At 60.9% G+C, this 230,686-nt stretch carries 186 protein-coding genes (2 of these 186 only partly in view); 90 read left to right on the top strand and 96 right to left on the bottom strand.

Annotated elements, in window-relative coordinates:
• Together purL and HS122_10185 are read right to left on the bottom strand one after the other, a co-directional pair.
• A protein-coding gene (purL, locus tag HS122_10190; GenBank protein ID MBE7538770.1) for a phosphoribosylformylglycinamidine synthase crosses the window boundary here: on the bottom strand, positions 1-1,385 show its 5' end (the start). Its footprint begins 2,569 nt before the window's first position; 1,385 of the gene's 3,954 nt are visible here — the first part of the coding sequence; the start codon lies at positions 1,383-1,385; its stop codon lies beyond the left edge, outside the window.
• A gap of 147 nt (positions 1,386-1,532) precedes the next feature.
• Complete coding sequence (locus HS122_10185; GenBank protein ID MBE7538769.1) at positions 1,533-1,979, bottom strand: DUF5069 domain-containing protein; 447 nt, start codon at positions 1,977-1,979, stop codon at positions 1,533-1,535.
• Between the two features lie 139 nt (positions 1,980-2,118).
• Between HS122_10185 and tsaA the strand changes: the two genes are divergently transcribed.
• On the top strand, positions 2,119-2,934 hold the full coding sequence (gene tsaA / locus HS122_10180) for a tRNA (N6-threonylcarbamoyladenosine(37)-N6)-methyltransferase TrmO (GenBank protein MBE7538768.1): 816 nt from the start codon (positions 2,119-2,121) through the stop codon (positions 2,932-2,934).
• Between the two features lie 48 nt (positions 2,935-2,982).
• Here the strand turns inward: tsaA and HS122_10175 are convergent, their stop codons facing one another.
• A complete protein-coding gene (locus HS122_10175; protein MBE7538767.1) occupies positions 2,983-4,299 on the bottom strand; it encodes a DUF3300 domain-containing protein in 1,317 nt (438 codons plus the stop codon).
• A gap of 157 nt (positions 4,300-4,456) precedes the next feature.
• On the opposite strand from HS122_10175, the gene HS122_10170 reads away from it, so the two are divergent.
• From HS122_10170 to ilvB, 4 genes are all read left to right on the top strand, one after another.
• Positions 4,457-4,729, top strand: coding sequence for a DUF2132 domain-containing protein (locus HS122_10170; protein ID MBE7538766.1), 273 nt, complete (start codon positions 4,457-4,459; stop codon positions 4,727-4,729).
• 153 nt (positions 4,730-4,882) lie between these two features.
• Positions 4,883-5,434, top strand: a complete 552-nt coding sequence (locus tag HS122_10165; protein MBE7538765.1) for a nucleoside deaminase — start codon at positions 4,883-4,885, stop codon at positions 5,432-5,434.
• A 95-nt stretch (positions 5,435-5,529) separates the two neighbouring features.
• Positions 5,530-6,159, top strand: a complete 630-nt coding sequence (locus HS122_10160; protein ID MBE7538764.1) for a superoxide dismutase [Mn] — start codon at positions 5,530-5,532, stop codon at positions 6,157-6,159.
• 213 nt (positions 6,160-6,372) lie between these two features.
• Positions 6,373-8,160, top strand: coding sequence for a biosynthetic-type acetolactate synthase large subunit (ilvB, locus tag HS122_10155; GenBank protein ID MBE7538763.1), 1,788 nt, complete (start codon positions 6,373-6,375; stop codon positions 8,158-8,160).
• Positions 8,161-8,176: 16 nt separating this feature from the next.
• On the opposite strand, the gene recR is transcribed toward ilvB, so the two are convergent.
• The 4 genes from recR to HS122_10135 all read right to left on the bottom strand — a co-directional run bounded on the left by recR (position 8,177) and on the right by HS122_10135 (position 10,845).
• Complete coding sequence (recR, locus tag HS122_10150; protein MBE7538762.1) at positions 8,177-8,773, bottom strand: recombination protein RecR; 597 nt, start codon at positions 8,771-8,773, stop codon at positions 8,177-8,179.
• 85 nt (positions 8,774-8,858) lie between these two features.
• Positions 8,859-9,167 (bottom strand): YbaB/EbfC family nucleoid-associated protein, encoded by a 309-nt coding sequence (locus HS122_10145; protein ID MBE7538761.1) that lies wholly within the window; start codon positions 9,165-9,167, stop codon positions 8,859-8,861.
• Between the two features lie 60 nt (positions 9,168-9,227).
• Positions 9,228-10,145, bottom strand: coding sequence for an NAD-dependent epimerase/dehydratase family protein (locus HS122_10140; protein MBE7538760.1), 918 nt, complete (start codon positions 10,143-10,145; stop codon positions 9,228-9,230).
• 10 nt (positions 10,146-10,155) lie between these two features.
• Positions 10,156-10,845: a lysophospholipid acyltransferase family protein gene (locus HS122_10135; protein MBE7538759.1), complete on the bottom strand. Its 690-nt coding sequence runs from the start codon at positions 10,843-10,845 to the stop codon at positions 10,156-10,158.
• Between the two features lie 359 nt (positions 10,846-11,204).
• On the opposite strand from HS122_10135, the gene HS122_10130 reads away from it, so the two are divergent.
• A complete protein-coding gene (locus HS122_10130; protein MBE7538758.1) occupies positions 11,205-12,467 on the top strand; it encodes a hypothetical protein in 1,263 nt (420 codons plus the stop codon).
• Positions 12,468-12,572: 105 nt separating this feature from the next.
• A complete protein-coding gene (locus HS122_10125; GenBank protein ID MBE7538757.1) occupies positions 12,573-12,779 on the top strand; it encodes a hypothetical protein in 207 nt (68 codons plus the stop codon).
• Positions 12,780-13,433: 654 nt separating this feature from the next.
• Here the strand turns inward: HS122_10125 and HS122_10120 are convergent.
• Complete coding sequence (locus HS122_10120) at positions 13,434-14,255, bottom strand: sugar phosphate isomerase/epimerase (protein MBE7538756.1); 822 nt, start codon at positions 14,253-14,255, stop codon at positions 13,434-13,436.
• A gap of 128 nt (positions 14,256-14,383) precedes the next feature.
• The gene (locus tag HS122_10115) at positions 14,384-15,739 is read right to left on the bottom strand and encodes a DUF1080 domain-containing protein (GenBank protein MBE7538755.1); all 1,356 of its coding nucleotides are present in this window, start codon (positions 15,737-15,739) and stop codon (positions 14,384-14,386) included.
• A gap of 289 nt (positions 15,740-16,028) precedes the next feature.
• Between HS122_10115 and HS122_10110 the strand changes: the two genes are divergently transcribed.
• The 4 genes from HS122_10110 to HS122_10095 are packed head-to-tail and all read left to right on the top strand — an operon-like array spanning position 16,029 to position 19,397.
• On the top strand, positions 16,029-17,057 hold the full coding sequence (locus HS122_10110) for an alcohol dehydrogenase catalytic domain-containing protein (GenBank protein ID MBE7538754.1): 1,029 nt from the start codon (positions 16,029-16,031) through the stop codon (positions 17,055-17,057).
• Entirely contained in the window at positions 17,054-18,025 is a 972-nt protein-coding gene (locus tag HS122_10105) for a C-terminal binding protein (GenBank protein ID MBE7538753.1), read from the top strand. Before HS122_10110 ends, HS122_10105 begins: the two co-directional genes overlap by 4 nt.
• Positions 18,022-18,654: a cyclase family protein gene (locus tag HS122_10100; protein MBE7538752.1), complete on the top strand. Its 633-nt coding sequence runs from the start codon at positions 18,022-18,024 to the stop codon at positions 18,652-18,654. The genes HS122_10105 and HS122_10100 overlap by 4 nt, the downstream gene beginning before the upstream one ends.
• A complete protein-coding gene (locus HS122_10095; GenBank protein MBE7538751.1) occupies positions 18,651-19,397 on the top strand; it encodes an SDR family oxidoreductase in 747 nt (248 codons plus the stop codon). The genes HS122_10100 and HS122_10095 overlap by 4 nt, the downstream gene beginning before the upstream one ends.
• A gap of 56 nt (positions 19,398-19,453) precedes the next feature.
• Here HS122_10095 and HS122_10090 read toward each other — a convergent pair whose 3' ends face one another.
• Positions 19,454-20,905 carry a PQQ-dependent sugar dehydrogenase gene (locus HS122_10090; protein MBE7538750.1) on the bottom strand — a complete coding sequence of 484 codons (1,452 nt, stop codon included), beginning with the start codon at positions 20,903-20,905 and terminating at the stop codon, positions 19,454-19,456.
• Positions 20,906-21,097: 192 nt separating this feature from the next.
• Here HS122_10090 and HS122_10085 point away from each other — a divergent pair, with 192 nt between their 5' ends.
• Complete coding sequence (locus HS122_10085; protein MBE7538749.1) at positions 21,098-23,653, top strand: c-type cytochrome; 2,556 nt, start codon at positions 21,098-21,100, stop codon at positions 23,651-23,653.
• 65 nt (positions 23,654-23,718) lie between these two features.
• Here the strand turns inward: HS122_10085 and HS122_10080 are convergent, their stop codons facing one another.
• The 6 genes from HS122_10080 to HS122_10055 form a co-directional block, all read right to left on the bottom strand.
• Positions 23,719-24,759 carry a PmoA family protein gene (locus HS122_10080; GenBank protein ID MBE7538748.1) on the bottom strand — a complete coding sequence of 347 codons (1,041 nt, stop codon included), beginning with the start codon at positions 24,757-24,759 and terminating at the stop codon, positions 23,719-23,721.
• A 110-nt stretch (positions 24,760-24,869) separates the two neighbouring features.
• A complete protein-coding gene (locus HS122_10075) occupies positions 24,870-25,094 on the bottom strand; it encodes a hypothetical protein (GenBank protein MBE7538747.1) in 225 nt (74 codons plus the stop codon).
• Positions 25,095-25,202: 108 nt separating this feature from the next.
• Positions 25,203-25,565: a hypothetical protein gene (locus HS122_10070; GenBank protein MBE7538746.1), complete on the bottom strand. Its 363-nt coding sequence runs from the start codon at positions 25,563-25,565 to the stop codon at positions 25,203-25,205.
• Between the two features lie 162 nt (positions 25,566-25,727).
• Positions 25,728-26,399, bottom strand: coding sequence for a hypothetical protein (locus HS122_10065; protein MBE7538745.1), 672 nt, complete (start codon positions 26,397-26,399; stop codon positions 25,728-25,730).
• 1,547 nt (positions 26,400-27,946) lie between these two features.
• Entirely contained in the window at positions 27,947-28,210 is a 264-nt protein-coding gene (locus HS122_10060) for a hypothetical protein (GenBank protein MBE7538744.1), read from the bottom strand.
• A 327-nt stretch (positions 28,211-28,537) separates the two neighbouring features.
• Positions 28,538-28,987, bottom strand: a complete 450-nt coding sequence (locus tag HS122_10055) for a GatB/YqeY domain-containing protein (GenBank protein MBE7538743.1) — start codon at positions 28,985-28,987, stop codon at positions 28,538-28,540.
• A 103-nt stretch (positions 28,988-29,090) separates the two neighbouring features.
• Here HS122_10055 and HS122_10050 point away from each other — a divergent pair, with 103 nt between their 5' ends.
• Together HS122_10050 and HS122_10045 are read left to right on the top strand one after the other, a co-directional pair.
• Positions 29,091-30,152: a Gfo/Idh/MocA family oxidoreductase gene (locus tag HS122_10050; GenBank protein ID MBE7538742.1), complete on the top strand. Its 1,062-nt coding sequence runs from the start codon at positions 29,091-29,093 to the stop codon at positions 30,150-30,152.
• Between the two features lie 30 nt (positions 30,153-30,182).
• Positions 30,183-31,526, top strand: a complete 1,344-nt coding sequence (locus tag HS122_10045; protein MBE7538741.1) for an MFS transporter — start codon at positions 30,183-30,185, stop codon at positions 31,524-31,526.
• 42 nt (positions 31,527-31,568) lie between these two features.
• On the opposite strand, the gene HS122_10040 is transcribed toward HS122_10045, so the two are convergent.
• Positions 31,569-32,360: a ThuA domain-containing protein gene (locus tag HS122_10040; GenBank protein ID MBE7538740.1), complete on the bottom strand. Its 792-nt coding sequence runs from the start codon at positions 32,358-32,360 to the stop codon at positions 31,569-31,571.
• 53 nt (positions 32,361-32,413) lie between these two features.
• Between HS122_10040 and radC the strand changes: the two genes are divergently transcribed.
• Together radC and HS122_10030 are read left to right on the top strand one after the other, a co-directional pair.
• A complete protein-coding gene (gene radC, locus HS122_10035) occupies positions 32,414-33,130 on the top strand; it encodes a DNA repair protein RadC (protein MBE7538739.1) in 717 nt (238 codons plus the stop codon).
• A gap of 152 nt (positions 33,131-33,282) precedes the next feature.
• Complete coding sequence (locus tag HS122_10030) at positions 33,283-34,158, top strand: tetratricopeptide repeat protein (protein ID MBE7538738.1); 876 nt, start codon at positions 33,283-33,285, stop codon at positions 34,156-34,158.
• A gap of 13 nt (positions 34,159-34,171) precedes the next feature.
• Here the strand turns inward: HS122_10030 and HS122_10025 are convergent, their stop codons facing one another.
• From HS122_10025 to gspG (HS122_09980), 10 genes are all read right to left on the bottom strand, one after another.
• The gene (locus HS122_10025; GenBank protein MBE7538737.1) at positions 34,172-35,995 is read right to left on the bottom strand and encodes an immunoglobulin domain-containing protein; all 1,824 of its coding nucleotides are present in this window, start codon (positions 35,993-35,995) and stop codon (positions 34,172-34,174) included.
• A gap of 75 nt (positions 35,996-36,070) precedes the next feature.
• Entirely contained in the window at positions 36,071-37,054 is a 984-nt protein-coding gene (locus tag HS122_10020; GenBank protein MBE7538736.1) for an FAD:protein FMN transferase, read from the bottom strand.
• Between the two features lie 47 nt (positions 37,055-37,101).
• Complete coding sequence (locus HS122_10015) at positions 37,102-38,268, bottom strand: DUF3570 domain-containing protein (GenBank protein MBE7538735.1); 1,167 nt, start codon at positions 38,266-38,268, stop codon at positions 37,102-37,104.
• Positions 38,269-38,396: 128 nt separating this feature from the next.
• On the bottom strand, positions 38,397-38,936 hold the full coding sequence (locus tag HS122_10010) for a hypothetical protein (protein MBE7538734.1): 540 nt from the start codon (positions 38,934-38,936) through the stop codon (positions 38,397-38,399).
• Positions 38,933-40,099: a hypothetical protein gene (locus tag HS122_10005; GenBank protein MBE7538733.1), complete on the bottom strand. Its 1,167-nt coding sequence runs from the start codon at positions 40,097-40,099 to the stop codon at positions 38,933-38,935. The genes HS122_10010 and HS122_10005 overlap by 4 nt, the downstream gene beginning before the upstream one ends.
• Positions 40,089-41,303: a general secretion pathway protein GspK gene (locus tag HS122_10000; GenBank protein ID MBE7538732.1), complete on the bottom strand. Its 1,215-nt coding sequence runs from the start codon at positions 41,301-41,303 to the stop codon at positions 40,089-40,091. The genes HS122_10005 and HS122_10000 overlap by 11 nt, the downstream gene beginning before the upstream one ends.
• Positions 41,304-41,308: 5 nt before the next feature.
• The gene (locus HS122_09995; protein ID MBE7538731.1) at positions 41,309-42,004 is read right to left on the bottom strand and encodes a prepilin-type N-terminal cleavage/methylation domain-containing protein; all 696 of its coding nucleotides are present in this window, start codon (positions 42,002-42,004) and stop codon (positions 41,309-41,311) included.
• The gene (locus HS122_09990) at positions 42,001-42,456 is read right to left on the bottom strand and encodes a prepilin-type N-terminal cleavage/methylation domain-containing protein (protein MBE7538730.1); all 456 of its coding nucleotides are present in this window, start codon (positions 42,454-42,456) and stop codon (positions 42,001-42,003) included. Before HS122_09990 ends, HS122_09995 begins: the two co-directional genes overlap by 4 nt.
• 5 nt (positions 42,457-42,461) lie before the next feature.
• On the bottom strand, positions 42,462-42,935 hold the full coding sequence (locus HS122_09985) for a hypothetical protein (protein MBE7538729.1): 474 nt from the start codon (positions 42,933-42,935) through the stop codon (positions 42,462-42,464).
• Positions 42,936-43,006: 71 nt separating this feature from the next.
• The gene (gene gspG, locus HS122_09980) at positions 43,007-43,489 is read right to left on the bottom strand and encodes a type II secretion system major pseudopilin GspG (protein MBE7538728.1); all 483 of its coding nucleotides are present in this window, start codon (positions 43,487-43,489) and stop codon (positions 43,007-43,009) included.
• A gap of 172 nt (positions 43,490-43,661) precedes the next feature.
• Between gspG (HS122_09980) and HS122_09975 the strand changes: the two genes are divergently transcribed.
• Positions 43,662-44,861, top strand: coding sequence for an AI-2E family transporter (locus tag HS122_09975; GenBank protein ID MBE7538727.1), 1,200 nt, complete (start codon positions 43,662-43,664; stop codon positions 44,859-44,861).
• Between the two features lie 20 nt (positions 44,862-44,881).
• Here the strand turns inward: HS122_09975 and HS122_09970 are convergent, their stop codons facing one another.
• Positions 44,882-45,571, bottom strand: coding sequence for a mechanosensitive ion channel family protein (locus HS122_09970; GenBank protein MBE7538726.1), 690 nt, complete (start codon positions 45,569-45,571; stop codon positions 44,882-44,884).
• Positions 45,572-45,713: 142 nt separating this feature from the next.
• Entirely contained in the window at positions 45,714-46,019 is a 306-nt protein-coding gene (locus HS122_09965) for an EF-hand domain-containing protein (protein ID MBE7538725.1), read from the bottom strand.
• Between the two features lie 198 nt (positions 46,020-46,217).
• Between HS122_09965 and HS122_09960 the strand changes: the two genes are divergently transcribed.
• Positions 46,218-47,819 (top strand): sulfatase, encoded by a 1,602-nt coding sequence (locus HS122_09960; GenBank protein MBE7538724.1) that lies wholly within the window; start codon positions 46,218-46,220, stop codon positions 47,817-47,819.
• Between the two features lie 84 nt (positions 47,820-47,903).
• Here the strand turns inward: HS122_09960 and HS122_09955 are convergent, their stop codons facing one another.
• The 7 genes from HS122_09955 to HS122_09925 form a co-directional block, all read right to left on the bottom strand.
• Positions 47,904-49,520: a sulfatase gene (locus HS122_09955; GenBank protein ID MBE7538723.1), complete on the bottom strand. Its 1,617-nt coding sequence runs from the start codon at positions 49,518-49,520 to the stop codon at positions 47,904-47,906.
• Between the two features lie 4 nt (positions 49,521-49,524).
• Entirely contained in the window at positions 49,525-51,162 is a 1,638-nt protein-coding gene (locus tag HS122_09950; GenBank protein ID MBE7538722.1) for a beta-galactosidase, read from the bottom strand.
• On the bottom strand, positions 51,149-52,672 hold the full coding sequence (locus tag HS122_09945) for a sulfatase-like hydrolase/transferase (GenBank protein ID MBE7538721.1): 1,524 nt from the start codon (positions 52,670-52,672) through the stop codon (positions 51,149-51,151). Before HS122_09945 ends, HS122_09950 begins: the two co-directional genes overlap by 14 nt.
• Before the next feature lie 8 nt (positions 52,673-52,680).
• Positions 52,681-54,333 (bottom strand): sulfatase, encoded by a 1,653-nt coding sequence (locus tag HS122_09940; GenBank protein ID MBE7538720.1) that lies wholly within the window; start codon positions 54,331-54,333, stop codon positions 52,681-52,683.
• Entirely contained in the window at positions 54,323-55,351 is a 1,029-nt protein-coding gene (locus tag HS122_09935; GenBank protein ID MBE7538719.1) for an AraC family transcriptional regulator, read from the bottom strand. Before HS122_09935 ends, HS122_09940 begins: the two co-directional genes overlap by 11 nt.
• A 70-nt stretch (positions 55,352-55,421) precedes the next feature.
• Positions 55,422-57,071, bottom strand: a complete 1,650-nt coding sequence (locus tag HS122_09930; GenBank protein MBE7538718.1) for a solute:sodium symporter family transporter — start codon at positions 57,069-57,071, stop codon at positions 55,422-55,424.
• Between the two features lie 64 nt (positions 57,072-57,135).
• Complete coding sequence (locus HS122_09925; protein ID MBE7538717.1) at positions 57,136-60,063, bottom strand: TonB-dependent receptor; 2,928 nt, start codon at positions 60,061-60,063, stop codon at positions 57,136-57,138.
• 473 nt (positions 60,064-60,536) lie between these two features.
• Here HS122_09925 and HS122_09920 point away from each other — a divergent pair, with 473 nt between their 5' ends.
• From HS122_09920 to HS122_09895, 6 genes are all read left to right on the top strand, one after another.
• The gene (locus tag HS122_09920; protein ID MBE7538716.1) at positions 60,537-62,054 is read left to right on the top strand and encodes a sulfatase; all 1,518 of its coding nucleotides are present in this window, start codon (positions 60,537-60,539) and stop codon (positions 62,052-62,054) included.
• Between the two features lie 4 nt (positions 62,055-62,058).
• On the top strand, positions 62,059-63,612 hold the full coding sequence (locus tag HS122_09915; protein ID MBE7538715.1) for a sulfatase: 1,554 nt from the start codon (positions 62,059-62,061) through the stop codon (positions 63,610-63,612).
• Positions 63,613-63,675: 63 nt separating this feature from the next.
• Positions 63,676-65,541 carry an alpha/beta hydrolase gene (locus HS122_09910; GenBank protein MBE7538714.1) on the top strand — a complete coding sequence of 622 codons (1,866 nt, stop codon included), beginning with the start codon at positions 63,676-63,678 and terminating at the stop codon, positions 65,539-65,541.
• Positions 65,542-65,593: 52 nt separating this feature from the next.
• Positions 65,594-67,210 (top strand): hypothetical protein, encoded by a 1,617-nt coding sequence (locus HS122_09905; protein ID MBE7538713.1) that lies wholly within the window; start codon positions 65,594-65,596, stop codon positions 67,208-67,210.
• Positions 67,211-67,265: 55 nt separating this feature from the next.
• A complete protein-coding gene (locus HS122_09900; GenBank protein MBE7538712.1) occupies positions 67,266-69,365 on the top strand; it encodes a sulfatase-like hydrolase/transferase in 2,100 nt (699 codons plus the stop codon).
• Between the two features lie 81 nt (positions 69,366-69,446).
• Positions 69,447-70,946: a sulfatase gene (locus HS122_09895; protein ID MBE7538711.1), complete on the top strand. Its 1,500-nt coding sequence runs from the start codon at positions 69,447-69,449 to the stop codon at positions 70,944-70,946.
• Positions 70,947-70,952: 6 nt separating this feature from the next.
• Here HS122_09895 and HS122_09890 read toward each other — a convergent pair whose 3' ends face one another.
• Genes HS122_09890 through HS122_09875 form a run of 4 tightly spaced genes read right to left on the bottom strand, consistent with a single transcriptional unit; the run spans position 70,953 to position 76,216 of the window.
• Entirely contained in the window at positions 70,953-72,608 is a 1,656-nt protein-coding gene (locus HS122_09890) for a penicillin acylase family protein (protein MBE7538710.1), read from the bottom strand.
• Entirely contained in the window at positions 72,536-73,081 is a 546-nt protein-coding gene (locus HS122_09885; GenBank protein ID MBE7538709.1) for a penicillin acylase family protein, read from the bottom strand. The genes HS122_09890 and HS122_09885 overlap by 73 nt, the downstream gene beginning before the upstream one ends.
• Positions 73,082-73,094: 13 nt before the next feature.
• A complete protein-coding gene (locus HS122_09880) occupies positions 73,095-74,300 on the bottom strand; it encodes a DUF5009 domain-containing protein (GenBank protein ID MBE7538708.1) in 1,206 nt (401 codons plus the stop codon).
• Between the two features lie 14 nt (positions 74,301-74,314).
• Complete coding sequence (locus tag HS122_09875) at positions 74,315-76,216, bottom strand: heparinase II/III family protein (GenBank protein MBE7538707.1); 1,902 nt, start codon at positions 76,214-76,216, stop codon at positions 74,315-74,317.
• 115 nt (positions 76,217-76,331) lie between these two features.
• Here HS122_09875 and HS122_09870 point away from each other — a divergent pair, with 115 nt between their 5' ends.
• On the top strand, positions 76,332-77,069 hold the full coding sequence (locus tag HS122_09870; GenBank protein MBE7538706.1) for a GntR family transcriptional regulator: 738 nt from the start codon (positions 76,332-76,334) through the stop codon (positions 77,067-77,069).
• A 186-nt stretch (positions 77,070-77,255) separates the two neighbouring features.
• On the opposite strand, the gene HS122_09865 is transcribed toward HS122_09870, so the two are convergent.
• Positions 77,256-78,290 (bottom strand): glutamine synthetase beta-grasp domain-containing protein, encoded by a 1,035-nt coding sequence (locus HS122_09865; protein ID MBE7538705.1) that lies wholly within the window; start codon positions 78,288-78,290, stop codon positions 77,256-77,258.
• A gap of 218 nt (positions 78,291-78,508) precedes the next feature.
• Between HS122_09865 and HS122_09860 the strand changes: the two genes are divergently transcribed.
• Genes HS122_09860 through HS122_09850 form a run of 3 tightly spaced genes read left to right on the top strand, consistent with a single transcriptional unit; the run spans position 78,509 to position 80,171 of the window.
• Positions 78,509-78,958 carry a serine/threonine protein phosphatase gene (locus tag HS122_09860; GenBank protein MBE7538704.1) on the top strand — a complete coding sequence of 150 codons (450 nt, stop codon included), beginning with the start codon at positions 78,509-78,511 and terminating at the stop codon, positions 78,956-78,958.
• Positions 78,955-79,821, top strand: a complete 867-nt coding sequence (locus tag HS122_09855; GenBank protein ID MBE7538703.1) for a serine/threonine-protein phosphatase — start codon at positions 78,955-78,957, stop codon at positions 79,819-79,821. The genes HS122_09860 and HS122_09855 overlap by 4 nt, the downstream gene beginning before the upstream one ends.
• Positions 79,818-80,171 (top strand): gamma-glutamylcyclotransferase, encoded by a 354-nt coding sequence (locus HS122_09850; protein ID MBE7538702.1) that lies wholly within the window; start codon positions 79,818-79,820, stop codon positions 80,169-80,171. Before HS122_09855 ends, HS122_09850 begins: the two co-directional genes overlap by 4 nt.
• Before the next feature lie 46 nt (positions 80,172-80,217).
• On the opposite strand, the gene HS122_09845 is transcribed toward HS122_09850, so the two are convergent.
• The 5 genes from HS122_09845 to argH form a co-directional block, all read right to left on the bottom strand.
• The gene (locus tag HS122_09845; protein ID MBE7538701.1) at positions 80,218-80,646 is read right to left on the bottom strand and encodes a hypothetical protein; all 429 of its coding nucleotides are present in this window, start codon (positions 80,644-80,646) and stop codon (positions 80,218-80,220) included.
• Between the two features lie 62 nt (positions 80,647-80,708).
• On the bottom strand, positions 80,709-82,001 hold the full coding sequence (dnaX, locus tag HS122_09840; protein ID MBE7538700.1) for a DNA polymerase III subunit gamma/tau: 1,293 nt from the start codon (positions 81,999-82,001) through the stop codon (positions 80,709-80,711).
• Positions 81,958-84,477, bottom strand: coding sequence for a glycogen/starch/alpha-glucan phosphorylase (locus tag HS122_09835; protein ID MBE7538699.1), 2,520 nt, complete (start codon positions 84,475-84,477; stop codon positions 81,958-81,960). Before HS122_09835 ends, dnaX begins: the two co-directional genes overlap by 44 nt.
• Before the next feature lie 103 nt (positions 84,478-84,580).
• Positions 84,581-86,425, bottom strand: a complete 1,845-nt coding sequence (gene mutL, locus HS122_09830) for a DNA mismatch repair endonuclease MutL (protein ID MBE7538698.1) — start codon at positions 86,423-86,425, stop codon at positions 84,581-84,583.
• Positions 86,426-86,448: 23 nt separating this feature from the next.
• Positions 86,449-87,852: an argininosuccinate lyase gene (gene argH / locus HS122_09825; GenBank protein MBE7538697.1), complete on the bottom strand. Its 1,404-nt coding sequence runs from the start codon at positions 87,850-87,852 to the stop codon at positions 86,449-86,451.
• Positions 87,853-87,963: 111 nt separating this feature from the next.
• Between argH and HS122_09820 the strand changes: the two genes are divergently transcribed.
• Complete coding sequence (locus tag HS122_09820; protein MBE7538696.1) at positions 87,964-88,452, top strand: hypothetical protein; 489 nt, start codon at positions 87,964-87,966, stop codon at positions 88,450-88,452.
• A 547-nt stretch (positions 88,453-88,999) separates the two neighbouring features.
• Here the strand turns inward: HS122_09820 and HS122_09815 are convergent.
• Positions 89,000-89,167, bottom strand: coding sequence for a hypothetical protein (locus HS122_09815; GenBank protein ID MBE7538695.1), 168 nt, complete (start codon positions 89,165-89,167; stop codon positions 89,000-89,002).
• Positions 89,164-89,379, bottom strand: a complete 216-nt coding sequence (locus HS122_09810) for a DUF433 domain-containing protein (GenBank protein MBE7538694.1) — start codon at positions 89,377-89,379, stop codon at positions 89,164-89,166. Before HS122_09810 ends, HS122_09815 begins: the two co-directional genes overlap by 4 nt.
• Before the next feature lie 196 nt (positions 89,380-89,575).
• Between HS122_09810 and HS122_09805 the strand changes: the two genes are divergently transcribed.
• The 4 genes from HS122_09805 (at position 89,576) to HS122_09790 (ending at position 91,438) form a co-directional block, all read left to right on the top strand.
• Positions 89,576-89,719, top strand: coding sequence for a hypothetical protein (locus tag HS122_09805; GenBank protein ID MBE7538693.1), 144 nt, complete (start codon positions 89,576-89,578; stop codon positions 89,717-89,719).
• Between the two features lie 340 nt (positions 89,720-90,059).
• Complete coding sequence (locus tag HS122_09800) at positions 90,060-90,314, top strand: hypothetical protein (protein ID MBE7538692.1); 255 nt, start codon at positions 90,060-90,062, stop codon at positions 90,312-90,314.
• Positions 90,298-91,080 carry a type III pantothenate kinase gene (locus tag HS122_09795; GenBank protein MBE7538691.1) on the top strand — a complete coding sequence of 261 codons (783 nt, stop codon included), beginning with the start codon at positions 90,298-90,300 and terminating at the stop codon, positions 91,078-91,080. The genes HS122_09800 and HS122_09795 overlap by 17 nt, the downstream gene beginning before the upstream one ends.
• Before the next feature lie 7 nt (positions 91,081-91,087).
• Positions 91,088-91,438 carry an aspartate 1-decarboxylase gene (locus HS122_09790; GenBank protein ID MBE7538690.1) on the top strand — a complete coding sequence of 117 codons (351 nt, stop codon included), beginning with the start codon at positions 91,088-91,090 and terminating at the stop codon, positions 91,436-91,438.
• 34 nt (positions 91,439-91,472) lie between these two features.
• Here HS122_09790 and HS122_09785 read toward each other — a convergent pair whose 3' ends face one another.
• Positions 91,473-92,789 (bottom strand): glutamate--tRNA ligase, encoded by a 1,317-nt coding sequence (locus tag HS122_09785; GenBank protein ID MBE7538689.1) that lies wholly within the window; start codon positions 92,787-92,789, stop codon positions 91,473-91,475.
• Between the two features lie 51 nt (positions 92,790-92,840).
• On the opposite strand from HS122_09785, the gene HS122_09780 reads away from it, so the two are divergent.
• Positions 92,841-93,596 (top strand): M14 family metallocarboxypeptidase, encoded by a 756-nt coding sequence (locus HS122_09780; protein MBE7538688.1) that lies wholly within the window; start codon positions 92,841-92,843, stop codon positions 93,594-93,596.
• A 33-nt stretch (positions 93,597-93,629) separates the two neighbouring features.
• Here HS122_09780 and HS122_09775 read toward each other — a convergent pair whose 3' ends face one another.
• Positions 93,630-95,084, bottom strand: coding sequence for a sulfatase (locus HS122_09775; GenBank protein MBE7538687.1), 1,455 nt, complete (start codon positions 95,082-95,084; stop codon positions 93,630-93,632).
• Positions 95,085-95,145: 61 nt separating this feature from the next.
• The gene (gene fabF, locus HS122_09770; GenBank protein MBE7538686.1) at positions 95,146-96,486 is read right to left on the bottom strand and encodes a beta-ketoacyl-ACP synthase II; all 1,341 of its coding nucleotides are present in this window, start codon (positions 96,484-96,486) and stop codon (positions 95,146-95,148) included.
• 213 nt (positions 96,487-96,699) lie between these two features.
• On the opposite strand from fabF, the gene HS122_09765 reads away from it, so the two are divergent.
• The 4 genes from HS122_09765 to ybeY all read left to right on the top strand — a co-directional run bounded on the left by HS122_09765 (position 96,700) and on the right by ybeY (position 101,270).
• Positions 96,700-97,170 (top strand): HIT domain-containing protein, encoded by a 471-nt coding sequence (locus tag HS122_09765; GenBank protein MBE7538685.1) that lies wholly within the window; start codon positions 96,700-96,702, stop codon positions 97,168-97,170.
• 9 nt (positions 97,171-97,179) lie between these two features.
• Complete coding sequence (locus tag HS122_09760) at positions 97,180-98,163, top strand: PhoH family protein (protein MBE7538684.1); 984 nt, start codon at positions 97,180-97,182, stop codon at positions 98,161-98,163.
• Between the two features lie 90 nt (positions 98,164-98,253).
• Complete coding sequence (locus HS122_09755) at positions 98,254-100,665, top strand: HDIG domain-containing protein (GenBank protein ID MBE7538683.1); 2,412 nt, start codon at positions 98,254-98,256, stop codon at positions 100,663-100,665.
• Between the two features lie 128 nt (positions 100,666-100,793).
• Entirely contained in the window at positions 100,794-101,270 is a 477-nt protein-coding gene (ybeY, locus tag HS122_09750) for an rRNA maturation RNase YbeY (GenBank protein ID MBE7538682.1), read from the top strand.
• Between the two features lie 84 nt (positions 101,271-101,354).
• Here ybeY and HS122_09745 read toward each other — a convergent pair whose 3' ends face one another.
• The gene (locus HS122_09745; protein ID MBE7538681.1) at positions 101,355-102,230 is read right to left on the bottom strand and encodes a helix-turn-helix domain-containing protein; all 876 of its coding nucleotides are present in this window, start codon (positions 102,228-102,230) and stop codon (positions 101,355-101,357) included.
• 231 nt (positions 102,231-102,461) lie between these two features.
• Here HS122_09745 and HS122_09740 point away from each other — a divergent pair, with 231 nt between their 5' ends.
• From HS122_09740 to HS122_09720, 5 genes are all read left to right on the top strand, one after another.
• Positions 102,462-105,218 carry a family 78 glycoside hydrolase catalytic domain gene (locus HS122_09740; protein ID MBE7538680.1) on the top strand — a complete coding sequence of 919 codons (2,757 nt, stop codon included), beginning with the start codon at positions 102,462-102,464 and terminating at the stop codon, positions 105,216-105,218.
• A gap of 395 nt (positions 105,219-105,613) precedes the next feature.
• On the top strand, positions 105,614-109,051 hold the full coding sequence (locus HS122_09735) for a TonB-dependent receptor plug domain-containing protein (GenBank protein ID MBE7538679.1): 3,438 nt from the start codon (positions 105,614-105,616) through the stop codon (positions 109,049-109,051).
• 12 nt (positions 109,052-109,063) lie between these two features.
• Complete coding sequence (locus tag HS122_09730; protein ID MBE7538678.1) at positions 109,064-109,729, top strand: DUF3826 domain-containing protein; 666 nt, start codon at positions 109,064-109,066, stop codon at positions 109,727-109,729.
• Positions 109,730-109,834: 105 nt separating this feature from the next.
• Complete coding sequence (locus HS122_09725; GenBank protein MBE7538677.1) at positions 109,835-111,463, top strand: polysaccharide lyase; 1,629 nt, start codon at positions 109,835-109,837, stop codon at positions 111,461-111,463.
• 400 nt (positions 111,464-111,863) lie between these two features.
• On the top strand, positions 111,864-113,390 hold the full coding sequence (locus HS122_09720) for a response regulator (protein MBE7538676.1): 1,527 nt from the start codon (positions 111,864-111,866) through the stop codon (positions 113,388-113,390).
• 23 nt (positions 113,391-113,413) lie between these two features.
• On the opposite strand, the gene HS122_09715 is transcribed toward HS122_09720, so the two are convergent.
• The 3 genes from HS122_09715 to HS122_09705 all read right to left on the bottom strand — a co-directional run bounded on the left by HS122_09715 (position 113,414) and on the right by HS122_09705 (position 119,197).
• A complete protein-coding gene (locus tag HS122_09715; protein ID MBE7538675.1) occupies positions 113,414-114,478 on the bottom strand; it encodes an exo-alpha-sialidase in 1,065 nt (354 codons plus the stop codon).
• Between the two features lie 109 nt (positions 114,479-114,587).
• A complete protein-coding gene (locus tag HS122_09710; protein MBE7538674.1) occupies positions 114,588-117,626 on the bottom strand; it encodes a pectate lyase in 3,039 nt (1,012 codons plus the stop codon).
• Positions 117,623-119,197, bottom strand: coding sequence for a glycoside hydrolase (locus HS122_09705; protein MBE7538673.1), 1,575 nt, complete (start codon positions 119,195-119,197; stop codon positions 117,623-117,625). Before HS122_09705 ends, HS122_09710 begins: the two co-directional genes overlap by 4 nt.
• 357 nt (positions 119,198-119,554) lie before the next feature.
• Between HS122_09705 and HS122_09700 the strand changes: the two genes are divergently transcribed.
• The gene (locus HS122_09700) at positions 119,555-121,381 is read left to right on the top strand and encodes a hypothetical protein (GenBank protein MBE7538672.1); all 1,827 of its coding nucleotides are present in this window, start codon (positions 119,555-119,557) and stop codon (positions 121,379-121,381) included.
• A gap of 99 nt (positions 121,382-121,480) precedes the next feature.
• Here the strand turns inward: HS122_09700 and HS122_09695 are convergent, their stop codons facing one another.
• Positions 121,481-121,996 (bottom strand): SEC-C domain-containing protein, encoded by a 516-nt coding sequence (locus HS122_09695; protein ID MBE7538671.1) that lies wholly within the window; start codon positions 121,994-121,996, stop codon positions 121,481-121,483.
• 57 nt (positions 121,997-122,053) lie between these two features.
• Complete coding sequence (locus tag HS122_09690; GenBank protein ID MBE7538670.1) at positions 122,054-123,295, bottom strand: MFS transporter; 1,242 nt, start codon at positions 123,293-123,295, stop codon at positions 122,054-122,056.
• Between the two features lie 549 nt (positions 123,296-123,844).
• Here HS122_09690 and HS122_09685 point away from each other — a divergent pair.
• A complete protein-coding gene (locus HS122_09685; protein ID MBE7538669.1) occupies positions 123,845-124,690 on the top strand; it encodes a ThuA domain-containing protein in 846 nt (281 codons plus the stop codon).
• A gap of 111 nt (positions 124,691-124,801) precedes the next feature.
• Here the strand turns inward: HS122_09685 and HS122_09680 are convergent, their stop codons facing one another.
• Positions 124,802-125,560 (bottom strand): hypothetical protein, encoded by a 759-nt coding sequence (locus HS122_09680; GenBank protein ID MBE7538668.1) that lies wholly within the window; start codon positions 125,558-125,560, stop codon positions 124,802-124,804.
• 415 nt (positions 125,561-125,975) lie between these two features.
• Here HS122_09680 and HS122_09675 point away from each other — a divergent pair, with 415 nt between their 5' ends.
• Complete coding sequence (locus HS122_09675) at positions 125,976-126,515, top strand: hypothetical protein (protein ID MBE7538667.1); 540 nt, start codon at positions 125,976-125,978, stop codon at positions 126,513-126,515.
• Positions 126,505-130,284 carry an immunoglobulin domain-containing protein gene (locus tag HS122_09670; GenBank protein MBE7538666.1) on the top strand — a complete coding sequence of 1,260 codons (3,780 nt, stop codon included), beginning with the start codon at positions 126,505-126,507 and terminating at the stop codon, positions 130,282-130,284. The genes HS122_09675 and HS122_09670 overlap by 11 nt, the downstream gene beginning before the upstream one ends.
• A gap of 20 nt (positions 130,285-130,304) precedes the next feature.
• On the opposite strand, the gene asnB is transcribed toward HS122_09670, so the two are convergent.
• The 4 genes from asnB to HS122_09650 all read right to left on the bottom strand — a co-directional run bounded on the left by asnB (position 130,305) and on the right by HS122_09650 (position 136,026).
• Positions 130,305-132,221, bottom strand: coding sequence for an asparagine synthase (glutamine-hydrolyzing) (asnB, locus tag HS122_09665; GenBank protein ID MBE7538665.1), 1,917 nt, complete (start codon positions 132,219-132,221; stop codon positions 130,305-130,307).
• 6 nt (positions 132,222-132,227) lie between these two features.
• Positions 132,228-133,469 (bottom strand): glycosyltransferase family 4 protein, encoded by a 1,242-nt coding sequence (locus HS122_09660; GenBank protein ID MBE7538664.1) that lies wholly within the window; start codon positions 133,467-133,469, stop codon positions 132,228-132,230.
• A complete protein-coding gene (locus HS122_09655; protein MBE7538663.1) occupies positions 133,466-134,650 on the bottom strand; it encodes a glycosyltransferase in 1,185 nt (394 codons plus the stop codon). The genes HS122_09660 and HS122_09655 overlap by 4 nt, the downstream gene beginning before the upstream one ends.
• Positions 134,651-134,862: 212 nt before the next feature.
• Complete coding sequence (locus HS122_09650; GenBank protein MBE7538662.1) at positions 134,863-136,026, bottom strand: Gfo/Idh/MocA family oxidoreductase; 1,164 nt, start codon at positions 136,024-136,026, stop codon at positions 134,863-134,865.
• Between the two features lie 231 nt (positions 136,027-136,257).
• Between HS122_09650 and HS122_09645 the strand changes: the two genes are divergently transcribed.
• Both HS122_09645 and HS122_09640 read left to right on the top strand, forming a co-directional pair.
• The gene (locus HS122_09645) at positions 136,258-137,496 is read left to right on the top strand and encodes an MFS transporter (protein ID MBE7538661.1); all 1,239 of its coding nucleotides are present in this window, start codon (positions 136,258-136,260) and stop codon (positions 137,494-137,496) included.
• A 37-nt stretch (positions 137,497-137,533) separates the two neighbouring features.
• Entirely contained in the window at positions 137,534-138,613 is a 1,080-nt protein-coding gene (locus HS122_09640; protein MBE7538660.1) for a Gfo/Idh/MocA family oxidoreductase, read from the top strand.
• A 154-nt stretch (positions 138,614-138,767) separates the two neighbouring features.
• On the opposite strand, the gene nagB is transcribed toward HS122_09640, so the two are convergent.
• Together nagB and HS122_09630 are read right to left on the bottom strand one after the other, a co-directional pair.
• Positions 138,768-140,678: a glucosamine-6-phosphate deaminase gene (gene nagB / locus HS122_09635; GenBank protein ID MBE7538659.1), complete on the bottom strand. Its 1,911-nt coding sequence runs from the start codon at positions 140,676-140,678 to the stop codon at positions 138,768-138,770.
• A gap of 64 nt (positions 140,679-140,742) precedes the next feature.
• A complete protein-coding gene (locus HS122_09630) occupies positions 140,743-141,591 on the bottom strand; it encodes a sugar phosphate isomerase/epimerase (GenBank protein MBE7538658.1) in 849 nt (282 codons plus the stop codon).
• Between the two features lie 130 nt (positions 141,592-141,721).
• Between HS122_09630 and HS122_09625 the strand changes: the two genes are divergently transcribed.
• The 4 genes from HS122_09625 (at position 141,722) to HS122_09610 (ending at position 145,414) form a co-directional block, all read left to right on the top strand.
• Positions 141,722-142,783, top strand: coding sequence for an NAD-dependent epimerase/dehydratase family protein (locus HS122_09625; GenBank protein MBE7538657.1), 1,062 nt, complete (start codon positions 141,722-141,724; stop codon positions 142,781-142,783).
• Between the two features lie 28 nt (positions 142,784-142,811).
• Positions 142,812-143,567: a glycosyltransferase family 2 protein gene (locus HS122_09620; protein MBE7538656.1), complete on the top strand. Its 756-nt coding sequence runs from the start codon at positions 142,812-142,814 to the stop codon at positions 143,565-143,567.
• Positions 143,568-143,862: 295 nt separating this feature from the next.
• Positions 143,863-144,330, top strand: coding sequence for a polysaccharide biosynthesis/export family protein (locus HS122_09615; GenBank protein MBE7538655.1), 468 nt, complete (start codon positions 143,863-143,865; stop codon positions 144,328-144,330).
• Between the two features lie 367 nt (positions 144,331-144,697).
• On the top strand, positions 144,698-145,414 hold the full coding sequence (locus HS122_09610) for a hypothetical protein (GenBank protein MBE7538654.1): 717 nt from the start codon (positions 144,698-144,700) through the stop codon (positions 145,412-145,414).
• 366 nt (positions 145,415-145,780) lie between these two features.
• On the opposite strand, the gene prsR is transcribed toward HS122_09610, so the two are convergent.
• The 4 genes from prsR to HS122_09590 form a co-directional block, all read right to left on the bottom strand.
• Entirely contained in the window at positions 145,781-147,148 is a 1,368-nt protein-coding gene (gene prsR / locus HS122_09605) for a PEP-CTERM-box response regulator transcription factor (protein ID MBE7538653.1), read from the bottom strand.
• 155 nt (positions 147,149-147,303) lie between these two features.
• Positions 147,304-149,499: a PEP-CTERM system histidine kinase PrsK gene (gene prsK, locus HS122_09600; protein ID MBE7538652.1), complete on the bottom strand. Its 2,196-nt coding sequence runs from the start codon at positions 149,497-149,499 to the stop codon at positions 147,304-147,306.
• Positions 149,500-149,996: 497 nt separating this feature from the next.
• Positions 149,997-150,632, bottom strand: a complete 636-nt coding sequence (locus tag HS122_09595; protein MBE7538651.1) for a hypothetical protein — start codon at positions 150,630-150,632, stop codon at positions 149,997-149,999.
• Positions 150,633-151,146: 514 nt separating this feature from the next.
• Positions 151,147-154,311, bottom strand: a complete 3,165-nt coding sequence (locus HS122_09590; protein MBE7538650.1) for a tetratricopeptide repeat protein — start codon at positions 154,309-154,311, stop codon at positions 151,147-151,149.
• A gap of 353 nt (positions 154,312-154,664) precedes the next feature.
• Here HS122_09590 and HS122_09585 point away from each other — a divergent pair, with 353 nt between their 5' ends.
• The 4 genes from HS122_09585 to HS122_09570 all read left to right on the top strand — a co-directional run bounded on the left by HS122_09585 (position 154,665) and on the right by HS122_09570 (position 158,864).
• Positions 154,665-155,699 (top strand): alcohol dehydrogenase catalytic domain-containing protein, encoded by a 1,035-nt coding sequence (locus HS122_09585; GenBank protein ID MBE7538649.1) that lies wholly within the window; start codon positions 154,665-154,667, stop codon positions 155,697-155,699.
• Entirely contained in the window at positions 155,700-156,497 is a 798-nt protein-coding gene (locus HS122_09580; GenBank protein MBE7538648.1) for a 3-oxoacyl-ACP reductase FabG, read from the top strand.
• 86 nt (positions 156,498-156,583) lie between these two features.
• Positions 156,584-157,642 (top strand): sugar phosphate isomerase/epimerase, encoded by a 1,059-nt coding sequence (locus tag HS122_09575; protein ID MBE7538647.1) that lies wholly within the window; start codon positions 156,584-156,586, stop codon positions 157,640-157,642.
• Positions 157,643-157,715: 73 nt separating this feature from the next.
• Positions 157,716-158,864, top strand: coding sequence for a Gfo/Idh/MocA family oxidoreductase (locus tag HS122_09570; protein ID MBE7538646.1), 1,149 nt, complete (start codon positions 157,716-157,718; stop codon positions 158,862-158,864).
• Between the two features lie 55 nt (positions 158,865-158,919).
• On the opposite strand, the gene HS122_09565 is transcribed toward HS122_09570, so the two are convergent.
• On the bottom strand, positions 158,920-160,317 hold the full coding sequence (locus HS122_09565) for a sulfatase-like hydrolase/transferase (GenBank protein MBE7538645.1): 1,398 nt from the start codon (positions 160,315-160,317) through the stop codon (positions 158,920-158,922).
• Between the two features lie 231 nt (positions 160,318-160,548).
• Here HS122_09565 and HS122_09560 point away from each other — a divergent pair, with 231 nt between their 5' ends.
• From HS122_09560 to HS122_09530, 7 genes are all read left to right on the top strand, one after another.
• Positions 160,549-161,370 (top strand): helix-turn-helix transcriptional regulator, encoded by an 822-nt coding sequence (locus HS122_09560; protein ID MBE7538644.1) that lies wholly within the window; start codon positions 160,549-160,551, stop codon positions 161,368-161,370.
• Between the two features lie 170 nt (positions 161,371-161,540).
• Positions 161,541-162,380, top strand: coding sequence for a transketolase (locus HS122_09555; GenBank protein ID MBE7538643.1), 840 nt, complete (start codon positions 161,541-161,543; stop codon positions 162,378-162,380).
• A gap of 21 nt (positions 162,381-162,401) precedes the next feature.
• A complete protein-coding gene (locus HS122_09550) occupies positions 162,402-163,349 on the top strand; it encodes a transketolase family protein (GenBank protein MBE7538642.1) in 948 nt (315 codons plus the stop codon).
• Positions 163,346-164,452: a hypothetical protein gene (locus tag HS122_09545; protein MBE7538641.1), complete on the top strand. Its 1,107-nt coding sequence runs from the start codon at positions 163,346-163,348 to the stop codon at positions 164,450-164,452. The genes HS122_09550 and HS122_09545 overlap by 4 nt, the downstream gene beginning before the upstream one ends.
• A gap of 31 nt (positions 164,453-164,483) precedes the next feature.
• Positions 164,484-166,802 carry a VCBS repeat-containing protein gene (locus HS122_09540; GenBank protein ID MBE7538640.1) on the top strand — a complete coding sequence of 773 codons (2,319 nt, stop codon included), beginning with the start codon at positions 164,484-164,486 and terminating at the stop codon, positions 166,800-166,802.
• A 26-nt stretch (positions 166,803-166,828) separates the two neighbouring features.
• Positions 166,829-168,112, top strand: a complete 1,284-nt coding sequence (locus tag HS122_09535) for a hypothetical protein (GenBank protein MBE7538639.1) — start codon at positions 166,829-166,831, stop codon at positions 168,110-168,112.
• 141 nt (positions 168,113-168,253) lie between these two features.
• Positions 168,254-171,031 (top strand): hypothetical protein, encoded by a 2,778-nt coding sequence (locus HS122_09530; protein ID MBE7538638.1) that lies wholly within the window; start codon positions 168,254-168,256, stop codon positions 171,029-171,031.
• 24 nt (positions 171,032-171,055) lie between these two features.
• On the opposite strand, the gene HS122_09525 is transcribed toward HS122_09530, so the two are convergent.
• On the bottom strand, positions 171,056-172,459 hold the full coding sequence (locus HS122_09525) for a Gfo/Idh/MocA family oxidoreductase (protein ID MBE7538637.1): 1,404 nt from the start codon (positions 172,457-172,459) through the stop codon (positions 171,056-171,058).
• A gap of 2 nt (positions 172,460-172,461) precedes the next feature.
• Complete coding sequence (locus HS122_09520) at positions 172,462-173,427, bottom strand: hypothetical protein (GenBank protein MBE7538636.1); 966 nt, start codon at positions 173,425-173,427, stop codon at positions 172,462-172,464.
• A gap of 266 nt (positions 173,428-173,693) precedes the next feature.
• On the opposite strand from HS122_09520, the gene HS122_09515 reads away from it, so the two are divergent.
• The 3 genes from HS122_09515 (at position 173,694) to HS122_09505 (ending at position 179,451) form a co-directional block, all read left to right on the top strand.
• Complete coding sequence (locus HS122_09515; GenBank protein ID MBE7538635.1) at positions 173,694-176,951, top strand: DNRLRE domain-containing protein; 3,258 nt, start codon at positions 173,694-173,696, stop codon at positions 176,949-176,951.
• Positions 176,952-177,063: 112 nt separating this feature from the next.
• On the top strand, positions 177,064-177,948 hold the full coding sequence (locus HS122_09510; protein MBE7538634.1) for a hypothetical protein: 885 nt from the start codon (positions 177,064-177,066) through the stop codon (positions 177,946-177,948).
• A 30-nt stretch (positions 177,949-177,978) separates the two neighbouring features.
• On the top strand, positions 177,979-179,451 hold the full coding sequence (locus HS122_09505; protein MBE7538633.1) for a sulfatase: 1,473 nt from the start codon (positions 177,979-177,981) through the stop codon (positions 179,449-179,451).
• Positions 179,452-179,493: 42 nt separating this feature from the next.
• Here the strand turns inward: HS122_09505 and HS122_09500 are convergent, their stop codons facing one another.
• The 5 genes from HS122_09500 to HS122_09480 form a co-directional block, all read right to left on the bottom strand.
• Positions 179,494-180,891: an arylsulfatase gene (locus HS122_09500; GenBank protein MBE7538632.1), complete on the bottom strand. Its 1,398-nt coding sequence runs from the start codon at positions 180,889-180,891 to the stop codon at positions 179,494-179,496.
• A 64-nt stretch (positions 180,892-180,955) separates the two neighbouring features.
• Entirely contained in the window at positions 180,956-182,653 is a 1,698-nt protein-coding gene (locus HS122_09495) for an arylsulfatase (protein ID MBE7538631.1), read from the bottom strand.
• 1 nt (position 182,654) lies between these two features.
• A complete protein-coding gene (gene glpQ / locus HS122_09490; protein ID MBE7538630.1) occupies positions 182,655-183,698 on the bottom strand; it encodes a glycerophosphodiester phosphodiesterase in 1,044 nt (347 codons plus the stop codon).
• Between the two features lie 5 nt (positions 183,699-183,703).
• Positions 183,704-185,053, bottom strand: coding sequence for an MFS transporter (locus HS122_09485; GenBank protein MBE7538629.1), 1,350 nt, complete (start codon positions 185,051-185,053; stop codon positions 183,704-183,706).
• Positions 185,054-185,121: 68 nt separating this feature from the next.
• Positions 185,122-188,379, bottom strand: a complete 3,258-nt coding sequence (locus HS122_09480; protein ID MBE7538628.1) for a TonB-dependent receptor — start codon at positions 188,377-188,379, stop codon at positions 185,122-185,124.
• A 140-nt stretch (positions 188,380-188,519) separates the two neighbouring features.
• On the opposite strand from HS122_09480, the gene HS122_09475 reads away from it, so the two are divergent.
• Complete coding sequence (locus HS122_09475) at positions 188,520-189,473, top strand: transcriptional regulator (protein MBE7538627.1); 954 nt, start codon at positions 188,520-188,522, stop codon at positions 189,471-189,473.
• A 37-nt stretch (positions 189,474-189,510) separates the two neighbouring features.
• Here HS122_09475 and HS122_09470 read toward each other — a convergent pair whose 3' ends face one another.
• The 4 genes from HS122_09470 to HS122_09455 all read right to left on the bottom strand — a co-directional run bounded on the left by HS122_09470 (position 189,511) and on the right by HS122_09455 (position 197,821).
• Positions 189,511-191,202, bottom strand: a complete 1,692-nt coding sequence (locus HS122_09470) for an arylsulfatase (protein MBE7538626.1) — start codon at positions 191,200-191,202, stop codon at positions 189,511-189,513.
• 186 nt (positions 191,203-191,388) lie between these two features.
• Positions 191,389-192,972 (bottom strand): FAD-dependent oxidoreductase, encoded by a 1,584-nt coding sequence (locus tag HS122_09465; protein ID MBE7538625.1) that lies wholly within the window; start codon positions 192,970-192,972, stop codon positions 191,389-191,391.
• Between the two features lie 97 nt (positions 192,973-193,069).
• The gene (locus HS122_09460) at positions 193,070-196,324 is read right to left on the bottom strand and encodes a TonB-dependent receptor (protein ID MBE7538624.1); all 3,255 of its coding nucleotides are present in this window, start codon (positions 196,322-196,324) and stop codon (positions 193,070-193,072) included.
• 234 nt (positions 196,325-196,558) lie between these two features.
• The gene (locus HS122_09455) at positions 196,559-197,821 is read right to left on the bottom strand and encodes a diaminopimelate decarboxylase (protein ID MBE7538623.1); all 1,263 of its coding nucleotides are present in this window, start codon (positions 197,819-197,821) and stop codon (positions 196,559-196,561) included.
• Positions 197,822-198,007: 186 nt separating this feature from the next.
• On the opposite strand from HS122_09455, the gene HS122_09450 reads away from it, so the two are divergent.
• On the top strand, positions 198,008-198,796 hold the full coding sequence (locus HS122_09450; GenBank protein MBE7538622.1) for a DUF3108 domain-containing protein: 789 nt from the start codon (positions 198,008-198,010) through the stop codon (positions 198,794-198,796).
• Positions 198,793-199,695, top strand: a complete 903-nt coding sequence (locus HS122_09445; GenBank protein MBE7538621.1) for a glycosyltransferase family 9 protein — start codon at positions 198,793-198,795, stop codon at positions 199,693-199,695. Before HS122_09450 ends, HS122_09445 begins: the two co-directional genes overlap by 4 nt.
• Here HS122_09445 and HS122_09440 read toward each other — a convergent pair.
• The gene (locus HS122_09440; GenBank protein ID MBE7538620.1) at positions 199,619-200,236 is read right to left on the bottom strand and encodes a DNA-3-methyladenine glycosylase; all 618 of its coding nucleotides are present in this window, start codon (positions 200,234-200,236) and stop codon (positions 199,619-199,621) included. The two genes, HS122_09445 and HS122_09440, sit on opposite strands and share 77 nt — an antisense overlap.
• 116 nt (positions 200,237-200,352) lie before the next feature.
• On the opposite strand from HS122_09440, the gene HS122_09435 reads away from it, so the two are divergent.
• The 6 genes from HS122_09435 to HS122_09410 all read left to right on the top strand — a co-directional run bounded on the left by HS122_09435 (position 200,353) and on the right by HS122_09410 (position 205,160).
• Positions 200,353-201,669 (top strand): MFS transporter, encoded by a 1,317-nt coding sequence (locus tag HS122_09435; protein MBE7538619.1) that lies wholly within the window; start codon positions 200,353-200,355, stop codon positions 201,667-201,669.
• Positions 201,670-201,820: 151 nt separating this feature from the next.
• Positions 201,821-202,525 carry a chromosome partitioning protein ParA gene (locus tag HS122_09430; protein ID MBE7538618.1) on the top strand — a complete coding sequence of 235 codons (705 nt, stop codon included), beginning with the start codon at positions 201,821-201,823 and terminating at the stop codon, positions 202,523-202,525.
• Positions 202,526-202,646: 121 nt separating this feature from the next.
• Positions 202,647-202,961, top strand: a complete 315-nt coding sequence (gene rplU / locus HS122_09425; protein MBE7538617.1) for a 50S ribosomal protein L21 — start codon at positions 202,647-202,649, stop codon at positions 202,959-202,961.
• Positions 202,962-202,980: 19 nt separating this feature from the next.
• On the top strand, positions 202,981-203,220 hold the full coding sequence (rpmA, locus tag HS122_09420; protein ID MBE7538616.1) for a 50S ribosomal protein L27: 240 nt from the start codon (positions 202,981-202,983) through the stop codon (positions 203,218-203,220).
• Between the two features lie 232 nt (positions 203,221-203,452).
• Positions 203,453-203,950: a hypothetical protein gene (locus HS122_09415; GenBank protein MBE7538615.1), complete on the top strand. Its 498-nt coding sequence runs from the start codon at positions 203,453-203,455 to the stop codon at positions 203,948-203,950.
• Between the two features lie 46 nt (positions 203,951-203,996).
• The gene (locus HS122_09410; GenBank protein ID MBE7538614.1) at positions 203,997-205,160 is read left to right on the top strand and encodes a rod shape-determining protein; all 1,164 of its coding nucleotides are present in this window, start codon (positions 203,997-203,999) and stop codon (positions 205,158-205,160) included.
• A gap of 76 nt (positions 205,161-205,236) precedes the next feature.
• On the opposite strand, the gene thrB is transcribed toward HS122_09410, so the two are convergent.
• From thrB to HS122_09390, 4 genes are all read right to left on the bottom strand, one after another.
• The gene (gene thrB, locus HS122_09405; GenBank protein ID MBE7538613.1) at positions 205,237-206,139 is read right to left on the bottom strand and encodes a homoserine kinase; all 903 of its coding nucleotides are present in this window, start codon (positions 206,137-206,139) and stop codon (positions 205,237-205,239) included.
• Positions 206,139-206,621, bottom strand: a complete 483-nt coding sequence (smpB, locus tag HS122_09400; protein MBE7538612.1) for an SsrA-binding protein SmpB — start codon at positions 206,619-206,621, stop codon at positions 206,139-206,141. The genes thrB and smpB overlap by 1 nt, the downstream gene beginning before the upstream one ends.
• A 93-nt stretch (positions 206,622-206,714) precedes the next feature.
• Positions 206,715-206,924 carry a DNA-directed RNA polymerase subunit omega gene (locus tag HS122_09395; protein MBE7538611.1) on the bottom strand — a complete coding sequence of 70 codons (210 nt, stop codon included), beginning with the start codon at positions 206,922-206,924 and terminating at the stop codon, positions 206,715-206,717.
• A 73-nt stretch (positions 206,925-206,997) separates the two neighbouring features.
• Positions 206,998-208,179: a Gfo/Idh/MocA family oxidoreductase gene (locus HS122_09390; protein ID MBE7538610.1), complete on the bottom strand. Its 1,182-nt coding sequence runs from the start codon at positions 208,177-208,179 to the stop codon at positions 206,998-207,000.
• Between the two features lie 190 nt (positions 208,180-208,369).
• Between HS122_09390 and cls the strand changes: the two genes are divergently transcribed.
• A complete protein-coding gene (gene cls / locus HS122_09385; protein ID MBE7538609.1) occupies positions 208,370-209,815 on the top strand; it encodes a cardiolipin synthase in 1,446 nt (481 codons plus the stop codon).
• A 112-nt stretch (positions 209,816-209,927) separates the two neighbouring features.
• Here cls and HS122_09380 read toward each other — a convergent pair whose 3' ends face one another.
• The 7 genes from HS122_09380 to HS122_09350 form a co-directional block, all read right to left on the bottom strand.
• Positions 209,928-211,250 (bottom strand): 50S ribosome-binding GTPase, encoded by a 1,323-nt coding sequence (locus HS122_09380; GenBank protein MBE7538608.1) that lies wholly within the window; start codon positions 211,248-211,250, stop codon positions 209,928-209,930.
• An 8-nt stretch (positions 211,251-211,258) separates the two neighbouring features.
• Positions 211,259-212,164: a sulfate adenylyltransferase subunit CysD gene (gene cysD, locus HS122_09375; GenBank protein ID MBE7538607.1), complete on the bottom strand. Its 906-nt coding sequence runs from the start codon at positions 212,162-212,164 to the stop codon at positions 211,259-211,261.
• Positions 212,165-212,202: 38 nt separating this feature from the next.
• Entirely contained in the window at positions 212,203-212,814 is a 612-nt protein-coding gene (gene cysC, locus HS122_09370) for an adenylyl-sulfate kinase (protein ID MBE7538606.1), read from the bottom strand.
• Positions 212,815-212,988: 174 nt separating this feature from the next.
• Positions 212,989-213,666, bottom strand: coding sequence for a hypothetical protein (locus HS122_09365; GenBank protein ID MBE7538605.1), 678 nt, complete (start codon positions 213,664-213,666; stop codon positions 212,989-212,991).
• Positions 213,667-213,697: 31 nt separating this feature from the next.
• The gene (locus HS122_09360; protein ID MBE7538604.1) at positions 213,698-214,534 is read right to left on the bottom strand and encodes an ABC transporter permease; all 837 of its coding nucleotides are present in this window, start codon (positions 214,532-214,534) and stop codon (positions 213,698-213,700) included.
• The gene (locus HS122_09355) at positions 214,531-215,337 is read right to left on the bottom strand and encodes an ABC transporter ATP-binding protein (protein ID MBE7538603.1); all 807 of its coding nucleotides are present in this window, start codon (positions 215,335-215,337) and stop codon (positions 214,531-214,533) included. Before HS122_09355 ends, HS122_09360 begins: the two co-directional genes overlap by 4 nt.
• 5 nt (positions 215,338-215,342) lie before the next feature.
• A complete protein-coding gene (locus HS122_09350) occupies positions 215,343-215,618 on the bottom strand; it encodes an acylphosphatase (protein ID MBE7538602.1) in 276 nt (91 codons plus the stop codon).
• Positions 215,619-215,951: 333 nt separating this feature from the next.
• Between HS122_09350 and HS122_09345 the strand changes: the two genes are divergently transcribed.
• Complete coding sequence (locus HS122_09345) at positions 215,952-216,644, top strand: hypothetical protein (protein ID MBE7538601.1); 693 nt, start codon at positions 215,952-215,954, stop codon at positions 216,642-216,644.
• Between the two features lie 51 nt (positions 216,645-216,695).
• On the opposite strand, the gene mgrA is transcribed toward HS122_09345, so the two are convergent.
• The 4 genes from mgrA to HS122_09325 form a co-directional block, all read right to left on the bottom strand.
• Positions 216,696-217,703 (bottom strand): L-glyceraldehyde 3-phosphate reductase, encoded by a 1,008-nt coding sequence (gene mgrA / locus HS122_09340; protein ID MBE7538600.1) that lies wholly within the window; start codon positions 217,701-217,703, stop codon positions 216,696-216,698.
• 206 nt (positions 217,704-217,909) lie between these two features.
• Positions 217,910-218,215, bottom strand: a complete 306-nt coding sequence (locus tag HS122_09335; protein ID MBE7538599.1) for a DUF433 domain-containing protein — start codon at positions 218,213-218,215, stop codon at positions 217,910-217,912.
• A gap of 132 nt (positions 218,216-218,347) precedes the next feature.
• Positions 218,348-219,268 (bottom strand): sugar phosphate isomerase/epimerase, encoded by a 921-nt coding sequence (locus tag HS122_09330; GenBank protein ID MBE7538598.1) that lies wholly within the window; start codon positions 219,266-219,268, stop codon positions 218,348-218,350.
• A gap of 178 nt (positions 219,269-219,446) precedes the next feature.
• Positions 219,447-220,697, bottom strand: coding sequence for an acetylxylan esterase (locus tag HS122_09325; protein MBE7538597.1), 1,251 nt, complete (start codon positions 220,695-220,697; stop codon positions 219,447-219,449).
• A 179-nt stretch (positions 220,698-220,876) separates the two neighbouring features.
• On the opposite strand from HS122_09325, the gene HS122_09320 reads away from it, so the two are divergent.
• The 12 genes from HS122_09320 to HS122_09265 form a co-directional block, all read left to right on the top strand.
• Positions 220,877-221,440 (top strand): hypothetical protein, encoded by a 564-nt coding sequence (locus HS122_09320; protein ID MBE7538596.1) that lies wholly within the window; start codon positions 220,877-220,879, stop codon positions 221,438-221,440.
• Positions 221,441-221,458: 18 nt separating this feature from the next.
• A complete protein-coding gene (tadA, locus tag HS122_09315; GenBank protein ID MBE7538595.1) occupies positions 221,459-223,162 on the top strand; it encodes a Flp pilus assembly complex ATPase component TadA in 1,704 nt (567 codons plus the stop codon).
• Positions 223,162-224,481, top strand: a complete 1,320-nt coding sequence (locus HS122_09310; GenBank protein ID MBE7538594.1) for a type II secretion system F family protein — start codon at positions 223,162-223,164, stop codon at positions 224,479-224,481. The genes tadA and HS122_09310 overlap by 1 nt, the downstream gene beginning before the upstream one ends.
• A gap of 11 nt (positions 224,482-224,492) precedes the next feature.
• Positions 224,493-224,936 carry a type II secretion system major pseudopilin GspG gene (gene gspG, locus HS122_09305; protein ID MBE7538593.1) on the top strand — a complete coding sequence of 148 codons (444 nt, stop codon included), beginning with the start codon at positions 224,493-224,495 and terminating at the stop codon, positions 224,934-224,936.
• Positions 224,902-225,471 carry a prepilin-type N-terminal cleavage/methylation domain-containing protein gene (locus HS122_09300; GenBank protein MBE7538592.1) on the top strand — a complete coding sequence of 190 codons (570 nt, stop codon included), beginning with the start codon at positions 224,902-224,904 and terminating at the stop codon, positions 225,469-225,471. The genes gspG (HS122_09305) and HS122_09300 overlap by 35 nt, the downstream gene beginning before the upstream one ends.
• Positions 225,472-225,552: 81 nt before the next feature.
• Entirely contained in the window at positions 225,553-225,978 is a 426-nt protein-coding gene (locus HS122_09295) for a prepilin-type N-terminal cleavage/methylation domain-containing protein (protein ID MBE7538591.1), read from the top strand.
• A complete protein-coding gene (locus HS122_09290) occupies positions 225,975-226,682 on the top strand; it encodes a prepilin-type N-terminal cleavage/methylation domain-containing protein (protein ID MBE7538590.1) in 708 nt (235 codons plus the stop codon). Before HS122_09295 ends, HS122_09290 begins: the two co-directional genes overlap by 4 nt.
• The gene (locus tag HS122_09285; GenBank protein MBE7538589.1) at positions 226,679-228,028 is read left to right on the top strand and encodes a general secretion pathway protein GspK; all 1,350 of its coding nucleotides are present in this window, start codon (positions 226,679-226,681) and stop codon (positions 228,026-228,028) included. The genes HS122_09290 and HS122_09285 overlap by 4 nt, the downstream gene beginning before the upstream one ends.
• 29 nt (positions 228,029-228,057) lie before the next feature.
• Positions 228,058-229,386, top strand: coding sequence for a hypothetical protein (locus tag HS122_09280; GenBank protein MBE7538588.1), 1,329 nt, complete (start codon positions 228,058-228,060; stop codon positions 229,384-229,386).
• Complete coding sequence (locus HS122_09275) at positions 229,383-229,925, top strand: hypothetical protein (protein MBE7538587.1); 543 nt, start codon at positions 229,383-229,385, stop codon at positions 229,923-229,925. Before HS122_09280 ends, HS122_09275 begins: the two co-directional genes overlap by 4 nt.
• Entirely contained in the window at positions 229,922-230,581 is a 660-nt protein-coding gene (locus HS122_09270; protein MBE7538586.1) for a hypothetical protein, read from the top strand. Before HS122_09275 ends, HS122_09270 begins: the two co-directional genes overlap by 4 nt.
• Positions 230,578-230,686: the beginning of a hypothetical protein gene (locus HS122_09265; GenBank protein MBE7538585.1), read on the top strand. The gene runs 1,097 nt beyond the window's last position; 109 of the gene's 1,206 nt are visible here — the first part of the coding sequence; its start codon is at positions 230,578-230,580; the stop codon falls past the right edge of the window. Before HS122_09270 ends, HS122_09265 begins: the two co-directional genes overlap by 4 nt.

The following is a 230,686-nucleotide window of genomic DNA, read 5'->3' as shown; positions in this document are numbered from 1 at the left end:
GAGCTCGCCGCCCCCCCGCCCAGCCCGATGAGCATCGCCGGACCGCCAAGAATGATCAATGCGTCTCCCGGCACGATTTCGCCCTTCTGAACATGACTGCGCCGGATGTTGCCGAGACCACCCGCCAGCATGATCGGCTTGTGGTAGCCGCGAAGCTGCAGCCCGGCGGGGCCGCCGACCTCCATCTCAAAGGTGCGAAAATACCCGCAGATCGCGGGTCTTCCAAATTCATTGTTGAACGCCGCGCCGCCCAGCGGCCCGTCGATCATGATTTCGAGCGCCGACGCGATCCTTCCAGGCCTGCCATTGTCCTTCTCCCAAGGCTGCCTGGCACCGGGTAGTTGAAGATTGGATACCGTGAAGCCGGTGAGGCCCGCCTTGGGCTTCGATCCGCGGCCCGTGGCGCCCTCGTCTCGGATTTCTCCGCCGGACCCCGTCGCCGCTCCGGGAAACGGCGATATCGCCGTCGGATGATTGTGGGTTTCCACCTTGCACAGCAGGTCGATTTCCTCGCGCACCGCACGGTACAGCCCCGTCGCGGGATCCACAAAAAAACGCCCGCCGATGCTGCCCTTCATCACCGCCGCATTGTCCCGATAGGCGGAAAGAATTCCTTCGGAATGCAGCTGATGGGTGTTCTTGATCATCTGGAAGAGCGACCTGTCGCGCTGCGATCCGTCGATTTCCCAGGTGGCGTTGAAGATCTTGTGGCGGCAGTGCTCCGAATTCGCCTGCGCAAACATCATAAGCTCGACATCGTAGGGATCCCTCCCCAGACCTTGAAACGCCTTCGCGAGATATTCGATCTCGTCGCCTGCAAGAGCGAGGCCAAGCGTCCGGTTCGCATCCTCCAGCGCGGCACGGCCGTTGCGAAGCACGGAAATCCGCGTCGACGGCCTTGGTGTCTCCCGCCTGAAAAGAATGGAGCAATTGTCGATCGAAGGAAAGACCGCCTGCGTCATGCGGTCGTGTATGCGCGCCGCTATTTCACGATCGAATTTCTCCCTGCCGGCATCCGTTTCGATGGCTTCATGGGCAAACGAATAAACAGTCACCCGCTCAATTCGCCTGATGCCTGCAAGGCCGCAGATGTGCGCGATGTCGGTCGCCTTCGAGGACCAGGGGGACAGCGTGCCGGGTCGCGGCGCCACAACGCGTGTCACTCCACCGACAGCGCTTCGCTTGTCGCGCGGACCGTACGTGAGCAGTTGCTCGAGAATGGCATGCTCCCGCGCCGTGAGTGGCGCTTTCGGATCAACCAGCGAGATCAGGTGCACAAATTCCGCGTTCAAGTCCGTGACCGGGATCCCTGCCGAGGCAAGATCCTCAAGCAGCTTTTGCCGGCGAAAGGTTGAGAGGGAGGATGACCCGCGGAGAGTGAGCATGGATGAAGAGCGATGTTCTGCATCGCCTCCGGGCGGTCAAGGCAAGGCACCGTCCGAATACGCAGGCTCGGGGAACAAAAAGCCGTGGTGCGTCCTGCACCACGGCGTGATCGACCGCCCGCTCCGGGAGGAGCCGGTCGGCTGCTGCTATTTCAAGACACTGGCATGGAATGCCGCCCAGTCATCGAGCGCATTCAACTCAACCGCCGACCCCTGGACGGATCCATCGTCCGGGTATCCCGCTGTCTTCAGGATCTCGGTGCGGACTTCATCACGGTGGTGATAACCAAGAATGGACTGGTTGAGCTTGTAGATTGACGCGCGGTCCAGCTTCACCCCGGGCTGGGCCTTGATCCAGGCCTCAAACTCAGCGTAGCTGGGCCGCTTGTCAGTGATGAACTTCTTCACGGCATCGGGTGAGAGGCCGAGACCGGCGATGACCATCGAATCAAATCCCTTTCCGATTCCAGGATAGCCGGGTGCCAGCTTGCCGCGCGCCTCGAGCGAGACCTTCAGCCAGAGCCGCGGAAGATGAATCACGCCGAGCGGTCCGGCGACATTGCACGGAATCATGGGAACATAGGTATTACTCATAATTTTTTGGAACATGCACCGTCATTTATCGAGCATCGGCTGGCGGACGGATGCGCCAGCCGGATGAGTTGCGCAAAGGGTTGATCATTTCCCGCCGGGTTGCAACGTCATCGAGCATCGAGTGACGATTCCGCATTTCATGGAAGTTTCTCACACCGCCCTCTCGGTCGAACCCATCGGATACCTGAGAACGGTCAAGCGGCTCAAGTTCCACGCTCTTCACCAACCCAGGGAAACCCTTCCGGAGGAAAGCCGCGTTGAGCTTCGGAACGGGAAGCGCTTCGAAGGCGCCGTTCGGGATCTCGACGGCTTTTCCAGAATCTGGCTCGTGTGGTGGTTCCATCGCAACCCGAACTGGCGCCCAATGGTGCTGCCACCCCGCGGTCCGTCCGTACGTCGCGGGGTTTTTGCGACACGTTCACCTCACCGCCCCAATCCCATCGGCATCTCACCCGTCCAGTTGTTGAAAATATCGGGTCTCACCCTGCACATTGGTCCCTGCGACCTCCTCGATGGGACACCCATTCTCGACATCAAACCCTATCTGCCCGCCTACGATGCATTCCCAAACGAAAAGGCCGGATGGTGGGATGAAGTTGAAACGGAAGAACAGACGTCCCCCTCATATTCGATTGCATGGGCCCCACTGGCACGCAGGCAGCGCGAATGGTTGCTATCAAACTGGAAAGTCGATTTTTCAAGTCGCATGTGCGAGCTGCTCGAACGCGATCCCAGTCCGCATCGCTCCCGCCGCATCAGGAAACGGCGATCGGGCGGCTTCGAAATCGGGTGCGGTGTCTGGCGGGCGATTTTCATCGTGCTGCAGGCGCGGGTCACCATTCAGTCCATCCAGCCCGCCTACCCGCATCGATTTCTTGTGGATCCCAAGCGATCCGGAATCGTCGACTGCGAGGCCCAGCTCGATTTCCTCAGGCACTGGCCCGACGCGGAATAGCATGCAACCGCCCCGACGCTCCATCATGACTGGAGCGGGATTCGTCACTCAATCGGCATGCTGCGTAGTGGAGCGCTGCATCTGCTCAAATCGCGCCGCGTTCCCCCGCCCTTGTGCCGGCTGGGGACTGCTGTTTCTCTGGTAGGAAGGTGGTGACTCGGGCCTCGGCTGTGGAGTGTAACGCTCCGAGGTGACGGGACGCACCGGCTGGGCGTGCGCGGGAACGTCAATTCTGCGAACACCCGCACTCGACTGCACCCGCTGCCGATCGCTGGATACAATTGGGCCCATGAAGTCGGGGTGGCCAGGCTGCGGAATTTGCGGGCGCCTCTGGCTGCGTTCGATGCCGCCTTGCGGCAGTGGTTGATTCTCCTGCCGTTCAATCGCAACGCGGGAATGGGAATGCCCCGGCTGTTGGTTTCTGCCTGTGTTTGGATCCGGATTGCGGCGCATCGAATATCCACCCGGCGCGCCCGAAATCGACGCGGACCCCGAGTGGGTGACTGGGGCGGAGGCATTTGACCTGTAGCTGGAGTAAGTCCGCGCCGTGCCCCCCTCCACATGTGTGTAACGGCGGGCGGAGGATGCGTGGGGAATCAGTCCCGCATGCCAGACATTCCAATGGGACGCGTAGCGATGGTCTGCTCGGTAATGATAAAGCGGGATTCGCGCGGTGCGGCAGGCATTCCAGACCCGGACCCGATACTCCCGCCCAACTACGTAGACGCGACGATGCTGCCAGTCGCAATCGTATGCCGCCCAGTATCCCAGCGGAAAACCAATTCCGAAGCTGATGAATGGTCCCGGCCAGCCAAAGGATGTGCCCATGTAAACGCTGAAGGGATCATAGCGGGGAACATAGATGATCTCGGGCTGAGCCGGAACGATGCGAATCACCCCGGCCTCCTCCACAACAGCCTGCTGTTTGTTTGACGCCAGCGCGCCTGACGCCTTTGCCCGAGCACGAAGTCGCTGAACCGCGTTCATGACATCGACCGGCTGACGAAGAAATGCCTCACCCAGCCTCTTCGTCCACGCCAGATTTTCATCCATCCACTTGATCACCTCTGGATAGCGGGCGAGACTGCGCACCGCATCTTCCCACGGTTGATCGTCGAAGGAATTTGACTTTGGCTGTGCCGCAAGATGGCGCGAGGCCAAAACGATGTCGGAAGGCGACGTCGATGCCGGGAGAATGAGAGCAATGAGCGGATCGGGATACAGCGCAAGCGGTGCCAGGAGCTCATCCAATTCCTTTTCGGAATAGGAATTGCCGGCCGCACTGCGGTCATCGTCCGACGTCTGCATCGGATCCGGGATCACACCGACTGCCGACTCACTCACTTGGCCAACGGCCAGCGCCATGACGGATGTTGCGATCGCAAGTCCTGCAAGAACCGGGTGGCTTTTCATGGGATCGAGGGGTTACAAGCTTTCGACACCCACCATCGCACGATGTGCCACCGATTTCAACCGTCTCCGCGGTATACCTGAACCATCACCGAGGTACGTACACTTACCCATGAACAGTCAGCCGACAGATTCAATCGCCTCAAGGAGGCATCCAGCTGATCCGCTGCATGGCGTCACCCTAAGGCATGTGGTGGAATCGCTTGAGCGGAATCTCGGCTGGAAACGCATGGCGGAGGCAGTGCCGATCCGCTGTTTCCGGAACAATCCGTCCATCAAGTCCAGCCTCACGTTTCTTCGACAGACGCCCTGGGCCAGGTCTCGCGTCGAGGAACTTTTTCTCACACTGCCTCCCGCCGCGCGACAGCGGCCCGGCTGCGAATGAACGTGCAAAGCAGCCGAAGAGCCATGGAGTTCATGGGAATGCCACCCACTGATTCCAGTCTCACAGACCGTCATCAACCCTTGAAACAGCCTGGCTTCAAGGCGCTGCTGACACAGTCCGCCTGACGAAGTGCATAAGCAGAATTCAGGTTCCATGGCCAAAATCGAAGCCTCCCGCCCGTGTCCTTTCGAAAAGCGATTCCCTTCGGAACTCGTCAGGGATGACGTTTACTTCATGAGCCTCGCGTTCAACGCGGCCATCGATGCCTGGCGCGAGGACGAGGTGCCGATCGGGTGCGTGATTGAACACCATGGCACAATTGTCGCCTCGTCACACAACACCGTCGAGGGCGCAAAGGATCCCACGGCACACGCAGAGATGCTCGCTCTCACGCAGGCCGCCGCCGCACTCGGCGACTGGAGGCTCGACGGCGCCACCGTCTATGTGACCAAGGAGCCCTGCCCCATGTGTTCCGGCGCCATGCTGATGTCGCGTGTGAAACGCGTCTGCTTCGCGGTGCCGGACCCCAGGATGGGATGCCTGGGCGGCGCGACAAACCTCAACGATCTGCCCAAGGTGAATCACCATGTCGAATTGACTTCGGGTGGCGTGCTCGAGCCGGAATGCCGGTCGCTGCTCCAGGCGTTTTTCCAGGTCAAGCGCCGCGATGCAAAGTTGGCCGAGGCGGATTCGGCGGACGCCTAATCCGCGCATGCCGGTTGACGACTGCTTTCGCGTCCGCTACTGTTTTCCTCTGCTTTGTCAGATCACACGTTACGAAACAAAGAAAGGAATACTCAATGGCCTACGAACTTCCCAAACTGCCTTATGCGTATGACGCCCTCGCGCCGCACATCGACGCGAAGACGATGGAGATCCATCATACGAAACACCATCAGGCCTACATCACCAACGCCAACAATGCACTCAAGGATCACGCCGCGCTCGCCGCCCTGCCGGTCGATGCATTGATCGCCGATCTATCCAAGGTGCCGGACAACATCCGCGGTGCCGTCCGCAACAATGCCGGCGGTCACAGCAACCACTCCTTCTTCTGGACCATCCTTGGTCCGGGCAAGGGAGGATCCCCCAAGGGCGGGCTGGCCGACGCCATCAACGCGGCGTTCGGCAGTTTCGACAACTTCAAGGCTGAATTCGCCAAGGCGGCCTCCACTCGCTTCGGTTCCGGCTGGGCCTGGCTCGTCGTCGGCGCGGACAAGAAACTCACTGTGGGCTCGACCGCCAACCAGGACAGCCCGCTCATGGGCAAGGCTGTTGCCGGCTTGGAGGGCAGGCCGGTGATCGGACTCGATGTCTGGGAGCACGCCTACTACCTGAACTATCAGAATCGTCGTCCCGACTACATCACAGCGTTCTGGAACGTCGTCGACTGGGATGCAGCCCAGCGCAATTTCGAGAAAGCCCGCTGATCCGCTCCCGATATTCAGCATGTCTCAGCCGCACTTCACCGTGCGGCTTTTTCATTTTTCAAACGAGACGGCACGACGACACGATGACCCGGTTTTTGAGGCACGCGCTTTTCCCCCACCGTTTGCGATGGCAGGCTTTGCGACCCCGTTTTCACCCTTGCCAGCCGGCGGCGCGACAAGTAGTTTTTACCCTTTCCGTCTCCACTTCCATCAATGAAATCCACAACCTCGCCCTCCGCGTTCCCGCAACCTGAAATTGGCCGTGAAATGAACGGTGCCGATTCTGTTGTCGAGTGCCTCGTTCGCGAGGGGGTCGATGCGATATTCGCCTATCCCGGCGGCGCTTCCCAGGAGCTTCATCAGGCATTCGCCAGATCGGGCAAGGTCCGCGTGATTCTCCCCCGCCATGAGCAGGGAGGCGCCTTCGCCGCCGAGGGCTATGCCCGGGCAACAGGCAAGGTGGGCGTATGCATGGCCACTAGCGGCCCTGGAGCGACAAATCTGGTTTCAGCCATCGCCGATGCATACATGGATTCGACGCCCCTGGTCACCATCACGGGACAGGTTTTTTCCAAATACATTGGCAAAAGTGCGTTTCAGGAAACCGACTTTTTCGGCATCACGCTCCCGATCGTCAAGCACTCCTACCTCGTGCTGAACGTGCACGATCTGCCCCGCATCTTCAAGGAGGCCTTTCATCTCGCGCGTTCCGGGCGCCCGGGCCCGGTCGTCATCGACATTCCTAAGGATATCCAGCAGGCCCGCTACCAGCCGGTCTTCCCTGCGACGGTCGAATTCAAGAATCCGCTCGTCAGCGAGGTGCATCAGGCGTCCGACGACGCGCTCCGCCAGGTGCTGGCCATGGTCGCCGATGCCAGGCGACCCGTCCTCTACACCGGTGGCGGCATCATCTCCTCAAACGCACATCAGGAGCTCAAGGCTTTCGCGGAGGCGACCAATGTTCCCGTCGCCACGACATTGATGGGCCTCGGCGGATTCCCTGAGACCCACCCCCTGTCGATGCGCTGGTTCGGCATGCACGGAGCGGCCTTTGGCAACTGGGCTGTGGACCAGTGCGATTTGCTGCTGTGCCTCGGCGCGCGCTTCGATGACCGCATCACGGGTGACGTCAACAAGTTCGCGGGCGGGGCGAAGATAGTGCACATCGACATCGATGCCACGGAGCACAACAAGAACAAGCGGGCTCAGCTTCCGATTGTCAGCGACATCAAGTACGCGCTGGGACGCCTCGTGGAGCTGGCGAAAGCCGCCAAATTCACGCCGCCCGACACCAAGGCCTGGCAGGAGCAGATCGCCACTTGGAAGAAGGAGTACCCCTTTGACTCATCCGCGGGCTTTGGAAAGAGCCCGCACATTCTCCCGCAGGAGGCCGTTGCCACCCTGTATGAACTCACCAAGGGCGACGCCATAATCACGACCGGTGTCGGCCAGCACCAGATGTGGGCGGCGCAGTTCTATCGATTCGACCAGCCGCGGCGCTACATCAGCTCGCTGGGCCTCGGAACCATGGGCTACGGTTATCCCGCGGCGCTCGGCGCCAAGGTGGCCTGCCCGGACAAGGAAGTCATCGACATCGATGGCGACGGCTCGTTCGTCATGAACATCCAGGAACTCGCCACGGCGCATATCGAGAAGATCGCCGCCAAGGCCATGATCCTTAACAACCAGCACCTGGGCATGGTCGTGCAGTGGGAGGACCGCTTCTACGGCAGCGTCCGCGGCAATACGATTCTTGGCGATGAAAAGAACGTCGGCGGCCCGGACAACCCTGCGGGTCTTTACCCGGACTTCGTGAAGATTGCCGAGGGGTTTGGCATCAAGGGTCGTCGCATCATGAAAAAGGGCGACCTCAGACCCGCCATCCAGGAAATGCTCGATCACAAGGGTCCATACGTCCTCGACATCGTCGTCCCTTACACTGAGCACGTGCTTCCCATGATTCCGGCAGGCAGGACCGTCAAGGACATGATCCTGAAGTAGGCGCACCCGGCACTCGTCAGGAATATTTTCTTCGACTTTCCAAGGCGTTCTTCAGGGTGACGGAGTCCGCATAGAGCACACCGCCACCGCTGGGCAGTCCGAAGCCGATGCGAGACACCCGGATGTCCCTCCCGCTTGGAAGCTGGGCGGTCAGGTAGTGGCATGTGGCCTCGCCCTCGACGTCATTTGAGAGTGCGAGAATGAGTTCGTCGACTTCTCCGGAGCGCATGCGCTCAATGAGCGCGGCGAGATTCAATTGCTCCGGCCCCATGCCGTTGATCGGGGAGAGTTTTCCGTGCAGCACATGGTAGACGCCGCGGTGCGCTCCACTGCGCTCCAATGCAGCCAGATCCGGGACCTGTTCAACCACACAGACGAGACTGCGCTGCCGCGAATCGTCTGCGCAGATGGCACACAGTTCCCCTTCGGCCAGATTGCCGCATCGCACGCATCTTCGAACCGACCTTGCGGCTTCCTGCAGTGCGTTGACCAGCGCGGGAAGACGCTCGGGTTTCTCAACCAGCAGGTGAAGCGCGATTTTCTCGGAGGACCGATAGCCAAGCCCGGGCAGCTGTTTCAGCAGGTGCTGAAGGTGTTCAAATGCTGATGCCATGGGTTCAGGGTCGTGCCGCTGCCAGGAAAAACACGGCGGATCTTGAAACGTGTGCCAACCCCCGGGCGAGCCGCGGGGCGCGCGATCAAAACATTCCGGGCATTTGAAAGGCACCCGTCATCTTCTGCATTTCGGCGTCATTGTGCTCCTTCGCCTGCTTCGCGGCGTCCTGGATCGCCTGCAGGATAGTGTCGCCCACAACCTTGGCGTCCTCCTTCAGAAAATCCGGGTCAAGCGACAGTCCGATGAATTTCCCCGCGCCATTGATCCGGATTCTCACCGCGCCTCCGGCCGCGGTGAGATCGAACTCCTTCGATTCGAGCTGCGCCTGCAGGTTCTCGATCGATTTCTGCATTTTCTGGGCTTGCTTGAGAAGTTTGCCTACGCCGGCCATGGGAATGAAATGGGAAAATTGCGGTGCAAGGCGTCAGAGACAGGCAATCCGGCCACGGCTTCAAGCTTCAAGTATGCGCCGATAGCCTTCCCGAAAACTCGGAAATTGCGGCATCCACCCCAAGACTCTCTTGATCCGGGCGTTGGCTATCATCCGGTCGGGCACTGTCGATCGGCGCCCGCTGGTCATATGCCCGTCAAATGAGGGCATCGGGCATTTCAGCCGCCCGCTCAGCCAGCGCATCAGATCCTCCCTGGTCACAGCTTCATCATCGGTGACATTGAAAACCTGACCCGGGATTGAAGGCCCCGCCTGCAGTGCAAGGGCAATTCCGGATACAACGTCGTCCCTGTGAATGAGATTCAAGCGATGATCTCCCTTTCCGGCCAGTACAGTTGAACCAGCACGCAGGGCATCGAGCAGGTGGTGACGCCCCGGACCATAGATGCCCGAAAGTCGAAGGATGAACATCCTCCCTGGCCATGCGCGCGCAGCCTCCTCGGCTCGCAGAAGTATTTCGGCGCGCTCGGTCGCCGCCGGTTGGGTCGGTGCGTCTTCATCCACCCACTGTCCATCCCCCTGCGGATAAACTGAAGTGCTGCTGGTGTAGACGAACGTGCCTGCGCCCCCCGCTGCCAGCGCCCACGCAATCACCGATTCCATTCCGAGCTGATAGCTGCGCCGATAGCCTTCAAGTCCTCCACCACCCGCACTCACGCAATTCACAACGTAGTCCGGAATTCCGGGGACCTGGGCATGCCAGGCCTTGTCCGCCAGGTCGGCCACAATGCAACGCACGCCCATGCCAGCCAGCCGATGCGCCTTTTCGAGGTTCCGCGTCAGTGCGGTCGTCACCATGCCCTTGCCAATTGCCAGACGGCAGAGTTCCTCGCCGATGTATCCCGCCCCAAGCACCAGCATCTGCCTGCCGCGTTCTCCAAAGTCCTCCATATTCTCCGAAACGAGCGTTGATTTCATGAGAACCACCTCAGATCACGCGGCTTGGCGGCGGCCAGTCATCCCGGTTTATCCGCTTCAAGCGATCGGCCAGAATTTCGATGCTCTTCTCGCGAGGACCAGCTCCCGTCAAATCTATGATTTCGCCGATCACGCGAACCCTGGAAAAGGGTTTGGGAAGAAAAAAACGATCCCAGCTCCGCAGGCGCCAGGCCGATTCAAAGATCCCGCCGAGCAGAAGCATCGGCGTGTGGGCGCGGCGGGCGACTATCAATGCGCCCGGTTTCACTTCATAACAAGGACCGCGCGGCCCATCCGGAGTGATGCCAATGTCGTTTCCCTGGCGAAGGACGTCGACCAGCGCTGTCGCGGCTTCGCGCCCTCCTCTGCTGCTCGAACCGCGCACAGCACGCATCCCGACGATCTCGAAAAATGCCTCCAGCCAGGCACCATCCTTGCTCGAGCTGATCAGCGCGTGGACCGGCCGGTGGCGGCGAAAACGGCGAAAAATTTCAGCCCCTAGGAACAGTCGGTTGTGCCAAAGGGTCAGCGCTATGGGTACATCATGATAGAACAGGGCACGTTTATCCTCCGGCGTTACTTCAAAATGGAGGCTCCTTCCCCACAGATGCAGAATTCTGCCAATGATTTCAAAGACGACCCGTCTCCAGCCTCCCACTCGCTGAATATCGCGGTCATCCTGTGGTAACGGCAACGGCATGATCTGTTTGTGTGGACGGAATTCGTAACGCCAAGCGCAGAATGTCTTTGCACCCGCAACGTTGCATGTCCCCGTTTCTGGAGCGGTCGCCAGCCTTTTGATCTCCGGGGTGCCTCGCGCAACCTCCATCCAATCAGGGACTCCGCCTCCCCCGGGGCTTTTCCCCGGACCCGAAAGCTGACGCCACGGCCCGCTTGACGAAGTCGCCCGTATCTTTTTCCCTCGAACCCTTTTCCGCATGATGCCCGCTTCCTCGGTTCACACACCTCGTGCAGTTTGTCACGCACCCCAGTGAAAACACGATGCCAGGAATGGGAGCGGCTGCCGTAGTCCAACGTCTCACTTTCAAACCATACTGCATGAAATCGATTCGCCTTCTTGTTCTCGTGGCCGCGACGGCGCTTATGGCCCCTGCGCACGCGCAAATCAACTACGCGGACATTCCAGTCGAATTTCGCCCCATCAGGAACACCTCGTTCTCAGTGGGTGTTCGCTTCATCGGAGGAGCCAGCGTGCAGTTCGGCAGCCTTGGCTCGATTCCCTCATCGTTTTCGCCAAAGGGTCTTGAGGCCGGGGTGGTCGACCGAGTTTACATTGATGGCTCTGTGCACGCAGACGCTCTGCGCGCCAATGAGAAGAATGCCGACGGCACACCGAAAAGCACACCCTACGGCCGTTATTCGATTCGCGCAGAGATCTTTGACGCCGACGGAAACAAGATTCCCGACGCGGCCGATCCCGGCGGCACGGGCAACAAGACGCAGGTCAGCGCCGATTTCCTCGCCTACACACCAGGCCGCACACGAAGCTGGTCCTATGCTTCGGACTCCCAGGTCACCTCGCCGGGCGTGATCGCCATGCATGACTATGTCGCCAGCAGCTCGGGCGCGTCGTTGCCATCCGAATCAGGAGCCGGTCCGGGCTTCGAACTCACCGCCAGCCGCCGCCTCGGCTCAATCGGCCGCATCGACTGGGGCGTCATGTTTGGCGCAGGCATCACAGATATCAATGCCAAGGAGTCCAGTCGTGTTAAGGCCAACCTCACAGCGTTGACCGACTACTATCGTGTATCCGGAATTGTAGCGCCGCCATCCGGGCCCTATTCCGCTCCTTCGTCCGGTGACTTTGTCGGTGACAATGGCGCGATCTACAGTGGAAACCTGGAAACAACAGTGCCATTGGAGGCGATTCCCTTCCAGCGCAGCGTCGTCGAAACCGCCAATGGCGCTGACATCGACGGCAACTGGCAGATCAAGGGAGCCTATTTTCTATTCAAGGTGGGCCCGATGGTTCGCATTCCCATCGGCGAGCATTTCGCCGTCACGGCAAGCGCCGGATATGCCGGCGCGTATCTGGGCACGACCTATCGGGTCAAGGAATCGCTTGTCATCAATGACACGCTTTCCATTCCCTTCGAGGGCGAGGAAACCTACAGCAAACTTATCCACGGCGCTTTCGCCGAGGTGAACGCTGAATGGTGGCTCACCCAGCGCACCGGGTTTTTCCTCGGGGTCACGTTCGAGAAGCTCGGCAAATACGAGCAGTCCCTGGCCGGCCGCACCGCCGATGTCGATATAGGCGGTCATGGCGGATTTCGGATGGGCCTGACGACTCGTTTCTAGTCCGCTGCCTGTCGCGCCCGGCCTGGGGGGACATGGGCCGTCCTCGATCTCTCTGAAAAACCCGGGTGCAACTTCCAGCTGGTCTCCCGTGTTGTCAGTGCAACCATGAAAGTTCTGATGACGCTTGTACTCTGGGCCCTTCTTCTGGCCCTGTGCTGGCCGTTGGCGGTGCTCGTTCTCATCCTCTGGCCCGTACTCTGGCTGCTCTCCATTCCGTTTCGCATCATCGGCTCCGCCATGAGCGGACTCCTCGCGCTGGTACGGGCGATCCTGTTCCTGCCTGCTCGCATTCTCGGTTATCGGGAGACATGACCGCACGGCATCGCAGCCGCTCGCCGGCCCCGGCGAAACTTCCGCTGGAATTCTTCGGGAATTTCAAGCGCAGCGCTCGCAAATTGGAACATCTGTGCCACTCTGGCTTTCCTACCCTATCATCAATCCACCATCCCGCCCACGTTGTTTGACTGCCACTCCCTTTCGCAGCGGGCAACGCGACAGGCTTCACCTGAAAACGCCATGAGCTCCAAGGACTGTCTCCGCTCCATTGACATCAATGGATTCATGGCGGCATCAGGCTGAAAAAATCGCCATCCAGACTTTCAGCGAAATCCGCGGGCCCGGCCTGCGTCTCTTCAGGCAATCGGTGCCATGGCGGCCATCCCCCATGGCAATATCAAAAGCGATCCTTGTTTGGAAACCTTTCATGAACCCTCCCCTTGGTCATGACTTCGATCTTTTCCCTGCTCCCAATCCTTTCCCCCGACCTGCAGCCCACTGAAGAGGAGGTGGAGTGCTACGCTCAGATAATTGCGCAATGCGAACATGCGCCTGGTCAGTCACTGGACAATCTCCGCCATGAGGCGGAGCTTCAGATCTGGGTGACACGCTGGGCCATGCACGAAGAGAATCTGCCCCGGATGCTCCAATCTGGTGTATCCAAAACTATTTCCGCAAGACCCAGTTCATCTAGGCGGCGATGATGGCGTCGAGTTTGGTCGACAGGTGCTCAAGCCAGGAAGCGTCATCCATGGTGGGTGGATGGTACTGCTCGGTGATCAACCATCCCGAATAGCCGACGTGATCCAAAGCCAGCATGACAGCAGGCCAGTCGGAATCACCCTCCATCAAGTCAACCTGGAATCCCGCATGGGGGCCGCGTTCGTCCCGAATTTTCCGGCTGTATTCCTTGACGTGGATTTTGACAATGCGCTCCCCAAGGCTGCTTATCCACTGCTCCGGGAACCCGTAGGTGACGACGTTCCCGACATCAAAGTGCCAGCGCACCCACTTGCTCTTGAATGAGTCTACGTAGCGAACCGCTTCCAGTGGACTGAGCAGGAACTGATTCCAGACGTTTTCGATTGCAATCGCCACACGAAGGGATTCGGCGAGAGGAACCACCTTGGCTATCTCCGCCTGCGAGCGTGTGTAAGCGTCAGCATAGGAAACCTGTTTTGTCACCTTGCCCGGCACGAGCAGCACCGACGTGGCTCCATACGCCTTCGCGTCGTGCAGCGCCTGTCTCAGTCCTTCAAGCCCAACCTCCCGGACACTCGCGCTGGGATCCGTCAGGGGTTTCACCCAATGCGTGGCAACGACAACGCTGGGGACCTTCAATCCCGTCGCCTTCATCGCAGCCAGCACTTCGCCCTGGTCCATCGCACTTGGCACCTCGACGCCATGAAATCCCGCTGCTGCAAGCAGCCTGAACTTTTCAAGCACGCTCAGCTTTTCGGATGTCTTGCTCCGAAGGGTCGCCCACATGAATGCCTTCTGATGGCGTCGCATTCCAGTGCCGGCAGATGGCGGGGTGGATGCAGGCTCAGCCAGCACCTTTGCCAGGTTCGTGGTGGCGAGTGACCCAACCACGGCATTTTCGATGAAGTTGCGTCGAGTAAGCATGATTCGGGGAATGCTCAGATTTGCCTGACAAGGATGTCCTTGAACTCCACGGGATCATTGTGCCCCGCAAAACCAAAGTGTCCGCTCTTCAGGTCCTTTCCCGGGTGGGCCTTGTTCTGCAGGACCTTGGACATGTCGATCCGGCTGAGGTCTGTATCCAAAATGACAGTACCGTTCAATTCCACCCGCACCCTTGAGCCCTGGACCGTAACTTCCTCGAAATTCCATTCCCCGGTCGGATGCTGGTAACCGCGCTGGGCGGCAACCATCCCGTAAACCGATCCGTTCTGCTGGCGGGGATCGATGGGGCCCCGGTGTTTTTCGTAGTCCTGGTCGATGATCTGAACCTCGCACATGCCATCGTAGGCCGGATTGCCGGTGCCGGGATACCGGATTGCCAGGCCATTGTTGCCCGCCGGAGGAACCTTGAACAAGAGCCGAGCCTGAAAGTCGGAGAAGACGTCGTCAGTGTAGAGGACCCCACCCTTCCCTTTCTGCCAGACGAGCGCGCCATTCCGTACCGCAACGGCATCCCTCGCGCCAGACCAGCCGTCAAGATTCCTTCCATTGAAAACCGGACCGAAGGTGTCGCGGTCGCGCTGGGCCAGAATCCGGCATGCCTCGTCGCTGCCAATTTCACGGATGGCGATGTTGCGCCAGCGGGTTTCCCCTCCGTGTGTCTGCAGCTGAATCGGGCCGCGCGGCAGGATCGGCCGGCGTTGTTCCACAGGAAGCTTTTGGTCGTAGTAGTTTTCCATGATGGCATGATCAACGACGAGCCTGCCGTTCAGCCAGACACTCACCCGACTGCCAACCATCTGGATCCGAAAGGTGTTCCAGGTGCCAATGGGATTGTCCGCTTTCACCAACGGATCCTTTCCCGGGGAATTCCTGTCGTTGTTCCAGAGTCCACCCGATCCCCTGGCGTTCCCGAAGCCCTTTGGATCCGGATTGGCGGGATCCCAGATTTGCACTTGCGGCACGCCTCTCAGATAAACGCCTGAATCGGTGCCCTTGGTGATCTTCCAGTCCACCACGAATTCAAAATCGCCGTAATCTCCCACCGTGGTCGCATACCCGCCCTTGCCATCGTTGATCAACTCCCCTCCCGCCACACGCCAGTGGGGCTGACCATCCTGCAGCTCAACCAGGCTGGCATTCCATTTCGCCAGTTGCGCATCACGATCGGCGGGCGACATCGCAGCCAGCACGCGGGGATCGTGCGTTGCTCCTCCCCGCCATCCATCGAGATTCCTCCCATTGAACAGTGAGGTGAATCCCGGGGGAATCGCCGCGCGACTCTCGGGCACCCCACCGTTGAGCAGTATTAATGTCAGGACAATCCATCCGCAACGAGAAAGCATTTTCATGGTGAAGCCTCGAATAGATCCGCCTCTTGCGGGATCGGCAATTGCATATTTGAAATCGAGCGTTGAGGGTGAATACCACGCTCCCGCGACAATTTTTCCTCAATCGTTTTGGGTCTGACTCGAACATTTCGCTCCGCTCCTGATTCGCATCCATTCCTGCGGGAACATCCCCGCCGGAAAATTGATGCTATCAGCTCGCCTGCCCCAAAACCCGCCCGGATCTGCGCCCACGCAACAGGCTCTCGCCAGGAATGGCGGTCTGCATCCCCGCACTGAATCCACATCACTCTTGAAAGCATTGTTATACCCATCCTTCGATCATCTCGATGTCCGAGATCTCCCAGTTCCGCAGCCGGAGCCTGGTGAGGTCCTGCTTCGCGTCTCCGCCTGCGGACTGTGTGGAAGCGAAATCGAGACATTCAAGACTCGCAGTCCGCGTCGCACGCCTCCGCTCGTCATGGGCCACGAATTCTGCGGAGTCGTCGAACAGACGGGCTCCGGAGTGGACCACGGGCTTGCAGGTCGGCGTTTCGTCAGCAACTCAGTGATTTCCTGCGGTCACTGTGTGCGTTGCCGCCGGGGCGACACCCACCTTTGCGCCGCAAGGCAGGTGTTCGGCATGCACCGCCCCGGCGCGTTTGCCGAGTTTGTCCGCGTGCCGTGCGATGTTCTCATTCCCTGGCCGGACAACCTGCCCGCCCACGCCGCATGCCTTGCCGAACCGCTGGCAAACGGTGTCCACGTCGTCCACCTGACCCGGCACATTCCGGTTCAGTCCGCCCTCATCATTGGCGCGGGTCCGATCGGTTTGATGTGCCAGCAGGCGCTGCAGGCCATGCGCGGAGCCCGCACACTCGTTGTGGACGTGTCCGATGGCCGCCTCGCCGTCGCCCAGCGTCTCGGAGCCTCGCTTGTCCTCAATGCACGGACACGCGATGTGGCGGCGGAATGCCTCGCATCGACGGATGGCGAGGGCGTGGACCTCGTCATCGACGCCGCAGGCTCCGCTCAAACCAAGAGGGTCTCCCTCGCAGCACTGCGCCCCGGTGGGGCCGCGGTCTGGATCGGGCTTCATGAGAACCGCATGGAGCTCGATTCCTACGACATCACCCTGCCTGAAAAACAGGTCTTCGGCACCTACGCGGCGAAGAAGGAGGAACTCGCCGAGGCACTGGTGCTGATGCAGTCGGGCAAGGTGGACGTCACTTCATGGACAGAGCGCATTCCCCTGGAGAATTCCGTCGGGGGCTTCCATCGCATGCTTCGTCCCGGGCCCGCTGATCTAAAGGCCGTTTTTCTGCCCTCAAATCCATCATGAAAGTTGTCCTGACCGACCACGGTTTCTCATCCATCGAACAGGAGAAAGCTCTCCTCGCCGCCGCCGGCTGCGACCTGGTGGTCCTTCAATCGAAGGACCCTGCGGTGCTTGCCGCATCCTGTGCGGACGCCGATGCGCTGCTCGTGCAGTGGGCGCCCATCAATGCCGGCGTGATTGCCGCACTCCGTCACTGCCGGGTGATCGTGCGCTACGGCATCGGCGTCGACAATGTCGACCTGAAGGCGGCGGGTGCCCGCGGAATTCCCGTGTGCAATGTTCCCGACTATTGCATTGACGAGGTGGCCGACCATGCGCTGGCACTCGCGCTGTCGCTCGCCCGTCAGATTCCCCAGACGGATGCTGCCGTGCGCGGCGGCACATGGAAGATCCTTCCGCCCGCCGCGTTTCCATCCTTCCGCTCGACGACATTCGCCACAGCGGGTTTCGGCCGGATCGCGCGAGCGGTGCTCGAGCGCGCAAGACCCTTTGGGTTCAAGCTGGCCGCGTATGATCCCTTTGTGCCATCGGACGCCTTTGCGAAAGCGGGGGTGCGGCAACTCGACCTCGAGCAACTCTGGAGCGAGTCGGGCATGGTCTCCCTTCACCTTCCGCTGACCGCGGACACCCGCCACATCGTCGGCGAGGCTTCACTCGCGCGCATGCGAAGCGACGCCATTGTCGTCAACACGGCGCGGGGCGGATTGATCGACACGCGTGCGCTTGCCCGCTACCTCGTTGAGAAGCGGATCGCCGGCGCCGGCCTGGATGTCTTCGAAACTGAACCTCTCGAAGCGGATCATCCCATCCGCCAGTCACCGAATGTGATCCTGACCTCCCACACCGCATGGTACAGCGGCGGCAGCGTGCCTGAGCTTCAGCGCAAGAGCGCCGAGGCGGTCGTGCGCGCAATTCGCGGTGAACCGCTTGTCAATGTCGTGAACTCCTCCCACCTCACTCCCTCCTCATGAAGCTCGTCGATCTTTCCCACCCCTTGATTCACGGACAGGACAACTTCCCGTTCGATCCCAAGCTCAGCATCATCCCCCATTCGACCACGCGCACGCTGCGATACAACATGACGCAGGTGAGCATGGCCACACACCAGGGAACCCACCTGGACGCCATGTACCACTTTCTCGATGATGGCAAAACCATCGACCAGATGCCGCTTGATTGGTTCTATGGCGACGCGATCCTTCTCCGCATACCGAAGGCTCCGCGCGAGGAGATTGTGCCTGCTGACTTCCAGCGGATCGAACACCTCCTGCAGCCCGGCACGAAGTTGATCTACGAAACCGGCTGGCACCGGCAGTTTGGCAGGGAAAACTATTTCTCCGATTTTCCCAGTCTCACTCAGGATGCGGCGCGCTACCTGGTTTCGCGAAAGATCCGGCTCCTGGGCATGGACACACCGACCCCCGGGCGCGACTGGTACGAGGTGCACCATATTCTCCTGGGTCACGACGCCGAGGTTGTCGTCGTCGAGGGGCTCACCAATCTCGACAAGCTGCCCGAGCGTTTTGTCTTCAGCGGCTTTCCCCTCAACTTCAAGGGCCGTGACGGTTCGCCCATTCGCGCCGTGGCCATCCTGCCATGAAGGGCCTCAAGGGAAAGGTCGCGCTCGTCACCGGCGGACTCGGTGATCTCGGATTCGCGGCGGTTCAGAGACTTGTTGAAGAGGGATGCAGGGTCGCGGCGTTCGACGTCAAAACGGACAGCGACGGCAAACTCGCCGCCATGGGCGTGCATGCGCAGGCTGTTGATGTCACAAATCCGGGCGCAATCGAAACGGCGTGTGCCGCAGTGCGCACCCGTCTGGGGCCGATACGCATTCTCGTCAACAGCGCCGCACGTTTTGTCTTCAAGAGCGTGGACGCCACCCTGTCGGACTGGCACGACAGCCTTTCCGTCAACGTGATTGGCACATCCCTGGTGACAAATCAGGCGGTCATTCAGATGAAGGAGGCGGGGGGAGGCAGCGTCATCAACTTTTCCTCGGTCAGCGGCTTCGTGGGACAGGCGAATTTTGCCACCTACAATGCCACCAAGTTCGCCCTGCGCGGGCTCACCAAATGCTGGGCGCAGGACCTCGCGCCCTTCGGCATCCGCGTCAATACCGTCTGCCCGGGATACATCTACACGTCCGCCTTCATCAACTCCTGCAAGAAGCTCAATCTCGACATCGAGGAGGAGGATCGTCGCGCATCGGCCATGCACCTCCTCGGCCGTCAGGGCAGGCCGGAGGAGGTTGCCTCCGCGGTCGCTTTTCTCGCCAGCGACGAATCCTCGTTCATGACAGGCAGCGACCTCGTCGTTGACGGAGGCTACCTGGCGCGCTGACAGCCGCGAGGACCGCCGGCATCCGCCTTTTGATGCGCGGTGCGATCCGGACTCGATCAGGATTTCCGCCGCGGCAAATTCACCTGCTCCGGCCGCAACCGCAGGATTTTTCCGTCCGTGGCATCGATCAAAACATAAACGAGCCCATCCGGGCCGACGCGCACATCACGCACACGCCCATGGTTGCTGAAGATGACCTCGCGCTCGACGACCCGATGATCCTTGAGAACCAGCCGATGCACCTCCTGCTTCGCGAGACCTCCGGCGAGAAGGTTGTTTCTCCATTTCGGAAACGCATCCCCCTCGTACACGGCGAGACCGGATGCCGCGATTGAAGGCAGCCAGTAGATGACGGGATCCATCATGCCCGGCAGACTCGTGTCAGGCGTGAGCGGCGAACCGTCATAGTTCATGCCGTAGGAGGCCTTCGGCCATCCATAGTTCGCTCCACGCACGATCAGATTCAATTCGTCGCCGCCGCGCGGGCCATGCTCCGTCTCCCAAAGATCTCCCGTTGCCGGATGGCGGACCAGGCCCTGCGGATTGCGGTTTCCATAGCACCAGATGGTGGGCCAGGCATCCTTGCGATCCACAAAAGGATTGTCCGGCGGCACCCGCCCGTCGTCATAAATGCGGTGGATCTTTCCGTTGGGTCGCGTCAGGTCCTGGGCATGGTCACTCCGGCCGCGCTCGCCCATGCTGAAAAACAGATGGTCGCCATCAAACACGATCCGGCAGCCGAAGTGATGTCGCGTGGTTTGATAGAACTTGAGTGGAGCGCGAAAGACATCCTCCTGCTCGACCCATGCCCCATTCCTGATTTTCCCCCGTACGATCGCCGTAAGACTGACATCACTGCCGTCGAGTTCGCGCGGGTCGCTGTACGAAAGATAGATCCAGCCATTGCGCACGTAGTCCGGGTGCACGGCGACATCCAGCAGACCGCCCTGCCCGTGTGCAAACACGCTGGGCGTTCCTTTGACCGGAGCGGAAAGCTTGTTTTTCCCGTCGAGAATCCGGAGTCGTCCGGGTCGTTCAGTGACGAGTCGGTTTCCATCGGGCAGCCAGGCCAGCGACCACGGATTCTCGAGTCCGGTCACCACGGTCTCGATCCGGTAGGTGTGCTCCTTAGTGACCACGGGCTTCCTGTCCGCTGAAGCATCGCGCTTTTCCGGCTTCACCTGCGCGGCCGCGTACGCCTGCTCGCGGATGTAGATGGCCAGTGCCCGCAGCGTGCTTTCGCCGAGACTTCCCCACCCGATCATCGGCGTGTCGGGCACGCCGTCCCTTATCACCTTGAAAAGGCTGTCGGAGTCCCCGCCGTGCTTCCAAACCGGCCCAAGCAGAGCCGAGCCGGAGCCTCCTTCAAGCCTGGCACCATGGCAGCTCGCGCAATTCTGCTGATAGACATCCTCGACCTTCACTTTCTGGCCAAATGCAGCAACCGCGGAAACGGCGGCTGCAACGAGCGGAATGCGCAGAAAATGAGGATGGCGGAGAATTCGCATGGTGAGGGGCTAAGGCAGGGGGAGCGCGAATGCAAACAAGGTTATTTTCCGATGTTCCGCTGCGCAGGATTGTGCATGCCTCTCCCGTCCACTCAATATGTCCGCGGAACAATCCCTCTCTCAAACTCTCGCGCACAAGCCCGCTGCGACATTGCGGGCACAAAGCCATCCTGCCGACACCTCTCCATCCTGATGACCGTAACAACCCTCATGCGATACTTCAGCCTTCACGCGATGGCGCTTCTGCTTCTGGGGCACGGCGCATTTGCTCAAAGCGGCGACAAACCGGGCGAGGCACAGGCCGACCCTCCAAGCCATCTGGTGATTCCGCCGGCGCCCGCCCTGCCCGTCGATCAGGCGCTGCGGACCTTTCAAGTCGCGCCCGGATTTCGGATCGAGGCCGTGGCTTCCGAACCCCTGCTGCACGACCCGGTCGTCCTGGAGATCGATGAGGCCGGCCGCTACTGGATTGTCGAGATGCGCGGCTTCATGCCGAATGTCGACGGTGTCGGCGAAAACAAGCCCGTCGGCACGATAGCCGTGCTCGACGACACGGACGGCGACGGCCGACCCGATCGGCGCACCGAGTTTGCCTCCGGCCTGGTCATGCCACGAGCCCTGCTGCGCGTGGGTGACGGCATCCTTGTCGGGGAGCCTCCGCACCTTTGGTTCATGCGCGACACGAACGGCGACGGGCGCGCAGATGAAAAGGTCGAGGTGGCCGGCGACTATGGCAGCCAGACCAATCCGGAGCACACTGCCAACGGCTTGACGTGGGGGCTGGACAACTGGATATACAGCGCGAATTTCACGGCGCGGTTTCGTCGCAATCGTGACGGCACCTGGACGCGCCAGCCCACCTCATTTCGCGGACAATGGGGGCTCACCGAGGACAACCTCGGCAATTTCTATTACAACAACAACAGCGTGCCGCTGCAGGCCGACGCCTTCCCGGCGGAATACCTCGCTCGAAATCCCGCGCAGCCGTTTTCACAGGGAGTCAACCGCACGCTTTCACCACCCGAAAAGATCACGCTTTTTCCAAGCCGTGTCACACCTGGCATCAATCGCGGCTATCGCACACTCGGTGAGGACGGAATCCTGCGGACGGTCACCGCTGCGTGCGCACCTCTTTTCTATCGGGAATCGCTGTTCCCTCCGGGGTTTGCAGGCAGCGTCTTCATCTGCGAACCCGCGGCAAATCTGGTCAAGCGTATCCTTGTTTCCAATACCGATGGCGTGCTGACGGCGCGGAACGCCTACCGATCATCGGAATTCCTAACGTCTACCGACGAAAGATTCCGCCCGGTGAATCTGACGGCCGGACCGGATGGCGCACTCTACATCGTCGACATGTACCGCGGCATCCTCCAGCACCGCATCTATGTCACTTCGTATCTGCGACGACAGATCGAGGCCCGTCATCTCGACACGCCGATCGGACTGGGGCGAATCTACCGGATCCTGCCTGAAAGCAGCGGCAGAACCGCACCGGCTTCACGGCTGCCGTCGAGAATGACAACCGCGGAGCTCGTCTCCGCGTTGAACAGCGCGAGCGGATGGTGGAGGGACACAGCTCAGCGGCTTCTCGTGCAGGCGAATGATGCTTCAGCCATCCCGCTGCTCCGAAAGGCCGCCACCAACGCCGCAGACACGGCATTGGGGCGCGTGCATGCGCTTTGGACGCTCCATGGGATGGATGCGCTTGACGGCCCCACCGTGCAGGCCGCGCTCCAGGACCGAGACCCGCGGGTCCTGGTCACCGCAATCCGCGTGGCGGAAGACGGACTGAAGTCCGGTGATGCATCGATCACCGCCGCAGTCATCGCCCTCACAAGAAGCAGCGACGCGAGCGTGCGCCTGCAGGCCGCCTTGTCACTCGGCGAATCAAAAACAACTCAGGCGCGCGATGCCTTGTTTGCCCTCGCTCGTGCGCATGGTGATCAACCCTACATTAACGAAGCGCTCGTCAGCAGCCTGGCTGGGCGCGAATTTGAACTGCTCGAGTCCGTCCTTGGAGACTCAAACGCGCGGAAGCTGGAGAGAAACAAGGCGGTTGTGGTCACCGCCGCTGCATCGGTGGTGCTTGGCGATGACCCTGCAGCCCAGGCAAGGCTGTTCTCCCTGTTGAGTCCCGGCGCAGGCACATCCGCCGCAAACCGGCTTTCACTGCTTGAAGGCATTGAGTACGCTCAGCAGAAGGATGGTGGAAAGACGGCGTCAGCCCTGACAATTGCGGTCGTGCCGGATGGATTGATCGCATGGTCAGCGGCCAAGGGCCTGGCCCCGGAGATTGGGAGCCGGGTGCGCAAGGCAGTCGGCCTCCTGCGCTGGCCGGGACACAAGGATTCCGTCCGCGCATCCCCAGCAGTCGTGCTCAGCAAGCAGGAAAAGGCGCTGTTCGAAAAAGGGCGGGAGAATTTCGCCATCTGCGCCGGCTGTCATCAGCCCGACGGGAAGGGTCTCGCGGGTCTCGCGCCCCCGCTGGTGAATTCCCGCTGGGTGCTCGGACCGACTGAAGTTCTCGCCCGCATTGTGCTGCACGGAAAGGAAAACCCTCCCCAGGTGATGCCCCCGCTGGGAGCGCTGGACGACGCCACGATCGCCTCGGTTCTGACCTACATCCGTCACTCCTGGGGCCACGCAGCCTCCGCGGTAAGCCCGGAAGCGGTCGCTGCGGTTCGCGCAGCCACCAAGGGCCGCGACGAACCCTGGAAGGAGGCGGAGCTGGAGGCGCTGCTGCGTTGAGAGCAACGCGCATGGTTGACTACAACACGCCTCGCGGTTGCCGCGGCAGCCACGCTGCGGAACTGCTATTCCCCACCCGCCACATAAGCACGGTAATGTTCGGCAACCTGCGCCTGCGCGGTGTCGCCCTCGTGAACGTAGATGCGATACTTTAGTGTCAGTGACTTTCCAGCCGGGACCGTCAGGTCGCCGATGTGAGGCTGGTCCTTGAGTCCCTCGAAGTCATGCCGTCCAAAAGGATTCGCCGCGAACAATCCGTAGTCGCGCGCATGCCACCAGGTCGGATGCCGCACATTTGACGGATGGTCGAAAATAGCGATGCCGTAAACCTTGCCGTCTTTCGGCGCGTGGTAATCGGCCCACGCGGCGCGCCTGCCCCAGGCGGCGGCATCATGATCACCAGCGCTGTTGACGATGCTTCCGCGGCCCTGCACCGCCGCACCCTTGAGTTTGTGCGTGAGAGTCATCCATTGCGCCACACGAACCGCCATCGACCCCTCCTTGGTGTCTCCAAACACGAGCGGCGAATCCTTCAGTGCGTGAAAGGTGATCTCGTAATCGAGCAGCCTTCCGTGCGGCACCGCCCGGATGCGAACCGTGAGTTCTTCCCTGGCGACCAGCTTCTTCTCCGAAGTCTGCCAGCGGTGCCGTGCACGTATCACGCCCACGTCTCCGCTGGACGTCTCATCCAGAGACTCAAGCACCACCCGGCCCGATGTGGGTTTTTCCAGCCAGAAATCCACTCCGTTGATGTCGCCATGGGCAAACCAGAGGGAGCGATGGTGCGGATGGTCCTGCTCCTCACCCGGCGTGCTGGCCATCGGGAAATCCCTGGTCAATCGCGTGCCGTCGGGTGCCAGCACGGGATAGAAATACGAACGCGGCGCATCCGGCCCGTGGATGAACTCCGTGAAAGGCTTCCCTTCAACCGAGACCGCCACGCGATTCTCTCCGCGCGTCACCCTGACCGCCGGTGCCGGAGCCGCGGCCGAAAGCGACACTGCGGCCGCGAGGAAAGCAGCGGGCAGCAGACCGGTGCTGAACAGATTTCCCCGACAAGACTGCAGGCGTGCAGCGGAAGTCCTGGGCATTAGCGAGAGGTTCATGATGCGCATGATGGATTCAAAAGGGGTCGAAGTGAACGGCCGGTGCCATCTCACCGTGCTCCGCGATGGGAACCGAGGCAAGCGCGCAAAACCGGCCTGCGCCACTGAGCTCAGAAGAAACGGATGTAGAGCCCGATGACACACGCTATCAGCAGGGTGGACCACAATCCAAACGAGCGCCACCAGGGCACGGTGCGAAGAAACGCCTCCATCTCAGCGGACGATGAATGGTCCACCACCGCCGACGCAGGCACCGTCGCCCGCACGATGTCGGTGTTGGCGACCGACCTGAATCCACCGTAAATCGCGTAGGCGCCTGCCAGGCCAAAAATCATCAGCCCAAACTCAAGTCACAGGCCGAAGATCGAATGCACCGCCAGCGCCCCGGTGTACAGCACAACCGCAAGCTCGATCACGACGTAGCCGATGAGACAGATGACGGCCTAGACAAGCCGCACGCGATGATCAAACCGCCGCTCGAGGAACTCCGGCATCGTGGTGATCCGTGTCCTGAGGTAGCAGGGCAGAAAGAACTTTGCGTACAGGATCAGCACAATGGCGGCCATCCACTCGTAACTGGCCACCGCCAGGCCCACATGGAAGGCGAGGCCGCCCATCCCGATGAAGTGATGCGTCGAAATGTTGGCGGCGATCATTGATCCGCCGATGAGCCACCAGGTCAGGTTTCGGCTGACTAGAAAATAGTCGTCATTGGCCCCGCCCTTGCGTGCGGCCGCAAAGCCCACCGCAACAATCGTCGCGAGAAAAGCTCCGAAAACAACGAGATCGAAACTGTTGTGGGACACCAGCGAGGCAGACTGGGGCTGGAATGCGGACCGTAAACTCGCTATTCTGTTGCTGCGCCATGCGTCAACGGAACTCCGCGTTTTATTGCAAAGTGACGCTGGCTTGTACCCACCGGTGTGACGCCAGCCATCCTGATCGCAACATCACGATCAGCGGGGAGCTCAGCGAATGCTAAGCTGCGATGTCCAGGCCCAGCCGGAGTCCTGATCCATCAGAGAAACCACCAGCGGAATTTGCGTTCCGCGCATCTCCTCCAAGGAAATCTCCAGCCATGGATGCGGGGCAATCCGGCCAACAATCCTGTCGCCCACGGAAGCCGGAGCCGGCAACTGCATCCATTCCAGCCTCGTTTGCAGTTCCGCAGAATCCGGCTCGACGGGAAGATCGCCGGGTGACTCAAGTTGGGTTGAAATCCAGACCGATGCGCGCAATCCATCGCCAAGAGCGACTGTGATCTCACCCGACGCACCCACGCCAATCGTCATGGCTCTCACAGACCCGCTGTCGCTGACCCACTCAATCTGCTCCACCTTCTGGGTGGGACCGTCGGGGAACCGAAGAAGCACCCTTTTCCCCTCGCGCCACACGATCAGGCCGTCTCCCCCTTGAGCACGCCTGGATTCGAAGGCGAAGGATGCGTCAGTCTGCTCAACGGCAAAGCCCCATGAGAACTTTGCGTCCCGAAGCGCCCGGGGGGCATGAGCAAGCCGCTCCTGGAGCACCACGCGCCGGATTGACTCGGAATCATCTGTCGAGCCAAGGGGGACGGGGCGGGTTGAAATCACCGCGTCGCGCACAAGCTCAAAGGTCCAGGGAGAAATCCCAATTTTCATCGTGCGAAGGCCTGCGCCGAAGGCCCCATGCCGAACCGATCCCGAACTCGCCGCGTCTGCAGCCGCCCTGGAGGCCGTCCCGACGCTGGCGGACTCACCCTCCTCCGACACCTCCCCAGGTCCCGCCGATGCCGCAGCCTCTCGATCAGAAATCGAAACGCGCGTTCGCTTGGTCTTCACCGGGGCTGCGTCAGGGGATCGCTGATTTGCCTCAGGTGTGTCTGGCCCTGTGTGTGATGCCCTCGGGTTCTCCGGCAATGACAGGGATCGGCCGACACTGGAACGCCCCACTCCCGCATCGGAATGGAAATCGGCCTGTCCCGAAGTAAATCCATCATTCGCTTTCACGTTGTCCGATGGTTCGATCGAATGCTTCCCCAGCGTCCTGTCGGCCCGAATCCGTGATGCGGATCCCGCTCCCAGCCCGGCATCAATCGACAGGCCCGGCGCATCTGACATGGCCGCTCCTCCGAGGACTGGGACGGTGCTGTTGTTCGGTGAAAAGACAAGAGGCCGTTCGGCGGCAATTTCCCCCTGCACAGTCACTGGGCTTTCACTACTGGAAAACACCATCGCGCGCTCACGCAACGCCGCGGGCGATGCAGGAGCATTCAAGCTTCCAGTCGCTTCCAACTCAAGGTCGCCCCCAAAGTATCCTGGTGTGCTCGACGAAGGGGGTTTGGCTGCGGATCCTCCCAAGCCGTCTCCCGATTCATCACGGTCTGCGGCGATCCTCGCCCGGCCTGACGGAACGATCCGGGTGGATTCTCCCGGCAAGGCATCCGAGGTCTCCGGGACTGGGCGTTCCAGAACTGCCCCTGGCCGTGGAACCCCGTGGTAGCGCACGCCTGGAATCATGAGCGTGAGCATTGCGACGCCAAGCCCCACCCCCCAAAGCCATCTCTTCCTTACCCAGCCTCGTCCGCGACGACCTGACTGCATCGCACCACCCTGGCACGGCTGATCCGCACCCCAATCGGGCGCCTCATTTGCCCGAGCATTCAATGCAGGTTGATCAGACACACGCAGATCTCCGACTGCCGGCACAATGTCTGTGGCAGGGCTTGTCTTTTCTCGCACACCCCTCGGATCAGCAGCTTTCAACGAACCCCAGCTGTGAATCATGACTCCACCCGTGGTGCGCGCGGCATAGGCAGCGAGTTGCCGGTCGGATTTTTCCGCCAACGAAGCAGCCACGGCGGACATTGCCAAATGAACCTCGAGCAGTGCTTCGTTGGCCGCGTTTCCCTCGTTTGATTCCGCGAGCTCCGTGAACTCGGACTCCATGCGCCGCAGTCTCTTTCGCAAATGCGAGAGCTCCTCCGCCGAGAGATTCGCCGCCTCTCCAGGCTCGTCCCAGATCCAGCTGACGCTTCGATCCGTGACTCGCTCACAAGGGGAAAGCAGCAGCGAACGCGCCTGATGCTGAATCCACGGCCAGTAGTGGGTCAACGGCCTGCCACGCACCCGACGGATGGAACGCGGGTCCGCATTCTGCTGAACTTCGACAGTCCGCTGGCTTTCCTCCCGGCTCGAACTGAGTGTGCTCATGGCAGTCCGCGTCGCGGCGCAGATTCGGACAGGAGCGTGAGCAGGGGCCAGCGATAGTGCCGGCCTGCTTCAAATTTCTCCTCGATCGAGCGAGAAAGATCCCGGTTGCCGGAAAAACCCACCGCCTCCTGCCCAATCGCGTAGGTGCCCGGCGCAACCTCGATTGATACCGTTCCACCCGCAGGCACAGCAATGACCCGCCCTCGCTGCCCATCCCGCTGGAATGTCAGCTTCCACACGTAGGAAGTCCGATTCTCCACTTCGACAAGGGCAGTCGACCTCGCATCTTCACTCCGGCCCTGGCGGGATGCCGTTGAACATCCGGATGCCAGAATGGCGACGATCACAGCCAAAGCGCATCCGGCCTCCGCACGGGGAGTCCGTACTGCCGCTCTTGACTGAAGGTTCGATGGCACCGGAGCTCCAGCCATCGGCACAATTGGCTGACTCAGTAGTGTGAATCAGCCCATCCAATGCCGGCGCAGGGACCCTGTTCGCCACGCTCTGGCAACAGACCGCATGAGTCTCCGCACAAAATGCGCTTCACTGGGACCTTCCAGCCAGTGCAGCCAGCCGCAGTTTAACGTTCAGGTCAGTTTCGCTTGTATCTGTCTGCTGACCGCTCCGAAATCGATGCTCCCTGCTTCGGGTAACTGCTTGAGAGCCGCAATGACCTTGCCCATTTCCTTCTTCGACTGTGCGCCCGTCGTTCGGATTGCGTCAGCTATGAGCGCATCGACTTTGGCGGGATCCAAGCCCTGGGGGAGGTACTTTTCGAGGATGCGGATTTCGGCGGTGTTGGCATCCGCAAGGTCCGCCCGGCCACCCTTTTCAAATTCTACCCGAGCATCGGTCAGGTTCTTGACCGCCTTTCGCAGGGTCGCAGTCACAAGCGCATCGTCAATCGGTTTGCCCAGATCCATCGATGCGCGCTGAATGGCAGCGTCGCTTGTGCGGAGTATCACCGCCGTCCTGGAGTCGCGGGCTTTCATCGCGGCGACAATGTCGGCGCGGAGCCTTTCATATTGGGTCGACATCGCGCCACTCTGTCATCCTTCGGCGCGCTGTCGAGAATCCACTCGACCCCGCGTTTTCGCGCGGGTGACTCGGGAAACGACGCGTCCCAACTCGCAACGCCCAATGTCACGCGCATCCCATCGCACGCTTGGATTCGGCATCATCGGCGCAGGAATGATCGCCGACTTCCATGCACGGGCCATCAAGGACGCCCCCAACTGCCGGCTCGTCGGGGTTTGCGGTCGTTCTGCGGATCGCACGGCAGAATTTGCGCGACGCCACGCCGCCCACTTTTCAACAACCGACCCCGCTGCACTGTTCGCCCGCTCCGACATTGATGTCGTCTGCATCGTCACTCCAAGCGGCGCGCACCTGGAGCCTGCGCTGGAGGCCGCAAGGGCGGGCAAGCACATTGTCATGGAGAAACCGCTTGAGGTGTCGCTCGCACGCATCGACACGATGCTCGAAGCGGTCCGAAAGGCGGGCGTGGTGTTGATGCCCATCTTCCAGGCGCGCACCGGCGCGAACGCGATGCGCATGAAAGGCGCCCTGGATTCCGGCCGGTTTGGAAGGCTCGTTCTCGCCAGCGCCTACGTCAAATGGCATCGCTCCGCATCCTACTACAGGGACAGCTGGCACGGCACCCTCAAGCTCGATGGCGGCGGAGCCCTCATCAATCAGGCGATTCACGGCATTGATTTGCTGCAATGGTTTGCCGGCGTGCCCGCCGAGGTTTTTTCATGGAACACGCGTCGCGTGCACACGGGTATCGAAGGGGAGGACACTGCAGTCGGCGCACTGCGGTTTCCCTGCGGTGCGCTGGGGTCGATTGAGGCGACGACGGCAGCACATCCGGGATGGGCGCGCCGCATCGAAATCTGCGGCGAAGGCGGCTCCGCGGTGCTCGAGGACGACTGCCTCGTGCGCTGGGATTTCCGCGAACCTCGCGACGGTGACGATGCAATTCTTGCCGCGCGCCCGGATCCCTCCATGCGCTCCGGCGCCGGCGCACCGGATCAGATGTCCCACGAGGGACACCTTCGCCAGATCACCAATCTCGCGGATCACCTTCGCTTCGGAACGGCATTGGATGTGGATGGACCCGAGGCCCGAAAGGCAGTCGCGATCATCCAGGCCCTCTATCGCTCCGCAGAATCTGGTCGCTCCATCCGAGTCGATGCCTGACTTTTCGCAACCATATCCATCAACACTCCCATGACTGAACAACCCCAACCCTGGTGGCGGCTTCTCACTCGCGAACATTGGTTCGTTTTCACAATCGCATCTCTCGCGTGGTTTTTTGACTGCCTTGATCAGCAGCTCTTCAACCTGGCCCGCGACGGCGCCATGGAGCAGCTCATGCCCACAAAGGCCATGGCGATTGAATACGCACCCTACACCACCTCGGTGTTCCTGGTTGGCTGGGCGATCGGGGGCTTGTTCTTCGGTGCGCTTGGCGATCGTTTCGGACGCGCCCGCATCCTGACCTTTTCCGTGCTGCTCTACTCCATCAGCACGGGTTTGAACGCCCTGTCGACAGGCTTCGTCGATTTCTGCGTCTACCGTTTCCTTACTGGCACAGGCGTCGGCGGCGTCTTCGGACTGGCTGTTGCGCTGGTCGCCGACACCGTTCACGACAAGGCGCGCGCACCGGCTCTCGGGCTGCTGCAGTCGCTCTCCACGGTGGGAAACATCACCGCCGGCCTCATCGGCATGGGCGTTGGTTTGCTCGCACTGCGCGAACTGCTTCCCTTCGGTCTCAAAGGCTGGCAGTTGATGTTCCTCATTGGCGCAACTCCGGCGTTTCTATGCGTCTTCATCATGGCGGGATTGAAAGAGCCCAAGAAATGGGTCGATGCAAAGGCGGCGGGCGCAAAAACCGGGGTCAAGTTCGGATCCTACAAGGTCCTGCTCACCCACCCGCGCTGGAAGCGTCACGCTTGGGCGGGCCTCGCTCTTTGCAGCGCCGGCATCATCGGCCTCTGGGGAGTGGGCAATTTTCATCCCAAGATAGTTCGAACGATCGTTGAAACCCACCTGGCCGCGCAGAACCTTTCCCCCGAGAAGCTCGCCAGTGAAAAGACATTCTGGGCGTCCATGGGACTGCTGCTCCAGAACATCGGTGCGTTCATCGGCATGATGACTCTGGCCAAGGTGGCCCAGGTTCGGGGCCGCAAGTTCGCCTTCGCGGTCTCGCTCATCATCGCCTTTGCATCGACCATCCTCGTGTTCAAGGGCATGCGCGAATTCAGCCACATTTTCTGGATGATTCCGCTGATGGGTTTCGGGCAGTTGTCGGTGTTCGCGGTTTACGCGATCTACCTCCCCGAACTTTTCCCCACGAGCCTGCGAAGCACGGGCACCAGTTTCTGCTACAATGTCGGCCGGCTGATAGCCGCCACGGCGCCGTTCACCGTCGGGCAGCTCACGCGAAGTCTGGGCGGAAACATCGAGGGTTTCCGCACCGCGGGCATGATCGTCTCGGTGGTGCTGCTGCTCGGCCTGCTGGTTCTGCCGCTGCTGCCGGAGACCAAGGACCAGCCGCTGCCGGAAGAATAGACCCGCAGGGACAGTCCCCACGGCACATTGTCCGCGAACCTCTCAAGCCGGTGCTTCTGGCGGGGGCACCCAGTGCCTTCCCTTGATGGGTTCAATGTGGCGGACCGCATTGATTCCTTTGGCCACATCCGCCCACATCCCTTGCGGCGCGGCCCAGGCGACGGCGTTGGCGATCACCCGCCGGACGTTCGCGTCATGGTAAGTTGGATACGTTTCGTGCCCCGGGCGAAAGTAGAAGATTTTGCCATTGCCCCGCCGCCAGGTGCAGCCGCTGCGGAAGACCTCCCCGCCTTCAAACCAGGAGATGAATATCTGCTCCTCCGGCGCCGGCACCCCGAAGGGTTCGCCGTACATTTCCTCCTCCGGAAGCTCAAAACTCGCCCCGAGTCCGTCAACAATGGGATGCCCCGGATTGCACACCCACAGGCGTTCGCGCTCCCCCGCCTCCCGCCAGGTCAGCATGCAGGACGTGCCCATCAACCGGCGAAAGATCTTTGAGCAGTGTCCGGAATGCAGAACGATGAGGCCCATGCCCTCCAAGACCCGTTGCTGAATCCTGTCCACCACGGCATCGCTCACGTCGCCATGCGCGAGATGCCCCCACCAGGTCAATACATCCGTCTGCTCCAGGCGCTCCGCAGAAAGGCCGTGCTCCGGCTCCTGGAGCGTGGCCGTCGATACGCTCGCCGAAGCAAGCTGATCCCGAAGCCCGGCGGCGATTGCGTGATGCATCCCCTTCGGGTATATCCGGGCAACTGCCGGGTTGCGATGTTCATGAACATTCTCCCCCCAGACAACGATGCGTAGCGCAGGCATGCTCCGGGTATGAGGCAAAATTCGTCATTTACAAACCCCTCGCCACGCACATAAATGCAATTACAGTGCATATGGAGTTCGTCGCCTCACCCAACCGCCTTCAGGAAACCGCCAGCCACGAGCGTCCTCAGGAACGTCTCATGAACCTTGGGCCCGCCGCCCTGGCCGACACCGAACTGCTGGCCATGCTCGTCAGAAATGGCACCCGAGGACAGGATGTGATGACACTCGCGTCGCGACTGATCCAGGCATCGGGCTCCCTCGCCGGACTGGTCACCTGGAGAGAGTCCGATTTCCGGCGGCACAAGGGCATAGGCCGCGTCAAGGCTCTTCAGTTGGTGGCCACCATGGAGATTGCGCGACGAGTCATGGGGCAGCCTTCGATCCAGGAGCCGATGCTCGATCAGGCTGAAAGCGTCGCCGCCTACATGGCTCCCATTGCCGCCGGACTCGAGGTCGAGAAATTCTGGGTCCTCTGCCTGAACCGAAAGGGACGCCTCATACGCCGGGTCGAGGTGACCTCCGGCACCGCATCGAGCACTCTTGTGCACCCGCGCGAGGTGTTCCGGGAGGCAATCCGCGAGGCGGCCTCCGGAATCATCTGCGTGCACAACCACCCGAGCGGAGACCCCAGTCCGAGCTCCCAGGACATTCGCATCACCCGTTCGCTGCGCGATGCCGCGGGTGCTGTGGAGATTTCCCTGCTTGATCATGTCATCCTGGGACGCCCCGAGGCGGATCCGCAGCGGCGCGGCCACTACAGTTTTCGCACGGCTGGAATACTTTGATTCCGGGCACGTGCGGATTTCAGCCGCTTGCAACCCCATGCGCGTACTCCACAATCTCGACAATCAAGAGCACGTCCACAGCCATGCGCCTGCCAGGCGAATTTCAGGAGCCATCGCATCGTCTCCGACCGGCGCGTTGCAGGCCCGCCACCATGCCTGTGTCCGGCGCAGCCTTGATCCTGTTCGCGATGGGGGCTGCCACGCTCATCGGACAGGAGTCGGATTTTGAAAAGGCGCGCACCTTGTATCAGGATCAACACTACGCGGAGGCCCAGCCGATTTTCGAAAGGATCACCTCCGCCGATCCGCGAAATGCCACGGCGTTCTACTTTCTCGGAGCCCTTGCGCTCCGGCGCAATGAGCTTCCCGAGGCCGTCAGGCGCCTTGAGATGGCAACCCGGCTGGATCCGGCATCCGCACTTTATCAAGCCGAGCTTGGCGACGCCTATGGCGCATCCGCGCTTCAAGCCGGCTGGATCTCCAGCGTAAGCCTCGCCAGGAAATCACAGTCGGCCTATCAGCGGGCCGTGAAGCTTGAGCCGGCAAACATCACTCATCGGCTCCGGCTGATGAACTTTTACGTCCACGCCCCCCGCCTCGCGGGCGGCGGCATCGAAAAAGCCTATGACGTGGCCGAGGCCATCCGCAGCCGCGACCCCCTGCAGGGGGGGCTCGCCATCATCACGCTTCATCTCGGCCAGAAACGCTGGCCGCAGGCGTTTGCGGAAATCGACGCCCTGCAGCCAGCCCACTCGGAGAAACCCGAGTTCAACTACCTGCTTGCGCGCCTGGCTGCGGCTTCCGGGCAGCAGCTCGATCGGGGCGAGGCCGCGCTTCTCTTTTTTCTGTCACACCCGGCCCCGGCCGGAATCGCCACCAAGGCCAAGGCCCATGCCCTGCTCGGTGAAATCCGGGAAAAGATTGGAAATCGTTCCGGTGCACTGGCCGCCTACCGCGCGGCAGTCGAATTGGACTCAAACTTTCTCACGGCGCGCCAAGGCATCGAACGTTTGCAGGGGGCAAGGTAGCGCCGTGTGTTTTTCAGGGCATGAGGTAAACTTCGACCAGCACGACGCCAGAAATTCCCGCCGGTCCGGTGATATTGGCGGTATAGGCACCGGGTGGCAGAGTGATGACAAGAGCGGAGTCCTTGCTTGTGGCTGATTTCAGCGGAAACGCAGCCACTGACGCCATGGCATCGATCAGCACACTGCCGCCCAGCCAGTCGTCATTCTCAGCAACCAAGGTGCCTTCCCGAAACAATCCCAATCGAGGATCGGCAAGTGTTCCCGGCACTTGAAAGTCATCGAGCCCAGGGCCCACCGCACGCACCACCACGGTTCGGTTCGTGTTTCCACCAATGACAAAACCCGCAATCAAGGTGCGGCCGGCGTCGAGTTGCGTCCGGGCAGACAGATTGATGAATCTCGGCGCATCCGGCGGTCCGGGTTGTTCATAGACTTCGGCCATGGCTTCCCCCACCGCACCCGCTGTCCCAACCACTTGAGCGGTGTATCCTCCAGGCGCAACTGAAACGTTCAGCACCGCATCCTTGCTGCCGGTGGGAAGGACAAATCCGCCCACCTCGCGACCGTCCGACCCACTCCAGTTGTCATTCGATTGAATCGGCGTTTGATCCGAATTGAAGAGAACCAGTTGGGGGTCCGACAAGACATCAGGCACATTGAATTGTGCAAGCGTCGGTCCGACTCCGCGAATCACCATGGATCCATTGCCAGAGCCGGCCAGGACAAACCCGGCGGTCAGTGTCTGGCCACCTATGCCCGCGAAGGATCGCACGGAAAGGTTGATCAACCGACCGGGAGTTGTGGATGTCACCAGGGTCAGGTGAGCCGGCGCACTGGTTGCCTGGCCGCCGGAGTTGCTGACTGTCGCCGTGTAGTCGCCTTCCTGCGCATTGGACGCATTTTTCAGCAGCAATTGGGATGACGTTGCGCCGGGAATGGGCTGGCTGTTGCGAGCCCATTGATAGGCAAGGTTGGACCCGGTTGTGCCAACCTCAAACACCACGGTCCCTCCTGTCAAAATTGTCTGCGAAACGGGCTGCTTGACGAGCACCGGCGCAGCCACTGCCGGAGTGACCGTCAGCGTGGCGGCATTGCTGGTCACCGAGCCGGCACCATTTGTGGCGGTCACACGGTATGCCCCCGCCGAACCCAGGGTTGTCGTCGACAACGTGAGTGTCGCCATTGTCATTCCGGCGAGCGGCACTCCATCCTTCGTCCATTGAAAAGCGACGGGCGAAGTGCCGGTGACTGCGACTGAAAATACCACACCCTGCCCTTCGATTACAGACTGGCTGAGCGGATGGGTTGTGAACGACGGCGCCGTGGCCGTCGCCGCCTGTATCGTGATATCCAGAGGAAAAGTGATCTGTCCACCGACTCCCTTCTTGTTCCTCTCGGAGAAGCCGCGGATGTTCAGTCGATAGCTGCCGGCGGTCAGCGGTGTGCCTTTAAGCTCCCCAAAATCGGCGTTCAGGAGATCTCCCTGCAGGCCTGTGACCGTCATTCCGGGCGGAAACTGTCCCTTGACCTCATACGAGCCCCCGCTCGACACCGATCCCCCCGTAAAGGCAAAGACAACCGTGAGGGGAACTCCGACCGTGCCGGAAACCGGCGGAGCCGGGTTTGTCGTAAGCTGCGTTGCTCCGGCCAATGCATGATACGACCCAAGTGCCGCGGCGCCAAACACCCCCTTGAGAATCGCCGCGATCGAGTTGGAGAGAGCCGACTCCGCACTGATTCCAAGCCGAAGCATTGGCGCGCGCTGCAGCAGGAGCGACAGAATCGCCACGGGAATGTGCAGACACCGCAACCGATGCCAGGCGAGGACGTTGATCATAAGTTACAGTATGAGTCGCAACCGCATCATCCGGTTCCCGATCCGGGTGCACCGCCGGCACTCGCCGGATTCGCCTCAATTCTCGACCACATAGCCGAAAAAACCCCGTGTCTGGTGGCGCCCGCGCGAAGTCACCACGCAGCCTTCCGCACCAAGCGTTTCCTGAATCATGCGGATGCCCGATTCCGCTCCGAGCACAAAGGCTGCCGTCGAAAGCACCCCCGCCTGCAGGCAGGTGGGGGCGATCACGGTCACCTGCTGGCAGCCGTTCGACACCGGCCAGCCCGTGCGAGGATCGATGATGTGACCGTAACGCCGGCCATTGTGCGTGAAGCCGCGGACATAGTCACCCGAGGAGGCAACGCCGCGATTCGTCACCGCGATGCTCCCCCAGCAGCTTCCCGGCGCGGCGGGGTTCTCCAGCCCGACATGCCAGGCAGGCTTTCCCGGCGGAAGCCCCAGTGCCCGCAGGTCATGGCCAAAGTCCACCAGCAGCGCCTTGATTCCGTGGGCCTCGCCAATCTGCGCGACTGCGTCGACGGCGAACTCCTTTCCCCATCCCCCAAAATCGATCGCCATCCCCGGTTCCGGCAGAAACACCCTTCCCGGTGCGCGCTGCACCTTTGCCCATCCGACACGTTTCTTCGCTTCCGCTATGGCCGCGTCAGACGGGATGCCTGGCACCGCAGCCCGGAAATCCCAAAGCTTGAGCAGCGGCAGGCTCGTGACATCGAGAACACCCTGTGTCATGAAATGCAGCGATCCGCTGAGATCCAGCATGCGCGACATTTCCTCGTCAATCGTCACCCACTCTCTTCCGGCCGCGGCATTGATTCGGCTCAATTCACTTCCAGGGATGAACCGCGAATAGCGAGACTCGAATTGTGAGACCCATTGCCGCGCCGCTCCGATGAACGCGTTCGCGATGGCCGTGTCAGGCGCGACGAATTGAAGGCTGCATTCGGTCCCAAGCGCCCGCCACGAGGCTGTCTGTAATGTGCCCGCCGGTCCGGTTGCACTGGGTTTCAGGCTGTCGCGTTGTTTGGTGGCGAGAAGCATGGCTGCCTTGATGAACGATTGACTGCACGAAGGGTTACACGGTGCAACTACCAGGAATACTGAATTCCGGTCGTAAAAACGTCTGCGTCGGCATAGGCGCTCCTCGACGTGACCCCATCACGACCATTCATCGCATAACGTTCATAGGCGGCATCAATGGTCAACGACCCCGGAATGATTTCCCAGACGACTTTCAGCCCGGCCGTCCAGGTGTCCATTTCCGAGAGCCGGTAGTCGGCCGAAAAATAAGGCGCATGTCCCTCTGCGGAAGGACCCGGAGTGATCGATGATCCATCGAGCGACAGTCGGTAGAAATCCGCAGCGGACTGTCGGTAGAGACGCAGCATGGGGCGAACTGTCAGTCCGGTGCGCACGGTCTGGAACCATTCCAAGCCCAGCGTATGGCTGGTGGTCCCCCAATCGTCATGGAAGATGCGGTAACTCGCCTCAACGGCACCTTCAATATTTCGAAAGGCAAGGTTCATCGAGGCGAAGCCGATCCATTTGTCGCGTTCGGTCGGCCGATTTTCAGCGTATGTCAGGGGCAGAAACAGTCCGGGCACCACTTCGGTGTTCTTCTGAATGACCTTGTAGGGATCGGATTGATAGCCGTCGACGACGCCATGGGTCAGATTGATCGTGAGCGATGCGCGCGCGCTGAGCAACTGGGCGACGCCGACAATGAAATCCCTGCTCTTCTTCCGTCGCGGCGCGCCGAGCGTGCGGGCGGTCACATCATCATCCGCCAGGGCAAATCCGACGAGGAGGGTCGTGTTCTTCTGATTGAAGTCCGAGAGTGAATTCACCGCCCACGCCTTCGACAGGTAGTCACTCTCCCGACTCTGCGCATAAGTCAGCGCGACGTTGGTCCGATCGAATTGGCGCGACATGTCTGCGGACCACGCCTTGCGCCTGTCCGTCAACTGCGTGAGCGGCACCTGCGTGGCGCCCGGCTGAAGCGGCTGCCCGGTGGGTGTCGCACCCGCAATGGCATCCACCAATCCGACCAGCTTGAGCCTGACTTCCCGCGGCAGGTCCGACTCCACCATGCCGTAATGCGCATCAACGCGGATCCTGCCTGCATCCTCCTGCCACGACTGAAACTTGTAGCGCATGAAACTTTCCGTGCGTCCGCTCCGAGGAGCACAAAGCCCCAGCAGGACCATTGTTGGAAGTATGCGGTCGAAGGAGCTCCTTGCGGGGTGATGGCTCATGAAACCCGGTGCATCCCATCTGGCCGTGCAATCCATCCGCCGGCAACCACTCTCGGTGTCTGAATCACGCTCCCCAGGCCGTTTGACATCGTCTTGACCATGACCCGGGACCATTCGACGGGCATCATTTACCGGGCGAGTTCGACCGAGGTGACGAGGAAATTCGCGTTCAACTGATGCGGATTCGACCGATCCGCCGCGAGTGTGACGCTCTCAAGGCCAATGTAGGGCGCGCGCTTGATCACTTCCTGATAGAATGAATCCAGAACGCCGAAATCCACCCGGCGCGCAATGAATCGAACCGTGTGGATCGTTCCGAAACCGCCGCTCTTGTTCGTTGGAACGGCTTCAATTGAATAGCCGCTCCGGATTCCCACGTTGGCGGCTATGCTGGACAGCTCGCTGTTGAGCTTCACGGCGCTGAACGTCTTTTTCGGATCCCAGCTTTCCAATGCGGCCTTGGCATCAGCCTCGATCTTCGCCTTTCGAGAAAGCCAGCCCTGCTGCATGTCGAGTTCCATCGACGTCAGTTTGATCTCGCGTGCCTGGAGAGCCACGCGATCACTGAGATTCGAGCACCAGATAGCCACACCCAGCAATACAAAGGCCAGGAGGAGGACCTTCTCGCGCAGCTGCCGTTCAAAGAAGAATTGCCTGAGTCGCTTCATGGCTTGGGTGCGCCTGCGCGAAACGTCTCAGGCTTGAACTTGAGGGTGATGCGGAAAGTGGAGACTCCATCGCGTTCTGTGGGCGGAGTCATGTCCACCTTTTCGAACGCTGCACTGGCTCGAAGCGTCGCCTCGTAGGCGCCGATGTCGGCGGAATTGCGCGTGGTTGCCTCGATGATGAGAACATTCACATCACGGGCCTCGGTTGACAGAAAATAGATGCTGTCCGGCTTGTCATTGGCGAGGTTGATCATCTCGAACGGACGCAGGGTCTCGGAGAGCTGGGCGATCCGCCGGGTCAGGGTGTCGTTGCTGATCACGCGCTCGACCTCGGCCCGTTGCGCCTCAACCCGCTGCACGCGGCTCCTCTGCCAGGTTCGCATGCCGATCAGTCCAACCTCAAGAGCGCCGGCCAGGATGCCCAGCACGATCAATCCCACCAAAATTCTCCACAACAGCAGATCCCGCGATCGTGCCTTCCTCCGCGCGCCGAGTTCGGCCTTGTCCCGGATGTCGACGGAATCGAGCACAGATTCCGGCAGCACCGCATGGGCCTCTCCAACGGCGAAATCGCAGTCGCTCTGGTCGGGGTCGTCTCCCGAGGCAAGCGGAGCGGGGCCCGCCAGCTCGATGATGCGCAAGCTGCCCCCAAGCTCGCGAATGATGCCATCACGCACACGCGCGCGGTCCTCATCGGAAGCGTCTGACGCCAGTGATTCCGCAAGCACTCGTGAGGGGACAGCTCCAACCGCCCCCCAGTGCACGCCAGTCACGCTGGCGTCGCACATCTGGATGACCGTAGTGTCTGGCTCCGGTCTGAGGCCCAGGACGCTGGCGAACTCGGGAATGACCAGATCCGCATCCCGCCAGGTGTCGGTCTCGGCAGTCGTGAAGCGACGACGGAACGCGGCGTAAATGAGGGCCGATGTCTCACCGGGCAGCCAGTAGTGCCCATGGTAGAGTTGAGAGACGGGAAAGGGCGAAAGGGCCTCCAGGGCGAGTTCAACTTGCGGTGCCACGTCCGCACTCGTGGCGCCGGCCGCCACCTGAATTGTCCGCACAAAAAACCGGGTGTCAGGCAGACGCACCACGCGACGCGTCGTCGGCATCCCTTCCCCTGCGGACACGGGGGAACTGGGCGGAGGTTCAAGCTCAGAGGGCATGCTGGAGTTCAGTGTTGGGTGCGTGGGAAATGGACATCACCACGTTTTCAGTGATTTCCAAGAGCGTAAAAGGGTAGTTCAGCTTTTTTGATGCACCCGCATCACGGCCACTGCGCGCTGGCCGGGGTGTTGGCGTCGGGGTTGGAGCCGCCTTCGAGGCGCCTGCAGAAGCCTTGCCAGTCCGTGTCGAAGTGACGATGCCGGGCTTGACGAGCTGAGCGCCGCCAGGCGGCGCCACGACTGCTGAAAGCTGGTACCGGGCGGCGCCTCGTGAAACGGTTATCCGGATGCGCAGGGCCTGTATCTCCACGCCAAAGCCGTCAGGTGACGCCTGCTGTCCAAGCAGGCTCGCGGCTTCAGCTGCGGATTTGAAATAGCCCGGGCCATCGCGTTCATAGGAACCCAGCCCCCGTCGAAAATCATCCAGGCGCCGCTGTTGATTCGGATCAAGCTGCCCGAGTGCGGCCATGGCGTCGGCAGCCGCGCCGTTCAGGTTCGGCTTGTTGTATTGATAAAGCGATACGGCATCCTTGAAGCGCTTGAAATTGGCGTTCGGCGTGCCCGACTCGTCGAAGAAGAAATCGCGAGCAACTTCAATTGCGGCGAGTTCGGAAAACGATCGCATCGCCCGGCCAGGAGGCTGATAGGGCAGATCTCCCTGCTCGTAATCCTCGGGTCGCGGGGAGCTTGCCGACGCCGGCACGTAGTCTGGGCGCATCCATCCAAGAAGCGCGTCGGTCAGTTTCTCCGCATCGGTCCTTGGCATCTCCCAGGAGACAAAGAGCTGGATCAGCGCCACGGAATCGAGCGTGGGAAGCGACAGCTTGCCGCTCTCGTCCTCAAACTCCACCTGCACTGTCGTGTCCGGCCCGGGATCGTAGCCGGCAAAGGCGAGCGGATCAGCCCAGCCCTCGGCCGGACTGCGCAGGCCACTGTTGACCCGGCGAAAATCCTCGAGCACGGCCAGCACCGTTTCCATGGCCGACATGGCTTCGGTCCGCAGGCGGCGCGCGTCCGCTTCGCGCACTTCCACAAGCAGATCATTGCTCGCCTTCTCCATGAACGCAAACAACGCCACGCTCGTGAAAAGAATCGTCACGAGCACGATGACCAGCACCGTTCCGCCTTCACCGCGCCCGGCATGCGGATCCGCTGCAGCCACACCCAGCCGATGGCGATGCCCGTTGGATTTTACCAGGTGCATCGCGCCTAGAACATCGGCAGGCCCTCTCCCACCTGCGGAAGACTGATGATGGACTCCTCCGAAAGCCTGCCGTGCCGAAAGGTCAGGCGCAGGCGCTGGGGCGTGTCATAGCTGTCCTGAAGCCCGCTCGTGCGCCGGAGATTCGTCTCCGTTTTCCAGAGCTTGGAATCTTCATCGTAATAGTCATAGGCCATCGACGCGACCCAGGGTGAAATCGTCGTTTCCCGGGGTGCATCGTCATCAAAGCGCGTTTCCAGCCTCGAATGCCAGAGCAGGAGCAGGCCATCTCCTTCTCGCACGGCCAGTGAGCACACAACCTCGGGCAGCGCACGCTCCGGCCAGACCATCAGGCGATTGCCCTCCCTGACTTCGAATGTGAGCAGCGGGCTGTCGAGTCCTGTGGCCGCCTTTATTTCCTGAACCGATACGGCTCCGGAACCAGCAGCCACATTTGGCGGAAAACTAGCGCTCCGCAGTTCGCGCTCAAGGAACCGCGACACGTTCCGCACATGCAGGTCAAAGAGCCGCACGTCGCCGCCGCGCCCCCACAGCTCCCCCATCGAGAACACAAACGTGTTCATCGCAATCATGATCAGTCCGATGATCGCGAGCGCAATCAGCACCTCGATGATCGTAAACGCCGATTCCCGGGCGCGGGCCCTTCCCCGATTTGCACAATGCCCGTTCGCAGGGGTGTTCATTGTCTCTTCACCTGCATTTCCAGAATCCGCTTCTGCGACTCCGCGCGAAGCTTGTCGCGTTCGCCGGCCTCGGACCAGGTGGGACGCAGCAGCCGGAACACCTGGTCGGTGGTTCTCGTTTCCTCAAGCGTGCTGCCGGCGACTTCACAGTGGAAGGTCACGCTGAACAAATCTGCGATTGTCGTGGGTTCCACGGTTGCGCTCCACCGCACGCGGTGTCCATCCATGGTCGCAAAGTCCGCCCCCTCCTCCACTTTCTTCAGGTCCGGCTCGGCAAGAAGCATGGATCGGGCGAAGCCGAAATCGGCCTCCGCCCGGACTGACTTCTTCATCACGAAATAGCTGTTGATGACGTTCGCGTAGGACGAGCCGAGGACAATTGCCGCAAGCGCGAGAATCGCCAGTGCCACCAGCACTTCAATGATCGTGAATCCCTGTCTCGACCTGCGCATGGTCTTCAGGAATTCGAGTCCGTTTGCGCAAGCATTGGCGCACACGTCCAGGGATCGATCCTCACATAACGGGCCTCGCCCTGATCCTGTCGAAGCTGCGCGCGGAAATTCGAGCAGGTGCCGTCCGCGTAAAAGGTCACGTAGGGAAGCGTCTGCGTCTCCACCAGGGTGCCTCCGATGAGCACCGTCGTGCGTCCGCCCTTGGTCACCCCAAGGAAATCGATTTCAAGGTCGCCCTCGATCGGCACGGGAAAGCTTCGCGATCCCTCCGCCGTCGAAGCCCTGAAGGCCTTCTCCTTTGCGTCAAAGGACAGCCTGACGTCGATGCCCTGGAGCAGAGCATACTTGCGCGCCTCGGTCACTGCCTTCCAAAACACGTCCTCAACATTCACCTTTCTATCACCTGCAAGGGCTCCAACGTTGCTGACAAAGATCCCGGCCAGCAGGCCGAGGAGCGCCAGACCCACCAGGACTTCCATCAGCGTGAATGCCGCGACTCGACGCGCTTGCGTGCGCGCAGGGTGCGGGCGCCTGACCGTGAATGAAATCCTCACCAGTTTCCGATATCGTCGTCGGTGCCGTCAGCCTTGTCCTGCCCCTTCGACCAAAGATCGTAGCCGCCTTTGTTCTTCGTCCCAGGGTACCGGTATTGATAGGGCTCGCCCCATGGATCAAGCGGCACCTTGCCATCCTTCGCCTCGATGTAAGGTCCCGCCCAGCGCTCACTCTTGTTTGCGGGTGCGACGATCAGCGCCTGTATGCCTTCGGCAGTCGACGGGTATTCCCCCAACGCCATGCGGTACTGCATGAGCGGACCGCTCAGGCTGGATTTCACAAACATTCCCGCAATTTTCTTTTCGTTGCCTTCGAGAACATTGGTAAACTTGGTGACGGTCAGGCCCACCAGAAGGCCGATGATCGCGAGCACGACAAGAATCTCCATGAGCGTGAACCCGGTTCGCGAGCGCAACGCGGTCGCACGGGCGTGGCTGGCGGTTTGTGAACGGAGGTCAATGGTCTGGCTTGGAGGCATGTGAATAGGAAAGCGGGATCGGAGGCCCAGTGTCGAGTCTGCTAATCAGAGGCGATTAGACTTCTGATTCGACGCCGCGTTCCGTTCGAGATGACGTTGACCATGCGGTTGTCCTGCGGATTTGCTGAAAATGCGGCTGGCCGTTCACACCGCTTCCGGATCACGTAGCCTCATGCCCGACCGAGAGTTCCAATCCGCCCCAAAAGATTTTTTCTCGCCGGCCCAACGGCGCATGATAACGGCGGCGCTTTCATTCCTGGCGTTTGCATTGATTCTCGCCCTGCTCGTTGGCGGGATCCGGGTGCTCGGCATCCTGGTTTCCCGCTTCGCTGGAGTCCTCTGGCCAATCGCCGTCGCCGGAATCATCGCACTCATGCTCCGACCGCTGGTGGAGCTTTTCGAGGAGCGGCTCAATGGTCGCAGGCTCGCCGCGGTCCTCATCGTCGTGGGCCTCATGCTCGCGGTCTTCGCCCTCATCCTCCTGATGGTTGTTCCACCAGCGATTGACCAGATCCTGGATCTGATCGCATTCGTGCCGAAACTGTGGAAGGACAGCTTGGAATACATCGGGCAACACTACCCCAACTGGATCGAGCTCACGCAAAAGCAGCTTCAGAATCCAACCGTGCGATCAATTGTCGACCAGCTCTCCCAGGAGCTTCAGACCCTTTTCAAGCATGCGGTGCCATCGCTCAAGGCGGCGGGAACGGGGCTGCTGGGAATCGCCGGCTTCGCCACACACCTTGCGGTCGTGCCGATCTATCTGTTCTTCTTTCTGCTCTCGCGCGCGCAACCGGCGGACAGGCTTCCGGAGCACCTGCCGTTCCTGTCACCAGCGGTCCGTGAGGATGTCGTCTTCCTGTTTCGCGAGTTCGTCTCGATAGTGATCTCCTTTTTTCGCGGACAGCTCCTCATCGGATTGATCATGGGGGTGCTCTACGCCATCGGGTTCAGCATTGTGGGACTCAAGTTCGGCGCGGTGGTCGGCATGGCGCTGGGATTCCTGAATATCATCCCCTACCTCGGCTCGATCATGGGTTTTGTTGTCACCGTGCCGCTGGCCCTGTTCCAACCCGGCGGAGGATGGAAACTGGTGGCCCTCGTGCTCACGGTTCAGGTGATCGTGCAGAACATTGAGGGCTGGATTCTCACGCCGAAGATCATGTCGGACCGCACCGGCCTCCATCCCGTCGCGGTCATATTCGCCATCTTTTTCTGGGGAACAGCGTTGGATGGACTTCTGGGAATGATCCTTGCCATCCCGCTGACGGCATTTTTCGTCACTGCCTGGCGCCTGGCCAAGCGGAAATATCTTTCCCATTGGAGCCCGCCCTCCACGACTGATCCTGCAGCCGCCAGGGGAGGCGGCTGACCTTGCAATCCTCCGGCTGCTCAACGCCGGGGATCAGGGGAAATGCTCGCGGGATCAGGGGTGTTGACCACGGCATCCACACTCACGCGCCTGCCCGCGGACCCGGTGTCCCTCGGGGGAGGCGGCAGTTCCACGGACGCCGACTGTTTCGAATGGAGCTGCGCAGCCAGGCTGACGACACGCCGGTTCATTCTCCGTCGAACGGTCTTCTGGAAGAAAAGATTGTTGGGTATCTGGTAAAGCGCGCCCTCATGGTCGACCAGGGTGGTGAAAAAGAAATTGAGGTTCGCCACGCGCCCGCGCACCGATTCCCCTGGAAACTCAAGGTCATCCCCGATCTCAAAAGGCTGCAACAGGAGGATGATCATCGTTGCCGAGGTGTGACTGATGATGCTCCAGACCGCTACAAACCCGATCGCCACCAGGCCAAAGATCGTGGAAAGCACGGCCCAGACGCCGCCCATCTCAAAGCCAAAAACGTTCACGATCAGCACTGCTCCTATGAGCCAGATCAGCCAGCGTGCAATCCGGCGGATGGGCAGCACGTCCAGTTCAGTGAGGGCTGCGCGCCGTGCAAACAGGTGCAGCGCCCGACCCACGACAAGGCTGACCAGAAAGGTCACCGCCACAATCCCAAGAGCGAGAGGCAGTGCGCCCAGGAAGCGCGGCAGAAACGCGGAAAGTCGTTCGAGAAATTCGGAGGTTCGCATGTGCGAATGACAATCCACCCGCGGCCGGATCTGGGAAGCAAAAACAAAGGCCGATCCCAGTGGATCGGCCAAGTCGGTCAATGCCCGTCGGGCGATGAACATCACCCGGCCGGTTCAGCCGGGCTGATTCAACTCCTGGGGGTTATTGCTTCGGCTTCTTCCCGCCATGATTGCCCATTGCAGCGCGCAGCTCCTCACGCGTGACATATCCGTCCTTGTTCGTGTCGGTCTCGGCGAACTTGGCCTTGGCTGCCGCCGCGTCCAACTTGTTCTTGTTGAAGGCGGCGAATTCCGCCGGATTGAGCTTCCCGTCGCCATCCTTGTCCGCGGCCGCAAATGCGGCTGCAGCCTTTTCTTTCCTGGCATTAGCGTCCGCGGCGTGCGCCGAAAACGTTGTGAGAAGCGAAACCGCCGCGACTGCGGCAGTGATGACAATGCGATTTTTCATGTGAGATAACAGGTATTCCCCGGAGAAGACGGCGATGCGCGCGCTCCGGTTACAGGTCAAGCCCGGCCGCGTCTCCCGCGAGCATCGGGATCATTGCAAAAAATCCTGCTTCATCCGTAAATTCTCCATGTCGCATCGGGCGGCCTGCGCGTAGACTGTCCGCAACCGCCCGCCCCTTTCGCGCGTCATCATCGCAACATGAATCCATCACCGCATTGTTCCCGTCTTATCGGGAAACTCTCCTCTGCCGCTTGGCTTGCGGCAATCGCCATTGTGATGCAACTGTCCGTCTCGGCTGCTCCAGCCCCGGAGGCTTCCAGACCCAACGTGCTCATTATCTCGATCGATGACCTTAACGACTGGGTCGGCACCTTCGGAGGCAATCCCCAGACTCGCACGCCGAACATGGACCGGTTCTGCGCAGAAGGGGCCGTCACTTTTCAAAATGCCTACTGTCCTGGCCCCGTCTGCGGTCCTTCGCGCTCCGCATTTCTCTCGGGATTCATGCCCTATCGCACCGGTATCTATGGCAACAGCCAGAACATGCGGCGATCTCCGCTGGTGCAGACTCACGCCACCCTGCCTGAGTATTTTGCCCAAAACGGCTATCAGACGATCAACCGCGGCAAGTTCTTCCACAAGCATGCGACAGCCGACGGGCTTGATGAGGGGCAGTGGGCCTTCACCGACTGGAGCAGCACTGAAGGTGCCTGGGGAGTGAATCCCTCCCACCTCTACTCGCGCTTGAAAGGCGTGTATGATGGGACGAAGGGCGCGCCCACCAAGGACGATGCGGTCTTCTCGCGGGATGATGAAGGCACTGAGTTCGCCTGGGGGCCCACAAGGGAAGGGAAAGAGGGCACTCCTGACTACCTTACCTCCCAGTGGGCGGCGGACGAATTGTCCAAACAGCACGACAAGCCCTTCTTCATGGTGGTCGGCATCAGCAAGCCGCATCTTCCCTGGTATGTGCCGCAGGAGTACTTTGACCGCTTTCCTCTCGATGGCATCGTGATTCCGGAATACAAACTCGATGATCTGGATGACATTCTGACACCTGATGGGAAAAGGAAATTCAGTGAGTCCGCGGACTTCAAGTGGGTCACCCGGAAGGACCACGCCGACCTTTTCAAGCGGGCCGTGCAGGCCTACCTTGCCGCCGCGGCATACTCCGATGAGTGCGTGGGTGTCGTTTTGGACGGTCTCGCGAAAAGCGCCTACAAGGACAACACGATCGTCATGATATTCGGTGATCATGGCTGGCACCTCGGAGAAAAACTGCGATTCCGCAAAGCGACGCTCTGGCAGGAGGCGACACGTCTGCCGCTGATGGTGCGCGCGCCTGGCATCACCAGCGGGCGGGCCGAGAGCCCCCGACTCGTCAACCTCATGGATCTTTACAAGACGCTCATTGAACTCTGCGGTCTTCCTCCAAAGGCGGAGATCGACGGGCGCAGCTTTGTTCCACTGCTCAAGGAGCCCGCGCGGTCCTGGCAGTATCCAACGATGACCATAAACGGGCTTGGCAACGCGTCGATTCGTGATGAGCGCTGGTACTATATCCGCTACCAAGACGGCACGGAGGAGTTCTATGACATGCGGACGGACCCCATGCAGTGGAAGAATCTGGCTCGGTCCTCGGACCCGGAGGTCGTTGCGGCAAAACGAAGCCTCGCCGCACTCTACCCCTCGCACTTTGCACCCGATCTTCCCCGCAATCCTCCAAAAAAGCAGGTGCGCAGCAATCTGCCGCCGCTTCCCAGCCCGGACATAAAGCGGGATCTGTCTAAACTCAAATAAGGGCGCGGCTCCCCCGCGGCCTCCAGATTCGATGGTGCCATCTTCCCGCAGACCCCATGGATGTGGCGGACCACCGGGCATCCATCAGCGGCCGACCGGATGCCTTGGCGCAAGGGGCCGTTCGGCGTCAAAGTCGTGTGACTCATAGTCCGACTCCTCCACCCAGGGTGTCCTCAGGCGTTCTCCCTTTAGGTACCGTTCGTAGAAGTTTCGCAGGGCCGATGCATGCGGATACCTGTCAAACACCTCGCCCTTCCCTTCCATGCGCGGATCGCGCTGCTCTCGAAGCGCGGAGAAAAGTCGCTCCTTCATTTGAACTCTCGTGGAATCAAAATCAGGATCGGCCGCAAGGTTGACAATGCAGTCGGGGTCGCTCTGAAGGTCATAAAGTTCCTCAGCCGGTCGACGGCCGAAATCCAGCTCCCAGCGCCAGTGGTTTATCCCCTTTCGATTCTCCTCAAGCACAGCAGTCTTGCTCGGCCCGCCGTCCGTATTGAGGTAGCCGGTGATCGGATCACACATGGGCCATCGCGCCGGTTCGAAGTTGTGCAGATAGAGAAAACGCTCCGTCAGCATGCCCCGGACGGGATACCCGACATCGTTCGGTCGCCCAAGGTCGTGGCGTTCCTGGCCGGTGAAGAGCGATTCACGGCCAGGCTGAATTTTTCCATCGTCTGTATTCCGGAAAATATCGAGCAGGCTTCCGCCCTGAATGGACTCCATCGATGTCTTCACCGGATCAATGTCCGCTGCATCGAGAAACGTGGGTGCAAAATCGATGAAACTCACGAGATCGTTCACCGTGCGACCGGGGTGGGCAATGCCTCGTCCCCAGCGAATAGCCAGGGGCAGGTGCAGGGCGGCCTCGTACGTGGTGCCCTTCAGGCGGGGAAACGGCATCGCGTTGTCGGATGTGACGACGACGATTGTATTCTCCAGTTCGCCGGTCTTTTCCAGCACATCGAGGACGAGCCCGAGTTGGGCATCGAAGTATTCAATCTCGAGCGCGTAGTCCAGCATGTCACTGCGAACCGCGGGCGTGTCCGGCAGATAGAGCGGAACGCGATCTATCTGACCCGGGGATTTCCCTCCCAGCCTGATGCCTGATCCACGGCTGTAGTCGCGGTGAGGCTCATGGGCCCCAAACCAGAAGCAGAATGGCTTGCCCGCCGGACGATCCTGGAGAAAGGCCGCAAAGTTTCCGGCGTAGTCGACCGGCGAAATCTTGTCCGTCAGGGGAGTCTTCCGTTTGTCATTGTACGGCCGCCCCGCCAGCTGGCGTGCCCGGCCATTGAGATGCCCGGGATCCCCCGGACCCCAGCCTTTTCCAGTCATGCCGGTGTGGTACCCGTTTTCACCGAGCGTCTCAACAAACGTTCGATACTTTCCCTCCGGCCAGTAGCCGCCATGATTGGCGGCGGATTCCAGCTGCCAGCTGTTTCGCCCGGTGAGCACCACCGCGCGCGACGGCGCACACTTGGAGTTTGGAGTGTAGGCGCGGCTGAACAGGAGTCCCTCGCGGGCAATCCGGTCAAACGCCGGGGTGTTCACCCATCGGCATCCGTTCGCCGAGAAGTGCGCATACGATGCATCATCAGCGATGCAGAAAAGTATGTTCGGACGATTTGTCGCTGCGACGCATTGAGCGGCGATCGCAGCGACAGACAGCAGAATCAGACGAATCGATTGGATCACTTTCATATTCTTAACGGCGCGCCTCCACAAGATGCAGCGTCACGGGAGCCGCCCCGCTGGCAACTTCGATCTGCCACTCGCTGGTCGTTCGCTTCCAGCTTTCCTTCGGAACTGCGAACTCGGCGATCTGCCAGCGTCCTCCCGAGGAAAATCTGAGTTGTCCGACAACATCATCTCCGATTCGCACCAGCGCATCGGGGCGCCGTGCGTCGTCGAGATAGATGACCCTCACGCTTCCACCATGCTGTGAGAGTACGCGCAGGAAGTCCGAATCCAGTCTGAGCCTGGCGCTGCGCTGCGCGGGATATTTTCGGGCAAAGGCGCCATAACGCTGTTCCGGAGGACCCACCGGGCCGACACCGACGGAATCATCCCCATCCAGCCGCTCCATCAGGAAATTGTAGTCGCCCGAAAATCGCCGGAGTGTCCATCCATCCCTCGGTCCTATCGAGTTCTTCGCCTTGATCTCTGAATTCTGACGGAAGGCGACCCATGCACCGGGGGTTTCAAGCGGACGATTGTGCCTGCCCGCATAGGTGTCCACCCATCGGTAGGCGGCCAGAAACTCCCCGGCCTGCTCCTTCGGATGCACGGTGTCCTTTAGCCGCCGCGGATGGTCCCCGGTGAGGGCAAAATGAAGATTGATGTAGTACTCTCCGATGAACGAGACGCCGCAATGCAGATTAAATAGCAGGGTCCAGTAGTTCCACTGGCAGGGGCTGCACCAGCGCACATCATTCTTGCCCCCATGCTCCCCCCAAGCGGAGGCCCAGGGTTCCGCATAGGCAACGGTTTCCCCTGAACGCGCGTAGTCATAAAACATGCCGTAGCGGCGCTCCGTCATCCCCGTGCGCGGTTCGACTTCGCTCGACGTGTGAAAGAGTCCGAGTCTTCCCGCCCGCAGGTCGGGCGCAATCCGGGCCAGCACTTCGCCGTCCACAAGATTGCGCACAAACACAACTGCCCATTGGGAGAACTCCTTCTCGTAGGTTTCGACTGTCCGTGAAACGTAGCGCTGTCGCACCGTCTCATCGTAAACAGGGACGCCGTCCACCGAGACTCCGGCCGGAATCCTCCATGCCCTCGGATCGCAATACTCCTCGGGGATGTGCAGCTGCTCCGTGCCTACCGCATTGAAATTCATGCGGATGCCAAGGAGCCTTTCGCGCCAGGAGCTCGTGCGCAGATGCGCCGCCACGGACCGGAGCATCGCGAGGTGCGCCTCAATGAATCGCGGATGCCAGAACATGAGCGTGCCCTGCTCGTCCTGGACCTGCTGGTGAAAACGCGCGGAGACCGAGGGCACCTCCCTGAAAAGCCAGCCAGGTTTCAGATTGCCATTGATCTGAACCGTCGCCCATGCGTTCAGGCCCGCCAAATAGGCAAGTTTGGAGTCCATGGACTTGAAGTCGTACCGTCCGGGCTGGGGCTCGATGTCCGCCCACTGCACGACGACCTGACCGCCATGCACAAATGGCAGCCTCATGATATCCGTCTGGTCCGGCTTGTCATCCGCCCAGAGCAGATGGATCCCCCGGGCCTCCGTCTGCAGGCGATCGACCACCGGCTCATTGCCAAGCGCCTGACTGCCCCCACCGCACAGGGTGCACGCCGCGACCAGCACAGCCAGCGACTCAATACTTTGCATATTCATAGCGGTCGATCACCTCAGCGGTATCGTAGAGCAGTGGCTTCGGTTCAAACGTCTCATCGAAGGGCCTCGGCCGTGTCGGTCCTCCCCAGGTCGATCCGGACTCAAGGGTGCTACAGGGGCGCCGCATCCAGTGCGGCCCCCTGAGGGGATCTCGAGTGCGGTTCCTCCAGCCCAGGATTTCCTTGTGGAGCCTCGTGCGCACTTCAGAGACAGCCGAATCGTTTATCAAATTTCGCAGCTCAAGCGAATCGGTCGCGTGATCGTAAAGTTCGTCCGTGTCGAGCAGGTTGATCACAAGCTTGTAGCGCCCGTCGAACACCGCGCGAATCGGAGCGAACGCACCAAAGCCATCGTGATCAATTTCAAAGCGGTTGAACTCGAGAAAGACGCTGTCGTTGACGGCGCTTTCCGGCCGGCGAATCTGCGGAAGCAGGGACTTCCCCTGAAGCAGGTCGACTGGCGCAAGGCCGAAGAAGTCGAGCCAGGTGGGAACGAGATCGATGTGTGACACCGGACCGGACGATGTGCCGCCCGGTGCGACATGCCCCGGCCATTTCACGATCAAGGGGATCCTTGCAATCTCATCGTACATGCAGGGCCCCTTGCCGTGCAGCCGGTGGCTGCCAAACATGTCGCCGTGATCGCTGGTGTAGGTGACAAATGCGCCAGGGGTCCTCTCTTCGATCGCTGCAATGACCCGCCCCACCTGGTGGTCGGAAAAACTGTTGCAGGCGAAGTGTCGTGGGTGCCGAAGGTGGATCATGCCATTCCGCCTCACCAAGCTCGCCTCGAAGGCCTTCCCCGTGTGCGCGGCCCATTCACGCTGACTCCGGGGTTTGTCGGTGAGCGGGTCATCGGCATTGGGAACCGGAAAGAGAAAATCCTCAAACGCGCTGGCAAACGGCTCGGGCGCAATGAACGGGTGATGCGGCTCATCAATGGAGACGACGAGGAAGAAGTCCTCATGCTGATGCCTGCGAATGAAGTCGATCGCCTTGTCGGCGATGCGATGGGCATGGGTGAACTCCGAGGAAATGCCGTGCTCCCTCACTTCCTTCGGGCCGAGCACCTGGCGGGACAGCGCCCGCGCCTCGTCATCGGGCAGGGAGTCGAGGTAGTTGCGTCCGTCCATCCAGGTCTCCGGCTCCCAGCCCGGTGGACAGCGGCCGTTGCCGAAGTAGTCGGTGCCATCGAGGTGCCATTTGCCCACATATCCGGTTGAGAATCCCGCGGACTGCAGGCGCTGTCCGAGTGTCGGCAGATCGAGGTGTGGCGCCATGTCGTTGGCGAGCACGCCGTTGCTGTGCGGATAGAGACCTGTGAATATCGCGGAGCGCGCCGGGCCGCACACCGGCGAACAACTGTAGGCCCGCTCGAAACGGAGCCCGTCCGCAGCCAGGCGATCGATGTTGGGAGTCCGCAAAGCCAGCTGCGGATGATAACATCCGACACAATTCACTCCCTGTGTATCTATGAGAAAAAAGACCGCTTGTTTTCTGGACATAATCAAATTCAAGGCCTTTCCGGACCCGCCATCCGCCAGCCTTGCAGCCATTGCGCCCGAAGGTCGGCTGCCAGAGCGGCATTCTCCGGGGCGGCGGTGATATTCCTCGTTTCACCGGGATCGACCCGATGGTCGTAAAGCTCAATCGAGTAAGGCTCCCCGGTCGGCTGACGCCGGTCCACCCACACCGTGAAACGATAACGATCCGTACGCATCGTGTATCCCATCACGTCATGGTCAAACGCCGCCTGGTCATGGCGCGCACCATATTCATGCCTCAATTGCGTCTCGACCGCTGAGATCAGCGGACCAAAAAATGTCCTGCGCATTCCCGTCGAAAGCGGTCGCGCCGCCCACTCGCGAAGCGCCGGAGCAGGAAACTGGCTGAAGGCAGCCTTCTTCCAGGACCGTGCCGGTGCATTCAGCAGGGGAGCAAAACTGGTGCCCTCGAGGGAGGCGGGAATCGGGAGCCCGGCCAGTTCGCAGAGTGTCGGATACACGTCAACGAACTCGACGAGTGCCGGGCTCTTCCGCCCGTTTCCCTCTGCACCGGGTGCGGCAACGATCAGGGGCGCGCGTGTGGCGGCTTCATAGTCCGTCGCCTTGCCCCACATGCCCTGCTCACCGAGATGCCACCCATGATCGCCCCAGAAGACGATGATCGTGTTTCCAGCCAGGCCAAGTTCATCAAGCCGGGAAAGCAGCCGTCCGACCTGGGCGTCCACAAAGCTCGTGCAGGCGGCATAGGCCCGGCGGAGCTCGCGTGCAAGTTCGTCGCTGATTGGCCCGTTGCTTGGAATGTTCGACCGTGTTCGGAGCTCGAATGACTGATGCAATGCCACCCCGGGCGCCCCCTCCGGCGGGTGCGCGGGGGATGCGAGCGGCATGCGCGCCGCGTCGTATAGGTCAAAATACCGCTTTGGCGCAATGAAGGGCAGATGGGGCTTGCGGTAGCCCACGGCCAGAAAGAAGGGTTTGCCGGCGTCGCTCAGCTTCTTCATGGCCAGCAGGGCGGCGTCCGTGGTTCGTCCGTCGCCATAATCGCTGTCGGGACGATCAGCAGCCTCCCATGCCGGACCTGAGGCGAGCCCGTCGATGCCGGTCGATCCAAACTGCTTCAACGCCGCCTCGCGTCGCTCCCGGACCAGTGCACGATTTTCGGGAAGCTGGTACTCGCCGCCGGCATCGTGGACCGGCTCGGTGCCCGCCGGTCGTTGATTCCAGGACCTGGCCTGATCCTCCTGACGCGCATGAAAGACCTTGCCGTAATAGACGGCAGTGTAGCCATTGGCCTTGAAGTGCTGCGGCAGCGTCACGACATCGGGCACCGTATTGCGGAAATAGGTGTCGATATCCTCGATCTTCAGCGTGTCCGGCCGCAATCCCGTGAGCAGACTCGCGCGGCTGGGTCCGCAGATGGCGTACTGGCAGTACGCCCGCTCGAACAGTATTCCCCGGGCGGCAAGGCGATCAATGTTCGGAGATTTGACATACTCAGCGCCATAGCACCTCAGCTCGGGGCGAAGATCATCCACCGCGATGAAAAGGACATTGGGCCGGGCTGCCGAAGCGTCCGGTGTCAGCACGCGGCACAAGGCCCAGACAAGCAGCGCACATCGGGAAAATGCGGGCCGGGACAGGAACCAGGGACTAGCGCGCATGGCGGGACTGGGAAACGTTCTGAGCGGACGCCCGCTGATCGTTTCTGTCAGGAAGCGCCAGTGTCGGACTCTTCCCGGAATTCTGGCGATAGGCCGAGGGAGTTGTTCCGGTCCGCCGCTTGAAGAGGCGGCAGAAGTAAAAGGGATCGTCACATCCGAGAAGATGGGCGATCGTTTCGATCTTCGCGTTGCTTGTGCGAAGGTACTCGCAGGCTTTCTCAACCTTCAGCCTGTTGATGAAGCTGCGCGGGCTTTCGCCGGTCTGACGCCGGAACTGCATCGCGTAGTACGCATGCGACATCCTGGCAACCGCAGCCAGCTCCTGAATGCTGACCTGCATCCCGAGATTGTTGCGCATGACCTCAATCGTCCTTCCAACCCGGGTTTCAACGGTTTCCTGTTCACAGTTCCTGTGGCTGACAAGGCCATGGATGTCGCCGAGGAGGTGATGCAGCGCGCACGAAGCCTGCACCAGGTCCTTGTACGCCTGGCCGCCGTGGAGGATGCCGAGAATCTTCTCGAATGTCTGGACGAAGCTGACTCCGGGCTCGAGGCTCAGGCAGCAGCGCCTGCCGCTGGCGCAGAGCAGGTCATAGTACTGCTGGGCCATGCTGCCGTTGAAATGAATCCAATAGTACGACCACGGGTTGGTCGCGTCCGCCTCGTAGGAATGAAACTCGAACGGACGCAGCAGGGCGATCATGCCGCGCGTCAGGCGATACCTTGCGTCCCTGAGCTGCAAATCACCCGCCCCATCGAGGCAGTACAGGAGCGTGAAGGCCCAGTCTCCATCCGGCCGGGAAACCTTCTGCCCTCGCGCGTTGGGATAGTAGCCGAGCCGGCATGGCAGCAGCGCCGATGTCAGGGGCTGGCGGCTCGCATACTCGATCGCCTTGGTTTCCAGCTTCAGGAACCGCTCCCCGGGAAACGAATCGCGTCCAAGAATCGAGACGAGCTTGCGCCCGTTGAAGTTGAAGACACGCGTATTCTCGTCCGGCATGTACATTTGAAGCGACATGATCTCCCGGTCCGGGTCATTGCTCCTGGATTTTTTTCTGCCGGCGAATTTCATCTCGAACAATCCGGGCCTAGCGTGAGAGGCGCCAGAATGCGTAGTAGAGCAGGATGGCGGCCGCGGCAACGCCAACAGACGCGACCCTGACTCCGCTCCATGGCGTCATATCCATCGCGCCCGCGGAATCTGACGCGCCGCGCCGCTCGGAGTTCGGCACGCGGGGCGCGGCCGGTGCAACCGCCCCGATCACCGCCATGAACAGGCAGAGAAGCACCGTGTTCAGCGCCGCGAGATGCAGCCAGTGGATGTGGATGTCCGAGACGTTGAAGCGGAATCCGAGAAATCCATCGCCCCAGAGGCAGTTGAGCAGGGTCGAGGTGAGGACCCCGAGAATCATCGACGCATTGGCCGCCCAGGCGGGCACCTTGTGACTCAACATCCCCATCACCACGACCGCCAGCAGCGGCAGCTTGAAGGCCGCCATCACCTGCTTCATCATCGTGAAGATCCCCTCCGACGAACCCCCGAGCAGCCCGCTCGTCAGGATGGCGAGCAGAACCATGACGACAGAGAAAATCTTTCCCGCCCTCACCATCTCTGCATCCGAGGCGCCCGGCTTCAGCCAGCTCCGGTAAAGGTCGACGCTGAACATCGTGGAGATGCTGTGCAGCCCCCCGTTGAAGGCGCTGATGACCGAACCCAGGAAAACCGCCGCAAAAATTCCGATCAGGTAGGGCGGAAGCACCGCATCAACGAGCAGGGCGTAGGCGAGGTCGCCATTGCCGATCCGTTCGGGTCCGAACATTTCGAGCGCGATGACTCCCGGAAACACGAGAAAGAACGGGCCGACAAGCTTCAGCGCCGCCGTGGCAAGAATCCCCTTCTGCGCCTCGGCAAAACTCTTCGCACCAAACGACCGCTGCACGATCATCTGGTTGGTGCACCAGTAGAACAGGTTGATGAAGAGCATGCCCGTGAAGAGTGTCGAGAAGGGCACGTTCGACTTCGGCCCTCCGACCGGGTTGATTTTCGCAGGCTGGTGCTCGATCACACGCTGGAGTCCGTCGAGAAATTGACCGTCGCCGAGCTTGTAGACGGCGAGGATCGGAATGAGCAGGCCGCACACAAGCAGTCCTGCGCCATACAGCGTGTCGGAAAGCGCCACCGCCTTCATTCCGCCGAACACCACATAACACGTACCGATGATTCCGATCGCCCAGGCCATCACCTTGAATGACGCCTCCTGGGATATGCCGAGGTGTTCATGAACATGGAAGATCGTGCTCATCGCCAGTCCGCCCGAAAAGAGCACAAACGGCAGGATGTTCAGGACGATCGCCATGATGAAGACGATACCCATGACGCGCCGCGCAGTCGCGTCGAAGCGCTGCTCGAGGAACTGCGGGACCGTCGTGATGTTGCCCGACCAGTATTGCGGCAGGAAATACCACGCCATGGCGATCAAGGCAAAGACCGGCACAACCTCCCAGGCCATCACGACGGCGCCATGGATGGACGCGGCGCCATTCAGGCCGATCAACTGCTCGGTGGAAAGATTCGTGAGCAGCAGAGCACCGGCGACCTGGATCCACGGGAGGCGCCTGCCCGCAAGGAAGTAGGTCTTTGCCTCCTTGTTGTCGAGACCACGCGTTCGCCACCAGGAAACGAGCGCCACCGCCGCCGTCACAAGGAGGAAGGAGGCTAGGGCAAGCGGCAGGTGCATGAATGACGAATAGCGAGACGGGTGCCTGCGGCGGATCGTGCGTCAGCGCGGGACCAACAACTCCTCAGAATGCAAACTTGCTCGTCAGGATCCATTCGATCGGCGGATTGAACCGGTAGAGCAGCACCTCATTCGCCACTGACACCCGCAGGCGTTGATAGGCGTCATTGTTGAACACATTGTTCACGTTCAACTGAAGGCTCCACAGGATCGATCGCCCTCCGAGATTGATCTTGCGACGGTACCCGGCATTCAGATCCACAAAAATCTGCTCAGCGCCCTTGTAGACCTGGTTCACGCGATTGCCGGTGGAATCCTGGGTTGAAAAAAAGCCCACGACGGGGGCCGATTGATAACGCACTCCCCCGCCGATCGAATAGCCCTTGAGCGGACCCTGCGCAAAATCATAGGTCGTCCGGGCGGTCATCTTGTCCTTCATCTGACCGTAGGGCTCCTTGCCGTCCGCAAGAATGTAATTTGCCAGAAGCCCGTTGTCGACCGCGGTCACCTGACTCGCCACCGTGCCGAGTCCGCTTGAAAGCGGCAAAGATCCGTTCTGCAGCCAGAGCGGCCGCCACAAGGCAACATAGGCGCGCAGCTCCGGACCAATGTTCGTCTTCACGGTCGTCTCATGGCTGTAGTTCGCAAAGATGCGCCAGTTGGGGGTGGGATTGGCTGTCAATTCAACTTCATAGCCCTGGGATTTTCCGGAGAACGTCGCACCCGTCGAGGTATCGAGGATCGTGGGAGTGCCGCCAACACTGCTGATAATCTGCTCATACGTGTAGCCCGCGGGGACTGGCACGCCGGCGGTCTCCAGCGTCGTCCAGATCGGATTGATCTGGGATGTGAGTGTCGGAGAAAAGTCGAAGTCGTTCACGTCCGAGGTGTCGAAACGCAGGACGGTGAGAAACAGCCTGTGATCGAAGAGATCGAGCTTGATGCCATAGTCCTTCGACTTTCCGCGCGGCGTGGGCGGCCTGGCGTACGGATCCGTGCCGTCGGGCGAGCGAAGGCGTCCCGTAAAGTTCGGCAGCGCGCTGTTCTCCGCCTGGCTGTAGGTGAGGCCCAGCCAGTCGGTGGCCTGAAAAACTCCGCTGAACGAAATGCTGTTGGCATGCGACTTGAACGGAGTGTGGCTGCGAACGGGCGCAATCACTCCTTCAGTGAAATTCTGAAGCGGAGCCCGCACCTGTCCGCCAAGAAAATCGCGCCGCTGATCGTAGCTGCCTCCCACAACTGTCTTGATTCGATCCTTCCAGAAGGAGCTCTGGATCATCCCAATCGTGGTCGAACCCTCGTTGCGGTTCAACTGGCTGTTCTGATTGAACGGCAGGAACGCTGTTGTGTAGCCGTTGAGGTTGTTGACCGGATACTGCCAGAAATCGCTCATCACGACTTTGTCGGAGGGACCGGAGATGTCGACATAGGTGCGGCGGTAAAAGGAGTTTCGCGCATCCTCCGGTCTAGTCTTGAAGGGGGCGTTGGCGGACACGACGAACTCACGTGCAATATTCTGCGTATCCGTTCCCCAGGTGCGTTCATGCACGCCGGCAAGCGTGTGCTTGCCAAACCGTCCCAGGTCCAGGCGGTAGCTGGTCTGCAAACGGAGGGAGTCGTTGCGATTGTCGACGTCGTTGAACTGCGTTACGGACTCAAGGTAGGTTTTTCCTGCGTTCGGGTTCGGTTTCCCGCTGGGAAGCAGCGGATTCACATCCACCTTCAGGTAGTGGTTCGGCGCACCCTGCGCGTCAAAAATGATATTGTGCCTGTCGAGGCGCATCGCGGCGAGTTCAACGCTCCAGTCCCTTGTGATCGCGTAGGTCAGGAACGCGGAGGAACGAACATAGGACGTGTTCTGGTCGTAGCCGGGCCCGGTGAACGTCGTTTCCTTCGGAAGCACTCCAAAATCGGTGATCGGAAGGGGTTCTCCGTCGACGGACTGGCGAAGCTGCGATGAAAACCGCGTGACCCAGTTCTCAATGCTGCCAGCCGCGGTGTCATAGGAAATCCATGCGCGATTCGCCGCGACGATGCGCTGGATCTGCTGGGCCGCATTGGCCGCGGTCCCGAGGTTGCGCCCCGCCGCGACCCAGTTCGTGTAGGCGTCGTAGCCAATGACCGTGCGCTTCGTCTGCTTGCTGATGTCTCCCTTTTCAAACTCCAGATTCACCTCCGCCTTCGGAGTGATCCGCCACTTGCCCGTCGCGTAGTACCGGGTCTCATCATTGAACTCAAAGTTCCTCCAGGTGTCGGCGCGGGTGTCCATCGCGGCCACGCGAAACGCGAGTTTGCCTTCGATCACCGCCTCGTTGAAGTCGATCTCCGCCCGAAGTCCGTCGTGCGATTTCCCCTGGAGCGAAACATAGCCTTTTCGACCGTTCAGCATCGCGCGCTTGGTCGAGACATTCGTGATGCCTCCCGGCTCACCCACTCCAAAAAGGACAGAATTGGGGCCGCGCGCCTGGTCAACGCGATCTATGCTGAAAGTGTCGAACCGCACATCCGATCGGAAAAAATTCACCGAGTAGGAGCCGCCCTTGAGCCCGCGCATGCGCGTGCTCCGGTTCAGGCTGTTCAAGCGGTTCTGTCCTCCCGAATCCTCGCCGTAGTCATACTCCGTGCTCAGCATGTACTGCATCAGGTCATCCACATTGGTGATAGCGGTGTCCTCGAAAAACTGCGAGGTGAACGCGGTCGTCGGCGACGCAATGTCCTTCAGGCTCGCCCTGACACGACTGCCGCCGAGGGAGCTCTGGACCTGGTAGCCGCGGTCACCCGCACTCGTCACCGTGAAGGGCGAGAGCTCGACCACGTCATCATCCACGGCGTCGGATGTGACAACGGGGGGCGGTTTGCGATCCAGCTCGGAACCATTCGTTCCCGCCGGAACCGGGACTTGCGCCGACAGCTGGCCGGTTGCAAGCAACGCGAGCAGGGCAAACAAGCAACGACGGCCTGCACTGGGGATATTGGGTATCTTTGGGTTCATGGTGGACTGACTGTTTAACGCAGCAAGCGGGGATGATCAACGCATTATTCGAGATGCGATGATCCGTGGGTTCATGGTGAAATTTCAATCTGTCGTCGGTCGGCGCGCACTTTGATCGCACGTCTGAACGTGCGCACCGGAGATGAAGGCTATGGGATAGGGCATCATCGAACCATGGACAAACCGGTCGGGAAACTGGACTTTTCCACGAGCTGCGGCCTCAATGTGGTCCGGCAGCACCAAAATCATCCGCTGTCACACTTGCATGTGGTGAGCCGTGATTTCCGCAGCGATCAGGAATTCAAGCCACCATCGGTAACCAGACCGGGCGTGCGGCGTCTATGCGAAGTGACCACGGCTGGATGTGCACAAAATCCAGCCATTGTCCGGCTTTGTCCATGTTGCCAGACAGCTCGCAGCGTTACCGTCTCCCAGCCCACGTTCCCGATCGCTCTGCCCCCTCCGCTTTTCCCATGACCTCGCGCCAGATCTCCGGCTGCCTGTCCTTCCTCATTATTTCCGCCGCACTGGCGGCGGCGGCGTCCAGCAAGCCCAACATTCTCTTCATCGTCTCTGATGACTTGAACCATTGGGTCGGGACCCTTCATAGAAACCCGCAGACTCAGACGCCCAACATCGACCGTCTGGCGAAACGCGGCGTGAATTTCACGCACGCCTACTGCGCTTCATCCGTGTGCAATGCCTCGCGCTCGGCTTTCATGTCCGGCAGGCGCACGGCGACGATAGGCGTTTATGGAAACGCCTACATGCCCTGGTCCAACTACATCAACGAGGCCGAATGCATCAATGGCTACCTGCGGAGCAACGGCTACGAGACACTCGGCGTCGGCAAGCTCTACCACAAGGGCGGGCCGGGCGCACACACGGAGGGCACACACTGGGACGAATACGTGGTGGGCTTCGGACGCCAGCTCGGCGACGACGATGACGGCGACGACGGAGACGGGCGGCGCGGGCGCAATCGGCGGCCAACAAGCGGCAAGGCCGCCATGGAGACCGACGTGCTTCCTGGAAACAGGCGCATCGGCGAATTCGAGATCGGGCAGCCATCCATTCCGGACAGCGAAACTGAGGACTACAAAATCGCCGAATGGGGAGCCGCTCAACTGGCAAGAAGGCACGATCGGCCGTTCTTTCTGTCCGTGGGCTTTCACAAGCCGCACCTGCCCTGGATCGTTCCGAAAAAGTATTTCGACCTGTTTCCGCTGGAGACGATCCAGCTTCCCCCTCACATCGCTGACGACACGAAGGACCTTCCTCCCGCCGCAATGCGTTTCGCCCACAATTCACGATGGGAACTGGTGATGAAGCAGGGCGGCGAAAATGCCTGGAAGCAGGTGGTGCAGGCCTACCTCGCATCGATTGCCTACATGGACGCTCAACTGGGCATCGTGATCGATGCGCTGGACAAGGGACCCAACTCAGGCAACACCGTCGTCGTTTTCCTCGGCGACCATGGCTGGCACGTCGGTGAAAAGGAACGGTTCGGCAAGTCCACGGTGTGGGAGGAGGCCGCACGCGCTCCGCTGATCTGGGTTGCACCGCAGGTGGCGCCCGCCGGAGTCAACTGCGAGCGCACGGTCGATTTCCTGAGTTTTTTCCCCACCCTTTGCGATCTCGCCGGACTGCCCAAGCCCGCGTACCTGGAAGGCGTCAGCATTCAACCCCTGCTCAAGGATCCGTCCCGGGAATGGAACCATCCGGCGCTCACAACCTACGGCTACAAGAATCACGCCATACGAACCGAAAATTGGCGCTACATTCGGTACGCGAATGGTGATGAGGAGCTCTACGATGAAAACGCAGATCCCCATGAATGGAACAATCTCGCCGGTGACCCCAAACATGCCTCGGTGAAAACCAGCCTGGCCGGATGGCTTCCAAAAACCGACAAGCCTCCCATGAACGGGCAGCCTGTGCTGGAGCGCCGTGCCGAGCGCCGAAAACAGCGCTCCGAGACGACAAGATAGTTCCATGCGCGCCATACCTCCGCTTCTTGCGGCGCTGCTTCCGCTTTCGCTGCTCGGGGCCTCCCCCGCCGGGTCAAACCAAGCAGCCGCGCTCTCCGCCAGGAGACCCAACATTCTTTTCATAGCCGTTGACGACATGAATGACTGGGCCGTCGGTGGACGGCCGCAAGTCCGGACTCCAAACCTCGACCGATTGCGGGCCAGGGGCATCACCTTCACCAACGCCCACTGCGCATCCCCGTCCTGTCATCCCTCGCGCGTCGCAGTCATGACGGGCGTGCGTCCATCGACTTCCGGCATCGACCACAATGTCTATGGGAGGACAACGCCGAGCTGGCGGGCGGGTCCTGACAGCGGAACAGGCGCCCTCGAAAATGCAGTCGTCCTATCCCAGCACTTTCGCAACCACGGCTACCGCGCCATCGGCACCGGAAAAATATTCCACGGCCTGCAATGGGTGGACGGAAGCGAAAACGAGCCAGGCGACTGGGATGACTACTTCCCGAGCGCCAGCGATCAGATTCCTTTTCAACCGCGCCCGGCCGACCTGGTCGACGACAGAGAAGCCGGCATCATCGGCAAGCGGCCCATTGGCGGCGACACCGGCCGACGGGGACAGGTTTTTGGCGCTCATCCATTGAAAGTGCCCGATGAAAGGATGTCCGACTATCAGGTCGTCGACTGGGCCCTCAAGCAACTCGCATCGCCCCAGGACAAGCCGCTCTTCCTGGCCGTCGGCCTCTTCCGCCCGCACATTCCGTGGGAGGTGCCACAGGCCTACTTTGACCTCTATCCTCTCGGTGACGTTCAGCGCCCCGAGGTTCGAGAGGACGATCTCGCCGACACCCATGGCCACAACCGCGTTTCATGGCACCAGTGGGTGCTCGCCAACGAGGAAAAGTTTCAGATGTGGGAGCGCCTTATCCAGGGATATCAGGCGAGCATCACCTTCGCCGACGCACAAATCGGGCGCCTCCTCGACGGATTGAGCACGAGTCCGCTGGCGGACAGCACCATCATCGTCCTCTGGGGCGACCACGGCATGCATCTTGGAGAGAAGCAGAACTGGGAAAAATTCACCCTCTGGAACCGTTCGACGCATGTGCCGCTCATCATTGCACTGCCTGACGGAAGGAACCATGGAGCCAGCGTCCCCGCGCCCGCCAGTCTCATCGACCTCTATCCGACACTCTGCGAACTCGCCGGCCTTCCGATCCCGGACCAGTGCGAGGGAACAAGCCTCGATCCACAACTCATGAATCCGACCCAGCCACGCCGCACGCCCGCCATCACCACGCAGTCGATGGGCCTGCAGAGCGGGCATTCCGTCACGAACGAACGGTGGCACTACATCCGCTACTTTGACGGATTTGAAGAACTCTACGACCTGAACGCCGATCCGGGTGAGTTCACCAATCTCGCTGGAGAAGGTGCACTCGCATCCACAAAGCTTGAACTCCTCGAAGCCTTGAAGGAAAGCGGGGCGCCTCTTGACGGCGTCTATCGACGCGTCGACTCAGGCGCATTGGTGAAACCGCCGCGGGCGCCTGGAAACTAGCTTGGCGGCGGCATCCCTTCGCGCGCTTTTCAAAACAACTTTTCACATCAGTCCCACATGAACATGAATCACCTCCGTCGAGTCCTTTTCGGATTCTCAATCGTCGCCTTTTCGACTGCCGCACTGGCGCAGTCTGACGACCAACTGGCCCAGCTCCTCAAACGATACCCCGACGCGGATGCCAACAAGGATGGCCGTCTCACGGTGGAGGAGGCCTCCGCGTATCGCCGTGTGCTCCGCGCCAGGCGCACGAAGGCCTCCAACAGTGAAGGGGCGGCCAAGGACAATGAGACCGTTTCCTCGAAGAAACCCGCGCCCACCTACAGGAATGTCGCCTACGGGCCCTACGAGCGAAACGTGTTTGACTTCTGGGCAGCCAAGTCGGGTCAGCCCACGCCTCTTGTCGTGTTCATCCATGGGGGCGGATTCGTCAATGGCAGCAAGGACGGCGCCAACCCCGCGATCATTCAGGCCTGCCTGGATGCCGGCGTCTCCTTCATGGCGATCAACTATCGCTTCCGGGCCAGCGCGCCCATTCAGGACATCCTGCGCGACTGCGCGCGGTCCATTCAATTCATCCGGGCAAACGCCGGCAAATACAACGTGGATCCCGCCCGCATAGCGTCCTTCGGCGGATCCGCCGGCGCCGGCACCTCCCTCTGGCTCGCCTTTCATCCCGATCTCGCCGATCCGAAGAATCCCGATCCCGTGCTGCGCGAATCCTCCCGCATCATCGCTGCCGGCGCAAACAACACACAGGCCACTTATGACGTCACAAAATGGGAGGAGTTTCTTGGCAAGCCCAGGGGCGAATGGATTCCCCGGACTGAGACAACCGACTTCTACCACTTCAAGTCGGAGGCGGAGCTGAAGTCCGCGGCCGGAAAGGCGGTTCTGGCCGACGTCGACATGCTCGGGCTCATCACACCGGACGATCCTCCTGTTCTCCTCATCAACAGCATGCCCGACGGCCCCGCCAATGATCGTCAGCACTACGTCCACCATCCCGACCATTCCCGGGCGATCGCGAAACGGTGCGCCGAAGAGGGCGTTTCCGCGACCTTGCTGCTTGTCCAGGCTGAGCCGAAATACTCGGGAGACACCACCGACGCCCTCAGGAAATTCCTCATCAGTCATGTCAAGGGCCCGCTCCCCTCCGCGTCCCCGGCGATCCGCCAGACTGATGTCACTTACGGCAGCGCGGCGGGCGTCACGCTGAAGTGCGACATCGCCGTGCCCGCCGGTGCCGGCCCGTTCCCCGTCGCGCTCCTCGTGCACGGCGGAGGTTGGAGCAAGGGCGACAAGGCACGGCTCGTGGCACCGCTGTTCGAACCGCTCGCAAGTGCGGGCTATGCCTGGGTGTCCATCAACTATCGCCTCGCCCCGGAGCATCGCTACCCGGGAAGCGTCGAGGATCTGGAAACGGCCATTCGCTGGGTGAAGGAACACGCGGGCGAATATCGCCTGGATGCCGGTCGAGTCGCATTGATCGGCGAGTCCGCAGGCGGCCATTTGGTCGCTCTGGTGGCGACCCGTCGAACTCCAGGCTGCGAGGTCGCCGCCGTTGTGCCCTTTTACGCACCGACAAACCTTCTGATGGACGAGACCCAGGCGGTGGCCGCCGCCATCGCCTCCTATTTTGGAATCACCAAGATGAACCCCGAGTCGCGGGCGCTCCTTGGCGAAGCCTCACCCCTGCTTCATGTCCGCGCCGGCCTGCCTCCCTTCCTTCTCATCCACGGTACGGCCGACAAACTCGTCGCCTACGATCAATCGGTCAAGTTTCAGGCCGCACTCCGCGAGGCCGGCGACTCCTGTGATCTGATCACCATCCCCGACGGCGGACACGGCATGGCGTCCTGGGACAAGCTCGGCCTCCCTTACAAGAATGCACTTCTCACGTGGCTCAATGGGCATCTCAGGAAGTAGCTGAAGCAAAGTCACCGGAATGACGTCCGCGCAGTTCAAACTCCAGCATGCCATGAAGACCTCCCCGCTTTTCTCCGCCGCCTTCATCCTCGCCAGCAGCATGGCCGGAGCGGCAACCGCACCAACCTACGCCTTGAGCGGCATCGTCCAGGGCGTGCCCGCGAGCACTTCTCCATCCAATCCCGAACTCACGCGACTCGCCGACGCGGCAGCGGCCACCCGCCTGCTCTACTCGACTGATTCACCCAACCTGCGGGCGACACTCAAGGCCCGCAATGACGCAGGCATGACAACACCGCCCGTGATTGTCTACATGGGAGGCTTCACGACCAACGGAGACGATGTTCCCCGCCTCGAACGGCACCATCGTGACGGCATAGCCATGACGCCCGTGGCGAATCTCGCGACGGCCATCGATGAAAGCGCAACCGAATTTTTGGTCGACAATCTGCTCGGCAGGGAACTCGCGATCAAGGCGTCCACCGCCAGTGTCTCCGATGCAAAGGATCCGACAAGGTTCTGCTTCTGGATCCGGCTCGACGACGAATTCGTGAAAGTGACCGCCGTGGACGCATCATCGCGCCGAATCACCGTCGAAAGAGGTTTCGCGGGAACCAAGGCGATGCCGCATCAAAAGGGTGTTCCGGTGCTCACCCCCGTTTATCTTGGCAATCGGAAGCAGCTTGACCACGCCCGGCACACCAACAGCTGGCCGGACGGGCCCGACTACCTGCGTTATGCGGTGAATCCCGGGCAGTTGTCCGCCGCGCAATTCAAGGCGGATCTCGTCATTCGCATGATGAAGGCGGGCTACGACGGAGCCTGGTTCGACACCTTTCAGCCCCGCCCGTACAATCTCTGCGACGCGCTTGGACGGCCAGTCGCGTATTTCTGGGACTTCGGGACGAAACGAGTCTACAGCATTGAATCGTACCTCGCTGCTATCGGAACGTATGTGCGCAACATCCGGAGGATCGTGCTCGCCTCGACCGGCAGACAGCCCGTGCTCTATGCAAACTCGGCGAGCGGCACCTATGCCATCGGCGTCAAGACGCTGTTCAACAACGCCACTCAGCATGATCTGCTCGACGGCTATTGCTTTGAGGACTCCTACATCCGCGTTGAAGCCAAACGGGCCAAATCCAATGGCATCGCTGTCAAAGCCGCCTTTGTTCCGATCACCGGGGAGAAGTGGGAGACGAATCTTATCAATCACGCCGATGCAGCGAGCTCGGGACTCAGCGGCATCTGCATGGCCGGTCCGGCCGGATATCTCGCCGCATTCCTGAACGCCGCGCAGCCGGACTACGAGCAGTTGCTGCGTTTTTCCTACGGCTCCTACCTGCTCACAGTCACCGCTGCACGTTCAACCTCCTTTGGGCTGCCCCTGCTTGAAACGGACCGGGGAGCGATTGCATGGCCCGCAATGCTCTTCGCTCCGATCGGAGATCCCATCCAGCCCAACAACATCACCGCGCTGAAGCTCGCCGATTCCCCCTGCTACTCGCGGGAATTCGAACACGGCCTCGTCATCGTCAACCCCTCCTCGGCCACCGCGCCTGCAGTGAGAGTCCCGCAAGGCTATGTGGACGCCATCACCCGCCAGCCAGTTGAATCCGTAACGCTTGCCTCGGCGGACGCCGCGCTGCTGCTTCGCCAGGCGCGCTGAAATTCCCGCAAACGAAATTGCAGTGACCAGCCGCTCAGTCTTCCATTCCCATGCCATGAATCTGAAACCCGTGCTCACTGCCGCCCTGTCGATGGCGGCTGGTTTCGTCGCGTTTGCCGCACCGAAACCGAACATAGTATTCATTCTCGTTGACGACCTCGGCTACGGCGACGTCGGCGTTTTCAATCAGAACCAGCGCAGAGAGTCAGGCGATCGCGCCCGCCCCTGGTTCACGACGCCCGCGCTCGATCGCATGGCGGCGGATGGCGCGCGTTTCACACACCACTACGTTGCCGCGCCGGTGTGCGTCTCCTCGCGATCATCCCTCCTCCAAGGTGTGACGCAGGGCCATGCAAACGTGCGGAACAACCAGTTCGACGAGGCCATCGACGAAAATCACACGCTTGCGACGGTGCTTCAAGCGGCTGGCTATTCGACTGCTGCGATCGGCAAGTGGGGGCTCCAGGGAGCCAACGACGCACCTCCCCCCAACTGGCCCGCGCACCCGCTCAATCGCGGGTTTGACTACTACTACGGCTACATCCGACACATCGACGGCCACGAGCACTACCCAAAGGAAATGCTGTACTTCAAGGAAAAGGCCAGGGAACGCGGGCCAATCTTTGTTTGGGAGAACCGGACTGATGCCACAGCTCCCCTCGACAAATGCTACACCACGGATTTGTGGACGGCACGTGCCAAGAAGTGGATCACCGAACAGAACGCAGCGAATCCGGCGAAGCCGTTTTTCCTGTATCTCGCCTACGACACCCCGCACGCGGTCCTCGAACTCCCCGCGCAGCCCTATCCAGCCGGCGGCGGCATCAAGGGAGGCGTGCAGTGGCTCGGCACGCCTGGGCATGCCATCACCACGGCCTCGGGCGTGCCCGACTCCTGGATGGACCCGAACTACGCCTCCGCCACCTACGATGACGACAACAACCCGTCCACACCTGAAAAGGCCTGGCCGGACGTCTATCGCCGGTACGCAACCTGCGTGAGCCGAATCGATGCCGCCATCGGCGACCTGTTCCAGCTTCTGAAGGATCTCAGCATCGACGACAACACCCTCGTCGTCTTCTGCTCCGACAACGGCCCCTCAGTCGAATCGTATCTGCCCGAGGACTACAGCCCGCAGTTCTTCGATGGCTACGGCCCCTTCGACGGCATCAAGCGCGACTGCTGGGAAGGGGGCACGCGCACACCCGCCATCGTGCGCTGGCCGTCCGGCATCAAGCCCGGCCAGGTTCTCGCAACTCCATCCGCTACGTACGACTGGCTCCCGACGTTTGCCGATCTTGCCGGACTGCCTGCTCCAGCCCGCGCGGATGGCATCTCCCTCGTGCCTCTGCTGACCGGTCAGGGCAGGCTCCGTGATCGGAGCGGCATCTATATCGAGTACGAGAATGCAACCCGCACGCCGGATTTCCCCGAATTCGAGCCCGGCCACCGCGGCAGGAAACGCGGACAGATGCAGGTGCTCCGTGTCGGTGACTACGCCGCCGTACGCTATGACATCAAGAGTGCCGATGACGACTTTGAGATCTACAATGTCGTCACGGATCCAAAGCAGGCCCGCAATCTCGCGATGGATCCGGCATTCGCGGCCCGCCAGCGCGAGTTCAAGGCGCTCGCGCTGCAGTCCCGGCGCCCGGAGAAAACCGCGTCGCGCCCCTATGACAACGAACTGGTGCCGGCGACCACGCCGGCCTCCCCCGTCAAACCGGGGCTTTCGCGAGGCTACTTTGAGGGCAACTTCCCCTGGGTGCCGGCCTTTGACGGCATGCAGAGCCGCAAGACCGGTGTGCAGCGGAGCCTGGGACTCGAAAGGCAATCGATCGCGAAGGACGCGGGTCTCCTCCTGACCGGATACATCCAGGTGCCGACGGATGGTGAATACACCTTCACGCTGAGCACCGACACGGGCGCAGTCATGCGCCTGCACGACGCCACAGTCATCGACGCCGATTTTGGCTATGCGGGCGGGGCCGTTCGAACAGCGACGATCCGGCTGAAGGCGGGCCTTCACCCCATCCATCTCGCCTACCGGACGAGGACCGGAGCCAAGCCATCGCTGGACGTTCGATGGAGCGGTCCCGAATTCAGCATGCAGCCGATCCCGGCGAACGCATTGAGCCACGCCACGCCGGAATAAGCGGACAGCCGTCCGTCCGAATGCCACCAGGCGTGGAATGGCTGAAACGCGCAGCCGCTTCAACAATCACAAACATATCCCATGAAACTCGGAGTCACACTAAGCCATCTGCCCGCCTGCCTGCTGCTTCTCGTTCTCGGCGTTCGAATGACGCACGCCAGGCATCCCAACATTCTCTTCATTCTGACCGACGATCAGCGATGGGATGCGATGAGCATCGCTGGAAACAAGCACCTGCAAACGCCGAACATGGATCGCATCGGTCGCGAGGGCGTGTATTTCAAGAATGCCTTTTGCACCACGTCGCTCTGCTCCCCCAGTCGCGCAAGCATCCTGAGCGGCGTCTACGCTCACACACATGGTGTCACCAACAACTTCACGGAGTACCCGACCAGCCTGAAGAGTTTCCCCATGGCTCTGCAATCAGCTGGTTATGACACAGCCTATATTGGCAAGTGGCACATGGGTGAGGACAACGACATGCCGCGGCCCGGCTTCAACTGGTTTGTGACGCACAAGGGCCAGGGGAAGTATTACGACACGGAATTCTGCTTCAACGGAGAGCGCAGGGAAGTTGAGAAGGGCTACTACACCCACATCGTCACCGACCTCGCGCTCGACTGGCTCAAGCGCCCCCGCGGCGACCAGCCCTGGTGCCTCATGATCGGACACAAGGCGGCGCACAGCTTCTACATCGATGAGCCCAAATATGAAAACACCTTCTCGGGCGTGAGGGTCTACTATCCCGAAACCGCGTTCATGCTCGATGACAAGCCGGCCTGGATTCGGGAGCGGCTGTACACCTGGCACGGCATCTATGGCCCCCTCTTTGACTGGCGAAAGAAGTTTCCCGATGACCGGCCGGAAGCGGTGAAGGACTTCGAGGCTATGACTCACGCCTATTGGGGAACCCTGCGTTCAGTCGATGACAGCGTTGGACGGCTCTACTCATTCCTCCAGCAGCAGGGCGAACTCGACAACACCATCATTGTCTTCATGGGCGACAACGGGCTGCTAAATGGCGAGGATGGCATGGTGGACAAGCGCACGATGCATGAGCCAAGCATTCGCATTCCGCTGCTTGTGAGATACCCCGGCCTCACCCCGCCGAACCGTCCGAAGGTGGTTCCCCAGCAGGTTCTGACCATCGACATCGCGCCGAGCCTGCTGGAACTGTGCGGCGTCCCACCTCTCCCCCGCGTACAGGGAAGGTCTTGGGCCGGTCTGATCCAACACGGCGACCCAGCCTGGCGCACCTCATGGTTCTACTATTACAACTACGAGAAGCAGTTTCCCTACACTCCGAATGTGCGCGGCGTGCGCACTGACAGTTGGAAATACATCCACTATCCCCACGGCGACGGAAAACCCGACCGCCACATGTCCGAGCTTTACAACGTCGAGTTCGATCCCGAGGAGCGCCACAATCTCATCGCCAATCCAAAATATGCTCCGGTGATTGCCGAACTTCGGACGCTCCTGCGGGACCGCATGCTGGAAACAGGTCTCAGCGAAGCGACGGACAAGATGCCCGTCGACGAAGGCATCAAGCAGGAGCTTCCGGACGCCAGGATCCGATGAGCGAAATCATTCGAACGGACTCTCGAGCGTGAAGCGCGACTCGGCGTCCGCCTCCACAGCGGATCGCGTCAGCAAAGCGGTCTTCATTCTCCGCGCAGCGAAAAGCGCTGACTGGTCGTTGTAGTGCCGCGATGCCGGATCATTGCTGTTTCCGAAGGGAAGAACCGTTTCAGCGGCCACCTCCCCACTCTTGTACGCAATTGACTGCAGCCAGGACGAACCGCTGTCCGCGTAGTACTGGCCATTGTGGGATGTCTTCGCCCCCACCATGAAAAGCGTTGAAAAAGGATCCCTGCCCCGCTCGGAGCCGGCGCCCGGGACCGGAATTTCAAGATCCCCGCGTCGAATCACATGCAGCTGCCCCCAGGTGACCGGCCCATCGCCCCAGCGTTTTCCGAGGAGCTTCAGGCCCTCGTCAAGAAGCGCGATCACTTCCCTGGGTGATTTTCGCTCCAACTGCCGGAGCGGTATCTCCTTCTCCTCCGCCGCCTGCAGATAACCCGCCAGAATGGGAAGCGCCTGATTCTCAATCGTGGCAAATCCATCCCAGGTTCGCAGCAATTCCAGCGCGGCCGAACGCCTCGCGGACTCACCGCCTTCGCCTGAACCCGCGGTCTTGGCTGCATCGAGGATCTGTTTCACCAGAGGTCCGGCGGTGAGGGTTTTGACGTCGAAAGTGATTGCGGAGATGTCCGCGTCATCGTGCTTCGGCCTTGCCTCAATGAGTTCAATGGCGCGATACGCACGCGTGTCCCTGCCCAGCGTCGTGCCCTGGCTGCCGTAGCTCCGCGGATACCGACCCGGCTTGAGTTCACCGTCCCGGGTGACTGTGAACGCGTTGTTGTTGCAGTTCACAAGATAGCCGGCGCGGGGATTGACGATGTGCGGGAGATCGCGCCAGGTGAGCTGCCGGCCCCACTCCGTCTTTGCAGAGGAACCGTCCACGGGTGCATTCCATGCCAGCGACTCATCGCGTTCCCGGGCCGCGCAAATGTAGTAGTAACCGATGTTTCCCGCATTGTCGGCCGCAATGCAGTTCCACTTGTAGCCATGCGAGCGATCCATCGAGGCCTCAAATTCCGCAAGCGATCCGGCTTCAAGCTTTCCAACCCAGTCAAGAGTCTCCGATTGCGCGTCAAATGCAGCGAGGCGCACGGCAAAGGCCTCATTCCCTTTTCCATTCTCCTGCATGATCGGGCCCTGATGGCTGTAGCGCACCACCCGCTCCAGGCGTCGGACAGCGCCGCCCGCTTCTCGCGCTTCAACAACATGCGTTTCACTTCTCAATTCGCGCCAGGCCCCTTCATAGAGGTACTGGTTGCGGTTCTTTGGGTTGATTTTCAGGCGGAAGACATCGGCGATATCCGCCCCATTGTTGGTGAAGCCCCAGGCCACATTTGCCGTAAACCCGATTCCCACGCCGGGGCTGCCCGGGAAAACCGCTCCGTAGATCCAGCGGTCCCCCGCGACCAGGTGTGACTCATGCCACTTTGTCGCTCCATCCCACGGAAGATGCGGATCCGACATCAGGCGGGTGGATCCGTCGCTCGTGCGTTCCGGCCGCAGCGCCCACATGTTCGAAGCACCGTTTAGGTCCAGCGCCATGGCCAGCTCACGCTCGCGGCGCCCCGCCGCCTTGCCGGACAAATCGTCCTTCGCCACTCAAGCGATTGCTGCATCTGACGGAGTTTCGTCACGGCAATGATGTCCGCTCCACTGATCCTTCCGAGCCAGGCCGGGCGCTTGGCGGGATGATCGGCAAGAAACTTCTCGACGCCGAGCGCATAGGCATCAAGCAGGCGCCGATCCTGCGACGGGAGCGACTCATAGTTCCGCAGCGCAATTTCGCTGAGATGGAAAATCCTCACTGAAAAATCCGACTCCACTGCGCTTCCCCGGCGCTCCTCACCATTCAGCGAGCTCTCTCCGCGCGCCGCGCAAATTCCCGACAGCACAAGTGGGAGATTGTCCTGGGCGTGACAGTAGCCCTGGCCGTAGAGCGCGTCGGCCAGTGTCGCTCCAAAGATGTGAGGCACGCCGTAATGGTCGCGAACGATTTCGACGGAGGCGGCTCCGGCTGCAAGGGCGGAAGCGATCACGGCAAGGACCGGGCGGAGTATCCGTGGGATTTTCATGATCGAATGGAGATCAGATTTTGAGAAAAATTTTCCTGCGGTACATCCACCAGCAAACCACCCACATGACCAGCAGCGCGAGGACCCGGAACCAGATGATGGCAAAGTCTCCTTTTACTGCAAAGCCGAGGTGCGACCGCAGTTTTTCCATCACCCATTCGCGAAAGAACATGTCCATCAGATACGCGGCTATGGCGTTGACTCCGACAATCACGAATGGATACGACCAGCGGTTCCATCCGCGCATGTCGATGACATAGTGGAATCCGGCAAGCAGCAGAAGCACGATCCCGCCGCTGTACAGTGCCCAGGATGGCGTCCAGATGCGCTTCACGATCGGGCACACGGTTCCCCCGGCAAGAAGTCCGGCGAGCAGGCAGGCAAGCGCGGCGGCCAGCAGCCAGCGCAGTTTGGAAGCCGCCGCAGCATTTCCCCTCAGTCGCGAGCCGGCCATCAGTCCCAGGGTCATTGTGATCAGAGATGGCACAAAATTGAGCGTCACGTAGCCTCCTGGATTGTACTCAAAGGGTTTGTCCCGGGGAAAGAGATTCAGGAACCACCGGTCAAAGTCGGCTCCCCCATTGGTCCCCATGTTCCAGTGCGAGAAGAATCCGGGAAGCGTCACTGCGCCCGCAATCGCAGGCCGCACTCCGACGCTCGCGTAATCGAAATCCGCCGGGGGCGCCGGATGCGCGGCAAAAACGGCCCAGGTCCCGACGGCAAGCACGCCGATCGTGATCCACTGCGCCCTTTCGCTTGTTCGCGAAAGGAGGAACAGAAACGGATACCCGAGCGCAATCTGCGCGAGCACGTTCGTGAAAATGAAGTTCGTCCGCGATTCGCCAGCCTTCGTCACGATCAGCAGGGCGATCAGAAGGAGAACAAACGTGCGCCACATCACATGCCGAAACTGCGGTCCCAATCCCTGCCCTTCCTCGCGACGCCTACCGTAGCTGAAAGGCATCGCCACTCCAACCATGAACATGAACGCGGGCTGGATCATGTCCCACGCACCTCCCCCCAGCCATATTGCATGATCCGTGTTGTAACTGAGAAACTGCCAGAATTCTGAATCCGGATGCTTGCGCGCCACCTCGCGGAAACCGAATCCCGCCGAAAGCAGAAAAATCATGATTGCTCCACGAAATGCATCGAGCGACACCAGACGCCCCGGTGGACGCTGCGCTGGCGATTGCACGGCCGCATGTGTGCTTTCCATGGTCAGTTTTCCATTCACCAATCGGCCAGAGGAGTGACGGCCGGCTGTCCGGGGAAGTTATGCCAGCGCTCCCCGACGGGTGTGAGCAGGATCACGATCCGCATGTCGGGCGAATTGGCGGTGGCCTCCGCCGTCAGCGCGGTCAATCCCTTGTTGGCATTCTCCCTCGAAGTGTCCGGGCGGGCCGGCGCCACGCGGAATCGACCGTCCTCGGGCGCGAGAATCTCCGCGCGAAGCATGCGATCCATCTGCCGCAAGGTCGCATGTCGCGCGTCCTCAAGCGTCACCCGCGCTCCCGTCACGACCCGCGACTTGAGCACCGTTCCCAATTTCACGGCGCTCAATTCATCCTGAACGAGCACCCGCGCGCGATCCAGAAGCGCCACTCCCCGCCGGATGCTTTGCGCCACTCCCGCGTAGACTCCAGTGAGGTCGGTTATCGCGAAGCTTTTCGTGACCTGCGAACTGAAGGCGACTACCGGCGCGACAGCCACGGCGGACTGAAGATGATTTCCCGGCGTAAGGGTGTTGTGACTGCGGTTGTTCAACCGATAGTAGCTCCATCGCTCAGCCCCGAAGTATCCGGGCAGATTGTAGTTGTCCGGTCCGAGATCGTGCGCCCAGCGCACACCATCGGCGTCGAGGATGAATGACCCCAGATCAAGATGTGCGTGGCTGACATCATTCCGACCCGCCTTGAATCCGACAAACAGGGCGCGCGGATCATTCCAGGCGCTGCGAAGCATCACGAGTTCGGCCGGGCCCCGAAAGTACCTGTCAAGCGCCGGCTCCGGAACAGGCGCGCCCACGGGCGCCGGAAACCACACCGCGTGCATAGCCATCATGCGATTCATCGATGTCGGCTTCGATAGCTCGGATTCCAGCGCATCGCGACAATGCTGCAAGACTGAGGGCAGGTTGAACCGCCGGCCCAGCCATGTGAATTCAGGCTGGGCACCGATCGCCGGACGACCGTCGGCGTAATTGAATGCGTACCCGCTCGGACCCTCGACATTGAGCCGATAAAGCGCGGTTCGATCCAGTCCTGGCGATCGACTCAGCCCGAAGTCCGTCCCGAGTGCGCTTTCGAGCACTGCGATCGCGACAACATTGTAGCCGGTCCCGTAATCCCAATAGGCGGGACCTTCCGGATAGGCTCCGTCGGGCCAGTAGGAAGCCTTCATCGCGACAGGAAGCGAACGCAGCGCACCATTCACAACGAGTCGTGCGACCTCCGGCTCTTCATCGGCAATCGCCAATGCCGCAGCCAGGAGACCGGCGTTGCAGACCTGATTCCAGTTGTTGACCGCTGTAACGAACCGGAGCCGCTTGTCGGTCGGCTTCAATCCTGCATAGGCGGCGGACGCAAACGACAGGCTGTGTTTCATCAACGCGGCCTTCAGCCGCTCACGCTCCGCGGGCTGCAACTGCTCATAAAGCCAGTCGTAGCCAATGGCGAAGGCCAGACTCATTTCCGCCACATCAAGAAAATGAGACGGATTCCAATCGGGGAAGCCTGCCGTGGCGAACAACTCCTTCTTCGCTCGAAGCGCATAGCGCATGTCGCCGCTGAGTCGAAAGGCCATCGCGCACGTGAGGATTCGCCCCAGCGCCGTGCGAGACTTGTCCAGAAGCCGGGGACCGATGAGCTCATGCCTGACCGGCTGTGTGCCAATCTGATCTTCAGCAAGCGCGAGAATGCGCTCATGAAGCTTCGCACGCAGAGGATCGATCCGTGCGGCGGCGACGGCGGCGTTCAACTGCTCATTTGTGAACAGCAGCCGGGGATGGCCGGACCGAAGCCCGGCAAGAGAATCCGGCGCGCTCCCCGTGGCGGCGAATGCCTGGGAAGCAAACAAGAGAACGATCGAGAGAATACGCATCGCAACCAGGGCAGCATTGAAATCTTCGTGCACGCTGCAATGCGTGACAAATCTCAAACCGCGGGCTTCTACGGCTTTTGAGAACAGATGCGCCACGACCAGAAAATCTTGTTGAAAGCAAGGTATACACGGGCATATCATCGCAAGCGTGAAGAGCGTAAACTCCGACCTCGCATACGACCATATTCGGAAGCGGATACTCAGCGGCGAATATCCTCCGGGCAGCCCGTTGATGACCAAGGATTTGTCATCTGAGATTGGCGTCAGCCGGACTCCGGTTCGCGATGCGCTTCGACAGTTGGAAGCCGATGGTCTCGTTGTCATCCGGCCACACTTGGGTGCCAACGTGACCAAGATGGGCCGCAAGGAATTCCGGGAGTTGTGCGAGTTGCGCCTTGCGCTGGAAGGGCACGCGGCCGCACTCGCCGCGGTAAATCACAGCCAATCTGATCTCCGGGAAATTCAATATGCGCTGGATGCGATGCGGAATCTTACATCAAGCATCCTCTCTTCAAGCGACGAGGCCCCATTCATCGGTGACCTGCTCCGCGAGGATGTGCGTTTTCACATTGCCATCATGGCAGCTGCTCACAATGCGCTGATGAAGGCTGAAATATTGAGACTGAACATGATCAACCGCGTCATGATCGGCCCGAGCATGCCAAAGCAGGCCGGAAAGGAAATCTCCGATTCAAACCGCAGGAAGGTGCTGGCGAGCCACGAGGAAATCCATGACGCCATCGCACGGCGCGATGCGCGCGCCGCACGCGATGCCATGGAGCGGCATATCGAGGACATTGTTGAGAAATCCATACGGCTGATTGCGGATTCTGACGCAATTTCGCCACAGGAGCTGAGCGAGCAGGAGCTTTCCTACAGCGGTTGATTTCCCACTTGGGTTTTGCCTGCCAGGACCAGGAGCCGCGGCAATCCGGCCCCCGGGGCATCGCCGCATGCGGCGAAGAATCCCAACAACACAAAACCGAGGGCGTCTGCCCTCGGTCTGCAGTGTCAGTCCCTGCCTTCGCCGGGACTGAAGTCAGATCTCGCTGAAGTCGAAAAAAAAACGGACTCAGCTCGTGGGGACTGTCAGGATCGTCCGAATGATCCTTCCGGCGACAAGATACGGATCGGCGGCGGAGTTGGGTCGGCGGTCCTCCAGATAGCCCCGATAGCCATTGTTTACAAAACTGTGCGGAATACGGATGGAAGCTCCCCGATCGGCCAGTCCGTACGAGAACTTGTCGATCGACTGTGTCTCATGCAGTCCCGTGAGGCGCAGGTGGTTGTCGGGGCCATAAACCGCGATGTGCTCGTCGCGGTGCTTGTCGAACGCGGCCATGAGTTTCTCGAAGTACGCCTTGCCGCCGATCTCGCGCATATACTTCGTTGAAAAATTGCAGTGCATGCCCGATCCGTTCCAGTCGAGCATGCGCCCCCATTCACCGCGGATCGGTTTGCAGCTCCATTCAATGTCGATGCCGTGACATTCACACAAACGGCTCAGGATGTAACGGGCCACCCAGACCTGGTCCGCCGCGTTCTTCGAACCCTTGCCAAAAATCTGGAACTCCCACTGACCCTTGGCGACCTCCGCATTGATGCCTTCGATATTGATGCCGGCTGCGACACAGAGATCAATGTGCTCTTCAACGAGTTTGCGTGCCAGGCTGCCAACATTGCGGTATCCCACACCCGTGTAGTAGGTTCCCTGAGGAGCCGGATAGCCTTCCGAGGGGAAACCCAGCGGCCGCCCGTTTTGGAAGAAAAAGTACTCCTGTTCGAAACCGAACCAAGTGTCAGGATCATCCGGAATTGTTGCGCGGGAGTTGCTCGGATGCGGCTCTCCATTCGGAAGCAGCACCTCGGTCATCACCAGAAAGGCATTTTTCCTCGTGACATCCGGAAAGATGGCCACTGGTTTCAGCTGGCAATCCGAACTTTTGCCCTCGGCCTGCTGGGTCGAGCTCCCGTCAAACCCCCAAACGGGCAGATCCTCGAGCTTTAGAGACGAGACATTGCCGTCGATGATCTTCGTCTTGCTTCGCAAACCGGCCAGCGGGGTGTAACCGTCGAGCCAGATGTATTCCAATTTGATTTTCGCCATAATGGATCGGTTTCAGGAAATTGTGTGAATGGATGCGCTCTTTGAAGAGCAATTGATGGCGGGAACGCCAGTGTTAAGCAGCCAAGCACCTTGCATGCCAAGGATTGCGTGAGGCAACTTTTGGGTTAAGTATTTGGCAAATTGCTCATTCTTGATCTCTCACAGTCCATTTCCCCCCTTGCTTCGACTGACGTGGTTCGCGACTCTCGAATCCGCAAATGCATGAAGTCAAAGACACCCAGCGAGCCATTGTGAGGATCGGCTACGATGGCCGGGTGCACAAAACCTTTCGGGGGCCCTTGGCCAGGGAAAGGTTCGAAACGGAGGTCAAGGTGCTCAGGCATCTGGAGGAACGCGGATGCAACTTCGTTCCGCGCCTGCTGGATTCAGACCCGGAGCTTCTGAAGATAGTTACAACCAATTGCGGTCGAATCGTGGAACACCTTGATCCCGTCCGAATGGCGGAACTCTTCGCTGAACTCGAGAGTTATGGCGTTAGACACGAGGACCAGTTCATGCGGAATGTCACCTACCGGACGTCGGATGGACGGTTTTGCATCATTGATTTTGAGTTTGCAGTCCTGCTGGACAGTCAAGGGAACCCCATATCGGTCTCGCCCTCGCCCACCGTGGATGACTCGACTAGTGGCTCCCTGCCGCCACAATGAATTCGCCCCCAATCGATACAACGATTCCTCCCACCCCGGTTGTCCGGTGGTCCGGCATCACCGACCGCGGACGCGTGCGCGAGAACAATGAAGACGCCTTCCTGGCCCTCGCCATTGATGCGAAGGAAGTTCGCTATCTTGGAAAGACGGGGGAGGCATCCTTGTCGGCCAACGATTTTGTTTTTGCCGTGAGCGACGGCATGGGAGGCGCCAAGGCTGGCGAAATCGCGAGCAAGCTAGCGGTTGACAGAATCACCCAGTTGCTTCCCCCCACCGTGCACCGGTCAAGATTGATACAACCGGAGATTCGCATGGAGGTGCTTGGCAAACTCTTCATGTCGATACACAAGGACCTGACATTCCTCGGCCGCAGTTATGAGGAATGCGCCGGAATGGGGGCCACCCTGAGTCTTTGCTGGGTCACGAGCGACCGGATCCATTTTGCCCATGTGGGAGACAGTCGAATCTACCACTATCCGGCAGCGGGCGGATACCGTCAGATCACGGACGATCACAACCATGTGGGCTGGCTTAGGCGCAAAGGAAAGATCAACGAACGCGAGGCGCGCTCCCACCCGATGCGGCATTCCCTGCATCAAGCCATGGGCGCCGGCGTCCGAAGCCTGGACCCCCAGCTCGGCTTCACCCCATTCGGAATTGGTGATCAATTTCTGCTTTGCACCGATGGCGTCACGGACGGGCTTTGGGATCGCAACCTGGAGGAGTTGATTCGCGATTCGCCGGCCCCCCCGGCCAAATCAGTCGCGCAACGCATCGTCGAGGAGGCAGTTGAAAAGTCGGGACGAGACAACGCGACGGCGTTGGTTGTTCAGATTTGTCCGCCAGCCGGGCCTCCCCTATGACCCGGCTTTTCGTCTACGGAACGTTGAAGCGTGGCTGCCGTTCTCATCGTCTGCTGGCGAATCAGAAGTTTCTCGGCGAAGCCAGGACGGCAGCGGGCTTTCAGATGTTTCACCTGGGGCGGTTTCCCGGCGTCGTTCGAGCTCCGGATCGACCATCATCGATAGGCGGAGAAGTCTTTCTTGTCGACGACTCGTGCCTTCGCGCTCTCGACGACTTTGAGGGTGTTTCTGAAGGGCTCTACAATCGGGAGTTGGTGCAACTGGAGCATCCCCACCCGGCAGCATACATGTATCTTTTCCTCGGTGGAATTGAGGGGAAGGCGCTCCTCGATGGGGATTGGGCCGAGTAGACCCGATCAGATTGAAGCGCCGCTCTCCCTGCAATTTGATCGGTCATCACAAGGCTTTGGGTCCATGTGCGGAGCCTTTCGTCAGCACGGATGGCGGTACGCGCGTGACCCTGACAAACCGACCGCGAAACAGTGCATCGAGCGCATCTCGAACTTCTGCGGGGATGCGGGAGACAAGATCATCCATGCCGGGCAGCGGCTTTTCGCCAGCCGTGTTCTCCTCTCCCGCACTTCGCCCATCGGACGGAAAACGCAGATCCATTTCACCCGACACTTCATCCTCGGCACCCATGATCACTTCAAGTGGCGGTCCATCCTCGCCTCCACCCGTCTGATCTGAATCCTGCGATGCCATCACGTCTCCGCCACCTACTCCCGCATCTGCGGGCACATTGCCTGACGGTATCGTTTCTGAATTTCTCGATTCACCCCCCGCGGCCACTTCCCGGGCCTCCTGCGGTGACCGCGCAGGCATCCTGGGCAAAGGCGGATCGACCGGCAAGGCGGGCAGCCGTTCGGCAATCCTATCCAGCGGTGTCAGGGCTTTTTTTTTGAGCCGCTCTCCTGGTCGTCAGGCACTTCGTCTGTGAGTGCACTCAACTCCCGGATAAGGCTGTCGATCGCCCGTGCACGGCTTGCCTCCACCGCCTTCAGGAGCGCTATCTCGAAATTGATGCGCTCAGCCAGCCCCAGTTTGACGCTGCTTTCGCCCTCGCGGAGCGCATCGAGCAGGCGCGTGACCTGTTCGGTCGTCAGGCTGACACCGAGCGTCTCCGTCGCCCCTCCCCTGGCAATCGCGTCCAGAAGGGCCTCGCGGACCAGCGACTGAAGGTCGTTCAGCAGTCGCACGAGATCGCGCCCGTTCTGATCACAGGCATCGACGATCCCGATGATTCGGCCGTGATCACCCGCGGCAAGAGCCCCGGCAAGCTCCGCAACCTGCTTTGCCGACACCAGACCGTACACGTCGAGCACATCGCTCTCGGAGATCTCATCCCCGCAGAAGGATATCATCTGGTCGAAGATCGACTGGGCGTCGCGCATGCCGCCGTCCGCCATGCGCGCAATGCTCGACAATGCGGCATCCGAAACCTTCACCTTCTCATCAACCGCAATCTTCCTGAGCCGGCCGACGATAAGTTCGCTGGGAATCGGCTTGAGATCGAATCGCTGGCATCGTGACAGGATGGTTGGCAGCACCTTCTGCACATCGGTGGTCGCAAAGATGAACTTCACATGCGGCGGCGGCTCCTCGAGCGTCTTCAACAGGGCGTTGAACGCCTGGTTCGAAAGCATGTGAACCTCGTCGATGATGTAGATCTTGAACCGGCCCTGCGCCGGGGCGTAGCGGACATCGTCGCGCAGATCGCGAATCTGATCGACCGAGTTGTTGGACGCACCGTCGATTTCAATCACATCCATCGATGTGCCGTCTGCGATCGATTTGACCGCGGGATCGGCGGGGTCGAAATCCGCCCGGGGCCCGCCGGTGCAGTTGAGCGCCTTCGCAAAAATGCGGGCGGTCGACGTCTTGCCCGTGCCGCGCGGCCCGACCAGGAGGTAGGCATGCGCGATCCTTCCCCGATCGATTGCATTGCGCAGCGTGCGCACGACATGATCCTGCCCCACCACATCGTCGAATGTCTGGGGACGCCACTTGCGCGCGATAACCTGATAACCGGAGGACACAACCGCTACTCCAAGCACGCCTCCGGAGCGCGCAACTGAAAACGTACGCCGGCCTGCATTGCGTCTCCCTGGGTCGCTGCCAATGCGCCAGTCCGCCTCAGGGAACCCGCGCCGGCGGCAGACTCCAGATGTCCTTGGCATATTCGAGGATCGTACGATCACTCGAAAACTTCCCCACACGGGCGGTGTTGAGGATTGCCATCCGCGCCCATTTCACGGGATCGCGATAGGCGGCGTCGACCCTTGCATGGGCATTCGAGTAGGCCCGAAAGTCGGCGAGCACCAGGTAAGGGTCTCCTCCGTCAAGCAGACTGTGATGCACCGCTCCAAATGCGCTTTGCTCATCAGGCGTGAAATAGTTGGAACCCAGCCAGTCCACGACCGCGCGAAGCTCCTCATCATTTTCATAGATGCTCCGCGGGTTGTAGCCCCTGGCGTGGAGTTCGGCCACCTCCTCCACGGTGAGGCCAAAAATGAAGATGTTCTCGTCACCCACCTCTTCCCGGATCTCAACATTGGCCCCATCCAGCGTGCCGATGGTCAAGGCGCCGTTCAGGGCCAGCTTCATGTTTCCGGTTCCCGAGGCCTCTTTTCCCGCAGTGGAAATCTGCTCCGACAAGTCGGCCGCCGGTATGATGCGCTCGGCCAGCGACACACGGTAGTTTGGAAGGAATGCCACCTTCAGCCTGCCGCCAATCCGCTCGTCGCTGTTGATCCGCGCTCCAACCACGTTGATCGCGCGGATGATGTTCTTGGCCAGATCGTATCCCGGTGCGGCCTTGGCCGCAAAGATGAAGACCCGGGGAACGATTGCCAGTGAAGGGTCGCGCAGGAGCCTGCGATAGAGGGCAAGTATGTGCAGCAGGTTGAGGTGCTGGCGCTTGTACTCGTGCAGGCGCTTGATTTGAACGTCGAACAGCGCGTCAGGCGACACATCGATGCCACACTCGGCTTTGATTATTGCCGCCAGCTCCGTCTTGTTCTCGCGCTTGATGGAAAGGAACTCACGCTGAAACTTCGCATCGTCGGCAAAGGCTTCAAGCTTCCTCAGGTCGTTGAGGTCCCTGACCCAATCCGTCGACTTGAGCCTGCCTGAGATCAGCGAGGACAGCCGTGGATTGCAGTCCAGGAGCCAGCGGCGCGGCGTTATTCCGTTTGTCTTATTCTGGAATTTTCCAGGATAGAGCGCGTCAAAGAAAGGGAACAGATCCTTCTTGAGCAGCCGGGTGTGCAGCGCCGCGACGCCGTTGACGGCATGCGAACCGACAACGGCAAGGTTGGCCATGCGTATCTGCTTTGCTCCACCCTCCTCTATCAACGAACAATCACGCTTCTTTTCATCGTCGCCAGGCCATTTGGCCTCCACCTGCCGCATCAGTCGACCGTTGATCTCGTAGATGATCTGAAGATGCCGGGGCAGCACGCGCGCAAACAGCGGAACGCCCCACTTCTCGAGCGCCTCGGGGAGCAGCGTGTGATTGGTGTATCCAAATGTTGCCGTCACGATCTTCCAGGCGGCCTCCCATTCGAAGTCATGCTCATCCAGCAGCAACCGCATCAACTCGGCCACGGCGACGGCCGGATGGGTGTCATTCAGCTGAATCGCGACTTTTTCCGGAAAGTTCCTCCAGGTGTTCCCGGGGGCGCGCACGTGGCGCCTGATTATGTCCCGAAGCGAGCACGCGACGAAGAAATACTGCTGAACCAGGCGGAGTTCCTTTCCATTCTCGGTCTTGTCGTTTGGATATAGAACCTTCGAGATGGTTTCACCCATCGCCTTCTCCCGGACCGCCTCAACGTATCCGCCGGAGTTGAACGCCGCCAGGTCGAACTCCTCGGTGGACTTCGAAGCCCACAGTCGCAGGAAATTGACGGTCATTGTGCAATAGCCCGCGATGGGTATGTCATAAGGCACGCCCAGGATGGTGCGGGTCTTCACCCACCGTGGCCGGTAGTCTCCATGATCGTTGAAGACATTCTCCACCTCGCCGTAAACCTGGACCTCCGTTGTGTATTCCGGACGAATGATTTCCCATGGCGTGCCGAAGAGCATCCAGCCATCCGGGTGCTCCACCTGGTGGCCATTGACGAACTCCTGCTTGAAGAGTCCGAATTCATAGTGGATCCCGTATCCGATCGCAGGGAGATCGAGCGTGGCCAGCGAGTCCAGAAAACAGGCCGCCAGACGGCCCAGGCCGCCATTGCCCAAACCCATGTCAACCTCGGCCTCTCGAACCGTCTCGAAATCAACGCCCAGTTCCTTCAGCGCCTCCCTTGCCGCGGCCATGAGACCGGTGTTGTAGAGATTGTTCTCCAGAAGGCGCCCCATGAGGTACTCAAGCGAGAAGTAATAGAGACGCCGAACATTCTGTTCATTGTGCACCCGCTGCGTCGCGATCAGCCGGGCCAGGATGGTTTCCCGGGTGGCCATTGCCGTGGCAATCCACCAGTCTCGCGGTCCGGCTGTCACGCGATCACGCGCCAGCGTCGACGTCAGATGCCTCAGGATCGACTGCTTGAAATGCACCTTCGTCATTTCCTCATCAGTTGGCTGATCCGGACTCTTCTTCTTGGATTTGGCGTTCGGTGCAACGGAGGATCGTGTGACTGCAGGCATGATTTGGATTCGAATCGGAAACAGGAAATGGCCCCGGGCACACTGGCAAGCCCAACAGGAAGTACAAGCTGCCAGCTTGCTGCACTCCGGGACTGAAATTCGCCTACTTCTGAAAGCGCCGGGCAAGTTCGCCGTGGTTCAGCTCGATGTAGGTCGGCTTTCCCGCGGGACTGGTCAATGGCGCGCGTGTCGCAAACAACTGCGCAACAAGCGAGGCGATTTCCGCCTCCGATTGCACAGCGGGCAGACGAATCGCCTTCGATGCCGCGAGTCGCGCCAGTTCATCCCTCGCGAGATTGACATCCGCTTCCTGCAGCCTCCCCTCGCGCATCAACCCCAGGAGGTCTCGAAGGAAGGACTCCGCGTCTCCGGGCTCCATCCAACCCGGCAGCGCCTCCATCCTGAAAAAATTTCTGCCAAACTCCACGATCTCAAAACCATGCTGGTTGAGGAACTCCAGCCGATCGAGCAGCAATGCCGAGGAAACCGCATCGAGCTCAATTGGCACAGCCAGCAGCAGGCGCTGACTCGGCACATGCTGCGCACGGAACTGCGCCTGCAATCGCTCGAACCAGATGCGTTCATTCGACGCCCGTCGATCGAGCAGCACCAGTCCCGCGGATGTTTCAAACAAGGCATACGCTCCATGCGCCAATCCAACATATCTCCAGGCCGGTGCCGTCGGTCGCTGGCCGGAGGTCTCGACAGGCACCGTCCCGGCCTGATTCGTGGATTGCGACACCGGTCCCGCCGGCGCCCGACCGGCAGCGGGCTGAGCTGGATTCGCGGCTCGTCCAGAGGTGGACATCATCGGCATGCGCGGGATTGCACTGGATTCATTTCGATCGATCGGTGCAGCCGCCGCCGCAGCGGGATTCACTCCATGAATCGAAACTGGTGGCGGCGGCATCGGAGGATTGCTCAATGTGGCTGGCGCCGCCAGCGGCGGTTGCTGCGAACCGAGTTCCCTCAGGCGCTGCAGCACGCTGCGAATCACGAAGCTGCGAACCGCCGACTCACCTCGAAACCGAACCTCGCGCTTTGCGGGATGCACATTCACATCGACAGAGGCCGGATCGAGATCAAGGAAAACAAAGGCGAGCGGGTAGCGGCCCTTGGGCATCAACTCCTGATAGCTCTCAATCAACGCATAGTTCAATGTCCTGCTGTCCACGGGCCTTTGATTGACGAACGTGATCATTTCATGGCGCGTCGCCCGGCCGACGCCCGGCTTGCCGATCAGCCCCTGAAGATGCAGTCCCCCTTCACGCGCATCGATGCCAACCACCGACTCCGCGATCTGCCTTCCAAAAATCTCGGTCACGCGTTCGGCCAGCAGGGAGCATTCAGGCGACCGGAATATGGTGCGTCCGTCCTCCACGAGCACAAACGCCACGTCGGGTCGCGCCAGGGCATACAGTCTGACGCATTGAACGATGTGTGCTGCTTCTGTCTGATCGCTCTTCAGGAACTTCCTCCTCGCCGGCACCGAGTTGAAGAGTTGCGACACCTCCATTCGCGTCCCAACTGGTCGTCCACAATCCCGCACATGAAGCATCCTTCCGCCGTTGACGAGTATTTCCGTGCCAGCTTCCTCGCCCTGAGCTCGGGTTTGAAGTGTGAACCGGGATACGCTTGCGATTGAAGGCAGGGCCTCGCCCCGAAAACCATAGCTGACCAGACGATCAAGATCATTCGCCTCCTTGATCTTGCTCGTGGCATGCCGCTCAAGGGCGAGCAGGGCATCGTCGCGAACCATGCCCGCGCCGTTGTCCTCGACGACCATGACTGCACGCCCACCCACCCTGAACTCCACCTCAATCCTGCTGGCACCGGCATCCAGGGCGTTTTCGACGAGCTCCTTTACGACCGCTGCGGGACGCTCGATCACCTCGCCGGCGGCGATCTGATTGGCAACACGATCTGGGAGAATGCGGACCTTGGCCATGTCGGCGACGGAGGATCTCCCTGCTATCCGCCCAGCAAATTCTTCCACCGGAGGAGCTGCTTCCTCACCTGACTCGGCCCTGGCATGCCAGTACCGCCGCGCATCGCCATCGCGCGCTTCAGGTCAAAGACATCCGCCCAGTCCCTGCCAAATTTCGGATGAATGCCCTGCACCGACTCCGTTGAAAGCTGATCGAGGCGGACATTGTTCTCCTCCGCCAGTTTGACGACGGCGCCGACCGCGTGATGCGCCTCGCGAAACGGCACCCCCTGCATCACGAGATAGTCCGCAAGGTCCGTGGCGAGCAGGAGCGGGTCCTTCACCGCCTCCTCACAGCGCATCCTGACCAACTGCATTCCGCCCAGGGTGCCTGCCAGCACATCCGTGCACATTGCCGTCTGGTCAAAGCTGTCAAACACGGGTGGTTTGTCCTCCTGAAGATCGCGGTTGTAGGTAAGCGGAAGCCCCTTGGCCAGAGTCAGCAGGGTGTGAAGATTCCCCTGCAGGCGTGCAGCTTTTCCGCGAAGCAGTTCGCAGGAGTCGGGGTTCTTCTTTTGGGGCATCAGCGAGGAGCCGGTGCAAAAGGCGTCAGGCAGTTCAATGAACTTGAATTCAATGCTCGACCAAATGATCAGGTCCTCGGCGATGCGTGAGAAGTGCACGCCCGCCATCGCGCAGGCGCCGGCAAACGCAATGAAAACATCGCGATCCGCCACTGTGTCCATCGAGTTGCGCGTCACCCGGGGACGCCCCTTTTCGTCAACAAACCCGAGCGCTTTCGCGGTGTACTCGCGGTCAATGGGCAGCGTGGTGCCCGCGATGGCCCCTGATCCAAGGGGACACCAGTTTGCCTGCGAGCGCACGGATTCAAACTTCTCCACGTCGCGGTCGAGCATCTCCATCCAGGCCAGAAGATGGTGCGCGAAAGGAACAGGCTGCGCGCGCTGAAGGTGGGTGTAGCCCGGAATGAGCACGCCTCCGTCCCGCTCGGCCACCGTCAGCAGCGCTCTCTGGGCGCCGCGCAGCTTCTCCACGAGCACCATGCAGGCATGTTTGAACCAAAGCCGCATGTCGGTGGCCACCTGGTCATTCCGGCTGCGCGCCGTGTGAAGCTTTGCGGCCGCGGGCGCCCGGCGGGTCAGGGCCTGCTCGATGTTCATGTGAACATCCTCGAGTTGAATGCTCCAGGTAAACTTTCCGTCGGCGATCTCCTTTTCAATTTCATCCAAACCGCGATGGATTTCGTTGCGTTCCGCCTCAGAAATCAGGCCCACATGGGCAAGCATTGCGGAATGCGCCCGGCTTCCGGCAATGTCATAGGGAGCGAGGCGCGCGTCAAACGACACGCTTTCGCTGAAGCGGAGCATGAGCTCCGCCGGCGCTGCCGAAAACCGCCCACCCCATGTCGCCTGAGATTGCTTGGCCATAAGGATGACAGCAGAAATTGCAGGGTCCCGATGCGCAACGCGAAATCTCGCGTGCGGAACAGCGTGGAGATGGCATTTGCGAAAGCCTGCCCACCCCTCCAGCATCACCCGATGCCTCGTCGGACCGCCCTCTTCGGATCAGCCTGCCTGCTCCTGTTAATCCAGCCGGACAATGCTCGATCGGCCGGGCAACCGTCCGCGACAGACTCCGCATCCGCCGCAGTCACTCTGCCGCGCACGGTGATCGTGGAGAAGGCGCGCACATCGATCTATATCGGATCCGTCTCGCTCAGCATGCCGCCGCTCGCCTGCGATGGCAGGACGCTTCAGGGAACCTATGTCACCAAGGTTTTCCCCTACTTTTTCTACAACGAAAAAGGCAGCCTGACGATCGATCTTCCCGAGAACACCTTTGCACGCCTCGCGGCCGGCGAAACCGTCCCATTTTCAGGTCGAGCACAAAACACCAAGGGCGAACCCCGGCGAATCGAAGGCCGGGCCGTCCCAGCCGATTCCCTCGCCGGCAAGATCAAGGTCCGCGTCTTTGTGACCCCCAGGATCGAATTGATATTCAACACGACCTATCGTTTCCAACGCTAGTGTGCTGTTGCTGAATTGACTGGAAAATCCACCGTCAGGAACCAAGCGGTCGCAAAATGGAACCTCTTCATGCTTCTTGCCAATCGTTCAAGATGAGCCACGACGCGTTGGCGGTGCCGGCTCTGGCGGCTCTGGTTGGCGGATTGTTCGTCAGGTGATCCTTGAAGTGGACTATGGTTACAACCCAACGCTCTGTCTTCCTATACTCGGAAATGATTCCATATGCGACTCGCGTCCACTCTGGCATCGCCTGCGGAACCGCTCACGCATTCCATCTCCTTCACTCCCATAAAAACCCAAACGCTCCGCTTCCCGGCCTGTCAGTGAAAATTTCCCGCGATGAACATGCTTAACCCGAGCTCGCGCAAATTTCCCCGGACCTTTTCGACCGTCCGCTCCCCAGTGCCCAGCGGCAGGTTTCTCCCTGTAGATCGATGCCTCACCCCCCGACGACTTCGTCCAACGGTGATTTGGACGGCTCGTATCAGCCTCTTTCCCGCCACCGCCTCACTTCCTCGCTGCCTGCTTCACTGGAGGTTGGGCCGTTTCACTCCTCAACGACAACATAACCGCCCGGCTGTGCGGAATCGACCGCCGCCACTATCTTCTGGGTGATCGATTGCAGGATTGGCCAACGATTTGTCGGCAGCTCGACGATGGCGATAGTACGCCCCGAAAGGCTCTGCTGGTAGCGCATGTTCTTGTCGGCGATCACAAACACATCAAACCGACCATCAATCCTCGCAAGAAGCTCTCCGTATCGGCTTTGCGAACCGACGGAAAAAACTCCAAAAACTGGTTCACGGTAAATCCGTCTTGAAGATAATCGATCAGCGACTGCACGGGAACACGCGTACGGGCGAAAACTAGCGTCCCGCCCAAAATTTCTGGCGAGGAAGATACTGGTGAATGATCCAACTCGATCATGTGCTCAAAATGATCCCAGTGCCGTAAATGGCAACTTGGACTTGCCCAACGTTCAAGATGAGCCACGGCCGCTTGGGGCCGTTGGCTCGGGCGGCTGGTTGAACGAAGCCGCGGCAAAAAGCTCGAGTCGGTTTGGCTTTGCGGGAGGAAGGATTCTTCCTCTCCCGTTCACTTTCCGGAATGGAAGGCGGTCTTCTTGTCCACCTCGACAACAGCGTCCATCGCGACGCATCGCACAGTGCAGGAACCGCTCGGGCACGAGCGGCTGGAAACCATGCGGATCTACACCCCTGTGATGCAAAAACTGGGGCTGGGTGTGCGGAGTCCGCTGGACGCATGAGCAGGGTGATTTCGCGACATGGGGGGGGCGCTGGTGTGCAGGACTCGCGGGCGGGACGCCCGTGCCACATCGGAGTCGGGCGCGGACTTTCAGACGGGCGGGACGCCTGTGCCACGCCGGGTGGGAGCGCCGCGGCCCGTAAGCGCACGGCGAATTTTCGTTGCGCGGGATGGCCGGGCTGCAATGTTTGTCAGCGTCCGGCGCGAACTCGTGCGCGACCGGACCGCACCGTTAAATCACCGTTTCCGAAACTTTCAGGCCTGATCGCCATGCGACAAGCACTTCTGACCCGACTCCGCCGCCAGCAGGTTCTCCGTTCACGGACAACTGCCGGGGCGGAATGAAAAGCATCCCTGCATTCAAATGGGCCCGCCAGGAGCGGCAGCCCCTGGTGATGCTCACCGCCTGCGATGGCGTGGAGCACGTTGTGCCCAACGATCGGTCTCAACAGCGCGCTGACGGAGCGTTTCCCGCCGACATCCGCCGGCATGCCATATCGATCGTCGCACGCTACGCGGCCCGCGATGCACTGGCTCCGGAACTGACGCACCGGCTCAACCTTTCAACCTTCCCTTACCATGCTATTGACCCTTGATGTCGGCAATTCCCAGATCCACGGCGGTGTCTTCGACGGAGACGCGCTGCGCGTGCAGTTTCGAAAAACCACCCACCCCATCGGCTCATCCGACGAGGTCGGCCTATTTCTCCGCGCGGTGCTGCGTGAGAACAGGATCGACCCCGTCGACGTGAAACGCGTCGCCATCTGCTCGGTTGTGCCGCCCGTGGCCTATCCGCTGCGCGCGGCCTGCGTGAAATACTTTGAGTGCGAGCCCTTCCTTCTCCAGGCCGGCGTGAAAACCGGATTGAAGATCAAGTACCGCAATCCCGCCGAAGTCGGGGCCGACAGGGTCGCGAACGCCATTGCGGCCACGCTGCGACGCCCCGGCGAAAACTGCCTCGTGGTGGACTGCGGCACGGCCACGACCTTTGATGTGGTTTCGGGCCGCGGTGACTACCTTGGCGGCGCGATCCTGCCCGGGCTCGGCATTTCGGCCGAGGTGCTGTCGAACCGCACTGCTCGCCTCCCCTCGGTTGAAATCGCCCGTCCGGAGGCTGCGCTCGGCCGCAGCACGGTCGAAAGCATCCAGGCGGGCCTTTATCACGGTCATGTCGGTGCGATCCACAACCTCATATCCGTGCTCATGATCGAGGCGTTCAACGGCACGCGTCCGCACGTCATCGGCACCGGCGGCTTTGCGAGGATGTTCGAGTCCGAGAGCCTGTTCGACGAGATCGTGCCCGAACTTGTGCTGTACGGCCTCAAACACGCCGAGTTCATCAACCGCGAATCCGCCGGGTGAACCCGCCATGCGTCTGACACTGCTGAAGTCCAAGCTCCACCGCGCAACCGTGACCGCCGCGGACATCAACTACGAGGGCTCGATCGCCATCGCGCCCGAACTGCGCCGCGCCGCCGGTTTTCTCCTCCACGAGCGCGTGGAAATCTACAACGTGACCAACGGCCAGCGCTTCGCCACGTACGTCATCGGCGGGCGCAGGCGCGGCGAGATCATGATCAACGGTGCCGCGGCCCGGCTCGTGCAGCCGGGAGACGAGGTGATCATCGCGGCCTATGCCGACTTTGAGCCGGACGAGGCGAGGCGGCACAAACCCGTCGTGGTGCTGCTGGACAAGAGAAACAGGCGGAAACGACCCTGACGGCCACCGGCATCCCCTGTCCGAATCATGCCAATCAAAACGCCGCCAGAAAGCGGTCGATGCGCCTCTCCGCGCGCTCCCGTCCAAGGACGCGCAGCAGCCCATAGAATGTCGGACCCGCGCTTCCTCCTGAAAACGCCAGGCGCCCCGGATGAATGTAGTCGGAAGTCGTTGCACCTTTGGCCGCAGCCAGGGCCTGCAGCCAGGTTTCCAGCGAGGCATCGGACGAAAAGTCCGCAGCCGGCAATGCCTCCCTGAATTCCTGCAAACGCACCCTGGGGTCCCCTTTCGCCAGGATCTTCTCCCTGGATTTAGCATCGAAGGGATAGTCCTCCGTGAGGAAATAGGCGATGGCCGCCGGCAGTTCCTCGAGCGAGCGCACTTTCACCTGACAAAGCGAGAGCACCGCTCGCAGGTACGCTTCATCCGGCTTGTGAACCGCAAGAAATCCGATCCTGCCGAGGTATTCCGACGCGACTTCAAAGTAACGCTCCGGAGACATCGCATGCAGGTACGCCATGTTCATGTGCGCCAGCTTCTTCTCATCGAAGCGCGCATTACCCTGATGAACGGCGGGCAGGTCGAAGAGCCGGATGATCTCCTCAATCGGCATCTTCTCCCGATCGTCCTTCGGCGACCAGCCAAGCAGGCACAGGAAGTTCACCAGCGCCTCAGGCTGGAAACCCCGGCGCTGGTACTCCTCGATCAATGCGCCTTGATCGCGTTTAGACATCTTGCCCGGGCCATGCTGCTTCAGGATCAGGGGAATGTGCGCGTAAATGGGAAGCGGTGCCTCAAACGCCGCGAACAATTCGGTGTGCTTGCTGGTGTTCGAGAGATGATCCTCACCGCGAATCACGTGGGTGATCTTCATCGCAATGTCATCGACCACGTTCACAAAGTGAAAGACGGGATTCCCATCAGAACGGAAAATCACAAAATCCTTCTCCTCGGTTCGTTCCACCCGCCCCCGAATCGCGTCCTCGATGACCTGCGGTTTTCCGGAGATCCGGAAGAATGTAGCCCCCTCACGCTCATACGTGCGCCCGGCTTCCTTCAGCCTGTCGAGGTAGGCGCGATAGATGTGCGCGCGTTCACTCTGCCGGTAGGGACCATGATCGCCGCCCACAAGCGGCCCCTCGTCCCAGTTCAATCCGAGCCAGCGCAGGCTGTCATAGATCACCTGCAGGAACGCATCGCTGTTCCTTTCCTTGTCGGTGTCCTCTATCCGAAGCACGAAGGTTCCTCCCGCATGACGCGCGTAGAGCCAGTTGAACAGGGCGGTCCTGGCGCTGCCGATGTGAAAAAAACCGGTGGGACTGGGTGCGAAACGAACGCGGACGGGTGCCATGGTGAAGAGTTGCGCTTGAGATGACGGGAAAGGAAGAGCAAGAAGCAGTCGATGGATCCTGTCAAAGCCGCACCATTTGAACCGAAGGAATTGCTCGAACGCTTTGCCGACGCGGGAGGACGCCAGGGATTCCGGGCGCAGACCATGGCCGTCATCGAGGGATGTCCGTTGATCGCGATGACAAAACGGACGACGGGTCCGCGGCCCCGCATCTACCTTTCCAGCGGCGTGCACGGCGATGAGCCGGCAGCCCCGCTTGCACTGTTGAATCTGCTCGAGCGCGGCCGGTTTGATTCACGGGCGGTGTGGTTTCTTGTACCCATGCTCAATCCCTCCGGCTTCCTGCAGGGGAAGCGCGAGAATCGCGCCGGAATCGACTTGAATCGAGACTATCGCCACAGGGTCACCCCTGAAGTTGCGGCCCATGTGAAATGGCTCGAGTACCAGCCGAGCTTTGACCTCTCGATCTGCCTGCACGAGGACTGGGAATCCAAGGGATACTACCTCTATGAGCTGAATCCCAACGCGCGCCCATCGCTCGCCCGGACAATCATCGACCAGGTCGCCGCCGCCCACCCGATTGACATGGCCCCCGAAATCGATGGACGCCCGTCCATCGGCGGCATCATCCGACCCGATGCTGATCCTGCCAGGAGAGAACGCTGGCCCGAGGCCTTCTATCTGAGCCTCCACCACACCACGCTTTCCTACACGCTTGAGTCACCGTCGGCATTTCCACTCGACGAGAGGATGCGGATGCATGTCCTCGCCGTCGACGCCGCCCTGGACAGGTTCCTGAGCCAATAGGCTTCGGATTGCCGGGGACAGAATGACGTGGGGCTATTTCTTCTTTCCCTTTCCATTCGCCGCCGGAGCCTTTCCTCCCTCGACGGGATGCGGGTGCACCTCATGCAGAAGTTTCTGCAGTCTCGCGATGGTCTTCGCATGGGCCGGGTTGTCGGCGAGATTGGTCATCTCTCCGGGATCCGCCTTCAAGTCATACAATTCCCTGCCCCTGGCCCCCCGGTCCCACTCCACATAGCACCAGCGCTCCGTGCGCACACTGTGGCCCGGAAACCCCGCGCGCTGCGTCTGGATGAACGCCGGGTGATTCCACTTCGCGCTCGGATCCTCCAGCAAAGGACGCAGGCTTCGCCCCTCGACTGCGGCGGGCACGGGAATTCCCGCGAGATCCGCGATCGTCGGGTACATGTCGAGCAGTTCGACAGTGCGCGGACTCGCAACTCCTGGATGACTGGGCTTCGGAGGCACAATGATCATCGGGACTCGAGCCGATCCTTCAAACAGACTCTGTTTCATGAACAGGCCGTGTTCACCCATGAGGTAGCCATGATCGCTCCAGAACACCACGAGCGTGTTCTCGCGCAGATTCAGGCGATCAAGTGCATCCATGACGCGCCCAACCTGCGCATCAACGAAGGAGAGTGTGGCATAGTAGGCACGCACCGTCTCCAGTGCCTGTTGATGAGTCGCTCCTAACATCGGCCAGGGATTGTTCGAATCAAGCGCAGCTTCAGGAACGGTCCGCTCATACCCTGGTGGAACCACAGGCAGCTTGATCTCCGAAAGCGGATAGAGATCGAAATATTTCTTCGGAACAATATAAGGGCAGTGCGGCTTGTAGAAACCCACCGCCAGAAAGAACGGCCGGTCCTTGTTCTCCTCCAGAAGCCGGATCGCCTCGGTCGCCACCTTTCCATCCGTGTAGTCCTCATCCCTGCCCTCCGGATCCGCATACATCGAAAGCGATGATCCCAGTCCGCGCTTGGGCGTGAAGTTGATCACCTTCGATTCAAGTGTCTTGTCGCGCCCGCTCGGATTCACGACCTTGTCCCAGGATGCCGGATCGTCGAGTCCGCTGGTGCCAATCTGACCGGGATTGCCGTAGTGGTAGATCTTCCCGACGCGCGCCGCAAAATAGCCGTGCTTCATGAACAACTGCGGCAGCGTGATGACATCCGGCAGGCCCTGCCGGAAATGATAGCTGAGATCAAACACCCGCGTCACATCCGGCCGCAGCCCGGTCATCACCGAGGACCGGCTTGGTGAACAAAGCGGAAACTGGCAGTAGGCGCGATCAAAGCGCACGCCCTCCCTGGCCAGACGGTCGATGCTCGGGGACTTCACCAGCGGATGGCCGTAGGTCCCGAGATCGTTGTTCATGTCATCAACCGAGATGAATAGAACATTCAACGGACCGGCCTCTGCCCCGGTCTGCACCAGGACTACCGCAAGCAGGAACACACTCAGGACAATCAGGGGAGGACGTTTCATGGCCTGCATAGAGGCCGCAAATCGGAACATTGGCAATTCCGCGCTTTGACCTGAACCGCAGCTACGGTGCAGCGACAACCAGCGACGCATTCGTTCCCCCGAAACCAAAGCTGTTTGCGAGCGCTGCGCGCACCGGTTTCCGTACTGCGGCGTTGGCGGCGATCTGCAGGCCGAGCGATGCAATCGCAGGATCCAGGTCCTTCAGATTGATTGTCGGCGGTATCACGCCGTCGCGGATGGCGAGGACGGCTGCAAAGGCGCCCATGGCGCCTGCTCCACCAAGGAGATGGCCCACCATGGACTTGGTGGCGCTGACATGCAGCGCATGCCTGTTGTCGGCAAATACAGCGGCTATGGCCGCCGCCTCCTCACCGTCGCCACCCGGCGTCGAGGTCGCATGGGCTGACACGAAGTCGATGTCCCGCGCCTCCAGACCGGAGGTAACCAGCGCCCTCCGCATCGAACGCTGCGAACCTTCGGCCGATTCGGCCAGCGATGAAAGATGCCAGGCATCCGCCGACGCTCCGTATCCTCGCACCTCGGCATAGATCCTGGCGCCCCGCTTCAGCGCCTGCTCGCGCTCCTCCAGAAGAAACACGATGGATCCCTCGGAAAGAACAAAGCCGTCGCGACCGACATCGTAGGGGCGTGAGGCCGCCTCCGGATGGTCATTGCGGGAGGACAGCGCCCGCATCTGCGCAAACGCTCCGATCGCCAGCGGCGTCACCGTGGATTCGGCGCCGCCGGCAATCATCACATCGGCATCCCCTCTCGCAATCGCCGCCGCCGACTCACCCAGGGAATGGCCGCTCGTTGCACAAGCGGAGGCCACCGCCATGTTCGGACCCCGGAAGTTCAGCATCAGGCTCACCTGGCCGGCCAGAAGGTTCGGAGCGATCTGGATGATGAAAAAGGGCGATATCCGGCGATAGCCTCCCGTCTTGTAGACATCGTGCATGGCCTCGATCTCGGGCAGACCGCCGATGCCCACGCCAAGGTTCACACCCATGCGATCGGAGTCGAGCGCCGTGCGATGGGCGTCAAGGCCGGAATCGGCATACGCCTCAAGCGCGGCGGCGCCGCCGAGAAAGGTGAAGCGTCCGAACTTCTTGAGATCCTTGGGCGTGAACGGCGCGAGAACGGGTTCACTGTCCTTGCCGCGTGGATACAACGGCGCCCCCAATGGCGTTGTCGGATCAAATCCCCTCACCTCGCCCGCGATGCGGACATTGCACGCCGATGCATCAAATCGCGTGATCGGCCCGATCCCGGACCGTCCGGCCACCAGACCGCTCCAGGTGTCCGCGGCATTCAGCCCGAGCGGTGTCACCGCGCCAAGGCCGGTGATCACCACGCGACGACGCAACGGAAGCGGCGGGGGAGGAAGCGGGAAGGAACTCATGTTTTCGGTATGGAATTGATGCCGTGCGGACACCGCGCAACCCGCGAGAAAGCCTGTTCACCCGGGGGGTGCAAGCCACAGTTGCAGGCTCAAGATGCCGCCTGTTGTCATCAGTACCATGCACGGGGCTTTGACTTCACACCCGCGCGACGTTCCTCTTGCCTTCCCGCACGCATGGACTCTCCCTTCGCTTCCTTACACGCCTACTGGCGAATGGAGTACATTTCGGCACCGCGCCCTCCCACCGAGGGCAAGCCGTTTTCTCAGCTGCCGGGCATGGGCGACGACCGCAAGGCCCTGATCGTTCATCGATCCGCATTGTGCTACCTGATGCTCAACCGTTTCCCCTACAACCCCGGGCATCTTCTCGTCATTCCGTTTCGCGAGGTTTCCGACCTTGAGGACTTGAACACCGGGGAAAGCGCCGACCTCTTCGCGACGACCACATTCGGCAAGAAAGTGCTGACCGCCGTGATGTCGCCGGACGGTTTCAACATCGGCTTCAACCTCGGCCGAACCGCCGGAGGAAGCATCGACCATCTTCACGGGCACATCGTGCCCCGCTGGTCCGGCGACAACAATTTCATGCCCGTCATCGGACAGACGCGGGTGCTGCCAGAGTCGCTCGAAGCCACCTGGGAGAAACTTTCGTCCGCGGCCGCCAGGCTTTCCGCAGTGCGCTGATCCCAATCCATGGCATCACAGACTCTGCGCTTTCCATCGCCCCGGCATCTGAATCAGCTCTACGCAGGTCGGGAGGAGAACCTGGCGCTCGTCGAACGCGCACTCGGCGTGAAACTCGCCGCCCGCGATGACTGGTTGAAGGTGGAGGGCGCGGAGGATGCGGTGGCCAGGGTGGAAATTCTTTTTGGCTTCCTGAACGACGTTCGCAATCACGGCGTGTCCATCCGCACCAACGACTTCACGCGCATTGTGGAGACCATTGCGCGCGGGGAGGCGGAGTCGCTCAAGCAGCTTTTCGGGGAACCGCTTGTCATCGCCACGCAGCGCAGGAGCATCGTCCCCAAGACACTTGGGCAGAAGCTCTACCTGCAGGCGCTCCTGAGCAGTCCGATCGTCTTCGGCATCGGGCCGGCGGGCACGGGAAAAACCTACCTCGCCGTTGCGCACGCCATCAGCCTTCTGCTCAAGAACCAGGTCCAGCGCATCATTCTCACACGACCCGCAGTCGAGGCCGGCGAACAGCTCGGCTTCCTGCCCGGGGACCTGCGCGAGAAGATCCTTCCCTACCTGCGTCCGCTCTACGACGCCATGCACGACATGCTGGACGCGAAGGATGTCCAGACCCTGACGGAAAAAGGTGTGATCGAGATCGCTCCGCTCGCCTACATGCGCGGACGCACCCTCTCACACGCGTTCATCATCCTCGACGAGGCGCAGAACACCACGCCGGAACAGATGATGATGTTCCTCACGCGACTCGGAGAGGATTCGCGCATGGTGGTCACGGGCGACATCACGCAGGTCGACCTCCCCAGAAACAAGCAGAGCGGCCTCATCGAAGTGAGTCGGATCCTGAGGGATATTCCCGGCATCGACTTCCACTATTTCAGCGGATCCGACGTTGTCCGGCACCCGTTGGTCCTGAAGATCATAGACGCCTATGAGCGTTACAAAAATCCCATTGGCCAGGCGGAGGAAAATGAGAGTCAATAATCGCTCGCTTTTCCCGACAACAGATATTACCTTGCATCAAAGCCAGCCCAGCATGGCGATAGTTTCGGTTTTCAGTCCCTCGTTCCAGCGATGGCACTAATCAACAAGTTCAAGCTCCTGCGCGGCGGGGCGGGAGCCCATCGTCGCGTCCGAAAAAGTGTTCCTGATTCGGAACTGCTCGGGTTCCTGGAAAACAGCCGGCTGATCGCATCGCTCGTGTTTGTGGCGACGGTTGCCGCGATCGTGCTCGTCAGCTTCGTCGGAGTGACCACGGCCAACCTCCTGCTGCTTCCCAATCAGCTGGCCAATGTTCGCATCGTCGCCGGTGCGCCCTTTTCCTATCAGAGCACCGAGAAGACGCGGCAGATGGCCGAGCAGCTCCGCGATCGCACTCCCCCCGTGTACCGGCTCGAGTTCGAGCCGCTGCGCCTGTTCGAGACGAATGTTCGCGAACTCCTCGCCTCCCTGGACAAACTTGAGAAGGAGGAAGGAGGAAAAACCAAGCAGGGGCAGGACCGCACAGCCGCCCTGGCGCCGGTTGTCGACGCTTTCAATGCCAAGGGGCCGTATCGCGTCAGTGTTGACGACGTGTCTGCGCTGCTCGACGCCGGAGACGCGAAGGTGCGTTTTGCACTGGTGGAAAATGGACTGGCGGTCCTTCGCGAAATCTACACCGAAGGCGTGCACGACGGCTCGGTTCTGCCGGCTGGGAGCGATGGGCGCGTCACGGTGTTCAAGATTCTCAAGTCGACGGGCGAAGTTGCCCAGCGACCCGTCCAGTCCATGGACGAAGCCCACGCCTACCTGCGCATCAACATCGCCGCGGAGGGCATGGGCCGCAGCACGGAGGTCGCCCTCTACCGCATCTTCAGAAACGGACTCACTCCCAACCTGATCTATGACCTTCAGGCAACCAAGAACCTCCAGGAAAACGCGCTGAAGAACCTGCATCCCGTCGTCGTCAAGATCGAGCGCGGACAGACCCTCGTCGAAGCGGGCACGCGTGTCACCCCGGAGCAGTACGAAATGCTGCAGGCCTACCGCAAGGTCGTCCTCCGCGATCACAACCTGCAGTTGAACGAGGGACTGCAGTTGTTCGGCCGCATCCTGCTGGTCCTCGCGATGGTCCTCGCCAGCGTCATCTACATCCGGCTTGAGGACCGGGAAACCCTTCGCAGCAACACCCGCCTCGCCCTGCTCGCGCTGACGGTTGTCGTCAATCTGGCGCTCGTGCGGGCAACCTACTCGCTGGGCGGCCTTCCCTTCTTCGTCGACGACTCCACAGCCGCATCGATCCTCCCGCTGGTCGCCCCTGCGGCGCTCGCTCCGCTGATTGTCGCCATTCTTCTCAACACCGGCTCCGCCATCTTCATGGCGCTGCTCATCTCGATTTTCACGAGCGTGATCTACGGCAACCGCCTCGACCTCCTCGTGCTGACGTTCCTTTCCTCGATGGTTGCGATTTTTGCCTCGCGCTCGAGCCGCAAGCGCGGGCGCGTCGTCCGGGCGGGGCTGCTCGGCGGCATGACAGTGGCGGGGTTTGTCCTGCTGTTCGGCGTTGTCGACCAGCTGCCGGTTCGCGCAGTGCTCCAGCAGATGAGCGCGGGCCTGGTCACCGGGCTGCTCACGGGCATTGTGGTTGTCGGACTGCTTCCCGTGCTCGAGGGACTCTTCCGGCGAACGACGGACATCACGCTGCTCGAGCTCACCGACTTCAACCACCCGCTGCTGCGTCGCATGCAGCTCGAGGCTCCTGGGTCCTACCATCACTCGCTGGTCGTCGCCCAGCTCGCCGAGAACGCGGCAAACGCCATCGGCGCCAATCCGCTCGTTGCCCGCGTATGCGCCCTCTTCCACGACATCGGCAAGATCGTCAAACCCGAATACTTCAGCGAAAATCAGCGCGAGGGCGTGAACCCCCACGACGATGCCAACCCGTCGCTTTCCGCGCTGATCATCAAGGCCCACGTGAAGGACGGCGTTGACCTGGCGCTGAAGTACAAGCTGCCCCGCATGGTCATTGAAGTCATCCAGCAGCACCACGGCACAACCCTGATCCGCTACTTTTTCCAGCGGGCCGTCCAGGAACTGGCGAAACCCGCGTTCTCCAAGCCGGGCGCGGGCGACCTCCGCGAGCACAATGTCATCCGCGCCGACCCCTCCAGGGTCTGTGAAACGACCTATCGCTACGACGGCCCCAGACCCCAGTTCAAGGAAAGCGCGATCATCCATCTCGCCGACATGTGTGAAGCGGCGTCACGCTCCATGCGCAGAGTCACACCGCAGCACCTTGCCGAGCTCATCGAACAGATCGTCCGCGCCAGCGTTGCGGACGGTCAGCTCGAGGAGTCACCCCTGACGTTTGAGGAGATCAGCAAGATCAAGAGCAGCTTCAATTTCACGCTGCTGAACATGCTGCACAGCCGCGTCGCGTATCCTCCTGCCGAAAGCGGGGCGACCGAATCCAGGAGCGGCCAGCCGCACTCCGCCCACTCGTCGTGACACGATCTCGCGCCCGTCCGCCGCGCGCCGCGGCCAGCGAGGCCGCACCGGCGCGCAAGGTGTCAATCCGCGTGCTCCACCGCCGCCTGCGCGTGAATCGGCGCGGACTCCTCAAGGCCCTGGCAGCACTGGATCAGCAGTTTTTTCACACAGCGTCCGACCTGCCCGAACTGACGCCATCCGCACGGAAACGCGCACGAGCCCCGGGCGTGGAAAGCTTGAAGTCAGGCATCGTCCGCCCCTGCCCCGCGCTGCCGTCGGGAGAACTTTCCCTTGCCTTTCTCACGGACGCCGCCCTGGCCGATCTTCACGGGCGGTTCCTGAACGACTTTTCGACCACCGATGTGATCACGTTTGAAGGACACGCCGAAATGGGCACGGCCGGCGAGATCTGCGTTTCCGTCGACACAGCGGCCCGCTATTCCAGCGATCGGCAAACGGATTTTTCCCGGGAACTTCTCCTCTACGTGGTTCACGGCTGGCTGCACCTCGCCGGCTACGATGACCTGCGCCCTGACAGAAAGCGCCGCATGCGGGCGGCGGAAAAGCGCGCGCTCGCCCTGATCAACGCCGCAGACATTCCCCGCATGTTCAGGCTCGCCTGAGCACGATGTTCGCCGCGGATTCCGGGGATTGTCGGCGCACATCCCCAGCAATCCGAACGGAGTTAAAGTCACCAGAGACGCCTGCTACGCCGGTGAGCCAAAAGGATGCTCAATCCGATACTCTCTCGGGGTGCAGCCGCACACACGGCGGAAAGCCTCGTTGAAGCGGCTGAGAGAATTGAAGCCCGAAGTCATCGCAATCTCCAGAATCTTCTCATCGGTCGTCGCAAGCAGACGCTGCGCGTGGGACACCCGGTGCCTGGTGAGATAGTCGATCAGGGTCGTGCCGAAGGCCTTCTTGAAAAGTCCCATCGCGTAATTCGGATGCAGGCCGACACACCTGCCGATCTCCTCCACCGTCAGCGCCTCGGTGTAGCGTTGCGCAATCAGACACGCCATCTGCTCGACCTTGTTGAGCTCCCCGCAATGAAGCGGAGCGGCGCGCCTGCGGGATCTCGCGCTGCCAGCGGCGTCGGACGATGCCGGAAGCGACCGGAGCAGGCGTCGAAGCCTGGCCTCCATTTCAAGCATGACCAGGTGGCGCACGTCCTCATCCGCGTTGGCCAGGTCGCTTTCCCATTGCGAGAACAGATCACGGTCCTGCTGCACACGGCAGGACACATTTTCCGAAATGACCTCACCCCGCAGCAATGGCTGCACGAAGCGCTCCGGAAAGCGGCACTGCAGGAACCAGGAAAGCGGAATGGTCGCCGCAAAATACCGGGTGTCGTGATCAAACTCCTTGATCTGATGCGGAATGCTTGCCCAGAAGACCGCCAGTTCATCCGCCTCCACCTTTACCACGCGCCCACCCAGCAAATACGTGACTGAACCCGAGGTCAGGAAATTCAGCTCGATCTCATTGTGATGGTCTGGACGACGCATCGGCGACGGCGTCCAGCGCACACACGTCAAGCCGTACGGTGTGAAGTCAGGCCGGTTGGGGTCGAACGTAACCATCACTGCCTTAGGATTCCGCAAGTACGCACGCAAAATTAGGGAGAATCAAACGGATAATCGCGCTAACATGCACGCGTTGCTTCTTCTCACACTGAATCTGCTCAACGATACGTCCCGGCTCGGTCCCAAGGCAGGCGGACCTTCGCCGAAAGCTTCGACACATGAATTCGCATCCGGATGCATCGCTCTCGACCCGGGAGTCCGCGCATGGAAGCCTTCAATCCCCGTCCCATGGAAACGCCCACGCGCATTGCCAACCTCCGCTGCGAATATCTCGTCGATCCGCTCGGCATTGACGAACGCGCGCCGCGACTGAGCTGGAATCTCGTCACCAGCCGCCAGGGCGCCCGCCAGCGCGCGTATCGGATTCGCGTCGCGAGCAGTCTGGAAAAGCTTCTCACCGGGCCCGCGGACCGATGGGACTCAGGCCGGGTCGACAGCCCTCAGACCCAGCATGTCGTTTACCAGGGCCGGCCGTTGGAGTCGCGCGATGCCTGCCACTGGCACGTGGAGATTTGGGACGAAACTGACGCATCCGCACGATCAGAGCCCGCCAGTTGGACCATGGGACTGCTCGACCGTCGGGACTGGAACGCCCGCTGGATCGCCGCCGATCCCGAAACCATCACGCGGGACCCCGCAGCCATCGCTCCTTCCCTGGCCGCATCGGGCACCCCTGGAGTCTTTCGCCGCGGATTCGATCTCTCCGCCGATGTCACGAGGGCGACGCTCTACATCAGCGCGCGCGGACTGGTCCATGTTCGGGTGAACAGCAGGCCACTCACCCCCGATCTCTTCATTCCTGAGTGGACCGACTACGACAAACGCATTCATTTCCGCACCTACTCAGTCTCCACTTCGCTGCACGCAGGCCGAAACTGGCTGGAGGTGACGCTGGGCGACGGCTGGTGGAGCGGATACGTGGGCTGGCAGGAAACCCGCGCACGGTACGGATCCCTGGAAAACAGCTTTCTCCTGCAACTCGAAATGGAGCTGTCCGATGGCCGCACGGTCGTCGTCCAAAGCGATCGCACCTGGCAGTGTCACACAGGCCCCATTCTCTCCTCCGATTTCATGATGGGCGAGGTGTACGACGCCCGTCGCGAACAGGACACCACACTTCTGCTGCCGGTCGCGGCGGCAACACAGGCGCCGGGCCCCTCTCCCGAGCTCCTGGCGTCACTGCCCTGGCTGCAGGCCCGGGAGGTTTCCGCCCCGGCTGCACCCCTCGTCGCGCAGCGTGCCGGGCCCGTGAGAATCACCGAGGAACTTGTCCCCATCTCCTCCAATGAGGTTGCACCTGGTGTTCACGTCCTCGACTTCGGGCAGAACATCTCAGGATGGATCCGCCTGGCGGTCAGGGCTCCCAGAGGCACCGTCGTAAGACTGCGCCACGCCGAGCGCCTGAATCCCGACGGCACGCTCTACACCGACAACCTGCGACAGGCCAAGGCGACCGACGTGTACACCTGCCGCGGAGGCGATGCCGATGAGGTTTATGAGCCGCATTTCACGTTTCATGGATTCCAATACGTGGAAATCACAGGCCTGCCAAGTGCACCGCCCTCCCATGCGGCGGTTGCCTGCGTGATCCACTCCGTGCTTCCACCCGGCGGCAGCTTCGAATGTTCCCACCCCGGCGTGAACCGCCTCTGGCTGAATGGCGTCTGGTCGCAGCGCGACAACTTTCTGTCCGTCCCCACCGACTGCCCCCAGCGCGATGAGCGTCTCGGATGGACGGGCGATGCACAGGTGTTCATTCGCACCGCCAGCTACAACAAAGACGTCGCGGCATTTTTCACCAAGTGGATGATCGACGTCGACGACGCGCAGACGCCCGAGGGCATTTTCCCTGACATCGCACCGCGCCTGCGCGATGGCGAAAATTATGCCGGTCTCGGGAACCTCTGTGGCGCGGCTGGCTGGGGCGACGCCGGCATCATCGTCCCCTGGACGATCTGGCGGGTCTATGGCGACCGGCGCATCATGGAGCGCCATTGGCGGGCCATGGAGGGATGGATGGACTGGATCGAGGACAACAATCCGGGATATCTGCGCGTCAACCAGCTCGGGCACAACTACGGCGACTGGCTCTGCATTCCCACCGACACGAGTTTTGGAACACACTCGCCGATGAAGAATCTGCTCGCGACGGCCTACTGGGCGGACGACGCGGCAAAGATGGCGGTGATGGCACATGCCTTGGGAAGAGACGAGGACGCAGCGCGCCACACTCGTGTATTCGTCAAGGTCCGCGAGGCATTCCAGAAGGAGTTCCTCGGTGAAAACGGCCGGCTCACGGTCGAAACTCAGACGGCCTATCTCCTCGCTCTGGCCTTCAATCTCCTGCCGGAATCCGATCGACCCAAGGCCGCCGAACATCTGGTTCGTCTCATCCGCGATCTCGACTGGCATCTCAGCACGGGCTTCATCGGCATCGGACACCTCAACCCTGTGCTAACGGAAACCGGCCATGCAGACGTGGCCTACCGGCTCCTGCTGCAGGAGTCATATCCGTCCTGGCTGTATCCGATCCGGCACGGCGCGACCACCATCTGGGAGAGGTGGAACGGCTGGACGCATCAGGATGGGTTCTTCAATCCTCAGATGAATTCCTTCAACCACTACTCGCTCGGCTCCGTCGGGGAGTGGCTGTTCCGCCATGTGGGTGGCATCGAACTCGATCCTAAGGTTCCCGGGTTCGAACGCTTCGTGCTCAAACCCTGGCCGGGCAAAGGGCTCGATTTTGCAAACGTGAACTATCGCTGTCCGCACGGTGAAATTCTCAGCCATTGGAAGCTTGCGGGGTCTTCCTTTGAGTGGAAGGTCGTGATTCCCCCCAACACCCGCGCCCGCATTTTTCTGCCGAGCGATCCCGACACCGAAGTCGTTTGCGACGGACTCTCCGCCTCGGAGCGCATAGGCGGTTTCGCCGTCTGCGATGCACTGGCAGGCCAGTACACGCTCCACAGCACCCTGACGATCTGAGACCAGAAGCAGTCACGCCGGACCGTGCCGCGAAGTGCGGCCTGAGCCGCCACTGCCCCACCATGTTTCTCATTCGGATCCTTGCAGCGTTCGTCACCGCGGTTGCCTTGTCCGCAGCTTTGTCCCACGCCTCCAAATCGCCTGCGGAAGATCATGACTCGCTCGTGCGCCCTGTTTCCGATCGGGGACGCTTCTTGCCGCTCTTTCGCCCCATGCAGGCGCGATGGAACGAGATCCACCGCTCCCCAATACCTTAGAAAACCGTCAGAAATGCACATTTCTCGGGAAGAAACATTCACTCCGATGTGATAGTCTGAGGCACACTCGCTTTCCGGTCTCATTTCGGCGACCCGGCATGATTTCCCGGAAATGCCCCACCCCTCCCCTCCACTCCCATGTTCCCCCGACTGAAGGTCTCTCGCTGGCAAGCCAGCGCAATCACGCATCTGCCGCTCGTCCTGTCCATCCAGCGGTTCCTGCTCGTTCAAATATGTGCCTGCCTGGTCGCCACCGCGAGCGCCCAGTCACCCGCCACCGGCACGATTCAGGGTCGCGTGCGAAACGCGGAGCTTGGCATCTACCTCTCCAAGGCGCTCGTGATCATCGATGGCACGACCGTCGAAACGCTCACGAACGAATTTGGAGAATACACGCTGTACAATGTACCTACGGGCGAGGTGCGCCTGACTGCATCCTACACAGGACAGACTCCCGTCTCCGCCACGGTGACAGTCGCCGCCAATGAGACCACCCCCAGGGACTTCGCATTCGTCGGAAAGGATACCAAGCGAAATGCCGACGGCACCCTCGTTCTGGATCCCTTCACCGTCGCCGCTGACCGATTCCGCAACGCCCGCGAGATCGCGATCAACGAGGAACGCAATTCCGTCAACATCAAGAACGTCGTCGCGATCGACCAGTTCGGCGACATCCCGAGCGGCAACATCGGCGAGTTCGTCAAGTTCCTGCCCGGCGTGCAGGTCTCCTACGGCGCCTTCGGCGGCAACAACCAGGGCTATGCCGACTCCGATGCATCCGGAATCTCGATCAGGGGATTCGGCCCAGAGGACACCGCCGTGCTGATCGATGGCATGCCGGTTTCAAACGCCACTCCCGGAAGCCTGTCGCGTCAGGTCGCCCTCGATCAGCTCTCGGTGAACAACGCCTCACGGGTGGAACTCATCAAGGTCGCCACTCCCGACATGCCGAACAACTCCATCGGCGGGCAGGTCAATCTCATCACCAAGAGTTCGTTTGAATTCGCAAGGCCGACCTACACCGGACGCGTCTTCTTCAACTTCAATTCGATGGACGCCGATCTCAAGAAGACACCGGGTCCGGTGAAGAACGACACCTTCAAGTCCACCCCCGGCCTGGAGTTCACAGTCACGCAGCCCTTCAGCAAGACACTCGGCATCGCGTTCACCGGGTATCTGGCCCGCGAATACAAGAACAACTACAGGGTGCAGCCGAGCTATTCTTACACGGGCACCTTCAGCAATCTGGCCGGCCAGCAGATCTCCCTCGCCAATCCCGCCCTGACGCGGTTCCAGATCCAGTCCACGCCGATGATGGTCGACAAGATGTCCGGCAACCTGCGCGTCGACTGGAAGCCGTCCCCCTCGCAGTCCATCAGGGCCAATGTCCAGTACAGCACCTACGACAGCGTCGAAGCCCAGCGCAATCTCGACATCCGCCCGACGATCGCGGCGGGCGCGGACTGGGGTGCGACCAAGTCCATCGGAACGACGGCGAACAGCACGACGTCCATGGTGGTTCGCACGCGCGACAAGGTGGGAAACACACGCTCGACCCAGCTCGCCTACGATCTCAATCTCGCTGGCTGGAAAATCGCCGCAAAGGGGAGCTATTCGGTTTCAGAAAGCGATTTCCGCGACCGCCAGAACGGCCACTTTTCCGAGGTTGCCGTGCGCCTCAATCCCGGGGCCGTGAACTTGGAGAACATTCAAAATGGAGTGCCGGGAAAGATCACGACCTACGAGCGGGGAAATCCAGCGACCATTGTCAAGGACTACACCCAGATGAGCAGCTACTCGTTTGACGGCACCATCGCCCAGTCGGGTGAGGCGTTTTCGAGAAACTCCGTAGGGCTCTACGCTGTCGATGTCGAGCGCGACCTCAGTTTTCTTCCCTTCATCGGTTCGAACACGCTCTCCCTCAAGACCGGAGCGCGCCGCGATCAGGATAAAACCGAGAAGTCCGGAATCGGAACCGGCTATCGTGAAATTTTGGCCACAGGGAAATCCTACCTGATCTCCGACATCTTCGACGACAACTACCAGGGGCAGTCTCCGGGCTTCGGTCTTCCCGCCCAGCAGTGGGCCTCCACCTACAAGCTGTACGAGCTCGATCAGAAGAACGACCTGTTTGTGGCGCCCACCGACGGCGCGGATGCGATCAACAACTACAACAGCTATGTCAATCAGCAGAAGCAGATGACCGACACCAAGGACGCCGTCTACGCGATGCTGTCGGGCAGCTTCCTGAACAACCGGCTCTTCGTAGTTGCGGGCGCCCGCCAGGAGACTTCAAAGCGCGTGGGGCGCGGCCCCTACACGGATGCACGCTGGGACTACGCCAAGACTCCCGACGGGCTCATCTATGTCGACAATTTCTACCGCACGGGCGTGAAGCTGACCGCCACGAACTCCATCCGCACCAACGCCGACGGCACCACGACAACCATCACGAATTTTCTGAGTGATTCAGCCCTGCTTTCACGGATGACAACCGCGGGCGTGAAGTATCCCGATCACATTCTCGGACCCAACAACGCTTCGCTGGAGTCCCGCATGCGCCAGCTCCAGCCTCTCCGCGAAATCAGCACCAGATACAGGGGGGATCCGTCATTCAGCTTCAACACACAGTTCAAGCTGACGAAGAAGCTCGACATCAAGCTGGCCTACTCACGCTCCTTCAAGCTTCCGGATCTCGAAAACGGCACGCAAGGCCTCGTCTCGGGCAACAACAGTTTCACCATAAACGAAAGCGTGCCCATTGCCGCGGACGGCACGCGGGGCACGATCTCGGTTGCCAACCCGCAGATCAAACCGGAGACATCACAGAACTGGGACATCGAACTGGCCTACCGGCTTGGCGAAAGCGGACAGGTGTCCATCGCGGGCTACCACAAGTCCGTCACCAACCAGGTTGTCACTTTCACTTCCTTCGACGACTCTCCGGTCTTCCAAACTGTTCTTCCCATCCTCGGGCTGGATCCGGCCGACTACGAGGACTGGCGCCTGACCACCTCTTCCAACAGCACGAGCAAGCAGGCCACAAAGGGCGTGGAGGTCCAGATCATCCATGATCTCTCCGTGTTCGGACGCTGGGGCAGGAACTTCCAGGGCTTCCTGACCTTCTCGGCAAAGGAACTGGCGAAGCCAGCGGTCTCCGAGCCCGTCACGCTAACGAGCCCCAGCGGCAACCCCATCACATTCACTCCGAGCGTCAAAACGATCACGATGACGGCCAACCGCTTCGGGGGAGCCGGCCTCCAGTACATCGGACGACGCTTCTACGCCCAGCTCCGCGCAACCTATCGCAATGACAATGAACTCTCCGGCCAGATCGTGCTCGCCGACGGCAACGTCATCCGTCGCATCGCACCCGCTGAAACCCGCGTGGACCTCAATCTGAACTACATCCTCAGCAAGCGCTACAACCTCTTCCTCAGCGGAAGGGACATCCTCTACTCCGAGCGCAAGATTGAATGGCGCGACGACAAGGGCATCCTGCCCTCCTATGCGCAGATCATCGACTGGCGCGAATTCGGAGTCACCTGGACCGTCGGCCTCAACGCCCGCTTCTAAACGGAAATTCAAATGAGGCACCGCACCTGCATCGCCGCCGGAGTCATGCTTGCGGCGTGTGCATTCATCCATGCATCGCCGAACGGTGCGCCTTCGTCCGCACCTCTTCCATCGCAGATCAAGCGCGCGGAGAAGATTGTGCAGTCACTTTCACTGCACGAGTCAGCCATCAAAGAAGCGGCGACAGCAGCAATTGCCGGCCAATATGCCGCGCTGAGCTCGATTCAGGCGGCCCGTGATGCCGCGATCAAGGAGGCGAAACTGCTTAGGTCGACCGACAAGGCCGCGTCGGAGGCGGCAATCCATGCGGCACAGACCCGTGCACTCGATGAACAGCGGACACTGCATGCGCACTTTCTATCCATCCTTGCCAGTGCTCTGAAGCCCGACCAGATCGACAAGGTCAAGGACGGCATGACGTACGGAGTCCTTCCGCTCACCTACCGCGTGTATCAGGAGATGATTCCCGGCCTGACTGCTGAACAGAAGTCCCGGATCCTCGCCTGGCTCACCGAGGCCCGCGAACTGGCGATGGACGGCGGGAGCTCGGAGGAGAAGCACGCGATTTTTGGCAGATACAAGGGCCGCATCAACAACTACCTCTCCGCAGCCGGCGTCGACATGAAGAAAGCCGAGCAGGAGATGATGGAACGAAAAAAGGCTGCTTCGGCGCCGTAACCGCGCATCTGGTCCGGGGATCCGCCCGTGCAGCCGCCATTGGTTGAGACCAACTTCATGAACACCATTACTTCGACACGGCCGCGCGGACTATCCAAAGGTCTCATGTTTCTCCTCGCGACCCTGCTTTTGGTCACTGCAACAGCCCACGCCCAGTATCCCTACATAAGCCCGGAAATCAAGCGCGAGGCCGACGCTCGGCGGGCCGCAGCCGACGCCCACTCCGACCAGGCTTTCATGGCGGCCATGACGGAGGTCCGAGCCTGGGAGAAGAAGGGCAAACCCTACCTGCCGGCCGCGGCCGAGCCCAGGGATCTGCCCCAGGCATCCATCCCGGCCTTTCCCGGCGCAGAAGGCGGCGGCATGTATTCCTTCGGAGGGCGAGGCGGGCGGATCTTCGTGATCTCCAGTCTCGAAGACTCCGGACCCGGCACGCTGCGCGAGGCGCTCGAGGCGGGCGGCCCGCGCATCATCATTTTCAACGTCGCCGGAATCATCCGCCTGAAAAGCCGCATCCGCGTTCGGGCGCCCTATGTCACGCTCGCGGGCGGCACCGCGCCGGGCGACGGCGTGTGCGTCGCCGGCGACACGGTCGAACTGGAGACCCACGACGTCATCATCCGGCACATGCGTTTCCGCCGCGGCGAAACCTGGGTCGGTGATCGCAATGACTCCATCGGCGGGAATCCCATCGGCAACATCATGATCGATCACGTCTCCGCCTCATGGGGGCTCGATGAAAACATGTCGATGTACCGCCACATGTACCAGCCACCCGGCGGAGGTCCTGAGCTCAAGCTCCCCACCGTCAACATCACCATTCAGAACTCGATCTTCAGCGAGGGACTCAACACCTACCACCACGCGTTCGGCAGCACGATCGGTGGACTCAACAGCACGTTTCACCGCAACCTCTGGGCGAACAACACGGGACGCAACCCGAGCGTCGGCATGTACGGCGACTTCACCTTCGTGAACAATGTGCTCTTCAACTGGGTGCACCGCACGATCGACGGCGGGGACCACCGGAGCTTTTTCAACATCATCAACAACTATCTCAAGCCGGGTCCCGCGACCCCAGCCGGCAAGCCCATCGCCTGGCGCCTGCTGAAACCGGAATCGGAGCGGAGCAAGACCGTCTTCGATCATTTCGGAAAGGCCTACGTAAGCGGCAATGTCGTCGAGGGAAGCTCCCGCGTCACCCGCGACAACTGGGACGGCGGCGTGCAGCCCGAGTCGCGCGCGGACGTCGCCAGCGTGTTGCCGTCAATCCGGCAGGACCAGCCGTTTCCGCATGCTCCGCTGAAGATCCTGCCGGCGCGTGAAGCATACGAGTACGTTCTGGAAAACGCCGGCGCCACGCGTCCGCGGCGGGACGCCGTGGATTTGCGCGTAATACAAGGCGTGCGCACCGGAACGGTGACCAGCCGTCCCTTCAGCGGTTCCCGCGAAGCCTTCAAGGCCGTTCGGTACAGCGACAAGTCCATCGACGAGATGATCCGTCTGGTCGATCTCGGCATCATCACCAATCCGTCACAGGTTGGTGGATACCCGAAATACCAGGGAACCCCCTATGCCGATGCCGACAATGACGGACTTCCCGATGATTGGGAAAAGCGGAGCCGGCTCAACCCGAGGGATCCTTCGGATGCTTCAATCGACTCCGATGGCGACGGCTATTCGAACATCGAGGAGTTCATCAACGCCACGGATCCCCTTGCAAAGGAGCATTGACCTACCGACCAGTGGGCCGATTGACGCCTGACCTGCTTCGTTTGGTGGCCAGATGCCAGCAAAGGCACATCGGACACTGATAGGCGACTCGCTGGCGCTCCACGCCCACCATGGCCGCGGACTGCAACGCCTCGCCTTGACTGCGATAGCGACGCTTGCCCGTGCAGGAGTCGCTCTCCCCAATTCCATGCTGTTTCTTTGGCGGCACGAACGCCGACACTACGGCCCGGACTATTGGGGTCAATCGCCTGCAATCCGCTGTCGCTGAGCAAAAATCTGCAATGCGCCTCATATCCCGCTAGTCACACGCGTCTTACCTTCGAGGTGAAACCTTCGCGAACCCGTGCCTTTCGATAAAGTGGCGATCTTCGCGTGTCGATTTACCCATTTTCATCCAAGCATGAATTGGCGCAATACGGCACTGCTCGTCCTCATTTTATCGATGGCGGTGTTGGCTGGACTGGTCGTGGCCGGCCACGACCTTCTGACCCCATTCATTCAGGATGCCCGCAGTTCAACCTTTGCAATCCTGATCCCCGCACTGGGTGGAGCGGCTCTCACAACGGCCATCCTTTGGTTCCTCGGTGAACGCCTGTTCGCAAGACGAATTCGAAGGGTTCGCGCCGTTGTGGAGCGGCTTGGAAACGAAAAGGTGGCGCGCGAGCTTGAGCTGTTTCCCGGGCGGGATGAGACCGCCGAACTGGCTCATGCCACGGGCATCATGGCGCTCCGCCTCCTTGATGAACGGAAAAGCGCCGAAGCGGCCGCGCACGCGCGCTCCCGTTTCCTCTCGACCATGAGCCATGAGATCCGGACGCCTTTGAACGCCGTGCTCGGCTACAGCAGTCTGCTTCGTTCAACCACACTCGAGCCGAAGCAGGTCGAATGGCTGGATGCTCTCGTCACGGGCGGTGAAACCCTGCTCAGTGTCATCTCCAACATTCTCGACTACGAAAAGGCCCAGAACGGCAAACTCGACCTGCATCCAAAACCGGTCAAGATTCGTAGTCTGATTCTGGATACGGTCTCCGCGATGGCTGCATTCGCCGAAAGCAAGGAGCTCAGGCTGGAGTCCGGCATGGATCCGCGTGTGCCGGAGATCCTCGTCATCGACTCGATCCGCCTGCGCCAGGTGCTGATCCATCTCCTCACCAATGCGATCAAATTCACCCGCTCCGGCTCCGTGGAGCTGACCATCGGCTCCCGGCAGGCCGGCCAGCAGGGCCGCATCGTCCTTGACTTCCGCGTGCATGACACCGGCCCTGGCATTGCCGCCGACCTGATCCCCCGCCTCTTCATTCCATTCACGCAGGGCGACGATTCACGCACCCGGGTGAGGGGTGGCATCGGCATGGGCCTCGCCCTCTGCGCAAGACTCGTCAACGCCATGGGCGGCAGCCTGCATCTCGAGTCCACATCGGAGATGGGCACCGCATTTGCCTTCTCGGTCGAGGTGGAGGTTCGCGCGAATCTGGACACCGCCCCTGCTCCCTCCACCGAAGACCCGACTCCCGCCCATCAATCCCTGCACGTCCTGGTGGCGGAGGACAACGCAGTCAATCGCGGGCTGCTTCGAACCATGCTCGGGCAGCTCGGCCACAAGGTTGAATTTGCCGTCAACGGCATAGAAGCCTTCAAGCGCATGCAGAATCTCCATGTTGACGTCGTGCTGATGGACATGCAGATGCCCGAGCGCGACGGCTGCGAGGCGACAGCGCTTTATCGAAGCTGGGAGAAAACCTGCGATCGCATGGCTCCGCTTCCAATCATCGCACTGACTGCGAATGCCCTTGCATCAGATCGCAAACGCTGCCTCGACGTCGGCATGAACGGCTTCCTCAACAAGCCGATTCTGCTCTCGGACCTGCGCGCCGCGCTCGCAAAATTCACCCACGACCCGACGCGCGAAAGCCCTTCAGCTCTCTGAGCTCTCGCACTCGGACTGCGCCCTCAATACAGGACCGAGGGCTTGAGGATGACGTGTTTGATCTTCTTTCGTCCCCACGTGTACGTGATGTGAACAAGCCCATCGGAGGTCTGGATCACCGCGGGATACGAATAGCCGCTGACCATGGGCTCGGCCTCAAGCGTCACGATGTGTTTCCACAGAAGTCCGTCGGAGGAAATCGCAACATCCAAAGGCCAGCGGTTTCCCTTGCCCGGCTCATCCGGACGGTGGCCGGAGTGGTTGTACACGATGAGCTGCCGGCCGTCCTTGAGCGTCACCGCATCGGTGCCTGAATTGGGATTCGGCAGCTCCGTCGCCGCCAGTCCACTCCACGTCTTTCCAGAATCCGCCGACCACGTCATTGCGACATTTCCTTGCTTTGTCCGGCACAGCGCCTCGAGCCGGCCATCGGCATGAAACAGAATGCTGGGCTGGATCGCATCCAGTCCCGGTCCCTTGTCCACCGAGGCCGTCTTTTCCCAGGTCTCCCCCCGGTCGCGCGTCGTCTCAAAGTGAACCCGCCATCCATCGGGCGTTCCCTCCGTGCTCGAACCGCACAGCCAGGTGCCATCGGACAACAGCACCGGCTTGTTTTTGATCGGCCCAAGTATGCCATCGGGCAACTGGCGCGCCGGGCTCCAGTTGCGCCCGCCATCATCCGACGTGCGCATCATCCCCCACCATTCGCTTGGAGACGGTCCCACTTTGTAGAAGAGGACCAGCCGCCCGCCGGGAGGATTGAAGAGCACGGGATTCCAAGTCGGCATGCGGGGTCCGTTTGACTGACGCCCATCCGCCACCTCGACCGCCTGGGTCCACCGGTTGTTTTCGAAATGAGCCACCCAGATGCCGACATCCGGAGCGCGCTCCTTCGTGCCTCCGAACCATGCGGCGACAAGGTGTCCCTTCCCCACTTCGACAATCGTGGACGCATGCGACTCCGGATACGGCGGATTGTCATTCACGAAATAGCAGGCCTTCACGCCCTTGGGAAGCCGCGCGCCGAAGAGCGGCGGGCCTGCAAGGACAACAACGGACAACACGCATGTCAGGATTCGGATGTTCATGATAAAGTGTGCTTCGCCCGATCGTTCGGACGCGCATTGGGAAATTCAAAGCTGAAAGAGATCCATTGAAGCAATCCGGCTTCGCAGATTCCGGTTCTCATGCAAGCGATCATCGTGCAAGCCAGTGGAGCCACGGCGCACCCGCGCTTCCGGGAAATCTTGCAACGCGCCCCGCTTCAACCACCTCGCCGGTATCGCTGACAGCGCCGGTCTTCGCATCGACGCGACGAACGCGAAACTTTCCGCCGTCCTCTTTCAAGTCAACGCTGGCGCCACCTTCTCCCGCCACGACAAAATAGCCCACGCCCTGCTCCCCAAGAATGCCCATGCCCTTCGATCGCATTCGGACGATCGCGGCGTTCAGTTCAGGGTCGATCGGCGAGGACAGCCTTGGCAGTGATCCGCCTGAACCGAGAAACCACCAACCATCGACCGCATCCAGGTTTGAAATTACCGCCTTCCCCGGAAACGCCTGACGATAGTGCGCCACCATCGATGCGACGGAGACCGCGGATGGCCGTTTCCCCTTCCAGGTGCGCAGATGCTGCCGCGGCGCCAGGCGTGTTCCTCCGTCGGGCGCGAACAGTTTTCCATCGGCATCCCGGAACCAGTAGCTTAGATCGATGACGTCAATGAGCGCAGCCCGGCGCCCATCCGCAAGAATCGCATCCTGCACATCCTTCGGCGCACTGAGCGCTATCAAGGGATGGCGGCCCGTTTCATTCTCCCACTCTGCAACCACATCGAGCCAGAACTGCATGAACGAAAGCGGTCCGCTGTTTTCCGCCGTCAGCGTGTGAATGACATTCGTCTCCTCCGAAAGATTTGCCAGACATTGCCGGATGAACGCGCGGTGCAAGGCGCGCCGGGTTGGATTGCCGACATCATAGAATTCCGCCGCCATGCGGATCGTATCGCCCGTGAATGGAGGCGGCTCGGTGAATCCTGTGGAGTTGATGTTGTTCACCGGCCTCCAGGGCGAATCCACCCAGTGCGCGCCCGACTCGAGGATGTTGTGCTGGAAATACATCTCGTTCACGAGAACGAGTCCGCGCGCGCGCGCCTCACTGGCGAAATCCCTGAGACGGGAGAAATACCAGGGGTTGTAGCGGGTGAGGTCGTAGCGGCTCAATCCATCCCACGCGACGCCCTGTCCGCTTCGTGCGAAGGGCTGCTCAAAGAAAGGTGGATACACATCGCCGTCCGGCCGGCGGATCATCTGATGATCGATCCGCCTTCGATCGTACCAGAGTCCATAGTGGTGCCGCCAGGCCACCTGACCCTTCGCCACCATCGCATCCGCAAGCGCGGCCAGATCATCCGTGAGACCCGTGCCCGCTCGCCCCGGCGAAAAGCGGGTGATCGCCGGCCCGAATTCCCCCGCACGCGCTGGTTCAAGTCTGCCGAGCCACCAGGCGCCCGTCAGCGTGTTTCCCTTCAGCAACTGGCCGTCGCTGACGAGCCAGCCATTCACGAGCGACAGCGGCCGGCCCGGTGGTCCCGCCCTTGCAGCAGGCCTTGACGCAAGATCCGGCACCGCCTCCTCGATGGCAGGCATGGGTTCATCCACGATGTAGCGACGCGGCAGCAGGCACTCGGCAGCCTGCGCGCCAAGACGGGCGGAAAGCTGCGCGCGGTACAGGCTTTCGGGCCTTGGGAACTCATTGACAAGACCCCAGGCACCGTCGCCGACAAACTGTCCCCAGACCCCGACCGCCCAGTTGGACGCACCGGGAGGCGACCGGCAGATCACAACCGACGCCGAGCATCCCCACAGCATGGAGTTCGCGGCATTCCATCCCACGCCCTGATTCCAGGTTTCAAGGTTGTCCAGGCGCAGGGCTCCACCATCCACCTTCACGCCATCGAAGAGCAGTCCCGACGACCAGCTTCCAATCGATCCGCTGAATCCGCGGGTCTCGCGCGCCTCGCAGTCCAGAAACACGACGGGCCCCGCAGTCAGGTAGCCCGCGGTGAAATCGTTGCGTCCGTGCTCTGACTGACAGCGCAGAAACAGCACCTGCTGGCCGCCGGAATGGAACGCCATCCGACGATAGCCGCCGTCCTCCGAAACCGGCCGGAGCGCACGGCAATCCTGCACGGTGATTCTCATGGCGGTCGCGTCGACATTCACCGCCATGCCGGAGAATTGCTCCGCCGTCACATCGCACACCCAGGCATCACGCGCGCTGCGGATGTCGATCGCATTCCACGCGTGATCCTCGTCCTTCGGATTGTCCGTGGCGACCTCGGAAATGCAGCGGAGATTTTCGACTCCCACATTCTCGACCATTCCACCAGGCGCCCGGATGGAAACAGTCGCCCCCCCCAGTCTCGCGTCGATCGCAGTCGTCAGAGGCGCGTCCAGCTCCAGCAAATCGCCACTGCCACCGAGCACGACTCGATCCCAGGCGATGCTGAAAGCCTCCACCTGCCATGAATACGGCTGGCGCGCCGGGCTGTCATCCATGCCCAGCGCGTGGACCCATTCCTTCGCGCTCGGTCGCTCGATCACAATGCGCGTGCCAGGTTCAAACCGCGCAAGCGCACCCAAGTGCGAACCGGGTTTCTCCGCAGACCCGCGGGCGGCCTTGATGCGAATGTGACTGCTCCCAACCGGCACATAGGCGTCGGCCACCGAATAGGCGGGCTCAGGTTTTTCGCCGCGACCCGCACCGGAAACCTTGATGAGCGTGCGCCGTCCCCTGCCAGTCGCGACCAGCGTCGTGCCATGTTCACCCGCACCCGCTCCGCGCAGAACGACACCACTCGCCGACACCTGAATCTGCCCCTCAATCTCATATCGCCCGCGCTCCAATTGCACCGCCCCACGCACACCTCGCTTGTCCAGGGGAAGCGCCGACACATAGTCGATCGCGGCCTGGATCCGCGCCCCATCGTCACCCGGTGCCGGGGCCACCCGCACCCGCGCAAACACGTCGGGAAAACGAACGCCGCCACCCTTGAACCCCGCATGCGAGTAGTCGGGCACCGCATCCCCGCTCGGCGACCGCACATATTCCAGCTTTCCATCCTTGCCGACCACGATCGGCGGCGGAACCTGTCGCGCCAGCGCCAGGGGTGCGGTCGAAATCATGCCGGGACCAACGCAGAACCAGACGGCAATGCGCAAAAGAGGAAACTTCATGGCAATCCGCCAAGTGACACCTTTACCGCCTCGAGTCGATCCACCTTCGCAACGACCTTTCCGTCCACCCAAACCTGAAGGCCGGTCCCCTTGCCATAGTGCCCTCCATCCCGATCCCAGATGACCGTGATGTCCCGTCCTCGCACGCGAACGCCATCCAGGCAGAACCAGGCCCAGGTGCCCTCAGGCAGAAGCGGGGCAACGATCAGGTCATTTGCTTCCGACGGACGAACTCCCAGCATTCCAGAAATCAGCAGATCCGCATAGGTCGAATGATTGTACCACCGGCTGCGCGGATCCGCGCCCTTCAACCAGGCCCCGGTGTTCTCGTCCTGGTACTCTCCGATGTAGGGTTTGCCTTCGCGGCGCTGGCTCCGGGTGTAGGTGACAAAGGCGTCAAAGTAATCGCGGCGCGTCACGGGGGCATCGCGTCCATCAGCGAGTACATTCGCCAGAGCTGTGAGTGTCTGCGATGTCGCGAAGGGCCAGACCGCGCCATCCCACTCGCACGTACCCACCCCGTGCGATCGGAACGCCGGGTGCCGCCGCTCCGCCGTCATCAGTCCCCAGGGAGCTCGAAATCCAGACGTATCAGCAAACTGGCTCCATGCACTTTCGTAGCCCTGTCCGGCCGCCGGAATCGCGAAGTACCAGGGGATGAATCCAATCGCCTCGCGCACCCGAATCGGATGCAGGTTCTCGTCCACAGAACCAAAGAACGTCAGTTCAGGATTCCAGAGCGTCGCCAGAATCTTTTCCCGCAGTCCGGATGCCTTCCTGGAAAATTCCTCCTCAACATCGCTCCGCCCCGCCAGTCGTGCAATGCCGGCAATGCCAGTCGCATTGCCGTACATGTAGCTGCTGATCGTGGGACGCACGTTCTTCACCGTGCGTCCGCCGCTGATGGATTCCTCCATGGCATCGCGAACATCATACTGCCAGAAGAGCCCGTCGTTTCGCATCTGCTCGTGTTCCCATGCTCGGTAGTCCGCCACCAGATCGTCCAGCAGATCGACCACGCCCCTGGTATCGCCGGTCACCTTCCAGCGCTCCAAAAGCGCGAACGCGAGCCACTGGGAAAACTTGTGGAAATGCTCCTGCGGTCCACCCTTGTTTCCGCGAAGCCAGTACGCCACGTACTCGTCGCATATCGCCGGATCCCTCAGCCACCGGCCCTCCATGATGTGGTGCCCGAGCGCACTGCTGACCGGGCGCGAACGCGTGATGAACTCCGTGAAGACACGCCGCCCGCTGGCGGCATCCAGACGCAGGTGCTTGCGCAGCGCCCACCATCGGAACCAGTAGATCTCATCCACCTCAGGATCGGCGCACTCAAATCGCGGCGCCCGAGCCGCCAGCCAGTCCGCCGCCGACGCATTGGGAACCAGATTGACCACCGGCTCGTCTTCCATGCGGTTGAAGAACTCAACCTGACGCCGCAGCCCGTTCGCCGAGAGCAGCGCAAAGCCGTCGTCGGAGGCGCGCGCATCCGCCAGGGGCGCCGCCAGCACCCCCAGAAGAAGGATGCATTCCCATGAGATTCCGCGGGGAATGTGTATCCAGTATTTCACGACATGAGGTGCGCCTGAGGCAGGGAATTGGGGACGGCCATGGGGAGGATGGGTGGGGCAGGTCGAAGCGATTGGGAAACGGGGGACGATCGAAGCAAAGCCTGTGACACGTTCGGCGGCAACTTCTCCCATACTACGCACCGGCGATCCAGGATTCCTGCGCATTTCACGGATTCTCCTGCGGAATCCTAAGATTTTCGGGTTCAACGCTCGCCCTCCGCTGGCGGGGCATGCAAAGTCAGGCCCAGGATTTGTGCGCCGCTCCTCAGCGCGGGAAATTTCGCATTCAACCTTCATGACTTCTCATCTGGGCTTTCCTCGCACCACCGCACCACGACTCTCTTACGGCCTTCCTGCATGCTTTCCACCGCTCGCCTGACAACAGCCATCGCACTGATCCTGGCTGCTCATGCGGCGGCCAGTGCCGCCGACGCCCCGTTGGTCTTCACCGATTCCACGCCAGTCACCACGGCGGCGGACGGAGGTCTGAGACCGGCCGTCGGCGTTCACCTGCAGCAGGCCGTTCGCGCCAACCGCACCAGGTCCACGCACACCGACGGCCTCGGCGACACCTACCTGCATGCTCCCATGCTCGCCTGGTGGAAGGGAAAATTCTACCTGGAGTACCTGAGCGGCCCGCGTGACGAACACGAACCGCCCTGCGTCACCTCCCTGACCACCTCGACGAACGGTCGGTCCTGGAGTCCGCCCAGCGTCATTTTTCCGGCCTTCGACCTTCCCGATGGCTCCGAGACCGTCGCTCATCAGCGCATGGGCTTTCATGTTTCTCCCAGCGGCCGCCTCCTGATTCTCAGTTTCTACGGCAAAGCCCCGTCTCCCAACGACGGCACCGGAATCGGACGCGCAGTCAGGGAGATGCTGGCAGACGGCACACTTGGACCGATCTATTTCATCAAGCTGAACTCGAGCCCGGCCTTCCCCGGATTCACCCCGCCCTACCCCCTCTACACCAGTTCCCCGGATCGAGATTTCATTGCGGCCTGCGACGCGCTCCTGAAAGACCATCTGGTCACCGCCCAGTGGTGGGAGGAGGACCAGCTCGACGAGAGCGGATTCTATCGAATCAAGGGAAAGGCCCTTTCCTATGTCCACCGACCGGATGGAACCGTTCTTGGAATCTGGAAGAACGCGCAGGTCGCGACCACCCGCGACGAGGGCCTCACCTGGACACCCAGGGTGTTTGCGTCAAATCTGCCGGACAACGCTTCCAAGTACTGGCTGCAGCACACTCCGGACGGACGTTTCGCCCTGTTTTTCAATCCAACCCGGCGACTCCGCCATCCGCTCGCCGTGGCGACGAGTGTCGACGGAGTTTCCTTCGGTGACCTGCTCGCCATTCACGGCGAACTTCCTGACCAGCGGTTTGGAGGAGCCTTCAAGAACATGGGGCCGCAATACGTGCGTGGCATCGCCGAGGGCAACGGCCAGCCTCCCGATCACCGCAACGCCGTCTGGCTCACCTACAGCGTCAACAAGGAGGACATCTGGGTGGCGCGCGTCCCTTCACCCATCACGGGCACCGTCACGCAGCCCGTCGACGACACCTTCGACAGCATGCCCGTCGGCGCGCCCCCCGAAGGCTGGAACACCTACAGCCCGGCGTGGGCACCTGTCCGCGTTGTCAAAGGCCGTGATGCCAATGCGCGCGTGCTCGAGCTCCGCGACGAGGATCCCTGGGATTATGCACGCGCGGTTCGGGTTTTTCCCCGGACGCACGGAGTGAAGATAAGCTTCAAGGTGTTCGCCGCAAAATCGTCCGGACGCCTGGAAGTGGATCTGCTCGACGCCACAGGCCAGCGACCCGTCCGGCTGGCCTGGGATGAAACGGGAAAAATCTGGGCCTGCCACGAAGGACAATGGCTCGTCGCCGGCGAGTTTTCCCGCAGCACCTGGCAGACCGTCGAACTCGAAATCCCATCTTCGCCCACCGCCGATCGCTGCGCCGTGCTGATCGACGGCAGGACCCAGCTCAGCCGTCCCGCCATTTTCACCGATCCATCCATCACGGTCGAACGCATCTCATTTCGCACCGGTAGCTTTCGCGATCGCGGTTACGGTGGCCGCGATCTCCCGCGCTCCGACACCAAGGCCCCTCTTTCGATCTTCCGAATCGACGACGTGAGGATCGAGCCCGTCGCCCAAGAGGGCGCCACTGCGCGCTGATTTTCATGGGGTCACCGATCGGAATTCCTATTCCGATCCCAATCCCGCAATCCAAGTCACGACAAAGCGTGCCCCTCCAGTTTGTGGAGCGCCCGCCGGCTACGCCAGGCAGCAGTGCTTGTACTTTTTCCCGCTCCCGCACGGACAGGGATCGTTGCGCCCCACCTTCGGACTCGCCGATCGGTACGGTGCCGGCCCGAGCCGCATTTCGCGATTGTAGAGCCAGGTCCCGTTCACGCGCAGAAATTCCGCCTTTTCGTGGAGCACCTTCTCAACGCCTCCCTCAGTCCCATAGGCTGAGAAATCGACGAACGATCGGTCAGGATTGTCGGTCGTTTCATGCCCGTGAATTTCCAGACGCGTCCAGGTGATTTCCGGTTCTCCATCTTCCGGCACGTACGGTCTCCCAGCCGTCGCCCGATAGGAGTCGTGAAGAAACTTGAAATTGCCCACCGCATGCGCGGAAAACCGCGCGCGCATCAGCTCCTCAGCCGACGCCGCCGGTCGTGCCCCGACATGAACCGCGCGGCAGCAGTCCGCGAAAGTTCCTCCGCTGCCGCATGGGCAGGGATCAGTCTCATTGATGCTCCTCTTTTCCGGCTCCGAAGGTGACATGTGTCCATCGTCCCGGCTCATGCCGCGCCTGGCGAGTCGAAATCAGCCGGGCGCAACTCACGCAACCTTCGCTGCGGTCTCTTCCCTCGATTCAAGATCCAGCGGGGTTGTCGAGTCGATGCCGAGCCAGCACAGCGCCGCAAAGCCATAAACCACTGCGGCGACATAAAGGGGCACGTTCCAATTGTTGTCCGTCCAGATGAGTATGTACGCCACCATCGGTCCGGCAACCGCTCCGCCTCCCGCACCGCCCATGTTCATGCCGCCGGAAACGGAACCGGCATAGGCGCGCCCCATGTCCATGCACGCCCCCCAGGAGCAGGGAATCGTGAGATCATTCGCAAAGCTCGCAAAACCCATCGCGATCATTGCGAGAATCGGATTCTGGATCTGCACCGATATGACAAGAAGCAGTCCGGCCGTGGCAAGCCCCCCGCAGCCGAGCACCCGGCGCGCAGGCGCAACCCCACCAAACCATCGCGCAAAAGTCGGCGCGAAATGCCCGCTCACCCAGCATCCGATTCCTCCAAGGAAAAGGGGGACGCCCGCCAGCAGCGCACCCAGCAGGGCATCGCGCTGCAGTGTGAAGCCGCGCGCCTCACGCAGGTAGGCCGGCAGCCACTGGATGTAGAACCACCACCCGTAACTGAGGAGAAAATACTGGAGCCAGAGGAGCAGAACCGAGCGGCTTCTAAGAATCTTCCTCCAAGGAACATCACCATGCCCGACTTTCGGCGCAACCTTGGGAAGCAGGGCATTCTCCGCGTCATTTAGCGCCGGATGGGTCCGAGGGTCGTCGCGATACCAGCGAAAGAAAAACACCGCCCAGACCACGCCGAGCACGCCAAAAATCTCAAAGACCCGGCGCCAGTGCATGTGCTGGAGCAGAAGCGCCACCATGAACGGCGTAACCGCTCCACCCCACCGCGCCGCAAACCACATGAGCCCCTGCGCGCGCACGCGCTCATGCGACGGAAGCCAGACCGTGAAGGCCTTGGTCAGATTCGGAAAACACCCCGCCTCCCCAACCCCGAAGAGCAGGCGGCACACAAAAAGGGACACATAGTTCCATGCCCAGCCGGTCGCCGCGGTAAAGAACGACCACACCGTCACCACCCGCAGCAGCACCTTGCGCGCGCCCCACTTGTCCCCCATCCATCCCCCCGGAATCTCGCACAGGGTGTACGCCCACGAAAAAATGCCGAGTATCCACCCCCACTGCTCGATGCTGAGGTTGAGATCCGCCCGCATCGTCGGGGTGGCCTGGGCAATAATCACCCGATCGATGTAGCAGATCATTGCCAGTGTGATCGCGAAAACGACAACCCAGTGACGTTTTCGAGTGGGAACAGCAGGGCTTTCCTGGGGTGACGATGCGTTCAATGAAAGGAAGGGGGAATGGGTTCACCGGCGCCAGATGGCGCAGGCGATGAAGAGTGCAGCCGGCATTCCCGGGACGGAAACGCGATCGCGAGTCCGCAAGCTGGGGAACATCCCCTTGAAATTCAAGGACAAGAATTGGCTGAATCAGATTCCCGATTGCGTTTCAACGGGCATCTCATTCACGAAGGCCCAGTCCGACCACCATCCAGTCCGCGGTCATCGATCCTTGTCGTGACACGTCCGCAGCATCATGATCGTCTCGTTCCACAGCGTTTGCCATCACTCTCCGCCATGCATCGCATCTCCCGCCTGCTACTTTGTTTCGGAATACTCACGAGCTGTCTCGCGCAAGCCCGGCAATCCGCACCTCCACAGCAGCCAGCAGCAGGATCGCCGATCCACGTGCTGATTGTCGATGGACAGAACAACCATCTCTGGCGAGCCACCACGCCGCTCCTGAGGCGCATGCTTGAGCAGACCGGCCGCTTCAAAGTCGACATCTCCACGACTCCAACCGCCCCCGTGCGACCTCCGCTGGCCAAGGATGCCACGCCCGCTGAGAAGGCCGCGCATGAGGCCAGGCTCAAGGAATATCAAGCCGCGCTCGCCGAATACACGGCACGACACGAAGCGCTGTGGTCGGCGTGGCGACCCAACTTCTCCGACTACGCGGTCGTGCTTTCGAACTACAACGGCGAAAGCTGGCCCGAGCCGGTGAAGACGGCGTTTGTCGATTTTGTGAAGAGTGGCGGCGGCTTCGTTTCCTACCACGCCGCAGACAATGCCTTTCCGGAAGGGCTCGAATACAATGAAATGATCGGCCTCGGTGGCTGGGGAAATCGCACGGAGAAGAGCGGACCCTACCTGCGTCTGCGCGATGGGAAATGGACACGCGACATGACACCGGGCAAGGGCGGCGCTCACGGTCCGCAGCATGAATTTCTCATCGAGACCCAGGCTCCCGATCACCCGATCATGCGCGGCCTTCCGCTGCAATGGATGCACGCTCAGGACGAACTCTACGACAGCCTGCGCGGTCCGGCCAGACACCTCATCGTCCTTGCCTCCGCCAGATCTCCGCGCACCCAGGAGCAGGAACCTCTCCTCATGGCCATCAGGTACGGTCGCGGCCGGATTTTTCACACCGCACTCGGCCACGGCTTCGAGGCCCTGCAGGGGCTCGGTTTCCAGCTCACCCTGGCGCGTGGGACCGAATGGGCCGCCACCGGCACAGTCACCCAGCCCGCACCGGCGGCCTCCGCTCTGTCGGACCTCAAGGCATCGATACAGCCGGTGACAGTTGCGCCTTGATCCAAGGGTCCACTGTCCCGCGTGGCACGGGCGTCCCGCCCGCGGTGCTCTGACGCGGGCGGGACGCCCGTGCCACGCGGAGACAGCTACGATCCTCTTCGAAACGCCGTTTCATCGGGCTCCAGCACCACGCGGCGGCAGAACCGCGGGAGTGGAGGTTGCTTCCGCCGCATCCTTCGCCCCCTGCACCACCAGAAAATCTGTGATCCTCAGATGGCTCTTCACCGTGCGGAAGGCGAACCATCCCCATTCCAGCGGATGCGGATCCTTGAAATGCAGGATGCGCTCACCGTCCCGCCAGTACTCGGCCATGCCATCTCGGGCGACAAGCCTGATTCTAACCGGACGTCCCGCTGTGAGCATGAACCGGCTATCCCTCAAATCATGCTCGGGAAGAAGCGGACGACTCGCGGTGCCATCGTAGCGTCGAAAGCGGGTGGTCGTATTGTTGTTCGCGCCATACCCGACATAGTACGTGAAAAGCGAATCGTACTCTGCAAACCGACCCGTGCGGGCATGTCCCTTTGAAAACGGCGCATCCTCCGATCCATTCTCCTGTGCCATCCAAAAGCAATTCACGTCCGAAACCCGGTCGCTCGGCGACGGACCGTGTATCGCCTTCACCGTGAATTCGACCTCCACCGGTGCCGTCAATTTCTCCTTCCACCAAATCGTGCAGCCTGCCTTGTCCCGAATCTCCAACGCACCGTCCCTCACCGTAACAGTGCCTCCCGGCATCTGCTCCACCACCCACCGCGAGAGATCGGCCGTCGGTGACCCGGCAGCCATCGCTTGAGCCACAAATCCCAGCGCCATTGCCAACGCAGCCGTGCACTTGCCAGCGGAAATCATGACCAGAGAGCGTGCCATTGCATCCGTCACTTGCCATCCGAATTTCCCGCGCACGCTCGCTCGCCAAGTCGGAACCACTCTCCCGATCAATCCTCCACCTGCACCCCGCGGACTCGTTCTTGCACACAAGAGGCGGGAAAGCGCAGGCTTCTGCTCATGAACAACAAGAGGCGGAGTGTATGTGAACGTCGAGGCCTCACCGACTGATAAAATGGCGTAAACCCAAAACGTCCTCGCAGATGCGGCATTGAAAGCGCCGATGGAGCGAATACTGCTGCCGTGTCCACGTGGAAATCCTTGCATGACCGCTCGCAATCCTTCGTCGATCCCACCCAGCCCTCCGCCCTTGCCACATCAGCCCTCTCGACTCATCCGGACTGCATTGGCGGCCTGCTTCGCAGGCATCGCAATCATCGGTGCACGGGCGACAACCGTGCTTCCGCCCGACTTTGCGTCACTCGTCGCAACAGCCACGCGCGTGGTGCAGGCAACCGTCGTTGGTTCCGAATCCGCATGGATGGATCAGGCGGGATTCCGCGTGATCAAGACCTGGGTCACGTTTAACGTCACCGATGACCTCACCGGCGGAGGAAACACCGGCAGCCTCAGGCTCGAATTCCTGGGCGGCAGGGTCGGCGATGACGAAATGCGCGTGGAGGGCTCTCCCCTGTTCAAACCGGGTGAGGAAGTCGTTCTTTTCGTCGCAAGGAACGGCGTCGACGCCTGCCCACTGGTCTGCTGGGGACACGGCGTCTACGACATCCGAACCGATCCCACGACAAGTGAGAAACGCGTGTACCGTGTCAACGGCATGCCTCTGGCCTCGACATCCGATGTGGAGCTTTCCCTGGCTGCCGGAGCAGCGGCCCATCCCGCCATCGCGGCTGCAAGCATCAGCCGCACCGCCCTGTCGTTGAATGAGTTCAAGGCGGCCGTCCGGAATGAGTTGAAGCGCAGCCGCAATGCGAACTGATCCACGCCGCAGTCCCACCTTCGTCATCTGCGCGCTGCTCTTGCTGGCAGTGTGGCATTCGCCCCTGCAGGCGTACGATACAAGTTCGTCAAAATGGACGACTCCCATCGTCATGCAGTTGGCGCTGGGGACACCGTCATCCCCGCTCATCGACGGATCGACCTCCTGGGACGCGGTGGCGCAAAGCGCCCTGGCGGCATGGAACCCCTACATGGGCGCCAACACGTTCTCCGGCGTGAGCGGGTCTTCCGCTCCAAAGGCCCAGGGCAATGGCATCAACAATGTCTTCTTTTCATCGACCGTGTACGGGAGTGCATTCGGAGGCAGCACCCTCGCAATCACGGTTTCGTACGCATCAGGAAACAGGCGTGTGGAAGGCGACGTGCTTTTCAACACAGCCTTCGTATGGAATTCCTACCGCGGACCAACAAGATTTGTGGGCCTCAAAAGCGTCCCGGATCTCTATCGCGTAGCCCTGCATGAATTTGGTCACGTGCTGGGACTGGATCACCCTGATCAGGCTGGACAGAACGTCCCGGCGATCATGAACAGCACGATTTCCGACCTCGACAATCTCGCCGCCGACGACATCGCCGGCGCAATGTCACTCTATCTCCCCGGCGGAATCAGCGCGCCCACGATCAGCTCCCACCCCTCCTCCCAAACCGTCATGGTTGGCGCATCGGTGCAGTTCTCCGTCACTGCAACCGGAACAGCACCGCTCACGTACCAATGGTATCGCAACGGCAATCCAATCTCCGGCGCGACGGCGTCGACGTTGAACCTGATCAGCGTGTCCGCGTCCGATGCCGGGACCTACAAGGTCATGGTGACAAATTCCGCCGGCTCGGTCACCAGCAACAATGCGACGCTCACGGTCAATGCGCTGACGACCCCTCCCCAGATCATCACCCATCCCCAGTCGCAGACCGCAATGGCGGGCTCGTCGGTCACACTTGCAGTCACCGTCTCGGGCACGGCCCCGTTCGTTTTCCAGTGGAAGCGCGACAATCAGTCAGTCGCCATCCAATCAACTCCCGACCTGATATTGACCGGACTGACCTCCGCAAACGCCGGTTCCTACACAGTGACCGTGTCCAACGCCGCTGGTTCAGTCACCAGCAACGCCGCGGTTCTGACCGTCATTCCCGCCCAGATTGCGCCGGCCATCGTCAGCCCACCTCTCTCTCGCGCTGTCGCATTGGGTGCCGGCGTCAGTTTCTACGTCGTCGCCACCGGCTCCCCTGCGCCAGCTTTTCAGTGGAGACACAACGGCATCGCCATACCAGGCGCCACGTCATCCACGTTCAGCATCGCCTCCGTGGCGTTGCCGGATGCCGGGGTCTACACGGTCGTCGCAACCAACATTGCCGGCTCCGTCACCAGCCAGCCCGCCTTCCTTACCATCAGCGAACCTCCTGTCATTCTTTCCGGCCCCTCCTCGCTGACGATCACCGCGGGCCAATCCGCAACTTTTTCTGTAAGCGCATCAGGCCCTCCCCCGCTTGCCTATCAATGGATGAAGAACGGCAATGAGATTTCCGGAGCCACATCCGGCACACTTTCCATCGGTGTCGCAGGTGTCAACGACTCCGGTGCCTACACGGTGCGCGTGTCCAACTCCGCCGGTTCCATTGTCAGTTCGCCAGCCGTCCTCACGGTCAATCCTGCGTCCTTCGCTCCTCTCATCCAGTCACAGCCTCAGTCAGCCACCGTCCCCTCCGGCGGAAGCGTCACGTTTTCCGTGGGTGCCACGGGCCTGCCGGCGCCATCCTACCAGTGGAGCAAGGACGGAACACAGATTCCAGGCGCCGCATCTGCAACGCTGGTCCTTTCCAACGTCACCCCAGCCAGTGCCGGCAGCTATGCAGTCCGGGTTTCCAACAGCCTCGGAAGCGTCGTCAGTGTCGCCGCGGTGCTCACAGTTACCACACCGCCATCCATCACCACACAGCCCGCCAGCCAGACCGTCACCGCAGGCCGGAACGTCTCGCTTTCAGTTGTGGCCACCGGCACGGCCCCTCTCAGCTATCAATGGAAGAAGGGTGCCGCGCTCATCACCGGAGCAACCGGGAGCACGCTCTCGTTCAATCCGGTCGCCCTCGAGGATGCCGGAACCTTCACCGTGACAGTCCAGAATGCGCTTGGAAGCGTCACCAGCCTGCCAGCGACCCTTGTAGTCGTGCCGCCGCTGGCTCCACCCGTCATCCTGACGCAGCCAGCATCCCAGACTGCGATTTCAGGCAATGCAGTGACCTTCCATGTCGCAGCCTCGGGTCTGCCGGCCCCCACCTACCAATGGTACAACGGCCCCGTGCTGATTCCGGGCGCCACAAGCCCCGATTTCACGATGGCCAGCGTCGACATCGGCAGCGCCGGCTACTACCGGGTTGTGGCGACAAATTCGCAGGGATCCGCCACGAGCGAAAACGCGTACCTGACCGTGATCGCGCCACCGCGGATCATACAATCACCCGCCAACCAGACAGCCACGATCGGATCGGGCATCTCTTTCGAGGTCATCGCCTCCGGCACCGCTCCGCTTGCCTACCAGTGGTTCAAGGGCGGCTCCCCCATTCCCGGCGCGACGCAGTCAACCCTTGCATTGCCGGCGGTCTCCGCCGGCGACGCCGGTGACTATCAGGTGCGTGTCGGAAATTCCGTCGGCTCGGCGCTTTCAGCCGCTGCAAGGCTGAGCGTAACGCCAGCTCCCACACCACCGCATATCATCGTGCAACCCGCAGGTCAGACCGTCGCTCCCGGTGCCACCGTGACCCTGCAGGTGGTGGCCGGAGGAACAGGCCCATTGAACTACCAATGGTACCGCGACAACTCGGCTATCCCGAACGCCACCGCCGCAACACTCGAGTTGACGGATGTGCAGGCGAACACCGCCGGAAGCTACAGCGTGCTCGTTTCCTCCGGGGCGGGCAGTGAGATGAGCGACACGGCCACCGTCTCAGTTCTGCCTCCCTCCCAACTGGTCAACTTGTCCGTCCGCGCGCAGGCCGGCAGCGGCGAAAGCGCCCTCACCGTTGGATTCGTGATTCGCGGATCGAGCGGAAAGAGTCTGCTGATTCGCGGCGTTGGACCAAGCTTGACCGCCTTTGGCGTTCCAGGCGCGATTCCCGATCCTCAGCTCAGTCTGTTCAAGGAGGGCGGAGTCCCCGCGGGTTCCAACAACGACTGGGGTTCCCAGCCCGGCATGACCGACGCTTTCAAGAATGTCGGGGCCTTCCTGCTGCCGGCCGGTTCCAAGGACTCCGCAATCGCATCCGTGCTCGGCGCAGGAGCGTACACCGCCCAACTCACCAGCGCCGACACAAACACCGGCGTCGCACTCGTTGAGGTGTACGATTCCAATCCCTCCACCCAGGGCGCTCAAATCGTCAATCTCTCGGTTCGCAACTTCGTCGGCACGCAGGAAAACACGCTGCTCGCGGGGATTGTCATAACCGGCACCACTCCAAAGAAGCTCCTGATTCGCGGAGTCGGCCCGACACTCCGGGAATTCGGCGTCGCAGGCGTGCTGGAGGATCCCCGCCTGGAGGTGATCAAGGCGGGCGCCGTCGTGGCGGAGAATGACAACTGGGGCGGTTCCTCCGAATTGAAGGCGGCCTTCTCGGGAGTGGGCGCATTCAGCCTGCCGCCGGCATCCGCAGATTCCGCCATGGTCGCAACCCTGCCGCCCGGCACCTACAGCGTCAGGCTCTCAGGAGCGGGAGGCACGACTGGAGTCGCCATCCTCGAGGTCTACGACATGCCGTGACGCGCCGGCTCCGCGCGCGCTCAACGCCGCGCGAAGTGTGAGCCCAGGCTCAACAGCGCCCAGAGCCGTCGCGCCCGGCGTTGGTCGGCTCCACCCTTCAAGGACGCAAGCAGTGCATCCTTGTTGAGCCTGAAATTCGCGCGTGAATTCAGCCTGTCCACGGCCTCGATGAACGGCTCCTTCATCGCCCCCCCGAGGAGCCGCGCCATGTCGATGTTGAATCCGACCTTGGGGCGTTGCGCAGCCCAACGTCCCTCCGGCGAAAGCATTTCCACCAGCCGCGGCTTCGCTCCGCCCCCGTCCGTAGCGCGGGCCTCCGGCGCGGCCAGCACGCATTCCATGTATCGGCGGCCCAGATACGGCACGCGCAGTTCCTGCCCGTGCGCCATGGTGGCCGCATCGCCGTCCCGCAACAGGGTGTTCCTCAGGTAGCCCGCGACATCCGCCGCGCGAACCTGATCCCTCAGGGGCAGGGACAACAATGCCTCGCGATCGAAAACCAGCCGCCTGCCATGCCCAGCCACCGCCTTCTCCCGACCGGGAGGAAACATGGCGGCAATCTCCTCGCGCCCGAAATAGCGCCGCTTCTCGAGAAGCACCTCCTCGACCGAACCGATGGAATCGAGCAGCGACTCCAGCCTCGCGGCCCGTTCGCCACCCCGAAGCAGCCGGCACAGCCCGATTCCCGCGCGCCGAAGCACCGCGGATCCGTATCCATCTTTACGATACGCACGCATGAGCATGGCGAGGCGGGGAGGATGCCCGTAGTCGCCATGCAGCTCATCCGCCCCGGTCCCGCCAAGCACGACGACCAGCCCACGTGCGCGCGCCGCCCTTGAAATCAGCGCGAGATTGACTCCGTCCGCCGACGGCAGGTCAGGGGACGACAGCGCATCCCGCACCCAAGTGGACAATTCGTCTTCCGGAATCGTCACCGCCTCATGACGCACTCCCAGCCGCCCGGCGGTGGCCCGGGCCACGCCGATTTCGTCCCTCTCCGTCAGTCCACCCCCCAGAGTGAACGCGCGGATTCGATCGCACCCGCCAGACTTCACCGCCTGCTCGAGCAGAAGCGTTGAATCGATTCCGCCGGATAGAAAGATTCCCATCGGAACATCACTGCTCAACCGGGAGCGAACCGATTCGACAAGCCTGTCCTGGTGCAGCCCATTCCACTCAGCCGCCGGTACCGTTGCCCCCGCCGCCACCTGTTCGACCGACCAGTAGCGGTGCGGAACAAGCGCGAAGGGCAGCCCGTCGCCAAGGCTGACCTCCGCAAAGTGTCCCGCAGGAAAGCTCCGGATGGTCTCGTGGAGGGTCGCCGGCTCCCGGAAGCTTCCCGTTTCCAGGTACTCGACGATCGCGGATGAATCCAGCGACGCATCCACAAGACCCGATGCCAGCAAAGCCCGCGTCTCGGAGGCAAAACAGACACCACCGTCCGCCGTGCGTGCATGGTAGAGCGGCTTGATGCCGGCATGATCACGCGCAAGCACGAGCCTGCGCCGCGCGGCATCGTAAATCGCCAGCGCAAACATGCCGTCGATCCTTCCAAACAGCCCGCTCCCCCATTCCGAAAAGCCCCGAACCAGAACCTCCGTGTCTCCCGCGCCCTCGAATTTGTGCCCTCTGCCGGCCAGCTCTTCACGCAGCTCGCGGTAATTGTGGATCTCGCCATTGTACGTCACGACAAGCCGCGACTCCTCGGGGGAGTCGGCCGGTTGCAGGCGGGACTCCCGATCCAGGCGCATCGGCTGCGCCGCCTTCTCCGAGAGATCAATGACCTTCAGCCGCGTGTGCAGGAGGCTGAGTGAAACATCATCTGAAGGACGCACGTGCCAGACTCCCTCGCCGTCGGGTCCGCGGTGGCGCAGCGCAGCCAGGACCGCACCCTCCCGCATGCTCCCTTTCCCCGCGTATCCGGCGATTCCACACATCGTGCCCTAGCTCCTTCCCGCGCCCAGCGCATCCTCGACCGTATCAAGAAACTCCATGCGACCGCGGGCGGCCTCGATCCGCGTTTCATACACGCGTCCCGCAGCGCCCCGCATCCGCTCCAGTTCCATGCTTCCCTCCGGCGATGCCAGATGCTGAAGCAGCCGCACGAAACCGTCCGTGTCGCCATGCGCGATCCTCCAGCCGCATCCAAACCGCTGCAGGAGATCATTCAAACTGCAGGATGCCGGGCCCAGCAGCACGAACGGCCTGCCCGCCGACAGTATGTTGTACACCTTCGAGGGATGCACGCATCCGGCCATGTTCTCCCCCATGGAGACAACATGCACATCCGCCGCTCCCAGCACCGCACTCAGCGCGCCCAGCGGCTGCGACGGCAGCAGCAGCACGTTTTCCAGATTCTCACGCGTTCTTGCCTCCTCGATTGCCGCCTTGGCCAGGCCTCCTCCGACAAAGAGGAACTTGAATCGCGCATCCTGCCCCAGGATGCGCGCGGCATCGAGCAACGTGTCCAGCGGATGAACCGGACTGTGATTGCCGCTGTGCATGATCACGAACCGCTCCGTCAGGCCATGCCGGCTGCGAAATGCCCGTGAGTCGTCCCCAGCCGGACCAACGTCGAGCGGCCACAAAGGCAGGGTGACCAGCGGACGCGGACACGGCAGGTATCTCCTCACCCGCGCCTCCATGAAGCGATCCAGGACAACAACCGTAGCAGCCCGTGACATCACCCATCGCTGCGACGCCGCCAGCAGGCGTGCGGACCAGGAGGATGCAGACACGTGGCCGGAGGCGGTCGCCTGATCCGGATTGAGGTCCATGACCCAGTAAACCAACGGGAGGCGCCGCAGGCGCGCAACGGCCGTCATGAACAAGGGGAGAATCGGCGGCGACGAGCTGACCAGCATGCCGTCAAGTGAGCGCTGTGTCAGCGCCCGCAGCATCGCCCGAATGGAAAAGACAATCATGCCACCGAGGCGATCGCCAAGGCTGCCCTTGCGGTTCGCCGGCCCCTTCACCCGCCGGATGCGCGGATTCCCCCGCTCCCCCATCTCGGAAGTCAGCCGGACCTCCGGTTCATTGTAGCCCCGCTCCGGAGCCACCACCGTCACCCGCCACCCCCGCCCCGCCAGACCTTCAGCCACCTCCGCCAGGTACTGGCCGACCGCCGCAGAATCCGGCACGTAGCTCTGCGTGGCGATGAGAATGTCTCTTCTGGTATCGATCATTCCACTACGGCCGTCGCCAGTGCGGATCCCTTTTCCATGCGCGCGTTCAATGCAGCCAGTGCGGTCGCCAGTCGGCGCACGCAGGCCGACCGCGTGAAATCCCGCTCGAACCGCTGACGCCCGGCCAGGCCCATGCGCATTCGCACGCGGCAATTTTCCGCGAGCGTGCGCATGGCATCCGCCAGCGCTGCCGCATCTCCCGGCGGCACGAGCAGCCCGGTCGCTCCGTTTTCAATCACCTCCGGCACGCCGCCGGCGGCAACGCCCACACAGGGGAGTCCGCGCGCCATAGCCTCGACAAAGGCTATGCCGAAACCCTCGCGTTCGCTGGGCAGGACAAAGGCATGCGCCTCCTCGTAGCGTCGCGCGAGCGCGGCGTCGGAAAGTTCACCGGAAAACCGGACGCAGCCCGCAACGCCGAGTGTCCGCGCGTGTCGCTCGATATCCTCCGCGGCGTCTCCGGCGCCAACGACCTCCAGAGTGACGCGGACAGTCTGTCGCACCAGTCTGCTCATGGCGGCGAGAAGGACTGCGAAGCCTTTGTACAAATCCTCAATGCTCCGGTATCGTCCAAACGTGTCGCCCTTGCTCATCCGTGCCACGCAAAGGAACCTGAATTCGCCGACCGCCGGTCTCTCTCCCGATCGAGTCTCAGGAACATCGGTGTCCGTGCCCCAGCCCGTCACCTGAACGGGCGTATCCGCGAACGATCGATTGTGATGAACAAACTGCCGATGGCTGTATTGTGAACCCGCCAGAAACCCGCTCGCCCTCCGCAAACCCCAGCGATCCCTGGGACGAATTGACTTCCAGGCCTCCACACCATGCAGAATTACAAAATAGGGCCGACCCAGCCGCCTCGCCAGCATCCGCGCAACCGGTGACAGCCCAAGGTGCGCGCAGACAATCGGAACGGCCGGGGCTCCCGCCTCAATGACATGGCGTGACCCGGAAATCCGCGGCGAAAACAGCGCATGACGGCACATCGAGACATAACGGCGTCCAAATCCCCGACCTGCCGCTGCCGGCGTCGACCGGATTTCATCATTGGCCGCCAGAACCCAGGGTTCTCCCAAGCCAAGCTGCGCAAGCGCCTCATGCGCCAGCGCCGAGACGCGGGAAATGCCGTCCGACCGCGGGCCGAAGAAGGAGGGGCAAATCAGTATCGGGGTGCTTGTCATCCCGCTTGGCAGGTGGGAGGTGAGTTGCCGCCATGCGTCATGAGCATGGTGGATTCGGCGTTCGGTTTGATCCGGTGGTCACACAGCCATGAGCACCCAAATCACGCGGGAGGGCGACAGCAAACGCATGCGTACTACTCCGCATGGAGGCAAAGGGCTTCACAGGCTTCGGCGCACCCAAGCTTCCCGCGCACGACCTGTTGCGGACTCGCTCAATTCACCCGCAACAATTGGGGGATCGAGCGATTCGCAAAGGCATCAAACATCGCCGCCTCCAATCCCGTCACCGCCAGGACGGTGGCCGCATTTCCGTTCGCAGCCATGGGAAGCGCCACACCGGGCAGTGACTGGATCGGAGTCAACTCATGCACGCGGGTGATGAGTTCAGTATGCCGCCGCGCCATTCGGGGAACACAAAGAAACGTCGAGCCCCCGGCCAGGCAGTCCATGACAGCGAGCATCATGAGGCGGCGGGCCTCCGCGGCGCTCGGAAGGACCACGCGTTCATTGCTCCCTCCATCCAGCTCCCAAATGCATTCGTTTTCATGCCGCCAGATCATTCCGCCGCGATCACCCTGGAGGTGAATTTCCGGCTCGTGTGTCTGCATGCAGGCATGGGACGCCCCGAACCACAGTGCGACTCCGTCGGCAGTCCTGGCAGTGACAACACCGGTATCGAACATCTCTATGGCATTGGTGCGCCACAACCCCGCCCGAATGTCCTCGACCTTGGCCGACTCATCGAACGCATCACCGGCAAAGAAAAGCGCGAGATTCACGAAATGGGCGAAGGCATTGTTGAGCGGAGAATCGAGAACGGGGACTCCGTCCACCGCCATGCGACCCGCCCAGCCGTTCCGCGTGAAATACGAAGTCGGCCGCGGCCAGAGTCCAAGAAACCTGACCGACTGCAGTCGCCCGATCGCACCATCGAGCAGCCGCTCCTTTGCCTGCTGGACCAGCGGGTTGTAGATATCCTGAAACCCCACCGCAACAAACCGGCCGGACCGGACGGATTCCGCTGCGATCGCATCAACCTCCGCAAGCGAACTGGCGAGCGGCTTTTCGACCAGAACGTTCATCCCGGCACGCAACGCCGCAATCGTCATCCGCGCATGCCAGGCAATGCCCGTTGGTATGAGGCAGAGATCGATGCGTCCCGCCTCCCGGGAGACCATCTCCTCAAAGGTCGCGTGGAGCCGCGTGCCGTTCCTCTCCAGCATCTCCGCCTCCTCGCTCACCTCGGCCCGATTGATGACGACCGCTGCGACGAGATTCATTAGCCCCTGTTCCACCGCTTCCCTTGCAAGCTGAAGATGGATCCGGCCGTATCCGGAAATGCCAACAATGGCGACTTTGAACGGTGCCCGACTCATGTTTGTGCCGCCTCCTGCGTCCTGAAGGTCCGGTCGGAACCATCCAGCAAATGGCAACTCTCTTCGAGCGGATGTGGGTTCATCGAAAAATGCGCCATCGGGGATTGCAGGGAAAGCCTCGCCGCACCATGAAGCTTGCCTTTTCCCTCGCGACGCCACGAATCCCTGACAGTCAGAAGTGCCCCCACAACCCAACCCATCCCTGCGCATCAGACTTCCGTCTGCATCCCTATGAACCCAGCCAACAAGTACCGCCTCTTCCTCATGATGATCCTGGAAATCGGGATCTGGGGAGCCTGGCAGATCAAGATTTTCCCGTACATGGGCATGCTCGGATTCAGCGCCGGGCAGCAGGGCTGGGTGGGAAGTGTCTTTGGAATCGCCTCGGTGGTGGGCATGTTCTTCAGCAATCAGTTTGCCGACCGCAATTTTGCCGCCGAGCGCTTCCTTTCCTTCAGCCACCTGGTCGGTGGCATCGCCCTGATCGCATGCGCGTTTGTCCAAAGCTTCGCGGGCTTCTTCGCCATCTTCCTAGTCTACGGCCTGCTCTTCGTTCCCACGATCTCGGTCGCCAACTCGCTCGCCTTCGCAAACCTGAAGGATCCCGCCAGGGATTTCGGCTTCGTGCGCATGGGCGGAACGATCGGATGGATCGTCGTGAGCTGGCCGTTCATTTTCCTGCTCGGTGACAAGGCCGATGCATCGGAAACGCGATGGGTCTTCATCGTGGCGGGCGTCCTTTCACTCGTGCTGGCGGCCTACAGCCTTACTCTGCCGCACACTCCCGCCCGCACCGACGCTCAGGGACTGGACCGTCTCGCCTGGCTGCGCGCGGCGAAACTGCTTCGCCTCCCATTCGTCGCAATCCTGTTTCTCGTCACATTCATCGACTCCGTGATCCACAACGGCTACTTCGTGGTGATCGACGGGTTTCTCACACATGTCGGCATCTCCGCAAAAATGACCATGGTGGTCAGCAGCATCGGTCAGGTCGCGGAAATCGTGACCATGCTGGCCCTGGGGGCGGTTCTCAGAAAGCTCGGGTGGAAATGGACCATGATCATCGGAATCCTCGGCCACGCCGCCCGCTACGGCGTGTTCGCGCTCTTCGCGGATTCAGGCTACACCTGGCTCATTGTCTCCGTGCAGGTGCTTCACGGCATCTGCTACGCCTTCTTTTTTGCGACCGTCTACATCTTCGTTGACGCCGTGTTTCCGTCGGACGTGCGCACGAGCGCGCAGGGGGCCGCCAACCTGCTGATCCTCGGCGCCGGCATGGTTGTCTCGAGCCAGCTCTTTCCCCGGCTGGCGGCAGCCTACTCCTCCCCGCTCGGAGTCGTCGACTACCAGAAGCTGTTCCTTGTGCCGACGCTCGCCGCGATCGGCGGCATCATGCTGCTCATGCTATTCTTCCGTCCGCCGACGCACGGTCCCGGCGCGGCCGCCGCAGCACCCGATCTTCCCCACTGAGCAGCTCCCCGGCCTTCCCGTCTCTCCTCCATTTGTCATGCATTCGCCAATTCGCATCCTTGTGGTCGGCTGTGGTCACATGGGAACATCCCATGCGCGCGCCTACCACGGCCTTCCGCAGCATTTCAAGATCGTCGGCCTGGTCAGCCGCGGCGCGGAATCCCGCCGCCGGTTGAACGCCGAATTCGGAAACACATATCCTGAATTCTCCAGCTATTCGGACGCACTGGCCCACACCCGTCCCGACGCGGTTTGCATCAGCACCTACCCGGACACCCATGCAGAGTACGCGCTCGCCGCCCTCAACGCCGGCGCGCATGTTTTCCTGGAGAAGCCGCTGGCTGAGAACATCGCCGATTGTCGCCGCGTCATCGACACCGCCAAACGCATGGGAAAAAAGGTTGTCGTGGGATACATCCTTCAGGTGCATCCCTCGTGGAAGCGTTTCGTGGAGATCACGCACACACTCGGCAAGCCGCTGGTGATGCGTATGAACCTCAACCAGCAGAGTTCAGGAGCCAACTGGAGGACCCACAAGAACCTGATTGCATCGCTTTCACCGATCGTCGACTGCGGCGTTCACTACGTCGAGGTCATGTGCCGCATGACCGGTTCGCGACCCGTGCGCGTCAGCGGCATCCAGGCCCGGCTGACCGGGGACATTCCACCGGGCAAACCCAACTACGGTCAGCTTCAGGTGACGTTCGCGGACGGCTCGGTCGGCTGGTATGAGGCGGGCTGGGGGCCCATGATGAGCGAGACCGCGTTCTTCGTGAAGGATGTCGTCGGACCCCGTGGCTGCGTCAGCATCGTCGCGAAAACGGCAGGCGGCGCGGGAAGCTCCGCCGATGTGGACTCCCATTCGAAAACCGAGTCGCTGTTGCGCCACTACTCCGACCTCGGCCCCGACGGCAATTTCACGCGCAAGGATGAATGGATCGACGTGTCCGACGAGCCCAGCCACGACGAGCTCTGCCGGCGCGAGCAGGAGGTTTTCCTCAACGCCATCCGCAAGGACATCGATCTCACCGAGCACCTCGAAAGCGCCGTGGACAGCCTCAGAATCGTACTCGCCGCGGACCAGTCCGCGCGAGAGGGCCGGACAATCGAGTTGTAGGATCGCGCAGGACAAGGCGCAGCCGGGGTGCAGCGTTCGGGCTAGGTCCGAGATCGGAAATCAGGGATTCTCCGCCGGTCAATCCCGAGCCAGGTCACGACGGAGCGTGCCCCTCCAGGCGATTGGGAACCGCCCCACTGTATCCATAATTCAACTACGGATTCCAGCGCTGGAAGGCCTCGATGGCCTCGTAGTTCGCCAGCCCGAGCCCGTCATAGGTCGCGGCAAGGCCGCGATTGTGCTGCTCCGCCTGCTGCCAGGCCTCGCGCAACCCCGCGTCCACGGGCGTCTGGCTCCGCTGGCTCTTGTGATAAAAGATGGCCTGGGTCTTCTGCGCGAGCTCCCGCGGGCTGATCGGCACGGCCATGTCGATCTCGGCCGCCTCCCACGGAGTCTCGACTCCGCGATACAGCCAGACACGGCAGTCCTTGAACCACGCCTCGTCACGCAGCGCGTGACACGCCCGCCGCACGAGATCGAAACAGACCGCCGTGACCGACGACGGATCATCGCGGTCGCCCGTTGCAAAAATCTGGTGTGGGGACAACTCCCTCAGCACCTTCGTCACGACACCCAGATCCTCATCACCCGGAGCGAACTGGCGGTACCTGCCGCGCTCATAGAATGCCAGATCCAGGAATCGTATGCGTTCCTTGCCGACTCCGCAGGTCTGCAGCGAGGCGCAGGCCTCCCCGCGCCGGAGCAGTCCCTTGAGCCGGCGGATCTGTGGCGTGTCACCTTCAAACGCCGACTTCGCCTGCAATTGTTTCTGGACGTCCTTCGCAAAGCGGCCTGTCGGCCCTTCCGAGCGGTCAAACTCCCCGCTCAATTCAGCAATCAGGTCCGCCGCCATCTCCGCCTCGTCATCCGGAACCGCGAGGTTGCCCGACGTCTGATAAATCAGAGTCACATCGTGCCCCTGCTCCACCAGCCTCCGGACGGTTCCGCCCATGCCAAGGACATCGTGCGACGGCTCGGGACTGAAGATGACAACGCGTTTGGGAAACGGCTCCGCCCGCTCCGGCCGGCGGGAGTCATCCGCCTTGGGCTTGCCACCCGGCCAGCCGGTAATCGTGTGCTGAAGTTCGTTGAAGATCCGAATGTTCAGCCCGTAGGCCGGTCCCTGCTCCACCAGAAGGTCCGACATGCCATGCTCGCTGTAGTCCTCGTCGAGCAGCTTGAGCACGGGCTTCTGCAGCGTCAGCGAAAGCCAGATGACCGCCTGCCGGGTGCGGAATGGAGTCCACTCGATCGCCCCCACGAGCCAGGGGTGGCGCATGCGCGTCAGGGCGGAGGCCGCCGCCTGATCGATCATGAAGCGCACATTCGCGTGCCCCTGCAGGAAACTCGCGGGCAGCGAGTCTGTCGGCGGCTTCTCGACCGCCTGGGCGATGACCGACGCCTTTCCTTCGCCCCACGCCAGGAGCACGATCGCCCGCGCATCCAGGATCGTGCCCACCCCCATCGTGATCGCAAAACGCGGCACATGCGCATCGCCCAGGAAATCGCGCGCGGCATCGCGGCGAGTCAGGCTGTCCAGCGTCACCAGGCGGGTGCGCGAATCCCGGGTTGACCCGGGCTCATTGAATCCGATGTGCCCGGTGCGCCCAATGCCAAGGATCTGGAAGTCCAGTCCACCAACAGACTTGATCTTGTCCTCATAGCCCTTGCACCAGGCGAACACATCCGCACGGGCCACCGTGCCGTCGGGAAGGTTGATGTTCTCGTCCGGGATGTCGATGTGATCGAAAAGCTGCTTGCGCATGAACTGCCAGTAGCTTTCCGGGTGCGAGCGGGGCAGGCCGTAGTATTCGTCGAGATTGAAGGTGACGACATTCCTGAAACTCAGCCCCTCCTCGCGGTGCATGCGGATGAGCTGGCGATACAGGCGCACCGGAGTCGAACCCGTGGCCAGCCCGAGCACCGCATTCCGCCCCTCGGCCTGCCGGCTGCGGATCAGAGATGCGATTTCCTTGGCGACATGGATGCACGCATCATCGGCGCGAGGAAAAACATCAGTGGGGATGCGCTCGCGCTGCTGGGCTTCGACAAATCGCTGGCTCATGGCTGGGAAATGAGTGCGCGCACGGGCGAAGGCCCGGCGCAGAGCAATAGATGATGCGATCGGACTATTTTTTCGATGCCTTGCCTCCCATGGCGCTGGTCATCATGTTGAAGAATGTCTGGGCTTCCTTCACCAGGCGGTTCGGGTTTTCCGCGAAGGCCTTGCTGTCTGTTTCGATCGCTGCAACACCAGACCATCCGCTCTTCTTGATCTCGGCAAACAAGCCCGGGTAGTTCGCGTCGCCCTTGCCGATCTCGGTGTCGACCGCGATCTTCTTCCCATCCGCGCCCTTCTCGATGTGCTTGTCCTTCAAGTGGAGGTCATACACGCGCCCATTGTACTCCTTGAAGACCTTGGCGGCATCGAAGCCGGCCGCCGTGATCCAGCCGACATCAAGGCACACGCCAATGCGCTTGTCGCGCTTCGCAAGAATCGCCTTCACCGTGGCGGGATTGCCGTAGGTCGTCTGGATGTCGTGATTGTGGATGGCGAGCCTGATGTCGTACTCCTTCACCAACTCCTCCAGACCGTCCCATTCGTCCAGATTCTTGGGCTCGACCACGATCAGCTTGATGCCCATCCGCCGGGCGAATTCAAAAATCTTTCGATTGGCCTCCTTGTCCATCGACGTCTTTGTCACGCCAAAGGTGTAGATCGTCATGCCCTTCGCCTCCACCAACGCCTTCTTGTGCAGATTCAGATCGATCGGATCATCCGGATTCAGGTGATTGGGGATGAGCTGAAGGTACTTGATGCCGTGTTTTTCCGCGAACGCGACGGTCTGCTCGAACGTCATGTTTCGACAGGTCCACGACTGAAGGCCCAGCTTGATACCCGGCTCATCCGCCGAGGCGCGGCCGGCAAGCGCGAGCATGAATCCAACAATCAACAAACGGAGGTGAATCTTTTTCATGGGTGGGAACGTATTAGTTTCAGCGCGTTTCCGGGATGTCGACATCGTTTCGTCGTGCCGGTGCCGCCGTTTTCCCGCGCCATCTTCCGCTCGCCATCTTCATCGCCAACCCTTCAACTGATTGCTTCCAATGCCCAAAACGCTCCTGGTTACAGGTTCCTCAGGTCTCATCGGTTCGGAAGTCTGCAGCTATTTCTCCCGCGAACTGGGCTGCGTCGTGCATGGCGTGGACAACAATCAGCGGGCGATTTTTTTTGGTCCCCAGGGTGACACACGCTGGAATCAGTCGCGCCTGGCCCGGGAACTGAAGGGCTTTGTCCATCATGAACTGGACATTCGTGACCGGCCCGGCGTTCTGGCCCTTCTGGCCCGGATCAAGCCGTCCGTCATTGTGCACACGGCAGCCCAGCCATCCCACGATCGTGCGGCCTCGATCCCTTTCGACGATTTCGACACGAACGCCGTCGGCACGCTCAATCTTCTCGAAGCCGCGCGCCAGGCCTGCCCGGAGTCGCCATTCGTGCACATGAGCACGAACAAGGTCTATGGTGACGCACCGAACAGAATCGCATTGAAGGAACTGCCCACCCGGTGGGACTACGCCGATGCCGCCTACGAGCACGGGATCAGCGAATCCTTCACGATCGACCAATCCAAGCACTCCCTCTTCGGTGCATCCAAGGCCGCCGCCGATCTCATGGTCCAGGAGTACGGGCGGTACTTCAACATGCCGACCTGCTGCCTGCGCGGCGGCTGCCTCACCGGCCCCAATCATTCCGGGGTGGAACTCCACGGATTCCTGTCCTACCTCGTCAAATGCAATCTCGAGGGCCGCGAGTACAGGGTTTTTGGATACAAGGGAAAACAGGTCAGGGACAACATCCACGCCCTCGATGTCGCGCGTTTCATCGCAGCCTTTGTCGGTGCCCCGAGGATCGGGGAAGTTTACAACCTGGGCGGCGGGAAGACCAACAGCACGTCCATCCTGGAAGCATTCGAGATTGTCGCTGAATTTTCCGGGAAAAAGCAGGTTTACAGCTACACGGATCAACACCGGCTCGGCGACCACATCTGCTACTACTCCGACCTGCGGAAGATGAAGGCACACTACCCCGGATGGGACATCACGCAGACGCTCGTGGATACCGTGCGTCAGATAGTGGAAAGCTGGTTGCGCAGGAATTCCGTCTGAATGTTCGCCACCAAGACGCGGCTCCGCAATGCGCCCCCTGCCTCCCTTGCGCCTGTATTCCGTCATCATCCCTGCGAGGGATGAGGAGGAGTCGCTGCCCGAGACCGTTCGCGCAATCTTCGAGCGCTTTACGGCGGCGGGTATCCCCCACGAGATCGTGGTGGTCGACGACGGCTCGAAGGATCGCACCTGGCAGGTGCTCCAGGAGCTCAAGGCGAGTCGTATACCCACCCTGATTCCATTGCAGAACACAGGACTTCACGGCTTTGGCCGGGCCATCATTCACGGATTGAACAATAGCTCGGGCGACGCCGTCGTGATCATGATGGCCGACGCATCGGACTCACCTGATGACGCGGTGACCTACTGGAACCTGCTGAATTCCGGCAGGGAGTGCGTCTTCGGCAGCCGATTCATCAGGGGAAGCAGGGTCGTCGACTACCCACGCGTCAAGCTGCTGGTCAACCGTCTGGCCAACCTGTTCATCAAAAGTCTCTTCGCCATTTCGCTCAACGACACGACCAACGCCTTCAAAGCCTATCGTCGCACCGTGATAGATGGCTGCCGGCCTTTGCTTTCTCCGCATTTCAATCTGACGGTCGAACTTCCGCTCAAGGCGATTGTCCGAGGCTATTCTTGGACAATTACTCCCATTCACTGGCAGAATCGCAGGTACGGCACTGCCAAGCTGAAGATCAAGGAAATGGGAAGCCGTTATTTCTTCATTTGCATGTACGTCTGGCTCGAAAAGTTCTTCAGCCGCGGCGACTACCACCGTCAATAGCCGCATCACCCGCCCGAAACAGCGGCGCGGCTGTCAGTAGTAACACGCCTTTCGGTAGATTCCCGTTGTCCTGCCCGACGGGGAATGCCATGCTTCGCGGCAGTTCAAGCACCAGCTCCGGATGATGAATGACCTAACCAAAACACGATTCCCACGCCGGGCAGCTCCCTTGCTGGCGGCTCCCTTGCTGGCCATTGCGCTCCTTGTCACCGGCTGCGAAACCACGCAGGTCGCAACCCGCCCGCAGGACCTCTCGAGCTTCGCGAATTCCGCGCAGAAACTGCGCGAGGGCGACTTGATCAAGATTTCCTTTCCGGCCTCACCCAATCTGGATGCCCAGCAAACAATCCGCCCGGACGGCAGAATCACTCTCGCCATGCTGGGCGAACTGCGCGTCGTGGGAATGACGCCACTGGATCTGGAGGCCGAACTGGCCAAGCGCTACGCCAGTCAGCTTGTTTCCAATGAGGTGATAGTGTCCGTTGTTTCCTCATCGTTCTCAGTCTTCGTCTCGGGTGCCGTCAATTCCCCCGGCAAAATTCAGACGGATCGCCCCTTGACTCCCCTGGAGGCCATTCTCCAAGTCGGCGGTTTCTCACCTTTGGCCAAAACAACCGCCGTCGATGTCATACGTACCGAGAACGGAGTGACCCGAAAAATCACACTCAATTTGCAAAGCATTTTGGATGGCCAACAGGTGGAACAGATCTACCTGATTCCCAACGACATTGTTATCGTACCCGAGAAATTCCGCTGGTTTTGAGAATTGTCGGAGCCCCTTACACTTCCGCCGTCTACTGAAAACTAGTATTTATTACCTAGGTATATTTCCGGATCATGAAACTTCGAGACTGTAACGTCATACCATACGCCTCTTTACGCTATGCCACGTTGTGCGATTCGCCTGTCGCGACCTCACCATCGCAATCGATTGCAACTGAGCCTGTTTCTTGCGTCGACAAGCGTTACAGGGAAAGAGACTTTCGCAGGCTTTGATTCGAACAATAAGCGGATTTATAGTTTTATAAGTTGATAATAAAAAATAGATTACATCGCCTTGGTTCGATACTTTAGCTTGATGGCACAAACTCTGCTTAAAAACCTAACCAAATAGCCGCTTGTTTACTCAAATGACTCGTACCTTTCTTGCAGCCGCCGTATTGAGCACAGCGCTTGCCGTTCAGGCTTCAGCGCAGTCCAAGTATGGTCTTGGCGGCACAGTCAATTCACCTTCGCCGACGCCAGCTCCGGTGGTTCCAACGCCGCCTCCGGTCACTCCGCCTCCGGTCACGCCGCCGCCGGTCACGCCGCCGCCTGTGGCACCTGTTTACAGCTCCCCGCTGCTTTTGGGGCAGTCTTCATCAGGACAGGTTCCCACGCTTGACTCAGTATTCACTGCCCTTTCCTCGCAGATCACCAATTACAACAATTACAACCCATTCGACCTTAGCCAGGCCACTTTGAACGGTGCGAGCCAGACGCTTGTGTCATCATCGAATACGCCGCCGCCGAGCACAGGCGGATCCAAGTATTCGCTGGGCGGTGGCACGTCATCGACGCCAACGCCACCGCCATCCGGCCCCACCAGCATCAATATCGATGTCACCGGCTGGTCCTATCTCGTCCTCCAATGGGGAAGCACCAACTATCACTTCTACGTGGGTGATACCAGCGGCCTGAAGACCTTCACCGGCTCCGCCCCTCTGTCATCCTACACGTTCTTCACATCTGCGGCTGGCGCACCGGGCACTACCTCGGTTCCCGACGGCTTGTCGACCCTTGCAGCCCTGAGCTTCGCAGCAGCGATCATGGGATTGCTCCGGCGTTACTGGGATCACAAGAAGTAATCTTTCTGCCCTCCGATTCATAACAAAAAAACCGGTGGTTCCTCGTGGGCCACCGGTTATTTTGTGCAAGAAATTGGAGGGGCGTGCTTTGTCATGCCCAGGGTTCGTGCGTCATGCCAAGACGTCCGTGCATTTTATCATCGACCCTTTCCACCTCCTCTCCGCGTGCTTCGCGGCTTCGCGTGAGACTCTCCGCCGAAATTTCGGCATGCGCGGTCCCGAGGTCACGACAAAGCGTGCCCCTCCAAGCGACCGTCGCCCCCCTCCGTTGGAGGGGCATGCTTTGTCATGCCCAAGGTTTGTGCGTTACGCCATAGCGCCGGCGGTTCCGCGTTCAAGCCAACGCAACTCCACGTCCCCCGCCCGTCAACCCTCGCTCGCAGGCTTTTGCAGGCCCAGCTTGTCCATCAGGTCGTAAAGTGTCGGACGACTGATGCCCAGTTCCACAGCAGCGGGTGACATTTTTCCGCCATGCTTCTTCAGGGCATTGCTGATCATTTCCCGTTCCAAGGATTCGCGGGCATCCTTCAACGTCGTCGCCGCACCGGCTGCCGCAAATGGATCGAGCTCCAGATCAGCGGCCGTCAGGCGATTGCTTTCCCCCATGATGACCGCCCGGCGCACTCGGTTCTGCAGCTCCCGAATGTTGCCGGGCCACCGGTGACGGTGAATCGCCCGCAACGCCTCCTGGCTGAAAGCCATGTTGTGGCGATTGTTTTCCGCGGCGAATCGGTGCATGAACGCTTGGGCAATCAACCTCAGGTCATCGCCACGATCCCGCAGCGGCGGAAGCTGAAGTCGCACAACCGCCAACCGATAGAAAAAATCCTCGCGGAAAGCACCTTCCTTGATCGCCTTGTCGAGATCGGCATTGGTCGCAGCCAGAACTCGCGTATCAACCTGGATCTCCCCCTTTCCTCCGATCCGCTCAATGGTCTGCTCCTGCAGGAAGCGGAGCAGCTTGACCTGGATGGCGAGCGGTATCTCACCGATCTCATCCAGAAAGAGCGTGCCCTTGTGCGCATGCTCGATGCGTCCCTTTCGCTGCATGTGCGCTCCCGTAAACGCGCCCTTTTCATGACCGAACAACTCACTTTCCAGCAAGGTCTCGGGAATCGCGCTGCAATTGATCGCGACAAAGGCTTCGCTCCTGCGATTGCTCAGATCGTGGATCGCCCGCGCGGCGACTTCCTTTCCGGTGCCACTCTCGCCAAGGATCAAAACCGGGGCGTCACTGGCCGCGACCTTGCGAATGGAATTGAACACCCCCTGCATCACGGGGCTGTTGCCAATCATTCCGCCAAACCCATCGGTGGGCGCAGTCTGCTGGATCGCACGGTAGTCAATCTCCAGTTGAGCCACATTGAAGCAGCGTTTTAGAAGCAGCTTCAGCTCTTCAACATCGACCGGTTTCGCTAGGAAATCGTAGGCACCCGCGCCAACTGCCTCAAGTGCGGTGCGTCGCTCATTCTGGCCCGAGGCAATGACCACCTTTGTCCGGCTGGCAATATCCAGAATCTGCGCCAGCACCGCCAGGCCCTCCTCGGGTGAACCCGTGTGGGGCGGCAGGCCGAGGTCAAGGAGCACAACCATCGGCTTGTGAGCCAGAAACGCCTCAATTGCCGATTGCCGGTCGCCGGCTTGAATGACGTCGTATTCGGACGCCAGCGCCCAGCGCAGTTGCGTGCGAATCTCGTCGTCGTCGTCGACAATCAGAAGCGTGGGTTTCTTCATCTATGATTCAAAAGCGAGACCATCCGAAATTGCCAAAGTCCGCCACCGGAAACGATCCATTTCGAACCAAGAACGCGAACCAAATTGAAAAGACCCCTTGCCAGCGATTTCCGCGTGAATTTTTCCAACGTCGTTTTTCCATGGGCGTCCCCAGGTCACGACGGAGCGTGCCCCTCCATTTGATCGCCGCCCCCCTGCGGTCCATCCCCGGTCCGGGCTCCGCCGCTCGCACCCAGCGGCAGGTGAATTCCAAAGCTCGACCCCTTCCCAATCTCGCTATCCACGGAGAACCGTCCGCCATGCGCTTCGACGATCATCCGGCTCTGAAACATGCCGATGCCCATCCCGTTTTTCTTCGTGGTCTTGAATGCCTTGAAAAGCGAATGCGCGAGGAACTCGGAACTCATGCCGCACCCATTGTCCGCCACGCTCACCACGACCCAAGAACTGCTCTGACGGGATGCAACCACCACCCTGCCCGGCCTGTTCCCGCCCGCGATCACCGCATCTCTGGCATTGAGCAGCAGGTTCGTGATCACAGTCGTGATTTGCTCGCGATCGTGCAGGACGGAGGGAAGTCCTGACGCGAGATTCCGATCGAGTTGGATTTCGGCGGACGTCTCCCAGACTTCCAGCGCCCTTGCGATCGTCTCATTGATGTCGCCCGGCTGCGGATTGATTTTGAGTTCGTTGCGCATCTCGCCCATGCGGGTGATGAGCGAGTTCATGTGGGTCACCGTCTTCGTTATTCCACGCAGGGCATCCGCGCGAAACTCCGGGTTGTCCCAGTGCAGCGGCAGATTGGGCAGCATGAGGTTGAGCGTGGAGGCCGCATTTTTCAGGTCATGGACGAAAAACGTCGCCATTGTCCGAAACGCCTCACGCTCTCGCGACTGCGCTGCCTGGAGGGACAACTGCAGCGCAAGCAGGCTGTTCGAAACATGATTGGCAATGCATCGCAGCATGTCCGCATCCTGAGCATCAAAACCATGACGGCTTCCGTGCACCCGATCTCCCAGCAGGATAAAGCCCAGAAAGGCTCCGCGGCACTGAAGTGGAGCGGCAATACGATGGCCGCCGGTTAGGAAAGTCTGGGGGTGGCACTTTCGCAGGACTTCAGCCCATGCTTCATTTGAGGAATCGAAATCGATGGCATCCAGGTTCCCGCGAAAATATGCCATCACAACAGAAACGGCATCCGGATCCGGTTCCAGTTTTCGCCATTCCGATTCGGGAATCGAAGTGGAGGCAACGCAAACAAGCCCATCACCCTCCTCATTTGCCACCCAGAGGGCCACGGACTGCGCCTGAAAAACCTCCGCCACCTGTCTCACCATGTCGCGCGCCAGATCATCCCGATTCTGATGAATGGACGAGTGGTCTGTAAACTTCCGCCAGACAGTGCGGTAATCGTAGTAGGGACGCTGGAAGTTGCGGCTGACGAATCTCCTGAGCTCATCGCGAAGCTTTGCGGACTGCAGCGACAGGATCAATCCAAGCAACAGAACCAGAACAATCAGCGCATTGACGCCAATGGCCCGCTCATCACCCAAGTATACGGTGACCCTTGAAACCACACCAACGAGGATCAAATAGACTCCAACGATCAGAATCGTGAGCGAACCACGGATGACGGACGGAGATGGATAGACATCGAACCGAAAATGCCCGGCTCGCCTAAACCCCAGGAACATGACAACCGAAGCCGCCACCAAGGCCGCCGAATTGAAGATCTCGTACTGTGGATTGAACTCTCTGACCGTAAGCGCGTGAGTGCAGGTATAGATCCGGGCAACGAAGAGCACGGTCAGACCAAGCAAGAGGAACTTGATGCGCCATCGGATGGTTCCGACAGCCGCCCGATACGTCCGCTCAAAGTTCGTCATCACGACGACGGCCGACAACAGCAACACACCGTGCGAGACCATCGCGGACCATCCCAATTGCAGGGTAGCCTGAAAGGCAAAGAGGTTGGGACGGATCGCCACCAGGAGATCATCGTGAAACAGAAGCGTGGTCGCTGGCGGTACCAGACACAGGATGGTAAGAACGGCCTTCTTGGCGAAGGGGAGTCTCCTCGCATGCTCGAGGGCGAAGGTCATGCTGAAGTAAATCCACGGGGCCGGTAGAAATGACAGGGCGACCAGGCGCCATTCCTGCCAGCGGATCAATTCGGCCGGGCCGGGCATGCTCTGGGCCAATCCAGAGAAAGCCGCCTCCGCAGCGAAAACGAGCATGCCCACCGCATACGCCACTCTCACCCGCCTCCGGTCCTGTCCCAAGAGGACGGCAATCGCCATCCCGAGTCCCAAAAGGCTCCCCAAGTAGGCCAGTGTCACGTAAAATGTCATTGTCAGTGAACGAGTCCAGTCACGTCCAAACGGATGTGATCACAAGCTCCATGATTTCAGGAAATACAACCCATTCTATTTCTGCAGGACTCAAGGCAGCAAGGTGATCATCCAAACTTGAACCGACACCGGCACAAGGTATTGACCACAGATCAACGCAGAAACGATCCGAATTTGGCCAATTCTTCCGAGTCTTTCGACATCGCAAACTGACCTCAGATTTCTGAGTTCTGCCTGATGATTTCCTTTCCGAACTGGAGGGGCACGCTCCGTCGTAACCTGGGTTCGCACGCCAGACCACAACGCCGGAAATTTCGCGTTCAACCCATCGCTGCTCGCAAGATGAACCATCCGGCGTCGTTTCGCCTCGCGCGTCCCCCGGGCACGACAAAGCGCGCCCCTCCATTCTGCGAGAGATCCCTAAACGCAAAAAGGGCCGGGCGTTCATAACGCCCGGCCCTTTGAAGTTGTGAAGGATCTACTTTGTTACCGTCAGCTTAGCTGAGGCGGCGGCGAGCGAAGAAGCCAACGCTTACGAGGCCGAGCCCAAGGAGAACTGCCGTCATGCCACCATCCGCAACGCGCTGGGAAGTGATCGTGCCCGAGAAGGAGTTGCTGATTCCACCGGCGCGAAGATCATCCAGCGTCTTGACTGACGAGAACTGGAAGGTCAGCGTATTGATGCCACCCGCATCATTGTAAAGAGCGAGCAGATCGGCGTTTGAACCCGCATAGACAATGTTCGAAAGATTCAGCGATGCGAGGTAGTTGAGCGTACCACCCGCACCGAGCTGCGAAATCGAATTCCACGCGAGGTCAGCGGTAAGGGTATAGGTTCCGTCGAAGATCGACATCGTACCGACACCGGTCACCGCAGCAGTCACGGCACCCGGTCCAATGACCCATCCGCCTACGGGCGCAATGATGGAGCCATTCGCGGTACCAATAGCTGAACCGCTCGTGACATCGAAGTTTGGAACCGCCGAGAAATCGAATTTTCCGGCGCCAAGGAAATTAATCGTGGCATCGGTCGAGCTCGAGTAGTTGAACGAAACAGCCTTCGCGGGGGTCACCGCAGCGAGGGCTGCAGCTACCACGAGCCACGAGGCGGACTTTAGGGATGCTAGTTTCATGGGATGAAGTTACGGGTTAAAGGATTTGATAGTTTGCCGTCTCGATTCAATAAGCAATAGGCGTGCCAACCTAAACAAAGTTTATAACAATCATAATATCAGCAGCTTAGCAATAATGCCCCTCGACTAAGCCATCGAACATCGCTTTCAATTCGTAAAGAAAGTCGACAAGGCAGCGATGTCATCCACAAGTCAGTAATCAACGTATTGTCTATCATTAACTTACTAAATTGTGACAACTGTAAACTCACCGTTCAATCCAATCAGACAGAAAGCCTGAAAGCCAAGCTCTTTATAATGAATATTTTACAATTGTCTCTGACACTTGTTCTCAGGACTTCCGACTCCGAACTTAGACCTCTGCATGGCGCTCGCTGCTTCCTAAAACGGATATCCGGTTTTCAGCCAGCTCCATCTGAAGTCAAAAGCCTCCGCAGTGGATCGAGCGACAGGATAGACTGGTTTCGGATCCTGTTGAACAACAGAGCGAACAGCGCGATCTACCCATGCGGTCTCAACCTTTCATGGCCTTGATGGCCGCCTGAGCCGACTCCGCCATCGCACCGGTCAATCCGAGCTCAAGCGACTTCTCCAGCGCTGCCTGGGCCTTGCCGGGGTCCTTCAAGGCCTGCTGCGACATCCCCAGGTAATACCACACCTCAGGGTCGCTCGGCCTCCCACCTTTCGCCGTTTCCATCAGGACTACTGCCCGACGGTGCTCTCCCTGCCGGTACACCGCGATTCCCAGTGCTTTCGCCAAATCACTGTCGCTCGGAAAGGCGATGCGCGCCTTGGTCGCCAGCTCAATGGTTCGCTTGTCGTTGGATGCGGAAATCGAGAGCAGGATCGCAAGCTTCCGCTGTGCTGGCGAAAAGTCCGGATACTTGGTCAGGAGCTGCTCCAAAATCTTGATCGCGTCATCCGGCGCCGTTGTTGCCAACGCAGATATCATCAGCGCCGGGAGGTCCTCCGGATTCATCGCAAGTCGACGCTCGGCAAGGTCGCGAACAGCCAGCGGATTCTCCAGACCGGCAATGAGTTGCAGGGATTCCCGATCACTCTCATTGGGCGCAAGTGCGAGCGCCTGCTGAAGCGCTGACTTCGCCTCTGCAACCCGTCCGATGGCGAATGCAGCCTTGGCAAGATCCAACCTAACGGCGGCATTCCTTGGTTGAGCCCGGGCGACATCGTCAAGAACGGGATACGCTGCGGAAAAGTCTCCGGCCATGAGAGCCAGGCCCCCATTTAGGGACAACACCTCCAAATCATCGGGCACGAGCTTTCGAGCAGCCTTCGCAAACTCGGTCGCCTCGGCAATATTCCCCTTGGCTTTCAACATGCGTGCGAGCGCCGTCATCGCCTTCGCGTTTTGCGGATTCAGCTTCAATGCCACACGCTGAGTGGCAATTGCAGCGTCGATTTTGCCTTCCTTCTCCTGCCGAATCGCGAGTTGTCCGACGGCGAATGGATCCTGCGGACTCTCCCGCACATAGCGCTCAAGGACTTCGGTCGAAACCCCGGACTCTGCTGCATTGAGCAATGCCAGTCGCGATGGAATCTCCGCAGCCTCCGGGAATTTCCCCTTTAACCGAAGGGCCTCTTCAAACGCCGCTTTCGCCGCCTTCGCATCGCCCAGCATGTAATAGTTCATCGCCAGGTGATACTGAACCTCGGCATTGTCCGTCAGCTTGCCGGCACTGTCCATCAGAAGCGTTTGCGCCGTGGCGTAATCACCCTGCTTGTGCAGAATCCAGCCCGCCGTGTCGGCTATGACCGGATCAGCCGGCCACGCGTCACGCGCTCGCTTCGCAAGCTCACCCGCCTTCTTGAGATCGTTGAAGTTTCGAAGATACAGACTGGCGAGATTGTTGAGCGCCGGAGCGAACTGGGGATTCACAGCCAGGATTCTCTCATACGCATCCCGCGCCTTGGTGTATTCCTTCTGCTGTTCGTAAATCACCCCCTGCATGAGAATCGCACTCGTATCGCGCGGGTTCCGCTTTTCGACCTGCAGCAGGTTTTCCAATGCGCGGGCTGAATCGTTGGTATCCAGGTAAATCTTCGCCAGAAACATGTAGGCGGATGTCAAATTGGGATCCAATTCAATTGCCTTCCGAAACTGGACTGCCGCCTGAGTCGCATCCCCCTGCACGAGCTTGAGGCGCCCAACCAACTGTATCAGCCTCGCATCCGATGGCTTGGAAGCCAACGCGACATTCAATCGCTTTTGCGCTCGGTCAAACTGACGGTCGGCGACGTCCATCTCGAGCAGTTGCTCAAGTGCGGGATAGGCTGTCGGCTCATACGATCTCGCGAGTTCCAGCGCACGGCGCGCGGCGTCAACCTGTCCGAGCGCGCGCAGCGTAACGCCCTTTCCATAGTGCACGCGCTCGTCAATCGGAGTTCGGGCTTCGAGTACCTTGTACACGCCCAAGGCACCTTGGAAATCTCCCAAGCCGCGAAAGGCGTCGGCGAGCAGGAATTGCGCATCCACATTGTTGGGATTCTTCTCCAGATACCGACTGAGAGAAGTCACCGCTGCGCTGCGATTCCCCTGGCGGGTATCGATCTCAGCAAGCGTTGTTATCGCTTGATCATAGTCTGGGTTGATCGCAAGAACCTGATTGAGGCTGGCAATTGCTTCAGTCGTCTCATTCCGCGCCAGGAGCACACGCGCCTTTTCAAAATGGGCGTCAGCCACCTGCGGGTACATCTGTACAAAGGCATTCGCCTTCACCAAGGCCTTTGCCGTATCTCCCCGGGCCAATGCCAGTCGTATGCCAAGCAGGAGTGCTTCGTGGTTGCTTCCGTCTTTCGCCAGCATGCGGTCCGCCAGCGCCTCAGCCTCACCAAATTTCCTTTCACGCATCAGCAGTTCCGCAAGTCGAAGGCCCGCGGGGTAGAAGTCAGGCGCGGCCTTGAAAGCCTCGTCCAAGTACTTTTTGGCACCGTCAACATCTCCCCGGTTGTACTTGAATAGCGCGTATTGGATGCGGCGCGGGGAACGCATGTCCGATAGTTCAGCGGCCTTGGCGAAGGCCGCCTCAGCCTTGGCCATATCCTTGTGGTTCATCCAGATCGCTCCCAACACGCTAAAGGCCGCCGCTGACGGGTGCGTCGCCGTTGCTGCACGTTCCAGCAAAGCAGTGGCCTGCGCCAGATCACCAGACCTGGCCGCCAGTATGCCCTTGCCCGTGAGAACTGAGGGCAGTTCGGCAGCGGACGCTGGCAATGCGTTCAGCAACGTTTTGGAAGCAGCGACTTGCGCCGGCGTGTTGCTGGCCTCAGCCAGGGTCACCGGAACCTCAAGCACGCTTGGGTCAATCTTGATGATCGCCGCCGCCTCTGCGAACGCCGCGGTCGGGTTGCCAACCGCCATGTACACCGAGGCCAGCTTTCCGCGCGCCCAAAGGTCATTGGGATCAATTTCGGTAGCCCGCTTCAGCAAGGGAAAGGCGCGCGCGAGCCTCCCTTGTCCCAAATAGATCGCTCCCAGCCGACCCATCGCGTGCGCATTCTGCGGGTCGTCACCCAGGGCGTTTAGGTATTCGATTTCAGCCCGATCGTACTTGTTCTCCGCCACAAACTCATCACCCCGCTTAATGGCTCGATCCTTTCTCGCCTCAGCCGAGCACCCCGCGAGGAACGCAACGCCAAGACACGGCAAAAAAACAGTCAATAGCAGGCCGCTTGATCTGATAAACGGGGATTTGTTGGGACGCATAATCAATCAGTTTTGTAAAGTGGAGTATCGGCCCAGCGTTCCGCAGGTCAACCCCGCGACAGGCAGCGCGACTCAACACTCAATTTCTTTCTCGAACCAAATTCCCGCGTGCCAGAAACATCCCACAGCTACCGCCGACAGTAAGGCCACGGAACTGCGATTCCATTGCTGCGAAACGACTTTCCGCGATTGCCAAAGACCAACGATAGGCAACCGAGTATCGTATCAGGAGAACCAGCATGGCCCGCATGCACAGGGGTCACTGACCGCTCATCCAATACGCACAACCCAACTCAATCCCGATTCCCATGATAGCCGTCGTAAAGACCCAGTCTGGTCCCGGACACGTGGAGTTGCGCGATGTTCCCGAACCCGATCCTCGCCCCAACGAGGTGAAGCTGGAAATCTCCCACTGCGGCATTTGCGGGACCGACCTGCATGTGCTTCACGACACGTTCAGAAACTTTCCTCCTGTCATTCTCGGCCATGAATTCGTCGGCAAGGTTGTCGAGGAGGGTGGCAACGTCCGCGGCACAACCTCACCAACGGCACGCTACGCAGTACTCGGCGCCACTGCTTTCACCTGCGGAAAATGCGAGCACTGCCGAAGCGGCGAATTCATGCTCTGCCCGGACCGGCGCGGCATGGGGCACGGTGTCAATGGCGCTTTCGCGCGCTACGCCTGCGTTCGCCCGGACCAGCTCTTTCGTCTCGGCGACAATCTGCCCGACGAGGAGGGTGCCCTGGTCGAACCGCTGGCCGCCGCGGTGCACGCGGTGCTCGAACGCTCGGAGATCCAGCCCGGATTCACCGCACTCGTCTCCGGCCCGGGCCCCATCGGCGTGTTGTGTTTGCTCGTGCTGGTGCACGCTGGCGTGCGGACCCTCGTCGCCGGAACCACGGCCGACACCCATCGGCTTCAGCTTGCGCAGAAACTCGGCGCGGCCCGGATCGTCGATGTCCAAAATGAGAATCTCGCCGATGCAGTTCGCGAGTCCACCCAGGGACGCGGTGTCGACCTTGCCTTCGAGGTCGCCGGAGTCGCCGCCTCGGCGCGCGCCTGCCTCGAGTCGCTGCGCCCCGGCGGCGGTTACACGCAGGTGGGACACTTCGGCCGCGACATAACGCTGCCCTTCGACCTTGTCGGCTTCCGTCAGTTGAAGGTGAGCGGATCGGTCGGCTACACCGTGCGCACTTGGGAGCGCACGATGCAGTTGATCGCCGACGGACTTCGACCGAGCCGGATCGTCACGCATCGTCTGCCATTGACGCGCTGGCGGGAGGGTTTCGAGCTTTTCGAACGCAAGGAAGCCCTCAAGGTTCTTCTCCTCCCCAATTCCTGAATGAGACTCGTCGAAAAAAACATCCTCATCACCGGCGCCAGCAAGGGCATCGGCCGGGCTCTCGCCGTCGGCTGCGCGCGCGAGGGCGCCAACATCATCATCAACTACCATCAGGATCGCGCGGGTGCCGAGGCCTGCGCCGCCGAGGTCGCGGACCTCGGTCGCAAGGCTCTGATTGTGCGGGCGGACATCTCCCGCGTGCCGCAGATAGAACGCATGTTCGCACGCGCACGCCGGACATTTTCCCGGCTCGACGTGCTGATAAACAACGCCGCCATCACGGGCTGGTCGGAACTGCTATCCACGACGGAGGAGAAGTGGGACCAGGTTCTCGACACCAACCTGAAGGGATCCTTTTTCTGCGCGCTCGCCGCCGCCCGATGGATGCGCGAAACCAAGACGCCCGGCTCCATCATCAATCTCTCCACCAACTGCGCCGCCCTCGGCGTGAAAAACCTCGCCGCCTACGGCACCAGCAAGGCGGGTCTCCACGGTCTCACCCGACAGCTCGCCATCGAACTCGCCCCGCTTCACATTCGCGTCAACACCTTCGCGCCGGGACCGGTCAATGTCGACCGCAACCTTGCGGACGACCCCGACTATCGCGAGGTCTGGGGCGGCGTGGTGCCTCTGGGCCGCACCGCCGAACCCGAAGAGATGATCGGCCCCGCCGTGTTTCTCGCATCGTCAGAATCCTCCTACGTCACCGGACAGACTTTTTATGTCGATGGCGGCTGGTCCGTCCAGGGGTGCGTGCCGCTTTCCAATCTCAAGCGGGCCGCGCGCAGGAACCGCTGATTTCCAGTTCACTCAGATTGACCGATACTGCGAGGCGCCGCCGCACCCGCCAGGCAATCGATCATTTCATTCCTGATCCGCCCGACATGAACAAATCCTCCATCCAAGGCCCCGGCCTTTGCCTCGCACAGTTCCTCAGCAACACGGCGCCCTTCAACACACTCGACGGCATCTGCCGGTGGGCCGCCTCGCTTGGATACACCGGCGTGCAGGTTCCCGCATGGGAGGATCCGCGCCTCATCAACCTAACCCAGGCCGCCGAGTCATCGTCCTACTGCGACGACTGGACGGCGCGTCTCGCGGCGTGCGGCGTCGAGCTGACGGAATTGAACGCCGCCCTCGCCGGTCAGGTGCTGGCGCTGCACCCCGCCTACACCGAGGCCTTTCGCGCCTTTTTTCCGGCGGGCCTGGACGACAAGGCCCGCGTCGCATGGGCAACCGGACAGCTCCTGCAAACCGTGCGGGCCGCCGCCCGACTCGGCACACGATGCGTGCCGGTTCTTTCCGGCGGATTCGCCTGGCACCTCGCCTACCCCTGGCCCCAGCGTCCTCCGGGATTGATCGACGACGCCTTTGCCGAACTCGCGCGGCGCTGGCGCCCGATCCTCGATCTCGCCGGTGAACTCGGCGTGACCATCGCCTACGAGCTTCATCCGGGATCCGATCTCTTCGATGGCCACACATTCGAGCGGTTCCTTCAAGAGGTCGAAAACCATCCGGCGGCCGGCCTGAACTATGACCCCAGTCACCTGCTCCTGCAGCAGCTCGACTACGCGGCGTTCATCCGCCATTACGGCGCGCGCATCGCGGGATTCCATGTGAAGGACGCCGAGTTCCGCCCCGACGGCCGCGGCGGCGTCTACGGCGGCTATCAATCCTGGGCGACACGTCCCGGACGCTTCCGCTCGCCCGGCGACGGACAGATTGATTTCCGCCGCGTGTTCACTCTGCTCACAGAGGCCGGCTATCGCGGCTGGGCCGTCATGGAGTGGGAGTGCTGCGTCAAGTCACCCGGTCAGGGTGCGCGCGAAGGCGCGCACTTCATCACGCGCCACCTGCTCGAGGCCACGACGGTGGCCTTCGACGATTTCGCCGGCAGCGGTAGCGACACCGCCGTCAACCGGCGCCTGCTTGGACTCAACTGATTTCACCGACATGGCTTCCATCGACACCACTGCTTCCCCGGCAACCATCCATCCGACCCAACGCAAACTTCGCATGGGCATGGTTGGCGGCGGAGCCGGCGCCTTTATCGGCGGCGTTCATCGCATGGCAGCCGCGCTCGATCAGCAGATCGAACTTGTCGCGGGATGCTTCTCGCGCGATCCATCAAACACCGCTGCAACGGGACGCCTGCTCAACCTTGATCCCGATCGCTGCTATGCGTCGTTCGAAGAGATGGCAGAGCGCGAGGCCGCCCTGCCCGACGACCAACGCATTGATTTTGTCGCAATCGTCACGCCCAACCACCTGCACCTGCCCGTCGCCCTGAAGTTTCTTAAACACGGTTTCCACATCGTGTGCGACAAACCGATGACACTCGATATCCGCGAAGCCCGGGAGCTCGTCGCGGCTGTCGAGCGCAGCGGCCTGGTGTTCGCTCTCACGCACAACTACACCGGCCACGCGCTCATCCGGCACGCGCGCGAACTTTTCCGCAACGGCTCCATGGGGCAGGTGCGCAAGGTCATCGTCGAGTACCTGCAGGATTTCCTCGTGCACGCGCACGAGAAGGAGGGACACAAGCAGGCCTCCTGGCGCGTCGACCCCGCGCAATCGGGACTGGGCGGCACACTCGCCGACGTCGGCTGCCACGCCTTCAACCTGCTCGAGTTTGTCATCGGACCCGAGGTCCGCGCGATCTGCGCCGACAAGAGCACGTTCATGCCGGGTCGCACGCTCGACGAGGACGCAAACATTCTTCTTCGCCTGCGCGACGGGGGCAAAGGAGTGCTCACCATCAGCCAGGTGGCAACCGGTGAGGAAAACGCGCTGACCCTCCGCGTCTATGCGGAACGCGGCGCCATCAAGTGGTCGCAGGAGAATCCCAACTCGCTCGAGGTCCTCGAATACGGGCGCGAAAGACGCACGCTCACACGCGGCAGCGGGTATTTGTCCAACGCAGCCAAAAAAGTCACCCGCGTTCCCCCCGGACATCCTGAGGGATACCTGGAGGCGTTTGCCACGATCTATTCAGGCTTCGCCCAGGCCGTGCGCGCCCATGCTGCGGGAAAACCGCTGAGGATGTCCGACTACGCGTTTCCCAATGTTCACGACGGCCTTCGTGGAATGGAGTTCATTGAAACGGCGGTGAGCTCCTCCAACGCGGGCGCCGCATGGATGGATCTTCCTCCGCCCCCGAACTGATTTCACGCGATTCGCGCCGGCTGGCCGGGATCCCGGCAGCCGCCCTTCGACCGGGTCAATTCCTATCCCGCGCGTTTCGCCAGAGTGGCTGCGCCAGGGTTCCATCCCACGCATCCCATTCGGCCTTCAGCGCCGCCGCGCGCTCGGGTTGCTCTTTGATCAAATCCCGCGTCTCGCCGATGTCGGCCTTCAGGTTGTATAGCTTGAACTCCGTGGGCGGTTGAATCGGCCCCAGCCTCGTATCCGCGTTGCTGTCGTAACGAACCAGCTTGTAGTCGCCCTTCCGGATCGCCCCCTGCTTTCCATAGCGCCAGTAAAGGACTTGGTGCGGCGCATCCCTCCGCTTTCCGTTGATGTAGGGAAGCAGATCAACACCGTCGGCCAGCGCGGGTCCGGGCGACGGGACTTGCGCCAGTTTCAGAAGCGAAGCCGTGACATCCGCAAGCATCACGGGAAACGAATACGTTGCCGCGGTCAGGCGTCCGGGCCACGCCAGAATCAGCGGCACCCGGATCCCGCCTTCCAACAGCGTGCGTTTGGATCCGCGCAAGGGAGCGTTGCTCGAGGCATTCCGCGTCGTACCGGGAAGCGTCGGCCCTCCATTGTCGTTGGCGAAAACCACAAAGGTGTCCGCCGCCTGTCCCGATTTTTCCAGCGTCTTCAGGACGGCTCCGACCGCTTCGTCCATCGCGACCACCATCGCAGCATAGGTGCGCCTGTCGCGATCCTCAATGTTCGGAAATCGCGCCATGCGCTCCTTCGTGCCCTGCATCGGATCGTGCACGGCATTGAAGGAGACCAGAAGAAACCAGGGCATCCCACTTTGGCGCTCGATGAAGGAGCATGCCTCCCGCGCAAACGCATCCGTCAGGTACTCCGACTCCTTCACGGGTTCATTCCCGCGCAGCACCGTGGCGTCAAAATACACGCTGTGACCTTCAAGAAATCCAAAGAACTCATCGAAGCCGCGTGCCAGCGGCCTCTGTTCAGGCATGGAGCCCAGATGCCATTTTCCGATCAGGCCCGTGGCGTATCCCGCCGCGCGCAGGCGGTCCGAGATCAACTTTTCCCCAAGCGGAAGCCCTTGCTCGCGCCTGGGATTGAACTCGTGTCCGAACCGCTCCTGATAGCGCCCGGTCAGCAGGCCGGCCCGGCTCGGCGAGCACACGGGCGCCGTCGCATAGGCGTCGGTGAACCGCACGCCGCGTGCCGCAAGGGCGTCGATGTTCGGGGTGGGAAAGTCTCGGCAGCCCTGATAGCCAACGTCACCGTAGCCCATGTCGTCAGCCAGCAGGATCAGCAGGTTTGGCGGACGATTCCCCCGAAGCGCGGCATCCGCAAAACCGACGCTCACCAGCAGCATGGCAAGGATCGCATGGCATCCGGTTCGCCACACCACGCTCCGATTCAATAGAACGCCACGGCATTTCAAGGGTACCTCATCGCATCTCATGCGACTCAATCTAGTCTTTCCAAACCCCCATCGTCTTTGGCGAACGCGGAAAATGCCCATGCGCCAGTGGAAACGAAGCACCCGCATGCTTTACCGCCGACGCCTGACATGTCATTCACTTCAGCCGCCTCCACCGCCCGTTCGCAGCCGGGAGGCCTTCGACCCAAATCCTCCCGCACGATACGCCGATCCCGTTTCAATTCCAGGACGGGAGCACACACGAAAGGCCCCATGCTTCCTCAACTGATCTCCCTTCGCACGCTGTCAGCCTCGACGAGCTCCACCTACGACTGGCATTCCCACGCCTTCGAGGAGTTCACGCTCGTGACCGACGACTCCTGCCTGATCGGGTATCCGCCCGGCTGGCTGCACGCCGGCAACGGCACGCTCCTGCACTACCATGCGGGCGAGCGCCACGGCGCCTGGGTTTCCCCGCAGCAGCACCCGCGTTTCTGGGTGCTGCACTTCAAGGCGGACGCCGATGTGTACCCGGCACTCGCCCCGCTCAATGCGCCTGATCCCGCGCGGCGCGTCTGGACGCTGACTGCGGAACAGCGCGAAACCTTCCAGTGGTTCTTTCTCCAGATGCTCAACGAGCAGTCCGCGGAGCGCGTCCACCGCCACGCTTCGATATCGGCCTGGCTGCAGCTGCTGCTCATCTCGGTGGCCCGGTGGGCGGGACGCCTTGCCGACACCACGACCGTGCTTCCCTCACAGACGCGTCCGGAGGTCATCCGCCTCTGGCATCGCGTGAATGAAGCCGTCAGCAAGCCCAACGACGAACTGAAGGATCTGTATTCAACTCCAAACTACGACTCCGTCCGCCACGCCTTCCGCAAGACATTCGGCCATTCCCCCCGCGAAATGCTGCAGCGCCTGCGCATGGAGCACGCAAAAACGCTCCTGCTCGAATCCTCGCTGAGCATCAAGGAGATCGCGATCCGCGTGGGTTACGTCGAGCAGCACAACTTCAACCGCATGTTCCACCGCTACGCCGGCGTGGCCCCTTCCGTCTGGCGGATGAATCCCTTCAGCCGTTCCATAAAGGCCTGAGGTTTTTCCGCGCCGCCTAAAGACGCATCCACGCGATTCCGACACTCTCAGACGCATGACCGCCATCCCGCGCCGAGTTGAAGTCTGTCGGCCTGTCCTCGAACCGTTCATCCCTTCCAGAAAACGACCACACAGGCTGCGCATTCCCGGTTTCCTGAGGAGGCTGCACCATGGTTGAGGCATCCCAGCGCAGACAGTTGCAGGCCTGCGCGCGCGAGGTCCGCCGGGACGTCGTCAATATGGTCTATCAAGCCCGTTCCGGTCACATTGGTGGCAGCCTGAGCGCAACCGAGATCGTCGTTGCCCTCTACCATCATCTCATGCGGCACAATCCCAGTGATCCGCATTGGGCCGGGCGCGACCGCTTTGTCCTGTCCAAGGGCCATTGCACGCCCGTACTCTACGCCACCCTCGCCGGGTGCGGCTATTTTCCGCGCAGCGACCTGGCAGCCTTCCGCCGCCCGGGATCGCACCTGCAGGGGCATCCCTACCAGCCGAAGACACCCGGTGTGGATGCATCGACAGGCACGCTCGGACTCGGCCTTTCCACCGCCTGCGGCCTGGCACTGGCCGGAAAACTGAGAGACTCGCCGCACAACATTTTCGTGCTGTGCGGTGACGGTGAACAGCAGGAGGGGCAGATCTGGGAGGCCGCGCTCTTTGCGCACAAGTACCGCCTTTCACGGCTCATCGCCTTCATCGATCGCAACCGCCTTCAGACCGACGGTTCGACCGAATCGGTCATGCCGCTGGACCCCCTGCCTGACAAGTGGCGCGCCTTCGGCTGGAACGTCAAGGTCATCAACGGCCACGACTTCGACCAGATCGACAATGCGGTTGCCCAGGCTCGGTCCACCAACGGGCGGCCGACCATGATCATCGCCAACACCATCAAGGGGCGCGGCGTCTCCTTCATGGAGAACGTCGCCGAATGGCACGGCAACCCGCCGAACGCCGATCAGTTCGCCCAAGCCTCGGCTGAACTCGAACGCGCGGAATCCGAAGCCTGAACAATCCATTTCGCCTCCGCCATGCCGTCACGCCAGCAAACCCGCCAGGGATACGCAGACGCACTGATTGAACTCGGCGCCTCCCGCCCCGAGATCGTTGTCCTCGATGCCGATGTCGCAAAGGCCACGAGGACCTGCGATTTCGAACAGCGGTACCCGGACCGCTTCTTCAATTGCGGCACGCAGGAGCAGAATCTCCTCTGTGTCGCCGCCGGTCTTGCCCTCGAAGGCTTTCTTCCCTTCGCCACGACCTTCGCGATATTCGCGACAACCCGCGCGGCGGACCAGTTCCGCAACGCGATCGCCTACCCGAATCTCAATGTCAGGGTCGTCGGCACGCACGGCGGCATCAGCACCGGCGGGGACGGCGCCTCCCACCAGGCCTGCGAGGACATCGCCATGGCCCGCGCGCTTCCCAACATGACGGTGCTTGTTCCCGGCGACTACGAGGAGGCGCGGCAGGCCACGCTCGCCGCCGCACGGCACACCGGTCCGATCTACCTGCGGCTCGGACGCGACTCCTACCCGATCGTTCCCGAATTGCACGGAGAATTTGCCATTGGACGCGCAAAGGTTCTTCGCGAGGGCGGCGATATCACGCTCTGCTCCACCGGCATCATGGCGCACGAATGCCTGGTCGCCGCGCGCGAACTCGAAGGTTACGGCTGCCACGCGCGCGTGCTCCATTTTCCGACCGTCAAGCCGCTCGACACCGAAGCGCTCCTGGGCGCGGCACATGAAACCCGCGGATTTGTCACAGTCGAGGAACATTCCATCATCGGCGGTCTCGGCGAGGCCGTCGCCGGATTCCTCGCCGAAACCCACCCATCGCCACTGAGGCGCGTCGGCGTGCGTGATGTTTTCGGACAGTCGGGCCATGGCAATGAATTGCTCGACCTCTACGGACTCCGCGCGCGCAACGTCGTCACCGAGTCGCTGGCTCTGTTTCAATCTCGCGCCGTCGCATGAACCGGATCCCGCCAGGCATCAGCGGCCTTCATCGGAACGGTTCGTCCGCTCAATGGCTGGCGATGCTGGCGGTTCTGACCTTGTCCGCGCCCTTCGCGCCGGGGTCCCCTGCGGAATCCGCCGGCCCGATAGACGTCTGGTACGGGGATCGGCAGCGCATCGGACATCTCGGAATCGCGCAGGATGACTTCAACCTGCTCGGGCATATCGAATCCTGGAGCGAATTGGACACCCTGGGCTGGTCCCTCAATGAACAGCCTGAAGTGCCGCTGAGCTTCCGCGCCTACAGAAGGCTGGCCGCTGACGGTGATTTCAATGCCGATATTCCCATCGGACGCCTCCGCATGGGCGAAAACAGCGTGAAGCTGAACGCGCGCTGGCGCGACGGCCACACCGCCTCCCGCACAATCACGATCGTCCGGGAATCCGGCCGCAGCACACTGCCCTGCACGATCCGCTGGTCCACCGTCTCCAATCTCCAGGACGTTGGTCAATGCGTCGACGGACGATGGCACCTGACGCCGGATGGCCTGCGCACCACCATCATCGGCTATGATCGCATCTTTCTCATCGGTGAAACAAGCTGGCGCGATTATGATGTCCGCACTTCGATCCGGGTGCATGGATCCCCGGACGTCTCCCTGAGTCCCGGGGTGGGGCTGATTCCACGATTCACCGGGCATATTGTCGGGGGTCCAAGGCATTTTCCGTCCGGTCAACCCAAATGGGGTTATCTGCCGTTCGGCGCCATTGGATGGCTTCGATGGGAATCAAGATCCTCACCGCTCGTGCCACAGGCCCAGTTCTTTCCCGGAAGCGAAGGTCGCCGGATCGACCTTGGTCATGTGGCATTTTCTCCGGGCACACTCCACGCGGTGCGCATGACATGCCAGACCCTCCCCGACGACGCCAACGCCCGCGGCGTCACCCGCTATCGCTTCAAGGTCTGGCCGGCGGCAACTCCCGAGCCTGATGCCTGGACGTGGGAGCAGATCCAGACCAGCGCGACCGCTCTGCGCAAGGGAGGCGTCGCCCTGCTCGCCCACAAGCTCGATGTCACCTTCGGAGACGTCACCATCCTTCCGCTTTCCCAGGAAAACTGATCCGCCCGATTCCCTTTTGCTGCTCCCAGACATGGCTACCCGAAAATACATCTGCTTGGACGTTCTCCTCACGACGCTTGTTTTGGCTGCACTGCCGATGGCCTCCGCGGCAACAAGCCCCGCCCTCTGGCGCCGCATCGACAGTTCGTCGTCCGGCATTCTCCCCGCACCCGCGGCCACGCTGGCGGAGCCGACCGCCGCCCTTGTCCTCGACGTGGATGGGGATGGCGACAACGACTTCGTCATCGCGGGCAGAAAGGGCCCACCCGCCATCACACTCTGGCGCTACCAGGCGGGCCGCTGGACTCCCGAGGTCATCGAGCCCGACTCACTGCGGATCGAGGCCGGCGGAGCCGTTCACGACATCGATGGCGACGGCGATCCCGACATCGTTTTTGGAGGCGACAATTCCAATGGCAACATCTGGTGGTGGGAGAATCCGCACCCGGGCACCGGCCGATGGACACGCCACACAATCAAGTCCGAAAAACCGACCAAGCACCATGACATGATTTTTGGAGATTTTGACGGCGACGGACGCGCCGAACTCGTCGCATGGAACCAGAACGGACACCAGTTGCTTCGTTTCGTGATGCCCGTCAATCCCAGGACGACTTCGCCCTGGCCCGTCACTTCAATCTATCAATGGAAAGGTTCCGCCCAGCACGAGGGCCTCGCGGCCATCGATGTCGATGGTGACGGCATAATGGACATCGTCGGTGCCGGACGCTGGTTCCGCCATGCGGGCGCCGGCCGCTTCACGGAGGAGGTTGTCGATGAATCGATGACCTTCACACGCGCCGTCGCCGGGCAGTTCGTCGAAGGCGGGAGACCCGAACTCGTCTTTGGACCCGGCGATGATGATGGCCCGCTCAAGTGGTACCAATGGGAGAGCGGACGCTGGAAGCCCCATCTCCTCGAACCGCACATGATCCACAGCCACACGCTCGAGGCGGGAGACATCAATGGCGACGGCCATCTCGACATCATGACGGGTGAAATGGGCCAATGGACGCTTGACCGCGGAAACAACGAACATTCCCGCGTGCTGGTGTTCTATGGCGACGGAAAGGGAAATTTCACCAAACAAACGGTCTCCGTCGGCCAGGGCGTTCATGAAGGCCGGCTCGCGGATCTGAATGGCGACGGCAGGCTGGACATCCTCGGCAAGCCGTTCCGCCACCACGTGCCCCGGCTCACAATCTGGCTCAATCAGGGGACCCAAACCACACCACTCCCTCTGGATCGCTGGCGCCGGCATCTCATTGACGGACCGCTCACTCCGTTCGACAGCCCGCTGCCTCCCGCACAGCGGGCCCGGCGTATTCTCCTCGATTCGGCCGACCTCGATGGAGACGGCCATCCCGACCTCATCACCGGCCCGGCCTGGCACCGCAATCCCGGCCGGCTCAATGCGGAGTGGCAACGGCATGACATTGGCAAGGGATTCGGCAACTTCGCCGTCGCCTATGATTTCGACGGGGACGGCGACATCGATCTTCTCGGCACAACAGGTTTCTTCAAGGGCGCGCAACTTGTCCTGGCCATCAATGATGGCACCGGCCGCTTCACGCTGCGCACCGATCTTCCGGCTGGCAGCGGGGATTTCCTCCAGGGCGCAGTCGCCGCGCGTCTTACCAGCCGCCAGACATCCGCCGTCCTTTCCTGGCACCGTGGAAAACAGATCGACGCATTTTCCTTTCCAACCACGGAGCCCGACTCGGCATGGAAACTGTCCAAGCTGTCGGAGGAATCGCTCAATGAGCAGCTCACCGTCGGCGACATCGATGGCGATGCCGATCTGGACATCCTGCTGGGCACCCAGTGGCTCAGAAACGACAATGACAGCTGGTCGCAGCACCGACTTGGCACCGTGGGTGATTTCGGACCGAACGTGAAAGCGGACCGCAGCCGCCTCGCCGACATCAATCGGGACGGACGGCTCGACGCTGTTGTCGGCCTCGAAAATGGCACGGGCATCTTCTGGTTCGAACAGCCTGCCGAAGATCCATCAAAGCCCTGGGCGCGTCATCTGGTCGGCAACGTCGCCGGTCAAGGCTTCAGCCTGGACGTGGCGGACTTCGATGCCGATGGCGATCTGGACATCGTGGTCGGCGAGCATCGCAACCCTGACAACGTCAATCGTGTGATCCTCTTCGAGAATACCGACGGAAATGGCGGAACCTGGAAGGAACACATCATTGATCGGGGACCTGCGAATGAGATCGATCACCACGACGGCACACTGGCCGTCGATCTCGATGGCGATGGCGACCTTGATATCGCCAGCATCGGCTGGAACAACTCCGCGGTCTGGGTGCTGGAGAACCTCGCCATCGCCCCGCACTGAGCATTCACCTCCCCGATAACACGATCATGCCCCTCCCAAAAAAGCTGACCTGCACCCTCCTGGCACTGGCCTCCATCGCGCTGGCCGATCCCGGGCCAGGCGATACCTATCGTGAGTTTACTTGGGTGCCCACGGGCAAGGGCGCGCGCAACCGATGGCAGCGCATCACCGGCCCCGAGACAAAAAACGAGCGGGCGATGCGCTTCCTGCCCAATCCGGTCAACCACCTCGAGGTGAGCGACCTCGCCCGGTCAGAGCGCGCCGAACTCCAGTTGGAGTTGCTTCAGTGCCATGTGGGCACGATCGGACACGCCTTCCGCATCAATGGCGGTGAATGGATTGAGATTTCGCCATCTCCGAACATCCCCGGAAAACTCGGCGCCCCAGAGGGTCCGCCCCAGCAATGGCAAAGCATGCGCTATCCCGCGGTGGCGGTGCCCATCAGCATCCTGCACGAAGGCGACAACACCCTGGAATTCACCTGCAAGCCCGGCTTCGGACTCGGCGCGAACTGGCCACAGTCGCTGGTCAACGGAGCCATCCTCCGCATCTACTATGACGCCGTGAAACCTCATGCGTCAGGAGGCATCTCAGTCGGCGCGCCGCAGGATCCTTCCACCGCTGGAGTCCAACTGAACTTCACGGCGGCAAAGGACTCTCCGCCCGTCGCCCGGGTGGATTTCATCGGACACTATCGCGGAGTCGACTGGCGCGGGGAAGGAGTGTATTCGAACTGGCACTACAATTTCCGTCGCGGCGGGCTCGCCCGTCATCTCGGAGGATCCGATCGCGCGCCATGGACCGTGCATTGGGACACAAGCTGGCTGCCTGTTCAACCAGCGCCAGTCGAAGTGATGGCGAGGATATCCGACTCCACCAGTCTTCTCCACCTCACCGCTCCGATCAGAATCGACAGTCTGAATCCACCCGAAGGCCAGCGCGTCCTGCTGCTCGAACCCTACGCGATTCCACCCCGGTGGCATGTGCGTGCGGGACGAAAGATGTCCTGCAAGGTGCGCTTCCCTGACGACCTTTCCACTCTGCGCGAGGTCCGCGTCATTCTCTGCTCCTGGAACGGCCACGGTGCCGACACGATCGGCATCAATGAAACGGTGATGGTGGCTGACATCGGCCGCAATCACGACCTGAGCTACGACGAACTCACCGTGCCTGTCGGAGCCGTGCGCCCGGGCGAAAACGAATTCGTCGTAACAAGCAGGACGAAGGATCATGGCATCGAGGTGCAATGGCCAGGCTTCGTCGTGCTTGCCCGCTTTGCTGAGCCCAGGACTCCGCAGGGCGACCTCTGAGCCCCAGTTCGGTTCCATTGCGGAAACGTCAATTTCCATCAGGGGAAAAGACATTTCCCTTCCCAGCGCATAGTATGGGCGCGCTCCACCAGCGGACCGCCTCTCCGCACGACTCACCCTGACGAACAATTCCCCCTCCTCATGTCGTACCGCTCCCTGAATTCATTCCTCTGTGCCTTCGCGGCGCTGCTCTCAACCGCCACGCTGGTTCGTTCTCAGACCCCTCGAACGGCTCAGGATGAAAACGCGGAAGCGATCCGCCTCAGCCCCTTCACCGTCGAAGAGGATCGCGATGTCGGTTACCTCGCGCCGAACTCCCTCGCGGGCAGCCGCCTCAACACCAGCCTCGGGGACATTGCCGCCTCCATTTCGGTGTTCACCGAGGAGTTCATTTCCGACCTCGGCGCATCGAATCTCACCGACGTGCTCGACTACGCCAACAACACCGTGCTCGAGCTCAATGACGCGACCAGCGCCGCGGCACCGAACAACAACGTCCTTGTCACCGGCTTCCAGGAATACCGAGTGCGCGGCCTGCCCGCCACGCGCGCCCGAAATTTCTTCGAGTACGATCTTCCAACCGACACCTACAACGTCGGCCGCATCGAGGACGCGCGCGGCCCCAACGCGATTCTCTTCGGAATCGCTCAGTCGGGCGGTCTGATCAACACCTACACGAAGCAGGCGATGCTCAACAAGGACTTCACCGTGATCAATCCGCGCGTTGGTTCGCATGAGTCCTATCGCGGCACAATCGACATCAATCGCTCGCTCATCCGAAACAAGCTGTCCTTCCGCCTCAACGCCCTCTACGACCGCACGAACAGCTATCGCAACTTCATGTTCGACCTGGATCGTCGGGCGCACCTTGCCTTGAAGTGGAATATCAGCCCAAACACATCCTTCCGGGCGGAGGGTGAAATCGGCACCATCAAGGCCAATCTGGCGCGACCGTTCAACCTCACCGACGCATCGAACAACTGGATCGCGGCGGGTCGCCCCACCATAGACAAACCCGTGGCGAACGCGCAGGCTCCAACCGGCACATCGCGTCTGCCCAATACAGCCCGCGTGACCTACATCTCCAACACGGATCAGTTCATGAACATGGCTGGTCGCATGACGACCACCGGCAGCAGCACCATCCTGCAGGACCCCGCGATGACGGATCGCTCGATCAACGTTGTCGGCCCCATCACTACGCGCAGCGTCGACTTCAAGACCTACTCCGCATTCCTCGAACACCGCTTCAGCAAGCGAACCGCCCTGGAATTCGGCTACAATCACCAATACCTCAAGAATGACTCTCGCGATGCAACCGTGAGCTCCAGCAATCTCGTGGGCGATCCCAACAACTTCCTTCCCGACGGCAGCCGCAATCCCTACGCCGGCAAACTCTACCTGGAGGCCGGCTGGTTCCGCACCATCAGCGAGCAACGCAGTGACACGGCACGCGCAACTTTCACCACGGGATTCGACGCCGGAAAATGGGGAGATTATCGTGCCGCCGTCCTCGGTGAATACCAGGATACCCATGACAAGGTCGATCAGTTGGGCGAGTTCTGGGAGGGAGCGCCATTCAATGCCAACCCCATTAGCGGAGCGAATCTGGTCTACCGCCGCAACTACGTCGCTGAGGGCGATTGGGACACCTACTACGTCAACAGCGATCTTTCCGACGGCCCGATTGTCGGCAGGACCGATCCCATCAGCAAACGCAGCCTTACCTCAACCTGGCTTACAAGGCAGACTCCCGCTGACGTCGGAACAACTCGGGAGTCGGCCATGGCTGGTGTGCAGGCAAAGTATTTTGACCGCCGTCTCGTTCTCAATGCTGGCTACCGGACCGATCGCATCAAGACAATCGATCCCCTGGAGACCACTGATCCGGTCACCGGACTTCCGTTTGCCGACTATGATAACGGCGAGAAGATCGATTTTCGCGGCAACACCAAGACGCTGGGCGCAGTTGTTCACGCCACCCGGGCCATTTCAATCCTCGGCAACTACTCCACCAACATCGGACTTCCACCGCCGCGTGCCACAATCCTCGGAGGATTCAAGGCTCCAAACCGGGAGGGCGAAGGCAAGGACATCGGTCTCGCACTCTCCCTGCTGGGCGGCCGCATCTATTCTCGCCTGGTCTACTATGAAACGTCTGGAAAGAATCAGAACGGAGCCCGGAGAACCCAAGCCATCGGAACCGCGGTTGACCGCATTCTGGAGGCTCTCGTCTCCACAGGAAACATCACCCAAGCGGAGGCGTCCGCTCCTGGGCGCACAACAAATGGAGCGACAAGCACCGTTTACGACATGGTATCCGACGGGTACGAATTCCAGGTAACGGGAAACATCACCAAGAACCTGCGTCTCCTTGCCAACTTCTCCATCACCGACATCTCCGAGCAGAACGTCAGTCCGGAACTAAAGGCTTTCATTGAAAATAACATGCCGTTCTGGAAGAAGTATGATCAGTCCATCCTGACCGGGGAGAACGTCACCATCGCCAACGAAATCGAGAACATCACGGACACGCTTTCCGAAAGCACCGCACTTGAAGGCCTGACGGCATTCGGCAACCGAAAGTACAAGGGAAGCATCTTCGCACGGTACGGCTTCAGTGAAGGCTCACTCAAGGGATTGTCCGTCGGACTGGGCTATCGCTACCAAAGCCGAAATGTCGTCGGTGTGGAAGGCACCTCGCTCATCTATGGCAATTCCTTCTGGCGCGCGGACGCCATGCTGGGCTACGAGATGAAGGGCTTTGGAAAAGATCACAGGATTCGCCTGCAACTGAATGTGCGCAATCTTCTGGACGAAACCGATCCACTGATCCTCCGCTACCAGGGAACCAACGTCCGCCGCTATAAACTCATGGATCCGCGCGAGTGGACGCTTTCAGCAAACTACATGTTCTGAAGAGCACCCAAGCCACTCTGCAAGTCATACAACCTCCCATCCACGGCGGTAGCTGCCGTTGATGATCTCATCCGCTCCGGCCAGGCCCGGCTGGGCCTTCATCTCCGCCGAGTTCCACAGGACGCGCCTGCGCGAGCGCACCGCGAGCACTCCAAGGAGGACCAGTTCCGTCAGGCGCGCACCGTGCTCGAAGGCACTGCTCGCTGGAGCCCCTCCCTTGCACGCATTGATCCAATCCCGGTGATGGCCTTCAACGCGCGGAATCAACTGCGGTGGAGTCGGTGTGCTTATCCGGAGCTCGCGGGGAAAAATGCGGGGCGGCCCCCCTCCTCCATCACATTCGATCACGCCCTTCTCCCCCTGAAACAGCACGCCGCGCGGGGGCAGCACAAACCCGTCGACTCCAGACTGGGCTGGCGGCCGCAGGCCGTTGTCCCGCCAGGTCATCGTCACCGGCGGTCTTCCCTGGCGCTCCGGAAAACTGAAGTAGACCATCGACGCCATGGGAACAACATCATCCTGCGTGATCCCCGCCCCAAAGCCCTCGATCGCCACTGGCTCATAGAGATCAAGTCCCCACGCGGGGGCGTCCATGTCATGGCAGCCCATGTCACCCAGCCCCGCACCGCCAAAATCCCAGAAATCCCGCCATCCCATCGGGTGATAGGCGGGATGGTACGGACGTTTCTCCCGCGGACCCAGCCACAGGTCCCAATCGAGTCCCCTGGGAACGGATGGTGAGTCCGTCGGCACGGCAACCAGACCGGGATTGATCCGCCTTCCGGGCGACCACACCTGCACGTCACGCACGGCGCCGATGGTGCCCGCACGCAGATGCTCGACGGTCTCCCGGATACCCACCGTCGAGTGGCCGTGGTTCCCCATCTGCGTGGCCACCTTCGTTTCACGGGCAACCTGCGCCACAAGCCTCGCCTCGCGGATATTGTGCGTCAGCGGTTTCTCGCAATAGACATGCTTGCCCAGGCGCATCGCCAGAACTGAAACCAGCGCATGCAGGTGATCCGGGGTCGAGCACACAACGGCGTCGATGCCGCGCTCGCGCTCGAGCAGCACTCGAAAATCGACGTACTCGGAGCAATGCGCCTTCCTGCCTGCCTCCGCCTCATGCTTTTCAACGAGAGCCTTTGCCACACGGCGGCCACCGAACCCCTTGTAATACCTGTCCTCGAGACTGAAGTGCTCCGCAGGATCCGCGACCGCGACAATCCTGGCTTCCTTCTCAGCCAGTAGGAAACCGGCATTCTGAATTCCTCGCCCACCCGCGCCAATCAGCGCGATGTTCAGGACTTCGCTCGGCGGCACTTGTCCAGGTCCACCGAGCAGGTGCCGTGGCAGGATCTGAACTCCGGCCGCAATGGCGGCGGCGCCCGAGCTCTTGAGAAAATGTCGCCGGGTTGATGGGGTGATTTTCATGGGACAGACGGGAGCAATGACACCAGATCCCGCACGGAATTCCAATCAGCATCTTCGCCGGATGCTTCCGGCAGTTGGTGCAATGACCATTCCTCGGTGAAACTCGCGCGCCCGCCCGGTGTCAGGCGCTCCATCGGCCCAATAGGCTCGAGTTCGACGGCGCGTGCGGCATCGCACCAGACCGAAACCGAATTCCCCGCGATCTCGCCGTATGCGCGATCCGCATGAATGGGAAACCGCTTCGCAAACAGGAGACCTCCCGGCTGAAGATAGGCCAGCCATCCCTCGCTGGCGTCGACCGCGAACTTGTTGAACCGAGGCTGCCCCCGGATCAGCAGCAGGCCGTCCCGCACTCGAACCGCCGGATCCGGCTCCGGACGGAAGTCGATCGTGCTTCTTCCTGAAAAGACCAGGTAGCCCAGTGGATAACGGCTCTCGGGATTCAGCGGCACAATGCACGTTCCGCCTGGGGCGGCAAAGGTGCGGCTCCAATGGCAGTACGCACGCTCGACCGTCCCACGGTTGATCATCGTCTGCGTGCAGCGCAGTCGCGATCCCTCGGCCGACAGCACAAAGTCCCTCACCAGCTGCAGCCCCGTCGCTGAATCAAACGCGCTGGTCAGCCGCCCGGCGCGATCGCCCGTGATCTCCGCGGTCCATGGTCCGCTCCAGAGCACCGGATGCGGCGGCACCAGATTCTCCGGTCCGACATCAAAGCGCCCGCCCGGAAGCATCGAAGGCCGCCCGACGGCGTGCGCAGCCTGCTGCAGCGCCTCGCGTTCATTCAGGCGATAGCTGAGCACGCGTCCGCCTTGATGAGGCCCGAGCACCACGCGGGTGCTCGCGTTGCTCAGCTCAAGGCATCCTTCCCTCCCGTTGATCTCAATCCACCGCACTCCCTCCGCCGCAACTGCCGCCACACACGGCATCAGGATGACTATCAGGCTTCCTCTCAGCATCATGAATCTCATGGCGCAACATCCAGCCAGGCATTCGGAAAGGACGCAACAGGACTCCTGTCCCGGCGCCTCTTCGGAAGCTGCTCTCCCAGATTCCTCCGCACCGGAACGTCACCTCCGCCCGTCGCCTCCAGCATGTCGAACAGACGCGGGATGAGATCAGAGGCAAGCGACGCCTCACTCGTTTCCACTTCGACCAAGCGTTTTTCCGCAACCTGCAATGACCCCAACACGTCTTGCCGCATATCATGGCACTCTCACGCCGAATCATGCATCAGATCCGTCTTCCGCTCGCAATCGCTCTGCTCACCCTCGCCTCCGTCACCCCCGCCGCGGAACCACCACTCACTGTCACGCTGCACCCTGTCGCTGACGCCTCCATCCTCAGCAATGAAGGCGCGGAGCTGGCCTATGGCACGCAGACGTCACTCATCATACAGAAGGGCGGCGGGCGCGACTGGGAATCTCTCCTCAAGTTCGACGTCACGTCCAAACGAACCGACATCTCCCGCGCCACGCTGCGGCTCTTTGCGGGAAAGCTCGCCAAGGGGAATCCCACAACGCCAGTCGAGGTTTGGGCGACTGCTCCGGAATGGTCCGAGTCGTCCGTCACCTACCGCACACGCCCGAAAGTCGGCGCACGGATTGCCACCTTTGAAGGCGCCCCGGCAATCGGGCAGTGGATGGAAGCCGATGTGACCAGCATCATCAAGGGTCCCGGCACCTACTCCTTTCGCCTCGCCGGTAGGGAACGCTACAAGCTGGTGATTCCATCGCGCGAGGCTCGGGACGCCAGCGAACACCCCGAACTCAGGATCTCCTACGGACCGGCTGACCCCCCGGCTCCGACTTCCGCCGCTGCGAAACCACTTGTGCATCGCACGGAACGCATTCAGCCAACGGATGATCTCTGGCTGGATGGCCGCTCCACCGGCCCGACCGACACGAGACTCCGCCTCGGTGGATCCGCAGGCCGGGAAGCCTTCCTCGCCTTTGATCTCCACGGCGTGAATGGCGACGTCAACTCAGCCAGGCTCCGCTTGCATGACGGTGTCGGCGCTTCGGGTGTGGTCAAAATCTACACGGTCGGCAATGGATGGAATGAAGCCAGTCTCGACTGGGACCGACGGCCCGCAACTCTCCCCGCCACCCCCATTGCCGAAGTCCGCCTGCCCGGAAAACCGGGATGGATCGAATGTGATGTCACACACGCTGTCACAGGCACCGGACGCTACTCATTTGTCCTTCGAACCGATGCATCCAGTGAGATCATCCTCAACTCACGCGAGTCCGGGCGCGATGAACCGGAGCTCGTTGTCGTCCACCAGGCCGGTCTGAACAAGCGCGTGACCGACGTCCTCGCCTCGGCACGGCGGATCCTGTCCCGTTTTGGCGATCAAGAGCTCGCGCACGACGGCATACTCGACGTCACGCTTCCTCCCTATTGCGCGGACCCCACCGGGAGAACGGACTCCACGCTTGCCATCCAGCGCGCGCTCAATGATGGCCGCGACGCCCGCTGCGTCACCTACCTGCCGCATGGCACGTATCTTGTCAGCGACACCCTGGAGGGCATCAGCCCGAACTATTCCGGAGGCGGCTTCCCGGGCCTTCCCCTGCGTCGAGGTGAAATCGGATGCGTGCTACAGGGATCACCAGATCCTCTCCAGCGTCCGGTCATCCGACTCGTCGCGAACGCCGCCGGATTCGGCGATCCCGACCACCCCAAATCCGTCATCCACTTCTGGGCCGTCAATGGCGTGCCCCCCAACACGTACGAGCAGAGCAACGCCCACTTCAGCCAGCAGATTCGAAACCTCTCCATCGATCTTGGCCGAAATGCAGGCGCGATCGGCGTCGAGTTTCTGGCCTGTGAGGACTCCTCCCTTCAATGCGTGAACGTAGAGGCAACCGACGCATTCGCGGGAATCAAGGACGGGCTGGGCTCCGGCGGCGGCATGCACGACATCTCGGTGAACGGCGGGCGCTACGGAGCATACCTTTCCTCAACCCAGCCCACCTGCTCCCTCTCACACGCAACCTTCGTCAATCAGACGACAGCCTGCATCTACAACCGCTCCCGTGGTCCGCTTGTCATGCCTGGCGCTGTGCTCAAGCCGGCCATCGGAGCGTCCGCCATTGTGCTTGCGGGCTCGGAAACGGGAGAGCCATGGAATGCCTCCCTCTGCCTGGTCGACTCCCGGATCGAATTGCCTGCAGGCGCCACGGTTCCCGCGATCAGCGGCAATCGCTCGGCCTACCTCAATCAGGTTTACGTCCGAAATGCAGCAACCCTGCTGAAGCTCGATGGCGCGGGAATACTCGCCACGGTCCCTGGCCGTCCCGATGGCTGGTGCCAGGTCGCCGACCTGGCAGTCGCGGCCACCCTGTACCACAACTCCCTGCAAACAGGCGCCGGCGCGCCTCCCCGCAGCGATGCCATCTACATCGATGGCCAGCGTCGCACAACCCTGCCCACGAATGCCCCGTGGATCCCGGTCGAGGATTCGCAGATCCCTTCCGATCTCCAGAGCAGGCATGCGTGGAAGGGCGTGTTTCCCGGGGTGGGTTTGCCGGGCATGCTCAACGCCCGCGATTTCGGTGCCACCGGCGACGGTGACCAGGAGGATTTCACCGACCAATACGCGGCGCTGCAGCGCGCAATCGATGAAGCCGGCAAACGCAACCAGCCTCTCTTTGTTCCCCGCGGTGTGTACCGCATCTCCCGGACCCTCAACCTCCACGCCAACACGACGCTTGTCGGCGCCTCGCACATCTCGACAACGCTGGCGCCGATCATTGATCCGACACGTTTCCCCAGGGGGGATTTCCTGAACGGGAACAACCCCCAGCCATTGATCCGAACAGACGACGACGCCTCCGCCACCACGCGCCTGGGCTATATCGGACTGCGTTTCCCGATGGCCATGCCGGAGGGACTTTCGACCAAATTCTATCCCGCCTACGCGGTGCTCTGGCGTGCCGGAAGCAACTCCGTCATCAGCAGTGTGCGCTATGTTCACGCCGCCGCTCGCGTGGCCACCGAGGCGCCCGTGAATTCACCCTTCTTCATCTTTCGCGGAAACGGGGGTGGACGCGTTTACGGCTTCAAGGTCACCACAACCGCTGACTTCAAGTCGATGACCGCCAACTACACCAACTGCCTCATCGACGGCACACATGAGCCGCTCTCGATCTACCACTTCCAGCCGCAGGGTGCCAACAAGGGGTACAGCGGCGCCGAGATCCGCAATGCAAGCCATGTGGATGCCTTCGGACTCAAGTACGAGGGCTCGAGACCCGTCGTCACAATCCGCAATTCAAACCACATCCGCCTCTTCGGTGAGAGCGGAGGCGGCGCACCCAAGGCCCTGATAGTCGTGGAAAAGAGCCGTGATTTTCTTCTCTCAAACCTCTATCCGCTCCGCGGCAAGAACAAGCCCGGTGATCAGGACATTGTCCATGATGACGACGTCGTTGTCGGTGACAGCGATCAGGTCCTGCTCTACAAGCGGGGAAATCCGTAGTCACGCATCGCACACAAATCCCTCCTTCCGTCCTCGCGACGCCATTTTCCGCGGTGGCCAAAGACCGGACATTGCCGTCGTGTTAACCTCCCTCGCCACTCAACCATTCCTGATGCCCCACTCCCTCCCCCTCTTTTGTTGCACCCTTGTCCCGCTCATCCTCCTGGCCGCAACCACGCCGGCGCTCCCGGTAGACGCCGCAGGGCCCCTGATTGCGATCACCGACAGCGACTACGAAGGACTCCCGCACTTCCGCATCGAGACAGCCGGTGGAACCTGGTACTATGACAAGGCCGGCGGCGGATTTTCCCGTCTCATCGATCGCGACGGGCGCGACTGGATTTCGTTTCACAGAAACCCATCGCGCGGTCCTGGTGCTGCTGCCGCCGCCTACCGCGGCATTCCCAATGCGGTCTTCGGCAAGGACAATCCCGACGCAGGTGTCGGGCATCCGGGCAAGGATCGTTGCATCAGCACACGCGAGGGACCCGATGTGATCCGCACGGTCAGCAAATCCGGCGCCTGGGCCTGGACGTGGCGGTTCACGCCGACCCAGGCCATCTTCAAAATGGAGAAGGCCGATCCCGGACACCCCTGGTGGTTTCTCTATGAAGGCCCCCCAGCGGGGCGGTACGCGCCGCGCGAGCAGTACTGGGGCACCTCCGAAGGCGGACCGCGCCGCGACACACCCACAACCGGAGGCGCCACGGGACTGTGGCGCTGGGCCTATTTCGGCGACAACACATCGCCACGCGTGCTTGTCCTTGCGCAGATGACGGAGGATTCGATCGGTGACAGCTTCCGCTACCTAGGCACCGATGAAGCCGGTATTGGTGCACCGGATGGCATGGCGGTGTTCGGCTTTGGCCGGGCTCCGCGCCCGCTGCTGCACGGCGCCGATCTGGAATTCCGGGTCGGCTTCATCGAAATGCCCGTGCCCGACGCCGCCGCGCACGATCGGGTAGTCCGCGAAATAGAGGCCCTGCTGCAACCCTGAGTTCACCACCGGATTTTCCATCGCACAACCATGTCACGACTCCTCCGACTCACACTCCTGTTCGCCGGTGCTCTGGCGCAGACCGCCGGCGGGCTGCACGCCGCCACCGCGCGCCCAAACATCCTCTGGATCATCGTCGACGACATCTCACCCAACTTCGGCTGCTACGGCGAAACGGACATCCGCACGCCAAACGTCGATGCGATTGCGAAGTCCGGCATCCTTTTCGAGCAGGCCCATACAACCGCGCCCGTCTGCTCAGCCAGCCGGTCCGCCCTGATCACCGGAATGTACCAGACCACGATCGGAGCGCAGAACCACCGTTCAGGCCGCGGCGCAAACAAGGTCAGGCTGCCAGAAGGTGTCGAACTCGTGCCCGCCCTTTTCCAGAAAGCCGGCTACTACACCTGCATCAGCGACGGCAAACCCGATGCGCGCACGCTGGGAAAGACCGATTACAACTTTGAATGGGACCGCTCCGTCTACAACGGACCGGACTGGTCCGGACGCAAACCGGGCCAGCCCTTCTTCATGCAGGTCCAGCTGCTCGGGGGAAAACACCGCGATCTCGGACGCTGGAAGGAACTCGACGCCTATTTCGGTGCGGACGCCACGGCTCCCGATTCCGTCGCCAGCCTCCCTCCCTATTATCCCCGCGATCCGGTGATTCTGGCCGACTGGGCGCACTACCTCGACTCCATGCGCATGACGGACATTGAGGTTGGACGCGTCATCGACCGCCTGCGATCCGAAGGACTGCTCGACAACACCCTGATCATCCTCATCGGCGATCATGGTGTCAGCCACGCCCGCGGAAAGCAGTTTCTCTACACGGAAGGGACGCGAATCCCATTCATCGTGGCGGGTCCGGGAGTAGGCACCGGAAAGGTCCGGAATGACCTGATCGAACAGATCGACATGGCGGCGATTTCGCTTGCGGCGGCGGGCATCCCCATTCCCGCGACAATGCAGGCGCGCGATGTTCTGGCCCCCGACTACGTCAAGCGCGACGCCGTCTTCGCCGCACGCGATCGCTGTGACGAGACGGTCGATCGGATTCGCTCCGTGCGCACCGATCGCTGGCTCTACATTCGGAACTATCATCCGCTGCGCCCTCACCTGCAGCCGAACGCCTACAAGGACACAAAACCCATACTGATCCGCCTGCGCGAGCTCCATGCCGCAGGAACCCTGGACATGCTGTCCGAGCGCCTGCTCTTCGCTCCCACGCGCGCGCCAGAGGAGCTCTACGAATGGGTCAATGATCGCTGGGAGATCAACAATCTCGCGGGCGAGCCCTCGCGCTGGCCGGTGCTGGCGGAACTTCGCGCACGGCTTGACCGTTGGATCGTGGAGACGAACGATCACGGCCGGGAGCCTGAATCCCAGGCCGTCTATGAGGGAAATGTCCGCACCCAGCGGCACCGCGGCAACGACGCCGCCGCGTCCACGATCAACAAGAACATCGAAACGATGCTGCGCTGGCAGGCCGACGGAATCTGACGGCACCCGTCCGCGCGACGCACCAATCAACACGCCTGCGCATCACGGGGGAAAATCCCCCCAGACCTTGGGCGCCTTGAAATCCTTTGGCGGACGATTGCCGGATGACAGCGGTTCCATCGCCGAGTCCGCGAATCCCCGCAGCGATGCGAGCAGCTTCGAGACAATCTCGGGCTGACTGGCCGCCAGATCCTTGGATTCGCCCCGGTCCGCACTCAGATCGAACAACTGCGCTCCCATTCCCGATCCGCTTGGATCGCCGTCGAGAAGCAGCTTCCAGCGGCCGGATCGCACCGCTCCATGTCCCGGTGAATTGCGCCGGGAGGGTGCGGCATTGAGGAGAATCACATCGTGGGGTGACGGCTTTCCATCCATCAGCGTCGTCAGGGCATTGCGTCCGTCGAGTACAGGCAGGCCGTCCAATGACGCACCGGCGGCCGCGGCAAATGTGGGCAGCCAGTCAACCACATGCAGGGGCTCGTTCACAACCGAGCCCGCAGGAATGCGCCCGTTCCACGACGCACAGGCAGCCACGCGCACACCACCTTCATGGAGCGATCCCTTGGCGCCCTGGAACGGACCATTGTCTGTGATCTTGCCCGGCGACGGTCCGCCGTTGTCGCTGGAGAACACAAAAAGCGTGTCGTCCGCCATGCCGTGTTTCCTGAGCGCCGCCATGATTTTTCCAATCGCCTCGTCGACGGCCGCCACCATCCCCGCATACAGGCGCGCGTTGGATTTGCGATTGCGATAGGGCGCTGTGTATTTTTCCGGAACCTCGAAGGGCGCGTGAGGAGCGTTGAATGCCACGAAGAGAAACAGCGGACGATTCTTGTCGTGCTTCTCAATGAGGCCGAGAGCCTCACGGGCGATCAGTTCCGTCGTGTATCCCTGCTCCCTCACCGTCACACCGTTTCGATGCCAGTCGAGTCCGCCATCACGCTCGTGGGTGAAATAGTCTATGGCTCCGTTGTAATGTCCGTAATGACAATCAAAACCCCGCTGCAGCGGCAGGTACTCGCGCGACTCCTGCCCCAGGTGCCATTTGCCAAGCAGCACGGTGCGATAGCCGGATGCGCGAAGAATCTCCGGCATCAGACGCTCGCTCAGCGCCAACCCATAGGTCGCCCAGGGTCTGATCACTCCTGTCTGCAAACCATACCGGATCGGATAGCGTCCGGTCATGATCGCCGCACGCGTGGGTGAACAGACAGGCTGTGCGTAAAATGAATCCAGCTTCACTCCCGAGGCCGCAAGCCGGTCGATCGACGGGGTGCGAATATCGGAACCGTGATAACCCACATCGCCCCAGCCAAGATCATCGACCAGGAAATAGACGATGTTCGGTTTGCGCACTTCGGCGGCCGCCACAGCCAGACTCACCGCCCGCCCGGACAGTGCGAGCACGAGAATCAGCAGGATGTTGAACGATCGCTCCATGTTCATCGTCGATCGAGCCCTTCAGGAACAGGGCAGAAAAAACACCGCAATGACGGATGACGAATCACTTTCCCGGAGTTGCCCAAACGGGCTTCCAAGCACCCAGCGGATAGACGTCACATCGCCCGGCCCAGGCGTCCCAAGCGGCAGCCATTGCCACCACCTTGTCGGGCTGCTTCGCGGCGAGATCGTGCATCTCTGTCCGATCGGCTTCCATGTCATAGAGCTCCCACGGTCCGTCTTCGACCGCCACAAGTTTCCAGCGGCCATCGCGCACGGCACGGTTGCTTTCATGCTCCCAGAACAACGGCTGCCTGCGTTTCAATCCGCGACCGGAAAATACGGGGACGAGCGAGACTCCCTCCATGGGCTTGATCTTGTTACCATGGAATTCCGACGGGTACTCGGCTCGCGAAACATCCACGCAAGTCGCCATGATGTCGATCAGGTGACCGACCTGCCCTTCCATTCCACCCCGCCGTCCGGAATCAATCCCGGCAGGCCAGTGCGCAATGAGCGGCGTGGAGATCCCGCCCTCATGCACCCAATGCTTGTATTCGCGAAAGGGAGTGTTCGCAACGTTCGCCCACAGCTCTCCATAGCCCACGTAGGTATCCGCCGGGCCGGCCATGGCTCCCGGACCGCTTCTCACCCAGCGTCCATCGCGCGTCTGCATGGGCGGCGTCGAACGGGGCTGCAGCGCATCCGGGGACATCGGGGCAAGGTCCGCGGGTGGCTCCTTTTGGATTGGCTTTCTCCAACTGGGCTCCGCGCAGGCGCCATTGTCCTGAAGAAAAAGGATGAGCGTGTTCTCGAGGCGCCCATCCGCCTTGAGCTGATCAACAATCCGCCCGATGCCCTGATCCATGCGATCGATCATCGCGGCATACGTCTCCATGTTTCGCGCCTCCCAAGCATGATTCGGCTGGCTCTCCCAGTTTCCAATCGTCGGCGCGGCATCCCAGCGCGGATCCATCAACCCAAGCTTTCTGAGGCGTTCCACCCGCGCGCGGCGGATAACGTCGTACCCCTGGTCGTACACTCCCTTGTATTTCCGGATCTCAGCATCAGGCGCCTGCAGGGGCCAGTGGGCCGCTGTATAGGCGACATAGAGAAAAAAAGGATCGCCGCTTTTCGCACCCGCCCGCAGGAAGGCAACCGCATTGTCGCTGATCGCATCAGTATAGTAGTACGAATCCGGACGGTACTCCGGATCGTTCTCCGGTGAAATGAAGGTGCTCTGACGAGTCAGCGTTTCAGGATCATAGAAACTTCCGAACCCACGGATGGTGCCGTAGAAGGAATCGAAGCCGCGCTGAACCGGCCAGTTGCTTCTGTCCTCCATGGTGTGCGAGCGTGCCACATGCCACTTTCCCACCATCCCCGTTCGATAACCCGCCCCCTTGAGCACCTCCGCGATTGTCACGGCCTGCCGGCTCAGGTCGCCGGCGTAACCAGGCCCCGCCTTCGCATCCCTCACCATGAAGCCCATCCCCGCCTGATGTGGGTACAGTCCCGTCAGCAGTGACGCCCTGCTCGGACAGCAGCGCGCCCCATTGTAGAACTGCGTGAACCTCAATCCATTCGCCGCAAGCGCATCCAGGCGGGGTGTCGCAATCTCGCCGCCATAGCAGCCGAGATCGGAATACCCCATGTCGTCCGACATGATCAGCACGATGTTTGGCCGTGACGCCGCCAGACACACCGGTGCAAGCAGCAGGGAAAGGAATCCGATAGAAACAAGCCGGCATCTGGATTTCATATCACTTCGCCTTGAAGGAGTTTTTCAACCAGGACAGGGTGACGTCGCTGAAGTCCGTAAACACGCCGTCGATCCGCTCCCTGTCAAACAGGGCCGCATGCAGAGCATCGATCGACGGACAGTTCTTGGGCAGTTCGTCCCGCCGAATCGTGTACGGGTGCACGAGAAGTTTCGAGGCATGGGCGAGCGTCACCAGCCTTGAAAAGACCGGCGCGCCACCCGCCGGCGGCCAGGTCACAATGCGCTGGATGGGCGGTCCGATTCCATCGACCAGACCGGCCAGCTCCTTGATGCCCGCCGGCGTGCACAGGACGTCATGATCGACTCCATCGGCCTCCCTGGATTTTGCGCTGATCAGCATGATGAGGTTTCCCTTCCATCCGAGTTCGCCACGCAGGCGGCGGACCTCGCCCAAATCAAAACACTGCAGGAAGCACCGATCCGCCTTTGTGGAATAACCGTAGCGCCTCAAAATCGGGAGCACCACGGCACTCAAGTCAACTCCCTGTTCGCGATGCCAGTGCGGTTGCTTCAGCTCGGGATAGATCCCGACGTGCCTTCCGGAGCTCCTGTTGAGGCCCTGAATCAACTGCAGCTCTTCCTCGAGCGTGCTGATCCGGAAGACCGAAGGCGTCGCCTTGGAATCATAGCGGAGCGGGAAAACCTGTTCACCCGTCTTCGCGTTCACCCGTTCGTGCACCCGAAGCTGCTTGAGCTCCGCGAGGGTGAAGTCGATGGCATAGTAGCGCCCGTCCGCGCGCCTCCGATCCGGGAAGCGCACGGCGACATCGGAAATGGTGTCGATGTGAATGTCGTGCATGACCACCGGCACGCCATCCCTGGAGAGAACAACGTCCTGCTCGAGATAGTCCGCCCCGAGCGCGTGCGCGTACGCCTTCGCCTCGAGCGTGTGCTCGGGAAGATAGCCGCTCGCGCCGCGATGGGCGATGACCAGCGGTCGAGTCTCCGTAGCGATGCATGCCGCGCACGCCATCAGAAAAGTCCATGTCGCACACCACGCGTTTATCAAGCCTTTGATCGTCATGAGATTCATTCCCCCTGCTTTGCGGAACCCGCGGTCTGATGACTCCACGTCATTGCGGAGAACACCATCGCCAGCACACAGCATGCGATCATGGTGCCAAACACCCCGCTCCATCCCCACTTGTCCGCAATCCACCCCACCCCCGCCCCGGATGGCGCCGAGCCGAGAAAGTATCCGAAAAGTCCGGTAAAGCCCGCCGCGGTGCCCGCCGCCTTCTTGGGCACCAGGTCAAGGGCATGCAAACCGATCATCATGATCGGGCCGTAGACGAAGAACCCGATCGCGATCAGCGAGGCAACGTCCACCCAGAGCGGGCCGTGCGTGTTCATGCCATAGACCACCAGCCCCGCAAGCGTGAGCGCCATGAACAGGATCGTGGCCGGCGCGCGCCGCGCATTGAACAGGCGGTCCGAGAGATACCCGCACAGGATCGTGCCGGGTATTCCGGCGAGTTCAAATGCGGTCCATGCCATCCCGGATGCCTTGAAGTCGAATCCCTTTGCCGTCTGCAAATAGGTGGGAATCCAGTTCACGACACCGTAGCGCACAAAATACACGAAGGCATTCGCGATCGCGATGGCCCAGAGATACCGGTTGTTCAGCACGTATCGGAAAAAAATCTCCCTGAAGGCGAACGTGCGCTCGTGGTCGTCCGAGTAGTCCGGCGGATAATCGTTCTTGTAAGCCTCGATCGACATCAGTCCGCAGCTTTGGGGAGTGTCCCTGAGCACCACGCCCACGAAGATCGCGATGACGAACGCGATGGCCGCGTTGGCGTAGAACGTGGCGCCCCAGTCCTGGAAATAGGCCACCGCATTCACCGCGACATAGGCAACCAGCGCGCCTCCCACATTGTGCGCGACGTTCCAGTACGCGACGATTTTCCCGCGCTCCCGCGTGCTCCACCAGTGCACCATGGTCTTTCCGCACGGAGGCCAGCCCATGCCGTTGAACCAGCCATTCGCGGTCTGCAGCAGAACGATGAGAAAAAGCGAGCTGTAGATCCCCGGTGCCAGGCCAAACACCGCGGTGACCGCGGCGGAAAGGACGAGCCCGAGAGTCATGAACCAGCGCGGATTGCTCCGATCCGACACCGATCCCATCACAAACTTGGAGACACCGTAAGCCGTCAGCAGCCCCGTCACCGCCCAGCCGAGCTCCGTCTTTGTGTATTCCGGATGCGCCTTCAGAATCGCCGGCATGGCCAGCGAGAGATTGTTTCGAACGAGATAGAATGCCGCGTATCCGACAAAAATTCCGGTAAACACCTGCCAGCGGAGCCGGCGGTACTCGGAGTCAATCCTGCCGGCAGGAAGCTGCGGTTTGGCTGGGGCGGGTTTCAGCGGATTATTCATGGGATCATTGCGCCTGGGCGGCTGAAAAACCGGCGATGGATTTCCATCGGCCGTCTGCCCGGCGAAGCTTAGAAGCGCTTGGAGATGTCCACTGTAAACTGCCGGCCGCGCACGTTGAATGTTCCAGCCTGGTAACCGTACTGCTCATCAGCCAGAGCCGGATCCGCATCAAACACATTGTTGATGCCACCGCGCACGGTCACGCCTCGGAGCCAGTCGTTGGCCGAGCGGTCAAACCGGTACGACACCCATGCATTGTGATTGATCTGCGGCTTCACCCTCAGCAGGTACCGGGTCACTCCATTGTCGTTGAAAACCCTTATATAGCCGGGCTTTCCCAACACCTGATACACCTGCTCCGTCGTGGCAGCCGAAGTGTCGACAAAGGATCCGAAACAGCTCGTGAACCAGCCGGCTGAGTAAGGGCCCTGTCGCCAGGAAATTGACGCATTCGCACGCCATGCAGCGCGCCCATTGCGGTTGAGCTCGTCCAAAATCGGTGCGTCGTTGTCGGCCTTGGACACGCGCTTCACGTAGTGCGTGGCCTCGCCATTGAAGGTGAACCTGCCGATACGGGTCGCTGGAGTGCGATACTGCACCCCAAACTCATACCCTTCGATGTCGCGCCCGCTCAGATTGAGGTAGTCATCGATCACCTGAACAATCTCTCCAACCGGGGCACGTGGAAGCGACTTGCCCGCCGGGGAGGCATTGTAGGCGGCAAAGGCGTCACGATCCGCCTGGGTGACGGGCTTGCGCAGGACATTCCCGAATCCCTTGTAGGCGGCCGTGCCGGACCCAAGATCGATCTGATTGACCGGCGTCCCCTTGGCCAGCTCCGCCTTCATGGCAAGATCCAGCAACACCTCATCATAGTCGATGACATTGGCGGCTCCCAGGTTCTGCATGACCTCGTTCTGGTTGATGCTGAAATAGTCAAAGGTGAAGGACAGGCCCTTGATCTTGGGAACCTCAACGACCATTCCAGCCAGCCAGGTCGCAGCCTCCTCCGGGCGCAGGTTCTGATTACCCTGGCGCAGGGTTAGCCGCTGCGCGGTGCCGTCAGACGCAAGCTGGGTGACCGTGTATCGATAGGGGTCATCGGCCCCAACCTGCCGGCGCAGGGGCGTGATGTTGGTCTGCACGAGGTTCGGCGCTCGAAAGGATTCCGCAGCGGATCCCCGGAATTTCAGCCAGGGAACCGGTTTCCAAATGAGACTGGCCTTTGGCTTGGTGGTCTGGCCATGGATCGAGAAATGCTCGAATCGCCCCGCCAGATTGAGCTCAAGCCCATCGACCATGGGAACGCGGTTTTCCCGCGTCACAAACGGCAGTGCGGCTTCGAGATAAGCCGCATAGATGAATTGATCCGCGCTGACCGGAATATTCGAGTTCAGAGCCAGGAAATCGTTGTCGCCTTCGCGGAACAAAGGAAACTTGTCCCCGGAGCCGGGCGGATTCTGGCCCGAGTATATCGCCCGCTTGTCCGAATACGTTTCATAGCGCGCTTCGAGGCCGGTCGCGATACCGATGGGCCCTCCGGTCAGAAATCGTCCAACGCGTCCCGTGACCTTCGCGTCCCAGATGAAAAGATTGGTGCGGCCAAAGCGATCTTCGTCGTCATAAAGAGGATCGAGAACGGAATCGGGGTTCTCGTAGGGCTTGTCCACCGTGATCTGATTGTTCACGATCCGGAACGTGACCGGAAACGGATTGAAGGCCGTGGAATCCGTGCGATTCAACGCAGTCCGCAAACGAGATTCGCGGACTTGAAAGTGCTCGTATTCATGCGACTGCGCGCCCGATGCCATGATCGCGGACTCCCATTCCCAGGAAGAACCGAGCCTGCCCCGCAATCCGCCGAGCACCCGCCAAGCATAGCTGTAAACCTCGGTCACGCGCGGCTTGAAACCGCTCGGAGCCTCCGTATTCTGGCCTGGCGAGATCCCCGTCCACAAGGAAACGTCTGCCGGTGTCCCCGTCAGCCGCGGTGTACCATCCGAATTGGGCACCCCAGTGGGATGATAGAAACGCACGCCAAACGGATTGTAGGGATTGGCCGCCGGCATGTAGATCCCCCAGTCATCCGTATTCTTGAAGTTGGTCGGCTCGCGCCCGTTCCGGCTGTAGGCGCGATAGAACAGAAGGTCTCCGAAAAGATCCACATTCTCATTGAGCGGCTTGTCCAGGAACGTCGCGAATTGAATGCGGTCCGTGGCGGGAACCAGGATCTTCCACCGGTTCCAGTTTGAGAATGTCGCCACCTCGGGGCTGTCGATGTTTGCAGAGGGCGCGCTTGTCTTGAAGGTTACACCGGAAGCCGTGGGAATCAGGTAGAACATGCCGTTCGTGGCCATCGTGGCGACCCCGGGGGGCACCGTGCCGCTGGCGACAATGCCAACGTTGCCGGCCGGCCTCGAACCGATGAAAGTCAGGTAGTCGGGCTGAATGAATCCGCGCTGCCACTGGCCCCATTGGTTCACGCTATTCGAGTTCTTGAAGTCATTGTCCCTGGCGATCGCCGCACCCGTTGCCGGATCCGTCAGCGGCAGCCCGTTCCATGGAGCGGGAAGATCGCGGGTCTGACGCATGTCGGAACTTTTCGACCAGGACCGGTCGTGGGCCGCAAGCGCGTCGCGATGGAAATAGTCGAACGAAACAGAGATGTGCGCATTCCCCTTCTTGAAGCCCTCGAAGAGCGTCACACCCGCCTCGTTCGCGCCGCCATGCTGGGTCATGGACCCCTTGAACGTGACGCCCCTTCCAACATAGGTCCTCGAAACAATGTTGTTGATGACGCCCGCCGCCGCATCGGCGCCATAGATGGCCGACGCTCCGTCGCGCAGGATCTCAACACGATCCACCAGCGCGCGGGGGATCGTGTTGATGTTCACCGCCAGCGACGGCACGCCGTTCTCCGCCATCGAAATGGGATGGGGCGCCATCCGCCGCCCGTTGAGCAGGGTGAGCGTGCTGCCCGATCCGATGCCGCGAAGGTCCACGGATGCGACGTCACCGCGGGCAAGCTGCGGCCCGTTGTTCATCTCGGTGATGGCTGAGAGCTCCGCCATGTTGATCGTCTCCATCAGATCCGCCATGGTCGAGGCCCCGCGTGCGTCGAGGTCACTCTTCTCCATCACGGTGATCGGCAGGGCCGTCTCGGCGTCGATGCGCCGGATATTGGAGCCGGTTACGGTGAAGGCATCCATCGTGATGGACTCGGAATCGGCATTGGCGGATGCCTGCCGGGGCTGGATTGTCTGGGCGGAAACAGCCGTCGCGACAACCGAGGCCATTACGACAAGCAGGGGATGGTGATTTGGCATGGGAAACGTGGGCACGAAGACGACTAGAGAAAAGTGTCTTGTCGATTCGAATTTTTATGTGAATAAACCAACAGCCTATTTTACGACAGCTTCGCACTACGGTCAGAACTTCGACTGACCTTCATCCTCCCCTTCCACCAATGCCAAAAAAGGCGATTTATTCTGATGATGTGCTGCGCATGGCTGCAACACTCTACCATGTCGACAATCTGGGGCAGGCTGAAGTGGCCGATTTCGTTCAGGTGTCACAGACCAAGATTTCCCGACTCCTCGCAATCGCACGCGAGCGGGGAATAGTCCGCATTTCCGTTGAACAGTACGCCGCGCGCAACGAGAGGATGGAAGAGAAGCTCCGCACTACGTTCGCCCTTAAGGATGCCGCGGTGATCAAGGTCCCGGCTGGAGTTGAAAGGCAGATCGCCCGCCAGTACATGGGGCATTTCGGCGCACCCTTTGTCGCCTCACTGCTCCCCAGCGGCGGCGTGGTGGCGCTCGGGGGAGGACGCAGCGTGGCCAGCGTCGTGCGGCGTTTTCGAAGGGGCGATCTGAAGCGCCTGACATGGGTTCAGGCCATGGGGAGCATCGATGCGAACATCTCACCGGACGACGCCATTGAACTCGGGCGATTCATCGTGAGCCTCTGGGGGGGCGAGTTCCTTCGTTTGAACACGCCCGCACTGGTGCCCGACAAACGCACGCGCGACTCATTCCTGGCATCGGATCAAATCAAGGCCGTCTGGCAGCGCCTCCATCGCGCGGACGCAGCGATCGTCGGAGTCGGTCCGATTGAAAACTCCACCTACCTCGAGCGCCGCGTGCTGCAGGAAGATGCCTTTGCCCGGCTACGGGACGCCGGCGCCGTGGGAGAGATCTGTGGCCGGTTCTTCGATGCGAAGGGTCGCGAATGCCAGTCGCCACTTCGGAACCGCATCATCAGCGTGGAACTTCAGGAATTGCACAGGATCCGGTGTGTTGTCGGCGTGGGTGCCGAGCCCGAACGCGCAGCCGCAATCGCGGCCGCGCTTCGAGGTGGCTTGCTGAACGCACTGCTTGTCAACGAGACTGCCGCAGAGGCTTTGCTCGGGCTGGCCTGAGCCGAAACCGGGCTGCGCTGCATCGGCCCCGCCGAGCCTATCGACGGGCACCGTGCCTTGAGTCAGGCGGATAGACGGAATAATCTTGGGCTTCACGCCAGGGACGGGCTCCGACTCGCGCGGCCCATTCATCATACGCCGCACTCAGACGTGTCACGACATCCGCATGTCCGCGGGCAACGTCCACTTGTTCCGTCGGATCTGCATCAATGTCGTAAAGCTCCCAGGGCTCCTCGAAATAGCTCACGAGCTTCCATCGCCCCTCTCTCACGAGTCGGTTGCCTTCATGCTCCACGCATACCGGCCCCCTGCTGCCTGTCCGGCCCTTCTCCAGCAAGGGTCGCAGGCTCCGACCATCATACTTCCGATCCGTCCTCCCCTCGATCACTGCCGGATGCTTCGCGCCGCCAACGTCAAGACAGGTCTCAACTACGTCCGGCAAGAAGCTGAATTCCCTCACCAGCGCGCCACGCATGGCATTGGGCATGCCCTGCGGCCAGCTTACAATCAGCGGAGACATGACCCCTCCCTGGTACGTGAAGTGCTTGAACTCCCTGAAGGGAGCGTTCGACGCATTCGCCCATGCTCTCCCATAGTAGTAGTGATGGTCTTCATTGCCATACTTCCCAAGGTTGGCCGCCTCAAACTCGCCCAAGGGAGGGCTTTCGGCCTCCGCACCGTTGTCAGAAAAAAATACAATCATGGTATTGTCCAACTGCCCTGATTCCTGGAGAAATCTGGTCAGGCGACCGATATTCTGATCCATCCTGTCAACCATCGCGGCATAGGTCGCCATGATCGCATCCATATCGTCCTTCTGCTTTGTTGTAAGGTCATCCCAAGCGGGGACTGGACCTGGCTGCGTGCCCAGACGATGCATGTCCCCTGATCGGGCGGACAAAACCGTGTTGCCTGGCAGCAAATCAAGCTCCTTCTGCCGTGCCATTGTTCGTACGCGCAGCGCATCCCAGCCTTCCTTGAATCGACCACGGTATTTCTTAAAATCCTCCGGCATGGCCTCCATTGGGAAGTGCGGGGCATTGTAGGCGAGATAAAGAAAAAACGGACTGCCGGGCTTGTGTTTGGAATGCCCTTGGATGAAGCCTATCGCCTCGTCAGTGAACGCATCGGTCGTATAGTAGCGATCCCCCTTTACCTGGATTTTTTCAACGCCCCTGCGCATGTCTGCCGGCTTGTAGTACTCTGAAGTTCCGTCGATGAATCCATAAAATTTATCAAAGCCCCGATTGCTTGGCCAGGTCGCCGGATCACTGTTTCCCACGTGCCACTTGCCCGCCATGTACGTGCCGTATCCGGCGGCGCGGAGCATTTCCGGGAGAGTGGGAATCGTCTCTCGTATCCAGCCTCGATAGGCCGCGGGAACCTTCATCCGATCCTCTAGTATCGAAGGATTCTTTCCACGCCTGCGAAATGTCATGTGCCCAATCCCGACTTCATGCGGGTGCAGCCCGGTCATCAACATGGCCCTGGTCGGACAGCACCGAGGATAGGTGTAGAATTGCGTGAATCGCGTGCCGGATGAGGCCATGCGGTCCAGATTCGGTGTATCAATGGGCCCCCCAAAGCATCCGATGTTGCCCCAGCCCATATCATCCGCGAGTATCACAATAATATTAGGTTTTGGCGCACTCGCGTGAAGCACGCCTGACAATGGGAGGATCAGAAACAGTGACAGACTGGCCAACCTGACAATTATTGTGGTTTTCATGGGATACCTTGCATGCATGTGAATAAGACCTCCATGCGGAACACCAGGAGGCCATGGTGGCGGACTCTACTTGCTGATTGTGTAAGATCGTTGATCAAAATATCGTGGACTTGGATCAATTGGAGAAGCATTCCTTGCCAGAAGGCGGAATTCAGACGCGACTGCTCAAGAAGCTTCCGAAGCATATCAAGCCTGCAGGACGGCAGCCCTTTCCCCTATAAGCCATCTTGATGCATAAATACCAAACTCATTCAACTGCCGTACGACCCACCCAGGATCCCTCCCCATCTCCTTCGCCAGAATCGAGGCCACTCTAGGCGCGGCGGCGACCGCGGCTGCCGCATCCAAGACGAGTGCACGGGTGCGACGAGCCAGCACATCCTCCACGGTTCTTGCCATCTCGTTGCGCGCATGCCAGATCACTTCCGCTTCAATATAGGGTAGATCCGGATGGAGTTTCGCATCCGCTCCGGGAATCATTCTTGCCAGCGCCCGGACTTGGTGCGCATCTGAGCCATAGGGTTCCAAGCCTGCTGTGTCCAATGCATCCGCCTGTACAGCGCCGTATAATTTCATGTCCTCCGTCTTGCACAAGCGGTGCTGCATCCCACCCACGGTTTCGAGGCAGTCGATGGATTCCTGCGCCATCTTGCGATAGGTGGTCCACTTGCCCCCGGTTACCGTAACCAAATTCCCCTTGGAAACAAGTATGGTGTGAGCCCTGGACAGCGATGCAGTTTGCTCACCTTGATCCGCCACGAGTGGTCGCAGCCCGGCAAATAGGCTCAATACGTCGGACTCACTGGGATCATGCGTCAGGTACTTTCGCGCGTGCGCTAGTACAAACTCAATCTCGTGATCCAAGGGTACCGGCGTCATCGATGGCTCCACTCCCCCGGTATCCGTTGTTCCAACAACCACACGATCCCTCCATGGAATCGCAAAAAGAACCCGCCCATCATCGGTTCTGGGTATCATCATTCCTGAGTTCCCCGGAAGAAACCGGCGCGGGAGAACGATGTGTATTCCCTGGCTCGCCGCCACCAAGGACTTGGATGCCGGCTCGTCAAATCGTCGCAGGACATCAACAAACACGCCGGTTGCATTCAAGAGAACCTTTGCGCGCACCTCGAACTCGTGGCCACTTTCCTCATCTCGAACCCGTGCTCCCCGAATGCATCCCTGCTCTTTCAGAAGTCCGACGCACCGGCAATAGTTGGCGAGAGCCGCACCCTCTCCAACGGCGGTTCTCGCAAGTGTGACAGCAAGTCGGGCATCATCAAACTGACCGTCATAGTAGAGTACTCCACTGCTCAACCCGCCAGTCTCGATCGTGGGGAGATGTTCCACGGTCTCCGCCCGCGACAGCCATCGAGAGCGGCCGATTGACAGGCCTCCGGCAAGACGATCATACACCCCAAGACCAAGGCGGTAATACGGCCCCTCCCACCAGGCATAGTTCGGAATTACAAATGGCACCTTCCATGCCAAATGAGGCGCGTTCTTCAGGAGCAACGCCCGCTCACGAAGCGCCGAGCGAACCAGTCCCAGTTCCCCTTGCCGCAAATATCGCACTCCTCCGTGAACAAGCTTTGTCGAGCAACTTGAAGTGCCCGACGCAAAGTCCGCCTGCTCAATCAACGCAACCCGGTATCCCCGGCTCGACGCGTCAACAGCGGCGCCCAAGCCTGTCGCCCCTCCGCCAATTATCAGAAAATCAAACTCCTCAGAAGAGTCGCGGAGCCGCTCAATCGCATTTTCTCGAGTCATTATAAAACCCTGCTGACGGGCCCAGGTCGCCGGAGGACTTGCAAGACAGTCAATTCAGATCAGCTGATTGCTTTCCTCGCGACAAAATCGCCCTGCGTCAGAACTTTCTGGAAAGTTCCAGCGTGAACTGCCGGCCTCGCGGATTGGCGGAGCCGGTGAAATAGCCGAAAGTTTCATCGGCAAGGGGCGGCCATGCATCAAACACATTATTGACACCAATCCGCACGCTCATGTTGGTCAGCCATTTGCTTCGAGAATTCTTCATGTTGTAACCAATCCACGCATTATGTTGAACGTAAGCCTTTACATTGTAGAGATACTGCAGAACGCCATTGTTGTCATATGGCTTGATATATCCTGGTTGACCCAAGGTATTATAGACAGCTGCAGTAGTCGCGGCGGAGGAATCAACGAATCCGCCGAAATAGCTGGTAAACCACCCGGCTGACAGTTGTCCGCGGCTCCAGCTAAGACTCGCAGATGCCCTCCATCGGGCCCTGCCATTCACTCCAAGTTCGTTCAGCCAGGGTGCTCCGGTTTCACTTTGTGATGTCCGTATTACATAGTGTGTAGAGTCCGCGCGGAAATTGAACTTGCCCAGGGATGTGGAGGGAAGTCGATACTGCAGGCCAATATCGTATCCCTGCACACGTCGTCCACTCAGATTTATGTAGTCATCAACCAAACTTACAAACTGCCCAACAGGCGCCCGTTTAACCGTGTTCGCAGGATTTGCATTGTATGCTGCAAATGCGGCGCGATCTTCCGCGGTCAGTGGCATGCGTGTCACCTTGGCGTTTCCCTGATAGCTTGCCGTGCCTGAACCGAGGTCTATTTGATTGATGGGCGTGCCCGCATCCAGCATCTTCTTCGTCGCCAAGAGAAGCATCATTTCATCCAGGTCCAGCACATTCTGAGTTCCGATATTTTCGATCACATTGTCCTGATCGATCTTGAAATAGTCGAATGTGAAGGAGAGCCCCTTGACCTTCGGAACATCAACCACGACGCCGTTGACCCACGATCGCGCCTCTTCCGGATCCAATGCGTCATTGCCGCGCCGAAAGCTCAGACGGCGCTGTGTATTGTCAAACGGCGATTGCGTGACTTCAAGGCGATAAGGATCATCGGCATCAATCCGACGTGACAAGGCGGCTGTATTTGTCTGTACGAGATTTGGTGCACGAAATGACTCCGCATATGAGCTGCGCACTTTCAGCCAGTCCAATGGCGTCCAGAGCAGACTTACCTTTGGTTTGGCAGTGTTTCCAAATATTGAAAATGACTCAAAACGCCCTGCCATGGTTAGCTCGAGGCTCTGAACCAGCGGAACCCTGTTTTCACGAACGACAAACGGCATCGCAACCTCCGCATATGCCGCGTAAACCCACTGCTTCGCATCAATCGGCACGTTGGGACTCAAATTTACGACGTCATTGTCATCATCACGCAGAAACGGATATTGACTTCCAGAACCGGGGGGATTCATCCCCACATAGGCGCTGCGCTTGTCTGAATACGTCTCGTAGCGGACCTCCGCGCCACCCGCGAGGCCGATCTCTCCGCCTCCAAACAGACGCCAGAGCCGCCCGTTGGCCTTGGCATCCCAAACAAACACTCCAGCCCTTCCCAACCTGTCTTCATCCATGAAAAGAGGATCCAGCACCGAGGCGGGATTATTGTAGGGTTTGTCGACGACAATCTGATTGTTCGCAATCTTGAATGTCACTGGAAACGGATTGAGCGCGGTGGCATCCGTACGCAGCAACGCCTTGCGCAGGAGTGATTCACGAACCATGTTGTGCTCAAGCTCCTTGGTATAGGATCCGGCCGCCATGATCGCGGATTCCCATTCCCAATTGTGTCCAATTCTGCCGCGAATGCCGCCCAGCATGCGCCAGGAATAGCTGTTGACATCAAATGTGCGGGGACGCATCCCCAGGTAGGGATCCGTGTTTGCTCCGTTCGATACACCACCCAGAATAAGGACATCCGCTGGCGTACCCACCAAGCGGGGGCTGCCATCACTGTTGGGGGCTCCGGTCGGATGGTAAAACCGGACGCCGAATGGATTATATACACTTGCAGCCGGCACATACAAGCCTGGGTCTGCCGGATGTTTGTAATCTACGCCGGGGCGTCGTCCCGTGCTGTGCGCATGATAAAATAGAACGTCGCCAAACAAGGACATCTTGTTGCGCAGGTCATGATCCACGAATGCGGCGAGCTGAGTGCGCTGTGTATTCGGAATCAACATGCGCCAGTTGTTGCCGTTCGCGTAAGTGATATTTTCAGGGCTATCAATATTCTTGGACGCAGCTGTTTGCTTGAACTTCACGCCACCCTCCGGAGTGGGTACCAGATAGAAGACCCCTGCCGCCGTCATCGTTGCAACCCCTTCAGGAGGACTGGCGCTTGTCGAGATGCCGATATTGCCGGTCGGTCTCGAGCCTGCGAATGTGAGGTAGTCGGATTGGATGAACCCACGCTGCCACTGTCCCCACTGGTTGATCGCATTCGTGTTGGCAAAATCATTGTCCCTTACCGTCGTGCTCGTTCCATCCGGATTCGTGACTGCAAGGGGAAGCCCGTTCCAAGGAGCCGGCAGGGAGCGATTCAAACGCATGTCGTCTTCTCTTGAAAACTTTCTGTCGCGCGCCGCCAGGCCATCGCGGCGGAAATGGTCAAGCGACACGGATATGTGCGTATTGTTACGTTTGAAGCTGTCGTAGGCGCTCAGGTTCACCTCTCCCGCCCCTCCATGCTGCGTGTCGGAAAGGCGAATCGTCACCCCGCGGCCGATCGCGGTGCGGGATACGATGTTGTTGATGACACCAGCCGCGGCATCCGCCCCGTAGATTGCGGAGGCCCCATCACGAAGCACTTCAATCCTGCTGATCAGGGAGCGCGGAATGGCGTTGATGTTGGGAGCAAGTGAAGGGACCCCGTTTTCAGCCATCGAAATGGCATGCGGGGCCAGGCGCCGCCCATTCAGAAGCACAAGCGTGCTGCCCGTGCCCAACCCCCGCAGATCGACCAACGAAGCATCTCCCTTCGCCGACTGGGCGCCCGCTGCGATCTCGGTCACCCCGGAAATTTCCGCAATCCCCAGCGTCTCGATGAATTCCGCCATGGTTGATACACCCCGGGATTCGAGCTCGGCCGCATCCACGACGGTGACCGGCACCGCCGTCTCCGCGTCAACACGCCGGATATTGGAACCCGTCACGGTAAACGACTCAAGCTGGATGACATCCTCCCGCGCCTGGGAGCCACCCGCGGTTGCCTGTGCGTGGGAGGCAAGTGGAAGGAAAGGCACAAGCAGGATCGCGCAAATTCGATGGATATTCATGGGGAAAAACCGGAGGCAAAATTTTTTCGGGTAAAGTTCAACTCAAATGTTTATTCACATAAACATGCTGTCTTCGTAGGAGAGCCATCGCAGCCGTTTCCTTCCCTGAAGCCGCTCAGGCGCCAGCCCCGATGAGGCAGGCACGCTGGTGCACGGGAGGGGTCCATGCCTGCAACCCGGCCGCCCAGCAGGGCGGCCGAAACAGGGGCTCCACCAGGCAGTCCTTTCAGGAAGCTAGCCTCGCAATCCCGGATAATCCAGCGTCGCGAAATGATCCGCCAGCGTCTCGGCCCGGCGGATCACTTTCCAACCGCCGCTTCTTCTCCAAAGCACCTCCGCGGAACGGAGCTTTCCATTGTAGTTGAATCCCATCGCATGGCCGTGCGCCCCGGTGTCATGGATCACCACCAGGTCCCCGATCGCGGGATCCGGAATCTCCCGGTCGATCGCGAACTTGTCGTTGTTCTCGCAGAGCGAGCCGGTGACATCATACATTTTCCGCAGGGCGCTCTCCCGTCCGGGAACCGTGATGTGATGATAGGCTCCGTACATGCCGGGGCGCATGAGATTCGCCATGCAGGCGTCCAGCCCGAGATAATTCTTGTAGGTGAATTTCTTGTGGAGCACCCGTGAGACAAGATAGCCGTAGGGTCCCGTGATCATGCGGCCGCACTCCATCGTGATGCGGATCGGATCAAGCCCCGAGGCGGCAATGGTCTTCCGGTAGGCCTCTTCGATTCTTGTCCCCACCAGATGGAGATCCACCGCACGCTGCCCGGGGCGGTACGGGATGCCGATGCCGCCGCCTAGATTGAGAAATTCAATCCGGATCCCCGGCTCGCGGTTCAGTTCCACGACGAGATCGAACAGCATCTGCGCCGTCTCGACAAAGTAGGCCGGATTCAACTCGTTCGACGCAACCATCGTGTGCAGGCCGAATCGCCTGACCCCGCGCTTCACCAGCATCCGGTATCCCTCAAACAACTGCTCCCGAGTGAACCCGTATTTCGCATCCTCGGGTTTGCCGATGATGACATTGCCCTCCTTCAGGCGACCCGGATTGTAGCGGAAACAAAGCATCTCCGGGAGCTTTCCGCCCAGCGCGCGCTCCAGAAAATCGATGTGCGAAATGTCATCCAGATTGATGATCGCTCCCAGCCTCGCGGCCTCCCTGTACTCGTCGGCCGGCGTGTCGTTGGACGTGAATACGATCTGTTCGCCGGTGATGCCCACCGCCTCACACAGCCTGAGTTCAGCCAGCGACGAGCAATCGCCTCCCAGCCCCTCCTCCTTCAGCAGGGAAAGGATGTGCGGATTCGGAAGCGCCTTGACCGCATAAAAATTCCTGAAGCCACCCGGCACCCACTTGAACGCCTCATAGAACACACGCGCGTTCGCCCGTATCGCGTCCTCATCATAGATGTGAAACGGTGTCGGCACCTTCGCGGCGATCGATTCAAGCACTTCCTTGGTGAACGGGAGCTTCTTGTCAGTCATGGACACAAAAGCCCACCACACCCGGGCGGGGCGATCATGTCAACGGCGACCCATTGAACCGTTTCCACCACTCATGGCGGCATCCCGCAGGAGGCAAGCGCCGGGGAACAAGGCAGGGCGCATGCGGTTCAAACTTTCAGTTTGCTCGAATCCGCGGCTCCCTCCCCCTTGTTCCCAATGCACCGCATGCCAAACGTCGCCTTCGCCTGCCTGACCCTGCTTTTCAGCAGCACGGCGCTGCGGGCGAACGGACCATTCACCGCCCTGAAGGACGGAGAACGCTTTCGTTTTCAAATCACCTGGGGAATTTTTTCCAACGCCGGCGAAATCGTCCTCCAGGCCCGCCGGGAGACGACGGCCGGTGCGGATCGCATGCACGTGACGACGCGCATCTCGTCGCGCGGAATCATTCGCGGTTTCTATCGATTCGACAACCAGTCCGAACTCGTGATCGACATGGCGACCGGACGGCTCATCTCCGCCAGCGAGGAGGGATCCGGATCGAAGGACACGCGGACTCAAACGCTCTTCGACTACGATCGTCGAATCGCCACCCACACCGACTTCCTTCACCCGGACCGCAACCGGGAATTCGCGCTGGGTGCAACGGACCCCGTCGACCTGATCACCGCCCTCATCCAGACGCGTGACTGGAATCCGAAACTTGGCGACCACCGCAGTGTCGACGTCTACTTCAGTCGCGACATCTATCCCGTCGTCATTCGAGCGGATCTGCTCGAGCAGGTGAAATCCCCCCTGGGAGTCTTCAACACCATGAGGCTGACCCCCCGCATGGAAACGGAGCCGCCGCGCGGTGTTTTCAAGCGCGGTGGGGAAATCAGGGTCTGGGTGTCACAGTCGGATCACCCCCAGCCCGTGCAGATGCAGCTCAAGCTGAGCTTCGGCTCCGCACGCCTCGTTCTCGCCGAACACGAAGTCCCGGTATCCGAGGCCGTCCGGGAAGCCCACCGTTGAATGTCTCGTCGATTCTCGTTCTGCGCGGAGGCGCGCTCGGGGATTTCCTCATCACGCTGCCGCTGCTGAAGGCACTGCGCAAACGCTGGCCGGGCGCCCGCATCGATCTGGCTGGAAACTCCCGGGCCGCCGAACTGGCCGCGCTCGACGGAACATTAAGCGCAGTCCATGACCAGTCCGAATTGCGGTGGGCCGAGCTCTACTCCGACGGGCCGCTTTCGACCGCGTTTCGCTCATGGCTCGAATCGTTCGACATCGTTCTCAACTTCTGGCCGGACCCCAATGGAGAAATCGCCCGGCGCTTTCCCTTGAGAGGCGGCCAGCGCTATCATGCATCCAGCTCCAAGGTGATCAGCCGTCCGGCATGCGCCCACTTTTTCACCCCGCTTGAGGCCCTTCACCTGCCTCCTCCCCGGCACGCCCGGCTGACACTCCCGGCCAGATTTGCCAGGGAAGCGGCCAGCCGGCTCATGCCGGACGCGCGAAGGGTCGCCGTGCACCCAGGAAGCGGATCCGCCAGGAAGAACTGGCCTCCGTCACGCTGGCTTGAACTGATTGAGCGCCTCGCCCCCGATCCCATCCTGGTCATCCTGGGCGAAGCCGAGGATGCGGTCCGCGCGGAGATGACCACGCTGGGCTCGGATCGTATTCAGATTGCCGATACCTGGCCGCTGCCACTGCTCGCCTGCGCCATCGCCGCATGCCGGCTTTTTGTCGGGCACGACACGGGCATCGCCCATCTTGCCGCCGCGTGCGGCACTCCCTGCGTGCTGCTTTTCGGCCCGACGGATCCCGCCGTCTGGGCTCCGTTCGCGCCGGATGTCACCGTCCTTCGTGACGGCGATGCGCTGGAGAATGTTTCGATCGATCGCGTGTTGCAGCACGTTCGATGGGATTGACGGATTCAGCATAGGGAGTGAGGACGAATCGCCAGGGTTTCGCCGCCCAAACCGGTCCCGCGTAGTCGACTCCAATCCGGGGTGTGCGCGTGATCCTCGCGGGGGATGCCACAAACCCATCGTCCTCAAGCCAAAGCCCGGTCGAGGGTTCCGCCGGGGCGCGATTGAGCCCGCGGTCAACATTCAGGGCGCGGGTGATCCGGCCCGGCCCGGAGATTCCTTCCACACCCCGGATGAGGACAGCCGCGGGCCAGTCGGCGGGACCTGCCACAAGGTTGAGCATCTCATGGATTCCGTAGCAGAGGTAAACGTACCACACACCGCCAGGCAAATACAGCACCTCGCTGCGCGGCGTGCGCCCCTTCGAGGCATGGCACGCTAGATCGCGTTCGCCATCATAGGCTTCCGTTTCGGTGATTCTCAGGCGCAACTCAGGATCCCAGTCGCCCGACCTCCGGACCAGTTGTTTGCCAACAAGCCATCGGGCCAAATCAACCGTTTTTTTCGATCTGATTTCTTTTGCTTCAATGATTCGCGACATGTGTTCAACTTCGACTCTATCACCACAACGTGACTTCCAGGCGAGAATCCACAGCACAGCACAAGAAACTCTTCAGGAGGGCGCTGCTTCTATGCACAGCCGACGGACTGGTCGCAATGCCGATCGTGACCATGTCCCTGCCGGTGAATGTCTTTCTCGCGGCGCTGTACACCAAGGTGCTGCACCTGCCGAAGTCGACCATTGGTATCATCACAGCCCTCCCGTTCATCTGCAACTTCCTGCAGGTTTTCGTGACTCCCTTTCTTGCGCGAAGACTTTCCACGAAGGTTCAGGCATTTCTTCCCGCCTGCTTTCACATGCTGGCGTGGGGCGCACTGGTTGTCCTTCTCGGCTATATGCCGGTGAACGATCCGGTGACGTCGGGGCAATGGCTCGCGATCTGGTACTTTGCCTCAAGTTTCGCCGCATCCCTCGCGGGAGTTGCCTGGAACTCATGGATCCAGGAATGGGTGCCGTCTCGTCTCCGTGGCAAATACTTTGGCCAGCGCAACCGTCTGCTGTCCGTGTCGACCCTCGTGTTCCTTCTGGTCACCGGCTGGGCTCTCGACCACTGGGCCTACTCGATCCGCGTCTTTCAAGCCATCATCGTCGGGGCCGTCTTCCTCCGAATCTTTTCCCTCAAGTGGATCTGGGACACCCCATCCTCAAATCTGGAGGCCCCCCGTCCAAAGGGGACGCTCTCGTTCAAGGAACAGCTCGCGCTTATCATGCGCTCGAAGTCCCTTCTGGCCTTCATCGGATTCGGAGCCATCTGGTCCTTTGCCGCCAACTCCTTCGGCCCGTTTTACCACGTCTTCATGTTCGAACAGCTAGAAATGTCCGCGTTCGAGGTCGGCATGCTTTCCACCCTCTCGGCTCTCGGGGGTGCACTTTCGCTGCGAGCCTGGGGACAGATGCTCGACCGCCATGGCAACAAGGCGGTGATGACCCTTTCCCTGATACTGTGGCAGTTGGCAAACATCACCTGGTGTTTCCTCGATGTCAGCAACCGCAACATTCTCTACCCGCTCTGGACGTGGGGCGGCATGACCAGCGCGGGATTCATCCTCGGGCAGTTCACCATGCTCCTCAAACTCCTGCCCATTCCCGCAAAATCGCTCGCGATCGGAGTCAACCTCGCGGTCACATCCCTCGTCGCTGCCATCGCACCCATCCTTGGCGGGCAGATCCTGGGACATGGCTTGAGGACGCTCAACGACCCGCTGCTCGTCTATCACCTCTGCTTCGTCGTGCAGCCGGTGGTTGCACTGGCGGGCGCAATATTTCTTCTGAGGGTCAGGGAACCGTCCGCAAGTTCACTGCCAAGCGTCGTCGGCGCCATGCGGAACATCCGCACGCTGAGCGGCATTTTCGGGCTGAGCTTCCTGACGAACTACGTGTTTTATCGCCCCCAGCCCAAGCGCCAGCACTGACCCTTCCAAAGCCGGACCGACACGGTAGCTTGAAAATTCGATGGCATTCCCCGCCGCGGGATTGCCTTGACCCGGGGTTTGCATTCAATCCCTGGCCAACGGATATCCATTCCGGCCATCCGGCAGGGAAATCATCGCTCCCCTTGTCACCATGAGCAAATCCGTCGCACTCTCCATCATCGCCGCATTGGCCCTGGTCGCCGCATTTTTCGGATACAAGTGGTACCGGGAGGGCGTCCAACGGGACAGGGATGCGCGAGCCGCGGCCGCAAGGAAGACAGCCGCCGCGGATCTTGCTGCGGACGCCGCCCGCAGGACCCGTGCGGAGGCCGAGGCGCACCGACTGGCCGCCCTCAAGGCGCAACAGGATGCCGAGGCCGCCGAAAAGGAACTCGCCCGCCTCCAAGCCGCACAGGCCGCCACCGCCGCCGCGCGCACCGCCGCTGAAGAAGCCGCCCGCGAAGCAGCGGCAATGCGCGAACGCCTCGCTCGGGAGCGCGAAGCAGCCACCGGAGAGGCCCGGCGGTTGGCTGAACAGCGCGAAAGGGAAGCGGAGATTGCTGAGCGGGAAAGGACCGCGGCCCTCGCAAGGCTGCAGGAAGCCGAACGCAAGAGCCGCGAGGCCGCCGAACGCGAAGCCGCCCGCCTCGCCAATCTTCGCAAGCAACAGGCAATCGAGCTCGAAGCCCAAAAGGCTCTGCTGGTTCGCGATATCCTGCCCTCCGATTACAAGCGTCGCCAGCACTACTATCAGGACATAGAAATGCAAAATATGGACATCTTGGCTGAAAATGCGGTAATCAAAGCCAAAAATGAAGCAGCCAGCCGACCGCCTGTTGCACCCGGAAAACCCTGATCCACTGGAAAGCGGCGAGTTACAGGCCGCCTCGCACCGGGCATTTCGCCGGGCGGGCTGACTTCGGCAAATATCTCCTTGCTTGCCGTCGTCAAAAGCCACTTATTCCGCGGTTTATTTTATGAAAGCCACGATCAAAACCCAAGGCCAGCAGTACGTCGTCACAGAAGGCGATATCCTGACCGTGCACCGCTTTCCGAATACGGAAAAAGGCAACACGGTCACGATCAAGGACGTGCTGGCCACCGGCGAAGGCGAATCTTTCAGGGTCGGCACGCCGACGCTTGCCGGTGCATCCGTCACCGCCACCATCTTGGAAAACAAGCGCGGCAGGAAGATCGTTGTTTTCAAGAAGAACAAGCGGAAGGGCTACGAGCGCAAGCAGGGCCACCGCCAGGAACTCTCGGTCATCAAGATCGATTCCATCTCCCTCTAATCAAAAAGGATCCAACGTCATGGCACACAAGAAAGGTCAGGGAACATCAAGCAACGGGCGTGACAGTCACTCCCAGCGCCTCGGTGTGAAGAAATTTGGCGGTCAGTCCGTTCTCGCAGGCAACATCATCGTTCGCCAGTGCGGATCCAAACTCCATGCCGGCAAGAACGTCGGCATAGGCCGCGACTGGACGCTCTTCGCCCTCAAGGACGGCACAGTCTCCTTCGACAAGGCACACCGCCTCGTCAACGTCATCTAGGCGCTACCAGGCTCCATGCCTCTTTTCAGCGCAACCCGTTGAGGGTTGCGCTTTTTTTTGTGCCGTTGCAGCGATCACTTGCTGCCGGAGGATTGCGGGTGTCATGCACAGCCATCGCGCATCGGGCCGGCCGGACATCGCGATGAGCCCGACGGGATTCGTGCTCTTCGCGTGAACTGATCCGAAGATCCCGGGTCTACCGCGCCGGCATCTCCGCCTTGAACGCCGTCGCATGACTCAACTTGAAATGGATAGGGAATCCGCCGTTGCGGCGCTTGCCTCGCTCTGCAGGAGGATCTGCCTGCTTGAAGCCCGGGGCTGCTCCACCGAGGCATCGGCAATTCAGGCTGGCGAATTCTCAAAGGCCATCGAACGAATCCGAATTCAATTCGGTCCCGGCTTTCTGCCGGAGGCCGGCGTGTCCGGCCTTTTCACGCGCGAGCGCGAACGCGTCGCCGACGCGGTCGTTCTCGCCGGGCTTCTCACAGACCTGTCATCTCCCGCGGGCTTTCTCGCGGACCGGCCTCATGGCGCTTCCCACGCCGGGTCCACGCCACGCGCATCCAATAATCCACTACACAAGCCGGGGCCCCGCGGGGCGAACTCCGATGCCGAAGCGCCCGCCAACTGCCAGCGTCCGCGCAGCCGGAGCGCGCCCGCGATCGCCGATCTGCTGGATGAAATGCTGACTCAGGAATCCCCCTACTCTCGCACCGCAAGGGTCAACTGACACTCGGCACCCGCCGCTTCTTTCATCCATCAACCACGCTCTTTCTATGCCAACCATCACATCCGAACGTCCAGTCGCATCGCCCGCAAACACGGGCGCGCCATCAACGCCCAGTCCCTCCCAGCCCGTTGCCGCGAAAATCGCCGATCGAAAGGTGATCCTGGTTGGCTTCGACCTGGGAACCAACAAGTCCTGCGTCCTCGCCTGCGCGGCGGGCTCCGGCGACATCGCCGTCAGCAAGGTGGTCCCGAGTGTCGTCGGATACGTGAAGGACGGCATTGTCGATGGCATCATCTCCGGAAACTCGCGCATTCTTTTCGGAGACCAGGCCATCCAGAGCGCACTCCACGCGACCGTCATTCCTCCCCTTGCTGAAGGCGTCGTTGCACACATGGCCGCCGCGCGTGATTTCCTGCGTCACATCCGCAGCCTCGCGGATCCCTCGGGACTCGCGGAAATCCGAGCGGTCATTGGTGTTCCGGCCAACGCGGATGAGTCCTCCCGCGAAAACATCCGGCAGGCCGCCATGGGCGCGTTCGACCGAATCATTCTCATCCCCGAACCGTTCCTTTCAGCGCTCGGCTACCGAGATGAGTCCCGGGTCGGTCAGCCCGGCTATGTCGATCCGGTGACCAACTCCCTGTTTGTCGACATCGGCGGCGGCACAAGCGACCTGTGTCTGGTGCAGGGGTACTTTCCCAACGCGGACGACCAAATCTCAATTCGCTTCGCAGGCGATGCGATCGACTCAATAATCGAGACGGAGCTCAATCGCACCTATCCCAACAACGGGCTGTCGCGCACAAAGATTCGCGAAATCAAAGAAGCCCACTCGTATGTCGGACCGATTCGCAAACCCATCGATGTGCGCGTCATTCTCGCCGGCAAGGCCCATGTGCTGGAACTCGGCGACGTTCTCGGACGCTCCGCAAACAGCCTTGTCGATCGAATTTACCCCGCCCTCGTGACGCTCATATCTCGCGCGTCCTCGGACAGCGTGGTGACCCTGCTTCAGAACATCGTGATCACGGGTGGTGGATCGCAGTTGAAGGGAATCGACACGGTCCTTCAGCAGAGACTCGCCGACGACGGATACGAATCGCCCCGGGTCAAACTCGCCGGCCAGGACTACAAGCGGTACGTTGCCCTCGGCTCGCTCAAGGCCGCGCGATCCGCCCGCGAGAACCAATGGCAGGTCCTGCTGCGATAACACCAGCGCCGGTCCCCAGGGCACGACGAAGCGCGCCCCTCCATTCGATCAATCTCCCCAAGCGCCGCGCGACCGACTACAGCACGCGCAGGCCGGTGTTGTCGCAGGTCAGCACGCGGGACTGGGCGCTGACTCCCTTGTCGGCAAATGCCGCCTTCATCGCGGCGGCCACGGCGGTGGCCGCCGTGGCCCGCGCCACGCACAGCACGCTCGAGCCGCTGCCGCTCAGCCAGCCGGTGTACGCGCCCGCTCGAATGCCTGCGGCAATCGCCTCGCCTCCACCGCGTATTCCCGGAAGGCGATACGGTTCATGCATGAAGTCCGACACGGCATGCCTCAGTTCATCGTACCGCCCCGATGCGATCGCCGCCACCAGATAGGTGGCGCTGTTGATGCTCTTTACCGCATCAAAATACGGAAGCGTCGCGGGCAGCACGCCTCGGGATGCCTTCGTCAGCAGCTCCTGCGCCGGGGAGGCGGTGACAAACTTCAAGTCATCCGGCAGCTCAAAGCGGATCGTGCCCCGGTACTTTCCGGAGTCCGGATCGCAGCGTGAAACACAGAAGCCGCCGAGGATTCCCGCGCTGGCGTTGTCGGGATGTCCCTCCAGATCCGTCGCGATCTCCACCAGGCGATGTCGCGACTGTTTCGCCGCCAGCAGCGCATCAAGCCCTGCAAGCACGCCCGCAATGACGGTGATGCTCGAACCAAGTCCCCGGGCCGAGGGCACGTCGCCCTCGATGCGATAGGAAAAACCAGCCGGCTCCCTCCCCACCGCGGAATGGAACGCCCCGGCCGCCTCGGTAACCATCGCAAGCGCCTGCTCATCGGACGGACGCTCCGCGCGCGGCAGCGCTCCCGGGATCCGGGTCAGCGTCACGTGATTGTGGATGTTCAGCGCGAGGCCCAGGGTGTCGAAACCCGCCCCACAGTTGGAGGTGCTGGCGGGAACCCGCACCGTGACGGAAGTGAGACTCATCAGCGGCGGTACTTGAAGGCTTTCTTCATTTCGAGCGTCTCAGCCTTCTTCTTGAGATCCTGGCGCTTGTCGAAGAGTTTTTTGCCCGTGCAGAGCGCCACCTCCACCTTGACCAGCGCCTCCTTGAAATACATCCGCAGCGGAATCAGCGCCTGGCCGCCCGCCTCCAGCGCCTGGCCGATCTTGCGGATCTGGTGTCGGTGAAGCAGCAGCTTCCGCACCCTCCTGGCATCGTGGTTGAATCGGTTGCCAAACGCGTACTCCTCAATGTGCGCCCCATGCATCCAGAGCTCGCCCTTCTCGTACCGCCCAAAGGCGTCGTTGATCTGCGCCCGCCCGGCGCGGATCGACTTCACCTCCGTCCCACGCAACTGCAGCCCCGCCTCAAAACGCTCATCGATCGTATAATCGCGAAGCGCCTTGGCATTGCGGATCTCGGTAAAACGAGCCGCATCGGATGCGTTTTTCTTTGCGGCAGCCATCTATGGAATTCGTGCAGAAAAAAGGCGGCGCCGCAAATACGGAGCCGCCCGGAATTTCAAGGGTTCAGATCCTTGCGACGATGCGCAAATCGCTCAGGCTGCGGACTCCCCAGCCAGTTCGAAACTGATCTTGCCTTCGATGATCTCGCGCAGGGCGATATCCTCGGGGGACAGCTTTTCAAGCGATTCAACCAGCGGCCGGTTGCCGCGCTTCAACTGCTTGACGCGGCGGGATACCACATTGATCAGGACATTGGGATCGGAGATGATGCCGAGTGCTTCTTTGATGTAGTCGTCTCTCATGGGCGGATGGATTTCGCGGGAAACCCGCTATTACGCGCCCGCAGGGCGGCAAGGTCAAGGGCTATCTTGGTCTTCACAAGCCCTTCGAGGTCAACCACTGGGCCCTCGCCTGCGCCTTCAGCGACAGTTCCGCCGCCTTGAACGCATGCTTCTGCGTCATGGCTTTCTCGGTGCGGTTCAGACAATCGAGGATGAACTGCCTGAAAAACGGAGCTCCGACCTTTCCGTCCACAGGGATGTGGTGCTCTCCCTTCTGATCGACAAGATAGACGTGGTCCGGAGTCCTCTCACGCGCGACATCGATGTACTTGCGAAGCTCGATATAGCCCTTGGTCCCGAGTATGAACGTGCGGCCGTCTCCCCAGGTGCCAAGGCCGTCCGGCGTCAGCCAGTCGACGCGAAACATATGGGTCGCCCCATTGTCCGCCGTGAAGGATGCCTCGCCGAAATCCTCGAGTTCCGGGGTGTCGGGATTCGCGAAATTCCCCACAGCCGCATGCGTCACGGTGGCATCGCTGGCGCCGGCATACGTGAGAAACTGCTCGCATTGATGACTTCCGATGTCGCATAGGATCCCCCCGTACTTCTCGCGCTGGAAAAACCACGCGGGGCGCGATGCCTTGCTGAGTCGATGCGGTCCCAGCCCCAGAACCTGGACCACCCTCCCCACCACCCCATCCTGCACGAGCTGTGTCGCAAACATGCCAGCCTCCGAAATCAACCTCTCACCATAGTAAACCATGTACTTTCTTCCGGTCCTCGCTGCCACCTCCCTGGCCTGCGCGAGTTGCTCGAGCGTCGTGAAGGGAGCCTTGTCAGTAAAATAGTCCTTTCCAGCCTCCATGACCCGGCAGCCCAAGGGGCCCCGCTCCGAAGTAACCGCGGCCGCCGTCACCAGCCTCACCTCGGGATCAGCCAGGATTTCATCGAACGCACGAGCCACCCTAGCCTCCGGGAAACGCTTCCGAATCGCTTCAACCTTTTTAGCATCCGGATCGTAGATCCATTTGAGGGTCGCCCCGGCATCCTTCAACGAAGTGCACTGGCCCGTGATGTGGTTGTGATCGAAATGGGCGGCGGCAAAAATGAACTCCCCGGCCTTGACCACGGGCTTGGGCAGCGGTCCCGGCACATAGGTCGTGCTTGGAGGGATGTCACTGCGACCACTTCCCGTCTGGGCGCCAGCAAATGACGGCAGCAACCCACCGGCTGCCACGGCACCTGCGGTGTGGGTCAGAAAATCGCGACGTTTCATAGGATGGAATACCGAATCTGCCCGATGAGCTGAGGCATGTCGAGGTCGCCGGTAACCGGTGGCCAACTCGACCAGGTGCAGTCGCGTCTCCGGCGGCATCTGCCTCGGGCGTGCCAGAGTTTTCGACTTCTGCACGGCGTCGATCGCGGAGTTGCACTTCGCTTCCTCTTTCCATGCAGTGGGCTCAGCGATGGAGATTCCTCATGAGAGCGTGCAGGATGTCGTCTCGACAAGCATTGTCACCCACCTGCTGACGGTGGCGGGATTCCTGCTCGCCGTTTTCGCCATCGCCCGCCTGCTCAGCCAAAAGCGTCCGCCAAGCAACACCGTGGCGTGGCTTCTCGTGATCGTGCTCATCCCGTACCTGGGCGTTCCGCTTTTCCTGCTCCTGGGAGGACGCAAGCTGCGCCGGATCATGAAGCACAAGCTGAAGCTTCAGCCCGAGAGCGCGGAACGCACGCACACGGTCTCCCCCCTGAGCCACACGGCCACCGCACTGACGATCGCGCGCTCAGGCGGCAATCCTCCCGTGACCGGAAACTCGGTGCGCCTGCTCACCGAGGGGAGCGAGGCCTTCACCGTGTTCATGGATCACATCCGGGCCGCACAACACTCGATACACATCATGACCTTCATACTCGGCCGCGACGAAACGGGGCGCGCGCTGATCGAGCTGCTCGCACGGCGCGCTCGCGAGGGTGTGAAGGTGCGGCTGCTGCTGGATGCCGTCGGATGCATGTTTTCCGCTCACGGCTTCTGCAATCCGCTTCGCGAGGCCGGAGGTGAAGTCGTGCGTTTCCTGCCCGTGCTTCCCCTCGCCTCCCGCGGCACCGCCAATCTTCGCAACCACAGGAAAATCGCCGTTTTCGATCATGCCACCGCCATCGTGGGGGGACACAACCTCGCCCGCGACTACATGGGCCCATCCCACTGGAAGAAGCGCTTCGCCGACTTCGGTGCCGTCATCTCCGGTCCCGCCGCCGCCGAACTCAATGAAATCTTTCTGGCGGATTGGAGTTTCGCCTCCCGCCAGCCGGGTCACCTGCTGCACAAGGACATTCCGCCAAACACCGAGACCTCACATGGATCCAGCGTTCTTCAGGTGGTCGCGAGCGGTCCGGATCTGGCTGGCGACACCTTGTACGAAGGTCTGCTGGCCATGATCCAGGATGCGGAATCCAGCATCTGGATTGTCACTCCCTACTTCATTCCCGACGAGGTCCTGCTGCGGTCGCTCATCGTGAAGGCCCGCGCCGGGCGCGATGTCACACTGGTGCTTCCCGCGCGATCCAATCATCGCGTCACGGATTTCGCGCGGCGCCACTACCTGCGCCAGTTGCAGCGCGCGGGTGCCCGCATTCTGCTCTACACACCCGGGATGCTGCACAGCAAGGCCGTCATCGTCGACGGCAGGGTCGGCATGCTGGGCAGCGCAAATTTCGATCTGCGCAGTCTCTTCGTCAATTTCGAGATCGGCGTGGTGCTCTATACGCACAGCGACGTCGAAGCGATGCGTGCCTGGGCGCACGGCCTGTTCGAACACTGCCGTCCACCCTCGCCCGAGCGCCGCCGCCGCGAGCGCCTCCTCGGCAATCTCGCCGAGGACATCAGCCGCCTCCTCGCCCCGCTGCTGTAGCCTCCGCGGTCCGCAGCGTCCCCAGGTCACGACGGAGCGTGCCCCTCCAGGTTGACAGGAATGCATTTCTCCGCGTGCTCCGCGCCTTCGCGTTTCGCATTTCGCCCCCCGGTCACAATCCGCCCATGTCCATGAACTCTCCCGCAGGCAGGTCCGCGTGGCTGGTCGCGACGATCATGCCGGCCGCCAGCGTCGCGTTGGAAAACTCGTCCACGAGGATGAAACTGCCCGTCGCCCGGTTGCGACGATAGGTGTCGCACATCAGGATCTGGGAGGACCGAAGATAAATGCGGCCGATGTCGTTCATGCCAATTGACGTGTCCTCCGGCACGCGATGGAGCGTGTTGATGTCAACCTTGTAGCGCACCGTCTTCACCACGCACTTCGCCTCGCGCGTCGTGTGCCGGATGAGATACTTTCCTCCGGGCTGAAGGGGCTTCTCCGAGAACCAGCATATCATCGCCTCGATGTCTTGCGAGCCCTGCGGCGCATTGTTGGCCTTCACCAGCATGTCGCCGCGCGAGATGTCGATCTCATCCTCAAGGGTCATCGCCACCGACATCGGAGCAAAGGCCTCCCCGACAATTCCGTCCGGCCCGTGAATCGAAGCAATGCGTGAGGTCCTTCCACTCGGCAATGCGACAACTGAGTCGCCGGGCTTGAAGACGCCGCCCGCTATCCGGCCGGCGAAACCCCGGTAGTCGTGATGCTCGTTGGTGTTGGGCCGGATGACGGTCTGTACGGGAAACCGCGCGTCGACATGATTGATGTCGCTGCCGATATAAACCGTCTCCAGCGCATAAAGGAGCGAACCGCCCTGGTGCCAGGGCATTCTGGCCGAAGGCTCGACCACATTGTCTCCGTGCAGCGCCGAAAGCGGGATGAAGCGGATGTCAGGAATCTCCAGCCGCGAGGCGAACTCCTTGTACTTGTGGACGATCTCGTTGAAGCGTTCCTCCGACCAGTCGACCAGGTCCATCTTGTTCACCGCCACGACAAGATGCTGGATGCGCAGCAGAGCCGCCACGAAGGAATGCCTGCACGTCTGCTCAACGATGCCCTTGCGCGCATCCACGAGCACGATGGCCAGGTTTGCCGTCGACGCCCCCGTGATCATGTTGCGGGTGTACTGGATGTGCCCGGGAGTGTCCGCGATGATGAACTTGCGCCGCGGTGTCGCAAAATAACGGTAGGCCACGTCGATCGTGATGCCCTGCTCGCGTTCGGCGCGCAGTCCGTCGGTCAGCAGCGAAAGGTTGAGATGATCCTCGCCTCGCTGCTCGGTTGCGCGCTCGATCGCCTCGAGCTGGTCGTCAAAGATCGCCTTGGAATCATAGAGCAGCCGCCCGATGAGCGTGGATTTTCCGTCGTCGACACTGCCCGCCGTGGTGAAACGGAGCAGGTCCATGGAAAGATAATTTGTGTCGGATGACATGCTTCGAATCAGAAATACCCGGCCTTCTTGCGATCCTCCATGGCGGTCTCGGAGCGTTTGTCATCCGCACGCGCGCCGCGCTCCGTGACCCGTGCGGACGCGACCTCCTGAATGATCTCCTCGAGCGTCGCGGCGGAGCTCTCCACCGCACCCGTGCAGGTGGCGTCCCCCACCGTTCTGAAACGGACCACGCGCTCGCGGTACTCCTCGCCATCGAGCAGCGTGATGTACTGCGTCTCCGCAAGAAGCACGCCGCCCCGCTTGACGGTGCGCCGCCGGTGCGAAAAGTAGATCGACGGTATCGCCAGCTTTTCGCGCGCGATGTACTGCCACACATCCATCTCCGTCCAGTTCGACAGGGGAAACACGCGGAAATGCTCACCCGGGTGCTTGCGCCCGTTGAAAAGGTTCCAGAGCTCCGGACGCTGGTTCTTGGGATCCCACTGGCCGAATTCGTCCCGATGCGAAAAGAACCGCTCCTTCGCGCGCGCCTTCTCCTCGTCCCGCCGGGCGCCGCCAAGACAGGCGTCAAACTTGAACTCCTCAATCGCGTCCAGAAGCGTCACAATCTGAAGGCTGTTGCGGGAGGGATTCGGCCCCTTCTCCTCCTGCGCGCGACCCGCCTGGATTGAATCCTCCACACGGCGAACGATGAGTCGCGCCCCCGTCTGTTTCACCAGCCTGTCCCTGAATTCCAGCGTCTCCACGAAATTGTGCCCCGTGTCCACATGGACGAGCGGGAATGGAATTTTTGCGGGTGCGAACGCCTTCTGGGCGAGCCGCACCATGACGATCGAGTCCTTGCCTCCGGAAAAAAGCAGTGCCGGACGCTCAAACTGCGCGGCGACTTCGCGCATCACAAAGATCGCTTCGTGCTCAAGCTGCGAAAGGTGCGTAAGGTGATAGGAACTCATTGGGTGAGAACAGAGGCCGGTCAGGCGCAGAGGCGTGCCTACCGATGAATCCGCGCGCAAACATGCTCCAGGAGTCGCGTCGATGACTCCGCAGGCGACAACGCATCTGTATCGATGACAAAAACGGACTCCTCCGCCAGCGGTTCCTCAAACGCGGAATCGCGTCCCGTAAACTGCGCCAGGTCGCCTCTCGCCGCTCTGGCATACAATCCCTTGGGATCCCGCTTTGCGCATGTTTCAAAACTGGCCTTCACGTACACGGGGAGGAAATCTTCCCGCCCAAGGACCTGCCGGGCCGTTTCGCGCTGGCTCCGCAGCGGAGTGATGAAGGAGCAGATCGTCACGATTCCAGCCTGCACAAACAGCCTGGCAACCTCCGCCGCCCGCCGAAGCCCTTCCGAACGATCGGAGTCGCTGAATCCCAACCCGCGATTCAGCCCTGTCCGGAGATTGTCGCCATCGAGCAGGTGGGTGGTCACTCCTTGATCCGCGAGAGAGCGTTCAAGCGCGACTGCCAGCGTGGACTTTCCGGAACCGCTCAGCCCAAAAAGCCAGATGGCTCGCGCCGTCTGCTTAAGCCGCTTCTCCTTCTCAAGGCGCGAAATCACGCGCTCAAAGATCGGATGCAGATGGGTTCCGGTTTCAGACATATTGTTTAGTTAATTAGTAAACTTACACAATATTAAGCATCACTCAACATCTTTTTCAGAATCAAATCCATTTCGTACCATAACTTGTTAGTAATAAGAATATTTCGGATCCACTTTGCCAAAGCCTCGGCGACAGAGTGAAACTGTCCCATTCGCATCCAGAAGGGCCAGTTTCTACGGCTGGCTCGAAACGATGATCGAACCCGGTCGCGATTCAAGCAAAGCCCGAGACTCCGATGCACGCCCTTCTATACGCTGCAGTTCCGCCGCCAGGCGTGCACAGAAATCCGGTGCGTCATCGCAAACCGCCGCCACTGCAAAGCTCCTGGCTGCAGCCTGGCGGTCGCCCATCGCGTGCAGTTCGATCTGCGCCTTCTCGATCCAGGGCAGGGAGCTTTCCGGAAACTGAGCGTACGCCTCGTCCAGAAAACGCAAAGCCTCAAGTCCCTGACTGACCCGTATTCGCCGTTTTTCCGCGCCCGGCACATGGCCGCGCGCCTCGGCTTCGCGTATCCGCCAGGCGGCGATATCGAAGGCGATGATTCGCGCACCGTTGGCCCAAAAGTGAAGCGAGCGCGGATTCAACACCGTCGCCAGCCGCACCGCACGCAGCGTCGCGGCAGCTTCCGACTGTTCCCAGCGACTCGACATCGCGATCCAGACCAGATCCGCGAGCGCGACACGCGGGCCACCGGGCTTTCCATCCTTGAATTGCCGCCCAACGCCTGTTGCCGCCGATAGGTCCCCACCCCGCGCCTGTCCGTCCGTGAGCTGCCCCACTGCGCGCTGACTTCCACCGCGCGCGGCGTCGGCAAGCCATGCCGCCGCCACAATCACAGCGACGGACAGCAATGCCGATGCCCATGGCAAGCCTCCCCGCATCTCATGCCTCTCTTCCGCGCAGGATCAGCCCGCCCGCGATCAACAGTCCGACAAGATAAACGCCTCCATGGAGCATGGGCGGGGAAATTGCGCCGAGAAAGTCCATGACGCTTCCACTTCGCAAAGGGTCAATGTCGAGACTGGGAAAATCGGGAACCGCCCTCGCCACACCCCGGACGATCATCTCCAGAATCGGCGACCCAATCCTTCGCGCCGCATCGTCGAGCACCGGACGCGCATGGCAAATGACAAGGATCGTCACTCCCGCCATGGTTGCCAGGAGACGTCCACACAACGCCGCCGCTGCGCACTGCACAGCGGCCGCGAGCAGCGCACACTTGAACCACGCGATCATGCCGCCCGACACGATTTCCCAGTGCCGCCACCCCGCACCACCGGCGTCCGCATCCGCCATCAGGCCAACCTGGCCAGTGAGAGCCACTGCGGCCGAAGCGAAAAATACGCCCATCAGCACCACCGTTCCCAGCCACCTGCCAAGCACGAATTCAAACCGACCCAGCGGCCTCGTGAAAAGCATGCGCGAAGTGCGGGCCTCAAACTCTCCATGAAAAAACTGCACCGTAAGAACGATCGTGCACAACCAGCCAAAAACGGACATCCCCGCCAGCCCAAGCCCGCTGACAAATTCAACGGGATCAGTCCCGAAATGCAGACTTCGCAGGATCCCGACACCCGCGACAAGAAACAGGATCCCCAGCCCGAAACCAAGTGGCACGCAATGGCGCATGCCCTCCCGCACCGCCTGATTCGCGACCGCCACCACCCTGCGCCCCGAGCAACCAAATTTCAATGCACCCACGGCCTTGCACTTCGTCATGCGGCGCGCCGCCCGCCGCGCGCCGACTTCACCACTGCGCGATAGACACCCAGCAATCCAGGCTCTCCGCGCAGCTCAACCACGCTCCGTTGCGCACCGACAGCCTCGCCACCGAGTCCATTCCGTGTTTCCGCCAGCGTTTCAATGTGCACCAGCCGTCCATCGACAAGAAACACGACCCGATCGCACGCCGATTCCATGAGGGAAATCTGATGCGACGCCACGAGCACGGTTATTCCGCGCGCGCGAAATCCCGCCAGCATGCCGCCCACAAGATCGATGCCGTCCTGATCCAGACCATTGCCGGGTTCGTCGAGGATCAGCATGCGCGGTTCATGAAGAATGGCCTGCGCAAATCCGAGCCGCTGAAGCATCCCCTTCGAGAATCCCGCAATCCTGCGATCCGCCGCATGGCCGATGCCGGTTTCCTCCAGCACCGCCGCTACCCGTGTTCGCCGCAGGTGCCGGCTGATTCCGTGCAGTTGCGCATAGAAATCGAGCAGCTCGCGCGCTGTCAGATGCCGGTGGTAGCAGGGGGAATCCGGCACGAAGCCAACGAGCATCCTGCTGGCCAATGAATCCGGGGGGCCGCCAGATATGCGCACCACACCCGAGGTCGGCCTCAACAACCCCAGCACCACTCTTATGAGCGTGCTCTTGCCGGAGCCATTCGGACCAAGCAGCCCCACCATCTCGCCTTCTCCAATGCTGAATGTGACATCCTTCAGTGCCTGGACGGTTCGGTGGAGTCCCCCTCCACAATATTCATGACTCACACCCACCATTTCGACCGCGGGTGTCATCGCGCCTACCCAATGACAAAATCCTTGAACTCCGCCGATCCTGCCAGCACGCGCCGCTCCATCTTTCGAATGTGGAAGTGCAGGCGCTCTTCGACGGAAGCAATGAACGCATCGACCTCACGGTGATTTCCCTCAGCCACAAGATGCACGCGCCCGTCAGCAAGATTGGCCACTTTTCCCGTCACTTCATACTCTTTCGCCACCTGGCGCGTCGAGTAACGAAACCCCACGCCCTGCACCCTTCCCGAGAAAAAGACCTCTTCACGATGAATCTGGTTCATGTTCACAGCTAGATTGAAAGGGTATTAAAACAAATCAATAGCATTTATTGCCTCTGTTGGGATTTTCTTCACGGGTATCTCCAGCGTCGACATTTCGTCACCACATGCCGAGTCGATGCTCCCAGAACCGGCTCGTTTTTCCGCGGCAGATTCGATGTCGCGGAATCCTCAAATCGCCTCGCTCCCGTGACTTCAGCATTCCCTGTCCACGTCGGCGCATGCGCGATGCTGGTGTGACTTCCAGTCTCGACCACAGACCCGATCAGGGTTTTCTCATTGCGTTTCCCCCGCTTGAACGCAGCTTGCTCATCACGACTTCTGTCGTGCCTCGAAATGAGTAATTCTGAATCTGACGGCTCCTTTGAGAACGAATGGGATGATCGCGGCGAACTCGCTTGGAACGAGTTTGACTGGGAAAACTACCTTCGCACTCAGGATGCCTTGGTTTTCAGGTATTTGAAGCTGTACGAAAAGCACCGCACCAAGCCCGACCGCATCGATCTGGTGGCCCACCAGATGGGCTGGGACGAGGAGTCGTGGAGCAGCGATGATGATGACGGCCCGCCCGAGACTGCCGCCTCAAATGAGGCCGAGGACTCCGACGATTCCGAGCCTTACACCGTCCACAAGAATCCAATTTTTATCTCTACGAAGGCCATCTGTCAGAGCCTGAAGCAGGGATGGGAAAAGCAGGCTGCGGATCCCAGTCGCATTCCACAGGCATTCGCATTGTCAGTCCACTCCGCACTGTACCGTTGCGAGGAGCAGGCCATGCTGGCCGTCAATGCACTCGACTTTGGCGACTACGCCATGGCGATAAGTCTTTTCAAGCGTGCGCTCCGCGAGTTGAACCAATGCTTCTCCCTTCTGACGAACCCCAGGCTTGATGGGGGCCGGCATGTGCAGGCAATGCGTGATGAGATTTTTCCAAAGCTCTTCGATCTGCGTGAAATCTGGTTTCGCGTGATAAACGAGTGCCGCGAGGAGCTCGAGCGTCCGACCGACGACGACGAGGAAAGCGAATAACCAAGGGGTTGCCACCCCATCCAAGTCACTGCAACGCTTGAGCGCGCTGCCTCATCCCCCCTTGGCAGCAAGAATCCGTTCGATCGTGGCGAGTTCCTGATCCGAAAATTTCAGATTCTGAAGCGCGCCAAAATTGTCGTCGAGCTGCGCCGTGCGACTGGCGCCAATCAGCACGGAAGTCACCGCGGGCTGCCGCAGCACCCAGGCGAGCGCCAGTTGCGCAAGCGTTTGACCGCGCTCGCGCGCGATTCCATCGAGGGCCCGAATGCAGGTGAGCACGGCCGGCGTCAGTGCATCGGGCTGAAGAAACTTGTAGTCGCTCTTCCCCGCGCGTGAATCCGTCGGGATGCCGTTCAGATACCGGTTCGTCAGCAATCCCTGCGCCAGCGGACTGAAGACAATGCACCCGACGCCGTCTCGAAGAAGCACACCGAAAAGCCCCGCCTCCGGCGCGCGTGCGAACAGGCTGTACTTGGGTTGGTGGATGAGACAGGGCGTCCCCATTTCACGAAGCAGCGCGATCGCCTTCTCGGCCTCAGGCGGCTTGTAGTTCGACAGCCCGACATACAGGGCCCTGCCGCTTTTCACGGCATGTGACAACGCACCCATGCTTTCCTCGAGCGGAGTATTGGGGTCCGGGCGGTGATGATAGAAAATGTCGACATAATCCAGCCCGAGGCGTCTGAGACTCTGGTCGAGAGACGAAAGCAGATACTTGCGCGACCCCCATTCGCCATAGGGCCCGGGCCACATGTAATACCCAGCCTTTGTCGAAATCACGAGCTCGTCGCGATGACTCGAAAAATCCTCACGCAGCAACCGCCCGCAGTTTTCCTCAGCGGAGCCGGGTGGCGGTCCATAATTGTTGGCGAGATCGAAATGAGTGATGCCGAGGTCGAAAGCCCGGCGCAGAAGGGCGCGCTGATTCTCGAGCGCATCCACGTTCCCGAAATTGTGCCACAGCCCCAGGGATATCCGCGGAATCATCAACCCGCTCCGACCGCACCGCGCATAGGGAACACGGGAATAACGGGACGGATCAGGAAGATAAGTGCTCATGGAATGGTTTTCCGGACACCGGCACCAACCTGCCGGACGCGGTCACCTTCTGCAACACATCCGCACCCGGCTGGCCAGAAAACAATTGCGTCGGTCCAAAACCGTTTGCGGCGGAACACGAGCCTCTTGAGCTTTCGAAATTCCGTGTCCCCAATGACGCAAGACCAGCGCAATGACTTCCGGAACATCCTGATCCAGAAGAAATCTCACGCATGTCCCTCACTCATCTGCTGGGCAACCAGAGCGTCGATTTCAACTCGATGATCCTCGTAGTAGGCGAGGCATTCGTAAACTTGCGCCCGAGTGACGCCTGGGAAGCTGCGACAAACTTCATCCACGCTCGAACCATTGACGAAGAGGCTCACCACATCATGCACGCCAATACGAGTTCCTTCAACAATCGTTCGGCCAGAACGAATGCCGGGGATCCTTGTCAGATGGCGGTAAGTGGTTGACGGCATGCGGAACACCATTGCGCGAAAGTGCAGTCCCTGCAATTGCCATTTTGGCATGCGTCATGATCCCTCCGAGGCACAGACGTCGACTTCTGCGAATCCGATGAACGAAACCAGCTTGCGCGAAAGCACCTGCAGCAAGAAAACCGCAGCGAAAGGAGGGTGGACTTCATCGCATTTCGCGGCCCCTCACCGCCCCTGAAAGATCCGCTTCAAGTAGCCTACGTTCGCGGAGAAGTTGTATCTGACATCCTTTGCCCGCCGCGCATCGCGCGAGCGCTCCACCACCAGCCATCCGCGCCAGCCGATCTCATCGAGCGTCGCCTTGATCCGCTTCATGTCCACCTGCGGATCCTTTTCCAGCCACACGCCATCCGTGTTGGACGCATGAATCTGCACAATGCGACGCGCCCCCAGCCGCCTGATCTCGGCTGAGACATCGCGGTCGTTCTGCAGCGCATTCGACAGATTGAAGTAGCTCTTCACCGCAGGCGACCCCACCTCGTCCAGAAGCCGGACCTCCCCCGCGGCATCCAGCGCAGTCTCGATTCCAACCACCACCCCGTACTCCTGCGCCATCCTTCCGGCCAGCTTCAATCGCTCCACAATCGCCGGACGAATCTGCGGACGCTTGACCAGGTCCCCGGAAACGCCGAGCGGTAGAAAAACGACCCGCGCGTCCATGGCCTTCATCGTCTCAAAACACCCCCGCAGCATGGCTTCAATGTTCTCCCGCTCAGCAAAGGACTGCTGGTAGAACGCCGACATTGCCATCGACGCAATCTCGACCCTGCTGCTGCGCGCCGCATCCAGAAATTTTTCCCTCATCGCGGCATCGACCAGCTTGTTGTCGAAATTCGAACGGTTCCCCAAACCGCCCATGTCGAGCTCCAGGCCATCCGCTCCAATTTCCCCGGCGAGCGAAAAAGCGCCCAGGTTCTGCCGCTTCAGGATCATCCAGTCGCAGACGGCCACCCTGTACCGCGGGCCGGTCTCAGGCGGCGCGATGACGGAAATATCTGCTTCGCCATCCGCCAAAGGTGTCACTGCGCTCAGCTTCCAGTACACGACGAGTGCCAGAAGCAGGCACAGACCCAGTCCCGCCGCCATCAGCGCTCGGGGGTGCCGGGGAATCGAACTCAAGACTGCTCGCATGGCGAACATCGGGGCTCATCTCCAGACAAACTGAAACGCTTTCAGGCGGCCATGAAAAAATCACCCGCATCGATTTCCCATCCAGGCAAACGACCCCGCGCGTGTCCTCAGGCTCGCCCGCACCCCGCCCGATTCACTGCAGGGAACGAAGGACCTTTTCGACCTCGGCAATCGACGCACACGCATGCGCGGGTCGCGGATGGGACGGATCGAACACCCGCATCTGCCGGTGTCCCTCAATCGTGATGGCCGCCTCGTCCGCCACAAGCTCCCGGCCGGATTTCCCCTGTGCATTCAGTCCAAAGCGACCGCAGACAAAGTCATGGAATGCCGCGCGTTTCGAAGGGCCGTAGTCGTGCTTTTCGTCCGCGAGGTGTACATTCTCAACCCTGTCACGGACGCCCAGCAGGCCATAGACGTGCTGGAGAAAGGGATACTCGCTGACCGCGGTGAACTTCGTCCAGTCATCGCCATCCGACACCAGCAGCAGCGGCCGCGGAGCAGCGAGCGCCGCAATGAAAACATTGCCCGCATAATGATCCGCGCTGCGGTGAATCGGCAGACCGCTTTCGCACGCGCAGCCACCAAAGAAATACGACGATACCATCACGACCGGGGCGCTCAGCGTCACACGCTGGTCCAGTGCCGTCACAAGAAATGTCTGCGTGCCCCCGCCCGACTCGCCGCTGACCGCCACCCGCGTGGCATCCACGCCATCCAGAGACAGCAGAAAATCGAGCGCGCGCATCGCATTCCAAGTTTGAAGCGTCAGCGAAAACGGGCGCTTGTGGGCATCCTGCGAGACCTGGTCGATGGACTCCCCGTAACCGACCATTTCAATCGACAGCACCACCGCACCCAGTCGCGCCAGCGTCGCGCAACGGGCCTGCATCCATGGCGTGAACCGCCCCTGGCGCGCGTAGTCCTCGTCCGACTCAATCCGCTTTCCGTGTCCGTGCGTCGACAGCACGACCGGCGCAGCGCCACCAGCGGCGGACACAGGACGATAGAGATTTCCGCAAACAAAATACCCCGGTACGGATTCAAAGGCGACATTCTCAACCGTGTAGCCACTATGAATGCGCTTTGCTCCGAGAATCGGCTTCAACGGCGTCCGGCGCGGATACGGCCGCAGCCCCGCGCCCGCCTGCACCCTTTCCCGCACATGGGCGGCATAGGCTTTCCATGTCGAAGCGTCGTTAAAGTAGCGCCTTCCTTCCTCCAGAGTCGCCGCACCCTGCTCGGGTGTGAGATAGGGCCCTGGACACAGCGTCGGCCCGTCCACAGCGAGGGGAGGCAGGTTGCCCGGCGACCAGGTTGCCGGCGATCCCATCGCAGCCGCCGCAAGGCACGAAAACAGGAGGAAACGGTGCACAACGGACATCGTCAGCTCAATTGTCGCGGCTGACAATCCCATTGCTGTCGCGCTGTCGCGCAGGGACATGGAAATTTCCGGAGCGGCAGTAGCAATGAATGATCTTTGCATGATACCGGCCAGCCCTCGCGGGCGTCTAACCCAAGGTCCCTCCGCGTGCCATTGATCCATTTCAATCAACCATCCTCATGACTCTGTCCCACCACAAGTTGCGCCGGGCCATTCCGATCGTCGCAATGCTCGGCTGCCTGTGTGTCACGATCCGTGCTCAGTCGCCAAATTCAGCAGCCAATGACGGCGCTCCGGCCGATGGTCGTTCATTTCGAAGGGAACGCCGCGCAAGCACGTCCCTGGAAGAGCGGCGCCAACGCATGCTGGATGCGCTGAGGCAGCGTTTTGATGTCAGCAATGACGAGGAATGGTCGTTGATCAGTCAACGGCTCGCGAAAGTGGAGGAGTTGCGCCGAAACTCCCTGTTTGGCGGCGTTTTCATGGGCACGCCGGGCGGCGGCAGCGACGGTGCGCGATCCCGCTTTGGCATGTCAGGTGGCGGATCCAATCCCGAGGCGGAAGCCCTTTCGACCGCCATCCAAAACAATGCCACGGTTGCGGATCTCAAGGCGCGGCTCGAACGACTTCGGGAGGTTCGCAAACAGAATGCCGAAAAACTCGCAGGCGCCCAGGAGGAATTGCGCGCCGTCCTCAATGTTCGTCAGGAAGCCATCGCGGTGCTGATGGGTCTCCTGCCCTAGGCGGACAGTTTTTCCACCATGCCAGCCCCCGAAGTCTCGCGAACCCTTCCGGAATTGCTCAGTCGGATGATCACGACCCGTCAACTGACGGAAACGGATGCGCACGCCTATCTGGCGACGACTGATGCGGCATCGGTGTCCGAGGAAAACGCCCTGCGCTGGCTTGCGCAGGAATACGGGCTGACCTTCAGCACGCTGGACGATGCCCACCCGGACAAGGACCTGTTGTCCCTCTTTCCGGCACGACTGCTCCTGCGCGATGGACTGCTGCCCATCCGCCGCCGGGACGATGCAATCGAAATCGCAACGGCGCGTCTGTTCTTTTCCAGCGCAATCGACGGCCTGAAGGTTGTCACGGGCCTCCGCCTCATTCCGGTGCTCGCGCCCGGCGAGATCATTCAACGAGAGTTGAAGAAACGCCTCGGCGTAGGCGCGGACACCATTGGCATCCTTGACGGTGAGACGGCGATCCAGGTCGTCGACGACGACGGTGCCGGCGATGGCAATCTCGATGATGCGGCTGAGGACGCCTCGATCATCCGCTTCGTCAATCAAGTGCTCAAGGACGCGATCGACCTGCGGGCTTCCGACGTCCATCTCGAGCCATTCGAGAATGAACTGCGCATCCGCTACCGCATCGATGGAGTGCTGCAGGACGTTCCCGTACCGGCGCAGGTCAAGCGTTTCCAGCCTGCGATCGTTGCCCGGGTCAAGATTCTGAGCCACCTGAACATCGCGGAAAAGCGACTTCCTCAAGACGGTCGGATAAAGGTCAAGATCGATGCGGCAGAGATCGACATCCGCGTATCCATCATCCCCATGCTGCACGGCGAGGCGGTCGTCATGCGCCTGCTGCGCCAGAATGCGGCACTCCGCGGCGTGCGAGATCTGGGCATGGCTCAACGGGAGCTGGCCTGCCTGCAGCGGGTCCTGCAGCTTCCTCATGGCATCGTCCTCGTGACCGGACCGACTGGCAGCGGAAAAACATCCACGCTCTACACCGCATTGCAGGAAATCAATGATGCCGAGCGCAAGATCATAACAATTGAGGACCCGATCGAATACCAATTGCGCGGAGTCAATCAGATCCAGGTCTCCGAAAAATCCGGCCTCACATTCGCTCGCGGCCTGCGGTCGATCCTGCGACACGATCCGGATGTCATCCTGATCGGCGAAATTCGCGACCATGAAACAGCCCAAATCGCCGTTCAGGCCTCACTGACCGGGCACTTGGTTTTCTCGACTCTTCACACCAATGATGCCCCGGGTGCAATCACCCGTCTGGTCGACATGGGCGTCGAGCCCTACCTGGTCGCCTCCTCACTGGAGGCGGTCCTCGCACAGCGCCTTGTGCGCCTCCTCTGCCCCCACTGCAAACGACCGGACGATCGACCGGATGCAGCAGCCTTCAAACGCAGCCTCGGACTTAACACAGACACCGCGGTTTACCAGGCTGTCGGTTGTCGTGAATGCCGCCAGACGGGTTATCACGGGCGGCACGCCATCTTTGAGTGGATGGACAACAGCGCCGAAATCCGCGAACTGATCCTGAAAAACGCTTCCTCCGATCTCCTGCGTGCCGCGGCGATGCATGGTGGCATGCGGACACTCGCCGAGGATGGTCGGCGCCTGGTCCGGGAGGGGCTGACGACCATCGACGAGATTCTGAGCGCCTCTCCGTCCAATGAGGTCCTCGTTGTCGGTAGCAACTCCGTCGCCTGATGCCTGCATTCACCTACAAGGCCCTGCAGTCAGACGGTGGAGTCGTCGAAGGCGTGCTGGAGGCTGGCGGTCGACAGCAGGCTCTGCGTGAGATCGAGGGTCGCGGGCTCAAGCCGATCCGGTTGACTGAGGGTGCTCAGTCCAGCAATCGCTCATCGGGACACCCAAAACCTGAGTCACGAAATGGGAACAACCTGTCCTCCGAGTCCGATTCAAAATCGAAGGCCCGCCCGGCATCCCCCGAGGGAAAAGCCACGAATTCACTCTGGCATCGCCCGCGACAAATCACACCCAGGATCCTCGAGAACTTCACCCGGCTGCTCTCAAGTCTGCTCGCTGCAGGCGTCCCATTCAGCCGCGCGCTGGGCATTCTTCATCGGGAGGCGGTGGTTCCAACGGCCAAGGCAAAATGGAAGGAGCTGCACGACCGGGTCGTCGACGGCATGTCCTTGTCGTCCGCAATGGCTCTCTCGCCGGAAACTTTCCCCCGTGTCTATGTCGCCATGGTGGAGGCCGGGGAGACGGGCGGATTCCTTGACCTGGTCCTCGCGCAGATCGCCGATTTTCAGTCGCGGGAGAAGGAACTGAAATCGAAGGTCGCAGCCGCCCTCATCTATCCCGCCGTGCTGCTGGTCCTGGCAATCGCCGTGATCATCTTTCTCCTGGTCTTCTTCATTCCAAAATTTCAACTGGTCTTCAAGGGATTCAATGCCGAGCTGCCGCTCATCACGCAGATCATCGTCGGAATCAGTGAAATCATCCGGAGCTACGGCCTCCTGGTTGCGGCGGCGATTGCCGCGCTTGTCTGGGTGCTCCGCAGTTGGTTAAAATCGGAACGCGGACGACGGGCCTGGGAGGGCTCCCTGCTCAAGGTTCCAGCCATCGGTTCACTCACCGCCCAGTACGCAATGGCGCGATTCTGCCGCATGCTGGGAACATTGCTCGGAGCCGGTGTCCCCCTGATCAGCGGACTGAATGTCGCGCGGCGCTCGATTGGAAACCAGATCCTGGTCGACGCGGTCAGCGACTCCATCGATCGCGTCAAGGAGGGGCAGCCGCTGGGTGTCAGCCTTGCGAAGAATCGATCGCTCTTCCCCGGGGCTGTCATCGAAATGATATCCGTCGCGGAGGAAAGCGGCCGGTTGGACAAGGAACTCGTCCGCATCGCGGGAACGACTGAAACCGATCTCGACCGCGAGTTGAAGTCCGTCGTGTCTCTCGCTGAACCCCTGCTGCTCTTCCTGATCGCCGCGTTCGTCGGCACCATTTTCATAGGGATGCTGATTCCCATCTTCTCCCTGCAGGATCACATCAAATGATTTTTCCGACCATGCGCACACTGTCATCCCCGATCCGCCGCGGCACCTCCGGATTCACTCTGGTTGAGCTGCTGCTCGTCCTCGTCATTCTCGGCACGCTTGCCGCACTTGTCCTTCCGAAATTCACCGGACGAACGGAACAGGCTCGCATCACGGCCGCCCAGACTCAAATCGCGACGTTTGGCACGGCGCTCGATGCCTTTGAGGTCGATACGGGAGCCTACCCCGTTGGTGGAGCCGGCCTTCAATCGCTGGTCGTCGCCCCGGGGGATGTTTCCGGCTGGCGCGGCCCCTATTTGAAGAGCGACATTCCCCTCGATCCGTGGGGTCACCCCTATGTCTATGAATTTCCGGGTCGCAACAATCCGTCGGGTTACGACCTGCGATCGGCGGGCCCCGACGGACAGCTCAATACCGCGGATGACATCTTCAACGGAGCGATTGCCGGCCGCTAGCCGTGGTTCATCGCGGCCGCGCTCTGGCTTCACGCTGATCGAACTCATTCTGGTCATGGCTTTGCTTGCCATCGCAGCCAGCTTGGCGGTGCCACAAATGGCCGGTTTCTTCCGCGGGCGCGCGCTCGACCGCGAGGCGAGGCGTCTCCTGTCGCTGACCCACTATGCGCAGAGTCGCGCCGCCACCGAGGGATACCCAATGCTTCTCTGGATCGACGCCTCCGCGCGTCAATACGGACTCAAAATTCAAGCCGGCTTCTCCGATGAGGACGAACGCTCGGTCGTCTACGATGTCGATCGAGACGTCACCATCGAGACCGTCGCTTCCACGGAACCGCCCCCCTACGAGGATGATGAAATGCCTCAGCACTCGATCCCAGCGGGCATCCTCTTTCGGCCTGATGGCCTCGTTGACGCAGCCAGCGTCTCTCAGGTGATTTTGAGGCAGGACGATCTATCCGCCGTCTCCCTTCAGCTGATGTCAAACGGCCTCGCTTATGAGCTCATCCCTGTGGGCGGAAAAACCAATCGCTGAATGAAGATGGAACGGGTGATGATGAATCGCGACGCGCGGGATTGCCTTTCAGCGACGGCCATGCGCCCCAGAGATGGAGCCGTGGCGAACCCACGCGCGACCGTTTCGCCCGGGCCGAGCCGGGGGTTCACACTGGCCGAAGTCCTCGCCTCGCTCACGCTCATGGCAGTGATCATCCCCGTGGCGCTCGAAGGGGTGAGCATTGTCAATCGGGTGGGAACGGTCGCGGATCGAAAGGCCGGTGCCGCCCGGATTGCGAAGCGCATTCTGAACGAGTTCGTCGTGACAGGCCAGATCGGGTCCGAATCCGGTCAGGCTCGAGAGGGCTCCAATACTTACGATTGGCGCGTGCAGACGTCCAATTGGGAAATGGACGCCATGAATCTCGTGACGGTCGAGGTCACTTTCGACGTTCAGGGCAAGAGCTATGACGTCAGCATGGGCACGCTTTACGACCCAACCCTGACCCAAACGGATCCCGATGCCACGTCCGTTCAGTTTGAATGAAAATTTCGCGAACCAACCGGCGTCCGCGGCAGGCGTCAGGATTCACTCTCCTTGAGGTCATCCTTGCGATGGCCGTTGGAGCGATCGTCGTCCTCGCGGTTCAGGGAGCCTTCTTTGGCGCCCTTCGTCTGCGCAACACCGCTCAACGACGCAGTGATCAGGAGCTGTCACTCTACCGGGCTCTGGATCGGATAAAAAAGGATTTCCTGGGACTGATGCTCCCGGGCGGCACAATCGCGACCAGCTTTCAGACTGCCGTGGATTACAACCTGGATTCGTCGATCCAGGGGGAGCGCATCAGTGCGGAGTTTTTCACAAACTCGGGTGAGATAAGTCCCCTCACGCCCTTTGCCGACGCCCAGCGCGTCGCTTACTACCTGCAACCCGGCCCCGACCCCGATCGGTATGACCTGGTTCGCACATTCAGCCGGAATCTGCTGACGGCCACCGCCGACCAGCCGGAGGTTCAGTGGCTCCTGGGCAATGTCGCTTCGGCATTCTTCGAATATTTTGACGGCAGCACCTGGGTGGACACTTGGGATTCAGAGGCGACTGCCTCCCTGCCGAAGGCGGTACGTCTGACCTTGCAGCTGGCTGAGGATTCGAACGACGGAGCCACGCGAACCGCGCCGGTCGAGATGGTGATCCCCGTTTTTGTCAGCCTCGCCGCAACAGATTCTCCGGAGCCGGAGGCCGTGCCATGACTGCCTCGCACCGATCATCGCCCGCAATGGCGATCCGCGGCACACGCGGGGCAATCCTGATCATTGTCATGTGGGTGTGTTTCGGACTTGCAGCGCTGGCGCTCTACTTCGCTGAAAGCACCGCCATGGAGCTTCGCAGCGCGGACAATCGAGTGGTGTCGCTTGCCGCCGAGTCCGCCGTCGATGGCGGCGCACGCTATGTCCAGTTCGTCCTGAGCCGGCATGCAGCGAACGGATCGCTCCCCCTCTCCACCGATTATCTTGCCGAGGATGTTCCGGTGGGCGATGCCGCCTTCTGGATCCTGGGTCGCGATCCGAATCTGGCACCGTCGACGGACCCTGTCTTCAACATCGTGGATGAGGCATCCAAGCTGAACATCAACACCGCCTCGCGGGCCATGCTCGAGGCCCTGCCGGGAATGACCATCGAGCTTGCGGCAGCCATCATCGACTGGCGTGATCGCAATTCCGAGCCGACGGAAAATGGAGCCGAGGACGAGACCTACGCCCGCCTGGACCCGCCCCGTCTCGCGAAAAACGCCCCTTTTGAAAGCATTGATGAACTGCGTCTGGTCTACGGTGCGACGCTGCGAATTCTGTTCGGAGAGGACACCAATCGAAACGGAACACTGGATCCGAATGAGGACGACGGAGATGCCAGCCAGCCAATGGACGACCGCGATGGGGTGCTTTCGCCCGGGATCCTCGAATACGTCACGGTTTATTCCCGCCAGCCCCGGACACGCGCCGACGGCGGACAGCGCATCAATGTGCAGCTGCCGGACCAGCGCCCCCGGCTTGTACAACTGCTCTCCACCAAGCTGGGCGAAGCGCGCGCGCAGTCCATTCTCAGCGGCGTGGGGTCGTCACCGGTGGCGAGCGTGGCCGAATTCATGATTCGAGGGCGGTTCACCGCGGCGGAATTCCAGCAGATACACACCGACATCACCGGCACCGACGTGACGGGCCTCATCAATGTCAATACCGCACCGGAGGCCGTGCTCGCCTGCATTCCCGGATTCGACTGGGACAAGGCTCGCGCGATCGTTGCCTACCGCTCAGCTCACCCCGATGCGCTCTCCTCGTTCGCCTGGCTGCCGGAGGTCCTGGATCGGGCCACCATAGTCCGCGCGGGTCGCTATCTGACCGATCAATCCTACCAATTTTCAGCCGATATCGTCGCCGTCGGTCCGTACGGTCGCGGCTATTCGCGCGCCAAGTTCGTCTTTGACACCCGCCGGGATTTGCCGCGCATCCTCTCGCGGCAGGATTTGACGGCAGCGGGATGGGCGTTGGGATCGGCCCAGCGCGATCAACTGCGGGATCACCTTGTTGCCAGGCGATGAACCGACTCATCTCATCCAGAAAAGCTTCCTTGCTCGGCTTGGTTTTCAGCCGGCGAGGCATCCATGTCGCACACGCATCCGGTGCCGCGGATTCGATTGAGGCGGCTCCGATCGACCCGCTTCCGGTTGAAAACGTCTGGAATGATCCACCCCAAACCGCTGCGCGGCTCTCCGAACATCTGACGCGTGCCGGTGTGCGCGAAAGGCGCTGCATCGTCGCACTCCCCGCCGAATGGTCCATGTCCGTGGCAACGGAACTGCCGGGCCTGCCGCAAGCCGACGCGGAAAGCCTGCTTCAACTGGAGGCCGAAAGCGCCTTTCCCTGCGAACGCGATGATCTGTTCATCACCCGGTCGACTCAGACTATCGACGGTGTGACCATCATCACCCAATTCGCGATTCGTCGGACGGACGTCGATCGCATGTCCGACCTGCTCTCGACAGCCGGTCTGAAGCCGATCCGTTTCACGCTGCATCCAGCCGCGCTTCCGAAGCCTGCGGAGGCAGCGGACGAGGGCATCCTGTCCCTGTTGCTTTCGGAATCGCCTCCATCCCTGACCATCAGTTTCGGAAAAGGGATGGTGACCGCACGGACGCTGACATCCACGATCGAAACGCCCGCCGCTCTGGTCCGCGACATCCGCATCACCTTCGAGGAATGTCCGCCTCCGATCCGCCGGCGCATCCGCAAGCTTCGTCTGCTTGGTGAGCCTTCCGAATGCCAGGTCATCCGCGAATTGCTCGCCGGCTGGGCAACTTCGGCGTCCATTTCGCTGGAAATCGCCGAATGGACGCTCCAGCAGAGCGCCGCTGCCATCGCCAGTCGCGGTCTGCAGGCCGCTGGCGAACTTCCGAACCTCCTGCCACCCCGGCCGAGTCGTTGGGAGCGGTGGACCCGCCGCTACAATCGCCGACGCCTCCGCTCCGCCGCTGCATTGTTGGCTGTCGCAATCGTCGGAATCGTCGCGGCATTCACCTGGCGGGAATATGAAACCTGGAACCTCCGTCGTGAATGGGCGCAAATCCAGCCGCAGGTCGATGAGCTCGAAGGCCTGCAGGCGCGCATCCGCGAGTTTCGTCCGTGGCATGACACCTCCTACCGGACGCTTCAGGTCCTCCGTCTCGTGACCGACGTTTTTCCGGAAAACGGCACGGTTACCGCCAAGTCCTTCGAGATCAGAAATCAGTCCAGCGTGACCGTCACCGGAGTCACCCGTGACAACACCGCACTTCTGGCTTCCCTTGAAAAACTGCGCCAGCGGACGGAAGTCGCCAATCTCAAGGTTGAACAGATCCGGGGGAAATCACCCGCCCAGTTCTCCTTCACCTTCCAGGTCACACGCACCCCGGAATCATGAGCGCCATCCCCCGCCAACGCCTGCTGATGATCGCCGCCATTTCAATTGTGGCATTGTTTCTGGTCGATCGACTGCTGGTCACCCCGCTGAGCCGCCACTGGACCGCACGCTCGCAGGAGATCGGGGTTCTCAAGCGCTCGCTCGCTTCCGGAGCCGCGAGCATTGAGCGTTCCGAGCGAACCCATCAGCTCTGGAAGGAGATTCAGGACGGCGCCCTGCCCAAGGACGCTGCCATCGCCGAGCAGCTCGTGCTCAATGCGTTTGACCAGTGGGGGAGGGACAGCCGCGTCGAGATCGGATCGATCAAACCGCAATGGAAACGCGGCGCCAATCCGCGCTACTCCGTGCTCGAGTGTCGCGTCGACGCAAGCGGATCACTCGCCAACCTGGTCCGGCTCCTCTACGACGTGGAACGATCCCCTCTCGCGCTGCGGATTGACGCTGTCGAACTCTCCAGTCGGGACGACCAGGGTCAGCGTTTGTCCATCGGAATGACCGTGAGCGGCCTGCGCCTCGCCGCCCTGGAAGGCAGGCCATGATTTCCCGCGCTGCCGGATTTTCCGAGTCCTCATTGCGGCTCGCCGCTCGCCGCACCGCGCTCCTGGTCGCGGGCGCCATCGGGATCCTCGATCTCATGAGCGGTTCCGTGCTTCATGCGCAATCCCGCGACGATCTCCGGCAGACCGACCCCGCTCCGGCCCGTCAGCCCGCGGACATGTTCGACCGGTTTCGCTCGATCGGAGAGCGAAACATTTTTGATTCCAGCCGGCTGCCGCGCATGACGCGCGGAACCGCGCCGACCGCGCCCGCGCCGACGGATCGAGTGGTCACATTCGTCGGCACCCTTCAATATGAAAAGGGCCTCTTTGCATTCTTCGACGGCAATGATCCACGCTACCAGAAGACGATCCCAATCGGAGATTCCATCGCCGGATTCACGGTTGCCCAGATTGCTCCGCGAAGCGTCTCACTGACCTCGAATGAACGCATTCTTACGCTGCGCTTGGGCGAATCCCTGCGCCGAAGCAAGGGAGGAGACTGGATCGTCAGCACCGTGCTGCAGCCGCTTGGAGACAGCCCACCGCCTCCTGCGGCAGTCTCCGCCTCTCCCAACACGCCGGTTCCCATCCCAAGCGATGCGCCCGCAACGCTGCGCCGCCTGATGGAACAACGCCAAAAACAACTGACCGAATGAAAATCCCTCATTTCCCCGCAAGCCGATCGATCGCCGCGCTCCTGCTGCTGCAGGGCGGACTGGCCGCCCAGACGCCGGCGGCGCCAGCCGAGACGCTTCCAGCCG

The sequence above is a fragment of the Opitutaceae bacterium genome, assembly GCA_015075305.1.
Classification (GTDB): domain Bacteria; phylum Verrucomicrobiota; class Verrucomicrobiia; order Opitutales; family Opitutaceae; genus UBA6669.
This window is presented reverse-complemented; position numbering and strand designations above follow the sequence as displayed.

Bases quoted from the DNA above. Each gene is read 5' to 3' on its own strand.
- rpmA (MBE7538616.1), top strand. From the start codon at position 202,981: ATGGCACACAAGAAAGGTCAGGGAACATCAAGCAACGGGCGTGACAGT.
- HS122_09900 (MBE7538712.1), top strand. From the start codon at position 67,266: ATGAATCTGAAACCCGTGCTCACTGCCGCCCTGTCGATGGCGGCTGGT.
- HS122_10025 (MBE7538737.1), bottom strand. From the start codon at position 35,995: ATGATCAACGTCCTCGCCTGGCATCGGTTGCGGTGTCTGCACATTCCC.
- HS122_09380 (MBE7538608.1), bottom strand. From the start codon at position 211,250: ATGTCATCCGACACAAATTATCTTTCCATGGACCTGCTCCGTTTCACC.
- HS122_10170 (MBE7538766.1), top strand. From the start codon at position 4,457: ATGAACAGTCAGCCGACAGATTCAATCGCCTCAAGGAGGCATCCAGCT.
- HS122_09455 (MBE7538623.1), bottom strand. From the start codon at position 197,821: ATGACTGACAAGAAGCTCCCGTTCACCAAGGAAGTGCTTGAATCGATC.
- HS122_09755 (MBE7538683.1), top strand. From the start codon at position 98,254: ATGGCACTAATCAACAAGTTCAAGCTCCTGCGCGGCGGGGCGGGAGCC.
- HS122_10030 (MBE7538738.1), top strand. From the start codon at position 33,283: ATGCCTGTGTCCGGCGCAGCCTTGATCCTGTTCGCGATGGGGGCTGCC.
- HS122_09795 (MBE7538691.1), top strand. From the start codon at position 90,298: ATGCTATTGACCCTTGATGTCGGCAATTCCCAGATCCACGGCGGTGTC.
- HS122_09810 (MBE7538694.1), bottom strand. From the start codon at position 89,379: ATGATCGAGTTGGATCATTCACCAGTATCTTCCTCGCCAGAAATTTTG.
- HS122_09720 (MBE7538676.1), top strand. From the start codon at position 111,864: ATGAATTGGCGCAATACGGCACTGCTCGTCCTCATTTTATCGATGGCG.
- HS122_10085 (MBE7538749.1), top strand. From the start codon at position 21,098: ATGACCGTAACAACCCTCATGCGATACTTCAGCCTTCACGCGATGGCG.
- cls (MBE7538609.1), top strand. From the start codon at position 208,370: ATGGAGATTCCTCATGAGAGCGTGCAGGATGTCGTCTCGACAAGCATT.
- HS122_09985 (MBE7538729.1), bottom strand. From the start codon at position 42,935: ATGGAAGTCCTGGTGGGTCTGGCGCTCCTCGGCCTGCTGGCCGGGATC.
- HS122_09520 (MBE7538636.1), bottom strand. From the start codon at position 173,427: ATGATGCTGAGAGGAAGCCTGATAGTCATCCTGATGCCGTGTGTGGCG.
- HS122_09690 (MBE7538670.1), bottom strand. From the start codon at position 123,295: ATGATCTGCTACATCGATCGGGTGATTATTGCCCAGGCCACCCCGACG.
- HS122_09350 (MBE7538602.1), bottom strand. From the start codon at position 215,618: ATGAACCAGATTCATCGTGAAGAGGTCTTTTTCTCGGGAAGGGTGCAG.
- HS122_09725 (MBE7538677.1), top strand. From the start codon at position 109,835: ATGTTTCTCCTCGCGACCCTGCTTTTGGTCACTGCAACAGCCCACGCC.
- HS122_09955 (MBE7538723.1), bottom strand. From the start codon at position 49,520: ATGAAAGTGATCCAATCGATTCGTCTGATTCTGCTGTCTGTCGCTGCG.
- tsaA (MBE7538768.1), top strand. From the start codon at position 2,119: ATGGAAGTTTCTCACACCGCCCTCTCGGTCGAACCCATCGGATACCTG.
- HS122_09450 (MBE7538622.1), top strand. From the start codon at position 198,008: ATGCCAAACGTCGCCTTCGCCTGCCTGACCCTGCTTTTCAGCAGCACG.
- HS122_09595 (MBE7538651.1), bottom strand. From the start codon at position 150,632: ATGAAACTAGCATCCCTAAAGTCCGCCTCGTGGCTCGTGGTAGCTGCA.
- HS122_10160 (MBE7538764.1), top strand. From the start codon at position 5,530: ATGGCCTACGAACTTCCCAAACTGCCTTATGCGTATGACGCCCTCGCG.
- HS122_09935 (MBE7538719.1), bottom strand. From the start codon at position 55,351: ATGTCGCTTCAAATGTACATGCCGGACGAGAATACGCGTGTCTTCAAC.
- prsR (MBE7538653.1), bottom strand. From the start codon at position 147,148: ATGAAGAAACCCACGCTTCTGATTGTCGACGACGACGACGAGATTCGC.
- HS122_09515 (MBE7538635.1), top strand. From the start codon at position 173,694: ATGCATCAGATCCGTCTTCCGCTCGCAATCGCTCTGCTCACCCTCGCC.
- HS122_09765 (MBE7538685.1), top strand. From the start codon at position 96,700: ATGGAGTACATTTCGGCACCGCGCCCTCCCACCGAGGGCAAGCCGTTT.
- HS122_09530 (MBE7538638.1), top strand. From the start codon at position 168,254: ATGTCGTACCGCTCCCTGAATTCATTCCTCTGTGCCTTCGCGGCGCTG.
- HS122_09345 (MBE7538601.1), top strand. From the start codon at position 215,952: ATGAGTAATTCTGAATCTGACGGCTCCTTTGAGAACGAATGGGATGAT.
- HS122_09320 (MBE7538596.1), top strand. From the start codon at position 220,877: ATGACTCTGTCCCACCACAAGTTGCGCCGGGCCATTCCGATCGTCGCA.
- fabF (MBE7538686.1), bottom strand. From the start codon at position 96,486: ATGAGTTCCTTCCCGCTTCCTCCCCCGCCGCTTCCGTTGCGTCGTCGC.
- HS122_09310 (MBE7538594.1), top strand. From the start codon at position 223,162: ATGCCTGCATTCACCTACAAGGCCCTGCAGTCAGACGGTGGAGTCGTC.
- HS122_09670 (MBE7538666.1), top strand. From the start codon at position 126,505: ATGCGAACTGATCCACGCCGCAGTCCCACCTTCGTCATCTGCGCGCTG.
- HS122_09575 (MBE7538647.1), top strand. From the start codon at position 156,584: ATGAACAAATCCTCCATCCAAGGCCCCGGCCTTTGCCTCGCACAGTTC.
- HS122_09845 (MBE7538701.1), bottom strand. From the start codon at position 80,646: ATGCCTGCGCGGTCACCGCAGGAGGCCCGGGAAGTGGCCGCGGGGGGT.
- HS122_09905 (MBE7538713.1), top strand. From the start codon at position 65,594: ATGAAGACCTCCCCGCTTTTCTCCGCCGCCTTCATCCTCGCCAGCAGC.
- HS122_09855 (MBE7538703.1), top strand. From the start codon at position 78,955: ATGAATTCGCCCCCAATCGATACAACGATTCCTCCCACCCCGGTTGTC.
- HS122_09920 (MBE7538716.1), top strand. From the start codon at position 60,537: ATGACCTCGCGCCAGATCTCCGGCTGCCTGTCCTTCCTCATTATTTCC.
- HS122_09945 (MBE7538721.1), bottom strand. From the start codon at position 52,672: ATGTCCAGAAAACAAGCGGTCTTTTTTCTCATAGATACACAGGGAGTG.
- HS122_09970 (MBE7538726.1), bottom strand. From the start codon at position 45,571: ATGCGAACCTCCGAATTTCTCGAACGACTTTCCGCGTTTCTGCCGCGC.
- HS122_09435 (MBE7538619.1), top strand. From the start codon at position 200,353: ATGCCGATCGTGACCATGTCCCTGCCGGTGAATGTCTTTCTCGCGGCG.
- HS122_09680 (MBE7538668.1), bottom strand. From the start codon at position 125,560: ATGGCACGCTCTCTGGTCATGATTTCCGCTGGCAAGTGCACGGCTGCG.
- HS122_09710 (MBE7538674.1), bottom strand. From the start codon at position 117,626: ATGAAGTTTCCTCTTTTGCGCATTGCCGTCTGGTTCTGCGTTGGTCCC.
- HS122_10115 (MBE7538755.1), bottom strand. From the start codon at position 15,739: ATGAAAATGCTTTCTCGTTGCGGATGGATTGTCCTGACATTAATACTG.
- HS122_09695 (MBE7538671.1), bottom strand. From the start codon at position 121,996: ATGTCACCTTCGGAGCCGGAAAAGAGGAGCATCAATGAGACTGATCCC.
- HS122_09930 (MBE7538718.1), bottom strand. From the start codon at position 57,071: ATGCACCTGCCGCTTGCCCTAGCCTCCTTCCTCCTTGTGACGGCGGCG.
- HS122_10100 (MBE7538752.1), top strand. From the start codon at position 18,022: ATGAAGCTCGTCGATCTTTCCCACCCCTTGATTCACGGACAGGACAAC.
- mutL (MBE7538698.1), bottom strand. From the start codon at position 86,425: ATGGCCAAGGTCCGCATTCTCCCAGATCGTGTTGCCAATCAGATCGCC.
- HS122_09715 (MBE7538675.1), bottom strand. From the start codon at position 114,478: ATGAACATCCGAATCCTGACATGCGTGTTGTCCGTTGTTGTCCTTGCA.
- HS122_09940 (MBE7538720.1), bottom strand. From the start codon at position 54,333: ATGCGCGCTAGTCCCTGGTTCCTGTCCCGGCCCGCATTTTCCCGATGT.
- HS122_10105 (MBE7538753.1), top strand. From the start codon at position 17,054: ATGAAAGTTGTCCTGACCGACCACGGTTTCTCATCCATCGAACAGGAG.
- HS122_09735 (MBE7538679.1), top strand. From the start codon at position 105,614: ATGTTCCCCCGACTGAAGGTCTCTCGCTGGCAAGCCAGCGCAATCACG.
- HS122_10120 (MBE7538756.1), bottom strand. From the start codon at position 14,255: ATGCGACGCCATCAGAAGGCATTCATGTGGGCGACCCTTCGGAGCAAG.
- HS122_09625 (MBE7538657.1), top strand. From the start codon at position 141,722: ATGCCCAAAACGCTCCTGGTTACAGGTTCCTCAGGTCTCATCGGTTCG.
- HS122_09800 (MBE7538692.1), top strand. From the start codon at position 90,060: ATGAAAAGCATCCCTGCATTCAAATGGGCCCGCCAGGAGCGGCAGCCC.
- HS122_09555 (MBE7538643.1), top strand. From the start codon at position 161,541: ATGGTTGAGGCATCCCAGCGCAGACAGTTGCAGGCCTGCGCGCGCGAG.
- HS122_09275 (MBE7538587.1), top strand. From the start codon at position 229,383: ATGAGCGCCATCCCCCGCCAACGCCTGCTGATGATCGCCGCCATTTCA.
- HS122_09995 (MBE7538731.1), bottom strand. From the start codon at position 42,004: ATGAACACCCCTGCGAACGGGCATTGTGCAAATCGGGGAAGGGCCCGC.
- HS122_10080 (MBE7538748.1), bottom strand. From the start codon at position 24,759: ATGAACCTCTCGCTAATGCCCAGGACTTCCGCTGCACGCCTGCAGTCT.
- HS122_09685 (MBE7538669.1), top strand. From the start codon at position 123,845: ATGCTTGAGCAGACCGGCCGCTTCAAAGTCGACATCTCCACGACTCCA.
- HS122_09510 (MBE7538634.1), top strand. From the start codon at position 177,064: ATGCCCCACTCCCTCCCCCTCTTTTGTTGCACCCTTGTCCCGCTCATC.
- HS122_09850 (MBE7538702.1), top strand. From the start codon at position 79,818: ATGACCCGGCTTTTCGTCTACGGAACGTTGAAGCGTGGCTGCCGTTCT.
- HS122_09610 (MBE7538654.1), top strand. From the start codon at position 144,698: ATGACTCGTACCTTTCTTGCAGCCGCCGTATTGAGCACAGCGCTTGCC.
- HS122_09790 (MBE7538690.1), top strand. From the start codon at position 91,088: ATGCGTCTGACACTGCTGAAGTCCAAGCTCCACCGCGCAACCGTGACC.
- HS122_10145 (MBE7538761.1), bottom strand. From the start codon at position 9,167: ATGGCCGGCGTAGGCAAACTTCTCAAGCAAGCCCAGAAAATGCAGAAA.
- glpQ (MBE7538630.1), bottom strand. From the start codon at position 183,698: ATGACGATCAAAGGCTTGATAAACGCGTGGTGTGCGACATGGACTTTT.
- HS122_09390 (MBE7538610.1), bottom strand. From the start codon at position 208,179: ATGAAACGTCGCGATTTTCTGACCCACACCGCAGGTGCCGTGGCAGCC.
- tadA (MBE7538595.1), top strand. From the start codon at position 221,459: ATGCCAGCCCCCGAAGTCTCGCGAACCCTTCCGGAATTGCTCAGTCGG.
- HS122_09700 (MBE7538672.1), top strand. From the start codon at position 119,555: ATGCTTTCCACCGCTCGCCTGACAACAGCCATCGCACTGATCCTGGCT.
- HS122_09460 (MBE7538624.1), bottom strand. From the start codon at position 196,324: ATGAATATCCATCGAATTTGCGCGATCCTGCTTGTGCCTTTCCTTCCA.
- HS122_09885 (MBE7538709.1), bottom strand. From the start codon at position 73,081: ATGAAAATCCCACGGATACTCCGCCCGGTCCTTGCCGTGATCGCTTCC.
- HS122_09560 (MBE7538644.1), top strand. From the start codon at position 160,549: ATGCTTCCTCAACTGATCTCCCTTCGCACGCTGTCAGCCTCGACGAGC.
- HS122_09290 (MBE7538590.1), top strand. From the start codon at position 225,975: ATGAAAATTTCGCGAACCAACCGGCGTCCGCGGCAGGCGTCAGGATTC.
- HS122_09780 (MBE7538688.1), top strand. From the start codon at position 92,841: ATGGATCCTGTCAAAGCCGCACCATTTGAACCGAAGGAATTGCTCGAA.
- HS122_09650 (MBE7538662.1), bottom strand. From the start codon at position 136,026: ATGAGTCGGGCACCGTTCAAAGTCGCCATTGTTGGCATTTCCGGATAC.
- HS122_10140 (MBE7538760.1), bottom strand. From the start codon at position 10,145: ATGAAATCAACGCTCGTTTCGGAGAATATGGAGGACTTTGGAGAACGC.
- HS122_10005 (MBE7538733.1), bottom strand. From the start codon at position 40,099: ATGCCCTCTGAGCTTGAACCTCCGCCCAGTTCCCCCGTGTCCGCAGGG.
- HS122_09505 (MBE7538633.1), top strand. From the start codon at position 177,979: ATGTCACGACTCCTCCGACTCACACTCCTGTTCGCCGGTGCTCTGGCG.
- HS122_10125 (MBE7538757.1), top strand. From the start codon at position 12,573: ATGAAAGTTCTGATGACGCTTGTACTCTGGGCCCTTCTTCTGGCCCTG.
- HS122_09465 (MBE7538625.1), bottom strand. From the start codon at position 192,972: ATGACTCGAGAAAATGCGATTGAGCGGCTCCGCGACTCTTCTGAGGAG.
- argH (MBE7538697.1), bottom strand. From the start codon at position 87,852: ATGGCCAAGCAATCTCAGGCGACATGGGGTGGGCGGTTTTCGGCAGCG.
- HS122_10065 (MBE7538745.1), bottom strand. From the start codon at position 26,399: ATGAAAATTGGGATTTCTCCCTGGACCTTTGAGCTTGTGCGCGACGCG.
- HS122_09360 (MBE7538604.1), bottom strand. From the start codon at position 214,534: ATGACGAAGTGCAAGGCCGTGGGTGCATTGAAATTTGGTTGCTCGGGG.
- cysD (MBE7538607.1), bottom strand. From the start codon at position 212,164: ATGAGTTCCTATCACCTTACGCACCTTTCGCAGCTTGAGCACGAAGCG.
- nagB (MBE7538659.1), bottom strand. From the start codon at position 140,678: ATGAGCCAGCGATTTGTCGAAGCCCAGCAGCGCGAGCGCATCCCCACT.
- HS122_09300 (MBE7538592.1), top strand. From the start codon at position 224,902: ATGACATCTTCAACGGAGCGATTGCCGGCCGCTAGCCGTGGTTCATCG.
- HS122_09785 (MBE7538689.1), bottom strand. From the start codon at position 92,789: ATGGCACCCGTCCGCGTTCGTTTCGCACCCAGTCCCACCGGTTTTTTT.
- HS122_09910 (MBE7538714.1), top strand. From the start codon at position 63,676: ATGAATCACCTCCGTCGAGTCCTTTTCGGATTCTCAATCGTCGCCTTT.
- HS122_09640 (MBE7538660.1), top strand. From the start codon at position 137,534: ATGCATTCGCCAATTCGCATCCTTGTGGTCGGCTGTGGTCACATGGGA.
- HS122_09485 (MBE7538629.1), bottom strand. From the start codon at position 185,053: ATGAATAATCCGCTGAAACCCGCCCCAGCCAAACCGCAGCTTCCTGCC.
- HS122_09975 (MBE7538727.1), top strand. From the start codon at position 43,662: ATGCCCGACCGAGAGTTCCAATCCGCCCCAAAAGATTTTTTCTCGCCG.
- HS122_09760 (MBE7538684.1), top strand. From the start codon at position 97,180: ATGGCATCACAGACTCTGCGCTTTCCATCGCCCCGGCATCTGAATCAG.
- HS122_10010 (MBE7538734.1), bottom strand. From the start codon at position 38,936: ATGAAGCGACTCAGGCAATTCTTCTTTGAACGGCAGCTGCGCGAGAAG.
- HS122_09330 (MBE7538598.1), bottom strand. From the start codon at position 219,268: ATGGCGGCGGGACTGGGTCTGTGCCTGCTTCTGGCACTCGTCGTGTAC.
- HS122_09865 (MBE7538705.1), bottom strand. From the start codon at position 78,290: ATGGCGAAAATCAAATTGGAATACATCTGGCTCGACGGTTACACCCCG.
- HS122_09565 (MBE7538645.1), bottom strand. From the start codon at position 160,317: ATGAGATGCGATGAGGTACCCTTGAAATGCCGTGGCGTTCTATTGAAT.
- gspG (MBE7538728.1), bottom strand. From the start codon at position 43,489: ATGCCTCCAAGCCAGACCATTGACCTCCGTTCACAAACCGCCAGCCAC.
- HS122_09410 (MBE7538614.1), top strand. From the start codon at position 203,997: ATGCCAACCATCACATCCGAACGTCCAGTCGCATCGCCCGCAAACACG.
- HS122_09960 (MBE7538724.1), top strand. From the start codon at position 46,218: ATGAATCCATCACCGCATTGTTCCCGTCTTATCGGGAAACTCTCCTCT.
- smpB (MBE7538612.1), bottom strand. From the start codon at position 206,621: ATGGCTGCCGCAAAGAAAAACGCATCCGATGCGGCTCGTTTTACCGAG.
- HS122_09990 (MBE7538730.1), bottom strand. From the start codon at position 42,456: ATGCGCAGGTCGAGACAGGGATTCACGATCATTGAAGTGCTGGTGGCA.
- HS122_09270 (MBE7538586.1), top strand. From the start codon at position 229,922: ATGATTTCCCGCGCTGCCGGATTTTCCGAGTCCTCATTGCGGCTCGCC.
- HS122_09415 (MBE7538615.1), top strand. From the start codon at position 203,453: ATGACTCAACTTGAAATGGATAGGGAATCCGCCGTTGCGGCGCTTGCC.
- HS122_10090 (MBE7538750.1), bottom strand. From the start codon at position 20,905: ATGCGAATTCTCCGCCATCCTCATTTTCTGCGCATTCCGCTCGTTGCA.
- HS122_10185 (MBE7538769.1), bottom strand. From the start codon at position 1,979: ATGAGTAATACCTATGTTCCCATGATTCCGTGCAATGTCGCCGGACCG.
- HS122_09475 (MBE7538627.1), top strand. From the start codon at position 188,520: ATGCCAAAAAAGGCGATTTATTCTGATGATGTGCTGCGCATGGCTGCA.
- HS122_09550 (MBE7538642.1), top strand. From the start codon at position 162,402: ATGCCGTCACGCCAGCAAACCCGCCAGGGATACGCAGACGCACTGATT.
- prsK (MBE7538652.1), bottom strand. From the start codon at position 149,499: ATGACATTTTACGTGACACTGGCCTACTTGGGGAGCCTTTTGGGACTC.
- cysC (MBE7538606.1), bottom strand. From the start codon at position 212,814: ATGTCTGAAACCGGAACCCATCTGCATCCGATCTTTGAGCGCGTGATT.
- HS122_09430 (MBE7538618.1), top strand. From the start codon at position 201,821: ATGAGCAAATCCGTCGCACTCTCCATCATCGCCGCATTGGCCCTGGTC.
- HS122_09545 (MBE7538641.1), top strand. From the start codon at position 163,346: ATGAACCGGATCCCGCCAGGCATCAGCGGCCTTCATCGGAACGGTTCG.
- HS122_10165 (MBE7538765.1), top strand. From the start codon at position 4,883: ATGGCCAAAATCGAAGCCTCCCGCCCGTGTCCTTTCGAAAAGCGATTC.
- HS122_09660 (MBE7538664.1), bottom strand. From the start codon at position 133,469: ATGATCGATACCAGAAGAGACATTCTCATCGCCACGCAGAGCTACGTG.
- gspG (MBE7538593.1), top strand. From the start codon at position 224,493: ATGCGCACACTGTCATCCCCGATCCGCCGCGGCACCTCCGGATTCACT.
- HS122_09860 (MBE7538704.1), top strand. From the start codon at position 78,509: ATGCATGAAGTCAAAGACACCCAGCGAGCCATTGTGAGGATCGGCTAC.
- HS122_10055 (MBE7538743.1), bottom strand. From the start codon at position 28,987: ATGTCGACCCAATATGAAAGGCTCCGCGCCGACATTGTCGCCGCGATG.
- HS122_09355 (MBE7538603.1), bottom strand. From the start codon at position 215,337: ATGACACCCGCGGTCGAAATGGTGGGTGTGAGTCATGAATATTGTGGA.
- HS122_09325 (MBE7538597.1), bottom strand. From the start codon at position 220,697: ATGTCCGTTGTGCACCGTTTCCTCCTGTTTTCGTGCCTTGCGGCGGCT.
- HS122_09470 (MBE7538626.1), bottom strand. From the start codon at position 191,202: ATGAAAACCACAATAATTGTCAGGTTGGCCAGTCTGTCACTGTTTCTG.
- HS122_09395 (MBE7538611.1), bottom strand. From the start codon at position 206,924: ATGAGAGACGACTACATCAAAGAAGCACTCGGCATCATCTCCGATCCC.
- HS122_10000 (MBE7538732.1), bottom strand. From the start codon at position 41,303: ATGCACCTGGTAAAATCCAACGGGCATCGCCATCGGCTGGGTGTGGCT.
- HS122_09645 (MBE7538661.1), top strand. From the start codon at position 136,258: ATGAACCCAGCCAACAAGTACCGCCTCTTCCTCATGATGATCCTGGAA.
- HS122_09285 (MBE7538589.1), top strand. From the start codon at position 226,679: ATGACTGCCTCGCACCGATCATCGCCCGCAATGGCGATCCGCGGCACA.
- rplU (MBE7538617.1), top strand. From the start codon at position 202,647: ATGAAAGCCACGATCAAAACCCAAGGCCAGCAGTACGTCGTCACAGAA.
- HS122_09535 (MBE7538639.1), top strand. From the start codon at position 166,829: ATGCCCCTCCCAAAAAAGCTGACCTGCACCCTCCTGGCACTGGCCTCC.
- HS122_09630 (MBE7538658.1), bottom strand. From the start codon at position 141,591: ATGAAAAAGATTCACCTCCGTTTGTTGATTGTTGGATTCATGCTCGCG.
- HS122_09965 (MBE7538725.1), bottom strand. From the start codon at position 46,019: ATGAAAAATCGCATTGTCATCACTGCCGCAGTCGCGGCGGTTTCGCTT.
- HS122_09895 (MBE7538711.1), top strand. From the start codon at position 69,447: ATGAAACTCGGAGTCACACTAAGCCATCTGCCCGCCTGCCTGCTGCTT.
- HS122_10015 (MBE7538735.1), bottom strand. From the start codon at position 38,268: ATGAGCCATCACCCCGCAAGGAGCTCCTTCGACCGCATACTTCCAACA.
- HS122_09335 (MBE7538599.1), bottom strand. From the start codon at position 218,215: ATGCCAAAATGGCAATTGCAGGGACTGCACTTTCGCGCAATGGTGTTC.
- thrB (MBE7538613.1), bottom strand. From the start codon at position 206,139: ATGAGTCTCACTTCCGTCACGGTGCGGGTTCCCGCCAGCACCTCCAAC.
- HS122_10075 (MBE7538747.1), bottom strand. From the start codon at position 25,094: ATGATTTTTGGCCTGGCAGGCGCCTACGCGATTTACGGTGGATTCAGG.
- HS122_09835 (MBE7538699.1), bottom strand. From the start codon at position 84,477: ATGCCTGCAGTCACACGATCCTCCGTTGCACCGAACGCCAAATCCAAG.
- dnaX (MBE7538700.1), bottom strand. From the start codon at position 82,001: ATGCCAAGGACATCTGGAGTCTGCCGCCGGCGCGGGTTCCCTGAGGCG.
- HS122_09820 (MBE7538696.1), top strand. From the start codon at position 87,964: ATGCCTCGTCGGACCGCCCTCTTCGGATCAGCCTGCCTGCTCCTGTTA.
- recR (MBE7538762.1), bottom strand. From the start codon at position 8,773: ATGGCATCAGCATTTGAACACCTTCAGCACCTGCTGAAACAGCTGCCC.
- HS122_10045 (MBE7538741.1), top strand. From the start codon at position 30,183: ATGACTGAACAACCCCAACCCTGGTGGCGGCTTCTCACTCGCGAACAT.
- HS122_09740 (MBE7538680.1), top strand. From the start codon at position 102,462: ATGGAAACGCCCACGCGCATTGCCAACCTCCGCTGCGAATATCTCGTC.
- HS122_09495 (MBE7538631.1), bottom strand. From the start codon at position 182,653: ATGAAATCCAGATGCCGGCTTGTTTCTATCGGATTCCTTTCCCTGCTG.
- HS122_09500 (MBE7538632.1), bottom strand. From the start codon at position 180,891: ATGGAGCGATCGTTCAACATCCTGCTGATTCTCGTGCTCGCACTGTCC.
- HS122_09580 (MBE7538648.1), top strand. From the start codon at position 155,700: ATGAGACTCGTCGAAAAAAACATCCTCATCACCGGCGCCAGCAAGGGC.
- HS122_09950 (MBE7538722.1), bottom strand. From the start codon at position 51,162: ATGCAAAGTATTGAGTCGCTGGCTGTGCTGGTCGCGGCGTGCACCCTG.
- HS122_10020 (MBE7538736.1), bottom strand. From the start codon at position 37,054: ATGCTTCTCGCCACCAAACAACGCGACAGCCTGAAACCCAGTGCAACC.
- HS122_09655 (MBE7538663.1), bottom strand. From the start codon at position 134,650: ATGACAAGCACCCCGATACTGATTTGCCCCTCCTTCTTCGGCCCGCGG.
- HS122_09585 (MBE7538649.1), top strand. From the start codon at position 154,665: ATGATAGCCGTCGTAAAGACCCAGTCTGGTCCCGGACACGTGGAGTTG.
- radC (MBE7538739.1), top strand. From the start codon at position 32,414: ATGGAGTTCGTCGCCTCACCCAACCGCCTTCAGGAAACCGCCAGCCAC.
- HS122_09915 (MBE7538715.1), top strand. From the start codon at position 62,059: ATGCGCGCCATACCTCCGCTTCTTGCGGCGCTGCTTCCGCTTTCGCTG.
- HS122_09775 (MBE7538687.1), bottom strand. From the start codon at position 95,084: ATGAAACGTCCTCCCCTGATTGTCCTGAGTGTGTTCCTGCTTGCGGTA.
- mgrA (MBE7538600.1), bottom strand. From the start codon at position 217,703: ATGAGCACTTATCTTCCTGATCCGTCCCGTTATTCCCGTGTTCCCTAT.
- HS122_09480 (MBE7538628.1), bottom strand. From the start codon at position 188,379: ATGCCAAATCACCATCCCCTGCTTGTCGTAATGGCCTCGGTTGTCGCG.
- ilvB (MBE7538763.1), top strand. From the start codon at position 6,373: ATGAAATCCACAACCTCGCCCTCCGCGTTCCCGCAACCTGAAATTGGC.
- HS122_10135 (MBE7538759.1), bottom strand. From the start codon at position 10,845: ATGCCGTTGCCGTTACCACAGGATGACCGCGATATTCAGCGAGTGGGA.
- HS122_10095 (MBE7538751.1), top strand. From the start codon at position 18,651: ATGAAGGGCCTCAAGGGAAAGGTCGCGCTCGTCACCGGCGGACTCGGT.
- HS122_10130 (MBE7538758.1), top strand. From the start codon at position 11,205: ATGAAATCGATTCGCCTTCTTGTTCTCGTGGCCGCGACGGCGCTTATG.
- HS122_09620 (MBE7538656.1), top strand. From the start codon at position 142,812: ATGCGCCCCCTGCCTCCCTTGCGCCTGTATTCCGTCATCATCCCTGCG.
- HS122_10175 (MBE7538767.1), bottom strand. From the start codon at position 4,299: ATGGCGCTGGCCGTTGGCCAAGTGAGTGAGTCGGCAGTCGGTGTGATC.
- asnB (MBE7538665.1), bottom strand. From the start codon at position 132,221: ATGTGTGGAATCGCCGGATACGCGGGGAAAGGGAGCATGCGGGAGGGT.
- HS122_09730 (MBE7538678.1), top strand. From the start codon at position 109,064: ATGAGGCACCGCACCTGCATCGCCGCCGGAGTCATGCTTGCGGCGTGT.
- HS122_09570 (MBE7538646.1), top strand. From the start codon at position 157,716: ATGGGCATGGTTGGCGGCGGAGCCGGCGCCTTTATCGGCGGCGTTCAT.
- HS122_10050 (MBE7538742.1), top strand. From the start codon at position 29,091: ATGTCACGCGCATCCCATCGCACGCTTGGATTCGGCATCATCGGCGCA.
- HS122_09745 (MBE7538681.1), bottom strand. From the start codon at position 102,230: ATGGTTACGTTCGACCCCAACCGGCCTGACTTCACACCGTACGGCTTG.
- HS122_09440 (MBE7538620.1), bottom strand. From the start codon at position 200,236: ATGTCGCGAATCATTGAAGCAAAAGAAATCAGATCGAAAAAAACGGTT.
- HS122_09540 (MBE7538640.1), top strand. From the start codon at position 164,484: ATGGCTACCCGAAAATACATCTGCTTGGACGTTCTCCTCACGACGCTT.
- HS122_09880 (MBE7538708.1), bottom strand. From the start codon at position 74,300: ATGGAAAGCACACATGCGGCCGTGCAATCGCCAGCGCAGCGTCCACCG.
- HS122_09925 (MBE7538717.1), bottom strand. From the start codon at position 60,063: ATGAACCCAAAGATACCCAATATCCCCAGTGCAGGCCGTCGTTGCTTG.